Annotated in this window: 149 protein-coding genes (1 of these 149 cut by a window edge); 71 read left to right on the top strand and 78 right to left on the bottom strand. The window is 42.7% G+C overall.

Going from position 1 to position 175,836, the window contains the following annotated elements:
* Positions 1-150: 150 nt before the first annotated feature.
* Entirely contained in the window at positions 151-2,301 is a 2,151-nt protein-coding gene (locus EAH55_RS28450) for an FUSC family protein (RefSeq protein WP_121812663.1), read from the bottom strand.
* A 202-nt stretch (positions 2,302-2,503) separates the two neighbouring features.
* Between EAH55_RS28450 and EAH55_RS28445 the strand changes: the two genes are divergently transcribed.
* Positions 2,504-3,094, top strand: a complete 591-nt coding sequence (locus EAH55_RS28445; protein WP_121812662.1) for a Crp/Fnr family transcriptional regulator — start codon at positions 2,504-2,506, stop codon at positions 3,092-3,094.
* 76 nt (positions 3,095-3,170) lie between these two features.
* Positions 3,171-3,752: an NAD(P)H-dependent oxidoreductase gene (locus tag EAH55_RS28440; RefSeq protein WP_121812661.1), complete on the top strand. Its 582-nt coding sequence runs from the start codon at positions 3,171-3,173 to the stop codon at positions 3,750-3,752.
* A gap of 87 nt (positions 3,753-3,839) precedes the next feature.
* Here EAH55_RS28440 and EAH55_RS28435 read toward each other — a convergent pair whose 3' ends face one another.
* Positions 3,840-4,952, bottom strand: coding sequence for a glycoside hydrolase family 43 protein (locus EAH55_RS28435; protein WP_121812660.1), 1,113 nt, complete (start codon positions 4,950-4,952; stop codon positions 3,840-3,842).
* A 23-nt stretch (positions 4,953-4,975) separates the two neighbouring features.
* A complete protein-coding gene (locus EAH55_RS28430) occupies positions 4,976-7,156 on the bottom strand; it encodes an alpha-glucuronidase family glycosyl hydrolase (RefSeq protein ID WP_244228399.1) in 2,181 nt (726 codons plus the stop codon).
* 372 nt (positions 7,157-7,528) lie between these two features.
* Between EAH55_RS28430 and EAH55_RS28425 the strand changes: the two genes are divergently transcribed.
* Positions 7,529-8,275 carry an SDR family NAD(P)-dependent oxidoreductase gene (locus EAH55_RS28425; protein ID WP_121812659.1) on the top strand — a complete coding sequence of 249 codons (747 nt, stop codon included), beginning with the start codon at positions 7,529-7,531 and terminating at the stop codon, positions 8,273-8,275.
* Positions 8,276-8,393: 118 nt separating this feature from the next.
* Here the strand turns inward: EAH55_RS28425 and EAH55_RS28420 are convergent, their stop codons facing one another.
* Together EAH55_RS28420 and EAH55_RS28415 are read right to left on the bottom strand one after the other, a co-directional pair.
* Positions 8,394-9,464: a branched-chain amino acid aminotransferase gene (locus EAH55_RS28420; RefSeq protein WP_121812658.1), complete on the bottom strand. Its 1,071-nt coding sequence runs from the start codon at positions 9,462-9,464 to the stop codon at positions 8,394-8,396.
* A 129-nt stretch (positions 9,465-9,593) separates the two neighbouring features.
* The gene (locus EAH55_RS28415; protein ID WP_121812657.1) at positions 9,594-10,547 is read right to left on the bottom strand and encodes a tryptophan 2,3-dioxygenase family protein; all 954 of its coding nucleotides are present in this window, start codon (positions 10,545-10,547) and stop codon (positions 9,594-9,596) included.
* Between the two features lie 82 nt (positions 10,548-10,629).
* Here EAH55_RS28415 and EAH55_RS28410 point away from each other — a divergent pair, with 82 nt between their 5' ends.
* Positions 10,630-11,109: a universal stress protein gene (locus tag EAH55_RS28410; protein WP_121812656.1), complete on the top strand. Its 480-nt coding sequence runs from the start codon at positions 10,630-10,632 to the stop codon at positions 11,107-11,109.
* Here EAH55_RS28410 and EAH55_RS28405 read toward each other — a convergent pair.
* Both EAH55_RS28405 and EAH55_RS28400 read right to left on the bottom strand, forming a co-directional pair.
* On the bottom strand, positions 11,106-12,395 hold the full coding sequence (locus EAH55_RS28405) for an HAD-IB family phosphatase (protein ID WP_121812655.1): 1,290 nt from the start codon (positions 12,393-12,395) through the stop codon (positions 11,106-11,108). The genes EAH55_RS28410 and EAH55_RS28405 overlap by 4 nt on opposite strands.
* 278 nt (positions 12,396-12,673) lie before the next feature.
* Positions 12,674-13,642: an NAD-dependent epimerase/dehydratase family protein gene (locus EAH55_RS28400; protein ID WP_121812654.1), complete on the bottom strand. Its 969-nt coding sequence runs from the start codon at positions 13,640-13,642 to the stop codon at positions 12,674-12,676.
* 210 nt (positions 13,643-13,852) lie between these two features.
* On the opposite strand from EAH55_RS28400, the gene EAH55_RS28395 reads away from it, so the two are divergent.
* From EAH55_RS28395 to EAH55_RS28385, 3 genes are all read left to right on the top strand, one after another.
* Positions 13,853-15,034 carry a formimidoylglutamase gene (locus EAH55_RS28395; protein ID WP_112568574.1) on the top strand — a complete coding sequence of 394 codons (1,182 nt, stop codon included), beginning with the start codon at positions 13,853-13,855 and terminating at the stop codon, positions 15,032-15,034.
* A gap of 57 nt (positions 15,035-15,091) precedes the next feature.
* Positions 15,092-16,279, top strand: coding sequence for a TlpA disulfide reductase family protein (locus tag EAH55_RS28390; RefSeq protein WP_121812653.1), 1,188 nt, complete (start codon positions 15,092-15,094; stop codon positions 16,277-16,279).
* Positions 16,280-16,381: 102 nt separating this feature from the next.
* Positions 16,382-17,509, top strand: coding sequence for a TlpA disulfide reductase family protein (locus EAH55_RS28385; RefSeq protein ID WP_121812652.1), 1,128 nt, complete (start codon positions 16,382-16,384; stop codon positions 17,507-17,509).
* Positions 17,510-17,605: 96 nt separating this feature from the next.
* On the opposite strand, the gene EAH55_RS28380 is transcribed toward EAH55_RS28385, so the two are convergent.
* From EAH55_RS28380 to msrB, 3 genes are all read right to left on the bottom strand, one after another.
* On the bottom strand, positions 17,606-17,899 hold the full coding sequence (locus tag EAH55_RS28380) for a putative quinol monooxygenase (protein WP_114941638.1): 294 nt from the start codon (positions 17,897-17,899) through the stop codon (positions 17,606-17,608).
* A gap of 147 nt (positions 17,900-18,046) precedes the next feature.
* Positions 18,047-18,715, bottom strand: a complete 669-nt coding sequence (msrA, locus tag EAH55_RS28375) for a peptide-methionine (S)-S-oxide reductase MsrA (protein ID WP_121812651.1) — start codon at positions 18,713-18,715, stop codon at positions 18,047-18,049.
* A gap of 21 nt (positions 18,716-18,736) precedes the next feature.
* The gene (gene msrB / locus EAH55_RS28370) at positions 18,737-19,231 is read right to left on the bottom strand and encodes a peptide-methionine (R)-S-oxide reductase MsrB (RefSeq protein ID WP_121812650.1); all 495 of its coding nucleotides are present in this window, start codon (positions 19,229-19,231) and stop codon (positions 18,737-18,739) included.
* Between the two features lie 227 nt (positions 19,232-19,458).
* On the opposite strand from msrB, the gene EAH55_RS28365 reads away from it, so the two are divergent.
* Both EAH55_RS28365 and EAH55_RS28360 read left to right on the top strand, forming a co-directional pair.
* Positions 19,459-20,055 (top strand): sigma-70 family RNA polymerase sigma factor, encoded by a 597-nt coding sequence (locus tag EAH55_RS28365; protein ID WP_121812649.1) that lies wholly within the window; start codon positions 19,459-19,461, stop codon positions 20,053-20,055.
* Positions 20,056-20,065: 10 nt separating this feature from the next.
* On the top strand, positions 20,066-20,338 hold the full coding sequence (locus tag EAH55_RS28360) for a hypothetical protein (RefSeq protein WP_121812648.1): 273 nt from the start codon (positions 20,066-20,068) through the stop codon (positions 20,336-20,338).
* A 90-nt stretch (positions 20,339-20,428) separates the two neighbouring features.
* Here the strand turns inward: EAH55_RS28360 and EAH55_RS28355 are convergent, their stop codons facing one another.
* Entirely contained in the window at positions 20,429-20,797 is a 369-nt protein-coding gene (locus EAH55_RS28355; RefSeq protein ID WP_121812647.1) for a winged helix-turn-helix transcriptional regulator, read from the bottom strand.
* 148 nt (positions 20,798-20,945) lie between these two features.
* Between EAH55_RS28355 and EAH55_RS28350 the strand changes: the two genes are divergently transcribed.
* From EAH55_RS28350 to EAH55_RS28330, 5 genes are all read left to right on the top strand, one after another.
* A complete protein-coding gene (locus EAH55_RS28350; RefSeq protein ID WP_121812646.1) occupies positions 20,946-21,746 on the top strand; it encodes an SDR family oxidoreductase in 801 nt (266 codons plus the stop codon).
* 204 nt (positions 21,747-21,950) lie between these two features.
* Entirely contained in the window at positions 21,951-22,667 is a 717-nt protein-coding gene (locus EAH55_RS28345) for a DUF4397 domain-containing protein (protein WP_121812645.1), read from the top strand.
* A gap of 169 nt (positions 22,668-22,836) precedes the next feature.
* Positions 22,837-23,628: a cytidylyltransferase domain-containing protein gene (locus tag EAH55_RS28340; RefSeq protein ID WP_121812644.1), complete on the top strand. Its 792-nt coding sequence runs from the start codon at positions 22,837-22,839 to the stop codon at positions 23,626-23,628.
* Positions 23,629-23,894: 266 nt separating this feature from the next.
* The gene (locus tag EAH55_RS28335; RefSeq protein ID WP_121812643.1) at positions 23,895-24,248 is read left to right on the top strand and encodes a YciI family protein; all 354 of its coding nucleotides are present in this window, start codon (positions 23,895-23,897) and stop codon (positions 24,246-24,248) included.
* A gap of 150 nt (positions 24,249-24,398) precedes the next feature.
* On the top strand, positions 24,399-25,631 hold the full coding sequence (locus tag EAH55_RS28330; RefSeq protein WP_121812642.1) for an RNA polymerase sigma factor: 1,233 nt from the start codon (positions 24,399-24,401) through the stop codon (positions 25,629-25,631).
* A gap of 73 nt (positions 25,632-25,704) precedes the next feature.
* Here the strand turns inward: EAH55_RS28330 and EAH55_RS28325 are convergent, their stop codons facing one another.
* Positions 25,705-26,574: an alpha/beta fold hydrolase gene (locus EAH55_RS28325; RefSeq protein WP_121812641.1), complete on the bottom strand. Its 870-nt coding sequence runs from the start codon at positions 26,572-26,574 to the stop codon at positions 25,705-25,707.
* Between the two features lie 191 nt (positions 26,575-26,765).
* Here EAH55_RS28325 and EAH55_RS28320 point away from each other — a divergent pair, with 191 nt between their 5' ends.
* Together EAH55_RS28320 and EAH55_RS28315 are read left to right on the top strand one after the other, a co-directional pair.
* A complete protein-coding gene (locus EAH55_RS28320; protein ID WP_121812640.1) occupies positions 26,766-27,620 on the top strand; it encodes a LysR family transcriptional regulator in 855 nt (284 codons plus the stop codon).
* A 92-nt stretch (positions 27,621-27,712) separates the two neighbouring features.
* The gene (locus tag EAH55_RS28315) at positions 27,713-28,120 is read left to right on the top strand and encodes a DUF6855 family protein (RefSeq protein WP_121812639.1); all 408 of its coding nucleotides are present in this window, start codon (positions 27,713-27,715) and stop codon (positions 28,118-28,120) included.
* A gap of 53 nt (positions 28,121-28,173) precedes the next feature.
* On the opposite strand, the gene EAH55_RS28310 is transcribed toward EAH55_RS28315, so the two are convergent.
* Positions 28,174-29,406 carry a serpin family protein gene (locus tag EAH55_RS28310; RefSeq protein ID WP_121812638.1) on the bottom strand — a complete coding sequence of 411 codons (1,233 nt, stop codon included), beginning with the start codon at positions 29,404-29,406 and terminating at the stop codon, positions 28,174-28,176.
* Positions 29,407-29,557: 151 nt separating this feature from the next.
* Between EAH55_RS28310 and EAH55_RS28305 the strand changes: the two genes are divergently transcribed.
* The 4 genes from EAH55_RS28305 (at position 29,558) to EAH55_RS28290 (ending at position 33,500) form a co-directional block, all read left to right on the top strand.
* A complete protein-coding gene (locus EAH55_RS28305) occupies positions 29,558-30,802 on the top strand; it encodes an alkaline phosphatase family protein (protein ID WP_121812637.1) in 1,245 nt (414 codons plus the stop codon).
* Positions 30,803-31,245: 443 nt separating this feature from the next.
* Complete coding sequence (locus tag EAH55_RS28300; RefSeq protein WP_121812636.1) at positions 31,246-32,115, top strand: hypothetical protein; 870 nt, start codon at positions 31,246-31,248, stop codon at positions 32,113-32,115.
* A gap of 47 nt (positions 32,116-32,162) precedes the next feature.
* Complete coding sequence (locus EAH55_RS31100) at positions 32,163-32,591, top strand: hypothetical protein (RefSeq protein WP_162997082.1); 429 nt, start codon at positions 32,163-32,165, stop codon at positions 32,589-32,591.
* Between the two features lie 72 nt (positions 32,592-32,663).
* Positions 32,664-33,500: a DUF6263 family protein gene (locus tag EAH55_RS28290; protein WP_121812635.1), complete on the top strand. Its 837-nt coding sequence runs from the start codon at positions 32,664-32,666 to the stop codon at positions 33,498-33,500.
* 95 nt (positions 33,501-33,595) lie between these two features.
* On the opposite strand, the gene EAH55_RS28285 is transcribed toward EAH55_RS28290, so the two are convergent.
* Positions 33,596-34,495: an alpha/beta hydrolase gene (locus EAH55_RS28285; protein WP_244228398.1), complete on the bottom strand. Its 900-nt coding sequence runs from the start codon at positions 34,493-34,495 to the stop codon at positions 33,596-33,598.
* A 180-nt stretch (positions 34,496-34,675) separates the two neighbouring features.
* On the opposite strand from EAH55_RS28285, the gene trxA reads away from it, so the two are divergent.
* The 8 genes from trxA (at position 34,676) to EAH55_RS28245 (ending at position 43,537) form a co-directional block, all read left to right on the top strand.
* Positions 34,676-34,972 (top strand): thioredoxin, encoded by a 297-nt coding sequence (gene trxA, locus EAH55_RS28280; RefSeq protein ID WP_090530271.1) that lies wholly within the window; start codon positions 34,676-34,678, stop codon positions 34,970-34,972.
* Positions 34,973-35,071: 99 nt separating this feature from the next.
* Positions 35,072-35,725 carry a TetR family transcriptional regulator C-terminal domain-containing protein gene (locus EAH55_RS28275; RefSeq protein WP_121812633.1) on the top strand — a complete coding sequence of 218 codons (654 nt, stop codon included), beginning with the start codon at positions 35,072-35,074 and terminating at the stop codon, positions 35,723-35,725.
* Positions 35,726-35,729: 4 nt separating this feature from the next.
* Entirely contained in the window at positions 35,730-37,064 is a 1,335-nt protein-coding gene (locus tag EAH55_RS28270; protein WP_121812632.1) for an ABC1 kinase family protein, read from the top strand.
* 81 nt (positions 37,065-37,145) lie between these two features.
* Complete coding sequence (locus EAH55_RS28265) at positions 37,146-37,460, top strand: Dabb family protein (RefSeq protein ID WP_114941667.1); 315 nt, start codon at positions 37,146-37,148, stop codon at positions 37,458-37,460.
* 65 nt (positions 37,461-37,525) lie between these two features.
* The gene (locus EAH55_RS28260; RefSeq protein ID WP_121812631.1) at positions 37,526-39,601 is read left to right on the top strand and encodes a SusC/RagA family TonB-linked outer membrane protein; all 2,076 of its coding nucleotides are present in this window, start codon (positions 37,526-37,528) and stop codon (positions 39,599-39,601) included.
* 32 nt (positions 39,602-39,633) lie between these two features.
* On the top strand, positions 39,634-41,085 hold the full coding sequence (locus EAH55_RS28255; protein WP_121812630.1) for an SDR family oxidoreductase: 1,452 nt from the start codon (positions 39,634-39,636) through the stop codon (positions 41,083-41,085).
* 240 nt (positions 41,086-41,325) lie between these two features.
* Positions 41,326-42,234, top strand: a complete 909-nt coding sequence (locus tag EAH55_RS28250; RefSeq protein ID WP_121812629.1) for a TIGR01777 family oxidoreductase — start codon at positions 41,326-41,328, stop codon at positions 42,232-42,234.
* A complete protein-coding gene (locus EAH55_RS28245) occupies positions 42,224-43,537 on the top strand; it encodes a cryptochrome/photolyase family protein (RefSeq protein WP_121812628.1) in 1,314 nt (437 codons plus the stop codon). The genes EAH55_RS28250 and EAH55_RS28245 overlap by 11 nt, the downstream gene beginning before the upstream one ends.
* Before the next feature lie 3 nt (positions 43,538-43,540).
* On the opposite strand, the gene EAH55_RS28240 is transcribed toward EAH55_RS28245, so the two are convergent.
* The 4 genes from EAH55_RS28240 to ggt form a co-directional block, all read right to left on the bottom strand.
* Positions 43,541-44,473 (bottom strand): FKBP-type peptidyl-prolyl cis-trans isomerase, encoded by a 933-nt coding sequence (locus tag EAH55_RS28240; protein WP_121812627.1) that lies wholly within the window; start codon positions 44,471-44,473, stop codon positions 43,541-43,543.
* Between the two features lie 78 nt (positions 44,474-44,551).
* Positions 44,552-45,052, bottom strand: a complete 501-nt coding sequence (locus tag EAH55_RS28235) for an FKBP-type peptidyl-prolyl cis-trans isomerase (protein WP_162997081.1) — start codon at positions 45,050-45,052, stop codon at positions 44,552-44,554.
* 367 nt (positions 45,053-45,419) lie between these two features.
* Positions 45,420-45,863, bottom strand: a complete 444-nt coding sequence (locus tag EAH55_RS28230; protein ID WP_114941674.1) for a MarR family winged helix-turn-helix transcriptional regulator — start codon at positions 45,861-45,863, stop codon at positions 45,420-45,422.
* A gap of 215 nt (positions 45,864-46,078) precedes the next feature.
* Positions 46,079-47,800 carry a gamma-glutamyltransferase gene (ggt, locus tag EAH55_RS28220; RefSeq protein WP_394339814.1) on the bottom strand — a complete coding sequence of 574 codons (1,722 nt, stop codon included), beginning with the start codon at positions 47,798-47,800 and terminating at the stop codon, positions 46,079-46,081.
* A gap of 243 nt (positions 47,801-48,043) precedes the next feature.
* On the opposite strand from ggt, the gene EAH55_RS28215 reads away from it, so the two are divergent.
* Positions 48,044-48,538, top strand: a complete 495-nt coding sequence (locus tag EAH55_RS28215; RefSeq protein WP_112568642.1) for a hypothetical protein — start codon at positions 48,044-48,046, stop codon at positions 48,536-48,538.
* A 28-nt stretch (positions 48,539-48,566) separates the two neighbouring features.
* Here EAH55_RS28215 and EAH55_RS28210 read toward each other — a convergent pair whose 3' ends face one another.
* Together EAH55_RS28210 and EAH55_RS28205 are read right to left on the bottom strand one after the other, a co-directional pair.
* Complete coding sequence (locus EAH55_RS28210) at positions 48,567-52,307, bottom strand: S8 family serine peptidase (protein WP_121812624.1); 3,741 nt, start codon at positions 52,305-52,307, stop codon at positions 48,567-48,569.
* A gap of 110 nt (positions 52,308-52,417) precedes the next feature.
* Positions 52,418-54,067, bottom strand: coding sequence for an NAD+ synthase (locus EAH55_RS28205; protein WP_121812623.1), 1,650 nt, complete (start codon positions 54,065-54,067; stop codon positions 52,418-52,420).
* A gap of 152 nt (positions 54,068-54,219) precedes the next feature.
* Between EAH55_RS28205 and gldB the strand changes: the two genes are divergently transcribed.
* Positions 54,220-55,257 carry a gliding motility lipoprotein GldB gene (gldB, locus tag EAH55_RS28200; RefSeq protein ID WP_121812622.1) on the top strand — a complete coding sequence of 346 codons (1,038 nt, stop codon included), beginning with the start codon at positions 54,220-54,222 and terminating at the stop codon, positions 55,255-55,257.
* 61 nt (positions 55,258-55,318) lie between these two features.
* Here the strand turns inward: gldB and EAH55_RS28195 are convergent, their stop codons facing one another.
* From EAH55_RS28195 to EAH55_RS28185, 3 genes are all read right to left on the bottom strand, one after another.
* Entirely contained in the window at positions 55,319-55,516 is a 198-nt protein-coding gene (locus tag EAH55_RS28195; RefSeq protein ID WP_112568650.1) for a hypothetical protein, read from the bottom strand.
* Positions 55,517-55,577: 61 nt separating this feature from the next.
* Positions 55,578-56,468 carry a DUF4349 domain-containing protein gene (locus EAH55_RS28190; protein ID WP_121812621.1) on the bottom strand — a complete coding sequence of 297 codons (891 nt, stop codon included), beginning with the start codon at positions 56,466-56,468 and terminating at the stop codon, positions 55,578-55,580.
* A 161-nt stretch (positions 56,469-56,629) separates the two neighbouring features.
* Entirely contained in the window at positions 56,630-57,271 is a 642-nt protein-coding gene (locus tag EAH55_RS28185; RefSeq protein ID WP_208644967.1) for a hypothetical protein, read from the bottom strand.
* Positions 57,272-57,492: 221 nt separating this feature from the next.
* Here EAH55_RS28185 and EAH55_RS28180 point away from each other — a divergent pair, with 221 nt between their 5' ends.
* Together EAH55_RS28180 and EAH55_RS28175 are read left to right on the top strand one after the other, a co-directional pair.
* On the top strand, positions 57,493-57,939 hold the full coding sequence (locus EAH55_RS28180) for a hypothetical protein (RefSeq protein ID WP_121812620.1): 447 nt from the start codon (positions 57,493-57,495) through the stop codon (positions 57,937-57,939).
* 187 nt (positions 57,940-58,126) lie between these two features.
* Positions 58,127-58,336 (top strand): hypothetical protein, encoded by a 210-nt coding sequence (locus EAH55_RS28175; RefSeq protein ID WP_121812619.1) that lies wholly within the window; start codon positions 58,127-58,129, stop codon positions 58,334-58,336.
* 171 nt (positions 58,337-58,507) lie between these two features.
* On the opposite strand, the gene atpG is transcribed toward EAH55_RS28175, so the two are convergent.
* From atpG to EAH55_RS28135, 8 genes are all read right to left on the bottom strand, one after another.
* Entirely contained in the window at positions 58,508-59,395 is an 888-nt protein-coding gene (gene atpG / locus EAH55_RS28170) for an ATP synthase F1 subunit gamma (RefSeq protein ID WP_121812618.1), read from the bottom strand.
* Positions 59,396-59,528: 133 nt separating this feature from the next.
* On the bottom strand, positions 59,529-61,103 hold the full coding sequence (gene atpA, locus EAH55_RS28165; RefSeq protein ID WP_114941683.1) for a F0F1 ATP synthase subunit alpha: 1,575 nt from the start codon (positions 61,101-61,103) through the stop codon (positions 59,529-59,531).
* Between the two features lie 43 nt (positions 61,104-61,146).
* Complete coding sequence (gene atpH, locus EAH55_RS28160) at positions 61,147-61,689, bottom strand: ATP synthase F1 subunit delta (RefSeq protein ID WP_121812617.1); 543 nt, start codon at positions 61,687-61,689, stop codon at positions 61,147-61,149.
* Between the two features lie 119 nt (positions 61,690-61,808).
* Positions 61,809-62,300, bottom strand: a complete 492-nt coding sequence (atpF, locus tag EAH55_RS28155) for a F0F1 ATP synthase subunit B (RefSeq protein WP_112568662.1) — start codon at positions 62,298-62,300, stop codon at positions 61,809-61,811.
* A gap of 111 nt (positions 62,301-62,411) precedes the next feature.
* Complete coding sequence (gene atpE / locus EAH55_RS28150) at positions 62,412-62,621, bottom strand: ATP synthase F0 subunit C (RefSeq protein WP_110585792.1); 210 nt, start codon at positions 62,619-62,621, stop codon at positions 62,412-62,414.
* A gap of 47 nt (positions 62,622-62,668) precedes the next feature.
* Complete coding sequence (gene atpB, locus EAH55_RS28145) at positions 62,669-63,748, bottom strand: F0F1 ATP synthase subunit A (RefSeq protein ID WP_121812616.1); 1,080 nt, start codon at positions 63,746-63,748, stop codon at positions 62,669-62,671.
* 14 nt (positions 63,749-63,762) lie between these two features.
* Positions 63,763-64,149: a hypothetical protein gene (locus EAH55_RS28140; RefSeq protein ID WP_121812615.1), complete on the bottom strand. Its 387-nt coding sequence runs from the start codon at positions 64,147-64,149 to the stop codon at positions 63,763-63,765.
* A complete protein-coding gene (locus EAH55_RS28135) occupies positions 64,146-64,376 on the bottom strand; it encodes an AtpZ/AtpI family protein (protein WP_112568668.1) in 231 nt (76 codons plus the stop codon). Before EAH55_RS28135 ends, EAH55_RS28140 begins: the two co-directional genes overlap by 4 nt.
* A gap of 45 nt (positions 64,377-64,421) precedes the next feature.
* Between EAH55_RS28135 and porW the strand changes: the two genes are divergently transcribed.
* From porW to uvrC, 3 genes are all read left to right on the top strand, one after another.
* Positions 64,422-67,409, top strand: a complete 2,988-nt coding sequence (porW, locus tag EAH55_RS28130) for a type IX secretion system periplasmic lipoprotein PorW/SprE (RefSeq protein WP_121812614.1) — start codon at positions 64,422-64,424, stop codon at positions 67,407-67,409.
* Between the two features lie 3 nt (positions 67,410-67,412).
* Complete coding sequence (locus EAH55_RS28125; protein WP_121812613.1) at positions 67,413-69,677, top strand: transglycosylase domain-containing protein; 2,265 nt, start codon at positions 67,413-67,415, stop codon at positions 69,675-69,677.
* 192 nt (positions 69,678-69,869) lie between these two features.
* Positions 69,870-71,690 carry an excinuclease ABC subunit UvrC gene (uvrC, locus tag EAH55_RS28120; RefSeq protein WP_121812675.1) on the top strand — a complete coding sequence of 607 codons (1,821 nt, stop codon included), beginning with the start codon at positions 69,870-69,872 and terminating at the stop codon, positions 71,688-71,690.
* 109 nt (positions 71,691-71,799) lie between these two features.
* Here the strand turns inward: uvrC and EAH55_RS28115 are convergent, their stop codons facing one another.
* The 9 genes from EAH55_RS28115 to EAH55_RS28075 form a co-directional block, all read right to left on the bottom strand.
* Entirely contained in the window at positions 71,800-72,195 is a 396-nt protein-coding gene (locus EAH55_RS28115) for a hypothetical protein (RefSeq protein ID WP_121812612.1), read from the bottom strand.
* A gap of 575 nt (positions 72,196-72,770) precedes the next feature.
* Positions 72,771-73,745: a type IX secretion system ring subunit PorN/GldN gene (porN, locus tag EAH55_RS28110; RefSeq protein ID WP_121812611.1), complete on the bottom strand. Its 975-nt coding sequence runs from the start codon at positions 73,743-73,745 to the stop codon at positions 72,771-72,773.
* A 6-nt stretch (positions 73,746-73,751) separates the two neighbouring features.
* Positions 73,752-75,272: a type IX secretion system motor protein PorM/GldM gene (gene porM / locus EAH55_RS28105; protein ID WP_121812610.1), complete on the bottom strand. Its 1,521-nt coding sequence runs from the start codon at positions 75,270-75,272 to the stop codon at positions 73,752-73,754.
* A 41-nt stretch (positions 75,273-75,313) separates the two neighbouring features.
* Positions 75,314-76,117 carry a type IX secretion system motor protein PorL/GldL gene (gene porL, locus EAH55_RS28100; protein ID WP_121812609.1) on the bottom strand — a complete coding sequence of 268 codons (804 nt, stop codon included), beginning with the start codon at positions 76,115-76,117 and terminating at the stop codon, positions 75,314-75,316.
* Between the two features lie 67 nt (positions 76,118-76,184).
* Positions 76,185-77,501: a T9SS ring complex lipoprotein PorK/GldK gene (gene porK / locus EAH55_RS28095; protein ID WP_121812608.1), complete on the bottom strand. Its 1,317-nt coding sequence runs from the start codon at positions 77,499-77,501 to the stop codon at positions 76,185-76,187.
* Positions 77,502-77,756: 255 nt separating this feature from the next.
* Positions 77,757-78,515 (bottom strand): uroporphyrinogen-III synthase, encoded by a 759-nt coding sequence (locus EAH55_RS28090; RefSeq protein WP_090530369.1) that lies wholly within the window; start codon positions 78,513-78,515, stop codon positions 77,757-77,759.
* 18 nt (positions 78,516-78,533) lie between these two features.
* A complete protein-coding gene (locus EAH55_RS28085; protein ID WP_121812607.1) occupies positions 78,534-79,478 on the bottom strand; it encodes a DUF4271 domain-containing protein in 945 nt (314 codons plus the stop codon).
* Between the two features lie 165 nt (positions 79,479-79,643).
* Positions 79,644-80,351, bottom strand: a complete 708-nt coding sequence (locus EAH55_RS28080; protein ID WP_121812606.1) for a hypothetical protein — start codon at positions 80,349-80,351, stop codon at positions 79,644-79,646.
* Between the two features lie 92 nt (positions 80,352-80,443).
* Complete coding sequence (locus EAH55_RS28075) at positions 80,444-81,340, bottom strand: flavin reductase family protein (protein ID WP_112568689.1); 897 nt, start codon at positions 81,338-81,340, stop codon at positions 80,444-80,446.
* 220 nt (positions 81,341-81,560) lie between these two features.
* Between EAH55_RS28075 and hemW the strand changes: the two genes are divergently transcribed.
* From hemW to EAH55_RS28055, 4 genes are all read left to right on the top strand, one after another.
* The gene (gene hemW / locus EAH55_RS28070) at positions 81,561-82,682 is read left to right on the top strand and encodes a radical SAM family heme chaperone HemW (protein WP_121812605.1); all 1,122 of its coding nucleotides are present in this window, start codon (positions 81,561-81,563) and stop codon (positions 82,680-82,682) included.
* A 112-nt stretch (positions 82,683-82,794) separates the two neighbouring features.
* The gene (locus tag EAH55_RS28065; RefSeq protein WP_121812604.1) at positions 82,795-83,340 is read left to right on the top strand and encodes a fasciclin domain-containing protein; all 546 of its coding nucleotides are present in this window, start codon (positions 82,795-82,797) and stop codon (positions 83,338-83,340) included.
* 243 nt (positions 83,341-83,583) lie between these two features.
* A complete protein-coding gene (locus tag EAH55_RS28060) occupies positions 83,584-84,462 on the top strand; it encodes a cupin-like domain-containing protein (RefSeq protein WP_114941010.1) in 879 nt (292 codons plus the stop codon).
* Between the two features lie 126 nt (positions 84,463-84,588).
* On the top strand, positions 84,589-85,470 hold the full coding sequence (locus EAH55_RS28055) for a cupin-like domain-containing protein (protein ID WP_121812603.1): 882 nt from the start codon (positions 84,589-84,591) through the stop codon (positions 85,468-85,470).
* Between the two features lie 229 nt (positions 85,471-85,699).
* Here the strand turns inward: EAH55_RS28055 and EAH55_RS28050 are convergent, their stop codons facing one another.
* The gene (locus tag EAH55_RS28050) at positions 85,700-86,674 is read right to left on the bottom strand and encodes a phytanoyl-CoA dioxygenase family protein (protein ID WP_244228396.1); all 975 of its coding nucleotides are present in this window, start codon (positions 86,672-86,674) and stop codon (positions 85,700-85,702) included.
* Positions 86,675-86,801: 127 nt separating this feature from the next.
* Here EAH55_RS28050 and EAH55_RS28045 point away from each other — a divergent pair, with 127 nt between their 5' ends.
* The gene (locus EAH55_RS28045; RefSeq protein WP_121812602.1) at positions 86,802-87,653 is read left to right on the top strand and encodes a helix-turn-helix domain-containing protein; all 852 of its coding nucleotides are present in this window, start codon (positions 86,802-86,804) and stop codon (positions 87,651-87,653) included.
* A gap of 7 nt (positions 87,654-87,660) precedes the next feature.
* On the opposite strand, the gene EAH55_RS28040 is transcribed toward EAH55_RS28045, so the two are convergent.
* Positions 87,661-88,146, bottom strand: a complete 486-nt coding sequence (locus tag EAH55_RS28040; RefSeq protein WP_121812601.1) for an adenylyltransferase/cytidyltransferase family protein — start codon at positions 88,144-88,146, stop codon at positions 87,661-87,663.
* Positions 88,147-88,205: 59 nt separating this feature from the next.
* Positions 88,206-88,625 carry a YybH family protein gene (locus EAH55_RS28035; RefSeq protein WP_121812600.1) on the bottom strand — a complete coding sequence of 140 codons (420 nt, stop codon included), beginning with the start codon at positions 88,623-88,625 and terminating at the stop codon, positions 88,206-88,208.
* A 160-nt stretch (positions 88,626-88,785) separates the two neighbouring features.
* Between EAH55_RS28035 and EAH55_RS28030 the strand changes: the two genes are divergently transcribed.
* The 6 genes from EAH55_RS28030 to EAH55_RS28005 all read left to right on the top strand — a co-directional run bounded on the left by EAH55_RS28030 (position 88,786) and on the right by EAH55_RS28005 (position 95,524).
* Complete coding sequence (locus tag EAH55_RS28030) at positions 88,786-89,664, top strand: carbohydrate kinase family protein (protein WP_121812599.1); 879 nt, start codon at positions 88,786-88,788, stop codon at positions 89,662-89,664.
* Positions 89,665-89,898: 234 nt separating this feature from the next.
* Positions 89,899-90,996 (top strand): vWA domain-containing protein, encoded by a 1,098-nt coding sequence (locus EAH55_RS28025; protein ID WP_091215524.1) that lies wholly within the window; start codon positions 89,899-89,901, stop codon positions 90,994-90,996.
* Between the two features lie 153 nt (positions 90,997-91,149).
* A complete protein-coding gene (locus EAH55_RS28020) occupies positions 91,150-92,655 on the top strand; it encodes a sigma 54-interacting transcriptional regulator (protein WP_091215521.1) in 1,506 nt (501 codons plus the stop codon).
* Positions 92,656-92,670: 15 nt separating this feature from the next.
* Positions 92,671-93,972, top strand: coding sequence for a metallophosphoesterase (locus EAH55_RS28015; RefSeq protein WP_121812598.1), 1,302 nt, complete (start codon positions 92,671-92,673; stop codon positions 93,970-93,972).
* 31 nt (positions 93,973-94,003) lie between these two features.
* Entirely contained in the window at positions 94,004-94,894 is an 891-nt protein-coding gene (locus EAH55_RS28010) for a UbiA family prenyltransferase (RefSeq protein ID WP_244228395.1), read from the top strand.
* Between the two features lie 3 nt (positions 94,895-94,897).
* Positions 94,898-95,524, top strand: a complete 627-nt coding sequence (locus tag EAH55_RS28005; RefSeq protein WP_121812597.1) for a class I SAM-dependent methyltransferase — start codon at positions 94,898-94,900, stop codon at positions 95,522-95,524.
* Between the two features lie 186 nt (positions 95,525-95,710).
* Here the strand turns inward: EAH55_RS28005 and EAH55_RS28000 are convergent, their stop codons facing one another.
* Genes EAH55_RS28000 through EAH55_RS27990 form a run of 3 tightly spaced genes read right to left on the bottom strand, consistent with a single transcriptional unit; the run spans position 95,711 to position 99,952 of the window.
* Positions 95,711-96,403: a response regulator transcription factor gene (locus EAH55_RS28000; protein WP_112568747.1), complete on the bottom strand. Its 693-nt coding sequence runs from the start codon at positions 96,401-96,403 to the stop codon at positions 95,711-95,713.
* A gap of 3 nt (positions 96,404-96,406) precedes the next feature.
* Positions 96,407-98,053, bottom strand: coding sequence for a sensor histidine kinase (locus tag EAH55_RS27995; RefSeq protein WP_121812596.1), 1,647 nt, complete (start codon positions 98,051-98,053; stop codon positions 96,407-96,409).
* 6 nt (positions 98,054-98,059) lie between these two features.
* Positions 98,060-99,952 (bottom strand): alpha/beta hydrolase family protein, encoded by a 1,893-nt coding sequence (locus EAH55_RS27990; RefSeq protein ID WP_121812595.1) that lies wholly within the window; start codon positions 99,950-99,952, stop codon positions 98,060-98,062.
* Between the two features lie 155 nt (positions 99,953-100,107).
* Between EAH55_RS27990 and EAH55_RS27985 the strand changes: the two genes are divergently transcribed.
* Both EAH55_RS27985 and EAH55_RS27980 read left to right on the top strand, forming a co-directional pair.
* Positions 100,108-101,916 (top strand): tetratricopeptide repeat protein, encoded by a 1,809-nt coding sequence (locus EAH55_RS27985; RefSeq protein ID WP_121812594.1) that lies wholly within the window; start codon positions 100,108-100,110, stop codon positions 101,914-101,916.
* Positions 101,917-102,036: 120 nt separating this feature from the next.
* Complete coding sequence (locus tag EAH55_RS27980; protein ID WP_090530427.1) at positions 102,037-102,339, top strand: DUF4286 family protein; 303 nt, start codon at positions 102,037-102,039, stop codon at positions 102,337-102,339.
* A 57-nt stretch (positions 102,340-102,396) separates the two neighbouring features.
* Here the strand turns inward: EAH55_RS27980 and EAH55_RS27975 are convergent, their stop codons facing one another.
* The 6 genes from EAH55_RS27975 to EAH55_RS27950 form a co-directional block, all read right to left on the bottom strand.
* Positions 102,397-102,855 (bottom strand): hypothetical protein, encoded by a 459-nt coding sequence (locus tag EAH55_RS27975; RefSeq protein WP_121812593.1) that lies wholly within the window; start codon positions 102,853-102,855, stop codon positions 102,397-102,399.
* Between the two features lie 104 nt (positions 102,856-102,959).
* Complete coding sequence (locus EAH55_RS27970; protein WP_121812592.1) at positions 102,960-103,454, bottom strand: molybdopterin-dependent oxidoreductase; 495 nt, start codon at positions 103,452-103,454, stop codon at positions 102,960-102,962.
* Positions 103,455-103,465: 11 nt separating this feature from the next.
* Positions 103,466-104,608: a cytochrome-c peroxidase gene (locus tag EAH55_RS27965; protein ID WP_244228394.1), complete on the bottom strand. Its 1,143-nt coding sequence runs from the start codon at positions 104,606-104,608 to the stop codon at positions 103,466-103,468.
* Between the two features lie 184 nt (positions 104,609-104,792).
* A complete protein-coding gene (locus tag EAH55_RS27960; protein ID WP_121812591.1) occupies positions 104,793-106,799 on the bottom strand; it encodes a TonB-dependent receptor plug domain-containing protein in 2,007 nt (668 codons plus the stop codon).
* 117 nt (positions 106,800-106,916) lie between these two features.
* Positions 106,917-107,252 (bottom strand): winged helix-turn-helix domain-containing protein, encoded by a 336-nt coding sequence (locus EAH55_RS27955; protein ID WP_121812590.1) that lies wholly within the window; start codon positions 107,250-107,252, stop codon positions 106,917-106,919.
* Positions 107,253-107,267: 15 nt separating this feature from the next.
* A complete protein-coding gene (locus EAH55_RS27950) occupies positions 107,268-107,780 on the bottom strand; it encodes a YdeI/OmpD-associated family protein (protein WP_121812589.1) in 513 nt (170 codons plus the stop codon).
* A 173-nt stretch (positions 107,781-107,953) separates the two neighbouring features.
* On the opposite strand from EAH55_RS27950, the gene EAH55_RS27945 reads away from it, so the two are divergent.
* Positions 107,954-108,382, top strand: a complete 429-nt coding sequence (locus EAH55_RS27945; RefSeq protein ID WP_162997080.1) for a nuclear transport factor 2 family protein — start codon at positions 107,954-107,956, stop codon at positions 108,380-108,382.
* Between the two features lie 64 nt (positions 108,383-108,446).
* Here the strand turns inward: EAH55_RS27945 and EAH55_RS27940 are convergent, their stop codons facing one another.
* The 4 genes from EAH55_RS27940 to EAH55_RS27925 all read right to left on the bottom strand — a co-directional run bounded on the left by EAH55_RS27940 (position 108,447) and on the right by EAH55_RS27925 (position 112,861).
* Positions 108,447-109,106, bottom strand: coding sequence for a GDSL-type esterase/lipase family protein (locus tag EAH55_RS27940; RefSeq protein ID WP_121812587.1), 660 nt, complete (start codon positions 109,104-109,106; stop codon positions 108,447-108,449).
* Positions 109,106-109,597 (bottom strand): cytidine deaminase, encoded by a 492-nt coding sequence (locus EAH55_RS27935; RefSeq protein ID WP_121812586.1) that lies wholly within the window; start codon positions 109,595-109,597, stop codon positions 109,106-109,108. The genes EAH55_RS27940 and EAH55_RS27935 overlap by 1 nt, the downstream gene beginning before the upstream one ends.
* A 166-nt stretch (positions 109,598-109,763) precedes the next feature.
* Positions 109,764-111,662 carry a DNA topoisomerase IV subunit B gene (locus EAH55_RS27930; protein WP_121812585.1) on the bottom strand — a complete coding sequence of 633 codons (1,899 nt, stop codon included), beginning with the start codon at positions 111,660-111,662 and terminating at the stop codon, positions 109,764-109,766.
* Between the two features lie 497 nt (positions 111,663-112,159).
* Positions 112,160-112,861 (bottom strand): hypothetical protein, encoded by a 702-nt coding sequence (locus tag EAH55_RS27925; protein WP_162997079.1) that lies wholly within the window; start codon positions 112,859-112,861, stop codon positions 112,160-112,162.
* A gap of 303 nt (positions 112,862-113,164) precedes the next feature.
* On the opposite strand from EAH55_RS27925, the gene EAH55_RS27920 reads away from it, so the two are divergent.
* From EAH55_RS27920 to EAH55_RS27895, 6 genes are all read left to right on the top strand, one after another.
* The gene (locus EAH55_RS27920) at positions 113,165-115,915 is read left to right on the top strand and encodes a DNA gyrase/topoisomerase IV subunit A (RefSeq protein WP_121812583.1); all 2,751 of its coding nucleotides are present in this window, start codon (positions 113,165-113,167) and stop codon (positions 115,913-115,915) included.
* Between the two features lie 176 nt (positions 115,916-116,091).
* The gene (locus tag EAH55_RS27915) at positions 116,092-116,853 is read left to right on the top strand and encodes a hypothetical protein (protein WP_121812582.1); all 762 of its coding nucleotides are present in this window, start codon (positions 116,092-116,094) and stop codon (positions 116,851-116,853) included.
* 91 nt (positions 116,854-116,944) lie between these two features.
* A complete protein-coding gene (locus EAH55_RS27910; RefSeq protein ID WP_121812581.1) occupies positions 116,945-117,586 on the top strand; it encodes a putative polyvalent protein kinase domain-containing protein in 642 nt (213 codons plus the stop codon).
* Between the two features lie 176 nt (positions 117,587-117,762).
* Positions 117,763-118,038 carry a co-chaperone GroES gene (gene groES / locus EAH55_RS27905; RefSeq protein ID WP_022834050.1) on the top strand — a complete coding sequence of 92 codons (276 nt, stop codon included), beginning with the start codon at positions 117,763-117,765 and terminating at the stop codon, positions 118,036-118,038.
* Positions 118,039-118,185: 147 nt separating this feature from the next.
* The gene (gene groL, locus EAH55_RS27900; protein ID WP_112568781.1) at positions 118,186-119,817 is read left to right on the top strand and encodes a chaperonin GroEL; all 1,632 of its coding nucleotides are present in this window, start codon (positions 118,186-118,188) and stop codon (positions 119,815-119,817) included.
* Positions 119,818-120,188: 371 nt separating this feature from the next.
* Positions 120,189-120,980 carry a mechanosensitive ion channel family protein gene (locus EAH55_RS27895; RefSeq protein WP_121812580.1) on the top strand — a complete coding sequence of 264 codons (792 nt, stop codon included), beginning with the start codon at positions 120,189-120,191 and terminating at the stop codon, positions 120,978-120,980.
* Between the two features lie 209 nt (positions 120,981-121,189).
* On the opposite strand, the gene EAH55_RS27890 is transcribed toward EAH55_RS27895, so the two are convergent.
* Genes EAH55_RS27890 through EAH55_RS27865 form a run of 6 tightly spaced genes read right to left on the bottom strand, consistent with a single transcriptional unit; the run spans position 121,190 to position 127,358 of the window.
* On the bottom strand, positions 121,190-122,536 hold the full coding sequence (locus EAH55_RS27890) for a DUF58 domain-containing protein (protein ID WP_121812579.1): 1,347 nt from the start codon (positions 122,534-122,536) through the stop codon (positions 121,190-121,192).
* A gap of 9 nt (positions 122,537-122,545) precedes the next feature.
* Positions 122,546-123,523 (bottom strand): AAA family ATPase, encoded by a 978-nt coding sequence (locus tag EAH55_RS27885; protein ID WP_121812578.1) that lies wholly within the window; start codon positions 123,521-123,523, stop codon positions 122,546-122,548.
* A gap of 2 nt (positions 123,524-123,525) precedes the next feature.
* Positions 123,526-124,704, bottom strand: a complete 1,179-nt coding sequence (locus EAH55_RS27880) for a DUF4350 domain-containing protein (protein WP_121812577.1) — start codon at positions 124,702-124,704, stop codon at positions 123,526-123,528.
* On the bottom strand, positions 124,701-125,447 hold the full coding sequence (locus EAH55_RS27875; RefSeq protein WP_162997078.1) for a DUF4129 domain-containing protein: 747 nt from the start codon (positions 125,445-125,447) through the stop codon (positions 124,701-124,703). The genes EAH55_RS27880 and EAH55_RS27875 overlap by 4 nt, the downstream gene beginning before the upstream one ends.
* 1 nt (position 125,448) lies before the next feature.
* Positions 125,449-126,402, bottom strand: coding sequence for a hypothetical protein (locus EAH55_RS27870; RefSeq protein WP_121812575.1), 954 nt, complete (start codon positions 126,400-126,402; stop codon positions 125,449-125,451).
* Entirely contained in the window at positions 126,402-127,358 is a 957-nt protein-coding gene (locus EAH55_RS27865) for a stage II sporulation protein M (protein WP_121812574.1), read from the bottom strand. The genes EAH55_RS27870 and EAH55_RS27865 overlap by 1 nt, the downstream gene beginning before the upstream one ends.
* A 93-nt stretch (positions 127,359-127,451) precedes the next feature.
* On the opposite strand from EAH55_RS27865, the gene EAH55_RS27860 reads away from it, so the two are divergent.
* Positions 127,452-128,195: an RDD family protein gene (locus EAH55_RS27860; protein WP_121812573.1), complete on the top strand. Its 744-nt coding sequence runs from the start codon at positions 127,452-127,454 to the stop codon at positions 128,193-128,195.
* Positions 128,196-128,272: 77 nt separating this feature from the next.
* Entirely contained in the window at positions 128,273-129,700 is a 1,428-nt protein-coding gene (locus tag EAH55_RS27855) for an L-serine ammonia-lyase (protein ID WP_121812572.1), read from the top strand.
* A 189-nt stretch (positions 129,701-129,889) separates the two neighbouring features.
* Here EAH55_RS27855 and EAH55_RS27850 read toward each other — a convergent pair whose 3' ends face one another.
* The 3 genes from EAH55_RS27850 to EAH55_RS27840 are packed head-to-tail and all read right to left on the bottom strand — an operon-like array spanning position 129,890 to position 132,006.
* Positions 129,890-130,609 (bottom strand): SGNH/GDSL hydrolase family protein, encoded by a 720-nt coding sequence (locus tag EAH55_RS27850; protein ID WP_121812571.1) that lies wholly within the window; start codon positions 130,607-130,609, stop codon positions 129,890-129,892.
* A complete protein-coding gene (lipB, locus tag EAH55_RS27845) occupies positions 130,610-131,365 on the bottom strand; it encodes a lipoyl(octanoyl) transferase LipB (protein ID WP_121812570.1) in 756 nt (251 codons plus the stop codon).
* On the bottom strand, positions 131,365-132,006 hold the full coding sequence (locus tag EAH55_RS27840) for a 4'-phosphopantetheinyl transferase family protein (protein WP_121812569.1): 642 nt from the start codon (positions 132,004-132,006) through the stop codon (positions 131,365-131,367). Before EAH55_RS27840 ends, lipB begins: the two co-directional genes overlap by 1 nt.
* 211 nt (positions 132,007-132,217) lie before the next feature.
* Between EAH55_RS27840 and dcd the strand changes: the two genes are divergently transcribed.
* From dcd to EAH55_RS27825, 3 genes are all read left to right on the top strand, one after another.
* A complete protein-coding gene (gene dcd, locus EAH55_RS27835) occupies positions 132,218-132,754 on the top strand; it encodes a dCTP deaminase (RefSeq protein WP_112568810.1) in 537 nt (178 codons plus the stop codon).
* 128 nt (positions 132,755-132,882) lie between these two features.
* Positions 132,883-135,600 carry a TonB-dependent receptor plug domain-containing protein gene (locus tag EAH55_RS27830; protein WP_121812568.1) on the top strand — a complete coding sequence of 906 codons (2,718 nt, stop codon included), beginning with the start codon at positions 132,883-132,885 and terminating at the stop codon, positions 135,598-135,600.
* Between the two features lie 80 nt (positions 135,601-135,680).
* Positions 135,681-138,482, top strand: a complete 2,802-nt coding sequence (locus EAH55_RS27825) for a TonB-dependent receptor plug domain-containing protein (protein ID WP_121812567.1) — start codon at positions 135,681-135,683, stop codon at positions 138,480-138,482.
* A gap of 166 nt (positions 138,483-138,648) precedes the next feature.
* On the opposite strand, the gene EAH55_RS31205 is transcribed toward EAH55_RS27825, so the two are convergent.
* On the bottom strand, positions 138,649-139,518 hold the full coding sequence (locus tag EAH55_RS31205) for a DOMON domain-containing protein (RefSeq protein WP_208644966.1): 870 nt from the start codon (positions 139,516-139,518) through the stop codon (positions 138,649-138,651).
* A 100-nt stretch (positions 139,519-139,618) separates the two neighbouring features.
* On the opposite strand from EAH55_RS31205, the gene EAH55_RS27810 reads away from it, so the two are divergent.
* Both EAH55_RS27810 and EAH55_RS27805 read left to right on the top strand, forming a co-directional pair.
* The gene (locus EAH55_RS27810; RefSeq protein WP_112568816.1) at positions 139,619-139,900 is read left to right on the top strand and encodes an ATP-dependent Clp protease adaptor ClpS; all 282 of its coding nucleotides are present in this window, start codon (positions 139,619-139,621) and stop codon (positions 139,898-139,900) included.
* 19 nt (positions 139,901-139,919) lie between these two features.
* A complete protein-coding gene (locus EAH55_RS27805) occupies positions 139,920-140,468 on the top strand; it encodes a histidine phosphatase family protein (RefSeq protein ID WP_208644965.1) in 549 nt (182 codons plus the stop codon).
* A gap of 52 nt (positions 140,469-140,520) precedes the next feature.
* Here EAH55_RS27805 and EAH55_RS27800 read toward each other — a convergent pair whose 3' ends face one another.
* Positions 140,521-142,050, bottom strand: a complete 1,530-nt coding sequence (locus EAH55_RS27800; protein WP_121812565.1) for a glucuronyl esterase domain-containing protein — start codon at positions 142,048-142,050, stop codon at positions 140,521-140,523.
* A gap of 23 nt (positions 142,051-142,073) precedes the next feature.
* Positions 142,074-144,014 carry a sialate O-acetylesterase gene (locus tag EAH55_RS27795; RefSeq protein WP_121812564.1) on the bottom strand — a complete coding sequence of 647 codons (1,941 nt, stop codon included), beginning with the start codon at positions 144,012-144,014 and terminating at the stop codon, positions 142,074-142,076.
* Between the two features lie 245 nt (positions 144,015-144,259).
* Between EAH55_RS27795 and EAH55_RS31375 the strand changes: the two genes are divergently transcribed.
* The 4 genes from EAH55_RS31375 to EAH55_RS27780 all read left to right on the top strand — a co-directional run bounded on the left by EAH55_RS31375 (position 144,260) and on the right by EAH55_RS27780 (position 150,137).
* Positions 144,260-145,015, top strand: coding sequence for an ABC transporter ATP-binding protein (locus EAH55_RS31375; protein WP_244228393.1), 756 nt, complete (start codon positions 144,260-144,262; stop codon positions 145,013-145,015).
* A gap of 69 nt (positions 145,016-145,084) precedes the next feature.
* Complete coding sequence (locus EAH55_RS31370) at positions 145,085-146,089, top strand: ABC transporter ATP-binding protein (RefSeq protein ID WP_244228392.1); 1,005 nt, start codon at positions 145,085-145,087, stop codon at positions 146,087-146,089.
* A gap of 288 nt (positions 146,090-146,377) precedes the next feature.
* Positions 146,378-148,834, top strand: a complete 2,457-nt coding sequence (locus EAH55_RS27785) for a TonB-dependent receptor plug domain-containing protein (protein WP_121812563.1) — start codon at positions 146,378-146,380, stop codon at positions 148,832-148,834.
* Positions 148,835-148,847: 13 nt separating this feature from the next.
* On the top strand, positions 148,848-150,137 hold the full coding sequence (locus EAH55_RS27780) for a carboxypeptidase-like regulatory domain-containing protein (RefSeq protein ID WP_162997077.1): 1,290 nt from the start codon (positions 148,848-148,850) through the stop codon (positions 150,135-150,137).
* 6 nt (positions 150,138-150,143) lie between these two features.
* Here the strand turns inward: EAH55_RS27780 and EAH55_RS27775 are convergent, their stop codons facing one another.
* Positions 150,144-151,172 carry a glycoside hydrolase family 53 protein gene (locus tag EAH55_RS27775; RefSeq protein WP_121812561.1) on the bottom strand — a complete coding sequence of 343 codons (1,029 nt, stop codon included), beginning with the start codon at positions 151,170-151,172 and terminating at the stop codon, positions 150,144-150,146.
* A gap of 160 nt (positions 151,173-151,332) precedes the next feature.
* Here EAH55_RS27775 and EAH55_RS27770 point away from each other — a divergent pair, with 160 nt between their 5' ends.
* A complete protein-coding gene (locus EAH55_RS27770; RefSeq protein ID WP_121812670.1) occupies positions 151,333-151,893 on the top strand; it encodes a thioredoxin family protein in 561 nt (186 codons plus the stop codon).
* Between the two features lie 124 nt (positions 151,894-152,017).
* Here EAH55_RS27770 and EAH55_RS27765 read toward each other — a convergent pair whose 3' ends face one another.
* The 8 genes from EAH55_RS27765 to EAH55_RS27730 form a co-directional block, all read right to left on the bottom strand.
* Complete coding sequence (locus EAH55_RS27765) at positions 152,018-153,118, bottom strand: phytase (RefSeq protein ID WP_121812560.1); 1,101 nt, start codon at positions 153,116-153,118, stop codon at positions 152,018-152,020.
* Positions 153,119-153,177: 59 nt separating this feature from the next.
* Complete coding sequence (locus EAH55_RS27760; RefSeq protein ID WP_121812559.1) at positions 153,178-154,431, bottom strand: right-handed parallel beta-helix repeat-containing protein; 1,254 nt, start codon at positions 154,429-154,431, stop codon at positions 153,178-153,180.
* A gap of 34 nt (positions 154,432-154,465) precedes the next feature.
* On the bottom strand, positions 154,466-157,237 hold the full coding sequence (locus EAH55_RS27755) for a TonB-dependent receptor (RefSeq protein WP_121812558.1): 2,772 nt from the start codon (positions 157,235-157,237) through the stop codon (positions 154,466-154,468).
* A 258-nt stretch (positions 157,238-157,495) separates the two neighbouring features.
* Complete coding sequence (locus tag EAH55_RS27750) at positions 157,496-159,139, bottom strand: tetratricopeptide repeat protein (RefSeq protein ID WP_121812669.1); 1,644 nt, start codon at positions 159,137-159,139, stop codon at positions 157,496-157,498.
* 329 nt (positions 159,140-159,468) lie between these two features.
* Positions 159,469-162,573: a DUF748 domain-containing protein gene (locus EAH55_RS27745; RefSeq protein WP_162997076.1), complete on the bottom strand. Its 3,105-nt coding sequence runs from the start codon at positions 162,571-162,573 to the stop codon at positions 159,469-159,471.
* A 387-nt stretch (positions 162,574-162,960) separates the two neighbouring features.
* Positions 162,961-165,438 carry a glutaminase family protein gene (locus EAH55_RS27740; protein ID WP_121812556.1) on the bottom strand — a complete coding sequence of 826 codons (2,478 nt, stop codon included), beginning with the start codon at positions 165,436-165,438 and terminating at the stop codon, positions 162,961-162,963.
* Between the two features lie 46 nt (positions 165,439-165,484).
* Entirely contained in the window at positions 165,485-167,197 is a 1,713-nt protein-coding gene (locus EAH55_RS27735) for an arylsulfatase (protein WP_121812555.1), read from the bottom strand.
* A gap of 280 nt (positions 167,198-167,477) precedes the next feature.
* A complete protein-coding gene (locus EAH55_RS27730) occupies positions 167,478-170,990 on the bottom strand; it encodes a carboxypeptidase-like regulatory domain-containing protein (protein ID WP_121812554.1) in 3,513 nt (1,170 codons plus the stop codon).
* A 147-nt stretch (positions 170,991-171,137) separates the two neighbouring features.
* Here EAH55_RS27730 and EAH55_RS27725 point away from each other — a divergent pair, with 147 nt between their 5' ends.
* Entirely contained in the window at positions 171,138-171,599 is a 462-nt protein-coding gene (locus EAH55_RS27725) for a DinB family protein (RefSeq protein ID WP_162997075.1), read from the top strand.
* 61 nt (positions 171,600-171,660) lie between these two features.
* On the opposite strand, the gene EAH55_RS31450 is transcribed toward EAH55_RS27725, so the two are convergent.
* The gene (locus EAH55_RS31450) at positions 171,661-172,191 is read right to left on the bottom strand and encodes an OmpA family protein (RefSeq protein ID WP_121812668.1); all 531 of its coding nucleotides are present in this window, start codon (positions 172,189-172,191) and stop codon (positions 171,661-171,663) included.
* A gap of 234 nt (positions 172,192-172,425) precedes the next feature.
* Here EAH55_RS31450 and EAH55_RS27715 point away from each other — a divergent pair, with 234 nt between their 5' ends.
* The 3 genes from EAH55_RS27715 to EAH55_RS27705 form a co-directional block, all read left to right on the top strand.
* Positions 172,426-172,887, top strand: a complete 462-nt coding sequence (locus EAH55_RS27715; protein ID WP_121812552.1) for an SMI1/KNR4 family protein — start codon at positions 172,426-172,428, stop codon at positions 172,885-172,887.
* A gap of 95 nt (positions 172,888-172,982) precedes the next feature.
* Entirely contained in the window at positions 172,983-174,164 is a 1,182-nt protein-coding gene (locus EAH55_RS27710) for an alginate lyase family protein (RefSeq protein WP_121812551.1), read from the top strand.
* Positions 174,165-174,530: 366 nt separating this feature from the next.
* Positions 174,531-175,836: the 5' portion of a glycosyl hydrolase family 18 protein gene (locus EAH55_RS27705; protein ID WP_121812550.1), read on the top strand. The gene runs 107 nt beyond the window's last position; the window shows 1,306 of its 1,413 coding nt (coding positions 1-1,306); it begins with the start codon at positions 174,531-174,533; the stop codon falls past the right edge of the window.

Raw genomic sequence — 175,836 nt, 5'->3', positions numbered from 1 at the left:
TTAAAGAACAAACCCCGCTTCCTCGTTTGCGGGCTGCAAAGGTAGTCACTTTTTACCCACCTCCAAATTATTTCTGACTATTCGCCCTGCACTTTCTTTAACTCGCTATTCCTCAAGGAGAAAAAGTTAAGCTATACCCCATCCGGCATACTATTTCGATATACCTCGCATCCAGAAAGCATTCATCATTTTGGTTTGATCATAAACCTGAGGCGCCCGGATAGTTATCACTTCCAATTGCTTAGGCACATCAAAATGATCATCGAAACAATAGGAATCCATATGCGGCTCCTTGTCAGATATGGCTGATACTTCTGCAGTTCCGGAAATTACAGACAATCCCTTCTTTAAATAGCTTAACGAAAATTCCAGCGATTTAATAATATCCGGGTTATTTTGAAATTGGTCCTCGTTAAGTTGCGAATGAAACAATGATGATGTCGAAGCATACAATTCATGATTAAACACCTGAAATCGGTAAAGCAAGTCCAAATCAAATCCGGTTGAGGGAGGTTCATTCCGGAGATGCTCGAACGACTTATAAAGATTTGCCGTATCTACAAAAACCTGTTTCCTCTTTAATTTATATTCAATCAAATTTACAGATTGAAGCTTAGTCAAACTCACCAAGTCTTCCAATAAATTAATATTCGAGGCCAGCGCGTTCTTTATCAAATTCCTTATTCTGTTAGTTTCCCACGACGGAAACAGAAAAGCAGCAACAAGAGCCATTCCTCCGCCCAACAAAACAGTATAACTTCTTTGTATCAGCAATGAATGGTTATTACCTCCCAGAAGATGCAGACCAATAATTGCGACAATGGTTATGAAAATTACGCTTACCAAATAGTTAACATACAGGAAACCTATATATCCGGCAAGAAAAGCTGCGATCAGTAAAAATTGGGCATGAATAGGAAGCCTCAGATTAAGCAAACCATATGCAATAAAAATGCCTGCTAAACTACCAGCTATTCGTTGTACGTTCCTACGCTTGGTTACACTAAAGCCTGGCCGGGCAATGATCACAATTGTGAGCAATAGCCAGTACGAATATTTACCCGGCAGCACGAATAACATCAAAATGTACGCCACCATACATAAGACTGTCAATCGCAATGCGAAACGAAAAATTGGCGAATGGTAACTGAGGTGTTGCTTTAGTATTGAAAAATCTATCCTCGGGATGCTTGAAAAACGGATAGCGTCCGTGCTATCGATTTCTTCTGACGAGCCACTTTCTGCTACGGCCAAAGTATTAATTAATGTAAGCTTGTTACAAATTTGCTCAATGTTTTTACAGATCGCATTAATCAGATCTGCCGTATTAGCGTCACCCATTTGGGCAACTTGTTTTAGTTGGGTTAAAACGGCATTATTGCTGGCAATGGGTATTTGATATCTCTTCTTTCCGGCCACGTGCAATGAAATTCCTGTCAGGTACAGTTGATCTGCAACATCCTCGATCATCCGCTTTATCTGCTCCAGTATATCCAGTTCCTGAAGGGTCTTACGTACAAATTCATAGTCGTAATGAATGGCTAATATTTGTTCATACAGATCTATTACTTCCGCGGTAAGTCTGATCAGTTTCCCCGACCGGTAGTCTTTATTGAAAACGGTAGTTTTTGACAACAATATTGTCCTGAGGCTCTCCTGCTTTTCACATACGGATAAGTGCCCGGGAATAATATCCTTATAGGCATCTGCTAATGGAATATCACCATTGTAAAATTCGGCCTTCTTTCTCAAAAAATGCGACATCGCAATCATACACTCACTTAGTGCGTTGTTTATGCTCCTGTGAGGAAAAAAGTATGTGTCGATACCTGTGCAAGCGGTATACCAAATGCCCCCGGATATAACCGGCAATGCAAATGAAAAAGGATCTACCGGCCTAAGGCCTATTGCAAAAACCATCATAATGAGTGCCAACGAGCCAATTGCATTGAGGTTGCCGCCATAGGCGGCCAGCATTGAAAAACCAAAACAAAAACTGATCATCAATAATGCAATCAACCAGGGCGAAGGCTGTGCAACGGCTGTAATGAAGGCGACTAACCCAAGTGTAAGACTACCCAGGATTAAAAACCTCAATCTATTTACACGTGGACCAGGCAAATCAGTGAGCGACACCAGCAACGTGCCAAGGCCCATATAAATTCCGGTTATAATTAGTCCAATATTAGCAAAAACAATTACCGGCGCAACTATCACGCTTGTGCAACGTACCGCGTTAACAACGTACTCGCCACGCAAAAGGCGCGAAATTTGTAGCCATTGTTTATGTAAAACTTGCATGAGATTGAGCCGGTTAAATTTTTTTGCAATGATAATAATTATTATGCATGCATAGTAATTTCTATTTATGTTGCTAAAAGAAAAGCCAATATGAAGAAGGTAAACTACGGGCAAGTGCAAAACATGAGGTTTATTTTTATCAGCAATCAGCTTTTGCTATCTTTAAAATGATTGGTGGATGATATGAAAAAAATAAACAATAATGGTAGCAGCAGTAAACATATATCTGGAATCGGTCAAGGCTATTTGCCCGGAATTAACCGATGATGAATTTGCGCTGTTTGTTTCGAAACTCACCATTAAAGAGCTAAAAAAGAAAGAATTTTTCCTGGAAACCGGGAAAATCCAAAAAGCTTTGGGATTTATCGCCAACGGCTTAGTCCGTTCTTTTTATATTGACGATGAGGGCAACGAGCGTACAGTTGGCTTTTATGCCGAAAGCGACTATGCCACACATTATCATTCGTTCATAGCCCGGCAACCCAGCCGGTACTCTATCCAGTGCCTGGAACCTGCCACTTTTGTTTGCCTTTCGTTTGACGATCTGCAATGGATCTACCGGCAATCTCCCCAATTTGAGCGCTATGGCCGCTTAATTGCAGAAGAAGTATTAAAACGACAACAAGCCCGCATAGAGAGTTTCATCTTCCAAACTTCTGAAGAACGTTATCTTGATTTCAGCCGGAACAAGAAAAGCTTATTTAACCGTGTCTCCTTATCTCATCTTTGCAGTTACCTGGGCATCGAGCGGCAGTCCCTTACCCGTATTCGTCAGAAATTAGCGCACCAATAGTTTTTTGGCACATATGTGTCAGGTTGCCCTCCTATTTCCTTAGCAGATTTGCATTGTCAATCAACAAGATACTGCAATGAAAAAGAATATACTACTCATCCTCGGGCACCCTTCAGAAAATTCATTTTGTAACGCGCTGCTCAATGCCTATCAAAGAGGGGCGGAAAGTGCCGGCGCCAATTGTAAGGTACTTTATATATCCAGGTTAAAATTTGATGTAAACCTTGCCGAAGGTTATAAAACCGGCGAGTATATGGAAGATGATCTTTTGGCCGCGCAAGAAATGTTTACCTGGGCAAATCACGTGGTATTTGTTTATCCAAACTGGTGGGGCTTTATGCCTGCCATTACTAAAGGTTTTATAGACAGGTTATTTTTGCCAGGCTTTGCTTTTAAACACCAATCAGGTAAAATATTCCCTGAAAAACTGCTGAAGGGGAAAAGTATGCGGCTGATGGTTACCATGGATACACCCAAATGGTGGTTTTACCTGATTTACCGGGCATCGCAATACCAAATCCTTAAAGACATTGTATTTGGTTATGTTGGGTTCGATCCAATCCGCTTCTCCACTTTTGGATTTATCAGAAAATCAACCGATCAAAAAAGGGAAAAATGGCTAAAACAGGTAAATCAATTAGGTAAAGAACTTAAATGAGATAGCAGAACTTATAGACCTCATCTTATTAATATTAAAAGGCTCTCTTTTGTAGAGGGCCTTTTAATATTAATCTTAGCTTATAGCTTACAAAAACGGATCAATCAATTTAATGCTTCCATCGGCATTATGCTGCAGCTCTGTAACCTTCACATTGCGCAAATGTGTTTTGCCTGATAACTGGGTATCATGGTAAAATATATACCATTTGTCTTTTATTTCAACGATGGAATGATGAGTTGTCCAGCCCTGTACCGGTTTCATGAATACCCCCTTGTATGTAAACGGCCCCAGCGGACTATCGCCTATCGCGTAGCAAAGCAAATGCGTATCGCCTGTTGAGTAGGTGAAATAGTACTTACCATTATATTTATGCATCCACGAGCCCTCAAAAAAACGACGGTCATGGTCTTTGGTTAACAGTGGTTTGCCAAGACTATCTAAAATTACAGCGTCCTTTACTGTGCCGTCAAAGGTTTTCATATCAGGTTTAAGCAGCGCCACCTTGCAACTTATAGCCGGCGCATCCTCCTGTTTTGAATCTGTCTTTGATCCATTGGCGTCATACTTACCGTTGATCCAACGTTGAAGCTGACCGCCCCAGATACCGCCGAAATACATATAAGTTTTGCCATCCGTATCGGTAAACACAGCGGGGTCAATACTATAGCTTCCGGCTATGGGTTCAGGTTCAGCTTTGAACGGCCCTGCCGGGTTTGCCGAGGTAGCCACGCCAATATGGAAAACATCCTTTTTATCTTTTACCGGGAAATACAGGTAATAGGTACCCTTTTTATAAGCTGCATCGGGAGCCCAAAGTTGCCGGCCTGCCCATGGTATATCTTTGATATCAAGTGCTACACCATTATCGGTCACCTTACCACCAACACTATCCATCGACAGGATATGATAATCCTTCATGGCAAAATGGTCGCCGTTGTCATTTTCGGGGATTCCTGCGTTGATATCATGCGATGGATAGATATAAATTTTACCGTTAAACACATGCGCCGATGGGTCGGCAGTATAAATGGAACTGATGAGCGGCTGCGACAGATACTTTACTTTTTTAGCAGTATCTGTTTTTGTACTGTCGGTTGTATCAGCTGTTTTTTTGGTTGATGAATTGCATGCGCTCAAAATGCAGAACGGTGCTAAACACATAATGGTTAACCTGGCTATAGTAAATTGCTTGCTCATTTACGTTTGGTTTATGTTGATGATTAATTGGTCATATAATTGTTGCCGCCGATACCCGGTACATAGTAAAATTTCGTGTTCCTGTAATAATCAAGCGGGTGTTGCGACTTTGGATATGTTGTCTCGATTGGCATTTTTGAAAACGTTTGAAAATATAAAACACAGGCATCGCGCCAGGTTATTGCCTCGTTCAGCTGCACCTGCATCAGTTGTTTTACTTCACTAAAACGTTCGGCATCTATCTTACCCTCCATTTTTTCCCATGTGCGACTCATTTGTTTAACGGATTCAGCTCCGGCATAATAGTGGTAAACCAACTCATCCCATAATGATCTGCCCGAAGACATTTTGTAGGTCCAGCTTAAATGGTGAAACCAGAGCAGGTATTCGTCCGGACAGGTTTGCAGGCTTTCCCAACGCGCTTTAACTTCAGGGGCATATTGCGTTAAAGCATTGCTACCTGTAGCGGTACGATCAAAACCAATCCCCGCCGAATCGGCCTTATGATAATAAGTTGCGTTCCAATCCGGCCTGCCGGCATTATCAACCCATGGGCCTGGACCATAATGTGTTGATACGCCCATGATATGGTGCAAACCCAACGGGGCCATATAATTCACTGTATTCTCCCTTGATTGTAGCATGAACTTTTTCACTGGTGATACAAAGTTTTCATCATCGGTAAAAGTCATCCGAAGCCAATCATCAGCAATCACAGCCGGAGATTGATCCGAGTTCCAGGCCGTCCTACCGAAGGCATACCAGTTAGCTTGCGCGAACGGATGGCCGCACCAGTTTAAATCAGCGCCAATATTGGCCACGCCTGCCATCCCGGTGATTAGTTTTTTGTTGAAATCGCCTCTGATTATCCGCGCAACGGTTGATCCTTTGCCACGCGTATAGGTATCTGATTGCAGACATTCGGCAAATAGCGGCGCCTCATAAACCAGGTGTGTTGAAAAACCGAGATATTCCTGTGTTAACTGAAATTCCATCATGAGCGGGGTATTAGGCATCGCACCAAATAAAGGATGAAAAGGTTCCCGCGGCTGAAAATCTATTGGCCCGTTTTTAACCTGCACTATCACGTTATCCTTAAACTTACCATCCAGTGGTTTAAATTCATTATAGGCCTGCTTGAAGCGGTCGTCCGGAACTTTATTGTCATAGACAAAAGCCCGCCACATCACTATACCATGATGAGGTGCAAGGGCGTCGGCCAGCATATTGGCGCCATCAGCATGAGTGCGGCCGTAGCTTTGCGGGCCGGGCTGGCCTTCGGAGTTGGCCTTCACCAAAAAACCGCCAAAATCAGGAATGTAGCTATAGATCTCATCGGCCTTATCTGTCCACCATTTTTTCACAGCAGGATCAAGTGGATCGGCAGTTTTCAAACCACCCAGCTCTACCGGACTACTAAATTTAACCGACAGGTAGATTTTGATACCATATGTTCTGAAAACATTGGCCAACGCCTGTACCTTCAATAAATATTGAGGCGAAAGGATCAGCGCATCGGCATTTACATTATTAACTACGGAACCATTGATACCTACCGAAGCATTGGCTCGTGCATAATCAATATACCGTTGATCAATTACGCCAGGTAATTTATGCCAGTTCCAGATGGATGAACCGGCGTATCCCCGCTCTACGGTACGGTTCAGGTTATCCCAATGATCCAATACCCGGTACATCATACGAGGATGGTCTGAAATATTCAGTTTGCTTATCGATTGATTTATCTGGATAAGTTTCAAAAAGTTGAAAACGCCGTAAATAACCCCAACATCTGAGTTAGCAGCAATGAGGATACATTTCTTTTGGCCGATAAGTGTTGTTTTGATCAGATATCCTTCACCGCCGATACTATCCGGAACGGCTATCGAAAAAGATTTTAATAATTGTGGTGTACCTATTATGATAGTTTGCCCGTTGATGATGCTTTTTGCATCGACAGGTTTCAATGTCAACATTTCATCCAGTCCGGTTAACAGCTCAGATTTTGCCGCTTTCAGCCGGTCAGATGCAGCGGGGAAGATCACGTAGCTCAATTGCTGCCTGTAAGCTACTGCCAGTTGAGGGTTACCTACCTTATTATATTCAAGCCATAGTTTATAGCCATTATCAGCAAAAGCACTGCTGCCCGTTTTGAGCAAAAGCAACATCAGCACGCACAAGTACTTTAATGAATATTTACCCATGACATTGTTAATTCAACTTTATAAGCATGAATATAATTTATAGCAAACGCATTATAATCTGATGAAATACACGCGCAAAACAGAAAAATATTCTACTTTGCTTTGTTTGGTTTATAAAAAGCAATCTCGACCGCAATCGATTGCAATATAAAAATCATTGTCAACATAAACAACAGTTACCGGGTGATAATTCGTTGACTATTCCGGGCGACCATTGATAAATATTAAGCTATAAAACATTGATTAATCAATTATTTACAACCGGGTTAATAAGTAATATTTTCTACATTTAGCCACCTAATAAACTTAAAGCTTACGCTTATCGAAGCCGAAGGGATAAATGAATCGACCCTGAAAACATCATTAAAAAACATGAACTCAAAAACAAAACTTGCCATTGTTACAGGAGGCGCGTCGGGCCTTGGGCTGGCTATCACCAAAAAATTTACCGAACAAGGCATCAAGACTATAATTATCGGCCGGGATGAGGCAAAACTGGCCTCGACGGTGAAACAATTCGGCGAACTCTGTCACTACAGGCAATATGATTTGAGTGATACATCCGGTATTCCGCAATTGGTTGCCGAAATTGAAGCTGAATATGGCATACCCAACATCCTGGTTAACAATGCCGGTATCAATCATAAAAAAGCTTTCGCCGAAGTAACAGATGAAGAATTTTCAAAAGTGATCCAAACCAACCTCATATCGGTGTTTGCAATAAGCCGCGAAGTAATAAAAAGCATGTTAAAGGCCGGCAGTGGGAGTATTGTTAATATCAGTTCGATGGCGGCGCAATATGGCATCCCCTATGTTATCGCCTACAGCGCTTCAAAAACCGCTATTGAAGGGATGACCCGGGCTATGGCTACCGAGCTTTCACCACAAGGCATCCGGGTTAATTGTATTGCCCCGGGTTTTATTGCTACCGATATGTCGGCCAAGGCGTTAAATAACGATCCCGCCCGCATGCAAAAAGTAATGAACCGCACTCCTATGGGCAAATTAGGCGAACCAGCCGATGTAGCCGAAGCTGTTTATTACTTAGCTACCGATAGCGCCAAATATGTGACTGGAGTTATTTTGCAGGTTGACGGAGGAAATTCGATAGGATTTTAGGCGAAAGACTTACGAAGTTTCGAAAACTTCGTAAGTCTGAAATTGTAGCCTGAAATCGTATATAAACACAAAACGCCCCGGAAAATCCGGGGCGTTTTGTGTTTTATGTTTGCTGTAATTATTCACTAACCAAATAGTTCCAACCGTGGGTATCAGGAGCGGTACCATATTTAATAGCATCAAGCGTATTAAATACCTTGTTCGAAAACTCGCGGGTTTTTGGATCGCTCAGGAAGTATTCCTGACCTTCATAGCTGATTGAGGCAACAGGGGCAATGGTAGCGGCGGTACCGGCGCCAAAGGCATCAGTTAACTTACCATTTTTTGCACCTTCAACAATTTCAGCTACAGAAATTTTGCGTTCTTCAACCGGGATACCCCATTCTTTAGCTAAGGCAATAACGGTGTCGCGAGTTACGCCATCCAAAATAGTGTCTTTAGCTTCGGCAGTGATCAGTTTACCATCTAACAGGAACATAGCGTTAGCCGCGCCCATTTCTTCAATAAACTTGTGCTCTTTAGCGTCAGTCCAGATCAATTGATCAAAACCTTCTTCGGTTGCTTTACGGGCAGGCAGCATAGAGCTTCCGTAGTTACCGGCAGCTTTAGCATAGCCCATACCACCTTCAGCAGCGCGGGTATAGTGTGTTTCGATTTTAACACGCAATGGTTTTGAAAAGTACGGACCAACCGGGCCAACCAATACCATATATTTATAAGTTGAAGATGGAGTCACACCCAAATACGGATCGGTAGCGAACATGAACGGGCGTATATATAAAGCATGGTTTGGCTGTGAAGGCACCCAGTCGCGGTCAAGATCAACCAGGGTAGCTATACTTTGCAAAAAGATTTCCTCAGGCAAAGTTGGCATACAAAGGCGCTCGGCCGATTTGTTAAAACGGATAGCATTTTTATCCGGACGGAAAACAGTAATTTTTCCATCGGCATGTTTATAGGCTTTCAGGCCTTCAAAAAACGCTTGTCCGTAATGAAGTGCTGAAATTGCAGGGCTTAGACCAATTTCGCCGTAGGGAATGACCGAGAGATTTTTCCATTCACCGTCCGCGTAATCGGCCACAAACATGTGGTCAGAAAAAGTTTTTCCAAAAGGTAAGTTGTCGAAGTCCGTTTGCTGCAAACGGGAAGCAGTTGTCCTGCTGATCTTGATGTCCAATGTCTCGGTCATGGCATTATAAATTAATAAATTATAGAAAATGGCAAGTTAGGCATTTTTATGGCCTATGCCAAAAAATTAAGCGTGTAATTGGTGATTATCACACATAAAAATATCATTTTGACAATATGATCGCAAAGCTCAAATGCCACTCAGCACATCATCAACCCAGGCTTTGCCCCAGTTATCTTTTTCCTCTTCGCTCCACACCCAGGGATAAAAGATCCGTTTCTGAAAACGCGGGGGCAGGTATTTTTGCCAGTTGGTGCCGCCGGTTGCCTTAATATCTTCCGGTTCGCGGTTAAGGTAACGCACCGCCGATTTATAATGCGACAATGGCCAGTTCACATTTACGTTGATATCCAATTGGCGCAATTCGGTCCGTAGCTCGGGGGTAAGTTCTGAGGATGCTTCAAACTGCTTGGCCAGCGTATTAAAATTATGCGAAACAGCCGCTTTCCCCAGCTCAATAAAAGTTTTTGAATATTTTTTTTCGAACTGTTTAAGTGTCAATGTTTTTTTTCCGGTAGATAGTTCGGTAGCTCCAAACTTCCAGTACAGGTACTCAAATTGCTCTTCGATAGTCGCGAGCTGTAGTTCTTCACGTTTATCTTTTGCCACCAGGTTTATAAAATCGGTCGCGTAGATCTCAATCATGCGGTACTGCCCCGACTGAAAACCACTCGCAGGCAGTAATGACATCCTGAATTTCAGGAACTGCTCTTTCTCCATCCCATCAACCATAATTTCGAACGAATGGGTTAACGCACCAAAATACCGGTTGATCCTTTTTAACCGCGCCGTAAAAAACTCGGCGGTCAGGGGGCTGACTTCGGCTATTTGTCTGCACTCATGCAGGGCAAGTTTAAAATACAGCTCCGTGATCTGATGATAAATAATAAAAATTTCCTCGTCGGGAAATGGGGTTTTAGGATTTTGTAAACTAAGCAGGGTATCCAGGTGGATGTAATCCCAGTAGGTTAAAAAATCGGCATAAAGTAAACCATCGAGATATGAATTCATATCCTGGCCCATGGCTTCATATTTTTCCTGCAGGCGGTTTAAGCGGTCTTCAATTTCGGGTGAAAAATGCATGCTTCAAAGGTAATAAAATAGTATCCGGCTAAAACATATCTGTATTAGGTTGTTATATGGATACAAACCTTATAATATTATTATGAAGATCAGGAAGATACTCATCGGCATTGATGAAAGCGAATTCTCACGTCATGCAGCAGCCTACGGTTTTGACATAGCACATACCTACGGCGCCGAGGTTGGTCTGGTACATATAGTTGAACCCATTGTAATGCCTGTTGACACCCAGGATGGCCTGCTCGGTACGCCTTTTGATCCTAATTTAAGCCTGCCCGACGTAGAATTAGCAACCATACAAGCCGAACGATCAGCTGCGTTGCTAAACCATGCGTCGAAAGAGTGGGGCGAAGGATTGGAAATAGTTCACTTCACCGAATACGGTTCAACAGCCGAAGGCATTATTGAATGCAGCCAGGAATTTAATGCCGACCTGATAGTTTTAGGCACGCACCGCCGTACCGGGATCGATAAATTCTTTTTAGGCAACGTTGCTGAACAGGTAATCAATAAATCATTGATCCCCGTAATGGTTATACCTTATATTGAAGCCAAAGATTAATATAAAAGCCTGAACTTAATGGTATGTTCAATCGCTTTTAACTCATTCAACACTTCGGTATCATAGCCTGTATTAACGTCGGTAATTACATAACCTATCTGGGGGTTAGTAACCAAAAATTCGCCCACAATATTAATATTATGGCGGGCAAAAACGTCGTTGATCTTAGCCAGGATACCAGGTACGTTTTTATGGATGTGAATTAAACGGTGGGCATTGTTAACACGCGGTGGCTGCAGATCAGGAAAATTGCAACTGGTATGCGTTTTACCCTCGTTCATGAAAGCCATTACCCTTTTTGGTAGAAAATCGTTGCTGTGCGGGTTATGCCTTGGATCGTCAAATATGATGATCCCACTCTCGGCAGCGGCATCGGCCAGTTTACGGTTGCATTTACCGAACACACCGATCACTTTTAACCTACCTGCATTTTGAACCTGCTCGGCACTTGGCTGATGTTCTTCATCGCAAAACAATACACCGGCTTCTTCAAGGTATTTTTCTTCAACACTTTCGCGGTGGCGCATGTTGTAGCCTTCCTTTTTAAGCTGGTCTAAAGCATCTTCATCAACATTACCTACAACCAAACATTTAATGCGGTTTTTAGGGTACGAAATAGCACGTGGCAGTTTATTAAGGTAAAGGAATTCGTCAAAGCTTGGAGTAACATGGTCGGCTTTTTCGGCTACTGATTTACGTTCGATGTTTTCAGTAAAAGCGAAGAACTTTTTGATCATGCCTGATTCCTTTAACTGGAAATCAGAATAACCATCACCAATGCCGTAGATATCGCCGGGCAATTGCAGCTCTTTCAACAGCTTTACTTTACCACCTTCCTGCGAAAGCGGATTTTCACGGTCATAACCTATGATATTACCTTCTTCGTCAAACTCAAACGTGTTGGCGTAGATGTTTTCTTTTTTAATATGATACTCGGTAACTACCGGGGTAATAAACTCTTTAAACCCGCCGGATACAATCAAAACCTCGTCCTGGTGGTTTTTAAAGAAGATGGTATTACGAGAAAACGAAGTAGAAACCTTCTTTTTAAGGTGGCTGATCAGCTGCTTTAAATGATCGCGATTGGCGTTAAGCAATTTCACCCTGCGCTCTAAACTTTCGGTAAAGGATAACTTACCTTCCATCGAGGCATTGGTTAAATCTTCAATCTGTTTGTAGATATCCTCGCGGTCGGGGCGATTTTTGAGAGATATACGGGCCAGTTCGTCAAGGGCCTCAACCTGTGTAAAGGTACTGTCGAAATCAATAATAAAGTACTGCTCCATCTTGCGTGCAAAGGTGCAAAAAAATTTGCTGAGGAAGTATAGAGAGTTTGTAGTTTAAATTTAGATATCCTACTATTCTTTATTAAAATAGGAAAAATCGCTTTAATATCAGGAGACACCTGCGGAGTCTGACTTGATTTTGTAATCTAAACTATAAACACGATACTCCTACGGAGTGTCAATATTATTTCTCAAAACTCCGTAGGAGTATCGTGTTTATAGAAAAAAAATCCAAACAGCAGGCTCCGTAGGTGCCTCCTGTCAACCGTTAATACAGACTATTTTAACGCCTCACAAATTTCCTTAACCGTATTGCTGATGGGTTTAAATTCAAAACCTATGGCTTTCTTAATTTTTGAATTATCAAACTCGCGGGTTAACGAAGCCGTTTGAGCCGATGTTTTATCTATAGCAGGAACACCACCTGTTAAAGCAGCTCCAACAGCCGCCAAGCGCCAGACCAGTTCCATCATCCAGGGTTTTGCATATATAGCCGGCGGCTTGATACCAAAGCCGTCAGCTATCTCGGTAACCATCCCTTTATAATCACGATTTTCGGCACTAATAATATAGCGTTCGGCCGAGATGCCGCTATTCATTAATCCAACCATGCTTTTGGCAACATCCTCAACATCAACAAAACCGATGGTGCCTGAGGTATAAAATTTTAGCCCTTTGCGTACGGTGTTGAATAATGCGCCGCTCCCCTGAGTACCGGCGCTTGCTCCTATAATAATAGATGGATTAACAATAACAGCGTCCAAGCCCTCAGCAATACCTCGCCAAACTTCCATCTCACTTTCCAATTTGGATATAGCATAGCCGTCATTCTCTGTTGATTGCTCCAGGTGATGATTTTCGGTGATCAGTTCGCCGGGTTTGGCAGTGCCAACAGCAGCTACCGAACTTACGTGTACCAACCTTATGCCATGCTCAATGCAAAGGTTAACCAGGTTGGCGGTTCCGGTAACATTGGTGCTGATCATCGGCTCTTTATCAGCCTGTTTTAATGATACCCAGGCAGCACAATGATAAACCTGCGTAATGCCATCAAGCGCTTCGCCCAGTGCAAAAATATCCATCATATCGGCATCAACCCAATCAATATTTTCCTGGTAAGGCAACAGCAATTTGGGCACGGTTGAGCTCGCCCTTTTAGTGCAGCGGATCCGTTGGCCGGTGGTAATTACCAAAAGTTTAGCCAGTTCGGCCCCAAGAAAACCGGTTGCGCCTGTTATTAAGATCATTCCTTTAAATGTGCAGATTTCAGATGTGCAAATGTGCAGATTATTTTTTGATGCGCACATCTCTGATATGAACTCCTTTACAAGACAATAAAACGTAATCTAAAATATCCGCAAATCATTTGCACATGTGCACATTTGAAATCCGCACATTTATAATCACATTTGCACATCTGAAATCTGCACATCTAAAAATTTGCACATCTAAAAATTATGTCATTAGCTGATTTTTTTACGCCGATTGATCTTAAAAAGATAGCTCCTAAAAAGGGCTACTATACCAGCCAGCTTGGCGATAAAATTGTGCATTACTCTGTCGATTTTCCCGACCTGGAAGAGAAAACAGATATAGCTATCATCGGTGTTATGGATGATCGCAACGCGGTTGGTAATCCCGGCTGCTCGCTTGGACCCGACTATATCCGCGAAAAACTTTACCAGTTAAACGAGGGCGGCTACTCGGTAAAGATTGCCGATCTGGGTAATATCCGTGCGGGCGAAAAAGTAACAGATACTTACTTTGCTGTGAAAACCGTAGTGGCCGAACTGATCAAGAAAGATATCATCCCGGTTATTTTAGGCGGCGGACAGGACATTACCTACGCCCAGTATTTGGGCTATGAGGAGCTTGAGCAAAAGGTTGACCTGGTGGTGATCGATTCGCATTTTGACCTTGATGAAGATAATCACGGCGAAAGCATCGAAACGACCTCAGCTTCCTATCTTAACAAAATATTCCTGCATGATCCTAATTATCTGTTCAATTTCAGCAACCTGGGCTATCAAACCTATTTTGTAAGCCAGGATAGCCTGCGGGTAATGGATAAGCTTTATTTTGATGTACACCGCCTTGGCGAACTGAGTGGCAACGTTGCTGTTACCGAACCAGCCATCCGCAATGCCAGTATGGTAAGTTTCGATATCGGCGCTATCCGGGCTGCCGATGCCATGGGTAATGCCAATGCCACACCAAATGGTTTTTATGGCGAAGAAGCCTGCCAGCTTTGCCGCTACGCCGGTTTTAATGATAAACTTACCTCGATAGGTTTTTATGAGTTTAACCCGGCATATGATAGCAACGGGCAAACCGCCTGGCAGCTGGCTCAAATGATCTGGTATTTTATTGATGGCTTTTATAACCGCAAGCGCGATTTTCCGCTTAACCCTAAATCGCAATACCTGATTTATAAAACCAGTTTAACTCATGAAGATCAGGAAGTGGTATTTGTAAAAAGTAAAAAATCCGACCGTTGGTGGATGCAGGTACCCTATCCTTCGGCAGGCTCGCCTAATGAGCGTTTTCATTTAGTGCCCTGCAGTTATGCCGATTATAAAACCGCTACGTCCGGCGAATTGCCCGATCTCTGGTGGCGCACCTATCAAAAATTAAACTGATATTCACAATTTTAACCATGCTCAAACGTTTGCAGCGTAGAGTTTTTATATATTTTGATGAAGAAATTATTTTTTTACATAGTTGCCATGTTGCCGGTAACGGCACTTGCGCAAACTAACGACACCTTTGTTATTAACGGTAAATTAGGGAATGTAAGCACTCCCGCTAAAGTATATTTATCATACCAGTTGGGTGCCAACAATGTTACCGATTCAACCAATGTGGTTAACGGGGCATTCTCCTTTACCGGCACTATTATCAACCCAGTTAATGCCACCATAGCTGTTAACTACAAAGGCTTACCGCTCGAAAAATTCATCGACGCTAATTATAAATATGCTGATAACGGTAGCCTTATTTCGAAAACGGCGGATGATCTGGATTTTTTCCTGGAAAAAGGCACGATCACTATTGCCAGCAAAGATTCTATCGATAAAGCACAGATCACTGGCTCACAACTTAATATTGATAACGTAAAACTACAGGCACAGTTAAAAGCCATCAACCAAAAAGGCGAAAAACTCATGGCTGAAGCTAAAGCCGCTACTCCCGAGCAGCAGAAATCGGCAGCTTTCAGAAGTGCCATGCAGGCGAGGTATAAAGCATTACAAACAGAGCAAAAAACAACATTGAAAAGCTTTATTTCGGCTAACCCCAATAGTTACTTAAGCCTGCTTGCCCTAACTTCGGTAAGTGGCCCGGCCCCGGATGTAAGCGAAGTTGAGCCATTATACAATTCGTTATCTCAAAATATCAGAGATACCGAGGCCGGTAAAATGATGAAAGCACAGCTTGAAGCCTTAAAAGTAACGGCCATTGGTTCTGAAGCTCCGGATTTTATCCAGAACGATGTTAACGGCAACCCGGTTAAACTATCCTCTTTCAGGGGTAAATATGTGTTGCTTGATTTTTGGGCATCATGGTGTGGCCCTTGCCGCCAGGAAAACCCTAATGTAGCGCGCAACTATGCAAGGTTCAAAAACAAGAATTTTACTGTAGTTGGGGTTTCTTTGGATAGGCCCGATGGCAAATCAGCGTGGCTGGCAGCCATTAAAAGCGATGGATTGGATTGGACACAGTTATCCGATCTTAAATTCTGGAATAACCAGGCTGCTGCTTTGTATTCAGTAACATCAATCCCTCAAAACTACCTGATAGATCCGCAAGGCAAGATCATTGCAAAAAACCTGCGCGGCGAAGACCTTGATGCCAAATTGGAGCAACTGTTTGGAAAATATAATTAATAGGGTGTCATAGCCAATTGATGGCTACATTCATTATTATGTCAAATTCACCATTGAGTTAGCCGGTTATTTAATAGCCGGCTAATTTTATTATATTGCGATATGAACTTGACCTCAATTAAAAAAATAGCTTTAACGGCAATTGCAAGCGCCCCTGCTTTAGCATTTGCTCAAGATGCCCAATACACCGTGCAAGGTAAAATTGGCGACTATAACGCCCCTGCGAAGGTGTATGTACAATACCGTAAGGACGGCAAAACAGTTGTTGACTCCACAGTATTGAATAGCGGAAACTTTAAATTTACCGGTAAAACAGGTACAACACCTGTAAGCGGTTACATTTTGTTTAACCCCAAAGGTACTGGCCTCCACAGCTCAGAAGATTATCGTTCGCTTTACCTGGAGCCCGGTACCATTACCGTAACCGCAACTGATAAAATTGCCGAAGCGAAAATAGAAGGCACCAAAACCAATAACGATAACGAAAAATATAACCTGGCCGAAAAACCAATTAACGATGCTTATGAAGCACTTTCGACCAAACGTAAAACCGCTACACCAGACCAACTGGCTGCTTTAAACGCAGAAGAAAAGAAAATAGATGATCAGGATGCCCTGGTAAATAAAAAATTCATCCAGGAAAACCCTGACTCGTACGTGAGCCTGAACGCGCTTGAATCATACGCATACAGTGCCGATTACGTTGATATTGCCCCATTATTTAACAACTTCAGCCCGGCTATTAAAGCAACCGAAGCGGGTAAGAAATTTGCAGAGCGCCTGCCTAAATTAAAAGCGGTAGCATTAGGCGCCACAGCCCCTGAATTTGCCGAAGCCGATACCGCCGGTAAAATGGTTAGCCTGTCATCATTCCGCGGAAAATATGTGCTGATAGATTTCTGGGCTTCGTGGTGCGGTCCATGCCGTCGTGAAAACCCTAACGTAGTAAAAGCATATAACGCTTACAAAGCCAAAAACTTTACCATTCTTGGTGTATCGTTAGACAGGCCAAATGCGAAAGATAAATGGCTTGCCGCTATCCATAAAGATGGCCTGACCTGGAACCATGTATCCGATCTTAAATTCTGGGACAGTAAAGCAGCTGACCTCTATGCCGTACGCGGTATCCCTCAAAATTTCCTGTTAGATCCTAACGGAAAGATCATAGGTAAAAACCTGCGGGGCGAGGACCTGGAAAATAAACTTGCCGAGCTATTTGGAAAGATCTAAACATACAACACTTTAAATAAAAAAGGTTCGGCAATCACCGAACCTTTTTTATTTAAGCCCTTCTTATTCTGTAATATTGAAATCCAAAGAATGACTTTATTTTACTGCCAGCAAATCAACCTTTTCTATTACAGGAGCAGAGGCAAGTAATTCCGGTGCTTTTGCCATTAGCGCCTTGGCTATTTCGCCACCTAAATGTGCTTCGCGACCTGCTTCTGCTTCAAACGTATCAAAAATACCGAAGGTTGAAGGACCTATCTTTAACGCATACCAGCTTACGGTATCCACTTCCTGTTGCGCAAGTGGGAGGGCACTTGTTATAAAATCGGCCACTTCCTGTTCTTTACCTGGTTTGGCTTCAAGCCTGGCCAGCAATGCAAATTTTACCATGTTTGTTTTTTTGAGGTGATGTAATTTATTATTTACCTGAATTAAATGAGATGTTCAGTATTGATTAACAATCAATTAGTTATTTGGTGCCGGTTGCCCCAAAATAAACAACAAGAACAACCGGGCAACCAAATACAACAATCACACTTAAATTTGATCCTTATGCTGAAACTCCGGCTTTAACAAGCTGTTCATTGCTTTGCGCAGCTTTAATACCTTTGGCATAGATACATGCGTGATATACGGATTATCCATATGTAACCTGTAATACCCCTGGTGATAATTTTCGGCAGGGTATAATACTTTAAACGGAACAACCTGTGTAACAATAGGGCTATTATAATGGTGACCGGCATTAACTTTAGCTATTACGTCCTCCAGCGTTTTCTTTTCTTCGGGAGTACGGTAAAAAGCTAATGAGCGATAATCATCACCTACATCCGGGCCTTGTCTGTTTACCGTTGTTGGGTCATGGGCGTAAAAAAATGCCTCGGCCAAAGCGGCATAACTTATTTCGGAAGGATTGTAGTATACCTGTACAGATTCAGCGTGACCGGTATTTTTACCACAAACATCTTCATAAGTCGGATTTTTTGTTGTACCGCCAGAGTATCCTGCCACCACCCTGTTAACGCCCTTTAACTCATACAAACCTTCCGAAAGGCTCCAGAAACAACCACCTGCAAAAGTGGCAACCTTTTCACCTGCTTTTGGGGTCGGTAGGCTCGCAAAGCCACTCTCACTGGTTTGGGCGTTGGCGCAACCAAATAATATCAGCAAGCCCAACAGGCATATATTTAACTTTTTTGTCAACATGATTTTTTTATTTAATTGTAATTATTTAGCCGGAACAAACTTGAACGCATATGAATCCATACAATAGCGTTTACCTGTAGGCGCGGGCCCATCATTAAAAACATGGCCAAGGTGTAAACCGGTACTGGCTTCAACCACCTCCTCACGCACCATCCCATATGATGTATCTTTTACAATTTTGATGGCTTTAGGATCGAGAGGTTTAAAAAAACTTGGCCAACCTGTGCCCGATTCAAATTTGGCGTCCGAACTGAACAACGGTTTTCCGGTGGCCGCGCTCACGTATATTCCTTTCTCATGGTTGTTCCAATAAGGGTTATGATACGGCTGTTCCGTTCCCTTATTTACCAATATCTCATAAGCCTCGGGCGTTAATACCTGTTTCCAGTAGCTGGCCGGTTTAGCAAGCGGGTACGTTTTAGTATCAACAACATTTTCGGTATGCGGCGCGCTTTGACTGCAAGCGTTGAGTGCAAACAACATCAATGGCATAATAAACAGATTTATCTTTTTCATACCCCTTTTGTCGCAGATATGAGCAGAACCTTACAGGTTTACTAAAATATTTCTGTCATTTAACTGATGTCGATATTCTTCACCGGCTACAGCTTTTCCTACCCAGATAAAAAAATAAAAAAGTTTGTAAGGATTCTTCCTTTCCTCCGACTGACGCACAAATCAAAGCATCAAACGATAGTATAAGCGACACATTTTTACGCAAACCATTACCACCACATTGATTTATGCAGAGCCAAAACAGCACAAATATCGGGCTTGATAACAGCGCCGCTCCCCGTTTATGGGTAACCCGGCATGCCGATTATCTTTATAAATACGCGTTAACCCGCATTAATGACCAGGAACTGGCGCGTGACCTGGTGCAGGAAACCTTTTTGGCAGGTCTTGAACGGCTTCAAAAGTTTGAGGGAAAAAGCACCGAACGAACCTGGCTTACGGCTATTTTAAAAAATAAGATAATTGACGTTTACCGCAAAAAAGCGTCGGCCTTTGTTAATGTACCAGGAATGACATCTGCCGAACAGGAAACCGACGATTTTTTTGAACCGGACGCGCATAACTGGAAACCCAACCACCGGCCCGCAGAATTTGGCATTGAACAAACAGATCTGTTAGAAAGCAAAGAATTTGAACTGATACTGCAAAAGTGCCTGAGAAAGCTGCCTTCGTTATGGCTTTCAGTTTTCACCATGAAGCATCTGGATGATGAGCCTACGGATACTATTTGCAGCGACTTGAGGATAAGCCCTTCAAACTTTTGGGTAATTATCCACCGTGCCAAACTAAGCCTTAGAGAGTGTCTTCAAAAAAACTGGATTTAAACAAAATGATATGGATGAATTAACTAAAATAGCCTATAACTGCAAAAAGGCTACTTATTTGATTGAGAAGCAGGATATAGGAGAAATCACCCTTCGCGAGAAACTGGAATTAAAGATCCATCTGGCTGGCTGCCGTGTTTGCAGAGTCTTTCAGCAACAGAGCGCCGCGATTAACCGCATGATCAGGAACATGCTCCATCGGCCTGTTGATGAAAACATCAAACTCGATGATAAATTTAAAAATCAACTACAGCACCTGATTGATGAACAATTAGATAAATAAAACCTATAGATAGAAACTATACTTAACACCCCACGTAATAGCCACACCACAAAAGGCAGTCGAAAGTTTATTAAGCTGCCTTTTTATTTATTAAGCTTCTGGCAATACTAACCGCTTTTTTATCACCCGGCGTAGGTGCTCGCTGTTATTGTCCCCCCATTGTCCGAGCTCGTTTACGATAGGCACTATTGATTTTCCCAAATCAGTTAAGTAATACTCCACTTTGGGTGGCTGCTGATCGTATACCATTTTTGCTACCAGCTCATCGTCTTCCAATTGGTTCAACTGGATATTTAAAACCCGGCGGGAGGCTTCGGGAATATTCTTTTGTAGTTGCCCGGGCCTGCTGATCCCTTGCGATATGTAGTACAACAGGTGGATCTTCCACTTGCCAAACACCACTTCACGTATCAGGTCAAGACCGCATTCTTCCTGTATAGGTAATTTCCGTTCGTACATTTCAAGTCCCCCTTTCGGTATTATTTAAACTACAAATTTCGGTAAGTACAGGGATAAATTTATCCGTATTGAATCATTTTTCCGTACTTGACCCGCCCCTGATACTTCATCAATTTTGCATTATCATATAAACATAAATCGACAAAAAATGATTGCAAAAGCAAATTTCAATATCGACCCAATTGAGTTTAAAGGCAAAAAAATATTAGTTACCGCCGGGACCAAAGGTGCGGGCAAAGCTATTTTTGACCGACTGCTCAAAGGCGGAGCCAGCATTGTAACCACCGCCCGTACTCAGCCTGCTGATATCAGTCCGGAACATTTTATCCAGGCAGATCTGAGCACAAGAGCAGGTACCGATAAAGTGGTCAGCGAAACTCTTAAACGTTTGGGCGGCATCGATATTCTGATCAACAACCTTGGCGGCTCAGAATCACCCGCAGGAGGAGTTATGGTGCTCAGCGATGAAGATTGGGAGGCCGCACTTCAAACTAATTTATTGGCAGCTGTTCGGTTAGACAGAGGGTTACTGCCAACCATGCTCAATCAAAAACATGGTGTGATACTGCATATTTCATCCATCCAGCGCAAAATGCCGCTTTTTGAAGCAACCCTGCCTTACGCCGCAGCCAAAGCTGCATTAAGCAATTACAGTAAGGGTATCTCCAAAGAGCTTGCCCTAAAAGGCGTGCGAGTTAACTCGGTAGCTCCTGGCTTTATCAACACCGGCGGGGCGCAGGGCATGATTGATAACCTTGCGTCACAAAACGGTGGCGACAAGGAAGCCGCCCTTAAAACCATTATGGATTCATTAGGAGGTATCCCTATGGGGCGCCCGGCCGAGCCCGAAGAAGTTGCCGAATTGGTTGCTTTCCTGGTATCAGACCGGGCAGCATATTTAAACGGAGGCGAATTTACCATCGATGGCGGCACCATCCCTATAATCTAAATTCCATTTATGATTGTGATAGCGGATAACATTTATCCGCTATTTTTTTACAATTGAAAGCGCTGTAGTTTACATACTAAAACCCAAGGTCAAACGTATTTATGCTAAATAGCACCTATGGGTTAAAATTTTAAACCCAAAGTAGCGTAATGCCTGCTGATTACGTAAAGTTAAAATATCAGTTTACTACCAATATTTTAGTTTATGAAAACAGTTCAGCGAAAATTAACAAGGCGGGCAGGCATTATCGGGATGGTGTGTTTGCTGGCAGCAACCCTCAGCTCGTGTTTAAAAGATCATAACAATTACGTTCAGCCGGAAGTGGCGCTCGTTTCCGTTATCAATGCCTCACCAGATTCTGATCCGGTTGATTTTTACCTGGAACCCAACAGGGCCAATAACTTCCCCATCCGGTATGGTCACGGCATAGATTACGTTAACGCTTATCCTGGTAAAAGAACGGCCACCTTTTATGTTTCGGGCACCAAACAAAAGGTTGCAGCCGATACCATCGATCTGACAGCAAAAAAACTTTACTCGGTATACCTGGCCAATACAACAGGCAAACGCGACGTAATTTTTGTTGCCGATTCCATCGTTCAGCCGGCAGCTGGCATGGCAAGTATCCGCCTGGCCAACTTAAGTGCCGATGCGGGCGCTGTTGATCTGGTTACTTCAAAAGACAGCGTTTTGGCAACCAACAAAGCTTACAAACAAGTTTCAAACTTTGTAACCATTAAAGGCAGTAATACTTACACCCTTAACATTCGTCAAAAAGGTACTACTACCGTATTAGCCAGCCTTACTAATGTTACCCTGCGCGCAGGTTCGGTATATACCATTTGGTTGCAGGGCATAGCCGCAGCTACTGATGATAAAAAATTAAGTGCAGGTATTCAAACCAACGTTTTCTATTATTAATAAACCTTTACCTATGTCGTAAAACCCGGCCCTGGTGCCGGGTTTTATTTTTTGCAGATCACCTATCAGGTTAACAATTTGATAATATAAACTTCGCCATATTTAAACCTTGCCGTTATACATTTAACCTGTTAATGTTTTTTTAATAAACCTCAAATTTCCGGAAAAGATGGATGAGCGCGTAGTGATTATAGTGCCGGCCCGCATGGCTTCAAGTCGTTTATATGGCAAAGTAATGCTGCCAATATCAGGTAAAAGTTTATTAGCCCGTATGGTGGAACGCATAGGCATGATCCAACATCAGGCCAGTATCGTAATTGCCACCACCGAGGGTAGCGAAGATGATGTTATTGCACAGGAGGCCGAAAACCTTAACATTGCATGCTACCGTGGCAGCCTGAGCAATTTGCTGGACAGGCATTATCAGGCAGCTAAATTTTTCAATGCCGACGTAGTTGTAAAAATCCCTGCCGATTGCCCGCTGATAGATCCGCGGATCATTGATAAAGTGTTGGAATACTTTTTCAGCAACAGGCAAAAGTTTGATTATGTGAGCAACCTGTACCCCGCTACCTACCCCGATGGTAACGACGTAGAAGTAATGACCATGGCCTGTTTGAAACAAGCCTGGGAAAATGCCGGTCGCCCGTATGATCTGGAGCATACCTCGCCATACATTTACGAAAACCCGCTTATTTTCAACATAGGTAACGTAACCTGGGAAACCGGCCTGGATTATTCCATGTCGCACCGTTTTGCGCTTGATCACCCTGAAGATTTCTACTTTATTGAGCGTGTGTTCAAAGAACTATACCCGGTTTGTAACCGTTTCTCATGCCAGGACATTATTAACCTGCTGAAACTAAAACCGGAGATCTACGAAATTAACGCCCCATACAACAGCACCAACTGGTACAACAAACACCTGAGCGAAGTAAAGCCTGAGTTTGCGATGGCTTAGTTGTCTGAATCAGAATTTACAGAATTTAAGAATTAATAGAATCCGTCTGCGATTCCATTATAATGTTTATCGCCTATTCTGAAAGCACAAGTCGTCCATCACACATTCCCCGAGCTCAAGACTTGCGCTAATGTAGGCGCTATAGTAGCTTATTCCTAAATTCTGATTCAGACAAAATAAATTTCCCCTCCTTGTCCTATTCCCCCATTCTCGTTTGATATAGAGGTGTAATTCATATATTTAATTAACCTTTAAAATCTAAAAAGATGGACGAATTCGTTTTAATTTTCAGGCACGAGGATGGCAACAAGGTAGCTTCTCCCGAACAGATCCAGATCTGGATGAAACAAACTATGGATTGGATTGGCGGAATAGCTGCTCAAAATAAGTTTGTGAGCGGCACCGGCCTGCCCTTTGCCGATGCTAAAATTGTAGGGCACGGCGGCGTGGTTACCAATGGCCCCTTTGGCGAAATCAAAGAAACCATAGGCGGCTTCATTACCGTAAAGGCAGGTTCGGTTGAAGAAGCTGTTGAATTTGCCAAAGGCTGCCCGGTACTACAGGGCGATGGTAATACGGTTGAGGTACGGAAAATTGCCAAGAATGACGGTGTGCATTAAAGATCTCTAATCATAAACCACATTAAAATCATGTCATTGCGAGTGAAGCGTGGCAACCGCATGCTATACAGAGCGGCTGTGCTTCCGTGCGATTGCCACGTCGTTCCTCCTCGCAATGACATATTTTAGCGATGCTAACTATCTATCCCAATGCAAACCCAGGAACTCATCCCACATTTATTCCGTACAGAGTACAGTAAAATAATATCGGTGCTATGCCGCCGCTTTGGGTTTGATCAGATGGAAACCGCAGAGGATATAGCCAGCGATACTTTCCTTACCGCGGCGCAGGCCTGGAGTTATAAGGGTATTCCGTCCAATCCAACGGCCTGGCTTTATAACGTTGCTAAAAACAAGGCAAAAAACCATTTACAGCGTAACACCATTTTTGAAAGCAAGGTATCTCCGGAAATAAAAACCGATGATGCTTATGAGCAGGATATCGATCTATCCCCTAAAAACATTACCGACAGCCAGCTACAGATGATGTTTGCCATCTGCCACCCGGCTATACAGCCCGAAGCCCAGATCGGGCTTTCTTTACGGATCCTTTGCGGTTTTGGGATTGATGAAGTTGCCGAGGCTTTCCTGGCAAGTAAAGAGACCATTAATAAACGCCTGTTCAGGGCTAAGGAAAAAATCCGCAACGAAAACATAAAAATTGAAATGCCTAATTTGGCTGAGATGGATAACCGCCTGGAAAATGTATTAACTACCATTTACCTGTTGTTTAGCGAGGGCTATTATTCGGTAAGTCAAAACCAGGTATTGCGTAAAGACCTCTGCTTTGAGGCCATGCGCCTTTGCCATATGCTTATTGAAAACGAAAGCACCAAAAAACCGTCGGTTAACGCCCTACTTTCGCTCATGTATTTTCACGCTTCCCGGTTTGAGGCACGTACCGACCAAAACGGCGGACTGATATTATACGACGATCAGGACACCAACCTCTGGAACCAGGATCTTGTAGCCAAAGGCGCCTGGTATTTAAACCAGGCCACTACAGGTAACCGCCTATCAAAATATCACCTTGAAGCCAGCATAGCTTATTGGCATACTCAAAAAACAGACGCTAAAGAAAAATGGGAAAACATACTGCAGCTTTATAACCGCCTGCTGCAAATAGCTTACTCGCCGGTGGCGGCACTTAACCGCACCTTCGCGCTTGCCAAAGCTAATAGCCCCCGAGAGGCTATTATTGAAGCCGAAAAACTTCAACTTACGGGTAACCAGTTTTACTATACACTTCTTGGCGAACTGTACACCAACATTGATAACAAACAGGCAAAATTCAACTTTGAAAAAGCCTTAACACTGATAAAAACACCTGCCGATACCGCTATTATTCAAAGTAAGATAGATAGGCTTACACAAATGCGATAAAAACAAAAAAGGAGCATATCTTTAAGATAAAGACATGTTCCTTTTGATTTAATACATTAAAACCTTATTGCCCTTACTTAGGCAAGCCGCTCAAAAACTCCAGTATATCCTGGCCTATTTCTTTGGCATGTGTTTCTAAAGCAAAGTGGCCGGTGTTGTAAAACTTAACTGTTGCGTTGGGATTATCTCTTTTATAACCTTCGGCGCCTGCAGGTAAAAAGAACGGATCTTTATTACCCCAAACAGCTAACAGTTTTGGTTTATGTTCCCTAAAGTAGGCCTGAAATTTAGGATATAACGCTACGTTGGTGCGATAATCAAGCATCAGATCAAGCTGGATTTCCACATTTCCGGGGCGGTCGAGAGTTTGCTGATCGAGGATATAACTTTCCGGAGCAATTAATGATGGATCGGACACACCTTCAAAATATTGAAACCTGGTCATCTTTTCTTTTACGAAATCCCTTAAGGCATCCCTGTTTTCCTGGCTTGGATCCTGCCAGTATTTTTGGATCGGGTTCCAGCCGCTGCTCAGGCCTTCTTCATAGGCATTACCATTTTGAGAAATGATACCGGTTATTTTTTCCGGATTAGCCAAAGCCAGTCTCAAACCGGTAGGCGCGCCGTAATCAAATATGTAAATGGCAAAACGTTTAAGGCCAAGCTCGTCAATAAAAGCTTGCATGGTGTTAGCCAAATTATCAAAAGTATATTTGAACTGGGTATGATCAGGCATATCTGTAAAACCAAAACCAGGCAGGTCCGGAGCCAGTACATGGTATTTTGTACCTAAAGTTGGAATCAGGTTCCTGAACATGTGTGATGATGTTGGGTAGCCATGCAATAATAATATAGTTGGAGCATCCTTAGGTCCTGCTTCGCGATAAAAAATATTTAAGCCGTTAGCTTTGATGTTGCGATAATGAATTTGATTGGTTTCCATGGTTTGTGTTTTTATAGTTGAGTTTTTTGTTGATTACGCATTAGCCACCGATACAAAGGTAGTAGCAGCCAAAGCGGTTATTATCAGATTTTTAATTTTCATTTGCTGTGTTTTGATGATTCAAAATTAATATCGATATTTGATTATTAAAAACGATTAATAATGATATTTATAATCATAAATTATGATTTATGAACACAAATGATCTCAAAATATTTGAAGCGGTAGCGGCCAATGGTAGTTTCACCAAAGCCGCCGAAGCCATGTTTACCGTACAATCAAACGTTACCGCGCGTATAAAAAATCTGGAAGAAGAATTTGGAGCAGATCTATTCACCCGTACATCGCGCAAGGTAGCTTTGACCAGCGCGGGCGAAACACTGATGCAATACAGCAAACAGATTGACTATTTAATGCAGGAAGCAAAAAAGGACATCAAAAAGTTTAGCCAGGTAAGCGGCAACCTTAAAATTGGCTGTATTGAAACTACTATGGCTTTTAAAGTTCCGGATATCCTTACCCGTTTTACCGAAGCCTACCCTGATGTGGACCTGGAGTTTAAATCGCAAATGCGCAGCGACCTCATCAATGACGTGATCAACTATAAACTGGACGCGGCCTTTGTATCGGCACCTATCAATTCGCCCGAGCTGGAGCAGCTGCACATTAAAGAAGAACAACTGGTGATCCTTGCCCCGGCCCATGGCCCCGAGCTAAAGGAATTGCTTATGAAACAGCCGCTTAAGATCATCGTATTTGACCAGGGATGTGTATTTCGTGCCCGGTTGGAAGCATGGCTCAACGCCAAGGGCATCATTCAATATAAAAGCATCATACTGAATTCGTTGGAGGGGATCATCAACTTTGTAGAAGCCGGTTTGGGTATCAGCATTCTCCCTGCCGAGCTGATTGAGCAATATTACTCGGGCCGTAAGCTTAAAACACACATGCTTAATAAAGAACTGGGTACCATGTCGACGGTGCTCATCTACCGTAAAAATGTACCGCAATCAAGAGCACTGAAGGCTTTTGTGGAAATGTATTGATCCGGGTACTTCTTATTAACATTCAAAACCTTAATTTGCAGTATCATTCTTACAGGTGATCATTACCAATTTTCTATAAATCTCAATTAGCGATGGAAAACAATATCGGCACAAAAGAAAACCCGATGGCCCTGAAAACGCCGCCATTAACATCAGATTATACCATGCACCTGGATACAAAAGATGGTAAACCGATATTGGTTTGTACCGTTGGCAAAACTGTGCTCCATTACGATTACCGCTGCCTGGCCGACCTGCATGCTATGCTAACCGCTTATGGCGACTGGATGGAGCTTGGCAGTGCCGACGAGCAAAAGCCGGCGAAAGAAGGAACTGTTGAGGCTTGGGCCCGTTCAGAAACCAATCCGGTTGGAGGCTGGTACGGATTAAAAAAAGGTCTACGGGGTCGTTTTGCCATGTATGTGCCGCCACTGATGGAGGCCTTAGGTATGGTTGAGCTAACACATGATGCCAAAGGCAATAAAGTAAAAGCAAAATAATAAGAACGGGCTGCTTTAACAAACAGCCCGTTCTTATTGGTATTTATTAGCGCTTATTCGCCCTTTGTTGGATCATTAACAATCCCTGCAAATAATATCAATCCGGTTTTCATTTCCCTGATCGCAAAAATAAATGGCTTATCTAAAATGATATTTTTTGTAGGTGCCGCTGTGAGCCCCATGCCTACCTCCGTTACGGCTGCGGCTTCGGTGCCATCCTCGTTCACATCGATATAGGCCTTATGCTTTACTTCGGTTATGGTAAGCCCGGTTGAACTGATCCGGCTAAAATCAGCCTGATCGCTGAAAGCAACACTCATTCCCAGTGATTTTAAGATCTCTTTTAAATCGACACCGTAGCTGAATTTAAATTTAGGAAGGGTGATATTTGATTTGCTGCCGGTAAGTTTCCCCATCAATGTATTCCACTTATCCGAATCGAGACCGAGGGCAAAGGCTTTTACATCGGCATCGGGCATGATCATTACCATACTGTACCTGCTGTTGCTATATGGCAGCTCAACCACGGTGGCTTCACTATCAAAAGCTACGTTAAGGTTAACATCATTATTGGTCATGAAACTGGCTTGCACAGTACTATTATCGGCAAGATGAAAAGATGTTTTATATGTTTTGCCAGCATCAAACCGGGTTTTCCAGGTACTTTTAAAGTAAATGGCATTAATAAGAAACATGTTGGCCCCGTCATTTATCTGATCTATGATCTTGGTGATCTTGTTATTGGTTTGCCCGCTTACCCAACTATTAATAGTATTTGCCGATCCTGTTTTATCGTTAAAATCAAGCGCTTCTACCTCGGCATTATAAAAATCGGTGTTGGTTTTTATAAATGCAGGCAGCGGCGTAAAACTATTAGCGTACCAGATGGAGTTGGCTATTTTAAGTGTTGTATTGGGATCAAGATCAGGAAGATTGGTGATCAGGTTGTGATGATAGCTATTCACCTGATCTTCGGTAAAACCGTCAAAATCCATTGTTTTACGAATATCGGTGAGCGTTTGCCCGGCAGCGCCATTACTGGTCATGCCAACAGCAAAGCTTACGCTCAATGGCGAGAGGATTAGATTTTGGCTATTGGATACAGTTCCCAGACTTGCTTTAAATAGTTTTAAGGTAAAAGCGTTGCCAGGGCCAACCTGCTGTTGTTCAGTTGCCGAAAGTACCAGGTCTTTACCCGGGCCGTTATTAATTGGGCCATTACCGCCTTTTTTACAGGCGGCCATCGCTAAAATTCCAATGCTAAGTAAGGTTAGTTTGCGCATCATAGTTGATAGGTTTATAATTACATTACGAAAAGCAAATTACTTACGCTACAGGGAGTTAAAATTAATGCAGATAAAAAAGTATAACAATTTTTTAACTTCCGGAATTTTTAAAACACCGTAGTTTAGTCCCTTGAAATACTCATTTATACTGATGCGAAATCTACTTAAAACCGCGGCCCTCGCGCTGTTGGTATCAGCCGGGGCCAATGCCGCCGCACAAACCCGCAAGGCTGTTTTTATTATTGCCGATGGCATCCCTGCCGACGTAATTGAAAAGCTAAATACGCCTAACCTCAAACTGATAGCTAAACAAGGCACCTATCTTCGTGCTCATGTTGGCGGCGAAAAAGGAGGTTATTCGCAAACACCAACCATATCGGCCAATGGCTATAACAGTTTACTCACTGCTACCTGGGTAAACAAGCATAACGTTTGGGGCAATGATATCAAAGCGCCTAATTATAACTACTGGAATGTATTCAGGATGTTTAAGAATGCTTATCCCAACAAAAAAACAGCTGTATTCAGCAGCTGGACAGATAACCGCACCAAGCTTATAGGCGACAAATTACCTGAAGCCGGAAACATCCATCCGGATTATGCTTATGACGGTTATGAACTTGATACCGTTAAATTTCCGCATGATAAGGCCGGGAATTATATGCACCTCATTGATGAGCAAGTAGTATCATCTGCAGCGGAATGTATCAAAGACAAAGCTCCTGACCTTTCATGGGTATACCTGGAGTATACCGACGATATGGGCCATAGATACGGCGATAGCCCGCAATATTATGACGCCATTGAAAAGATGGATGCGCAGGTTGGCAAGATCTGGGCAGCTATACAATATCGCAAACAACATTTTAAAGAGGATTGGCTGATCTTTATCACAACAGATCATGGCCGCAGCGAGGCCACGGGAAAGGACCATGGTGGTCAAAGCACCCGTCAACGCTCAACCTGGATGGTTACCAGCTACCGCCCGCTTAACAATTACGCTAAATACTACACACCGGGTATTGTGGACATCACGCCATCAATCAACAGCTTTTTGAATGTAAAAGTACCGGAGGCACAACAACGCGAAATGGATGGCATCCCGCTTATCGGCGCTGTATCTGTTGCTGAGCCTATGGCCAACTATGTGCAAGGCTCGTTAGATATTAGCTGGAAAGCGCTTGACCCTAAAGGCAATGTAAAGATCTGGGTAGCTACTGACAACGTGTATAAAGAAGGCAAAGCCGATGAATACAAATTATTAGCTACCGTACCAGTTACCAATGAGCATGTACTGGTTGATGTTAAAAATATGCCTTCTAAGTTTTATAAGATTTGTATTGAAGGCGCTAATAACACGGTTAACCGCTGGATTGCATTAGATGATAAAAAATAGATAGCCCGATCCTCCAAAGCTAAAGCTTTATCGACTCAGCTCTGCTTCGTTAAACTTGTTCCCCCCTCTCTGCTTCGCAAAGAGGGGTTTTCTTTTTATTGTGTCCCCCTTCTTTTCAAAAAACATATTCTCTATTCAAAATACAAACCACTTGGTATTGTACACCCTGCCCTTGCTCCGTAAAATTGTGATATAAAAACAACCCAAAACCACAATGAGAAAGCCACCATTATGTATCCCAGATTTAAACCCGGCAAATAGCAACACACCTGATTTTAGTAATACAGGTACCATATGCCGATTATGGAACCGGTTAATTTATCGGCAAAACGAAAAATTACCCGTTGCTTTTTTGAAGTTAAAATGCATACATTAGTTTATCGCCTGATAGCGTTACACTGTTTGCCACAACCATTGACACCTTACCTAACCTATTTACTAAAATGATTTTTAAAACCAATATATGGGTATTTGTTTGCTGTGCTGTTGCTACACTTTGTTTAAATACACAAACCGCCCATAGCCAAAACCAGTTTGAAAAGGAACTCACTCAAAAAATGGATGATTTCCTGGCGCCAACGCCTCAAATTAATCAGCAATCATCACAAACAAAGGCTCAGCTTTACCCAAGCGACGCCCCGGGCGGTATCCTGATCCCATCTGGCTTTGGAGGGTACGGCACCTATTTATTCGGAGGCGTCGGCGCCACTTATCCCGAAGTATACAGGAACAACAAAGCCGATCTGATCACTTCGATAGGGGCATGTGTGGGTAATCCGGCGAAGGCCATAAACTTTGCAGCGGGCTTAAACATGACCGATGTACACAGGCTCAGGGATTTTTCGGCAAACTTCATTGTAAGCCGCTTATTATTTACCGGTACAAGCATTTCAGCGGGGGCATTACAGTTATTTGCGAATAAAAGGTTCTCCGACGCATCGGGCTCAACTTTCTACTTAGCGGTAAGTCATGCTGTACAAACTGTGCCGTCGTTAACACCAGGCTGTTCACGGCTTACTTATACAATTGGAATTGGCAGCGGCAGGTTTTATAAGAAAAGCCCCAAAGATATTCAAGCCGGCCGAGGAGAGCATGGCACCGCTATATTTGGTAGCCTCTCATACGAGTTAATCCGGCACCTGAACGTAAATGCCGAGTGGACGGGTATGAACCTCGGTATTTCAGCAGGAGTCAGACCTTTCCCGGTACCTTTAAGCTTAGCGATAGGTGTTGCAAACCTTACCCGGTACACCAACGACAGGGCCAATATGGTATTTTCTATTGGCTACCCACTTTCCCTAAACCGACGATAGGCCACACTTAGTAAAAATCAATTACTTCATTAAAAACATATTAAGCAATGAAAAAAATAATCATAGCAGCATTAGTCGCGTCCGCAACTTTGGCAATAAGCACTAAAAATGCGGCTGCACAGGGCAGAAACAATCAATCGGACTGGAACGTACCACCACCAATACCACCGGTACCTCCTATTCCCCCGGTACCTCCTATACCGCCAGTGCCGCCTATTCCACCGGTTCCGCCAATACCTCCGGTTCCACCTATTCCACCGGTACCGCCAATAACACCAGTGCCGCCTATTCCGCCAGTGCCACCTATACCGCCGGTACCGCCTATTCCACCAGTGCCACCTATTCCTCCGGTGCCGCCAATACCACCAGTACCGCCTATTCCGCCGGTACCGCCAATACCACCGGTGCCACCGATACCTCCGGTACCACCAATACCGCCGGTGCCGCCAATACCGGGTTTAAAACCCTTACATTAATTAGGACCGATGCATGGTAGTTATTTTAACTGCCGTGCATTAAAAAAACAAATTTCTATTTAACCTGAAAACATGAAACTTCAAATCCCAAAGCTTAAAATGAGCGTTATCCTTTTGCTCACAGGCCTATCTACTTTAAGCAAAGCGCAAACAGTTCACCGTACATTTACTTTCAAAAAAGGCGATCAGTTTCAGCGCACCGCCTTTTTAAGTTCAAACACAGTACTACAGCGTGGCGATCAAAAATTTAACATCAATAGCTTCTCATCAACAACCAAAGTTTATGATGTTGTTGATGCTACCGGGCAGGGATTTAATCTGACCGTTACTACCACACACATTGCCGATACCGTTGATGCTATGGGTAAAAAGCTGGCGTACAGCTCAGACACTCCTGCTAACGACAGCTCGGCCATTGCAAAAGTGCTAAATAATATTGCCGGTAAAGTAGCATCGGTAACCATTAATAAAAACGGACTTGTAACTGATGTTACCGACCCTGCACTTCAATTTACTAACGATACACTTACAGCCTTTACCGGCCTGCAACAGGAGCAAATTGTAAAAGGCACAACCCTTGGCCTGCTGGCTGATTTTGTGCTAACAAAATCCCTCAAATCTGGCTATGCCTGGGCCGATTCAACAATGATGAACGGGCAAAAAACGAAAAATACCTTTTGGGTAGATAAGATCAGCGATAAAACAACCACAGTTGTATTTGAAAGCGCCATCACAGGCGGCTATACCAATAGTAACACCAATGGCGTATATGTAATTGATAACCAAACAGGCGTAGTACTGGAACGAATGATGAAAAGCATTATAAGTGGCTATCAACTGCACAACCGTGTAGTTTACGCCGCGTCAAAACGCACAGCTTTTACCGAAAGCTGTTACAAAATACATTAGTCCCGAACGTAGGGGTACAATAGGGGCTATTGTTAAAAGAGCAGGCTATGCGGCTAAGCCAAACGCATATGCCTCTCTTTTTTGTTTTATCAGGTTTAATGAAGCTTCATTCTTTTTGCAGCAGCGGGGTGCAAATAGTTATTGTCACTCAGCCAGTCGGCCATGCGCTGGGGCCAGGTGCTGATGCTTTGCAACTTTGATCGGTACCCCATATTAAAGCCATGATCGCCCTGGGTATAAATATGCACTTCAACCGGTATTTTTGCTTCGCGATAACGCTGCAATAATTTTACTACCGATGGCGAGCAGCAAACATCATCATTGGCGGCTAACAAAAACGCGGGCGGTGCATCATATGGTAATTTATCAGGAATATAAAGCGGTCCCGGATAAATCTGGATTAAAAACGAGGGACGGGCATTTAATCTGTCTATCGGGTCTATAGCTTTCGGATCGCCTTTGCCTTCGCCATAAGCAACCATATCAACCACTTCACCACCCGCCGAAAAACCCATCATCCCAATGCGGTTGGTGTCCAGTGCATATTCTACTGCTTTACTGCGTACCAATCGCATAGCCCGGTAGCCGTCCTGTTTGGCATGTACATCAATTTTGTATGGCGATAGCGTATCTCTGCCCAAACGGTATTTCAACACAAAAACAGTAACACCTAAACTATTGAGGTATTTAGCCGGATCAACGCCTTCGGCAGTATATACCAGCAAGCGGTGACCGCCGCCAGGGCATACCACGACTGCCGAACCGTTGGCTTTATCCTTAGGCGGCAAAAACACAGTAAGCGAAGGATTGTGGATATTTTTTACCCAGTAATCTTTAGCTTGCTCCGGCTCGTTGCGACGGTTTTCAAAACCGGGCGCTCCGTTTGGCCAAAGTGGTATCACGACATTCTGCGCCATGCCCGCAAAAGGCAGTAACAGCATCAGCAGAAATAGGTATGTGCTTAGTTTTGTTTGCATAAAGTAAATATACTTCATAGCCGATGCTTTGGTATGAAAACACTAAACTTTTACGCGGCTTAATGGTTAAATTTGAATAGTTCATGGTTCATAGATGATGGTTCATGGTTTGAAAGTTAACGATTTGATAACCTGTTCTCTATAAAGCGATCCGTTCTATGATCTATGAACCATGATCCATAGACTAATAAAAAACTTATGGCAAATTTCCAGGAAATAATAGCATCAGAAACACCGGTATTGGTCGATTTTTCGGCTGAGTGGTGCGGGCCTTGTAAAATGATGCCGCCTATACTGCACGATGTAAAAACTGCGTTAGGTGATAAGGTAAAGATCATTAAAATAGATATCGACAAAAACCCTGCAGCAGCCAGTGCATACCGCATACAAAGCGTGCCTACCCTCATGATTTTTCAGAAAGGGCAAAGCAAATGGCGTCAAAGCGGTGTGGTACAGGCCAGGCAATTGCAGCAGGTGGTGGAGCAATTTTTATAGCCTCACCCCGGCCCTCCCCAAAAGAGAGGGAGTTTATAGAATTTAATATAACTATTCAAAAAGGCCTCTCCTTCAGAGAGGATTTAGGAGAGGTTTAACATGGCAACTATCGAAAGCATCCAGAACGCATACATTGATTATGTGTTAACCGAGGGCGAGCAGCCTAAATCGGTTTATATTTTCGCGAAGCAAAATGAAATGAGCGAAGCCGAGTTTTACCAGTTTTATGGATCATTTGAAGCTGTAGAACTGGGCATTTGGGCAGGCTTTGCCAACAAAACACTGGCCGAGATCCGCGCGCAGGAAGTTTGGGAAGGATACACCTCGCGCGAAAAAGCTTTATCATTTTTTTATGGCTTTTTTGAGCTGATCAAAAGCAGCCGCAGCTTTGCTGTTTACAGCATTAAAAAACAACCCAAAGGTTTTACCACACCAAAAGTATTTACCCCGCTAAAAGATATTTTTGAAGGCTTTGCCGATGAGATCATGAAAGAAGGTATTGAAAGCACCGAACTGAGCGACCGTAAATACTTCTCAAAAAAATACAAAGATGCGCTTTGGGTGCAATTCGTGTTTATACTCAATTTCTGGATCAATGATAACTCAGCAGGTTTTGAAAAAACCGACGAAGCCATTGAAAAAGGCATTAACGTAACTTTTGATCTTTTCCAGCGTTCGCCAATCGACAACCTTTTTGAATACGGCAAATTTTTGGTACAGAACGGCGGGATAAAGGATAAGATGGGATTTTAAGATTATGGCAGATGAAACTCCAGGAGCCACTCCCGAACAAAATAGTATACCAACTACCAAAGTACAACGGTCGGCCAAATTTGTGAAAACAGGTATTAAAATTGGCGGCAACTATATTAAGCATTACTCTAAAAAGCTGTTCAATCCTGATCTGGATAAATCAGAGCTAAATGAAGACAACGCGGCCGATATATATCAATCATTAAGCGAGCTTAAAGGCAGCGCGCTTAAGGTGGCGCAAATGCTCAGCATGGATAAAAACCTGCTGCCGCAGGCTTATGTTGATAAGTTCACGCAGTCGCAATATAACGCGCCACCGCTTTCCGGGCCACTTATTGTACAAACGTTCAGGAAATACTTTGGTAAAAACCCCGATCAGATTTTTGATAAGTTTAATATCCGCTCAACCAATGCCGCCTCAATAGGCCAGGTTCACCAGGCCGAGCTGAATGGCAAAAAACTGGCCGTTAAAATCCAGTACCCCGGCGTAGGCGATTCTATCTCATCAGACCTTAAACTGGTTAAGCCATTTGCCTTCCGCATGCTGGGCATGAGCGAAAAGGAACTGGATGTATACATGAAAGAGGTTGAAGAGCGTCTGCTTGAGGAAACTGATTACGAGCTGGAAGTGCGCCGCTCTGTTGAATTTTCCAACGCCTGCGCCAATCTTGATAATGTTGTTTTCCCCAATTATTACCCTGAGTTAAGCAGCAAACGTATTATCACCATGGATTGGCTGGAGGGTAAGCATCTGAAAGAGTTTTTGGCTACCAAGCCATCACAGCAACTTCGCGACCAGATAGGTCAGGCTTTGTGGGATTTTTATAACTTTCAGCAGCATGAACTCCGTGCTGTACATGCCGACCCACATCCCGGTAATTTCATGATCACTCCTGAAGGAAAATTGGGTGTTATTGATTTTGGCTGTATTAAGGAAATGCCTGAGGATTTTTATTATCCTTTCTTCTCACTTACGTCAACCAATTTACTGGACAATAAAGAAGAAACCATTAAGGCATTCCGCCAGTTGGATATGATTCACAGGGATGATACCCCGGCGCAGATCGAGTTTTACTATACACAGTATAAGGAAATGATCAGCTTGTTTGCTTTACCGTATATCACCGATACCTTTGATTTCAGTCAGACAGCATTTTTTGATCAGCTATATGGCTTTGGCGAACGTATTTCAAAAATGCCGGAGTTTAAACAGGCCCGCGGTGTTAAGCATTTTATTTACGTAAACCGCACCAACTTTGGGCTGTATAATATTTTACATGAATTAAAGGCAAAGGTTAAAACCGACACCTTTAAACCGCATGTGGTGCTGGAGTATTAATTCAGTTTGCAGTTTTGAGTTTGCAGTAAACAGCGTAAGCAAATTATTAATTTATATTTGACTAAAATCGATAAAACCTCCATGCCAATACTCCAAAACACTTTTGTACATCACGTACATTTCTGGCTTAAAAATAAAGCCGATAAAGATAAACTGATTGAAGGGCTCAACATCCTCCTCCCTATTCCGCACATCCGTGATATACATATCGGTGTGCCTGCTGATACCAACCGCGATGTGATTGACCGCTCATATGATGTATCGCTATTAATATTGTTTGATACCCCCGAAGCACAGGAAGCTTACCAGGTTGACCCTACCCACATTGTATTTGCCGAACAGTATGCAAAACCACTATGCAGCAAAGTTGTAGTGGTTGACAGCGTAAATATTTAAGGTTAAATTAAAACAGATAAGGCTAAATGATATATATTTAGCCTTATTTATTTTTAAACCTTATCATGTATTCAAGATTAACCTGCCTTATTGCACTGGCTATATGCCTTTCATTTTCAAAAGCTTACTCACAAACGGATACTTCGCATTACGATTTGGGAAGGGTAAAACTTGATAAAAAGTTTACTCAAAGTATTACCCTCAAAGGAGCCGATCTGCAGCGCCAACCCTTCGCTAATATAAGTGACGCGCTAAATGTGTGGTTTTACGGCACTTACACCAATAGCGCTTATGGAATATATGTAATTGACGGCAATATCATTAACGATGTAAATGCTTATAATATTAATGATATCGAAGAGATAACATTGGTTCAAAATGCAGTTGCACAGGCAAGCGGCGCTCCGTCGCAGCAACAAATGATATTGATAAAAACAAAACGGAGCAAACCCGGAAAATCGGGTATCGAAGCGGCTGGGCAAACCAATCTTATTAATGTGCGGAACATGTCAAATGTCAAAGACATTAACAGCCCTACCAATATTTATCATCAGTATTATTTATCCGGTTATAAAAACACAGATCTTGTCAGCACAGGTATTTCTGCCACATATTTAAGGGATGTTTTTCCTACTTTAACTACTTCGAAGCAAGCTAATATCAAAACACCATTAGGTTTTAACAGGTTTAAATTTAACGGATACGCCGACGTTAAACTTGGTTCAAATAACAGCCTTAGCGCAACTGCAACTTATGTACCGCAGGTTACACGCTTTGACTATGATAACTCCAACATTTATAATGACCCAAACACGGCTTCGCGGGCGCAAACAATTACGGCTTACCATGCCAAACAAAACCTGTTAAATGGTGGTATCAGGTTAAATTCGCAATTGGCAAAAGGCCTTAAAAATAATTTATCGGCTTCATACAGTTATTATAATTACAACGAGGATTATAACTACAACTATTATAGCAGCGACCTGCATAGCAGTACCGATGCCTATAGCTTCCATCGCAGAAACGTATTACTGCTTCGGGACAATTTAAGCTATCAGAAAACCATAGGTGATTTTAGCATTGAGCCGGCAGTTGATTTTAGCTATCGTTATTCCCGCGATTCTACCGCCAAGGCCACAAACAACGAAACATCCAGCGGAACCGACCCTTCATTCCCTTCCACTTCTACCGAGCGTACATATGCCAAACGCAAAGACTATCTGCTAACACCATCGTTAGGCATATCATTCAAAAACAGCATTAATTTACAGGGTGGCTTCGTAACGATATTGGATTCAAAAAAGAACCTGGCTATAGCAAACGATGCTGAGCTCAAACGGATCTTTCCCTATGCCTCAGCTTCGGTGAATGTTTCTTCCCTGGCAGGTATCAATATTGTTGGCATAAAACTTTACGGCTCTTACTCAAAACAGAGTATACTTTTACAAACAGATGGTGAGCATCTTACCGGCTTTAGCTTTGATGGGCCATTACAAATTTCATTAAACTCAGGTGGCTACCCTAACTTTACCTACGACCCGTTAAAATCCTATAATGTTTATACAGCCGGAGCCGATGTTAGTGTTTCGGCTTTGTTATCTGTTAATTACAATTATGAACGCGGGGGGCTTCAGATCCCTATACTTTATTATCTGCCGTATGGCGCTAACGGAAGCCAAAGCTATATTGGATACGTTGACTCAAAATATACGCGTAACCGCATTGGCATAACTTTCCGTGTTGTTGATAAAACGGATGCTCACTTTACAACAGGGCTTAATGCCACTAATATTAAACAACGCACAAATACTATTACAGGAAACCTTGCCACGGGCGATAAGGTGTGGACAGGAGGCTGGGTTAACCGTCTTGATATCGACCGTGTTTTTGCGGGTATGGATGTTTTATATCAGTTGGGCGGGGGAGGTTTTGCTAATCCGTATTCCAGCATTGATCCTATATTCGGGCCGAGTGATCACTCGTTTTCCCTGCAAAACGTTTACTTCGGTTATAAACTACAAATCAACAGGTTCAAAAATTTTGAAGTATTTGCCAACGGCCGCAACATCTGGCAAAACAAAAAATCAGAAATTACTGACAACCGCAGGTTTTACGGCCTCGGATTTAAACTGGGATTGTAAAACCGCCTGCCTTTTTTATTGTTTCACTAAGCATGAAGGTTTTGCTTGCTGGTGCAAATGGCTATATAGGTACGCGGCTTATCCCGGTTTTGCTGGAGAAAGGGCATGATGTGGTTTGCCTGGTGCGTGATAAGCGCCGCTTTCATGAGCACAGTGATTTTAGCAAGCAGGTTACCCTCATAACGGGCGACCTGCTCAAAGACTCAAAAATAGAGCCTTTTCCCGACGATATTGACGCGGCCTATTACCTGGTGCACTCCATGGCGCAAACGCAGGATTTTGCCGCGCTTGAAACCCTATCGGCCCATAACTTTGTGCAGGCCCTTGACAAAACCCGGTGCAGGCAAACCATATTTTTAAGCGGGATAACCAATGATGCCAACCTCTCACGCCATTTGGAATCAAGACGGCATGTGGAGGATGTGCTAAAAGAAGGCAAAGCGGCATTAACCGTTTTGCGGGCCGCCATCATTATAGGCTCGGGCAGCGCATCTTTCGAGATCATTCGCGACCTCACCGAAAAACTGCCTGTAATGACCGTTCCGCGCTGGGTTAATACCAAATGCCAGCCCATAGGGATCCGCGATGTGCTGGGCTACCTGCACGGTGTAATGCTGAACGAAAAATCGTTCAACCGTACTTTCGATATCGGCGGCCCCGACATCCTTTCATTTAAGCAGATGATGCTTACCTACGCCGAGGTGCGCAAGCTGAAAAGGTATATTATCACCATCCCATTCCTTTCGCCTAAAATATCATCATACTGGCTGTACTTTGTAACTTCCACAAGCTTTACATTGGCCCAAAGCCTGGTGAACAGCATGAAGAACGAAACCGTTATGCACGATCATCGTATTGATGATGTGGTGCCGCGCAAATGTCTTACCTATAAAGAATGTCTTGAACTGGCTTTTGTTAAAATAGAACAAAACTCCATAGTCTCCAGCTGGAAGGATGCCTTTAACCAGGGCTACCTTAATCCCGGCTTTATGGACCAGATCAAGGTACCGCAAAACGGCACGCAAGAATACAAGGTAAAAATGCCTTTTGAACGCCCGGCTAACGAGGTATTCACCAACGTGCTTTCGATAGGTGGTAACCGCGGCTGGTATTACTGGGACTGGATCTGGAATATTCGTGGTTTTTTGGATAAAATGTTCGGTGGTGTTGGCTCGCGCCGGGGGCGCACCAGCAATGTTAATATTGCCCCGGGCGATGTTATTGATTTTTGGCGGGTTTTACTGGCCGATCGTGAAAATAAACGTTTGCTTTTATACGCCGAAATGAAACTTCCAGGCGAAGCGTGGCTGGAATTTAAAATAATTGAGCGCCACGGCAAGCAAAGTTTAAGCCAGGTAGCTACCTTTAGGCCCAGCGGCTTGTGGGGCCGTTTGTACTGGTATGCCATGTGGCCCTTCCACCTGTTTATATTTAACGGCATGGCAAGGGAAATTGTGAATTACCACGAAGCAGCAGGTCATTGAGTCATTACGCTGCGCGTCATTGAATCATTGGCTGCGTGGTCATTAGCTTCGCGTCATTAAGTCATTGCTAAGCAGGTACCCAATGACACGTAGTAAAATGACACGAAGTAAATGGCCTAATGACTGCAAAGCAAAAATGACCGCGAAGTAAATGACCCAATGACCGCGAAGCAAAAATGACACAAAGTAAATGACCGCGCAGCAAAATGACTGCAACGCAAAAATGACACGAAGTAAAAAATGACACGAAGTATATTACTAACCGGCGGATCAGGATTATTGGGCAGGCACCTTACCACGGCCTTATTAGCTAAAGGCTATACTGTTAGTCATTTAAGCCGCAAAGCGGGTAATGATGCCCGGATAAAAACCTATGTATGGGATATCAATAAAGGTATCATCGACGAGCGTTGTATCGATGGCGTTGATACCATTGTACACCTTGCCGGTTCGGGCATAGCGGAGAAGAGGTGGACAGAGGCCCGCAAAAAAGACCTGATTGATAGCCGAGTGAAGTCTATTGAGCTGGTTTATGATTTGATGAAGCGCAAACAGCACCAGGTTACTTCTGTAGTTTCCGCATCTGGCATTGGTTATTACAGTAATCGGGGCGATGAGCTGATGTTTGAAACCAACGCCCCTACCCATGATTTTATATCTCAATGTTGTGTGTTATGGGAGGACGCGGTTAACGAGGTAGAAAAACTCGGCATCCGCACTGTAAAATTCCGTACCGGGGTGGTTTTGGATAAAAATGGCGGAGCGCTGCCAACACTTGCAAAACCTATCAAATTGTTGGTTGGCTCGCCCATTGGCAGCGGTAAACAATGGGTATCCTGGATCCACTGGCTTGACGTTGTGGATATGTACCTGTTAGGCATCGAAAATAAAGACCTCAATGGTGTTTACAATATGGTTGCGCCCAATCCTGTTACCAATCTACAACTCACCCAGGCCGTTGCCAAACATTTACACAAACCATTATGGGCGCCCAATGTACCCGGCTTTTTGCTCAAGCTTTTATTGGGCGAAATGAGCAGCATTGTATTGGGCAGTACCAAAGTATCGGCACAAAAAATTGAAGATGCCGGGTTTAAATTTAAATATACCGATCTGGATGCGGCATTAACTGATATTTATGGATCATAAAACACCTGTAACTTTATTCTGGTTCCGCCGCGATTTAAGGCTTGATGATAATGCCGGGCTATATCATGCCCTCAAAAGCGGCAACCCAGTATTGCCTGTATTTATTTTCGATAAGGAAATTCTTGACCAGTTGGAAGATAAAGATGATACCCGGGTTACGTTCATTTATCAAACCATTGAAGATTTAAGCGCCCAATTGCACAAACATGGCGGCAGTTTACTGGTACTCTATGATAATGCCGTTCATGCCTGGGACGAGCTGATCAAAACGTATAACATAGCCGAAGTTTATACCAATCATGATTATGAACCCTACGCCACCAAACGAGATGAAGAGGTACGCGCAAAACTTAAAAAGCATAACATCCCCTTCAAAACATATAAAGACCAGGTAATTTTTGAAAAGGATGAAGTGACAAAAGATGATGGCAAACCTTACACGGTTTATACCCCCTACCAGCGTAAATGGTACAGTGCGTTAAAGCCATTTTATTTAAAGGCCTATCCTACAAAAAAGTATCTCAAAAACCTTTACCAAACCAAGGCCCTATCTGTACCGACATTAAAAGAGATGGGCTTTGAAAAAAGCGATATGCCTTTGCCGGATAAAGGCTACGAAAGTGTTATTAAAGATTATAAAGAGCAAAGAGATTTCCCGGCCGTTAAAGGCACTTCGCATATTGGCATGCATTTGCGTTTTGGTACAGTAAGCATTCGTGAACTGGCAAGTACAGCTCATAGTTATCATGATAAAACCTGGCTCAATGAGCTCATCTGGCGCGAATTTTATATGATGATCCTCCATCATTTTCCGCATACGATGGACCACGCTTTCAGACCGGAATATGACCGCATTCATTGGGTAAACGATGAAAAACAATTTGACGCCTGGTGCAAAGGTGAAACCGGATTCCCGATCATTGACGCGGGCATGCGCGAGCTAAATGCTACAGGCTTTATGCATAACCGGGTACGCATGATAGTAGCCAGTTTTTTAAGTAAAGACCTGCTGATTGACTGGCGCTGGGGCGAACGTTATTTTGCCCGCAAACTACTGGATTATGAAATGGCCAGCAATGTTGGCGGCTGGCAATGGGCAGCAGGTTCGGGCACCGATGCCGCGCCGTACTTCAGGATCTTCAACCCCGAAGCCCAAACCAAAAAGTTTGACCCCGAACTTAAATACATAAAAAAATGGGTTCCGGAATATGCCGACTTCAGCAAATATCCAAAACCCATTGTTGATCACAGTAAAGCCCGCGACCGGTGTTTAGCAGCGTTTAAAAAAGCGCTGGCTAAGTAAATATTAATTAGAAACCGCAGACACAGTAAAATCAAAGTAGAGCACTGTATTAGCGCCTAAAGTTATTCCACCTGAGCCTGCACTACTGGTGCCAGTTGTACCGTAGGCAAATCTCGAAGGTATTATCATTGATATAGCTGCACCAGAAGTTTGTCCGGTTAAACCCTCCTGTACACCCTTTACAAAACTACTAACGGTAAGAGACGAAGATGTAGAGTTCGCGTCAAATACAACATCACTCAAAATTTTACCCGAATAGGTATAAGTTATGTATGAATCAAGATCAATCAGATCTGAACCAGTACCAGGCGTAGCCACTTTTATATACACCCCATCTGCTGTTTTGGCAAAACCGGTAAGGCCTTTGGATTTGATGTAATTAGTGATAATAGCATCATCATAAAGCTCCTGGTTTGAAACCACATTGATATAGTAATCCAAACTCTGATTACCGCCAATATGGGTATTGGCGTTGCTTGAACTACCGGTTCCATAACCATTAACGCCATAAGCCAAATGCGATGGAATGATAACCCTTGCCGATGTTCCTTTATATTTTATCAGGTTATGAACAGCCGTTTGCAGGCCTTTAGGCAAAGAACTACTGATATGGCCTAAATAGCCATAATAGTGGTTCTGGTTTAAAGAGTCAACAGATATAAACTTTCCGTCAAGCGTGCGAACCGTAAATACAAAAGAGATCTGATCTGAATAATCCATTGGGGTACCGCGGCCCTGAGATATTATTTTGTAGTAAATACCGGAAGTATCGCCACCGGTAGTATCACGAAGCATATCTGTAATGCCGTTTGCAGCTATGTAATTTTTTATCTGAGATTCGTCGTATTGTTTAATATCAGGGTCGTTCCTGTCTTTCCGGCACGACATAAAGCCTATAGAGATAAGTACTAAGAGCGTAAAAATTGTTTGTTTCATTTATTATAATTTGTCTTTTTAACCGCCAAAAGCGCTTTGCTTTTCCTGGCTTATATTATTCTTTTTTATCAGGCTTTATTAATTGGTTACGCCATACAACTGAATTTGAAAATCAAGTACCGAATTAGCCGGCAAATGTATCGAATCCTGCGCATATGGCCCGTAAGCATAACGCGAAGGGATCAGCAACCTCACCTTTCCTCCCGGTTTTATCTGTGGAATGCCTAACTGCCAGCCTTTAATTACAGCTCCCAGTACATAGCTGGGGTGAAACTGATCTGTTTGCGCAAACACAAAACCCGATGTCAGGACCTTGCCGGTAAAACCAACTGTAACCTGTGTCGAATTGGTATAAAGAACATTACCGGTTCCGCCTTCGCCGTCATTCACAATATAGTAAACACCTGTTGTATCTACCCGCTTAGCTTTAAGCGTACTATTGGCAGCCAAATAATCGCTGATTATCTTATCATCAATAGCGGCTTGTGCCCGGTATTGTACAGCAGGGTCGACAGATGATTTAACACATCCGAAAATAATGGTGCTTAACAGCAGTAAAACTAACAGAATCCTGTTCATCAATTCAAAAGGCAAATTTATTCTTTTAAAATAGAAAAACGGCAGCTTAACACTTTTTAACAATTAATAAAAAGCAGGCACCGTTTATAACATCCCACAGCGGATATTTTGAAGCTAAAACGTTCGATTTGAAGTAAAAGTGTACTACCGTCATTTTGCTTCGCAGTCATTTTTTGCTACGTCAGTCATTGCGCTGCGCTGTCATTGGTCATTGACCACTGCACCACAAGAAATTAACATTTAATGATACAAAGTAAAATGGCTGCATAGCAAAATGACTGCGAAGCAAAATGACTGCAACGCGTAACGACAGCGCAGCGCAATGACACGAAGTAAATGACTGCGAAGTAAATGACGCGCAGCAAACTCAGGGTTTATAATTAACTGTAAGCTTGTTGAGTTTTTTAAGGGTTTCGATGAGGTGCTGTTTATCGGCTTCGCTGATGTTGGCGTCAAGGTAGTTATTAAACTGCCTTACTATTACTCGGGCCTGGTGCCGTTTTTCTTTACCTAAGGGGGTAAGGTATATCTTAACTGAGCGTTTATCCCCCTCGTTACTTTCGCGGTAAATAAGACCGGTGGCTTCCAGCTGACTGAGCATGCGTGACAAGCTGGTTGATTTAAGCCCCAGCAAGGCCGCCGCCTGCGATACGGTAGTGCCTTCTTTTTCGTCGATATTAATGAGCAGGTAACCTATTGATTGTGTAAAGCCAAACTCCGTAACTAACTGGTTGTACCGGTTAGCCATGGTTTGCCACACTATTTTTATAAAATAGTCGATAGTTTCCTGGTGTTTTACATTATTATGCATGCCTACCAAACGTAAGAAATGGATATTGATTACGCAAATTTAGTTGCAGTGGCTGTTTGGACTGGTTATGATAGTGGCAGTTGCAGTAGCAGCGGCAGTTATTTAGTTGTTCATGCACAACCGTTCAGTAAATCGAGCAGCCATTTTATAAACATTTTACTGCTACTGTCACTGCTGCTGCAACTAAGCGGCCCCTGCAACTAAACTAACTATCGTTACCAACCCATCTTTGTATCATCCCCTCTCGGGTCTGCACCGCCTTCGTAGTAGCCCCATTTGGTTTTGATGATGGCATCAACCCTGCCGATGGATTGCCTGCTTACTATTTTGTATCCTTTACTTTGCAGTTTGCTCACAGTAACGCTATCAATACCGTCTTTTTCAACAGTTACCTCATCGGGCAACCATTGGCTGTGGAAACGCTTTGAAGCAACTGCCTGTTGCATACTCTGATTAAATTCAATTACGTTGAGTATGGTTTGAAAAACCGAGGTGATAATGGTTGAGCCACCGGGGGTGCCAACCACCATAAACAATTTACCATCTTTTTCAACAATGGTTGGGGTCATGGATGATAGCATCCGTTTACCTGGCTGGATACTGTTTGCCTTGCCGCCGATAAGTCCGTACATGTTTGGCACTCCCGGTTTTGAGCTGAAATCGTCCATTTCGTTATTAAGCAAAAAACCCGCCCCGCTTACAAAAATCCTTGAGCCAAAAGTGTCGTTCAATGTAGTTGTGATAGATACCGCGTTTCCATACCTATCAACAATAGAATAATGGGTAGTTTGATCGCTTTCATAACCAACAAATGAACCTGGTTGGATACTGGTGCTTGGCGTGGCAGCATCCCAGCTAAAAGTTTTCATACGGGATGTGATATAAGCCGGCCTGAGCAGGCTATCAACCGGCACTTTATAAAAATCCGGGTCGCCAAGATATTTAGATCTATCGGCATATACCCTGCGTTCGGCCTCTACAATAAGCCTGATGGTAGAATCCTGGTTATATCCCCATTGTTTAAGCGGATAAGGCTCAACCGATTTCAACAGTTGTAATAAGGCAATCCCGCCACTTGACGGCGGCGGCATAGTGATGATCTTATATTCCTTATATTGACCAATAAGCGCGTTACGCCAAACGGAATGGTAGTTTTTAAGATCGGCCTTGGTGATGAGTCCGTTGCCTTGTTTCATTTCAGCGACTAATAAATCAGCAACCGGGCCGTCGTAAAACCCATCGCGACCTTTATCTCGGATCTGTTCAAATGTTTTGGCAAGATCTTCCTGCAACAGTAAATCACCTTCTTTCCATTCGCCATCCTTTACCAGGTAGTTTTTACCGGGATTTAACTTTTTAAACTGTTCGGCGGCACTGTTCAGATCCTTCGCCAGGTGTTTGGTTATCTTAAAACCATTACGGGCAAGGTTAATAGCAGGTTGTACCAGGTCGGCCCATTTCAGTTTTCCATATTTACGATGAGCTTCCACCATGCCATCAACAGACCCCGGCACGCCCGAGGCCTTGTGTGTATACAGGCTCATATCAGGAATTACGTTGCCTGCCGAATCGAGGTACATGTTAGCATTGGCGGCAGCAGGGCCCTTCTCCCTAAAATCGAGCGTACTTGTTTTGCCATCACCCGCACGGTAAACCATGAAGCCACCTCCGCCTATGTTACCGGCCTCGGGTAAAGTAACGGTTAAAGCAAATTGAACCGCGACAGCGGCGTCAACCGCGTTACCTCCTTTTTTCAATATATCAAGCCCAACCTGTGCTGCATCAGGATAGGCGCAAACCACCATTCCGTTGTGGTATTGACCGCTGTTGTTCAATCCCAGTTGCCCCGGCGCACAGCCAGCCAGGGTGAAAAACATTACGGCAAAAAACAGGAACCGGCATTTCGGATTATTTGCTTTGAAGAAGTTTATAGTCATTACAACAATTTAATTTTCACTAATTTATATCATTCAGACACTTAATTTAACAATCCACCCCTATTCTTTCACGCTGGAAACCAATCCAATAGAAACAAAACAGGAATGTTTTTCCCGGGCTAATACCATAAAAAGTCAATTCTGCCGTTTATTTGCATAAAATATAAAAGCTCAAATTGAGTTAAACAAGCTGGTCACTTTTTTGTTACAGCTACAATATTGTCAATCATTAAATTCATCTGCATGAAAAAATTAACGTACCTTTTATTTCTTTCCGTTTCCCTTTTACTTATCAGCAAAAAATCACAAGCCCAGGACTATAAAACAGCAGTAGGTTTAAAGTTTGGCGCATACGAGATTGGTCCATCCGTTAAATACTTTATGGATAAAGGCACAGCGCTTGAAGGCATTTTAGGCATTCGCGATCATGGCGCGGTACTAACGGGTTTATACGAATTAAACCAGCAAGCCTTTAACGTTGATAAACTAAGCTTTTATTATGGCTTTGGTGGTCACCTTGGTTCGGTAGGCAGTGGTTACTACAAACGCTTTGGTGGCGATGACGAATACTATAATGGCAAACACATCCTGATTGGTGCCGATGCGGTAATCGGTTTAGAATATGTACTACCCTCTGCCCCTATCGCTATCAGCCTTGACCTTAACCCACGTCTGGAGTTGGCGAGAGGCCCCTTCTTTGACATTGCACCCGGACTGGGCGTAAAATATACCTTCTAAAAATTAATGGAAAGCTATCATCACCTGCTTAACGGGTGATGATAATTTTTTGTGAATAAACCTTCTGCCCCAGTAATACTTTTAACACATACACTCCCGGTGTTTGCCTGCTCACGTTAAGGGTGGTGCTATAAGGCCCCTGATCAATATTTTGCTGTGCACTTTGATAAACAGCTTCGCCACCGGCATTGATAAGCGATAGTTTCATAATGGCGGCTTCCTTAGCCGAAAACACCACATTCAAATTGGTACTTACCGGTACCGGGAATGCGCTTAATCCTATCTCGCTCTTATTCCCGGCGACACCTTCCCGCGCATAAAAATAATTATCAGACTGTGCCGCGCAGCCGTTAGCCAGAGTAACCTGTACCTGGTATTTTCCGCTTTGTGTTGGATTGTAAGTCACGGCTGTAGCCCCGCTTATAACGTTACCATCCAACAGCCATTGGTTACCATCATTAAAGCTCGAGGTGAGGGTGTTATTTGCCTGGGTGATAACCGGCTTACTTAATGTTACCGCTTTACGTGCGGCAGACGCGCAGCCCAGGCTTTGCACCTTCATATCGTAAAAATAGTAGTAGTAGTCTTTATATGCTGTGGTATCACCATTGGTTGCGGTGGCACTGTTGCCGGTAATACTAAATATATTGCCTATTTTGAAAGGATACCCCGTTACCCCTCCGTTGCTCCGGTATATGGTAGCCTGATCTGCAAAATCAACGGAGATCTGGTAGTCACCGGCAGCCGGTAACGACAGGTTAAGGTCATACACCTGCCCCTGATCATTTGGATCATCGGGCTGTGCACCGGCCAGCGGCGTAGTGCGCGTAGCAACAGCATCGATAGAAGTTGAAGAAACAATCTGCCCGTTAGCGTTAGCTACGTTAAAGGTAATCTTACCCGAATTACCAATATAAAGACGCGCGCTTTTAATGAGCACCGGCACCTTGGTATTTACAGTTATATAAGGCGTAAACTGGTTATATCCACCAGCCGTAAAAGCGCCTTTAGTGGCAGCGCCAATAGTTCCTTTAAAATCATTAATACCCGCGTAATAGGTATTATTAACCGGAGCCTGACTGGTTAAAGCTTCACTCCCTGCAGCTATAGGTAAAACGTCGTTAGCATTCTGATACCATAATACGGTACCGTCGCCGGTACCAAATAACTCGTATTGGCTGGTGGTGGCACAATAATAAGCACTCAGATCACCAATGATTGCCGGCGAATTAATCACCACATTAGCTGTTGTCGAGTTATTGCTACTAACCGGATCACCAGTAAGTTTACTGGTGGCAGTAATTGTGTAAGAAGCACCCGCAACCGCGTTAAACTGCTGACTAAAGGTAAAGTTGTCTTCGGCTAAGGCAGGCAACGAGCTTTTATAAGTTTCGTTATAAGTAGTTGTAAGGTTATTGGCATCGGTAATGGTAACCGTAATAGGAATATTATTGATAGCCGCGTTACCGAAGTTTTTAATTCGCACTGTGACAGGCGTACTTTCTGAGCATGAACCACTACTACCCGGACTTACGATAGAGATAACGCCCGCATCGATACTGGTTTGCAGAAACTGTACCCTGTAATCCTGTGTTTCGCCTTTGGCATAAGTACCGCAAGCTTTAATAGTTGATGCGTCACCTGTTTCGGTAAGTACAACCCGCATCAGGCTATATGCGCCGGCAACTACCGTACCGGGTACAGTGATATTGGTATTATAAGTACCCGCACCATTAATGATACCGGTTGTAGCAACCAGCTCGTTATCTTCAAAAACACCGTTGGCATTCCAGTCGATAAATACTTTGGCGGCTTTATTGAAATTGTTGCCGCAAGTGCCCAGCGTAATACTTAAAGGGTATGTTTTAGCCTGTTCAAGCTGCGCGGTGAGACTGGTGTAATCCGAATAACTTGTGCAACCTGCAGCAGGAGAATTATCAATATTAGCCAGTTTAAAGTTATCAACCCTCGAATCGGTACTTGAAAGCGGGGCCGAAGCGCAATAAGCAGTTCCGCCAACTCCTGTAACAATGAGCGAATAGGCTTGTGATCCGGATGATAAAGTGCCTTTGTGTGATACTGTAATGGTATACGCTCTGCCGGGAACCGAGTTAGGGATATATACCTGCTCAATATTATCACGGATGTTATCACCATGAGTCGCGGCAAAACCCGGTTTCTCCGGATCAAGCACCCAGGGAGTAAAAGTAGTAGTACCATCGCTCACCCTGATATCAAGATCATTCACCAGTTTAGGGGTACGGCTGTTGATTACCCCTTCCGTAGTGGCCGTGCCTTGCAGATCTGTCCAGGCTATGGTTGCAGCCAGCAGCCGGTTGCCCGATGCTATTACATTATAGGTTTGTGTTTGTCCCTGGCTTAACGTTTTTTCACTTACTATGCTTTTGCCACCGTTATCGGTTATTGCTTGCGCGGCTTCCGGCATGTTCAGTAAACCCCAGCCAAAAATATAATCGGGGCCTACATTTCCGGCGTCAAAAGCGGTATGGCAAACCAATCCTTTCAATGTAGCCGAACGCATAAACGCCCCACCGTTTTGCTTAGCATAATATTCCTGCAATAAATAAAGCGACCCTGTAACATTAGGAGCAGCCATTGAAGTACCCGACAGCGTAAGATATGATGTAGTGTTATCAACACCAACCGAAAGTACATTTACACCATCACCCACAATATCGGGCTTAATGCGACCGTCATCAGTCGGCCCCCAACTACTGAAGGGGGCAATCACTACATTCTCCCTTACTTTAGGCCCGTAGGGCAACGGGTAAACTGCTCCTACAGTGAGTATGTTTTTGGCATTACCGCTTGTGCTGATAATATCATAGCCATCGTTATTGCTGATACCTGCAGGCCGCGCACCTTTACTTACAAAGGTTTGATCGGTCTTGCTTTTATAGCCGTAGTAGGTTTCACCAACAGCCGGACCATTGCTTGACCGTTCATTACCGGCCGATTCAACTATAAGATAATATGGCGCGTTATATGCTATCTTATCCCAGTTGGCTGTTTTAGCATCATAAAAACCAAAGTTATAGTCAACCGTATCACCGGGTAAACCATTCCATTCCCAACGAGCCGCCGAATCGTTATAATCCCAACCGGCAACTACCCCATAGGAGTGATTTGACAGCAACAGGTTAGCGGCAGCGGCGCTCATGGTAGCTTCGTCATTATTAAAATCGTAGGATAGCAACGTTGTTGCACCAAATGACATCCCTTTGGCAGGCGCGTAAATTCCTTTGGCTATCATAGTACCAGCCACATGCGATGAATGATCATTTACAGATGCGGTAGTTTTAAGGGTAATGGTTTTACCTGCAAACTCCTGGTGGGCTTTGTAAACCGCACCGCCGTCCCATATGGCCAGTTTATTGCTTAAAAAATCTGACGAGCCGGATAAATTCAAGCCCAGTGAACCACCTGGTTGTAAGGTATTGGTACCTGTAGTAGCTGCCGCAGTGGTATTGTTATGTGTTATGAGGTATATCGGGAACCCTAATTTATTAACGCCCTGCAGGGTAAGCAGGTTGCCACTTTTTGTACGGCGTGATAGCGTCCAGCCGTGTGTTGCGGCCAATGATACTGCCTTTTTATAAGATACCTGGTAGTCTGTGAGCGCCTGCTTTGAGATATCATTCAGCTGAACCTTGTTTTTTTCACTGATCAAAGGTTGCTGGGCCATGACGTTTGTCGCCACAACTGATAGCAAAAAGCAAAACGAAATAATTGTGTAAAGTTTAATCATTGGTTTGAAAGATAGGCAATTTTAAGAAAAATCAGCCTCAACTAAAATAAAACCAACGCTGCTTTACAACATTCGTATACTTATTGGTTAAAGAGTGAAAAAATTAGCTGTTACGACAAGTATTTACCCACAATTGGCATTCTTCGTCCCATACCAAACGCTTTTGGCGACACCCTCAAAATAGGCGGGGTCTGGTAGCGCTTATGCTCTGCCGAATTGGTAAGCTTAATTACGCGTTTAACAGTGGCTTCGTCATAACCCATCCTGATGATCTCTGCCGATGAACACCGGTTTTCGATATACTCGGCCAGGATCTTATCAAGCACGTCATACTCGGGCAGCGAATCGGTATCCTTTTGGTCGGGCCTTAACTCTGCCGATGGTGGTTTAACGATTGAATTGATCGGGATGATCTCCTTATCACGGTTAATATATCGCGCAAGCTCAAAAACCTGTGTTTTGTACACGTCGCCAATAACCGAGATACCACCGCACATATCACCATACAAAGTGCCGTAACCTACAGCAGCTTCGCTCTTGTTACTGGTATTCAGCAAAATGTAACCGAACTTATTACACATCGCCATCAACAAAACTGCCCTGCTGCGGGATTGAATATTCTCTTCGGCAATGTTAAATGGCAGGCCATCAAATTGCGGGTTTAAAGCCGTTTCAAATGCTTCGGTAATACTTTTGATAGGCACAATCTCGTGCTTACAACCAAGGTTATCAACCAGATCCTGCGCGTCTTTTAATGAATGATCTGTTGAAAAACGAGAAGGCAACAACACAGCCATCACATTTTGCGGGCCAAGCGCCTCGGCAGCCAGCGCGCAAACAACAGCCGAATCTATACCGCCTGATAAACCTAAAATAGCTTGCTTAAATCCCGATTTATAAAAATAATCGCGGATACCCAGAATCACGGCCTGATGGATCTGCTCAATATCCGCCGGGCGTTCTGCTTTTATAGTTGTAGGATGATCAAAGCTCAGCGTATTGTCTTCGTTAAGCGTGTAATAGGCCAGGCTTTCCTCAAAATAAGGCATTTCATCAATCAGCTTTCCGGTATTATCAAACACAAGAGAGCCGCCGTCAAATATCAGTTCGGTTTGTGCGCCCACATGGTTAACGTACAATAAAGGCAGCTTGTAACGGCTGGCATTGTCGCTCAATATCTCAATGCGCTCTTCATCATGATTATAAGCAAATGGCGACGCCGCTATATTGATCATCACATGCGGATCTTGATGAATAAGTGTATCCATCGGCCGGGTAACATACAGCGGGTTTTCGATAGTATTCCAAAGATCTTCGCAAATAGTAAGTGCTATACGTTTTCCTTTAAACTCAATGCAGCTAAACTCGGTTGAAGGCTCAAAATAGCGATATTCGTCAAACACATCATAGTTAGGTAACAGGGCTTTGTTCACCACCGCTTTCACCTTACCATTCTCAATAAAATAAGCAGAATTGCTCAGGTCTTTACCTTCGGTTTTATGGTTAGGGGTTGGCAGGCCAATGATACAGGCGATATCAATACATACTTCGGCAATCTTTTTAGCAGCATCATCGCACAGGCCAATGAACTCATCAAATTCTAAAAAATCGCGCGAAGGGTAGCCGCAAACACATAGTTCGGCAAATACAACCAGGTCGGCCCCGTGGTTTTTTGCCTTGATGATATGGTCAATGATTTTATTAGTGTTCGATTCAAAATTACCTACGTGATAGTTGAGCTGTGCTAACGCGATTTTCATAAGTATATAATTATATTGATAGGTCTTGTTTAATCCTGAGTCAGGAGCCTTTAGTTCAAAGTCGAAAATCCCGACTTAAGGCTACCGACTATTGACTTAACAATAGTAGCAACATTATGCAAATAAAATTACTTTTGCCTTAAAGGATAAAGATGAACCCTACCCGGTATATAGCAAAGCAAATTTACTTAATTTTTTCCATCGGCCTGATATTAAGCGGCTGTAGCCACAACAAAAAAATTGATGTAAGCAATATCAATGTTGATGTTAAAATTGAACGGTTTGACCACGATTTTGATGCCATGCGCAGTAAACCCATGGCCCAGCAGGCCGCATACCTTCAAACACAGTATGGTAGCTTTTATCCCGATTTTATTGAACGCATTTTACAGGTTGGCAGTGCTAAGGATACGGCCTATTTTAAAGCCCTGCAGCAAGTATTCGCGGGCAAGCCCTATAACGATCTGAAGCATGACGCCGATGCCGCCTTCCCTAATATGGATCGGCAGAATGCCAGCCTTACCGAAGCCTTTAAATACATTAAATATTATTATCCGCAAAAACGCCTGCCGAGGGTATATGCATACATTTCGGGTTTCCAGGCCCAAACTACCATTGGTGACGGTTATTTTGGTGTAGGGATCGATCTTTTCCTTGGTGCGGATTCGCGCTTTTATCCCTCGCTCACCAATGCTTTTCCGCATTACCTTTCCAAATGGTTCACTCCTGACAATATTACGCCACGGGTGGTTGAAGGCATAGCGCGGGAGGAAATGTTTCCAGAAGATGACAACGACAAAGCTTTGCTTAATAAGATGGTGTACAATGGTAAGATCATGTATTTTATGGACAGAATATTGCCTGACGTAGCCGATAGCACTAAAATCCGTTATAGTACCGAACAACTGAAATGGTGCCAGGATTTTGAAGCCAAGATCTGGGGATACTTTTTACAAGAAAACCTGTTGTACGAAACCGATTACCAGAAAATTCAGAAATACCTTACTGAAGCGCCTTTCACCCCCGGCTTCGGTGAAAAGAATGAATCGGCCCCTAAACTGGCCGTTTGGACGGGATGGCAAATAGTGAAGAAATACATGGATAAGCATCCTGATGTTACCCTATCCCAGTTAATGGCGGATAAGGATGCTCAAAAAATATTGAACGAGGCAGGCTATCACCCCAAATAAAAAGCAAAAAAAAGCGCCCTCAAATTGAAGGCGCTTTTTATATAATTCCTTTTGCAGGATTTTACTTCATGATTGAGAAAACGCATTTCAAAGCAATCAGGATACCGATGATCAGGATAATGTTTGAAATAGATGTAAACATGAAGCCTGTGTTGGCATCGCCGGCAAAACGCAGGAATACGCCTACTATACCGATAACAATAGCTAAAGTTAATAATTTGTAGTGTCCTTCTGCGTTAGCATTTTCCATTGATTCCATGGTACCTATTTTTAATGTTTGCGCAAAAATAGAAATGTTTACCGAAAAAGCTATAAAGTTTTTATGATTTTATGCCGCTGGCGAACCATGCGGGGTGTTTACGTTTATAATAGCCGTACATTGCCCACAAACCTATACCTAAAGTTATAAATACCCACACGTTGGCCAACCCCAGGATCAGTTCAACAAAAAGTTGCCAGCCATTATTTAATGTGATAGCCAGACGGTTAACAAAAGGCAACTGATAGGCAGAAGGATCGTCATTAGCTATCATTTCCTGGTTGATAAAATTGCTCTGGTAAAAGCTAAGGGTAACAATGCTGTACTTTACGGCTTCATCTGTGCGCATATTGCCAATTTGCTGATCAACCATGTCGTCTTTAAGCAGCATCACGTTCACTGGGTTTTTAATAACTACTTTACCCTTCTTTTGCTGATCTACCAAATCCTGACGGTTTTTTAATTTCAGTTTTTCCGACAGATAGTCAAGCGTGCGGTCTTCAATATCCATTTTCCGGAGCGTAACATACATCCCCATATGGGCAACCTCGGTCATGAAGCCTTCGAGTTTTTCTGAAGGAACTTTTACCGCCATATCCGCATTAGTCCTGAGGGCCGAAACACGTTTAACCGAATCATTACTCACGCGGATATCTTCAGATCGTTCCACATCGGCCTGCATTTGATGGTGCATCACCATACCGCCGTTATGGGTTGTAAGCGCGGCTATAGCATCGCCCGTTTGTTGAACGTTTTTTACCTTAAACCGCATGTCGGCTGTTTTTACCAGCTTGGCTGGAGTTGTCGCTACCGAGGTACTGTCTGCACTAACCGCCACTGTATCGGCCGCCGATGCTCTGTCTTCTCTTAAGGGCTCGTACTTTGAACTACGCCCACATGCGTCCAGCAGCAACACGCCCGCCAGCAACGCCAGGAATAACTTTGTTTTCATAACTGTTTAATTTTCTTTGGTATACATTGATACCAGAGAGTGGCAAGAGGTAACCCTGACCGTTGATTTTTGTTATGATTACGTTGATTTCGCTGATTCGTCTGAACCGGGACTTTTTGGGTTAATCTGATTTTGGGGTTTTGCTTTGATACTGCCGAAACTTAATTATTACCTACCAGTGCTTTTTGCCCCCTTGGTTTAATATGAGCAAAATCTTCTTTTTTAGTAAAATATTCAAGACCTAAAATTAGGAGCGTCGAAGTAAGAAAGTTTATCTTTTGTGTTATTGGTAATAAATCCCAATCGCTTATGCCCCATAGGTAAACGCTGTAATAAAAAATTGCAAGGCAAATCACACACAAAACCTTAAATAGATGAAGCCTGGTTTTGAGGATAAAAACAGTGATGATAAATAAACACGTCCAAAATAAGCTGGTAGATATAATCAACATTAAATCGTGCCAGGGGGTTACGGTTAAAAAGGTAAACAGGACGTTAGCTATCCCCATGTATTTTATAATATAGGCCGAGTTTCTGTCTGGTATCTTTTTGGACATATTAATAAAAAACATTGCGTAGCTAAGAGGGAATAAAATCATCCCCGCACAGGCCCAAATTCTCGAAGCATTTTCTGCGCCATTTAACGCCCTTGTTCCAAACAGGTTACTGATGAAATTGTGTTTCCAGTCGAAGCCGACGGAGTACTCATTGTACATGGATCCGCCAGGGTAAACCGAGATGGCTATGATCATTAAAACTGAAGAAATGACAACTCCTATTAAAACTGAATATTTCTTAATCATCTGGGAATGCGGCGGTTTATAATTGATAATGAGATTCAATCGTTGGTATATTGTTACAGGGCATTTCAGCTTTCGGGCATCAAAGTATGCAACAAATTCGAAAGTATTTGCAACATGCCCGTAGCTTTCTTATTGGCGTCTTTTGTTTATTTGCATCGAGACTTTCACTCTTATCCTTATCAATGAAAAACCTAAAAATTATAGTGACAATAATAAGTTGCATGACCCTATTAGCATGCAACTTTAGCAAAGGAGTAAAAAAGGACTTTAATACTGGCTTAAAATTTAGCTACAACGGTTTTGGTGTAAACAACGTGTTATTGGTTGACCCGGCGAATAATGCCATGCGCGATAATAAGGTAAACCTTAATACAAAAATAGCCATTGTAGCGGTTGGCGTTGCAAACTATGGGCTGAAAGACGGTAAAGCCTATCCAGGAATGCAGTTGATAGTTACTGATAAAAAGGGAACCGCAGTTTTAAGCGCTACCGATCTCTTTGAAGGCACAACCGGTTACCCGCCCGAGCGGGCCACAGAGCTGCGAGGAGATATCACCATCGGTCGGCCCATGATAGCCGGAGAAACTTACCATGTGAAAATACACATCTGGGATAAGGTAATTCCTGCAAATGAGATTGATGCTGGGGCGGATCTTGTGGTGATATAATCTTTTTTATCGAAACTGAACGTACACTGGTCGAAGTTTAGCGTTCCGGTGTCAGTTAATGCCAGGCTTCGATCTACCATATACTAATATACTACCAACCAGCATTATCATTCCGCTCAATAACCATAACCAATACCCTAATCTATAACTAACAATTTCTGAGTAATTACCTGCTTCATCCGAAATTATGCGTTTAAAAACCAGGAAAGAAGCCATAAAAGCAACTGATATCGAACTGACAACAATTGTTCGCAATGGCTTATTCTTAAAAGAAAACCACGCACTGAATAAAAATGGGTTTGCCAACCAACTAAAGCCTGCGCCTCCAAAAATCAGACCTAAAGGCCCAATGAGCAAAGCCATTATCGAATCGCCGCAGGAATCTGTTGTACAGTAACAGTGTTGTGTTAGTGAAACTACATAAACACATATGCTTGAGTATAAAACAACAGACTTTAGGTTTAACTCCTTCATAAAGTATTACAATTACAACTTTAGCGTTTATTTCCCAGTAAACAAAAAAGGCTCTCCTCCCGGAAAGCCTTTTCTATATAAAAGTATTTTAAACTTAGTTGCCGCCTGAAAGGGCTGCTGCACCACTCACGATCTCGGTAAGCTCGGTAGTGATGGCTGCCTGACGGGCCTGGTTGTATGAAAGTTTTAATGATTTCAAAAGCTCACCGGCATTTTCGGTTGCTTTATCCATCGCTGTCATACGTGCACCGTGTTCAGATGCGTTAGAATCCAATACTGCACGGTAAAGTTGGATCTTGATATTTTTAGGGATCAATTGCTCAACAATTTCCTGTTGTGATGGCTCAAGGATGTAATCAACATTAGCTGCTTTTACTTCCTCTTTCTTCTCGGCTTTTGGCACCGGCAATAACTGCTCTGTGATCAGGTATTGTACAGCCGCGTTACGGAAGTGGTTATACACCAGCTCCACACGGTCGTAATCGCCGTTAACAAAGCCCTGCATGATAGCTTCGGTAATTTTTGAAGCATTCTCGAAGTTAAGATCCGAGTACAGGTCATTGTTGTTACCAATTACGTTGTACTTACGCCTTTGATAAAACTCCTGCGCTTTTTTACCGATGGCAACGATAGATACGTTACCGGCAGCAAGCTGCTTAGGATATTTCTCGGCAATAAGGTTGTTGGCGGCTTTAATAACGTTAGCATTGAAAGCACCGGCCAAACCGCGGTTTGATGATACCACAACTACCAATACACGTACTGGTTCACGCTCCTGAAGGTACGGAGAAGTGTTATCCTCCAAACTTGCAGATAAATTAGCCAGCAGGTCTTTCAACTTACTTGCGTAAGGACGCAGCTGAATAATAGCGTTGGTAGCACGTTTCAACTTAGCAGCCGAAACCATTTTCATAGCCTTGGTGATCTGCTGGGTTGATGATACAGATTTGATCCTGTTTCTTACTTCTTTTAAATTAGCCATTCGTTACGATGTGCGAATTTTAAATGTGCAGATGTGCATATTGCGCACCGCACCAGTTTATTTAATTAAAATCATTTTGAAGCGATATGCTGATTTGCACTTTTGCAAATCAACATATCTGCACATCAAAAGATTAATACCTTGCTGACAGTTCTTTGGCTACTGTTTCCAGTACACCGGTAAGCTGATCGTCAAATTTACCTGCTTTAAGGGCAGCTAAAACTTCCGGGTGACGAGCTTCTAACTGATCGGTAAATTCGGCTTCGAATTCCCTTACCTTGTTTACAGGTACGTTACGCATTAAGTTTTTAGTACCCAGGTAAATGATAGCAACTTGTTTTTCTACAGTTACCGGAGAGTATTGACCTTGTTTCAGGATCTCTACGTTACGGATACCTTTGTCCAACACGTTTTTGGTTGAAGCGTCAAGGTCTGAACCGAATTTTGAGAAAGCCTCAAGCTCACGGAACTGAGCCTGGTCAAGTTTCAAGGTACCGGCAACTTTTTTCATTGATTTGATCTGCGCGTTACCACCTACACGTGATACAGAGATACCTACGTTGATAGCCGGACGAACACCCGCGTTGAACAAGTTCGACTCAAGGAAGATCTGACCGTCAGTAATTGAAATTACGTTAGTTGGGATGTATGCAGATACGTCACCAGCTTGTGTTTCAATGATTGGAAGCGCTGTTAATGAACCGCCACCTTTAACGATACCTCTGATAGATTCAGGAAGGTCGTTCATTTGTTGTGCGATAGAATCATTTGCGTTGATTTTAGCGGCACGCTCTAATAAACGGCTGTGCAGGTAAAATACGTCACCCGGGTAAGCCTCACGGCCCGGTGGACGACGTAACAACAATGAAACCTCACGGTAAGCAACAGCTTGTTTTGACAAGTCATCATAGATGATCAAAGCCGGACGGCCTGTATCACGGAAGTACTCGCCGATAGCTGCACCTGCAAACGGAGCAAAGAACTGCATGGTAGCAGAGTCTGAAGCGTTAGCGGCAACAATGATAGAGTAAGGCATAGCGCCGTTCTCTTCAAGCGTACGAACAATGTTAGCAACAGTTGATGCTTTTTGTCCGCAAGCTACATATATACAGATTACAGGTTTACCTGCATCGTAAAATTCTTTTTGATTGATGATAGTATCGATACAAACCGCAGTTTTACCTGTTTGACGGTCACCGATAACCAACTCACGCTGGCCACGGCCGATAGGGATCATCGCGTCGATAGCTTTGATGCCTGTTTGTAATGGCTCGGTTACCGGCTGACGGTAGATTACACCTGGTGCTTTACGCTCAAGTGGCATCTCATAAGTTTGACCGGTGATTGGGCCTTTACCATCAATAGGGGCACCTAAGGTATCAACAACACGGCCAAGCATACCCTCGCCTACGTTAATTGATGCAATCCTGTTGGTACGTTTAACGGTATCACCTTCTTTAATATCATCAGATTTACCTAACAATACCACGCCCACGTTATCTTCTTCAAGGTTAAGTACGATGCCTTGCAATCCTGTGCCAAATTCAACCAACTCACCCGACTGTACTTTAGTTAATCCATAAACGCGTGCGATACCGTCACCCACCTGGAGTACAGTACCCACTTCTTCTAATTCAGATTCTGACTTGAAGCCGGCCAACTGCTGACGCAAAATTGCTGATACTTCGTCTGGTCTTACCTCTACCATTGTTTAAAATTTATTTAGAGTTTTACTTTTAATACTTAATTAATTATGCTTTTTCAGCAAATTCTTTTTTCATCTTCTTAAGGCTTGCAGCAATGCTGGTATCAACCTGCCTGTCGCCTACGTTAAGCACAAATCCACCAATCAGTGTAGGATCTACTTTGGTATCCAATACTACAGTGCCACCGATAGCCTTTTGTAATTCATCTACCAGTGTCTTTTCGTTTGCATCAGATAATGTTGTAGCTGATGTAACTTTAGCTTTGGTAATATTCCTTTTAATATTGAAAAGGTTGATATACTCATGGGCAGTAAAATACAAAACACCGCCACGGCCTTTGTTTACCATTAGCTTAAAGAACATGATGCTCACTTTGTTCACCTTATTACCAAACACCGCCTCAAGAATACTGATCTTCTTAGCCTGTGAAATAATAGGGTTAGCCAAAACAGCGGCCAGTTCAGAACTTCCTTTTAAAGTGTGTAAAAAAAGATCCATATCTGCCTTTATCGCATCAACAATGTTTTGTTCCTGCGCAAGGTCGATAAGTGATTTGGCGTATCTCGATGCTACTGTTACTTCTGACATTTCTTTCTAATTTCGGATTTCGAATTTTCGATTTTGGAATTTTTATTTTGAATTTCGGTTTTTAACTGGTTAGTGAATGCCGGAATAAATCCGAAATCCAACATCCCAAATCCGAAATCTTATAACTTCACTTCTTTCAATAATTGGCTAACCAATTCGTTTTGCTGCTGCTGATCTTCAAATTGTTTGCGAAGGATCTTCTCAGCAATCTCTAAAGATAACGTAGCTACCTGGTTTTTAACATCTGCCAAAGCGATAGCTTTTTGGTTGTTAATTTCAACGCGGGCAAGCTCAATCATACGCGCACCTTCTTTGTGTGCAAGTTCTTTAGCATCAGATACTATTTGATCTTTAGCTTTACGAGCTTCAGACAGGATCAGATCACGCTCAGCACGCGCTTGTTTAATTAACGATTCGTTTTCGTTAGTTAAACGGCTCATTTCTTCTTTGGCAGCTTCTGCTTTTAATAAAGCATCTTCAATTGAACGCTCACGCTCGCCAATGGCGGCCATGATCGGTTTCCAGGCAAATGCCCTCAATAAAATAAGTAAGAATAAAAAGGTTACGGTTGTCCATACAACCAAACCCCAATCAGGCATTACTAAATCCATTCTTCTATATAATTGTTGTGACTATAGTTCTAATTAATATTATTCATTCAAATAAAAACCGGTGTGTAACCAACCGTTACACAGCACGGTTTCTATTTTTTTAGGGTAAAATTATTTGTTACCCAAAAGTGCAACGATCACACCGAAAAGAGCAACACCTTCAACAAGTGCCGCAGCGATGATCATGGCAGTCTGAATTTTTGAAGCAGCTTCCGGCTGACGAGAGATACCTTCCATCGCTTTACCACCGATTTGACCGATACCAATACCTGCACCGATAACTGCTAAACCTGCACCTAATGCAGCAATACTTCCAACCATTGTTTTTAAATTTAAATGAATATAGTGTTATTATTAATTACAAATTATTAATGATGATGCTCTTCAACAGCGCTGCCAATAAACAAAGCGGTAAGCATTGTAAAGATGAAAGCCTGTAAGAAAGCAACCAGCAACTCAAGCACATCGATAAACAAAGCGAACGCTATTGATACCGGAGATACCCAAAGTGTCTGGAATATGAAAATCAAAGAGATTAATGCCAATACGATAACGTGGCCTGCCATAATGTTTGCAAACAAACGCACCATTAACGCGAAAGGCTTTGAAATGATACCGGCAAGCTCAACTATCCACATGATAGGATACAACCAGAATGGAACATCAGGAGCAAAAATGTGCTTCCAGTAGTATTTGTTGCCATTAACGTTAACCACAATAAGGGTAATAACCGCAAGTACCATAGTTACCGCGATGTTACCGGTAAGGTTTGAACCTCCCGGGAAAAACGGAACCATACCAATCAGGTTATTGATCAGGATAAAGAAGAACATGGTTAACAGCAGCGGCATAAACTTAGCATACTTGTAACCAATGTTTGGCAATGCAACCTCATCACGGATAAAGAGGATCAACGGCTCTAATAATGATTGCAAACCTTTTGGCGCTTTACCTACACGTTTTTTGTACGATCCGGCAACGCTAACAAAAATCAAGATCAGCAATACTACCGACATCCACATTGAAAACACGTTGCGGGTAATTGACAAATCAAAAATCTTTGCTGTTTCGTCAATGGTTTTACCATCGGCGCCTACAACTTTAATTTTGTCTTTAACCAAAGCATAATTGTGATATTTACCCTGGTGGGCTTTTTCACCATGCTCAAATTCTGAGGCTGAAAATACTTCCAGTCCGCCGTCTGTATAAAGTATAACCGGCAAACCAATAGCAACCTTGCCACCTATATGAAAATAGTGCGAATCGGCAATGTGTTCAAGGATGGCTTCATTAGGGTCAAACTTTTCGGTTTCCTTACTTTCAACACTTGTTGAAGACTCATTTTTTTCCTGTACAGCGTTAGCTTTTAACGTTACAAACAGCGAAAAAACGCTTAAAATGATACCTAAGGTGATTTTTTTTGAGTTCAAAACAGGGCTAAAATCCATTAGCAGAGAGATTTTTACTTTAATTTTTGGTTGCGCAAGGTACGTAATAAGCCGTATATTTCAAAGACGAGGTTAAAGAAATATACGTAAAAAAAATTGGCAACAAAAATCACCCCATTTACTTTGATTTTAACCAAAAAAAACAGGCAAAAAAACATGCAGGTCAAAAGCTTCACCATGGTAGCTGCAAGGAAGGTTTGAGCGTATATTTCTTTGTTAATTTTAGTTACTACCAGTATCGAAATTATGGTAATAAATGTAAGCCCGGTCACAAAACCAAATATGATCCAGAAGTGAGGATCAAGCCAGGCAACATGTACCGATTTGCTTACCAGCAATGGAGGAGTTGCTATAACAACAGCAAACAACAGGAACGATAAAATAACAGTACGCAGTTTCAATTTTTAACAGATCGGATAACGATGTATAACGCGATAAAAACACCAACAAGGGCAAGCGCGGCAGTAGCCCATTTTACTTCATGTTTACCGGCTTCATCAATTTTATAGCCGGCATACGTAAAAATGCCAATAACAACCACCATCTGAAAACCGATACTGCTATACTTAGCATAAGCGTTTAAAGGCTTGCCAACTTCATCCTCGTTATTTTGTTCATTTTTCGGCATGCGCAAATTTATTAAACCTATTGTATAATCTTTAGTATTTTAGCAATGCTTTTAAATCACCGTATTGCATTGAGGCGACTACCATCATCCTATAAATCAAACATCGGCATTTTTTTTCTGTCTGCACTAATACTGGTAGCGGTAGGTTGTTCGCTTGAAAAACAAAGCGGCTTTAACCGCACCATGCAAAACCTTACTGCCCATTACAATATATTATTTAATGCCAATGAAATTTTAAGGTTAAAGCAGGAGGCCTATGCTACATCATTTATTGATGCTTATAACGAGATCCTGAATGTATATCCCGATACCACGGCGCAAAATGGTACCCCGGATAAAGATCTGGAAGACGCAATTGTAAAGGCCAACAAGATCATCAGCATTAAAGAACAAAGCCATTACCTGGGCGATGCCTACCTGGTGCTGGGCAAAGCAAGGTATTTAGAGGCAAATTATTTTGATGCCGTTGAGTATTTTAATTATGTAACCCGTTCGTTTGGTAAACAGGCTAACCTGAAACAGGAAGCACTGGTATGGAAAGCGAGAGGGCTCATGTACCTCAACCAGCTGCCTTTAGCCAAACAGGTGATTGATTCGGCTGTACAGGATATCAACCCTAAGAAAAACATTACTGCCGATGTTTATGCTACCAAGCTACAGTATGATATCATTACTCAAAACTATGCCGAGGCTGAGGAGATGGCCAAACTTACTATAAAATATAGTTACATCTCTAACCTTAAACTTCGCTGGATTTTTATCCTTGGCCAACTCCAGGAGCTTAATTTAAAACCAGCCGACGCATATGAAAGCTATACACGGATTGTAAAAAGCAACGCCAGCTTTGAAATGGCCTTCAACGCCAATCTTAACCGCATCCGGATCCGCGATAATCAAAACGGCGTTAAGGTAAATAAAATCGATCTGCTTCGCGCCCTGTTAAAAAACAGCGACAACATTGATTTTTACGACCAGATCTATTACCAGATAGGCGAACAGCAATTTAAGGCAGGCGAAATTGATAACGCCCTGAAAAGCTATAAAAAATCGGTACGGGTAAGCACCAAAAATCAAAATCAAAAAGGCCTCTCCTACCTGCGCATTGCCGACATCAACTTTAAAAATAAAGCCGATTATGCAAATGCCCGGCTTTATTATGATAGCACCCTTAACAACCTGTCGATAAATTATCCGGGGTACCACCTTATCCGCAAAAAGGCCGATAACCTGCAAATCCTTACCCGCCTGCTCGAAACCATATCACGCGAGGATACCCTGCAAATGCTTGCCGCTTTGGATGAGAAAACCCGCGACGCCAAAATAGATGAAATGGTAGCCCGTAAAACCCGCCAGCAACAACAGGCGGCTATCGAAGCCAATGCAGGAGCAGCCAATAACGGAGCGATGTCAAACTCCTTCGACAGGAATAACAATTCATCTGCCCAAAACAATAGAACCAGCGGCAGTACTTTTTACTTTTATAACAACAGTGCGGTAAGCCAGGGATATAACGACTTCAAACGTTTATGGGGTAACCGTAAACTTGAAGATAACTGGCGCCGCAGCATGCGTTCAAATACAGGTATCCCGACAGCCAATACCGGTATTGGCTCACAGGTTAACGATCCGGATGCTCCTGTTGGTAGCGTTGCTTATAACAGTAATAATGTATCGGCAGGTACCTACCGGCAGGATCTGGTTAAAAACCTCCCGCTCACCCCTGCCCTGTTGCAGCAGTCCAATTTCAGAATTTATAATGCCTATTTTGAAATGGCGAATTTTTATCGAGATGTATTGGAAGATAAAAAGGAAGCTATTGCCACTTATGAAACATTGCTTGCCCGTTTTCCGCAAAGCAGCGACAAACCTTCTATCTATTATAACCTTTACAGGCTTTATGCTGATATCGATGCTGTAAAATCAACAGATTATAAAAACAGGTTATTAAAAGAGTACCCTGAGAGTGTATTCACCAAAGTTATTCTTGACCCGGATTATGCCCGTAAAATGGCCGATGTGGATGCCGAGTTTAATGGCTTTTATAACCAGGTGTACGATCTGTATTCGCAAAAGCAATACACACAGGTAATTGAGAAAGCCAATGACCTGCTCAATAAATATCCCAACAACCGTTACGCTGCACAGCTTTATTACCTGAAAGCATTAGCTGCCGGTCACATGGAGAAGCTCCCTCCTTTCCAGGCCGATCTGCAATTGATAGCCTCGAAATATCCGCAGGATAAACTTATCGCCCCGCTGGTTAGCCAGCACCTGGCCTATATCGACTCCAACAAAGCCGAAATTGCTGCACGCCCTGTCGTGCTGTTTAATGACGACCCTAACGAGATTCCTTTTACCCCACCGGTAGCATATCAAAAACAAACGGAGTATCGTCCGCCATATACACCATCGGCACAAAATGTAACGCCGCAGGAGCGCCTGCCCGAACGAGATACACGCGTAATAGCCGGCGCTAAAACATCTGCCCCGCAAATTCAACAGGCTTCAACGCAGCAACCTAAACAGCTTGCCTTAACGCAGATCCAGTTGCCGCAGCATAAAATGCCGGACACATCTCGCGATATTGCCGCTCAGCCTGCGCCAAAACAAAAAGATTCGATAGGAACAGCGCCCGCAGCCGTTATTACTAAAGCACCTGTAGTAAACTACATATTCAGTAAGCACGACAGCACCAATTACTACTTTGTGATAAATGTTGCCAGCGGTACAACTAATCTGGCTTCAACACGTTTTGGTGTAGGGCAATTTAACCGTACACGCTACACACGCAGCGAAGTTATCCACCACGTTAAAACCGTAGGCGACAATAACCAGTTGATATATGTTGGCCGTTTTTATACCCTTGATGACGCTAAGGATTACGCCCGCACCATAGTTCCCCTGTTGCCCGATATTATGAAGGTGCCAAGGGATAAATACAGCTTTTTTATCATTACCAAAGAAAATCTGGATAAATTAGCAACCCAAAGTATATTGGATAGTTATTTTGACTACTACCAGAAATTTTATTAGAAAATGAGAACCAATAACACAAGGTTTAACTCGAAAAATCAACTTCAGCCCGCAGATATAAGAAGATACAACTGGTACATCTGGCGTACCGTGATAGCCCTTTTCCTTTTTGTGGTTATCATGATAACGCTTACCATTTTTGATGTATTTGGTCAGCTGCCATCATTCCGCGATCTGGAAAACCCAAAAAGCAACCAGGCTACAGAGATCATATCTTCAGATAAGCAGGTATTGGGCACTTACTATATTCAAAACCGCTCAAACGTTACCTACCGCGAACTATCGCCAAACGTAATTAACGCTTTGGTCGCCACGGAAGACAAGCGCTTTTACGACCACTCGGGTATCGACTTCGGGCGCAGCTTTACCATATTCGCGCATTTGCTCATCGGGCAAAAACAAGGAGGCAGTACTATAACCCAGCAGCTGGCGCTTAACCTTTTTTCTGAACGATCTGCGAATCCTTTTAAACGTATCATTCAAAAATTACAGGAATGGGTTACGGCTGTTAAACTGGAACGTCACTACACCAAAGAAGAGATCCTGACCATGTACCTCAACACGGTTGACTTTGGCGCATATAACACCTACGGCATCAAATCGGCCGCGCGTACTTATTTTAATACTACTCCTGACAAGTTAACTCCAGATCAGGCCGCCTTGTTAATAGGTATGGTAAACGGCCCGGGTATTTACTCGCCTATCCGTCACCCGGATAACGCGCTCAAAAGGCGTAACCTGGTATTGAACCGCATGGTTGAACAAAAGGCTTTAAGTGAAGGTCAAGCCGAAGAATTTAAACGCAAGCCTCTTGGTCTTGATTTCCACCAGAATAACCACTTCGACGGCCTTGCGCCTTATTTCCGTTCTGTATTGAAGAAAGAGCTTCAAAAGATCTTCAAAGAACAAAATATCAACCGCCCGGATGGGACTCCTTATGATCTTGATCGTGATGGCTTAAAAATATATACCACTATTGATGCCACCATGCAGCAATACGCCGAGGAAGCACAGCGCGATTATATGAAAGATCTGCAAGCCCAATTTAATGATCATTGGCGCGGTCGCAACTTGTATAAGAGCATCCATAACTTTAAGTTTTTGCTTGATCAGGGTATGCAAAAGTCCGACAGGTATAAACAGTTGAAACAACAGGAAAAGTCTGACGAAGAAATTCAGGAAAACTTCCAGACCAAAACCATGCTCAACCTGTTTACCTGGCATGGTAATATAGATACCATGATGCGTCCTATCGACTCCATCATTTACTGTAAAATGCTTTTGCGTAACGCGCTCATGAGTATGGACCCAACAACCGGCTACGTTAAAGCCTGGGTGGGCGGCACCAACTTTGAGCACTTTAAGTATGATCAGGTAAAGAATGGCACACGCCAGGTAGGCTCGACAGCCAAACCATTCACCTATGCGGTGGCTATTGATAACGGCTACTCGCCTTGTATGAAAATCAACAACGTGCCTGATACCATTCGTGGTTATGGCGCACCATGGTGCCCGCGCTCGTCGCCATCTGAAACGTTACAAGGTTTCATTACTTTAAGACAGGCGTTGGCACACTCGCAAAACTGGGTTACGGCGCACGTTATGGGCGAGGTTAAACCAGAGCCTGTTGTGGACTTGATCAAGAAGATGGGTATCACCAGTGCAGTTCCGCCATATCCATCAATTTGCCTGGGTACATTTGATGCCTCTGTTTTTGAAATGACAGCAGCTTATTCGGCCTTTGCAAACCATGGCTTGTGGACCGAGCCCACTTATATTTTACGTATCGAAGATAAAAACGGCAACGTATTGTATACGCATACTCCCCGCGTTGTTCAGGCTATGAATGCGCAAACGGCCTATGTAATGACCTATATGCTTAAAGGTGTTATTGAAGATGGGACAGGTTCGAGGTTAACTTATAAATACGGTTTGCGTAACCCTATCGGCGGTAAAACAGGTACAACGCAAAACAACTCGGATGGCTGGTTCATTGGCATAACCCCACAACTGGTTACCGGCTTGTGGACAGGCTGCGAAGACCGCGACATCGCTTTCCAAAGCACACGCCTTGGTGAAGGTGCAAACAGTGCCCTGCCGATATTTGCCATGTACATGAAAAAAGTATACGCCAATGCAGCTTTAGGCATCAAAAAGAATGTTGACTTTGACGCTCCAGCAAACGGCGTGAGTATCATCCTGGATTGCGGAGCCTATAACCAGCAGCAACAGGGAACTACCGACGTAGATAAGAAATTAGGATTTTAATTATTTTTGTTTGATCAGGAGTATAACCTCCAGACGTCATTGCTAATCTAAAATATGTCATTGCGAGCGAAGCGTGGCAATCGCACAGAAGCATAGCCGCTCTGTATAGCATGCGATTGCTTCGTCGTTCCTCCTCGCAATGACATATTTTAGATTAACAATGACGTTTTCATTAAAACCAATAATTCAGTGATCGAGAAATTTGATTATAGAGCAGCTTTAAAGAACATCCCTCACAGACCCGGGGTTTATCAATACTGGGATAGTGAGCAGGAACTGATATATATTGGCAAGGCTAAAGACCTTCGCAATCGCGTTGGGTCGTACTTTAACCAGGATATCCATATCAATGCCAAAACACGGGTGTTGGTATCCAAGATCCGTGCTATAACTTTTACCATTGTTGATACCGAGGTTGATGCCTGGTTGCTGGAAAACAGCATGATCAAAAAGCATCAGCCGCGTTATAACGTGTTGCTTAAGGATGATAAAACCTATCCCTGGATCATCATTAAAAACGAGAATTACCCGCGCATTTTCTGGACACGCCGTATCATTAAGGATGGTTCCAAATATCTTGGCCCGTATGCTTCAGTAAGTATGATGCATAACATTCTGGACCTCATCAGGGAGACTTATCCTTTACGCACCTGCAATTTGCAGCTTACCCGCGAAAACATCGACAAAGGTAAGTTTAAAGTTTGCCTGGAATACCAGTTGGGTAATTGCAAAGGCCCTTGCCAGAACTTCCAGTCGGAAGATGATTATGATAACAGTATTGATGAGATCAAGGATATTCTGAACGGTAAGATCGGGGCAGTACTTCGTCGTTTAAAAAGCGAGATGGAAGCCGCCGCCATGGAAATGAACTTTGAGCTGGCGCACAGGCTTAAGCGCAAATTCGAGCTGCTTGAAAATTACCAGAGCAAATCAACTGTTGTGAATTCATCTATCACAGATGTAGAAGTATTTAGTATTGCCTCAGAAGAGAAACTTGCTTTTGTAAACTTCCTGAAGGTGATGAACGGCGCCATCATCCAAACGCAAACCATTGAGCTTAAAAAACGCCTGGATGAAAGCGATGAAGAATTGCTTACACTGGCCATATCCGAGTTCAGGAGCCGTTATAACAGCGACAGCAAGGAAATCATTGTCCCGTTTGATATCGACCTTGAAGATCATCCCAACATCAAATTCACGGTGCCCAAATTGGGAGAGAAACGTAAGCTGCTTGATCTTTCGCAAAAGAATGTTCAGTTCTTCAAAAAGGAAAAAATTGATCAGTACGAAAAGTTAAACCCCGAGGTACGTACCGAGCGACTGCTAACGCAGATGATGAAGGATCTACGCATGAACCAGTTGCCACGCCATATCGAGTGTTTTGATAACTCCAACTTTCAGGGTAAGTATCCGGTGTCGGCCATTGTGGTGTTTAAGGATGGCAAGCCATCTAAAAAAGATTATCGCCACTTTAATGTTAAAACCGTTGAAGGCCCTAACGACTTTGCCACCATGGAGGAAGCCGTACATCGCCGTTATCGCCGCATGCTGGATGAAGGGACGGAACTACCACAGCTTATCGTGATTGACGGTGGTAAAGGCCAGCTATCATCGGCCATGCACAGCCTTAAGTTGTTAGGTATAGACAAAAAAGTAACCGTTATAGGCATCGCCAAACGCCTGGAAGAGCTTTATTATCCAAACGACCAGTATCCGTTATACCTCGATAAAAAATCGGAGACCCTTAAGGTGATCCAGCATTTGCGCGACGAGGCGCACCGTTTTGGCATCACCTTCCACCGCAAAAAACGCGACAAAGGCACATTGGTAACCGAGCTTGAACTAATAGAAGGTATAGGCAAAACCACCGCCGAAAAGCTGCTGAAATACTTTAAATCGGTAAAGAAAATCCGCGAAGCCAATGAAGAAATGCTGCTTGAAGTAGTTAATCTGAAACAGGCTAAAGCTATATTGGCATATTTTAATACCGGAGCAGAGGTTGAACAAAGCTAATCTTAATCAGTATCAGGTTTTAGTTGCAGTAGCAGTTGAAATATCTAAAAAGATAAAGGCCCAGTTGATTGAACCGGGACTTTGTTATATATTGAGTTAGTGATTTTTATTACTGAGCGATGTAAAATGATTTTTGATCGCCATCCTGGTAAACGTGGATTGATTTTTTAACCACCTGGTTATTGCTATAGATTTCCATGGTATATTCACCATCGGCCAAACTGTTTAACACGTAGCCTTTGCTCACATCAGTTTTGCTTGGCACAATGTCTTTCAATAAAAGTTCATTGTCTTTATTGTAAACCTTTACAACTGATTTTCCGTTTTCAGATTTCGCGAAATTTATCTTCAAGCCGCGATCATGATCAAGGGCTTTAAAGCTTACAACTTCTTTTGCTTTCGGATTAACATCGGCATTGCCTTCGTCGGCTTTGGCTACTTTGGTAGCAAATACTCCTGCAGTTAATAATACAAATAAGGTTGATAATTTTATTGAGGTTTTCATGGCGTTAAGGTTTTAATGTTTTTAAATATGTTGTGTTGTTGTTTTCAATGATCAAATGAACAACATATATTTTGACTGCTAAAAAGAGTTATACCAGCTGTGGATATAAATAGACAAAGCCCTGAAAGCGCTCTGCAAACGCTAAAAAGGCACAATTCGTCGCAATTTCAGGAGTTGGTCGGGAATTTTAGGGAGTTGGTAGAAAGCTTTGAGCTATTGGTCAGGCGGGAGGTGAAAATAGCCTATAATGTGGAATGCCATCTTGTTAATGATTATCAATCAACCGCGTGTCATTTCGAACGAACCCGATTGGGGACGTGCGGGGCTGGTGAGGAGAAATCTTATACGCCATGAAGGGTCATTCTGCATGGCGTACAAGATTTCTCTTTCGCCCCGGCGCTCGTTCTCCCGCCCGCAGCTCTATCGAAATGACATTTTCATTTATTTGAAGAGATCTACGGATGATGAATTTTGTAGAGACGCATAACAGCACCCCAACGAAAAAAAACATAAAAACAAAACAGGCGATGAAAATTCATCGCCTGTTTTATAAAATCGCGTTTAATCTTTAACTATTAGTACTGCCAAAGGTTAAGCTCCCAGTCAAGAAGAGATTTTTTGATCCTTTCCGATTCGTAAAGCTTATCAATGCCCTGGGCATAATCTTTTATACGTTCATCTTTATCGTTGCTTTCTTTTACGATATAGCTGGTAAAGATCCGTTTGATAAATACGTCGTCGAAGCTCAAGCCTGTTGCGTCACTGGCACGGCTAACCACTTCTTTGGTTGCAAGTACCGGACGCGCTTCAGGGAAATATACCCAAAAAGCAGGCTGAAAATCGATATCAAGTGTACCGGCTCCTTTAGGTTTAATTAAAGGGGCGATACCAATAATGCGTGGTTCAAAAACAGAACGCTGTTTGTCAAATACCCAGTCTTCCTTGATGCGGAACTTTAATACGCTATCCGGGTTAAAATCTCCGGCTACCATGCTGGATGAGATTACGTTGTTATCCTTGTCACGCTTTTCAACTACACTGCTGTCTGAAGCTAAACGGCCACGTGCCTGAGCACCTGTTAACGGCGTAGTAAAACCGTCGCCTCCCGGATCATCCTTTTTACCTGGGGTTGGATCATACGCGGTAAGTTCCCCCCTCATGATCGCGTCAAGCAGTACGTCAATTAAACGTCCCTTTGGCGAAGCAAGGTATTGGTTCATTTTTTCGCGTACATCGATTTCACGCCACACACGTTTTGCAAAAGCTACGTCGTTTTCACGCAAATTAGGATATGGAGTAACCTTCGCGTTAAAGATGTTGCTTTTCTTGTAGTATCCATCAAGCGGCCTGTCAAAAGGCTTTGCAGCAATTTTACGTGCTGTATCAAGCGGCTGCTGACTGGTTACGTTATCCGGCTGAACCTGTACTGGTTTTTGCACTACCTGTCTGGTTGTGGTTGTCTTTTTTGCAGGCCTTTTGGTGCGTTTTTTTTGTGCATACGCACTTACGCAAGCCAGGCAAAGGATAACAACTAAAATTCTCTTTTTCATACGCGTTTAGTTTGCGGATAATACAATAGGATCAAGTGACCGCGGTGAATGATCAGGACCAACCGCTATGATATCCTTAAATATAACAGTAGTTCCTGGTGTAACTGTATTTAAAGCACTGTGCATAGCGCTGGTTAAGTCGCCGCCCGAGCCTGATAAAATAATAGCGTCCTGGCGTGGTTTAACAACCAACATAGTAAAGTGCGTTACATTAAATTTCGCGTCAAAGTCAAAGTTATCCAACTGAGCAAAAAGCCTGTCCTGAGCTTTGATATTGGCCGAACTGGTATTGCCACCACTTTTGCCGGCAAATTGAGGTTTAGGGTCAGGAATCCTTTTGATACGAAATTCCGTTGAACCTAATACCATACCTTTTTCGCCGGTAACAGTAAGTGTGGTTTTCCCAATACTGCTAACTGTAGCCGTATAGTGCCCACCCGATCCGCTTAGTGAACCATTGCTCATACGTAGGTTAATGCTTCCGGTAGGAACACCAGGAGCCGACACTGAGATTGGGTTAGGTACACCTATATAAAGCACGTTCATTTTATCGGGTGATACAACTGCTGATGGTTTTGCTACCATGTAAGATCCGCTAATAGGATACGGTTTAGGCGGTCCGTCAACCTGTTTTACTAACAACTGGCCAGTCCAGGTATGCACGCCTTCACCACTTGCAGTAGTTGTATAAGTACCAACACCATTACTGGTTGGTATCGATGCACCGCCTACAGTAATGGTTGGGTTTGAGTTTTGATCGTAAGCAGACAAATAAATTTCAGCCTTGTAAGGCTGTCCTGCTATTACATAATTACTTGACGGCACTACTACAGCTTTAAAAGCATTTAAAGTAACCTGCGCCTGATCAATTTTGCCTAAAATCTTTTTTACAACTTCGTTCTCAGCATTCTTATTATCGGTCTGGATTTTAGCCAAAGTTGTAATCGCAGCTCCAAGAGGGATACCATCGCCAAAATATGCTTGTTGCCATGTTTTTGAAGGTATACCTGAACGCTTAGGAGGGTCAATAGCATTAAGTGAGAAGTTCACGCCAACGCTATCTTTTGGACCTAATATCTGCATTAATCGACTCCGGGTAGCTTCTATCTTTTCCTTTAAAACATCCGCCTTTTTGTCGTTGATCATTACTTCAGGTGAAATATCAAGATTATCCCTTGCGTCGATATCATCTATTTCAGGGTTAATGCCTCCACCTTTTTTTATCAATTCGGCTTTTAGTTCTTCAACATAGGCATTTAACTCGTCAGTTGTTTTACTTGCCTCTTTAGCCCTTTTTAATAACTCCTGTGCTTTTTCCGGTTGCTCTTTTAATTTAGTCGCCTCAAAAGCGCTGTAAGTTGTTTGCAAACTGGTAGTAACGTTAGTTCTTGACGCATCCAGGCTTCGCGTTATATTTTTAAAAGCGTCAAGTAAGCTATCCGGTACGTTAAGGGCAATAAGGCCCAATAGTACCAGGTATAGTATACCTATCATTCGCTGTCTTGGGGTTTCCTTACCTCCGGCCATCTATTCTAATTCTTTTCTGGTAATCAATCAATTAATTATAATTAAACACGCGGCTGGTTCATGGCAGTAAGCATGTTACCATAAATTGAGTTTAATGATGCCAGGTTTTTAGCCAAACGACCAACCTCTTCCTTAAACTGCCTTGAATCATCCATAGATTCATTAAAGTTGTTCATGGTGAGCGCAAGGTTCTGGTAAAATTTATTCATTGATTTTAAGTGCGCGCTTGAATCTTGCAGCTCAAGCTCGTATACGGCATTAAGTGCCGACAAGTTTTTAGCAAGTTGATTAACCTGATCGTGATAAGCTTTTGAATCAATGTTTGAGTTTGCCATTTCGGTCAAATTAGCCGATGCTTTTTCAAATGACACGCTTAGTTTTTCGTAGCTTGCAGTAGCATCCTTAACTTTGCTTGTAAAAGCGATAGTGGCTTCGCCCGCGTCAGTAACGCGTGATATAGCGGCTACTTTATCACCAAATGAACGTAAGCCATCGCCAAGGCTGCGAACTAATTCCGGGCCTATTTTAGCGTCTTCCATCATTTTATCTAAAGCAGCGGTTGTTGAAGGCCCCGCATTAACAGCAGCACTTCTTATAGTTGCTTTTGGAAGTTCGCCCTGAAAATCTTCATTTAGTTCAGGGTAAACGCGAACCCAATCAATGTCCTTCTGTTCCCGCTGTAAACCCAGCAAAAAGAACAGCACCGCCTCAGTAAGCAAACCAGCAGTAATAAATTCAGAAGCAAATTTCCAGTGTTGAATTTTAAACAACAAACCGATAATTACTACGGTTGCACCCAATGATATTACGTTCCCAATTCCGAATGGTTTTTTCTTTCCAGCCATAATAATTCAGAAATAACTTTTTTTATTTTTTGATTTTGATTGTTGCTCGCTTAAGCTAATTTTTTCATTAGCGTTTGTCTGTAATATCGCGGCCCAAGTAGTGGGTTACGCAACGGAAACCGATATATGATTTAGCGGTATCCTGGTATTCATAAGATCTGGTTGAGTTTTGAAGGAAATATCCAATATCTTTCCATGATCCACCGCGCACAACTTTACGTTTCAGCACTTCAGGATCTGTTGATTTTGCTTCGTAATTAAAGGTTGGCGCAAGGTCATGCACAAATGTTGATGCCGATTCGTCAAAAGCCGACAGTGTCCACTCCGCTACGTTACCAGCCATATTATATAAGCCGTAATCGTTAGGGAAGTATGAACGAACCGGTACAGTGTACGCGCCGCCATCATCAGTATAGTTACCACGTCCCGGCTTAAAGTTTGCCAGTAAACAGCCTTTTGCATTTTTAATATAAGGACCACCCCATGGATAGTCGGTACCAATCCTGCCACCGCGTGCCGCGTATTCAAACTCAGCTTCAGTTGGCAAGCTGTAAGGAGCACGGTGTGCTAAACGACGCTTATCTTTATAAGCATCATTGTAACGGCTACGCCATGTAGCGTATGCACGGGCCTGCCTCCAGGTTACACCTACAACAGGATAATTACGGAACGCCGGATGCGAGAAATAACTTTCAACCATCGGTTCGTTCGCAGCGTATGAGAAATCGCTTAACCAAACCAGGGTATCAGGATACACAGGCACGGTGTCACGTAAAATGAAATCTGAGCGGTGTTTTGTCTTATCGTTATGGTGATCGGCAGCCTCACGCAGGGTAAACAGTGCATAGTTATATTTTAGCAAACGCACATCAACCTCGTTACGGTCAAATACACGATCATCGCCCTGATAGTACATCCCCTGCAATTTCTGAGCATTGCTTGCCTGGCCGCCTTTGCTGCTCCAGATAGGATTCCTTTTCACGTAATCCCAATTAATGAACTTTTTACCACCGTTGTTATTACCGGCGCCAGCTTTAGGCTGTATATAGTATTTATTATCGTTGATATAACTTGTTATCGCTATTGAGTCGCGAACCCAGTTCACAAACATTTTGTACTGACTGTTGCTGGTTTCGGTTTGATCCATGAAAAACGGAGAAACAGTAACCTGTTTGGTTTGTGCTATTTGTGCGAAAGTTACATCCTGATCGGTTTGTCCCATCAGGAAGCTGCCACCAGGGATATAAACCATGCCGTAAGGAACTTCGGCCCTGAACGACCTTGCAGGCACACCCACAACCTCTCCCCTGTCACCGCCACCGCGGCCACAACCACTTAATACACTACCTGCTAAAACTACTATTAAAAAGTATACCTGTTTCATTTTACAAATTCAAAATCAGTTATATAACCATAACACAATGCGACGCCCGAATATATCACATTTTTATGCAAAGCAAGCTATAAAAAACGATAATTTGGCCTCATGTATCGACAAGCTGTGTACTTTACTTACCAATACTAAACAAAATGCTGTATAATTAACAAACCGCTAACCAATTGTTTATATGACAATTAGTTAGCGGTTATACGGGTATATACTGCAAAAAGTTGCAGTCGGGTTAAATAAATTTCTAACTTATTTATTTACAAGCTTAACATACTGCTCAATGGCCATTGTCATTGAGGGCGCTCCGGGGGTTGGAGCAGGTATATCCAAAATTAAACCGGCCTCAAGCACAGCCTTATGGGTAGTTGCACCAAACGCAGCGATGCGTGTATTATTCTGTTTAAAATCGGGAAAGTTTTTATACAGCGATTGTATACTTGACGGACTAAAAAACGCAATAACGTCATAAAATACATCCGCAAGATCGGAAAGATCACTGCAAACTGTACGGAAAAGTACCGCCGGGGTAAAGTTATAACCATTCTCCAGCAAAAAGCGCTGAGTTTCTTCGGCCGCAACGTCAGAACATGGATAAAGGAATTTTTCAGACGAGTGCTTTTTCAACACCTCGGCCAGATCGGCAGCTGTTTGCTTTCCAAAAAATATCTTACGCTTACGGTACTGGATATATTTTTGCAGGTAAAGTGCAATGGTTTCTGAAAGACAGAAATACTTCATTTCAACAGGCACCTCAAAACGCATCTCTTCACAAATACGGAAAAAATGATCGGCCGAGTTACGACTGGTAAAGATCACAGCGCTAAAATCAGCGAGGTTAATCTTCTCTTTTCTGAAATCCTTTGCAGGCACACCCTCAACATGAATAAATGATCTGAAATCAATTTTCAGGTTAAGCTTTTTAGCCAGCTCGGCGTAAGGATTTTTATCATTTTCGGGCTTAGGCAAAGTAACCAGTATGCTTTTAACCTTTTTCTTTCTATCTTCCAATTCAGTGCTTTTAATAACCTAAATTTTAATATTCAATGCCTTTATTAAAATCAAAACAGGGCAAATTTCGAGGGCACAAAGATACGTAAATAAATAAAATTTATGAAATCGAAAGGTAGAAATTATATTTACGCTGCTCCTGATATATTGCCATATAAAGATTACTATCACTATTATTAGTGTGGTTGTTAGCAATATTGGGATATATTGTGCCCCAAGTAAGCTAAAACAAATAACCACCGGTAAAAAAACAAACGCGATGTTAAAGTAGGTAAGATGAAGGATATTAAGATATTCGCTCACCAGCTTATTAATATCAAACACAAAACCTAAAAACTTGAGTATTAAAAACTTAAGCGAGAATAATGCTATAATTACAATAGTAAGAAAAGTAAACAGCCCGCTCCCGGCTATTTTATAATAAACACCTTTATATGCAGCCAGTTGATACAGGAACAAACCAAAGGTAGCGCAAAACAGCAAAAACAAACCCAGGAATGCCCAGGAGCTAACGGGGCTCTCTTCTTTACCGGCTATTGAAAGTACGCGCTTGCTATAAAACGAGGTAAATACATTGCTTACATCTTTACTCAGGGCAAGGTTAAGAATGGCCGTGTAGAGCAACATGGCGATAATGATCACGATGATCCAGGGATCGCGCGAGGGGCGGTAATGCCCTTCCATCACCTTGCTTTTGGTTCTGGAGTGAAGATCCAGAAAACCGTAACCATGGTATAATTCGCGGGCAAAAACACTGTCTGCATATTGTGCGCGCATGGCGGCATCGGGAACCCTGAGATAACGCATGGCTACCGAGTCGGCCATAAATTTATCCCGGTTTTGCATGGCGTAAGCCACCGAATCAAGCACCGAATTGCCGGGACGAAAAGTACGTACAGGTAATTTTGCGGCCGTGTCTGTAGCAATTGAATCCTGTTGCGCAAAAGCGGCAACACTATTCAACAAAAAAAGCAGGCAACACCAAATAACCAAACGAGTCCTCAAAGCTTAAAACGGGGCTTATTATTTTTTGCAAAAGTAGGGTAATTATCTGAACGATAATTTCATGAACGAATATTTTTTTGAGCCTGTTTTAAGCGAAGTACCGCGCATATTTAACAGGATAATTTATTTAATGAAGCCTGTAGCAGCCCAAAATACCAGGTAGCCGGATTTGTCTTTACTCAGCGTAACTTCCTTAAGAACCCGCTTTGGATCGGGATGAATATTGAGAACGTCAATATTATGATGATCGCTTTCGGTCATCTTATTCCCAAGTCCCCATTTAGCCAGATCATGTACTGCGTAACTCAGGTTAGCATCGCGTTCGGGGATGTCATTATAATAATCGGGCAACAGAAAATCCTTAACCTCGCTGCCATCGGCATAAGTTAACTTAATGTGCAGTTGCGACGAGCCTTCTGAACTCGTAAGGCTCAGGTACAAATCCGTATACTTTTTATGAGGCACTTCAAAACTAAAACTATTAATACCGGCAACATTCCGGGTTTGATTTCCCTTATCGCCGTTTTTATAATGCAGTAATATAGCAGGGTGCGATGAGTTAGCCGGAATCAACGGATCATCGGGCAAAGCATGCGCGTTTTTATCGCCATTGAGTTTTGCTGCCGCCTCGGTCAAATAACCATCCCCTTTGCCACCACCATCAATACCGGTTATCCAGGTTTGCAACTTACCACCGGTAACTGTAGTTACAGGGCGGGCATTTAACAATTTGTGAATATCTATTTGAATGGTTTTATTGCCTTGTTGGCTATTGGCAACTCCGCCGGCCAACAAACAGGCAAATAAGAAAACAAAGTATTTAAAGGTCATGGTTTTATACTATTGGAACCTAAAGATAAAAAAAGCTTAAATGTCTGCTAATCCTCACTGCACAAATACCGGCTTTAGCCAGGATGGACAAGCTACATCAACAACACTTTCCAGGCATCCATTACACGGCCGTTATCTAACAAATGTTTGGCTTTTAAATGCAGGTTTATTGTACGGGTATGGCTGTCGATAGTGGCATCAAGCAGTTCTATCATTTCAACGGTTTTGCTAAAGGCTTCTACCTCCTCATTAGATGGTAGCGTTTTAACAAGCCCCAATAACCCCAAATTATTCCCGGTTAATATGTTAGAGTTTTTAACCTCTTGAGGAAAAGCATCTACGCCGATCCCTATTCCGGCACAATCTATCGGTTTGGCAATTTTAAATAAATTATCGCCGTTTACCCTGCAATACCAATCACCGCCTAAACGGGCCACCAGGTCTATTTTATGAGGGTCTATTTTGCCATTAGCATCTAAAATTTCTTCATTGATATGAATCCGTTTCACCTCTGCAATAACCAAATTACCAGCTCCTCCGTTTTTCCCTAAGGATATCACATCATTCACTACACATTCCAATTGAACGGTCGATTCCGCTACCCTGGGCGGCTTTACGGTCTCCGAATCCAATTCGGTAAACCCCGCTTTCGAAAACTCATTTACTTCTCTTGGATAATCTGTACTGGTTAAATAAGCCTGTTGAACCATATCGTAGTTCACGATATTAATCACACATTCAGGCACTTCCAAAACATTTTCAAGCGTATGCTTGGTGGTATTATCCCGCGCCCTGCTTGTCGGCGAAAAAACACATATTGGTGGATTGACACTGAACACATTAAAAAAACTAAACGGACTTAAATTAACCACGCCGTTTTTATCAATAGTGGATGCAAAACATATCGGCCGGGGTGCAATGGCAGCGTGTAAATAACCTTGCATTTCTGCGGGTGTTAGTGATGATGCATCAAAAGTTTTTAACCTCATTCAAATTTTTATTAACGTGAGTTCGGGACAAGAAAAGTATACAAAGGAAGGCGTGGTTTATGTTTTTGAAATAATTGACGGGTAAATAAGAATACAGCGAGTTTAAAGGTCATGGTTTATATAATTGGAGCATAAAGATAAACAAAGCTTAAATGTCCCGTAACCCTTATTGCACAAATACCCGCTTTAGTCAAAAAAATAATTGCATTACCTTTGCCGCATGGCAGGCATTTACATCCATATTCCCTTTTGCAAGCAGGCTTGCCATTATTGCGATTTCCATTTCAGCACGTCCTTAAAATATAAGGATGAAATGCTGCACGCTTTGATCAAAGAGATCAAATTACAAAAAAGCTACCTCAACGGCGAAACCATCGAAACCATCTACTTTGGCGGAGGTACGCCTTCTGTTTTGGATGGCGATGAGATCAGCAAGATCATCAACACCATTACCGAACTGCACACGGTATCGTCCGGAGCAGAAGTTACCTTAGAGGCCAATCCCGACGACCTGAAACCGGATAAACTCAAAGCTTTGAAGCAGACACCTGTAAACCGCTTCAGCATTGGGATCCAATCATTTTTTGATGAAGATTTGGCGTGGATGAACCGCGTTCACCGAGGACAGGAAGCCGAATCATCAGTCAAGCGTGCCCAGGACGCAGGTTTTGAAAATATCACTGTCGATCTGATTTATGGTTATCCCATGCTCAGCGATACTAAATGGAAACAAAACCTGGATAAGGTGTTTGAGCTTGATGTTCCGCACGTATCCACCTATTCCATGACGGTTGAACCCCAAACCGCACTGGCGGCCTTCATCAACAAAAAGAAACAGCCGCCCATGAACGAGCAGCAAAGCGCCGAGCAATTCATGGTGCTGATGAATGCAATGCAGGCCCACGGATTTGAACATTACGAGATCTCTAATTTTTGCAAGCCCGGCCAGTATTCGCGCCATAACTCCAATTACTGGAAAGGTGTTAAATACTTAGGTATAGGCCCATCGGCCCACTCTTACAATGGCGATACCCGCCAATGGAACATAGCCAATAACGCCAAATACATGCAGGCGCTTGAAACCGGAAAACTATCAGCCGAAACCGAGGAGCTAACAGAAGAGAACCGCCTGAACGAGTATATCATGACATCCTTACGTACCATTTGGGGGCTTGACTTAGCAAGGCTTAACCAGATAGCCAAAGGAGCATCTGACGAATTACTTAAAGCTGGCGCTGAATTTTTTGACAGGGAATGGATCAGCCAAAAGGACAATGTGATTTACCTGACAGCTACGGGCAAGTTATATGCCGATCATATTGCAGCGGGTTTATTTTTTTAAACCAAACAGCAAAATAACAGTCAATACATTGTTACAAAGCAAAATGATATTTAAATCTGTTTAGCTTTACTAATCGTATCTTTAAAAAGATACTTATCCTGACTATTAAATTATGAAAAAACTACTCATCGCGGCTGTTGTATTATTGGCTGTTGCCGTTGCTCCAAAAGCTTACGCTCAAAAAACGGTTGGCGGCGCTGTTATGTCGCCGGCTAAAAACATTGTACAAAATGCATCAGGTTCAAAAGATCATACTACACTTGTAGCTGCTGTTAAAGCGGCAGGCCTGGCGCCAACGCTATCAGCCGCAGGACCATATACAGTATTTGCACCAACTAACGAAGCATTTGCCAAACTACCGGCGGGTACGGTTGATAACCTGATGAAGCCGGCCAACAAAGCAAGCCTGATCAAAACTTTAACCTACCATGTAGTTCCGGGCAAGCTAAGTTCCACCGACCTGTTAACCAAGGTTAAGGAAGGTAAAGGCAAAACAGAACTAAGCACGTTAAGTGGTGGCACGATAACAGTAATGTCGCAAGGCACTAAATTATATCTGGTTGACGAAAAAGGAGGCAAGTCATGGATCACCATAGATGACGTTGCCCAAAGTAATGGCATTATCCACGTAGTAAACACCGTGTTGATGCCTAACTAATTTAGTTGGCAGTTGCCGGTGGGCAGTTGGCAATTATTTGTAGTAAATTTATTAAGAAATGCCGTTAGCTTGATCCGCTAACGGCATTTCTTTTATCAAAATTGCAACCCAAAAAGAAACTGCCAACCGAAAACTGCCTGCTGCTAACTGGATAAAGACTGTCATTAAAATTTCAAAATCCCCCCAAATTGTTTACATGTTTTTTACAAAGAATTAATTTTGCCCATTAATTAATTTGTGAAAATGAGTATAACACTTACACCTATTGACCGTGTAGACCATATAAGCAAAGAGGATTTTGTTAACAATTATTTAAATCCACGCAAACCGCTTATAATCCGCAAAGCGACTGAAAGCTGGCCAGCCCTTCAAAAATGGACTTTTGAATACATAAAAGAAACCGTAGGCGATCAAACCGTTCCGCTATATAATAGCGCTAAGGCCGATCCATCTAAAGCCATCAACGCATCGGCCAGCGAAATGAAGTTTGGCGATTATATCGATCTCATTCAAAAGCAACCTACCGACTTAAGGATCTTTCTGTTCGACCCCATAAAACATGCCCCAAAGCTGCTTGATGATTACCGTTCACCATCAGATTTAATGGGTGGCTTTCTTGATAAGTACCCTAACATGTTTTTTGGCGGTGCTGGTTCGGTAACATTTTTACATTACGATATCGATCTTGCCCACATCTTCCACACACACTTTAATGGCCGCAAACACGTAATGCTGTTTGACCAGAAATGGACGGAGCGACTGTATTGCATCCCCTTTGCAACCTATGCCCTGGAAGACTACGATATTGAAAACCCTGACTTCACCAAATTCCCGGCACTTGATGGTATTGAGGGCCAGGAAGCAATTTTAGAACACGGCGACACCCTATTTATGCCTACAGGCTACTGGCATTGGATGAAATATTTAACCGGTTCATTCTCCATATCCTTACGCGCCTGGGATAAATCATGGGCTATAAAAGCCAAAAGCTTATATAACTTAACCGTACAGCGCAAGTTTGACAACATGATGAAAGCCCGCTTTAAGAAGGACTATATGGATTGGAAAGAGGAACTGGCCGTTAAACGTGCTAATAATGCCCTTGCTGCAGGTAAGCCATAATATTGAATATCTTTATAATACTTTGGGGTTTATTTCGTTATTTTGAATGCTTATAAATAGTTAAGGAACAATATTGTAACTTTAACTTAAAATTAGCATAACCCCCGAAAGTAATAAAAACTACATATGTGCTTCATTCTTAACCCGATCGATACGGTTGGAAATATTTCTCCCGAAGACTTTAAGAAGAATTATTTAGACCCTCGTCGCCCGCTGGTTATCAAAGGGCTTACCAAAAGCTGGCCTGCCCGCGAAAAATGGACACCCGAATATTTAAAACAGGTTGTTGGCAACAAAGTAGTGCCGCTATATGACAACTCTAAGGCCGATCCATCAAAACCCATCAATTCATCGGCAACAGAAATGCCCTTTGATGAGTATATCGACCTCATCCGCAGTAAACCAACCGAATTAAGGATCTTTTTCTTTAATATATTTAAACAGGCACCACAGCTTTTGGATGATATCGTATTACCAAAAGATTTAATGGGCGGCTTTTTGGAGAGCATGCCTGCCATGTTTTTCGGCGGTTCAAACTCGGTTACCTTTTTACATTACGATATTGATCTTCCGCATATTTTCCATACCCACTTTGGTGGCCGCAAGCACGTGATCCTGTTTGAGAACAAATGGAAACGTCGCCTGTATTGCATCCCGAATGCAACTTATGCTTTGGAAGATTATGATGTATTAAACCCTGATGTTAAAAAATTCCCGGCACTTGACGGCGTTGAAGGTATTGAGGTTTTCCTTGAACATGGCGATACCTTGTTTATGCCTACCGGCTACTGGCATTGGATGAAATATGTTGATGGTTCATATTCGCTAAGCCTGCGTGCCTGGGACGCGAGCATTACCCGTAAGGCAGCGAGCTTGTATAACCTGGCCGTTAAAGGCGGGGTAGACAGCGCCCTGAAAATGGTATTCAAAGGCAAGTACGCCAAATACCGCGAAGGTCTGGCCGTGAAATGGGCCAACCGCGAACTGGCGGCTGGAAAGCCTTTTTAAGTCCGAAGTCTTAAGTTTTGGTCTTAAGTCATGATATTAAACGCGATGGATTTTATCCATCGCGTTTTTGTTTTTTAATTCCCTCCCTTGGGAGGGGCGCGTCAGGATTGCGTGTTGGCAGGGAGGGGTTATGCGATTTTGCAACGTCCAAGTATCTCGCTGAAACCCCTCCCTACACCCTCCCAAGGGAGGGAATCGCACAATCCCTTGCTTTTATCCTGACAACAACCTACCAACGCTCTAATCCCAATAGCTTTTTACCCAGCTCACTAAGCTCAGCTACAGGATTTTGTTTTTCACGTTCCATCGGATCGCCGGGAAAAGCATAGCCTTGCATAGCTTCGCGGCTTTGCCAGCTTTTGATGCGCCACTGCCTTAGCTCTTCGTTATCTTCCTGTGCGGGCATCATGGATATGTATTGGGCTATGCGCACTTTATCATTACTCTTATTTGGGCGGATACCATGTGGCTGCAGACTGTTAAATATCAGCAGATCGCCAGCCCCCAGTTTCACTTTTTCCGTTTCAAAGCCGGTGGTATCAGGTTTGTAATGGTCACGATCTTCGGGCTGGGTTAATTTCCAGGCATCATAAGTTCGGTACAATTCAGGGATGCATTGAAAGCCGCCCATATTTTCGTCCGTCTGATCGGCAAGCGCTAATACCCCTTGCACGTTTTGAGGTTTGGTTTCAGGATCATAATCCCAGTGGATAAAACCTTTATATTCAAACCCGGGGCGTAACGGAAAGTTCAGATTAGCCCTGTCGATAGTCACCCACAGTTTTTCCGTGCCCCAGATATCGGCAAAAGCAGCGTGAACTTTAGGGTACTGCCGGTTATCCCACATAAATTGCTGATTATAAATTTCAACCATGCCGGTATTGTTCAGCTCGGTCATTTGCATCTGAGCATTCGGCTTTTTATACCAGGTTTCCATGTCGCTGGCGTCTTTACCTTCATATTGCCACAGGTAATCGGCCAGTTTTTGAACCTGTGCTTTTGGTACAGCGTTTTTAATGATCACATAACCGTTGTCTATCCAAAATTGCCAGTCGGCCTCGCTCAGTATTTTCAGAGGTTCATTGTTTGCGCGCTTGTTCAGGCTGATCTGGCTCGATTTTGCAGTAGATGGATTGCCAGGGATCTCTTTATGGGCATTGGCGGGGGCTGTTGCCATGGTCATTGTTGCGTTTTCGGTCTTCATAATTTCGTTTTGATTTATAATTCAAATTTATGGCGACGTTGAGGACGGCTCATCCTGTACAATGATCAAAATTTGCTCTGCATTGACCGTTTAGTTATCTTTATAAAAACATAATACTCAATGCAGCATGGATAAGATCCAGTTAGAGAAGGTAGATTTTGAACCGGGCAAATCGTTCAAGCTCTTTTCACCCCGGCTCCGGAACACTTTCCTGTGGCATTATCATCCGGAATATGAACTGGTTTATGTTGAAGCCGATGCCGGGATCAGGCATGTTGGCTCCCATATCTCCGGCTATACACAACATGATCTTGTACTGATTGGCAGTAACCTCCCCCACCTAAACTTTGATTATCGCCTCCGGAGCGAATACCACCAGATAGTAGTGCAGCTGAAAGAAGACTTTATGGGAACAGCAATAGGCATGACTCCCGAGTTTTCAGCAATTGAACAGCTTTTCAAAAAGGCAGCCAATGGCATTGCCTTTCATGGTGATACCCGGACTTTAGCAGTGGAGAAATTAAAGCTATTACCAGGGATGGGCTCATTTCAGCAATTGTTAGGACTGATGGAGATCTTTAATATCCTGGCGGGTTCAAACGAATTTGCCATTTTAAACAACGACGAGCCAAACCTGCAATTCTTTTTAAAGGATAAGATCAGGATGGGCGCTGTTTATGAATATATCGGCAGCAATTACAACCTTAAACCAGATGTAAATGTGATAGCCGATAAAGTTAATTTCACCACGGCTGCCTTTTGCCGGTACTTTAAAAGGCAAACCAAAATGACTTTTACCGATTTTGTGAACCAATACCGGGTTGACGTAGCAAAGAACCTGCTAATGCAGGATAAAAACGTAACAGAAACCTGTTACGCCGTGGGGTTTGAAAGCTTATCTTATTTCAATAAACTCTTTAATAAAATAGTAGGTAAAAATCCCTCAGACTTTAAGAAGGACTGGGTTAGTAAAGATTGACAATAAATTATTTGCCCCGATCCTGATAATATTCCTTAACCGCCTCAGGTAAAAGATGCAGGTACAAATTAGGCTCTTCCCTGATCCTTGCAGCCGTTACGGGCACAACTTTGCAGGGTTCTTCATAAATAACACTTTCACAATCCAGAAACCGGCTCATGTAAGCGCCGTAGGCCTCGGAGGCAAATATTACATCAATGTGCGGCAAATTCTTTTTAAGATAGCTTGCCCAAAGCCTCGACATATTTTCTATTGATTCGCCCGCGCCGGGCAATATAGCTTCATCGTAGTTTAACAATACAGGCTTAACCTTATCATTATCCGCGTAAGTTTTGTCGAGCCAGTTAAGTCTAACATCACCCGGTATAGGTTCATCATCACTTGCTCCTATAACTATCATAAGCTCATCACAATGCTCAAGCGCATAACCTATCAAAGCCATATGTCCGATATGTAGCGGCAAAAACTTTCCAATTATCAAACCTCTTTTCATGTAGTACTATTTTTTGAGATCTAATCAAACCAATCTCTTATCTCCAACCACTAATCTCCTCAACTTGTGTGATCACAAACTATCTTCCACTCGCCCTTAATTTTCCTGAACCATAATGTAAAATAACCGCCGGGCGTATCCTTTTCGCGGGTTAGCTTCCATCCGCCTAAAACAAAGGCGTTGCTTTTGTCAAGCACTTTTACTTGTATGATATTGAAACTAAGCTGCCCCATAGCAGCTTTATCAGGATAGGTTTGTTTGTAGTGTTCCAAAGTTGTTTGCCAGCCATAAGTTGGGGTTGTTTTGCCCACAAAAACCAGCGAATCCGACTTCCAGTAGGTTGTCATGAATTCTTCAATATTGCCACGGTTCCAGGCTTCCTCCTGCGTATGCATTACTTTCAGGATGGCTTGCCTATCCTGCGCAAAACCATACGCGGCAACAAGCATAAACACAAAACTCAGTAATATTCTTTTCATATAATAAAGGTAGTTTTTTGTCTGAACCTGAATTTTAAGAATTGCCCGAATTAACAGAATTAAAAAGAAAAAATTCAATTAATTCTTCAATTCGATTAATTCCGGTTCAGACAATACAGTATATTTGAGTTTCATCGGCACTAAAAAAACAATTTCAACTATGGGAAATCAGGTATTAAGTTTTGGCGAAGTTTTATGGGATGCCTTTGGCGATGGTAAAAAAGCCGGTGGCGCGCCTATGAACGTGGCCAGGCATCTGGTACAGCAAGGTGTAGAAACAGCTTTTGCAAGCTCGGTTGGGATGGACAGCTCAGGCGATGCCTTAATAGGCTTTTTAAAAACCAACGATCTGTATTCAAACCTGATCCAGCAGGATGATGAGTTTCCAACCTGCGAGGTTACTGTACAACTTGACGAAAGTAATACCGCCACTTACATTATTCCACAACCCGTTTCATGGGATAATATAGAACCTTCTGCAGCGCTTACCAAAGCAGCGCAGGCAGCACGGGCCATTGTGTTTGGCAGTTTGGCCTGCCGTACGGCCACTACCCGCGAAACACTGTTAAACCTGCTTGACGAAACCCCGGCATTAAAAGTTTTTGACGTAAACCTTCGTCCGCCGCATTATACCCTATCAACCATTGAAACACTGGTTGCCCGTGCCGATGTAGTAAAAATGAACGAGGAAGAAGCCGACCTGCTTATTGGCGGTGGCAGCGCTCCTTTGCGTGACAAGATTGGTGAATTCCGCTCTAAATATCACAGCCAAACCATATGCGTAACACGCGGAGAGCATGGGGCATTGGTATGGCATGACCATGAATTTTATGATAGCCCAGGCTGCCCCGTAAAAGTAGCCGACACAGTAGGCGCGGGCGATGCTTTCCTGGCCACCTTTGTGTCTGGCCTGCTGGCAGGCAAACCTATGCAGCAAGTAGTAGATAAAGCCTGTTCGGTTGGCTCATACGTAGCCAGCCAGCGTGGCGCAAACCCGGTATATCCGGCTGAGTTGCTGAATAGTTTGGCATATATTTAGGATCAACTCTACCAGCGTCATTGCGAGGCACGAAGCAATCCCCGACTTTATAGGGGACCTGCTTAGCTGCTCTGCCAATTTGGGATTGCTTCGTACCTCGCAATGACGTGATGGAGAAGACGCCAAAGCATCCATCGCTAATTGTCATACTTACCTAACAATTTACTTTATCACTGCCACAGCAAAACTTTTCACCAAAATATTCCGTTCCTTTATGTACAGAAAGGACAAAATATGCGCGGTTTTGGATTTTCCAAATTTAAGCCCAACCAAATCCCTAAAGGCGGATTTGACGAATTATTAAAATTATTCCTCGAGTTGCTCAATTACACATCGGGCGATGCCGGCGAAGCTTTGGCCTGGCTTAACGAACTCGACAAACAATACAACCTCACCAACGATGATTATGGCATGGGCGATTTCATTGATGAGCTCAAGCAAAAAGGCTATCTTGATGAGGACAACCAAAACGGTGAATTTAAGATCACGGCGAAAACCGAACAAAGCATCAGGCAATCTGCCCTGGAAGAGATCTTCGGCAAGCTAAAAAAATCTGGCAAAGGCAATCACCGTTCACCACAATCGGGCCAGGGCGATGAAAAAAATGCCGAGCGCCGCGAGTTTGAATTTGGCGACAGTCTGGATCAGATAGATATGACCCAATCTATCCATAATGCCCAGGTTAATCATGGCATAGGCGATTTTATGATGACCGAACGCGATCTTGAAGTAGAGGAAATGGATTACAAAACCCTTACTTCAACCGTGCTCATGATTGATATTTCGCATTCCATGATCCTTTACGGCGAAGACAGGATAACGCCGGCCAAAAAAGTAGCCATGGCCCTTGCCGAACTGATCCGCACCAAATACCCTAAAGACACACTGGATATTGTAGTATTTGGTAACGACGCATGGCCTATAACCCTGCAGGATTTGCCTTACTTACAGGTTGGCCCCTACCATACCAATACTTATGCAGGTTTGGAACTGGCTACCGATTTGCTCCGCAGGCGTAAAACGCACAACAAACAAATTTTCATGATCACCGATGGTAAGCCAACCTGCTTAAAAGAAGGTACCAGGTATTATAAAAACAGCATCGGGCTGGACAGAAAAGTGGTTAATAAAACCCTTAACATGGCCGCTCAATGTAAACGGTTAAAGATCCCTATAACTACATTTATGATAGCTAAAGACCCTTATTTGCAGCAGTTTGTTCGTAAATTCACGGAAACAAACGGCGGCAAAGCGTTTTACAGCTCGCTGAACGGCTTAGGCGAATACATTTTTGAGGATTACATCAGAAACAGGAGAAGGACTGTTAGATAAGTCTTTAGTCTGAAGTCCGAGGTCGGAAAGTCCGAAAGATGATCGACCAACTTTTAAAAAACGTTCGGACTTGCGTACTTTCCGACTTCCAGATCACAATAAAAACACTTCCGGACTTTCGGTCTTTCCGACTTTCGGACTATAAAAAATAGAATGAGTAAATTATTAGATATTAAAACCCTCGGCCAATTAAAGCAAACTGGCTATAAAAGCCGCTCGGTTAAAGATGAACTACGTGCCAACCTAATTGAACAGCTTAAAAAACGCGAAGGCGGCTTTGAAGGCATCATAGGTTTTGAAGATACTGTTATTCCGGACCTGCAAACTGCTATCCTGTCGCGCCATAATATTTTACTATTAGGTTTACGCGGCCAGGCTAAAACACGTATTGCCCGCTTGCTGGTTAACCTGCTTGACGAGTATATTCCATATATTGAAGGATCAGAATTATTTGATGACCCTTACAATCCTATTTCATGGTTTGGGCACAGCATCATAACCGAAAAAGGTGATGATACCCCTATCGGCTGGATTCACCGTTCTGAGCGTTATACCGAAAAACTGGCGACGCCAGACGTTACCGTTGCTGATTTAATTGGCGACGTTGACCCAATTAAAGCGGCTACCCTAAAGCTAACTTATTCCGACGAACGCGTTATCCATTTCGGCTTAATTCCTCGTGCGCACCGTGGCATCTTCGTAATTAACGAGCTGCCCGATCTGCAGGCGCGTATCCAGGTATCACTATTTAACATCCTACAGGAGAAAGATATCCAGATCCGCGGTTTTAAATTGCGTTTACCACTGGATATCCAGTTTGTGTTTACCGCCAACCCTGAAGATTATACCAACCGTGGTTCGATAGTTACGCCATTAAAAGACCGTATTGAAAGCCAGATCCTGACGCATTACCCACGTTCGGTTGAAATTTCACGCAAAATCACTCAGCAGGAAGCTTCGCTTACCGACGATCAGCGTATAGCTATCGAAGCCGATGGCCTGGTAAAAAATTTGGTTGAGCAAATCGCGTTTGAAGCCCGCAACTCTGAATATATCGACAAAAAATCAGGTGTATCAGCACGTTTAACCATTTCTGCTTATGAAAACCTGATCAGTAATGCCGAGCGCAGGATGATCATCAATCATGAAAAAACAACGTTTGTACGTATCACCGACTTTTTAGGTGTGATTCCCGCTATTACCGGTAAAATTGAGCTGGTTTACGAGGGCGAACTGGAAGGTCCGGGCAAGGTTGCAAACATCCTGATAGGCAAAGCTATCAAGAGTTTGCTATTATCATTCTTCCCTGATCCTGAAAAGGCTAAAAAAGCAAAGGCCCCTAATCCGTACGCCGCTATCATTAACTGGTTTGGCGACGGTAACAATGTAGCTTTGGTTGATGATATGCCAATGCAGGAGTACAAAAAGGCACTGGAAGAAGTTGCAGGCTTGAAAGACCTGGTTAAAAAGGTCCACCCACGTCTGAGCGAAAGTCAGCAATTGCTACTCATGGAATTTGTACTTCACGGCCTTTCAGAGTTTTCACAATTGAATAAAGGTTTCCTTGATAATGGCTTCGCGTTTTCGGATATGTTTAACAGTTTGTTTAACTTGCAGCCCGATGACGATGACCTTGATATTGACGACGACCGTTACTAAATATATAGCGCTGATATGATTTTTAAAGCGCTAAGTATTTTATTCTGGATTATAATTGAGCTGTTGGTTGACCGGTATCTTTTACTGGGCATCCGCGGCGCATTTCAAAAATGGCGATTGCTGCAATCAAAAGCATTCGCCATTTTTTATTGGGCAACATCGGCACTTACCGTGGCTGCGCTTTTAACAGGTGGCTATATCATTATAGCAGGCACAGGCGTGCGTGCTGGGTGTTTGCTGGCAACATTTATATTGCTCATCTGCAAATTCACTTTTATATTATTCATTTTTGCCGATGATATCAGGCGAAAAATCATTCTAAAACGCAACAAAACTGCACCTGCTGCTGCCACTGCAACTAACTCTTCCACTACTAAGGAAACTGCCACTAACCAAGACACCATTCCCCGCTCGGAGTTTCTTTTAAAAGCAGGGCTGCTTGCCGCCACTGTTCCATTGGCTACAATTAAAATGGCAATGCCTAAGGGCTCGTATGATTATCATGTACTGTATCAAAACATGTATTTACCCAATCTGCCAAAGGCTTTTGACGGCTTAAGAATTGGGCAAATTTCAGATATCCACTCGGGCAGTTTTTATAATAAAAAAGCAGTGCTTGGCGGCGTTGAAATGCTGCTAAAAGAAAAAACCGACCTGATATTCTTTACCGGCGATTTGGTTAACGGCGAAGCCTCAGAAATGACCGACTATCAGGATATTTTCAGCAAGATAAAAGCCCCCCTTGGCGTTTTCTCCACCCTTGGCAACCATGATTATGGCGACTATGGATATTGGCCTTCTCTCGCCAACAAGAATAAAAATCACCGGGACGTGATAGCTACCCACAAAAATATGGGCTGGGATTTGTTACTTAACGAAAATCGCCGACTTAAAGTTGATGGTGAAGAAATAGGCATATTAGGTATCGAAAACTGGAGCGAATACAGCAGGTTCCCGAAATACGGCCGCATGGATCTGGCAACAAAAAACACCGATGATTTGCCGGTAAAGCTTTTGCTCTCGCATGATCCATCACATTGGCGTGCCGAGGTATTACCAAAGTACCCGCAGATAGATGCCATGTTTGCCGGCCATACCCATGGGATGCAGTTTGGTGTACGCACCGAACACTTTCAATACAGCCCTATTAAATATGTTTATAACGAGTGGGCTGGCCATTATCAGGAAAATATGCAACAATTATATGTAAATGTTGGCTTTGGCTTTGTTGGCTTAACCGGCAGGGTTGGAATATTGCCGGAGATTACGATATTTACATTAAAAGCAGGTCAGGATCCATCACTACTAAATTCTTAAAGGATCGGCATAAACCGCTACCCCGTTACCGATGAAGAAATTATTACAACCTGTATTAGATTTCCTGCTCTTCAGTAATATTTTCATGTCGCTATGTGCCGTAGCACAGGCATTGTTAACCTTCCACCTGATAGGGTCAAAACCGGTGTTCCCTGTTTTAGGTTTATTATTTACCTCAACACTGGGTATTTACAACTTCTGTATCCTGATCACAAAGCCTGCCAAGCCTCAACGTTCGCCATACAGAAGGGTACGCTGGTTCTTCGCGCATTACAGGCTGATGGTTACGTTTACCATTGTTTCGCTGCTGTCGTTGATTCCGCTGTTCTTTATCATCACCACCGAATCAAAGATCCTGCTCATATTTCTCAGCGTTTTATCCTTTGGGTACGGCTTGCCCTTATTTAGCGTGGGCGACCACAAATTCGGCCTGAGAAATATCCCAGGCTTAAAACCCTTTTTAATAACCCTGGTATGGACCATGAGCTGCGTATTGTTTCCGGTACTGGAATCAATGCACAACCACCTTACAGACATTTCCATGCGCGATACTACTATACTCATAGCCAAACGCTTTTTGTTTATAGGCGCGCTAACAATCCCTTTTGATATCCGTGATCTTTTTGACGACCGTAAAGTGGGGCTAAAAACCATTCCCGTAGTTTGGGGCGAGAAGAATGCCTACCTGTTTTGCCAGGTACTGCTTGCGGGCTACATTGTGCTGATGTTCCTGTTCAGGCAAAACGGGTTTAGTCCTGATTTTTTTGCGCTTACACTTACCATGTTCCTTACAGGCTGGCTCATCTTTAAATCGGCCTGGGAAAAGAATGAGTACTATTACTTTTTTTATATGGATGGCGTACTCATCCTGCAATACGTTATGGTGATAGCGTTCAGTTTCTTCAAATACATCCCTCACTAAAACATGGCTGCCAATTATAACAACTCGGCATGGTTTTATGACAGGCTTTCGAGGTTGGTATACGGCAAGGAATTAATAAACGCACAGGTATATTTATTAGGCTTTATTCCCCCGGCGAGTAAAATACTCATAGCAGGTGGCGGCACCGGCTGGATTCTGGAAGAACTTACTAAAATACATCCATCAGGCTTAGATATTACCTATGTGGAAATCTCGGCTAATATGACAGCGCTCTCGCAAAAAAGGCAAACCGGACAAAACACGGTTACGTTTATTAACGAGGCTGTTGAAAACGTAAAGCTCTCCGCTGGTTTTGACGTGGTTATCACGCCTTTCTTATTTGATAATTTTGTGGATGAAACAGTAGACCATGTTTTTAACCACCTGCAGGATCTGCTCAAGCCCGGCGGCCTCTGGCTCAATGCCGATTTTCAGCTTACCGGCCGCTGGTGGCAAAATGTAATGCTCCAAAGCATGTTTATTTTTTTTCGGCTGCTTTGCGGGATAGAAGCCAGCAGGCTACCTGCCATTGAAAAGCGTTTTGAGGCCGCTGAATATAACGTAATTGAGGATAAAACCTTTTTTGGAGATTTTATTGTGGCGAGGGTGTATAGGAAGTTATCCTCCTAAATGTCATTGCGAGGAGCAGCATGGGGTAAAGTAAGGGGGCGACGCGGCAATCTCGTCGCCAGCGCACATCGGCTCAGTATCTCCGATAAAATGGCTACGAGATTGCCGCACTTTGGTCGCAATGACATATTTTTAAAGACCTATTTACAAAACTGCAAACAGCACACTTAAAACTGCAAACTGAAACTACTGGTTATAAACAAACTTATACCCAATTCCCCTTACGGTTTGTAAATACTGCGGCGAATCGGCGTTGGTTTCTATTTTTTTACGGAGGCGTACAATGTGCATATCCAGCGTGCGGGTATTTACATCGGCGTTATAGCCCCAAACTTCCATCATTAGTTCTTCGCGGTTTATTACCTTGTTTTTGTTTTTCAGGAAGTATAGTAGGATCCTGTTTTCGAGGATTGTTAGTTCTATCTTACGGCCATCACGGATAAGCAGGTGCGTGTTTGGCAGGTGCTCCATATTGGCAAAACGGTACGATTCGGGCTTTTCGCTGTTAAGCGAAAATTTGATCTTGTTTTCGATCATCGCCACCATCACATCCATGTTATATGGCTTGGTGATATAATCAGATACACCAAAGTTATAAGCCTCGATCTTATCAACGTCCTGTGCTTTGGCAGTCATCATGATGATAAGTTTATCAAAGCCTTTTTCGCGGATATTGCCGCAAACTTCAGAGCCGGGTTTGCCGGGCAGCATCCAGTCTAACAGCACAATATCTGGCTGTTCGGCCAGGATCATGGCCTCGGCATCATTACCGTTACCGGCTTCCAATACCTTGTAACCTTCCGACTGCAAACGCTCTGCAACCAGGAAACGCAGGTTCTCGTCATCTTCAACCAGCGCGATTTTAATTTCTTTGTTCATATCTTAATTTTCGTATGGAAGCGTAACTATAAATTCCGAACCTTCGTTAACCTTACTGTAAACAGTTATATCGCCGTTCATAAAATTAACCAGTTCTTTACAAAATGCCAAACCCAGGCCAACGCTCCCGTTTTGATTGTATTGGTTCTCTATCCTGTAAAACTTTTTAAAAACGTTATTCAATTCATTTTTGGGTATTCCTATCCCCTTATCGGCAAATGAAAATATAATATTGCGCCTTTCATGCGAAATATTGATAAATAACTCCTTTTGCTGAGGGTGCGAGTATTTATATGCATTTTCAATCAGGTTCTGGAAAACACTCCCTAATAATACCGGATCGGTATAAAAAGTTTCAACTCCGTTGATTTTAAATTTAAGATTAAAATCGGCATACTTTATTTTAAAGGTATCAATATAGCGGCTAATAAAACTCTCTATATCAATTTCTTCTTCCTTAAGCGTAATGGATTTATTTTCAATTTGCGTAAATGAAAGTAGCTTATTCATCAGCTCATTCAGCTTATCGGCCTCTTCGTCCAGTATTTTACCGTAGTGGCGTCGCTGCCTTTCAGTTAATTCACCGTCGCCCCGCAAATTTGAACCTGCTATTTTAATTACACTTACCGGGGTCTTAAACTCATGGGTAAAGTTGTTGATAAAATCATACTGCAGCTTAAACAACTTCATGTTTACGTTCAGGTTACGGTAAATAAGCCAACCTATCAGCAATAAAAACAACGTCATTAATAGTACAATAGCCCCTATGGGCATGAAACGGCGGTTGATTTCGGCGGTTAAATAACCCTGCGCCGAACTGAAGAATAGCTTGTAATCAGAAAAAGCAACCGGCAATGACACTTCCGTTATGAGTTTATCCCCTTCGCTATCAACAGGATCATACACTACAGGCTGAATGGACACATTTTCGTAAAGTTCAGGATGCGTGTTTTTTACCTTCATCAGGTACGGGTCAAGGTAAAAGGTCATCATATTTTGCTTGTATGATGCCCCTTTGCTGTTACCCAGCATTTGCATATCGCGATAAATACGCACATCCTCGCGGCGCAGGATATTGGTATAACTTATTTTATCGGGTTTCACATCCCAAAATGCCTTAAAAAGCTCATCCTGGCTCGATACCTTCGATGTATCAGAAAAAGCGATGTAATTGCTTAATTTAACGGCCATTTCCCTGAAATCATCTTCGTTGGCTTGCGTACGCTGGCGCGAACCATTTACTTTACCATGAACATGCCAATACTGATAAATAGCCTTGACCGATATGCTCAGGTTATTTTTACGCACCGTCATATCGGTAGTCCCCCCTATCATGGCATCATAGAAAATAACCCTGCGCACAAAGCTATAGTCCTGAAAAACAGAGGCGGCATATTTACCTGCAGATGCCGAATCAAGAAAACCCTGGTATGAGGTTATCTCAGGGATCTTATTCTGAAAAAATTCATAATAAGGCTTAATGGTTTGTTCCAGTACGTCTACCTTTTTTGAGGCAAACTCATTCTCAACATACTTGGCGGTAAGATTATAGGATATAAACAGGGCTACCACAAAAGTTATGGATATGAACACCACGAAAATAGTGATCAGCGTAAAATTTTGCCGGTAAGCGTTTTTCTGTACTGCCATATAGGCTTAAGGTTTAACCCGCATGTTCTTATCCAAAAACTTCTCTATTTCTGCGTACATTTCCATACGGTTATGCTCGCTCCTGAAATAAGCGCGTTCATTGGGTTTTAAAAAGTATTTCACATCAACATTCCGTTTACGCAGCTCTCGCACAAACTGGTTAAGCTCACTGATATTGGCACGCTGATCTTTAGCACCCTGGAATATAATTAAAGGTACCTTAATTTTATCGGTATGAAAAACCGGCGATATAGCCCGCAATTGATCGGCATCGGTTTCCGGGTTGCCAACCATTTCGTACGTCATTTTCAAATAGGGCTTAACAAACGGAGGGGCATCCTTAATATAGGTAAAAAAGTTAATGAGCCCATATTGTACCACGGCACAATTATATAATTCGGGATGGAACGAAACACCGTAAAGTGCCGAAAAGCCTCCAAACCTGCCACCAAATATGGCAATCTTTTTAGGGTTGGCAACCTTCGTATCAATAAGCCAATGCACACCGTCGGTAATATCATCCTGAATTTTGCCGCCCACTTGTTTATATCCTGCACTACGGAATGCTTTACCATATCCTGTTGAGCCCCGGTAATTAACCTGGAAGACCGCGTAGCCACGATTTGCCAAAAACTGTACCTGGTCGTCATATCCCCAGGTATCACGTGCCCATGGCCCGTCATGCGGCATAACTACTACCGGGTAATTTTCGCTTTTATCGCCACGCGGCAGCGTTAAATAACCGTTAATCAGTAAACCGTCGCGGGCATGATATGAGATAGGCTTCATTGCGCATAGCTCTGCTGGTACAAGGCTCGAGTTAATATCACTCAGCTTAGTTAACTTACCGCTGCTTTTTTCAAAAAGGTAAAATGAGCCGGGGTTACGGTCGGTATAAGTGTTTAGGATAAATTTGTTTTCAGAACTATCGCGGTCAACAACTTTAATCTCATTGCCTTTAAGCTGCTGCTGAATAGTCCGGTACATCTGCTCCACATCGGGCGCCAGAAAATGCTTACGGGGCATAGCTTCGTCCCAACCGGTAAATTCAATGCGATGTTTGTTTTTTGAATACTCAAAACTGGTAACATCCGCCTTGCTGCAGCTAAAAATAGTACGCTCTTCCTTTCCGTCTTCGGCATTGATCTCCACTAGCGACATCTTATCGCGGTTTACGTTTGAAAGCGCGTAGAAGTAATTTTTAATTCCTGTAAAAGCGATGGGTCTTACCGTATTTTTAAAATTATTCTCGATAATGGGTTTGAAAGGTTTATCCTCATCCGAACGAAACAGGATAGTTTCGTTAACCCCATCCGAAGCCCTTTCCAGCCTGATCCGGCCATCGGCATCTGCAAACCATTCGGTAATGTTACCGGGGTTTTGCAGGTAGATCTTCATTTCGCTTGTTTTTACATTAAGGCGGTAAACATCAAAATTACCAGGATCGCGTTCGTTGGTTTTAATGGTGATGATATCCGGCTGCTGCCTGTTGCGGTTAACTAAACCTATACGCACATTACCCAGCGATAATATCGTGCGACTTTTATCAGTAGCTACATCAAAAGCATACATTTTAACCGAATCAGAAGCTATGATATCCTGCGAGAAAACAAGCTGGTTATTGTACGTCCAAAAGTAATCGCCCCTGACAGAATAATCATCAAATTTGGTTACCATCCGCTCTTTACCATCGCCCAATGATTGTATAAATATGTTCTGCTTATCCTTGTACGGTTTGAGATAAGATACATATTTACCATCAGGAGATATACGGTAAAAGCTCCTTTCGGGAGTTTTAAAAAAGTCAATAATAGGGATTTGCCTTACTTTGTTCCGGTTACAGGAAAAGAAAGCGATTATGCAACTTACAATAAGAAAATATCTGGCCCGGCTTAGCATAGCTACAAGTATCCTATTTTATTAATGCTGTCAAATTAGATAAATAACTTCGATGTTATCAAGATGTCACTATAATTTTACCCTGATATACCGTTATATAAATAATACGTTTAAACCAGCTAAATCAATTCTATTAATTGATTATTTTTGAACAGATGAGGGCTTTATATATTGTTATAATTCTTACTTTTTGCATTAGCGCCCGGCTACTTGCGCAGGATAACGAACTGCTGCTGGCCAAGCAATACAGCGCTAATGGCGAACCTCAAAAAGCGCTCGAAATTTATCAGAAACTATATAAGCAAAACAATGAGAATTATTACAGTGTGTATGTAAATACGCTGCTCAACCTCAAGAAATTTGAGGAGGCCGAAAGCATCACCAAAAAGCTAATCCGCCGCCATCCTGATGATCATCAATATGCCATTATGATGGGGAATATTTACACCCAGGAAGGCAATATGAGTAAGGCCGATGCTATTTATGACGACCTTATCAAAAGCTTACCGGCCGATCAGGGTGAGATTTCCGCGCTGGCATCCCAGTTTTACCAGAGCGCCAATATTGATTATGCCATCAAAATTTTTCAGCAGGGACGTAAGCTGCTCAAAAATGATAATGCGTTTACCTACGAACTTATTAACCTCTATCGTTTTAAGCGCGATAAGGCATCGCTTACCGAGGAGTATCTGAACTTTTTACCACAAAACCCCAACTTTATAAATCAGGCCGAAAACGCTTTTTCAAGCATATACGAAGGCAATGCCGATTACGATATGCTGAAAGTAGCTTTGCTAAGGCGCATTCAGAAAGATCCGCAGCAAACCATTTATGCCGATCTGTTAACCTGGCAATACCTGCAGCAAAAAGAATTTGGCCTGGCCCTTAACCAGGCGCTGGCTTTGAGCCGCCGGCAAAACGATGATGGCAATAGCATCTATGATCTTTGCCGCACCTTTATTGCCAACGAAGCTTATGACGAGGCCATCCGTGGATATGAGTATATCATCAGCAAAGGAAAAACATCGCCATTATATATTCCCTCAAAAATTGAGCTTATCAATACCAAAAACCTTAAGGTAACATCAGGAAAGTATTTACCGGAGGATTTACTTGGGCTCGAAAAAGATTATAACGACTTGCTCACCGAATTTGGCCGTAACAACAGCACAGCTTTCGCTATGCAAAAGCTTGCCAATTTGCAGGCATACAAGCTGCATAAGCTAAAAGACGCTCAAAAATTACTGGAAGAAGTAACTAAACTCAGCGATATCCGACCAACCTTACTGGCCGATTGCAAACTTGACTTAGGTGACATTTACCTGCTCAACAACCAACCCTGGGAAGCCACACTGCTTTACAGCCAGGTTGAAAAGGATTTTCCGGCTACAGCTATCGGGCAGGATGCAGTGTTCAGAAACGCGAAGTTAGCCTATTATACCGGCGATTTTACCTGGGCAAAAGGACAGTTGGATGTACTGAAAGTTGCTACATCGCAATTAATTGCCAATGACGCGCTTAACCTGCTGTTGTTAATACAGGATAATCTTGCTGCCGATAGCACCGGGGCAGCGCTTAAAATGTATGCCCGTGCCGACCTGCAGATCTTTGCCCAAAATCCGGAAAAGGCGGTTATGATATTGGATAGCATTGGCAAAAAGTTTCCGAACAATGCTCTGGACGATGATATCATGATGTCGAAATCACGCATCCTGATCCAGCAGAAAGATTATGCCGGCGCGGTGCCATTATTAAAGAAAATCCTTGAACAACACCCCTCCGACTTATGGGCAGATGACGCTGTATTTATGTTGGGCGATATTTATGAAAACCGGCTGAATGATAAAACCATAGCCCAAAGCTACTACCAAAAAATTATAACCGATTACCCCGGCAGCCTCTGGATCAATGAAGCGCGAAAGCGTTTCAGGCTATTGAGAGGCGATAAACCGGATGCGTCATAATTGGTCATTATTTCATTGAGTCATTATGTCATTGCTTTTGCGTGGATCTATCCTTGTACTTTAAAAATGACTTAATGACCAAATGACTCAATGACTAATCGAAAATGATTATTTTTGAAAATGATTGTATACAACGATACCATAATAATTGATGAAACCATTCATGACGAATGGCTTAACTATATCAAAACCATTCATATCCCGGCTATAATGGCTACTGGGCATTTCAGCTCATACCGGATCCTGACGGTTATTGATTCGCCTAACGAAGGGGTTACTTACTGCATTCAGTATAATGCCGATAGCATTGAACATTTTCAACAGTTTTATATGAACCACCTGCATAAATTCCAGGCTACCCACCAGGAAAAATTCAACGAAAAGTTTGTAATGTTCAACACCTTGATGGAAGAGGTAGAATAAAATTAAGCTTTTTATTACTATCTGCTTCTCTTCAAAAAGCAGATAGTAATAAACCTATTATTCATCGAGCGCGCCCGGAATCATTAAAAGTATAACGCATATGATTACCAGGGTGGCCACTAAACAAATTAACCCGGCAAGCAAAGCACGCCAAATAGTAAAAGTAGTTCCTCCAGATGCGAAATGCTCCTTCATTTGTTCGCCCTGAAATTTTTGTACAAGCAGGAAAGTACCCCAGGCATAAGCCAACGGAAATATAAATTTAGGAAAACGTTCTATACCTGAAGTAAAAATGGCCAGGCCGACAACTGCAATTAACGCTACAACGGCAATTATCCAGGTAGCGGTGACCTTTTCCCGCTGGTCAAACGCTTTATAATTTTGAGCTACTAAATACCCGGCTGCCAAAGGCCCAAACAGAAATGTTGTAATCCGGATTGAATTGAGAGTATAAATCTTAGCTTTTTCTTCTTTTTCTTCTTCGAGCTGCTCTACAGCCTGGTTGTATGGGATCATGAAAGGTTTAAATTAAATCAGGTTGTTAAAAAACGTCATTACAATGACGCTGTTAAACGACCTCCTAAGATAGCATTTCAAAAACTAAACCTCATCATCTATTACTACTTAGCAAACATAACCTTCATTGCCGTAACCTGTTTTATACAGCGCGCCGGTTTCTTTTCGTCCTGAATAATAATGCGGAATGGGCCATCGGCCGGAACCAGGGGTTGACCATCGACCTTATCGGCAAGAATAATAGTACGATCTGTAAAACCTTTGTCCAGTTCGGCAAGGGCAAAAAGCACCTGGTAACCATCACTGGCTTCTACTAAAAGGTATTTTGCCAGGTTTTCACCACGGAGTTCAGGGCCTAAAGTAACACCCGCTTTTGCCAGTATATCCGATACAAGTACACCCGAGTAGGTATGATCTTTACCGTCCTTGTCCTTACGGGTTACTGTTGTTTGTTTGTATTGCTGAAATTCAGCGTTGCCTATAGTAAGTGGTGTTGTTACTTCACCGGTCACTTTTATTACAGCTTCCTTAGTTGCGGTTTGGGCATTGGTTGTTAAACCGGCTATCAGTAACAACAGTACAATGGCGTATTTTTTCATGGATATGATGTTTAATTTTTTGTTGATTGATGCGGATTGCCAAAGCGCTTATCCGTTATAAAGGTAGAATCGGTAAGCATATTCAGAAATGCAATTAATTGTTTTTTTTCTTTAGGCAGCAGTTTCAGCGAATGCCCTCCCATTTCATTTGATTCACCCTGCAAAAAAGCGCTTAATGATACCGATTGCTTAATGTGTTCGCTGTAATGGGCAACCACTTCGTCAAGCGTTTTAAAGCGACCATCGTGCATGTAAGGAGCAGTCAAGGCTATGTTACGCAGGGTTGGCACTTTAAACCGGCCCCTATCGGTAACCAAACCCGTAAAGGCTGCCATACCTTCGTCTTTTGATATACTATCTAACCCGTTGTTATGAAAAAGCTCAAGGTAGGTTTTAGGGCCGCCATGGCAATGGGTACAATTGGCCCCCCGGATACCTTTTTCAGGATCAGGGCCATGGTTAAAAAGTTCCATTCCTTTCAGCTCGTCATCGGTGGGTTTATAAGCATTACGCAAGTATTGATCATAACGGGAATTGGCAGAGATCAGCGTCCGCTCAAATTGTGCTATGGCCTTTGCTATGCGGTCGCCTGTTATGGTACTATCGCCATAAACAATTTTAAACAAGCCGGGGTACAATAGGGTATTGCTTAACTTTTGTACCGATGCCTGTATAGATTGTCCCATTTCGTGCGGGTTAGTGAGCGGAAATAAAACCTGATCTTCCAGACTTGCAGCCCGGCCATCCCAAAAAAACTTCCGGGCCCATAGCAAATTAGCCAGCGACATGGAATTACGCGTCGCTAAACCATTATTAACACCGATACTTAAAGCGCGACCATCGGTAAATGCTTTTGATTGCTGATGACAGTTGCCACACGACACGGTATTGGTTGCAGATAGTTTGGGCTCGTAAAAAAGCAATCGCCCTAAATAAACACCTTGTTGTGTGGTGGGGTTATCAGCAGGTACATTGATCCGGTTACCAAAATTGGCGGGGTAATTAAAAATATAATCGCCCATGGGCACAACCTGCTCCATGCCTTTATAAGCTGTTAAGCCAACAATTGCAAATAAAAGGCACAGCACCAGGCAAATCTTGCCCATGCGTTGGAAAGATGATTGTTTATGCTTTATCTCGTGGTTGTCTTTCACTTTAATTGCTAATAAACCAGGGTTATGAAGACTTACGAAGTTTTAAAAACTTCGTAAGTCTGGATTTACCAATCGTAATTGCGAGGAACGAAGCAATCCCAAACTATACAGAGCGGATCTGCTAATCGGTGATTGCTTCGTTCCTCGCAATGACGCGGGGCTATAATAATGCTCTACTTTAAAATTAGTAGTTATAAATCAGGTTGGCAAAGTAATTTCTGCCCATTTCCGGGTAACCTTCAACCAGTGTGTAATTCCTGTCGAAAAGATTGTTTACGCCACCTTCAATAGCAAAGCCTTTAACCAATGTAATATGAGCTTTTACGTTGGTGAGGTAAAACGCTCCGGATATTGTGCCGTAGCTGGTGCTATACCTTTTTGAATTATACTCTTCAGATGCCAGGAAATACAGTTTAGCAAGCGGTGAATATTGCAACGAAGCGAAAACTTTATATTTTGGCACATCAGTAAAACGGATCTGCGGATTTGATAAATTATCGCGTATAATCTGCGTGTAATTTGCATCTACTCTAAATTGTGAGGAGATTAGATAACCAATAGCGAGTTCCCCGCCATAATATCGGGCACGACCAACATTTTGTACCTGCGATTGGTTGGTTTTGGTTACCGGATCAACAGCGACATTATTTACAGTTTGAATACTGTTATTGATCTGGCTATAGAAACTTGATGACTGTAGCGATAGTTTGTCATTAATAAGCAGGTGATAAGTTAGGTCGTAGTTTAACGCGTCTTCAGCTTTCAGATCTGGGTTAGGGATTGCGGTACCAAATTTGTAAGAGTAACGGTCTTTAATAGTTGCAAACCTGGTTTTACGCGCTACCGAAAAGCTTAATGAATTAGCATTATCAACATCGTATTGAATTAAGCCCTGTACGTTCCAGGCACCATTACTGTTGGCTGGCAAATCGCTGATTGTATTGTTGGTGTATTGCTGGGCCTGGGTGCTGCGCCTGTCGTTATAAGCCACGCCGGCGTTTACTTTCAATGCGGATGTTATATGGTAAGTGTCTTCAGCTCCGATATAGAAGTTATTATCGGCGTCGCGGCGTGTAGGTTCACCAATGTTATGTTCGCGGTGAACGTCCTGCTTAAAATGGGCGGCTACGCTGAAATTGTTATTTTTCAGATCGGTGTTTTCAAAAGTTACGTTGCCACCAAGGGTATAATCGTCATAAATACTTCTGAAGGCATAAGGCTTGGTGATGGTATTGTATGACGCGTTATCGTAGCTATCTATCTCGTTTTTAAACTGATCATAATACCAGCGGGTTTTAATCACGTTTGTACTGTTGAGTTTATTATTGCTCAATAAGTACAAACCACGGGTATCCCAGTTTGGCCATTTCCAGTAACGTGGGTTTTTAAATAAAGAGTTCTGAGTATCATCGCCGGCATAAACAGGAGTGCCTTTGGTGCCATGGTGATAGGTATAACCAACGGCATATTCCTGGGATGCTGTTGGGGTGAAGCCAATTTTACCGCTTACGTCTACGTCATTACTGTATGAATTATCGCGATGGCCACCGTCTTCGTTTTTAACAGGTGTAAATTTTGAAGATAGCGGAAAGTAGTCGCGCTTTAATTGAGAAGCCGATACCTGGTAATAAAACTTACCAAAGGTACCGCCGATGTTAGTATTTAGCCGGTATGCTCCACTTAAATAACCGGCAACGGCATTCAATTCAAATGGCTTAGCCGGCTTGCGGCTGATGAGGTTAATGGCACCACCTTCGGCATTAGGGCCGAAGAGTACAGACGAATATCCTTTAGATACAATGATCTCAGACAAATTAAAAGTGTTGTACCGGGCCAGGTCCACATAACCATCGTAAGGCACATAAAGCGGAACGCCATCCAAATAAACCGGTACCTGCCTGATATCAAAACCACGCACATTAATAGCCGATTCGTTTCTTGGACCCACCGCGGTAAGTATAACACCGGGCAGCAGGTTAAGCGCGTGAGAAACATCGTACCTGTTATACAAATTAAGGGTATGGATATTTAGCTTGCTTGACCGAACACTATCCTTGATACCGATAATATTTACCTGGCCAAGGTTGAATACGCTCTTGCTTGTATCTGCTGTTTGCCCGATAGCATTGCCGTGGCAAAACATAATTACAGCAATAAAAAACAGAGTTAAAATAGGTAATTGTTTTCTCATACAGTGATTTTCGTTATATTTTTAAAAGTATAACGCAAAAATGCAGAATAGATTCGATAATTTATTCAGACATCAATGCCAATTCTGAAATTTTCGCCTGCAAAAGCAATAAAACTTTTACTTTTTCCCGTTTTCTTCTAAAAACTTAAAGAATTTTTGCTGCAATTCTTTAAACTCCTCAATAACTTCCTGTCCAAAAGGCGTAAGCAAGGCTATTCCGCCTCCCTTCCCTCCTCGCTTTGAGATTACAAGCGGTTGTTTGAAACCATTATTGATATGATTCACCAGGTCCCAGGCTTGCTTGTATGACATTTTCATTTGCAGTGCAGCCTGCCTGATAGAGCCAGACTCATGGATCCGCTCAAGCAGTTCAACCCGGCCATGCCCCAGTACTTTTTCTTCGTCTATTTCTAACCAGATACGGCCGTTAAGTTTAAATGGAGGGATACTCATAGTTTGCGTCATTTATTACTCCCTTGCCTTTTTTTGCGCCCTTAACATCTGGCCATAGTCCATACGGCGCACCATGGCATTAACCGTACTGGCTATCCGGTTGGCACGGGTAGCTTCCGTTTTGGCGCTATCAATCCACTTTATAAAATATCCCCGGTGGCTTTCGGCAAGGCTATGAAAAAATTCACCGCCTTCGGGCTCATATTCTAAACACTCCTGTAAATCATCGGGAATAATATATTTGAAATCGTCATCGGGCTCAAGACGTACCCTCAGCATGGCGCCGCGGTGTTTATGGATGGATTTGCAGACTTCCCGGCGCAAGGCCATGATAAAATTGCCTTCACCCATGGGCATTAATGCCATTCCGCGTACTTCAAATTCATCAAGCTTACCTTTCACCCGGAATGATTTTTTATTTCCGGGCTTCATTTCCTGTGCTATATCAGCCGGAATTTCAATGTATGTCCACCCGGTTTTTTCGCCCTGTTCGGCAAATTGTAAAATAATGGTATTAAAATCAACCATAAGTATTATTTAACGGCATACTGTTATCATGATTCCTAAAAAATATGCGAAAATGTTAAATGTTTGTTAAATCGTCATATTTAGTGGCTTATGTTGTAACGTAATGCGTGGTAGGGATGTCTTATGAGTATAAAAACAATTTAGAATTTAAAAACCTTAAAAACAACAACAATATGAAAACTTTAAAATCAATCATGCTTGGCTTAGCCCTTTTAGTAGCAGGCACCGCAGCAAAAGCAGCAAATAAAATAGATGGCGATAACTTAACCAAAAATTATGCGATCAACACATACATTGATGCCATGACCCGCGGCAAAATCCAGGGCTTTAACGATGTGGTAGATCAGTCGGCAAAATTCAGCATGCTACGCGGCACTAAAGTATTAAGTTTTAGCAAAACCGAAGTAGTTGATTTATTAAAAGCCAACAAAAATACCGAGCAGGATTGCATCACCAGTACTTCAATTGTTGAAAGCAACAATGACCTGGCAGTAGTAAAAGTTGATATGAAATACAACACTTTTACCCGCAGCAATTATGTAACCGTTACCAACACCGGCAGCGGCTGGAAAATCACAAACGTGTACAGCGTTTTTAAATAAGCAAGTTTTAGTTTAGTGTTTAATATGTAAGTAGGTGAAGGCCCCGTTTGGTGCGGGGCCTTTTTTATTTTACCAGCGGATCAAGCACCTTTTGCCATTGATCATACCCCTTGCTGTTAAGGTGCAGGTAATCGTCATTAAACAAACTTGAATCGGGTTGGGTGGTACCGGGTTTATAAATAGACGGAACCAGGTCTACATAATAACTTTTGGGTTTACCTTTCAGGTAATTTTTCACCAGCTCATTTGCGGCGTAAACAACATCGTAGTATTTAGCCCGAACCGGGCTTGGTTTTATCGACATAAAATACACCTCGGCGTTTGGCAGCTTTTGATGAATGAGTTCCCAAAGCTTGGTAAATGAAGCCGCTACATCCCTGGCTGATTTGCCCGCCGCTATATCATTTTCGCCGGCGTAAATAAAAATTTTGCGCGGTTTATACGGAAACAGGATATAAGGCGTGTAATAATCAGCTATCTGCCACAATTCGCAGCCACCCACTCCCCTTCTGATAATTGGCTTGCCAGCATATCGCTGCTCCAGATCGGTCCACTTGCGGATAGACGAGCTACCGATAAACAAAATACCATTTGGCTTGGGAAAGCTTACGCTGTCCTGGTGTTTAAAAGCCCTGATCTCGTTGTCAAACGGGAAGCCCTGCTGGGCCGATACACCGGCGCTGAATACAAGGCCGATAAAGAATAAAAACAGTTTTATTTTCATTACGGGGTAGCTATGCGTTCTTCAAAAAATAAAAACGGCAATTGGTTTTCAATGCCTTTGATAATCCATACCGGACCATCTTCGGCGTGCAATATAATTTTTATTGACTGATTTTGCTTCTTTTCGCATTCGGCTAATACCTGCAAACATGAGCCACATGAGGTAATTGGCTTTACAATTGGAAATTCATCCGAATGCGCCGTTACAGCCATGGCCTCAATAGGATCGTCGGGATGATTGGCGCCCCAGTTAAACAGTGCTACACGTTCGGCACATAAGCCCGATGGATAGGCTACATTTTCCTGGTTGCTGCCATGTAAAATTTTACCGCTTTGTAAACGAAGCGCAGCCCCAACACGGAATTTTGAATATGGAGAGTGTGAGTTTTTTAATGCTTTCTGAGCTTCAAGGCATAGCTGCCTGTCGGCTTTATCAAGATCGGCCAATGACTCGTATTCATCAAAGGCTATTTTTATTTCGTGACTTATCATACAATATTCGCCCTTTAAAAAACAGGGGGAAACAAGATAAGGAAATTTTTCAATAAGAATCCTGATTTTTAGGATTATTTGATTTCCATGATATAAAAAGCCTGATCAAAGCCTCCCTATGTTACTATATTCAGGGGAATCCTTTAATCAGGCAAATCATGGTTCTTTATACTGCTACCGGCAACTCTTCCTCAGCATCAGCTTCTTTAGCTAATGTTGGATTGATGGTTTCATCATCCTTTTCAACCCGCAGGTTGTTTACAATGTGCATTTGACGGGTTGGTGTGTTTTTACCCATGAAATATTCCAGGAGCGCTTTAATGTTGGCATCCCTTAATATTACAGGGTCAAGGCGCATATCCTTGCCAATGAACAAGCCAAATTCGTCAGGTGAAATCTCACCCAAACCTTTAAATCGGGTGATCTCAGGCTTGTTACCTAACTTGGCTATGGCGTTGCGGCGTTCCTCATCGCTGTAGCAATAAATGGTTTCCTTTTTATTACGCACACGGAACAATGGTGTTTGCAGGATAGAAACGTGCCCGGCCTTCACCAGATCAGGGAAAAACTGCAGGAAGAAGGTCATCAGCAACAGGCGGATGTGCATACCGTCCACATCGGCATCGGTAGCTATCACAATGTTGTTATAACGCAAAGCATCAAGGCCGTCTTCAATATTCAGTGCATGTTGCAGCAGGTTAAATTCTTCGTTTTCGTAAACTACTTTCTTGGTTAGGCCGAAACAGTTAAGCGGCTTACCCTTTAAACTGAATACGGCCTGTGTCATCACATCGCGCGATTTGGTGATGGAACCACTGGCCGAGTCACCCTCAGTAATGAATAAGGTAGTATCCTGTTTACGTTCGTGCGTATCGTCAAAATGCAGTTTACAATCGCGCAGTTTGCGGTTATGTAAGGATGCTTTTTTGGCACGTTCGTTAGCCAGTTTCTTAATACCAGCAATATCCTTACGCTCACGCTCCGACTGCAGGATGCGTTTCAGTAAGCCATCGGCAGCTTCTGTATTTTTATGCAGGTAATTATCAAGTTCCTTTTTAACAAAGTCGTTGATAAAACCACGTACCGAAGGGCCATCCGGACCAACGTTTTGTGAGCCCAGCTTGGTTTTGGTTTGCGACTCAAACACCGGCTCCTGCACCTTGATAGCTATAGCGGCAACAATTGAAGCCCTGATATCCGAAGCGTCAAACTCCTTTTTATAGAATTCGCGCACGGTTCTTACTACCGCTTCGCGAAAAGCCGCCTGGTGCGTACCACCCTGGGTGGTGTTTTGGCCGTTCACGAACGAGTAATATTCCTCACCGTATTGCTGGCCGTGGGTCATCGCTATTTCAATATCCTCCCCTTTCAGGTGAATAATCGGGTAGCGCAAAGTCTCAGCATCGGTATTACGGGTAAGCAGGTCATAAAGACCTCGTTCCGAAAAGTATTTTTGATTATTAAAGTTGATAGTCAGGCCCGCGTTCAGGAACACGTAATTCCAGATCATGCTTTCAACAAACTCCGGGATAAACCGGTAATGCCTGAAAATGGTATCATCAGGAACAAAGTTGATAGCGGTACCGTTGCGTTGAGTGGTATCTTTTTCGCTTTCATCACGAATGAGCTCACCTTTGGCAAATTCGGCCAGTTTAGTGCGCCCATCGCGGTATGATTGTACGGTGAACGAGTTGGAAAGCGCGTTAACCGCTTTAGTACCAACACCATTTAAACCTACCGATTTCTGGAAAGCCTTACTATCATATTTACCGCCTGTATTTATTTTAGATACGCAATCGATCACTTTACCTAAAGGGATACCGCGGCCATAATCACGCACAGATACCTTATGATCGCTCATGTTAACCTCGATGGTACGGCCCGATCCCATCACAAACTCATCTATCGAGTTATCTACGATCTCCTTCAGCAGTACGTAAACACCATCGTCATAAGCAGAGCCATCGCCCAGTTTACCAATATACATACCGGGACGTAAACGGATGTGCTCCTTCCAATCGAGGGAGCGGATACTATCTTCACTATAATTAACTGGTTCTGCCATGTATATAAAGTAGAAAATTAAAACAGCGCAAAATACGCCTAACTGCAAAAATAAAACTTCCGGCTTAATTACCGGGAAACAGATATCAACTTATTAACATTGGGGATAGAATCCTTATAAAAAGCAGGGGCCGTGCGATTCCCCTCTTGAGAGGGGTGGAGGGGTGTGTTATAAGCATTATGATCGAGACGAAGAGACACACGCCAGCTATCATTCGTCTCCCCCCGCCCCTTCTCAAGCCAACGCGCCTACACAATTTTATTACCTCCTAATTCCCCGTAGGGGATACCTGTTTGTAGCAAAATAACGGCAACAAACCTTTGCCTCGTAGAGGCTACCCCCTCCAACATACTCCGCTCCGTCGGGGTAGCACCTACGGCGCAAAAACTGCTTTTAAGCTTTTCTACAAACAGGTAGCACCTGCCGGTGCATAATACCACATTGTTTATACGCAGCTATTCTCAAGTAGAAACTTATTTCCTGATTATCAGAAAATCTTACGGCTTAAACTTTAAACAATTACTTGCCCTGTCAACGTTTTTAAAAAACTCAGGGCCTTTATCATTGGTAAAGCAAACGGCCATGATAGTGCCGGTATGGTTACGCTGCAATGCTATCAACAAGGCGTATTTGTAATGTTTGGTTGCGGGCAGATCGAGCAGGTTTAGCAGGTATGATTTTCCGGCATCGGCTTTGTAACGTTTTAAAACAGTGGGCGGTATAGTACGGATCGGGTTTTCACGCTCACCCGTAAACGCAGTGGCATGGGCTTTACTCATGTTAATATATATCGAATCCGGATTTTCTGTTTCACGGTCAATATCATATTGCCCCTGCTCGTAGCTGGTATAGTTTTGCTTTTGGGATTTTACCTGAAACCACACTTCAAAATCCTGCCCGGGTAACTGCAGGGCGTAATCAAACGAAAAATCCTCATCATTGGGCGCTGGAATTTCTTTGAACCCTTTAGGTTGCATGTAAATTACATTGGCCTGTGCTACAAGTTTGGTAAACTCCTTAAACTGGTCGGTACCTGATGGATATTTTGAATAGCCAGGCTTAGCTTTCGTAGCGGTGTGTTTCTTGTTATTTTGGGCATATAGCGGCCGTGGATTTATCTGGGCAATACTTTTTATAAAGCACAGCAACGATAAAGCCATAAGTAATAAGGGCCGGGTTAGCTTCAAAATAGTTTTCATTTTAGGGGGTATGCAAGAAAAAATCCTTGCTTAACACCATAGGTAAATATATAAACAATTAATTAATCAAAATTCGCGTACCATTAATTAATTGTACGGTGCTTTAACGGAGAGATCAATTATTTAATTGTTATACCAATGATTTTTACGCTATCAATTTACAATTGTTACCTGTTAAAATCAAGACAAACGTAACAATTTTGATGCAATTACAAATTGTCTGTTCATTAAAATATAGTTTACCTCATCTCCACATCAACACATAATCCGTATCTTTACCAATCCAAAAGTTTTTATTGAATAATGAGTGACGATCTGCATCAAAACGATACACCAAACCCTAATGAAGAAAAACTACATACTGTTACCTCACTCGATGGGTTATATGAAAACTGGTTTCTTGATTATGCATCATATGTAATTCTTGACCGGGCCGTTCCGCATATTAATGATGGCTTAAAGCCGGTACAACGCCGTATCCTGCATTCGTTAAAGGAGATGGACGACGGGCGATATAACAAAGCCGCCAACGTTATTGGTAATACCATGAAATATCACCCGCATGGTGATGCTTCTATCGGCGATGCCATGGTTCAGATTGGCCAAAAAAATCTTTTGATTGACTGCCAGGGCAACTGGGGCGATCCGGTAACCGGCGACTCGGCTGCTGCTCCGCGTTATATTGAGGCTCGTTTGTCGAAGTTTGCACTTGATGTTGTTTTCAATCCGGATACAACCGTTTGGCAGGCCAGTTATGACGGTCGTAATAAAGAACCTATTACCCTGCCGGTAAAGTTCCCGCTACTGCTTGCGCAAGGTGCCGAGGGTATTGCGGTAGGTTTGGCCACCAAAATTTTACCACATAACTTTATCGAACTAATCGAAGCTTCTATAGCTGTATTAAAAGGTGAGCGTCCTAACCTGATGCCGGATTTTCCGACAGGTGGTATGGCCGATGCCTCGTTATACAATGAAGGACAGCGTGGTGGCAAGGTACGCGTAAGGGCTAAAATTATTGAGCGCGATAAAAAAACGCTGGCCATTACCGAAATACCTTTTACCACCACTACAGGAGGTTTGATAGATAGCGTGATCTCTGCTAATGACAAAGGTAAGATCAAGATCAAAAAGATCGAGGATAATACCGCTAAGGATGTTGAGATCATCATTCACCTGGCACCTGGTATTTCACCCGATGTAACTATCGACGCGCTTTACGCTTTTACTGATTGCGAGGTATCCATATCACCAAACACCTGTGTAATTCAGGATGATAAGCCGCGTTTCATGAGCGTGAACGATATGCTCACCGAAAGCACGTTCTTCACCAAAGATTTGCTTAAGCAGGAATTGGAGATCAGGTTAAAAGATTTGATGGAGAAGATCTTCTTCAGCTCCTTACTCAAGATCTTTATCCAGGAGGGGATGTATAAAAACCCCGAGTACGAAAACTCTGGCAATTTTGAGGTAGTGCTTGAAGTGTTGAACCGCTTGTTTGAGCCTTTCTTCCCCCAGTTTTATCGCACCATACAGCCCGAAGACTATAAAAAGCTGATAGATAAACCTATGAGCAGCATCACCCGCTTTGACGTTAAAAAAGCGGATGAGCAGATGAAGGCGCTCGAGAATGAGATAAAACAGGTTAAACACGACCTGAAACATCTTACCGAATACACCATTGCCTGGTTCCAGAAACTAAAGGATAAATACGGCAAGGACCGCGAACGTAAAACCGAGCTGCGCACCTTTGATAAGGTGGAGGCTGCCCAGGTAGCCTTGGCTAATATCAAGCTATACGTTAACAGGGCCGACGGCTTCATTGGCTCTGGTCTGAAAAAAGACGAGTCGGTTGAGTATGTTGGCGATTGCTCAGACATTGATGAGATCATTGTTTTCAGGGGTGACGGACGTTGCATCATCACTAAGGTACAGGACAAGGTTTTTGTGGGCAAAGACATTATCCACGTTGCCGTGTTTAAAAAGAACGATGAGCGTACCGTTTACAACATGATATATAAGGATGGCGAAAGCGGCATCAGCTATATCAAACGCTTCTCGGTAGTGGGCGTAACCCGCGATAAAGAATACGACCTGACCAAGGGTACCAAAGGCTCAAAAGTATTGTACTTTACTGCCAATCCTAACGGCGAAGCCGAGGTGGTGAACGTACAGCTTAAACCTCATTCCAAACTCAAGAAACTGCAGTTTGACGAGGACTTTGCTTCAATAGCTATCAAAGGCCGCGGTTCGATGGGTAATATCATTACCAAATACCCGGTCAAGAAAATCATACTGAAAAGCAAAGGTGTTTCAACCCTGGCCGGTCGCAAGATCTGGTATGATGAAATTTTAAAACGCTTAAATGCCGATAGCCGCGGTAAATACCTGGGCGAATTTGATGGCGACGACCGCATCCTTACCGTGCTTAGCAACGGCGTTTATGAGCTAAGCAGCTTCGATTTAAATAATCACTTTGATGATAAGATGATCCTTATCGAAAAGTATGATCCGCAGGCCGTATTTTCGATAGTGCACATCGAAGGTAAATCTAAAAACTACCTTGTTAAGCGTTTCGCATTTGAAAACATAGCGGTAGGCAAACAGGTAAGCCTGATCAGCGAAGAAGCCGGATCAAAAATGGTGTTGCTTGGTCATACCGCGCCGGTAATCAGCATGACACACCTGAAAGGCAAAGATCAAACGCCAGAAACCCTTGAACTCAATTTGGCAGATGTCATTGATGTTAAAGGTATGAAAGCCATGGGCAACCGACTTTCACAGCACCCGGTAAAATCAGTTGAATTAATCAGTGATGGCATTAAACAGGAAACTGAATCTGAAACAGCAGAAGCAGAAACTGAAACCACCGAAGAAGATGCAACAACATCAACAGAGGTAAATGAAGAACAACCGGAGGTTGTTCAAAACGATGAACCGGCAGCACCAGCCGATCAATCAGAAGAGGCACCAAAACCACCCAAAAAGATCGATTTTGAGATCACCAACCCCGACGACATCGACATGGACGACCAGGGACAATTAGGGCTATTTTAATATCAGGCCACCGGTAATAAAACCCGGTGGCTTTTTTATTTAAAACTACAGTTAAACCCACTTACGCGATACTCAAACTATTAGCAAAAAAATGTTTCTCCAGCTATAAACGCCCTTGTTTACAGCTGCATTTTCGTTATTTTTGGATATTACTAAATCCTATATCATAAACAGGCATGTACTTTGGCGGTGGCAATTATTATTATCTTATACTGATATTAGAGGCATTTTGTATCATACATAGCCTCAGGCGTGGTACTCAACAAAAATGGCTTTGGATCCTTATCATAATACCTGTTTTTGGTAGCCTGTATTACATCTATAGCGAAATACTCTCCAACCGTGGTATTCGCGCACCTAAAATCAACGTTGAGGCGGTTATAAATCCGGGGGCCAAAATAAAACGCCTTGAAGACGAGGTGCGATTTACAGATACATTTGCTAACCGTGTAAAACTGGCAGATGCCTACCTGGAAGCCGGTCTTACAGATAAGGCCTTCGAAATTTACAAGAATAGCCTTACCGGCGCCTTTGCCGAAAACGAGCACGTAATGGCACAGCTCATCGTAGCTTACTTTGAAAAGGGCATGTACAATGAGGTGATCCCAATTGCTCAAAAGCTTTATAAACTACCGCAATTTGCGCGTTCAAAAGCGCATATCCTGTATGCCAAATCGCTCGAGTTCACTTACCAGGAAAATCTGGCAGAAAACGAGTTTAAGCTGATGAAGGGCCGCTACTCCTATTTTGAACCCCGGTATGAATACGGCATGTTCCTAACCCGAGCAGGCCGGGATGACGACGCATGGCAAATTTTCACCGATATGCTCAATGAGCAATCGCAATTAAGCCCTGTTGAGCGCAAAAGCAATAAGATATGGTTTGCCAAGGCTAAAGATGAATTAAAAAAGTTATCGGCGGCGAAAAAGGCGGTGTAAGGTTTCCTTATCATTTAACACAGGCGAGTGTCATTTAGGCATTCATTTTTGTTTAAATTTAATAAATCGTATTTTTGAATATTCATTATGAATGAAAAACGCTAAAGATGAATTACAAAATATCATTCTCGGAGATGAATCGGTTGGCCGAACAAGTAAACTCAAAAAAACCCAAAGTTTCCTTAGAGCAAATGCGAAATCAAGCTTCAAATTTGAAAAACAACAGCAGCTCAAAAGCAAAGAAGCAACAGCACTAATAGCCTTTGCAGAAAAAGAAAGTCTATTTTACAAGCCGGAGATTCAAGATATCGATTTCATAAGCGAAGGCGCTGAACAAAAGGTATATCACTTTGACGATTCGCATGTAATAAAAACTAATGCAGGAATCTTCTATGAAACATGGCTAGACTATTTCAATAGCCTGCTTATCCACAATTACTTCTTTCCTGCCACAGCATATACTTTCCTTGGATTTAAAGAAATTAATGGCATACTAAACTCAGTTGTTATGCAGGAGTTTATTTTAACCTCAGAAACAACTGATCTTAACACCGTAAAAGATTTTCTGAGCTACAATGGTTTTCTAAACAAACGCAACAACGATTACTGCAATGCTGAACTGGGATTAATTTTCGAGGATTTGCATGATGAAAATGTGCTTTCCAACAATGGCATTCTATTTTTCATTGATACAGTGTTTTATATAACACCTAACTTCTACCGTCATCCTTAAGTCATACTGACATCCTGACACCATCGGGTTAAAAAATTGTTAAGCCACAAAACACAAGTAACCTTTTGCTGACATTAAAACAGTTTAGCCTGTCAATACTTGACATAATGCTTGCTTGGCATAATTGATGTTGCGTATCGGGCTGAAAACTTAAATAAAATAAAACAGTTATAACTATGTCATTAAACATTAAACCTATCGGCGATAGGGTTGTAGTAGAAGCTGCAGCAGCCGAAGAGAAAACCGCTTCAGGTATCTTCATTCCTGATACTGCTAAAGAAAAACCTCAGCGTGGAACTATCGTTGCTGTAGGACAGGGAAAAGTTGACGAGCCTTTAACCGTAAAAGTTGGTGATCAGGTTTTATATGGTAAATATGCAGGTACTGAAATTACCTATGAAGGTAAAGAGTACTTAATCATGCGCGAATCAGACATTTACGCGGTTCTTTAATCAATTAGTGAATTAGTAGGTTATTGAATTAGTGAATATTCCTGTTCAAACCGCTGGTTTAAAATCAAAGAAATTAAAAAAATAGATTATTGAAGGGCGAAATCAAATCAATCATTCGCTTATTCAATAATTCAATAATTAAAAATCATGGCAAAACAAGTTAAATACAATGTTGAAGCACGCGACGCACTGAAACGCGGTGTTGATATCCTTGCTAACGCGGTTAAAGTAACCTTAGGTCCTAAAGGCCGTAACGTAATTATCGACAAAAAATTTGGCTCACCAGCTATCACTAAAGACGGTGTTACTGTAGCTAAAGAAATTGAATTAAAAGACGCCCTTGAAAACATGGGCGCTCAAATGGTTAAAGAAGTAGCTTCAAAAACTGCCGATATTGCAGGTGATGGTACTACTACTGCTACCGTTTTGGCTCAGGCTATTGTAACTGCAGGTATTAAAAACGTTGCTGCCGGTGCAAATCCAATGGATTTGAAACGCGGTATCGACAAAGCTGTTGCTGCAGTTGTTGAAAACCTGAAAACTCAGTCACAAACTGTTGGTGAAGACAACAACAAAATCAAACAAGTTGCTTCTATCTCTGCAAATAACGACGAGGTTATCGGTTCGTTAATTGCTGAAGCAATGGAAAAAGTTGGTAAAGACGGTGTTATCACTGTAGAAGAAGCAAAAGGTACCGAAACTGAAGTTAAAACTGTAGAAGGTATGCAGTTTGACCGTGGTTACCTTTCTCCTTACTTCGTAACCAACGCTGATAAAATGGAAGCAGAATTAGAAAATCCTTTCATCCTGATCTACGACAAAAAGATCTCTTCAATGAAAGAATTGCTTCCTATCCTTGAAAAACAAGTACAAACAGGCAAACCACTATTGATCATCGCTGAAGATCTTGACGGCGAAGCTTTAGCTACTTTGGTAGTTAACAAGATCCGTGGTTCACTGAAAGTTGCTGCTGTTAAAGCTCCGGGCTTCGGCGACCGTCGTAAAGCTATGTTAGAAGATATCGCTATCCTTACTGGTGGTACTTTGATCTCTGAAGAAAGAGGTTACAAATTAGAAAACGCTGACCTTAGCTACTTAGGTACTGCTGAGAAAATCGTTATCGACAAAGATAATACTACAATCATCAATGGTTCAGGCTCTGCAGAAGAGATCAAAGGCCGCGTAAGCCAGATCAAATCACAGATTGAATCTACTACTTCTGATTACGACCGCGAAAAACTACAAGAGCGTTTAGCCAAATTATCTGGCGGTGTTGCTGTACTTTACGTAGGTGCTGCTACTGAAGTTGAAATGAAAGAGAAAAAAGACCGTGTTGACGACGCTTTACACGCTACACGTGCCGCTGTTGAAGAAGGCATCGTAGCTGGTGGTGGTGTTGCTTTCATCCGTGCGGTTGCTTCTATCGCCGACTTAAAAGGTGATAACGAAGACGAAAACACTGGTATCCAGATCATCCGTCGCGCTATCGAAGAGCCTCTTCGTCAGATATGTGAAAACGCTGGTATCGAAGGTTCAATCGTTGTGCAAAAAGTTAAAGAAGGTACTGCCGACTTTGGTTACAATGCACGTAGCGACAAATACGAAAACCTTATTGCTGCCGGTGTTATCGACCCAACTAAAGTAGGTCGTGTAGCTTTAGAGAACGCTGCTTCAATTGCTTCAATGTTATTAACTACTGAAGTTGTATTGGCTGATGATCCTGAAGATGCTCCAGCTGGCGCACCTCCAATGGGTGGTGGCATGGGCGGTATGATGTAATATACCCCTGCATTCCGCAAACTGCCGGAGTGTACCAAAATACATACTTTTCAAAACCCTGTCTGTTTTTGCAGACAGGGTTTTGTGCTTTAAAACAGGCTGTTATAGTCATAGAAAGGTAAAGCGATAGTCATTAATCAATCATTTGATTAATTTTTGAATTTTGCGCTTCAGCAAAAGCATAAATTTGCATAACAAATCCGATACAGCCCAAATCAGGCACAGGATTTGAATAATGCAGGTCATGAAACGTCTATCTCAAAAAACTAAACAAATACAAAGCACCCTGGTTGAATGGGTGTTATTCAAGGGCCCCGAGCTCTTCGTTTCCCTGTACAGTTAACAGATAATTATTAACTTTGCGCCCAGTTATGAAACTGGACGAATTTTACACACAGTTCCACCATTGGCTCATTAACCGCGGCCCCAATTATGTAGGTGGACTAATCATATTTTTTATTGGTTTATGGTTTATTAAGTTTTTGCGTGCGAGGCTTCGTTTGCGTATGATGAAGCGTGGCATTCATTCGTCGTTACAACCATTTTTCCTAAGCTTAACCATTACAGCATTATATGTTTTGCTCATTATCTGGGTAATGAACATCATAGGGCTGGAGATGAGCATTTTCACCACCATTATCGGTGCATTTTCGGTAGCGGCGGGTTTAGCCCTATCGGGCACCTTTCAAAACTTTGCCGGAGGTGTACTTATCCTGTTGTTAAAACCTTTCGAACTTGAAGACAGCATTGTAGCCCAGGGACAGGATGGCCGGGTGGTATCCATACAAATGTTTTATACCGTATTGATCACTGCTGATAACAAAACTGTCATTATCCCCAACGGTAAACTCTTTAACGAAGTTATTGTCAATGTAACCCGCGAAGGTCGCCGCCGCCTGGATTTTGAGATGCGCGTGGGTTACAGTAATGATATGGAGAAGGCAAAAGCCATCATGACAAATGTTGTAAACGCCAGTAAAGATATTCTGCATGAACCAGCCGCGCGCGTAGGTGTTATCAGCCTCGACAATGATTGTGTAAGGTTTACCATCAACGTTTGGGTTGATCCGGCTAATTTCCTTAACGCCAAGATCAACCTGCAGGAGCAAATGCTTAAAGAACTTGCAGCAGGCGGTATTAATTTCCCTAAGCCAGGGTTTTAGGCGTCGGAGAATCAGGAAGTCAAGATCCAAGAAACAAGAAATAATTGCATAGAATCAGGAAGTCAAGATTCGAGAAACAAGAAAGCCCAAAAAGAAAATTCTCTTTGGGCCTTCTTGTTTATTACGGTTCTCATCTTGATTCTTGAATCTCGACTTCCTGACTCTTTTCCTCTTGGCTCTTGAATCTTGACTTCTTGACTCTACAATTCTCAGAGTTTCTGCTTTGCTTTTATTTCCAGGTAGCGGTTCACCGTATTGATGGTAAGATTTTGAGGAGTTGTCAGTATGGATTGAATGCCGTGACTGGCAAGTTCTTTTACCATTAGCTTTTTGTCGTAGGCAAATTTTTCGGCTATGGTTTTTATGTAGATACCTTCAACATTGCTTGCAGGTTGTTCGCTCAAGGTACGTAGTTCTGTATTCTCAAAAAACACAACCAGAAGCAGGTGAAATTTGGCTATTCGTTTTAAAAAGGGCAACTGCCTTTGCAAGGCCGAGAGGCTTTCATAATTAGTGAAGAAAACGATCAGGCTCCGTTGCTTGATAACCCTGCGGGCTGTGACGTAAAGCGCTTCAAGATTAGTTTCTAAAAAATCTGTTTTCTCTTTGTACAACACCTCCAGTATTTTATTTAGCTGGGTGTATTTACTATCTGAAGGTACAACTGCGCCAATCTTCTCCGCTACGGTGATCAATCCGGCTTTGTCCTCCTTTAACAGGGCAACGTTTGATAACACCAGGCTGGCATTAATAGCATAATCAAGCAAACTCATACCTTCAAATGGCATTTTCATTGCCCGCGACTTATCAATTATACAATATACATGCTGCGCTTTTTCGTCAACAAAGGAGTTCACCATCAGGTTTCCCTGCCGGGCTGTGGCTTTCCAGTTAATGGTGCGATAATCGTCGCCGGCCACATAGTTTTTTACCTGTTCAAATTCAAGACTATGTCCAATTCGCCTGATCTTTTTTATACCGATATCAGTCAGCCGGTTTGAAATGGCCATGAGCTCATATTTGCGCATCTGTAAAAACGATGGATAAACTGCCAGCATTTCTGTCTGTTCAAAATTATACCGCCGTTCAATCAAACCCAGGGCCGATTTTACAAAAACACGGATCCAGCCAAACTCATATTCGCCGCGGCGGGTAGGCCTCAGCACATAATTGATCTGTTTACGCTCGTTTGGTTTCAAAGCAGTTTCAAACCAAACATCGCGCTTTTGAAACTGAACTGGGATCTCATCAATAATGCTTACGTTTATATTGAAAGCATAACGATTTTCGATATAAATGCTCAACTCATTCTCATCGCTGTTGCTCAATCTTTCGGGAGTAATACGCCTTGCGAATACGCCCTTGCTTGTTTTCAGCAGCATCAACAAATCAATCGCTAACAGGATGATCAGCACCCAGAAAAACAACTCTGGGATAACACCAAGCCATGGAAAAAAGAATTCGAGCAAAAACAGAAGCGCGCACACCCCAAGTCCGGTAAATAGCCTACCGGTTAAAAACAGGTTTTTATAAATTAAACCAAACAGTTTTTTCACAACCCTGGGTTAGCGTGGCACTTCAATTTTTTGAATCATCTGGGCTATAACAATATCCGGGGTTATGCCCTCCATCTCCCTGTCGGGTGTAAGCATAATACGGTGTCTTAACACCGGCGGTACTACATAAATAATATCGTCGGGGGTAACAAAATCGCGCCCATTGATTGCAGCCATAGCTTTAGCAGCATTAATTATAGCTAATGAAGCACGCGGTGAACCACCAAGTTGCAACGATTTGTTGTTGCGGGTTTCGTGAATTACTTTGGCGGTAAACTCTATCAGTTTATCCTCAACATGCAAAGCCCTTACCTGCTTCCTTAATTCATTAATATCAACGGCCGATAATACAGGAGCCACATGGCTTAGCTGATCGGCAGTTTTTTGCTGGTGCTGCTGGGTAACAATAGCTATTTCCTCTTCAAGTGTTGGGTATTTCACTTCTATTTTGAACAAAAACCTGTCTAACTGCGCTTCAGGCAGGCGATAAGTGCCTTCGTGCTCAACCGGGTTCTGCGTAGCCAACACTGTAAATGGTTCTTCCATCTTGTATTGATGTCCGTCGATAGTTATCTGCCGCTCTTCCATCACCTCAAACAGGGCCGACTGAGTTTTAGCAGGAGCGCGGTTAATTTCATCTATCAGGATAATATTGCCAAAAACTGGTCCGCGTTTAAATTCAAACTCAGCGGCTTTCGGATTAAATATCGATGTGCCCAAAATATCTGATGGCATAAGATCGGGCGTAAACTGAACGCGCGAGTACTGGGCATCGATAGCTTTGGCAATAAGTTTTGCGGTAAGTGTTTTAGCCACTCCCGGAACACCTTCAATAAGTATATGACCATCGGCCAGAATACCTGCGATAAGAAGGTCGATAGATTCATGCTGCCCGACTATGATGGTACCGAGTGTAGCTTTTATCTGTTCTACCGCAGCGCTAAGCTTGCTCAGATCGGTACGTTGTTCAAAAAATTCATTTTCCATATTTACCTGGATCGTGTATAAAATTGTTCAATAAGGTGGTTTGCTTTAATAAGTTCCTGATCAGATATAGGGGCCTGGCTTAAGATGTAATTGATAATACCAACCAGTTCACGCGTTTCTTCGATATCCATATCGGCACGGCTGGCCAGCGTTGCCGTAAATTCCGGATCAATTTTATTGGTTTGCAGCCTGTATTTCTGCCTGATGTATTCGAGCAAATAGGCTACCTTCTTTTGCGCTATGTTACTGTTGTCGCGGCGCTCATAATAAACCTGCCCTACTACAGTCACAAAACCCAGGGTACTGTTTTCAAGCGGTGTAATAACGGGGATGATACGCTGGCGGCGTTTCATCTGGTAAAGTACATAAACAATAACACTTATGAGCGAAATGAAGTAAGCCCAGCGTAATGGCTCCTTAGCAAACAACACCCTGAATTCCGATTCTTCACCATCCCGGCCAATGTTATAATATTCGTCCCAAATGATGGTTTTATTGTTTTTAAGGTATGATAATGCTTTGGCTGCGAACTCCGCGCCGTCGGGCTTCAAAAGGCTGTAATTGGTAAAAAGATTAGGGTCGGTACTTAAATACAAAGCCCCCTTTCCCATATTGAATTTTAAGACGGTGCTTTGATTGCGCGCATTCTGCACCAGCGAAATTGCCTTTGCTGTATCAAAAGCACTAAAATATTCTCCGCGAAGGTCTTTCTCTATAATATATTCTTTATGAGGATCAAGCCCGCTGTTAGTAAAATGAAGTGTATCGGGCTGTTCCCTTACCTCATAGTTGATATTCATTTCCAATTTAAATTTATTGGATAGTGTATCCCCAAAAGATGTAGATGAGATAAAAACATCGTTCCCCTGTTTAATAAAAGGGATCATCTTATCAAAATCGGGCGTTGTGATAGCCGCGTAATTGGAGATAATGATATAAGTTGCATTAGTTACCTTATGATCATGAAGCACATTATACATGGGCTCACGGTAGTTTTTCACCTTAGCACCAGGAAAAATATCAGGTAAACGATCGTATAATATTTTGCTCCCTAAGGGTATCTTAGCTTCCTTTAAATAAGACGGTGTCCAATCAATGGGTTGCGGCTGTTGATATTGGGCTACCAGGTAAATCACCAATATCAATGAAGCAATAAATATGTACGCTTTAAAATCCCTCATCCTAAGTTTTGTTTAAACTGCTTAAAAAGGGTATCTATTTCTGTAAACGACGTACTATCTACCCGGAAATCGCCGTACCATATATATTCAAACTGCCTGGTAAGTATTCTGAAGAGCCGCTTTCTTTCTCCCTCGGGCAATTCATTAAGATATGCCATATTGGTTTTGCCGGCCTCCCAGTTAATGATCCCGGCATCATTAAGCTGCTTTAAGCTATACAAGTACAGCAGCCTTACTGCAAGGCGATAATTATGCCCGGCAATAGCCTTTTCTATTTCGGCATCAAAGTTTACTTCATGAATATTTTCTATCGATTCGGAATAGGCAAAAGGTATATCACGCGCTTTGCCCCTGAAAACCGATACGGCGTTGATGCCAGTTACCTTATAAAGTATAAACAATACGAATACAATACCAATAGCCACTTCCAGGTAAAAATAAAACCTCCGCGATCCGGCAGCTGCAAACAACTTGCGGTCAATCATTTGCCAAAACCATCTCCAGAACCGGTTCCAAAGTGTTTCGCCCGGCAAATCGTCCTTGTTATATACAAATTCCTGATCCTTGAGATAGTTGTTTATTTTCTTCTCATTAAAGTTTCGCTGAGCAGGTAATTGTGCGGTATCAATCTTCAATACAGCCGGCGGAGCTTTTTTTTCCGGCGATTTCTTTCCGTTGTCATCAGCAAAACAACAGGCGACGGAAAAAATAATAAACGTTAAGGCTAAGAAAAGGCGGCGCATATCAATACTCTTCTTTAAGCTTAGCCGCTTCACCATCATCGCCCTTATCCGAGGTCAGGGGCGTCATGATACGTTCCATCAAGCCAATGCTTTCTTTATCTTCTACATAACTATAATAAGCTACCATCAGGCCGGTAACCGGCACAATATTTACTATTTGTACAACGCTCATACAAATGCAATAAATAATCACCACAACAGATGATACATTATATGGTAAAAATGTTAACGTTCCGCCCGAGATGATAAAGGAAGGAATAGCAAAGAGCAAATAAACGGTGTACACCAGGATAATAATAACAAAAATCACCCCGAAGGTGCTCCACCATTTCTTTTTTATGAGCTTAAAGCATTTTCCGAACGTGCGGCCAAAGCTGGAATTTTCGCCAATCATGATAGGGAAAAACAGGCTTAATACGGTCATAAAATAGCACATAGGCACCATTACACATATCAGGCCGGTAAAACCCGCGGCTACCGGGCTTACGAGGCTCATAGCCGCGGCAGGTAACACACATATGATTACAGTAGGAATTGCCATCAGAAACAACAGCAACATAGAGCCGGATACCCGCCAGAAATAATATTTGAAATAACCCCACACTTCATGCACGGTTGGCAATTCGCCCTTTTTCTGGTTATAGATAACTACGAAACTGGATACCGTTAAAGTTGACGCGATAACATTCAGGAAGCCGAATATCATTACCATAAAATATTCGATACCAAACGGGCTCCTGATGTATGAACCACTTCCGCCTAATGATTCTTTATGTGTATTAATTACCTTAAACTGAAGTAAAATAGAGAACAGTATATTTCCGGCTATAAAAAAACCACATAATATGGCATATGCTTTTAATAGTCCTTTCCAGTTTTGGATAATAAAAACTATGGCATCATTGATAATTTCGCCAAAATCACGCGACTGCCTTAATGTAATTTTCGGGATCATTAATTATTGTGACGGTTTAGTTTGCGGTTTAAATATATGGGGTAAATTACAATATAGGTAACAATAAATGCAAAAGATGCAAGCAATATAAAACAGCTCAGCCACTTGGGCATTTCTGTGTGCCTGGTGACAAAGCTCTCAAATATGGCAGCCATTACGATAATAGGTAATATACCCATCGTAATCTTAAGGCCATCAACAGCACCTTTTTTTAATGAAACCAGGCGGCTGTATGTTTTTGGAAAAATAATGCTGTTCCCTAATATCAGGCCTGCTGCCCCTGCAATAATGATACACGATATTTCAAGGGTTCCATGGATCCATATGACCAGTATCGACTGCAGGCCGAGTCCTTTACTTATAAAAAAGTATTGAAACGAGCCCAGCATGATACCGTTTTTCAGTAGCAGAAATAACGTACCAACAGAAAAGAACATACCGGCCACAAAGGTTAACACGGTTATAAAAAGGTTATTTTCGGCTATCTGAACAAACATTAAAAAGGGATCTTGATCCTTATAAACCCCAAAAGGATCACCTTTGGCTATATTTTCATTGGTCATGTTCACATAACCATCGCCCATGATCATGTTTACAAAAGTGTTATCATATTTTGCGGATAAAGCACCTATCAAACAAAAGGTGATAAAGAAAATGAAAGAGATAAGCAGCTGCCTGCGATACCTTGCAAATACAAGGGGCAACTCCAGCATCCAAAACTGAATAAACCGGTTCCTGCTTTCTTTTTTACTTTTATATATGGATTGATGAAAACGTGCCGCCAAACCGTTTAGGTACTTGGTTGTACCTGAGTTTGGATAAAAGGTTTTAGAGTAGGCAAGGTCGTCGGTAATTATAATAAACTGCTCTGCTAAAACATCCGGATCATTAGTGGGAATGTTTTCAAACTCTTTCCACTTCCCGGTTCGCTGCTTAATAAATAAAGCCTCTCTCATTAAATTGCAGGTATAATTTTTTGTTTAAAATAACAACAAAAAAGTAATTGGCAATCAATTTAATTTAATTACTGAAACTTATATTTGTTAGGTATGCAGACAATAGCAATAAAAACAGCACAAAATATTGATATCGATTATGAGGTAGCAGGCCTTGGCGAACGGATACTGGCCCGCCTGATAGATTATGCGCTGTACCTTGCTGTATATCTGATTTATATATGGACAAACGGATCAAGTTATCATCCCTCTGTATTTTATAGTTTCACGCTGCCGCAAATATTATTTTTGATTTTTTATGGCTTTTATGACATCATTACCGAGCTATTGTTCAACGGACAAAGCTTAGGCAAGTACATTATGAAAATTAAGGTAATAAGCCTTGATGGGGGCCGCCCGCGCTTAGGACAATATCTGTTACGCTATATTTTCAGATTGATTGATTTTGGGTTAACTCTACAAATCGGTGCGATCATATCTGTTGCTGTTACCGAAAATAAGCAGCGCATTGGCGATATAGTAGCAAACACAACCCTGGTACGCACAAAAACACGCGCGGGCATTGATACATTAAACTTTGTAGATATAGAAGACGACTATCAACCTATAATTCCGGAAGCGGTAATGCTTGCCGACTCAGATATATCATTGATACACGAAGTACTTAATCATTTTAATAAAACCGCTGACATTATTTTTGTTGACCGCATGGCCGAACGCATATGCAAACAGCTTGACATAAGCATCCCTCATGACCTTACCTCGTACAAATTTTTAGTTGCTGTTTTGAAAGATCACAATTACTATGTGTTAAACGTTAGCCCGCAACTTATTTAACCCTATCTCAAAATACTTATTTGTAACAGTATATACTTTATTCTTTCATAACACTAACTGTAGTATCTTTGACACTGATGCAAAGAGAACAGATTTCGGTTTTTGATATGTTTAAGATTGGCATAGGCCCGTCAAGCTCACATACGCTTGGCCCATGGCGTGCCGCTCAACAGTTTGTACAGTCGCTTGAGCAACAGGGTGTATTGCCTATGGTGCAACAGGTTAAAATATTATTATACGGTTCCTTAGCCAAAACCGGCGTAGGACACGGTACCGATATAGCCATATTGCTTGGCCTGAGCGGTGATGACCCGGTTACTTTTGAGGTTGACCAGGTAACACCTAAAATTGCACACATCAAAAGCTCACATCAATTGATACTTGGCGGTGTATTACCTATAAGTTTTTATCCCGAAGATGATTTGCTGTTCCTGTTCAATGAAAGCTTGCCGTATCATCCCAACGCGGTAACCTTCCAGGCATTTTTGAGTAATGGCAAGGCTGTGTCAGAAACTTATTACTCCATAGGTGGTGGTTTTGTAGTGAAAGATGGAGCATCCGGCCCGGCCAAAGCCGAGGTAGATCTCCCCTTCCCTATTGACACCGCTTCCGACTTGCTTCACTGGTGCATCAAAACAGGGCTCCGCATCTCGGAGGTTGTGGCCGAAAACGAGCTGGCCTGGCGTAGCGAACAGGAAACCCGTACCAGGACCTTAAATATTTTCACAGCATTAAAAGAATGCATTTATCGTGGCTGCCATACTACCGGTCAACTTCCCGGCGGATTAAACGTGGCAAGGCGTGCCGCCAAACTAAACGCCAAACTCATCGGCAATAATAAATACAGCAATTACGATGAGTGGGTTGCAGCCATCAGAAACACAGGCGACAGCTTCAAAAATACGTTAGACTGGGTGAGTTGCTTTGCATTGGCCGTTAATGAAGAAAACGCTTCATTTGGGCGTGTAGTAACCGCGCCAACAAACGGCGCTGCAGGCGTAATCCCTGCCGTACTGCAATATTACATTGCCTTTTGCGAAGGCAATACCGAACAAAAGATCATCAACTTTTTATTTACTGCCAGCGAGATTGGCAGTATCTTTAAAAAGGGAGCTACCATATCGGCAGCCATGGGCGGTTGCCAGGCCGAAATCGGTGTATCATCAGCCATGGCAGCGGCGGCCTTAACCGAGTGTATGGGCGGTACTCAACGTCAGGTATTGATGGCAGCAGAGATAGCCATGGAACACCACCTCGGCCTCACCTGTGATCCTATAGGCGGATTGGTACAGGTGCCCTGCATCGAGCGTAATACCATGGGTGCCATAAAAGCCATAACCGCGTCGCAATTGGCCCTCCAAAGCAATCCTGAAAAAGCCAAGGTAAGTCTTGATGCCGTGGTAAAAACCATGTGGCAAACCGCATTGGATATGAACTCAAAATACAAGGAAACAAGTGATGGCGGGCTGGCAATTAATATTCCGATTAGTTTGCCGGAGTGTTAGAAGATATTGAATAATCAAACTCAGCACTGGTTGAAGTTTAGCGATAGCGTAACTTCAGCTTAAACTATTGAACTATATCTAAATATTTTACGAAAGCAGGATGCTTCCATTGTTATAGGACGAAGTTACGCTATCGCTAAACTTCGACCAGACAAGAGCAGTGACGCGTTTTTAAATCCTATTTCTAATTTACTTTTTGGCAAAAACAGCCCCTACAGCTACCTTCAACTTATCCACCCACATCCCATACATTTTACCGGAGGGATGTAAGCCGTCATCGGCAAGTAGGGAAAGATCATGTGCTGCCAATTTGGATATACCGGTTATCTCAACGTAATTAACTTTTGCGTTGCTGCTTATTTCACGGTTAATGTCGTTAAACTGATCTATCTCGGGACCTATCACTGCATCATTACCATGCGCATAAGGAGTAACACCATAATCCGGGATTGATAGTACAAACACATGCTCCCTGATGCCACCCGCAAATTTGATAGCCGTGTTTAAAACCTGTTCAAACTTAACGCGGTAGTTTTCCTGACTCAATCCGCCGTATTGATCGTTAACACCTATCAGCAGGGTAACCACATCATAAGTATTGCTTTTAATATCACTTTTATCAACAGCCTCAATCAATTGATCGGTTGTCCAGCCGGTTCGGGCAATGATAATTGGGGCATTTACTTTAAAACCTTGCAGCTGGTTAGCTAATTGGTTGGGAAAAGCCTGATCAATAGGAACAGACTGCCCAATAGTATATGAGTCGCCGAGGGCAAGGTATGTTAAGGTATCCTGTATCACTGTAACTGGTTTTGATGAGGGAGTGTAACTAACCGGTGCAGGAGTATTTTTGCCTGCACAGGCCGATAACGTGAACACTGTAAATAAACTTAAAATTATTCCCTTCATTTATAATATCTCCATACCAAAAAGTACGGAAATATGATGCTTCAGGATTTTTTTAACTTCATTAATATCAACTTCTTGCCCAAGTTCCTGCTGCATAGAGGTAACAGCCTTATCGTCGATACCGCAGGGTACTATGTTTTTAAAATAGCTAAGATCAGTATTTACATTAAGCGCAAGGCCATGCATGGTTACCCAGCGGCTGCAACGTACCCCCATGGCGCATATTTTACGGGCCCTTTCATTATCGGCATCAAACCAAACACCGGTATATCCTTCATACCTGCCGGCCGTTAAGCCAAAATCAGCCAGGGTCAGGATCACCGCTTCTTCCAGCGTACGCAAATACAGGTGAATGTCGGTAAAAAAATTGTCGAGATCGAGGATTGGGTATGATACAATTTGACCCGGACCATGGTAGGTAATATCGCCACCGCGGTTTATCGGATAGTAAACGGCGTGTTTTTCTTTCAGGCCTTCCTCATCTAACAATAAATGTTCAGGCTTACCGCTTTTGCCTAAAGTATATACGTGCGGATGCTCACAAAATACAAGATAGTTGAAAGTTTCATCGGCCTCAATAGTATCGTAAGCTACACCGGCACCTCCGTTTTTAGCGGCTGCTTCATACGCCGTTTCGCGGTTGCGGTTTTCAATTTTGGTTTTAACCGTTTCGCTGAAAATAGATTCCTGTTTATCCCAGGCTTGCTGGTAATCGATCAGGCCCCAGTCCTGAAAAAATACTTTTTTGTTTTTCATCACTCGCCCTTTACGTAGCCTATCATATAATCTTCATACTGCATATAGCCTACAGTATAATCGATAACATTATTTTTTTTATGCAATTGTGCATTTATCACACCGTGGTGTTCAAACTGAAACGGCTCAAGAAAAATATTATCGGCAAAGGAAACCTCTTTTTGGCCGTTGCATTTATAAACAGCCTCTTTGGCGCACCAGCAAACATATAGCTGTTCTATTTTTTGACTGCCACCTATAAAAGCCAGCTCTTCTTTACGCATAAACTTTTTGGCAATACGCTCAACCTTTTGCTTTATCTGTTCAATATCAATACCAACCTTATGCGTTTTACTGATCATTACAGCGGCATAATCAAAAGAGTGACTTAACGAGATATGATAAGGCAGGTTTACCAGGTAAGGTTTACCATGTTCATCAACCTTACAGTCGATATACTCGTCGGTGCGAAGCATTTTACGCAGCAATACACGGGTACCCAACCAGTGCAAATGGCGCTTGCCATTGCTCAGGCTCTCCACAAAATCCTTCTCCTGCTGATTAAGTTGTAACTGGCTATACAGGTCTGTAGCCTCCTCTTCGATACGCCAGAGTGCAAACTCGGTATCATCATCAATACGCTGCCTGTATGCTATTGCCATAAAAGTAAAATTGCAAAATAGGATGCAAACATATGTCAAAAAATATTAAATTGTATACCCGCAACTACATATTCATAATCTATTGACATATATGTGGTTTAGGGGTAGTTTCCGCGTTATCTCAACGCATTTCGCTTTCCCATATTGTTCACAAAAGCCGGAAGCAATTGGGCTAATTTTTATAATTTAGCGGCAGCAATAACCTGCCCGTATGATACTATCTGATAAGCGCATCCTCGAAGAAATTGAACAAGGCCATATTATTATTGAACCATTTAACCGCGAGTACCTGGGTACCAACTCGTACGATGTGCATTTGGGTAAATATTTAGCTACTTACCGTAACCGGGTGCTTGACGCTAAAGTTCATAACGAGATTGATGGCTTTGAAATTCCTAAAGATGGCTTTGTGCTTCAGCCTAACACACTTTACCTGGGCGTTACCATGGAGTACACCGAAACCCATCGTCATGTGCCGTTTTTGGAAGGCAAATCAAGTACCGGGCGTTTAGGTATCGATATCCATGCAACCGCAGGCAAGGGAGATGTTGGTTTCTGCAATACGTGGACACTCGAAATTTCATGTGCTCAGCCGGTACGAATTTATCCTGGCATGCCAATCGGTCAGCTTATTTATTTTGTGGTTGAAGGCGAGATTGAAACGCTGTACAACAGCAAAGCCAACGCCAAATACAACAACCCTACTACCCGCCCGGTTGAAAGTATGATGTGGAAGAATAAATGGTAGTTGCTTAAGTCCAGAGTCTCAAGTCGAAAGTCTTAAGTCATGAGCATAAAGCAAGACTTTTGACTTCAGACCAAGAACTTCAGACTTAGTACTTTTTGCGTATCTTGGTAGTCAACATTTTACTACCTATGAACTTCAAACGCCTATCGGTTGGAACCCTTATCATCTTACTTGTTGGTACTACTTTAGCTTTTATAAAACCCGACGATGAACTGGTAACAAAAATCGTCGCGCAGCTTGATAAATGGCGGGCCGAGTATCCTCAAGAGAAAGTTTACCTGCACTTTGATAAACCCTCTTATGCCATTGGTGAAGACATCTGGTTTAAAGCCTATGTTACTATTGGCAGTGAGCATAAACTTTCGGCTTACAGCGAAACCCTGAATGTTGACCTGATTGACGATAACGACTCGGTAAAACGTAGTCTTAAACTCCCTTTAACAGCAGGCTTAGCAGCAGGTGATTTTGCATTGGCAGATAGCATGTCTGAAGGAAATTACCGAATCCGCGCCTACACCAACTGGATGCGTAACCAGGGAGAGGCCTATTTCTTTGACAAAACCATAGCTGTAGTAAACGGCATCAGCAATAAAGTATTTACCAAAACAGCTTATAGCTACAGTACATTAAATGGTAAACAAAAGGTAACGGCCGTAATTACTTATACCGACCTTAACGGCATTCCATACGTTAATAAACCGGTAAGTTATGAGGCTGAAATAAATGGCAAATCTATCGCCAAAGGAAAAGGCGTAACCGACGATAAAGGCAACCTTACCGCCAGTTTTACCAATAACTCACCAGTTGCTATCACAACCGGGCACATCAATACCGAAGTTAAACTTGATGACAAGCGCACCGTGGCAAAAGCAGTACCTATCAAAACATTGTCTAATAAAGTTGATGTACAGTTTTTTCCGGAGAGTGGAAATTTAATTAACGGCATTTTTGAAAAGGTAGCTTTTAAAGCCGTTGGTGCCGATGGCTTGGGCGTTGATATTAAAGGCTATATCGCCGACGATCAAAACAACCAGATCTCGGCATTGGGCGAGAGTCATTTTGGTATGGGTACCCTAAATTTCGAACCCGAAAGCGGCAAAACATACAAAGCACATATTACCTATGCCGATGGCTCGGAGGGTATTTTTGATTTGCCTAAAGCAGTTGACAATGGCTATGTATTAAGCGTTAACAGCATGCGCGATGATAAAGTATTTGTGTCTATCATTCCGGGTAAAAATGCAGCAAACGGGACAGCATCCTTGTCGGGCTTATCGCTTATAGCACAATCGGGCGGAGAGCTTTGTTATGCTGGGAAAAGCAAGGATGGGGCAACATCCTTTTCGGCAGCCATTCCTAAAGACAAATTCCCATCAGGTATAGTGCAGTTTACCTTATTTTCAGCAACCGGCGAACCGTTGAACGAACGGCTTATTTTTGTTCAAAATCCCGACCAGCTTAAACTTGCAGTTACTTCAGAAAAACAAAGCTACAAACCGCGCGAAAAAGTAACCATCAGCCTTAATGCTAAAACCAGCCAGGACAAACCCATTATAGGTAGTTTTTCGGCATCGGTTATTGATGAGTCTAAAGTTAATACCGACGAGGCTAACGAAAGCTCAATATTTTCAACACTGTTGCTCACCTCCGATCTAAAGGGATATATTGAAAAGCCAAACTATTACTTTACCAATGTAAGCAATGAAACAAAGGCAAATCTTGATGCCCTGATGCTTACCCAGGGATACCACCGGTTTGAATGGAAACAACTGCTCGCCGGTAAATTTACGCCGATAGTTTTCAAGCCGGAGAAATCGCTTGAAGTAACCGGCCATCTTAAAACTTTTGGAGGCAAACCTGTCCCTAACGGTAAGGTTACCTTATTTTCGACAGCAGGAGGCACTTTTATTATTGATACTGTTGCCGATGCTGAAGGAAAGTTTACTTTTAAAGACCTTGTTTTCAGGGATAGCATCAAATTTGTCATCCAGGCGCGCACTGCTAAAGACCGTAAAAACCTCGACATTACCCTTGATAAAATAAGCCCTCAAGCTGTTGGCCCCAATAAAAACGCACCCGATATCCAGATCAATATTAACGACGGTGCATCAGCCTACCTTTTAAACAGTAAAAAACTATATGACGAGCAGGTAAAATATGGCATAGGCAACCATACCATCGTATTGAAAGAAGTGGTAATAAAAGAGAAACGGGAAAACCCTTTCAAAAATTCGGCAAACCTTAATGGGGCCGGCAATGCCGATCAAACGCTTACCAGTAAAGACCTGATATACGGAGGCATGCTTTCACAGGTATTGCAGGGCCGGCTTAATTTCGTCACGTTCAGAAACGGTATCCCATATTCTACCCGGAGCCCAAACACGCCTATGCAAATTATACTTGACGGCGCGTATGTTGAATCGGATTTTCTGGATAACCTTACGCCAAGCGATGTGGCTACTGTTGAAGTATTAAGAACAATTGGTACTACAGCAATTTATGGAGCAAGAGGTTCAGGCGGCGTTTTAGTTATAACCACCAAACGTGGCGGCGGAGATGCTGTTTATAATAAATATGCTCCGGGTATAGCCACCTATGCACCTAAAGGGTATTACAGAGCACGTGAATTTTATTCGCCTAAATATGATGATCCTAAAACCAATGCGCAGATGCAGGATCTTAGGAGCACCATTTACTGGTCGCCCGGTTTGATAACTGATAAAGATGGTAATACCTCCATGAGCTTTTTTAACGCCGACGCTAAAGGCACCTATCGTGTAATAATTGAGGGTATTGATGCTGATGGTAACTTAGGCAGGCAAGTTTATAGATATAAGGTAGAATAATATTATTTTTTTAGTGGATATTATTAATCCTTTGTGATATTTTAGAGTCATACAGGACACTTACAATCCTACTAAACCTTATGAAATATCTACGTGCAATCCCCTTACTCGTATTATTGCTGCTTAACTTAAAATCATTTGCTCAAACCGATAGCAGCTTTTTGAAAAAAGCCGTTGCACTATCAAACAAACAATTAACCGACAAACCCACTGAAAAAGTTTATCTGCATTTAGATAAGCCTTTTTACAATATCACCGATACCATCTGGTTTAAGGTTTATACGGTAACCGGTGCCGAACATCAATTATCAGATATAAGCGGCGTGGTACATGTTGAACTTATTAATGCCAAAGATTCTGTTGCCCGGCGGCTTAACCTGAAACTCACCAACGGTGTGGCCTGGGGCGATTTTGTGTTGCCCGGCAATTATAAAGCCGGCAGCTATCGCCTGAGAGCATACACCAACTGGATGCGAAACCAGGGAACTGTAGCTATGTTTGATCAGCGGATCCAGGTAAACGGCCGCCCGGTTTTCGGAGCAAATCACCCACAAAACCAGCCTGCTACAGAAAATAAACCTGACGTTCAGTTTTTTGCAGAAGGTGGAAGCCTGGTGAATGGTCTAAGATCTAAAATAGCAGTTAAAGTAATTGGCCAAAACGGACTTGGGCGGGATGCCAAAGGCTCAATAACCGACAACGACGGTAACGAAGTTGCTGAATTTGAAACCACGCACCTCGGTATGGGCATATTTGCGTTGCTTCCACAAGCAGGTAAAACCTATAAAGCGAAAATAACAACAGACGGCATTCCTTCTTTTACCGTTGATCTTCCCAAAGCTGGCGATGAAGGTTTTACCATGACAGTGAACAATCGGCTTACTGACAGTATTAATATCAAATTAACAGCATCTTCTAAAACCCTCGGGGCAAAGCAGCACGCTTACTACTACCTGGTTGGGCAGTCGGGAGGCAAGGTTTATTACACTACTTCTTTCAAACTTGAAGACCCCGGTTATTCATTCAAGATTGAAAAGAAACGCTTTCCATCAGGGATAGCCCAGTTTACTTTATTTGGTGCCGATGCAGAACCGCTTAATGAAAGGATAGCGTTTATACGCGCTAACGACACATTAAAACTTAAATTGAATATAGCCGCTCAAAAATTTGAGACGAGAAAAGCAGTATCTGTGGTTATCGAGGCCGCTAATAAAGCAAGCAAGCCGGTAGTTGGCGCTTTTTCTGTATCTGTAATAAACGAAAGCCGTATTCCTTTTAATCAAAATGCCGAAAGCACCATACTCAATAACCTGCTCCTGACATCTGACCTTAAAGGCTATATAGAACAACCCAATTACTATTTTAATAACATTACTGATAAAACCGAAAGCGACCTTGATATGCTCATGCTTACACAGGGCTATCACGGTTTTGAGTGGCGTAAAACATTGAACGCAAAGCAAGAACAACCAACTTTTAAGGCCGAAAGTTCGTTGAGCCTTGCCGGCTCGCTACAAACACCCGGAGGCAAATCGGTACCCAACGGCAAAGTACTGCTACTTGGCAACCGTGAAGATTTCTATGCCGACACAGTAACAGATATTAACGGCGATTTTAAGTTTGAAGATGTTGATGTTTCAGATACCTCCCATCTGTTGGTTCAGGCCCGCAAGGAAAACAACGGAAAAAACGTAACGATATTTGTTAAACAAGCTGACTATCCGAAGGTTGAGTCCACAACTGCCGATGGGCAACCTTCTTTGTTTGCCAATGTGCGGCAACAAACATATGCTCCGGATTTAGAGCAACAAAAAATTGATTCAACAAAAATCGCTACCTCTTTAAAAGAGGTAATAATTAAGGGAAAAAAAGCCGTGTCGCCAAATCAGTATAACAAATATGGCACCTTACAGCAACGAAGCGTCAACATGGCCAAATTGCGAAGCTATAAAGATGCCAATTTAAGTGGTGCTCTGCATTCGAGCGAACCCCTGGCCCGGATCGACCTGACAGGCAGTTACAAATATGATGCATTAAGCGGGGGAGATAGCACCAAAGGCAGCGTCGTTGTTGATGGGGTATACGTTGAACAACGTCAGTTAGACTTTTTACATGTGGAAGAAATAGAAAGCGTAGATTTAATGATAGCACCTACAGGTCCGCCTCTTATCGTTGTTAAAACAAAAAGATATGCAGGCACCGATACTACTGTATTAAAAGAGGTAAATATACGTGCAACAAAAACCAATAAATCAAATTATAAAGGCTACTCGGCCGGAAAATTAGGCGCTGCGCCCGACCAGATTATCATGGGTGCAAAACTAACCGGCTGCACGAAGCTTTCGGACTGTTTAAGAAGTAAAGTTATAGGCGTTACGTTTGATGTGCGGGGAACCCCCATAAGTATGCGCGGGAACCAGAAAATGGCTGTCATACTTAATGGCTCAGTATCGGATGGCAGCGTACTTGACAATATCAACCCAAATGATGTTTATAGCATTGAGGTATTGCGGGGGGCATCATATGCCGCTATATTAGGCTCTGAATTTCCAGGAGGGGCGCTTGCTATAACTACTCAAAATGGCGGCAACTACGTAACAGGAAGCAGCTCTTCGTCCGGAGTGATAACCTATCCTTTTAAAGGTTTTTATAAAGCCCGAACATTTTACTCGCCTAAATATACCGCCGCAAATATTAATACAACTGTTCCTGATTATCGTACCACAATTTTCTGGGAGCCCAACATTGTTACTAATGAAACGGGCGAAGCATCCTTCAGTTATTTCAACGCCGATACCCGTGCTATTTACCGGGTAACTGTTGAAGGCATTGATGCCAATGGTAATTTAGGAAGACAGGTTTACAGGTATAAGGTGGAATAGTTTAAATCGGAAGTCCGCAGTCGGAAAGTCCGAAAGAAATAAGCATTGCTTAGTCTTTCGGATTTTACTTTTTAATGAAATAGCTTCAAACAGAAGTCCGCAGTCGGGAAGTCCGAAAGATTTGAGCGATGCTTATTTCTTTCGGACTTTCTTTTTTTAAACAAACTTATTTGGAGCTTAGATAATATTTCTCCCAAAAATCAACCGATTTTGACATTTCGCCGGCTCCTCCCGCTGCTCCACGGCCCATGCCGCTGCCCATACCCCCGCGGCCGCCTCTTCCGCCGCGACCGCCACCCATACCGCCGCCCATTCCACCTCTGCCACCTCGACCGCCACCGCCAAAGCCGCCGCCATCATGATCGCCTTCTCCCGTACCACCACCGGTTGGCCGTTGAAAACCGTTTATTTTAAAATTGAAAGCCCATTCGCTCTTAAAAGTATCGCTACCGGCATGAAAAAAACTTAACGGAATAGCTGCCTCATAAACCAGGTCGCCATTGGCATCATAATTTATAGCGGTTTTAATACCATAGGTATTTGAGGTAGTGATCATATCACCCTCTATATCCTTAAATCCAATAACCTTAATATATCTTAGCTTAGTTATGCGTTCGCGCATCAGCTCATCACGGTCGGCCTGGGTAATCTCTCCATTATCATCTTTGGGTTTTGGAAATTCCAGTTTTTCACCGGGGGCGGCTAAGGGAAAAGTAAGGGTAAAACTATCTTTCTTTTTTCCTTTGGGATCGATAGTTAAAGTAATACCGGCATTCAGCACTTTCATTTTATCAAGCCTGTCACTCACCCTGATGGCGGCATACAGGTAATCCTTATCATTAGCCAGTGCATAATTTAACTTCTTTTCGTCGTTATAATAACGCAGACTATCGCCCCACTCCTTCAAGTCGCCGTCAACATTGATGTTAGCAGGCGGGCCTTGCAGATTGTTTTTTGTGTTTTGGGCAGATGAATGGTGAGCGGTTAAAAGTTGTGCAGCTAATGCCAAAGCAAAAGCCGGGTATGCCTTTTTCATGTGAAATTTTTTAGGGGTTTGTGTGTAACATGATTTTTAAGACCATGGAACACGATTTTAACACTTTTATTATTGTTTTTGAGTAAATTTGTAGTTACGTATGCCAACCGAAGTACAGGAAGAAACATTTACGCTCGAAGAGTTACTTGCAGGACTTAAAGAGACACATCGTTTAATACTCTGGAACGATGATTTTAACACTTTTGACCACGTGATCCACTGTATGATGAAATACCTGGATTACTCTGAACCACAGGCCGAAAAGATAGCCTGGAAAGTACATAATGAAGGCAAATGCGCCGTACTTGAAGGCTCTTTTACCGAAATGGAGATTTACCGCAAAATCCTTCAGCAAGAAGGATTAACAGTTTCTGTAGAATAAAACGCTAACAATAACCGGCATGATAAAAAGAACATTCATACTTTTTTTAATAGTCGGTTGGGCCAGCCTTACCGCCTGCGGCCAGGGGAAAAACCTGAAACTGGTATTTATCCGTCATGCCGAAAAGCCCGACGTAGGTGATAACCTTTCGTGCGCGGGCTTTAACCGTTCGCTTAAACTGCCTGAGGTATTAAAAGCCAAATTCGGTTTGCCCGATCATATTTATGTACCGGCAATGCACCAGGGCAAATCAACCCCGAGGTCGCGTATGTTCCAAACTATTTCGCCATTCGCTGTAAAATACAACCTTACCATCAATAGTAATTTTGAGGAAGAGGATGATAACGGCATGGCCAAGGAGCTTACATCAAAAAAAGGCACCATCCTTATTGTTTGGGAACACAATGAGCTTAAACCTTTGCTGAAAGCTTTAGGCCTTAAAGTTAAAGACCTGCAATGGCCCGACAATGATTTCGACAGCATATGGATAGTGACCTTCAAAAAAGGCAAACCATCCTTAACCCAGGATAAAGAAGGCATTACACCGGCTGCAGGATGTAGTTTTTAAACTCTATCTACCTCCCCCCACATGTTAATTGCTGGAAACATGCACTGGAAAATCATTTACCTTTATCAGCGCCTTCTTTGCCGTACCCCATCAGTTTATTTGCCCACGCTATAAAATACTTTACGTTTGGCGCATCGGTATGGCCTCCGTCATGCTGCCGCCAGGCCAGCTCTCCATTAAGTAAACCGGTATTTACAGGCGGCATTTTTTCAGTTTTGTAATCACTTGAAACACCAAGGTCCTTTGCGCCAAGCAGCTTAAATACCGGGCCGGCGGCTACAGTTGCCATATAACTCCCCTGTTGGTCGAGCCACTTGGCATCTCCCTGCTCAGGGATACCGTAGCTAATAAAAGTAAATCTTGGAGCGCATAAGGCAATCAGTTCATGGGCGTCTACCGGAATATCTTTTGCTGTTTTAACGCCAAACGTGGCCTCTGCAGCGCCATACTTCATAAAGTTACCGGCCATCCAATAATACTCGCCCCCGGTAAGGCTTTCAACCGCCTCGCCAAAATTGCGGCGGTGCAGCTTAGCTCCACCTTCGCCCGAAGAACCGATCAAACCCATCGCAAACCGTTGCTCAAAAGCCAGTGTCACCAATGCCGCTTTACCATAGCGGGATACCCCTTCAATGCCCACGTGTTTGGCATCTATGGCAGGCTCTGTTTCCAGGTAATCGAGGGCGCGTGCAGCTCCCCATGACCAGGCGCGCAAAGCCCCCCAATCCTCCGGTTTACGCGGCTGACCTTTGTTTACCAAACCAATAATTCCTTTGGTCAAACCTTCGGCATTATCCGCCTGGATCGAAGCAGGATCTATCAGCACGTATCCCCAGCCGTTGGCTATTAATTGAGTGGCTGTCGGCGGATCACCTTTCATCGTCGGAAAACCGGCCGATCCAAAGGGAGATTGTTCAGCTATCGGATTATAAGCCGGGTATTGTTCAAAAATAGTTTTCAGTTCAGGATGATCTTTTACCAGTAATTCTTTTAACGCGTTGTTAATCTTTTCAACATCAGCAGCAGGGGGCTGCGCCGGTGCTGGTAAAACACTTCTGCCAAACATCATCAACACCGGCACCGGGCCTTTGGCATTAGCGGGTAACACCAAAGTCATTTCAATATTTACATTGATAAGTGGATATGCCGCGTTATCAACGTGCCCTATCAGCTGTTTGGCAATCACCGGAAAGAAGCCAACACGTTCTTTATCGGTTACTTTTACCGTCCATGTTACTTTGGGTACATCGGCGGGGATACGACCGTAAACTTCACGCTCCATATCTTCCACAATTTCGGGACGTCGTTGCTTCCACCACATTTGGGGCGTAGTAACTTTCTTGCCGTTTTTTAAAGTAAGTACTTCTGGCAAATCCGGATAAGGGTTGGCTAACGATTCGTCATAATTGGCATGGTTCGGAGCCGATTCATCTCCACTGGGACCATTACGCAATGTTTTAATTCCCAATTGTTTCATCATATTCTGATGATCCTGATCGGCGGTAAAGTTTACCGGAGGGGTATTTTGCGCCTTTGCCATTATGGCATATGTGAGTAAGAAAAATAAAGTGGTACTTTTCATTTCTTCTTATTTAAAGATGGTTATCATTTATCGCCGGTACGAAAAGGAGATGCAGGCAGGCCTTCTTTGTTGTACAGGTTTGCGCCATCAGGGTTATCGGCCCAGGCATACCTTACATAAAGAGGAGCTAATATTTTATCATTCCAAACCAATACTTTATCTCCCTTAATAACAGTCTTTGCCCAAACAAACTTTTTATCCGCACCGGCTATCGCGAATTGCGATAGTTCTTCGCCATCCCATGCAACCAAACCCGCTCCTGTATTCTTAAAGGTAATCTCTATTTTATTGCCTTCAATTTTAGCCGAATGATAAATTGGCCCGGATGATACTACCTCTAAATCACCATAAGCCACATTTTCGGCAGCCCGGGCAAGGCGCTCACCTACTGTTTTTTTGTTGAGGGGATGAATATCGTTCCATTCACCGGCATCAATAGTTATAGCCATTCCGGTGTTGGGTAGCTCCAGGGCACTAAGCTGCCCCTCCCGCAATTGTGCCCAGTCGCTTTCGGCTGGTGAATATTGTACCTCATTAAAATTGGGAAGCTGAGCATAAATAAACGGCATATCACCCTGCTGCCATTTGTTGCGCCTGTCGGTAATCAATGCTTTTAACAATGTCCCATATTCGGTAGCCCGCGTAGCATTGCTTTCGCCCTGATACCAAACCATGCCTTTAATGGCGTAATTGATAACGGGTGCTACCATAGTATTATAAAGCCCGGTTGGCTCATTCTGGGCCGAAAACTCCGGTTTTTCTTTAGCTGGTTCAAATACCTGTCCTACTTTATATTGCCAGTCGCCACGAAGGTCGATAGTATCTCCGGCTATCGTCAAAAAATAGCGTTTATCCGGTACAAAACCGCCTTTATCTTCTGTGTTAACCACCCGCACCACAATGATATTTTTACCAGGCTTTAATAATCCTGCAGGTACAGCATATCGCCTTGGCGGATACCGATAAGTAATGCTCCCTACCAGCTGCCCGTTTAAATAGGTCTGATCGGCATCTATTATTCTGCCCAGAAAAAGTTTGCCCGCTTTACCCTGTATGGAAACAGGCAGGTTTATTTCTTTTCTGAACCATACCACGCCATTAAGATTTTTTACGCCTTGATCGGCCCAGTAACCTGGCAGCCAGAAACGATGCCAGTTATGCGGGATGTATGTGGTATCATACCATGGTTTGCTCCCACTCAAACCTTTATCGGTTCCATATGCCGATGTATTGAGCGGATCAACAGGTTGCGGGAGTGTTTTCATCACGCTATCCATAAAAGTGGTGTTACCAAACTGAATTATCCTGTCATTATACGGTTTGATATTTTTCAATCCATCGCTGCTGATCCAGGCTTCTATCGGTGTGCCGCCTACGCTTGAGTTGATGATACCTATGGGTACATGATATTTTTGATAGAGCTGCTTCGCAAAAAACCATGACGCAGCACCGAAGCTCAAAACAGTTCCAGGATCGGCCTTTATCCACTTACCGGGTAACAAGTCCGGATGTTGTTTAGTTACATCTGCCTCGGTTTTAACAAAAAAATTCCTGATCTGTGGGTAATTAGCCTTGGAGATCTCATCCGGATATCTTTCTTTTACCCGCTCCATTGGCAAAACCATATTCGACTGGCCCGAACAAAACCAAACATCGCCAATTAAAATATCATGGATAACGATCTGATTTTTACCGGTAAGTTCCATAGTATATGGCCCCCCGGCTTTCATCGACGAAAGCTTGACTTTCCATGCCCCACTTTGATCGGCAACTGTATAGTAATTTTTATGCTGAAAATTGATAGCTACCTTTTCGCCAGCATCAGCCCATCCCCAGATTTTTACTTTCATGTTCCGCTGCAATATCATGCCATCAGAAACCAATTGCGGCAAACGGATTGCAGCGTAAGCAGGCATTATAACACAAGCGCACAGCACGGCAAGCAATAGCTTTACTGACCTCATAACTCGAAAGATTGGTATTAACGGTTTATCTTACCAAAATAGTAAATAAAAAGCAATTACTCAATCGATTGCGCAAATCCATCTTTATTTACTTTAACTAATGTCTAATATCTAAATCATCAAAACAGATAAATTATCGGCCTATTTTAAACACCATAAGTTTAGTCAGTAAATGATCATAAGTATGCTGATTGTCTGCATTTCAATATTAATTTGTTTAACATCGCATTTATTAAAGGTGGCGGATGGCTAAAACAAGAAATATCAAACCCGAGCAAAAGATCTCATTCAAAGAACGGCTGTCTGCATTAAGCAACCTTCCTGAATTTTTCAGTTTGGTTTGGCAAAGCAGTCCGGGTAAAACAACGATGAGTTTTTTGTTGCGCATTATCCGCTCGGCCATGCCGGTTGCCTTGTTGTATGTGGGTAAACTGATCATCGATCAGGTGGTGTTGCTTAACCGGCACGGTGGAAGCCAGCATGAATTATGGAAATTGGTTATCATCGAATTTTTGCTGGCTATATTAACCGACGGCTTAAACAGGATGATAAGCCTGATAGATAGTCTGCTTGGCGATCTTTTTTCTAACTATACATCCATGCGCATCATGCGCCATGCGGCCACACTTGATCTCGAGCAATTTGAAGATTCTGTATTTTATGATAAACTGGAACGGGCAAGGCAGCAAACCGTAGGCCGCACCGTGCTTTTATCACAAGTAATGAGCCAAATCCAGGATTTCATCTCCATCGCTTTTCTGCTTACCAGCTTATTAACTTTAAACCCCTGGTTAATCCTGTTATTACTCATATCCATTATCCCGTCATTTATGGGGGAAAGTTACTTTAACAGTCAGAATTACGCGTTAACCAGAAGCCAAACCCCTGAAAGAAGAGAGCTGGATTATGTACGCTACCTGGGCGCAAGCGATGAAACGGCAAAGGAAGTTAAGATTTTTGGCCTTGCTGATTTTATCATCAACCGCTTTAAAACGCTATAAGATAAATTTTATACCGATAATAGCAAACTTGCTGTAAGACGCTCGGCCTGGGGCACCTTCTTTTCCGTTTTGGGTAGTATCGGCTATTATGTGGCTTACGGGTTTATTATTTACCAAACGGTTACAGGTAAATCTTCGGTAGGTACACTTACTTTCCTCGCCGGTTCGTTCCGGCAGCTTAGCAGCCTGATGGAAAATTCGTTAAACCGTTTTACATCGGTATCACAGGGAGCCATCTACCTCAATGATTTTCATGAGTTTTTTGAGATCAAACCAAAAATTACTGTGGCCGCATCTCCTTTACCATTTCCGAAACCGATAAAGCAAGGCTTCACATTTGAAGATGTAGGCTTTAAATATAACAATGCCGAATCATGGGCCAACCGGCACCTGAACTTTACCCTGCAACCCGGCGAAAAGATAGCACTGGTTGGTGAAAACGGTGCAGGCAAAACTACACTTGTTAAATTGCTTGCCCGCTTATATGACCCTACAGAGGGGCGCATCCTACTGGACGGTGCCGACCTGAGGGATTATGATATTGCCGATCTCCGGCTAAACCTCGGTATTATTTTTCAGGATTATATCCGCTACCAGATGAGTTTTTCGCAGAACATCGCTGTCGGAAATATTGATGAGCAGGCCAATATTGAATTGATCCGTAAGGCAGCGCATGAGAGTCTTGCCGATACATTGGCCGCCAGACTACCGCTGGGATATGATCAATGGTTAGGCAGGCGGTTTAACGAGGGTGTGGAACTATCCGGCGGGGAGTGGCAAAAAGTTGCGCTGGCCAGGGCTTATATGAAGCAAGCACAGGTGCTTATTCTTGACGAGCCTACAGCCGCTCTTGACGCCCGTGCGGAGTACGAGGTTTTCCAGCGTTTTTCGTCTTTAACCCAGGGCAAATCGGCAGTGCTTATATCACATCGGTTTTCAACAGCAAGACTTGCCGATCGGATCATTGTTTTAGAAAGGGGCAGCATTCTTGAAGCCGGCACACATGAACAACTCATGGCCAACAATGGCCGCTATGCCGAACTTTTCAACTTACAGGCTGCCGGATATCAATAAAAAATCCAGGGTTACAGATTAACCCAATTTTGTTTCACTGGTATATCCCTTATGCCTTTCAGTAAGCTTTTTCATCCAACACCATTGATTACCAGGCGACAGAAGGGCCATTTTCGTGTAAAACGAGATAAAACAACCAAACAATGAGAGTATTTGACTAATAGGTTAAATAAATAATAAGGCATTTTTATCTTGCTTTAAACAGCCAGTTATAAACAATCAAGTGTTAATACACACTTGCTCCGGTTCACTGATCCCGGATTTTAACAAACCATTACCTATTGCCTTATGATCATAAAAAAAGGTTTGCTTTTTCTCCTGCCCGCTATTTTTTTCAGGATGACTGTTTTTGGTCAAACAGCAAGTCCAAAAAGCCAAATCCCACCGCTTTTACAACAATTTGGAGAAAAATTTCCGCAGGAAAAAGTTCACCTGCATTTGGATAGAAATGATCACTCAAGCGGCGATACCTTACGCTTTAGGGCTTATGTAGTAAATGCTCAAAACAACCAGTTTACAGATCTTAGCAAAGTTTTATACGTTGATCTTTTAAACAGTCAGGATTCCCGTGTTATCGAACTCCGGTTTCCAATTAATGATGGCGGCGTATCCGGTTGGGTTGCTCTTCCTGACAGCATGGAAAGAGGCACTTATACTTTACGCGCCTACACCGCCTGGATGCGAAATTTTAAACCTGAATTATTTTATCATACCAGCTTAAAAATAGGAAACCCGGCAAATTCAAAACAGAGTATCCCCAGGGAAACCAAAAAGACTCGTAATGACGAGCTCCACAACATTCAATTTTTTCCGGAAGGTGGAGATCTGGTAAATGGTATTACTTCAGTTATAGCATTCAAAGCCATTGGCAGTACAGGATTAGGCGAGGACGTATCAGGAACAATTACTGATGAAAGCGGAAAGGTTTTATCAAACTTTCAATCTTCATTTGCAGGCATGGGCAGGTTTAATCTTAAACCGCTACAAAGCCATAGTTATGAAGCCAATGTCAGGTTTAAGGATGGGGTTACAAAAAAGATTATTTTACCCGCTGCCTTACCCTCAGGATATGCTTTGGCTGTAAATAATCAGGATAAAGCTAATGTGATTGTACAAGTGATGACCAGTGGCTTAAACACTACTGAACCGGTTTGGCTGGCCGCTCAGGCAAACAATAAGCTGATCAGCTTAACAAAGCTTGATCTTTCAGGTAACCAAGGCAGTATATCCATGCCAAAACGAACGCTGCCCACCGGCATTGTTCAATTCACACTTTTCAATAATCTTTCAGAACCTAAAGCCGAACGTTTGGTATTCATAGACCGGCATGATCAGCTCCGGTTAAATGCAGGTACGCCAAAAGTATCATCAACAAATTCAGTTATTCAAATCCCGATTGAGGCTACAGATCAGTTAGCCAATCCGGTTATCGCAAATTTTTCGGTTGCTGTTGTAAACCGAAAAACTCCGGTTGACAGCACAACCCTAACGCCTTCCATTTTATCCGATCTGCTGTTGACATCCGATCTTAATGGCTATATTGAATACCCTAATCATTATTTCAAAAGCCGGGAGCCGCAAATCAGCTTACAGCTTGATAATTTGATGCTGACGCAGGGTTGGCGAAGGTTTATATGGAAAGACCTTTTAGCCGGTAAATTTCCGGATGTGAGTTACCCGGCTCAAACACAACAAACATTAAGTGGCACAATACAAACAGGCAAAGGCTCAACTTTACCCAAACAAAATGTTATGCTGGTATCAAAAGGCGATTCGGCATTTACAATACGCACCGTGACCGATAGCAAAGGAAGGTTTACTTTTAATTTGCCCGACCTGCAGGATCAACATCAATTTTCGGTAATAGCATCTACAGATAGTAAAGATATCAATGTTATCCTTGATCAATTTGCACCTGCCGATTCAACTGGTTATGTTGTAAAGAAAGAATTGCCCAATTATGCTGCGCAATCCCCCTCTAATCAGCCCCACACCATCAAAAACGGAGCGCGTCAGTTAAATGAAGTTGTTGTAAAATCAAAAAAATTAAGCGCTACTGAAAAAGCTGTCGCCCCATCGGCAAATTTTAATGGTGCTGGAAACGCCAATCAAATCATCACCTATAAAGACCTCAACCATTGCGATAATCTGGAAATTTGTTTGGAGGGAAGATTAGTCGGTGTATATTTTAGAATAAAAAAAGACCCGTTTAGCCATGGTTATACAAAAGTGCCTTACAGCACCAGCGGTTTGAATAAACCAATGTTATTTGTACTTGACGGGGTTCCGATACAACCAGGCCAGATATCCTTAAACAGCATACCGGCAGGTAATGTGCAAAGCATTGAAGTATTGCGTTCAGGTTCACTAATTGCGGCTTATGGCCTGGCCGGTAGTGGCGGTGTATTAGTGATCACCACAAAAAAAGGCGGTATCAATTATAATGAGATGGATGAGCCGGAGGATATCACTGTTACATCAACACCTGGTGTAATTAACTTTACTTATAGCGGGTATCAAAAATACCGGGAGTTTTATGTGCCGAAGTATCCGGTAACTGATGTGGCAAAAAAGGCCTCGCCCGAAACTCTGTTATGGAACCCGGTAGTAAAAACCGACGATAGAGGACAATCGGTATTGGAATTTCCTGTTAGCGCTGATGTAAAAAATATAGCTCTTACGATTGAAGGTATTTCAGGCGATGGAAAAATAGGTTACCACTACCAGGAATATGCTATTAAATAAGCGTAACAGGATCATGAAGAAAATACTAACTATCATTTTTTGTCTTTTTGTTACTCATACCTTTGGCCAGCAGCAAATTAGCGGAAAAGTAACTGATGAAAAAGGCAGCCCGCTGGTAAATGCAAGCGTGTTTATTGCCGAATCGAAAAACGGCACTATGACCGATACCAGCGGCCATTTTAAACTCACATTGCAGGCCAAAGGGAATTTCAAAATTGTAGTTTCTTATATCGGCTATAAAACCACCGCCAGGGCATTAAACACCAGCTCTATTTCATCAAACATTGATTTTGCTTTAACTCCCGTAAGTCATCAGCTAAAGGATGTTATAGTTACTTCTAAAGCCAGTAATAACTGGAAACGTTGGGGAGCCATGTTTACAGAACAATTTATCGGCACATCGGCATTCGCCGCACACTGTACCATTACCAATCCCGAAATAATTGATTTTGATTATGACGATACCAAACAGGAGCTTCATGCCTATGCCTCCGAGCCATTAATTATCAGGAATGAAGATCTTGGCTATTTGGTATCGCTAACCCTGGTTGACTTTACATTTTACACATCAAAAAACGAAGTCGATTACCAGGGGTATTATCTGTTTAAAGAAATAGACGGAAACGATCGGAAGAAAGCAACCTGGGAACAAAACCGGCTAAAAGCTTATTCGTTGTCGTTTATGCATTTCACCCGGGCGCTATACAACGACAAACTGAAAGAAGAAGGATTTGAAGTGCGGCAATTTAGCGCGGGAAACATCAGGGAAAAAGAAAGAATTGAAAAACTCTATGCACAAAAACTTAACACATACCTGGACTCGGCAAAAATTGAGAAAAACAAACCTTTAGACACCAATCAGATAGCTTCCAAAATATTTAATAAAGACTCGCTGCGGTATTACAAAAAGATACTGACTAATAAATCCGAGATAAAAATGAGTGGGCCATTAAGGGCTAAAGACATTTCAGCAAAATCAGAGAACAACATTACCTTAAATTTTAAAGACCAGCTGCAGGTTGTTTATAAAAAGATCAAAGAACCTGAAGAATATTATAACTACCGTAACCACGCCGCCCTAACTACCGAAAGCACAACGGTACAAAGCAGCGGTATAAGTACAAGTCAGTTGGTTATGCCCAATAAACAGTATCCTTTTACTGAACTATTACTGGAGAAAGGTATCCCTGTGGAAATTACAGAAAACGGCTATTACAACAACACCAACCTGTACCTTAACGGCTTTTGGGGATGGTGGGAAAAAATGGCAACCAAATTGCCCTATGATTATGAGCCTAATTAATGCCTTTTATTCACCTGCAATGTGATATTGAGTTTTGACACTATCATAAGTAGCCATATGTGCGTTGGTGTTTCCTTGTTTATCCACAAAGGTTTCGCCCCAGCTAAAGGGCTCCCAAATAAAAGTGCCTTTAACCTTATTGCCGGGTAATGAAAACGCTGCGTCATTCACCTCGCGTTTGAGTTGTGAATATTCAACTACTATAACGTCTTGCTTATAACGGGTGTTAAGATCTGTCAGATTGTTCCGTAAACTGTCAGGTGTGCCATGCCATTCGGGATAATATGATTCGCCAATGATATCGAATTTAACTCCTCTTTTAAGCATATTATCAACAAAGTACCTCGACTCGGTATTTTGCCCGCCACAGGCAATGTGTAGCATAACTCTGATCTTACCGCTCACTTCTCTTACCGTATTTGTACCAGCCTTCAGGAAACCGGCCAGTGTATCCAGGTTTTTAGCGCGGCCATCGGGCCATAAAATACCATGATTAATTTCATTGCCTACCTGCACCATATCGGGCAGCGTACCCTGCTGTTTAAGGGCAATCAGGGTAAGCCGCGTAAATGCTTTTATAGAATCCCGTAATTGCTGGTTATTGAGATTTTTCCATGCGGCCGGCTTATATTGATGGGCTGGATCGGCCCAGGTATCGCTGTAATGAAAATCAAGCAAAAAGCCCATTCCGGCTTCCTTAATGCGCAAAGCCATCTTTTTGGTATCCACCAAACCACAATACCCCTTTGCCGAATAACCGCTATCGGCCTTGGGGTTATTAAAAACGCGAAGCCTTACGTAATTAAAGCCATGGTCTTTCAAAATAGTAAACGGGTCTTTGCTTACGCCATTATCATAAAACTTGCGCCCCTCGGCTTCCAATTGGGGGATAAAGGAAATATCGGCGCCCATAATCAGCTTAAACTTAACGGGAACATTTTTAGCCGGTGAAGGTTTATAAGCCGATAACGCCCCTATACCTATAATGCTTAATGCTATCAGTAATATTTTGTTTACGCTAAACCTGTGTTCCATATTAGTTGTGTTGATAACCAAATTTACATAGTATATTTAATCATAGTTCTGTAAAGGTTATAGAAATTGATCTACATTAAGATAACTACCCCATGCGTTATCTAATTTTGTGATGTTAAACGGCTCGCCGTTAGTTAATTATTATACAAGAAAACACATTATGAATTTTACAGCTTATCAAGAGCTATTTTTCGATATTTTAAACAGCCCTAATCCACCGGCTCCGTACGATAACCCGGATTATTTAAATTATACAAAGCTTAATTGGTCGCGCCAGCAACGCTGGCTAAAAGTTGGGGTATTAAATCCTGATCTGACTACCGCTATTGAGAAGATCAGTAAACCACAAACATGGACGGTAATTACAGAAGCCTGGTGCGGCGATGCCTCGCATACCATACCGTTCCTTCAACGGCTTTCTGAGCTTAACCCGCTCATTAAAGTTGATTACCAGTTAAGGGATTCGCCGCCATTTTTGATTGAAAGTTATCTCACCAACGGCACCCGGTCGATTCCGAAGATCATAATCTCGGATGAAAACAATCAGGACCTGGGCACCTGGGGCCCGCGACCGGCAGAATGCCAGCGCTTATACCTGCAAATGGTTAAAGACCACGTTGAAATGAGCGAGAAGAAGATAGTGTTACAAAAATGGTATAATGAAGATAAAGGCGTAAGCTTTCAGCTGGAGTTTTTGGATATTATAAATCAAACACTATGATTCTGGCCAAAAGGATAAAAAAGACGTCATTGCGAGGAACGAAGCAATCCCAAACTATACAGAGCGGCTCTGCTAATCGGGGATTGCTTCGTTCCTCGCAATGACGTCTTCTTATGTTTTGTTGTTATTTTACCTTCAACTCCTTACCAGCTATATCTTCCCAGCGGTAATAGTGAAAAGTTTTATCGGTACTCATCACCACAAAAATGCCATGCTTAAAAGTATCATTTAACGGAGTAGCAATCACGTCACTGCCATCGCTTTCCCTTGCGGCAACGTTCGCTATTTTCAGCAGTTGATGTTCAAAAGGATTTGCTTTGGTACCCTCTCTGCTAAAAATCTGAAAACGGTTAGCACCCTGGTCAGATACCAGGATATAGCCTGTTGTATCCGTTAGTTTGTAAATCGAAATACCTTCGTGATCGGCCTTAAAGCCGGAGGTGCCGAATATTGCCAGTTCCTGATCACCTTTTTCCGGATCCGCATAATACTGGCGCACGCCTACCTGCTCATCCGAATAGTAGATATAGCCAAGCTCGTTATCAACAGCAATTGATTCTATCTCTTTTTTGCCACTGTATTTACCAAACTTACGCACCAATGTAGCTTTCACATTTCCGGTGCCATCATCTTCAAGCAGATACTGCCAGATGTATCCGCCGTTTTGCGGACCATTTTTGCGGCCTACTATGGCGTACATCTTGCCATTTTTTGCAGTATAAATAGAGATCCCCATCAAATCGCGGTATTCCAAACCGGTTTCTCCAACAAAAGCATCGATACCGCCATTATCTACAGGTTTCATATCCGGCAATGAATAGATCCGGAGCTTGTGGGTCATGCGTTCGGTAGTAATAACAATATCCGTTGGTTTACCACCAAGCATTAAACCGTAGGCAAGGTCGACATTGTTTGGGCGTTTTAAACCATGCACAACTTTATCCTTAATGATTTTACCCTGCAAGTCGAACACGAACAGCGCACCTTCGCTATTTTTATCGGTGCCGATAATAAGGCTTTTAGACGGATCAGCGGGGTTAACCCATATTGCAGGATCATCGGTATCATACAATACCGGTTCGGTAATAACTACGGGTTTTATTTCGGGGGCTGTGCTGCCGGGGATAGTAAGGCCTTTACTGTTACGCACCTGGCTCTGACCGCAAGCGGTATTACCAATAGCAACAGCAAGTGCTACAAAAGCTAATTTGCTTAATTTATTCATTGATCATTATTAAAAAAATGATCCTGCCGGGGTACGCAGGATCATTGCGATGAGTTGATTTATTTTGTTCCGAAAGCGCCGATATAGGTAGCCGGATCAGGAGATACGTAAGTTATCCCGTTTACGGTAATACCGGCAGCATGATGGCGGGTAAAGTTGGTTACGCCGTGATTTAAGGCCGGAGAACCGCTTTGTAAATGGAAATCCCAGTTGGTATCAAAAACAGCATTTAATACTGGGGTTGATTCAGGGTAGTTCACAAATTTAGGATCGTTATCACCTGCTTTGGTACCTATCACTTCGTTAACACCACCAATAATATCTTTTGACGGCTGGAACTGGTTTACCGTGGTTTGATCATAACCATAGTAAAGGTTATTGCTAATCACGGTACGTTTATCTTCGGTAGATTTAGTATCGCGTTTAATACCAAAACGGGTATTGGCAAACAGGTTATTGCGGATATCTGCACGAACGTTGTTCTCCACCCACACAGAACCACCTTTGGCCGATGGCCTGCGCCAGCCGGTGTTCACCATGGTATTATTATAGCATATGATGTAAGCCTGCGGATCACGGTCGCCAGAGTTTGATAGCTTCAGGGCGTTGGTATTGGCACTGTAAACAAAGTTAAAACCAACATCGGCCAAACAGCCAGATTTAAAGTTCATGGCCTCACCACCGGTAACGCCGGTAGTGTAAAAAGTATTGTTGGCAAAAATGATCTTGCCACCTTCAATGTAAGTACAATCTTCCTGGAAGTTGCGCACAGTTGAGTTTACCACAATAAGTTTACCGTTCACATTTGAGAACCAAAGCGCAGGCAGGTTTTCGCCTGCAACAGCTTTATAAAGTCCCATTTTTACCGACGATGAACCGTCAGATGTAGTGTTGCCGCCGTACTCCAAAATAGTATGGTCAAGTACCAGCTCGGCACAGGTTTTGGCTGCCAAGATGCCGCCCCACATTTTTCCGAATTTTTTTGCATCGGTACGGTATGCCGGGTTTACGGTGATCCTTACCGGATTTTCGGCAGTGCCTAAAGAGTATAAGTTACCTTTTACTATAAACTCTGGTTTAGCTATGGTATCCATCAATACGGTTACACCCTCTTCAATAGTAAGTGATTTACCTTCGGGGATAATAATATCGCCTTTGATGATCTGCGTACTGCCTTTTGCCCAAACACCTGATACCTCACCACTTGCCGATCCATCAGCAGAGCTTGTATCAACATCAAGGTTAGCTTTTCTGCAACTGCTAAAGGCTATAGCCGATAGCAGCACCGCCGCGAATATTTGTTTTAGTTTCATTGTAATGCCTTTTATTTATGGTTGATAAATTATGTTAGAGTTTATAGCGAACACCTATCAAATACGTTTGCTTGTAGTAGTCACTACGGATCAAAGTTTGACCGTTTGCTACGATGTTATCATCTTTCAGTGTCGCGTTTTCAGGATTGGTACCTTTCAGGAACAACTTAGCCGGGCTGTTAAGCAGGTTGCCCGCTTTGATAAATACGCTCAGGTTGTTTTTGAAACGTTTTTCGGCAGATGCATCCATCTGGATAAAGCCACGTTGCCAAAGGTCGTTGTTCAGGAACTGCGATACGGTATTGATACGTGGGCCGGTATAAGATCCGGCAATTTGCGCATCCCAGCCTTTTTTGGTGTCTTTATACAAAAATGAAAGGTTAGCAATATGCTCCGACTGACCATATAGTGGCCTGGTTTGATTTACCGAAATCTTGTGGGTATCGCCTGTAGTGGCATCAGTTACATAAGTATCTTTAGGCGTAGTGATGCGCGAGTGGGTGTAAGTATAGTTTGCCTTTACACCAAACTTGTTAAAGAATTTGGTAAAATCAAGCTCCAAACCATAGTTCTTAGCTGTACCAAAGTTGCCCGGCACATAATAGGTATCCTGACCACGTGTGGCATCAGCCTGGAAGCTATACTCAATAGGATTTATGATCCTTTTGTAAAACGCTCCTGCTAACAATTGCATGCTCGCGTCCGGGAACAACTCATACCTTAAATCGTAGTTATCGGCAACGGCATGTTTAAGATCAGGGTTACCACGCTCATTATACTCGTCACCAATTCTTCCGCCCGGAATAAGCTCATAAAAGCCCGGTCTGTTAATTGATTTGAAATAAGAGGCATGTAACTGGTGTTTATCGCTTAAAAAGTATTTCAAGGTTAAGCTTGGCAATACATCAGTATAAGTTTGGTTACCGTTTGGCCTTGACTCACCCTGAGGGAACAGCATCCTGTAACCCTGGTCTGTATGTTCAACACGTGCACCGCCAACTACCTGGATGGTTTTTGTAGTAAATTTAAACATACCATAACCTGCGCCAATTTTTTCAGATGCATCATTGGTTAAAGAGTTATTTACAGCGCCAGCCGGGTTAGTTACGTTAAAGTTGAGCTGGGTATAATTTGTAAAATCGGTACCGTACAACGCACTTGGGTTAGCGGCAGTAAGGTTGTAGTTATTATAGAAGCTGGTACGTTCTTTATCACGATATAAACCACCGGCAGAGAAATCAACATTAACACCAGCAATAGGCGCGGTGTAAGTAAGGTCTAAGTAACCTGCTTTGTCCTCATCGGTATTGCGCTCCCAACGGTGGGTAAGCGATGTACCGTTTGTAAGATAAGTACGCCTGTCAACAAAGTTTTCACGTACACCATTTAAGCTGATGGTTGTGTTGTTAGGCACTTCGTTTTCGGCCGAAGAGTAAACTGCCGACCATTGTACTTTTAATTTATCGTTGAACAACTTATGATCACCACGTAATGTTCCGCTGTAAATTTGTTGTTCGGTAAAACGGCTGCGGGTTGAATAACCTAACTGCGCGTTTCCTTTGTCCGGATCATAATCAGTTGAAAAACTGGTAGATTTTTCATCACGGACTTGGATACTGGTCAAATTAACATAAGTATTAAAAAAGCTCAATTTATTGCGGCTATCTAATACGTAATCAATTTTTGAGAATACGCCGTAACGTTTTTGCTGCTCAGAGTACTCCCTATCGGCACGGCTGGTTACCGCGGCATACTCGGCTGTTGGAACAACTTTAGTGTTGTAAAATACACTGTTGCTACCACGATAGGTGTTCTGGTAACTACCGGCTACTAACACGCCCAATTTGTTGTTAAAAAAACGCTGACCTAATGACAAGCTACCAACAACATTTGGTGCAGGGTGTTTAAGCGTATAGTTTAAAGTTCCGGTACCAAAATCGGCCTGGGTTGCCTGATAAGCTTTACCATTAAGTTCATAAGGCGATTTGTGATTGATGCTTGAATAATCGTAGCTCATAAACTTACGATCTAAAAGCAACTGGCTGTAACCACCGGCAATATTGGCGTTTACTTCAAAACGCTCAGGAGCATCCTTCATTACCAGGTTAACAACACCGCCCACAGCGTCACCTTCAAGATTAGGGGTTAGCGTTTTATAATATTCCAGCCTTGATAGCAGGTCGGAAGGGAAAATATCAAGTGGTACGTAGCGATATTTGTTATCAGGGCTTGGGATTTTTATACCGTTTACCAGAGTATAGTTGTAACGTTTATCCATACCACGTAAAATAGGATACTGAGCGTCACCATTTGTATTACGCTCAACAGATACACCGGAAACACGGGAGATCACATTAGCTACCGTTAAATCCGGAGATACTTCGATGGCCCTGCCCGATACAATGTTCATTACCTGTGTAGCCTGTTGTTCGATACGACGGGCAGTTCTTTCGGTCGAACCATTTCCGTGAGATGATACGGTGATTTCCTGTAGTTGTTTGTTTGACTCTTCAAGGTATACTTTCAGATGCGGGTTGTCATCTTTAGATACTTCTACCTGTTGCGTTGTGGTTGTGTACAAAACATAAGATACCCGTACAGTGTAAGAACCTTTAGACACATTCTTCAATTCAAACGAACCATCCAGACCGGTGGTCGTGGCAATCTTCGTTCGATCGAGACTTACGGTGGCCCCCACCATAGGCTCGCCGGTTTTACGGTCATAAACATGACCTTTTAACTTTTGTGCGTTAGCGGCGGTAACACACAAAAGCAGGAGTAATAATGTTTGTAAGTATTTTTTCATTTTGCGAAACGATTAATGCAATTGTGATTTGCTTTTTGATGGCGCAAAAGTGTTTAAACCAACAATACATCTGCTAAAATATGCCGTTACAAAAAGGAAACAGCGTTACATGAGGCGTATACGCAACAGCAGCACAAAATTACAATTAGTTGATTTTCAATAATATAACAAAAACACAAACCTCCATTATCATTCAGTTACCGTTACATTAAGCTAATGTTAAGCTGCAAAAAGACAAAGAAATCAACAGCAATTAAACTACAGGGCCTGTATAAAAGTGGTAAGGTTTTCACCCTGATCAATATTGAGTTTCTTACGCAAACGGTAGCGGGCAACCCGCAAACTGTCAATAGAGATGCCTAATAACCCGGCAATATCTTTTGAATCCATATTAACCTTAAGCAGGGCTATCAAACGCAAGTCGGTTGAGGTAAGATCATTGCTCTGCTGCTTCAGTTTGTCAAAAAAACTTTGGTGAACTTGCTCAAAAGCAACGGTGAACTCTTTCCAGTGCTGCTCGTGGTTAAAGCTTTGGTTTATTTGCTGGATGATTTGCTGCATCTGCCGTTTCTGATCGCGCTTATCCTCTTTCACCATATCCTGCAGGGTATTGCGCATGCTCTCCAACAACTGGTTGTTCTTGATGAGGTTTAATGTGTGCGATGATAGTTCCTGCCCTTTAAGTTCCAGCTGCTGTTTAAGGCTTTCTTCCTGTAGCTGCTTATTCTTAAGTTCCAGCTCCATTAAATCGCGCTGGGCTTCAAATATCGACCGGTTTTGTTCGGCCAGGGCACGCTGGTCGCGCATTTTTAGGCGCTGCCTGCTGAAGGTTACAAAACCAAGTATAATCAACAGCAGGGAAATAGTAACTCCCGCAATGGTGACAATCTGGTTGGTTTTACGGATGTTATTAAGGCGAACAATCTCATCGCTTTTTTTATCCATATCATACAGCACCTGCAAAAATGAGGTTTGCTTCAAACTTTCTCTCGAATATACATCAAGCGAATACTTACGGCTAAGCTCAAGATAATGGTAAGCGCTATCCATACGGTTAAGCAACTGGTATGATTTCCCCAGGTCTCGACAGGACGCCGCTAACTGGTATAGGTTTCCTGTTTTTAATGATAGCGCATAAGCTTTTCGCGATTGCTGGATCCCCGCTTCATATTTGCCGGTTTTCCGTAAAATATCGCCGATGTTATTGATCACCTCAATGCTGGCAACCTCGTTATTGTACTTATTGTAGATCTCTAATGACTTTTTAAAGCAGGAATATGACGAATCGTAATTGGCCAGATCTTCGTGGATACTCCCAAGGTTCTCGTATATTTTCGCCTGCCCGTAATCGTCTCCTATGCGCTGGTAACTTTTCAGGGCCAGGCGCTGGTAGTAAAATGAGCTGTCATATTTGTGATGCTTCTCGTATAAGTGACCTATCGCTCCAAATATTTCGGCTTGCCCCTTTTTGTTGTTGGTCGCCTTGTAAAGGTTTAGCGCCCGGTTATATAGTTGAAATGATTTATCCGACTGCCTGTTGTAATAATACAGGATCCCCATCTTGCCCCAGTTTTCGGCCAGCAGGTCCTTATTACCTATCTGTCCGAATACTTTATCGGCATGCAAATAAAAATCAAGTGCCTGCGCGTAATGTCCCTGGTTAAAACAGATCTGCCCCATTTGCTGCAGGCTCATACCAGCAGTAAGGTTATTGTTATCCTGAATTGCATCGGCATGTATCTTTTTCAGAACGAGGAGTACAGAATCGGGATGCTGCTGTGCAAGTAACTGTAGTTTCTCAAACCGGTCCGTTTTGTTTGACTGAGCCCGGGCCGATGTGCCAGATATTAATACAAACAGGTAAAATGTAAGTTGAATAATCCTGATGTAGCGTTTAATCATATCTGAAAATTGAGCAGGTGCCATTGCAAAGAAGTCGCCCTCAGCTACCTGAGCATAAAAAGGCAAACAAAAAAAGCATTTCAATATGAACTTAATGTTAACCAACAACCATGTGTTAACTATTTTACATTCATTGGTTGGCAATGGCAGTTTTTTAATTCCCTCCCCCGGGAGGGGTGCGTTGGAATTGTGTGTTGGCAGGGAGGGGTTTATACAGCTTTGCTACGACAGGGACATCTCGCTAAAACCCCTCCCTACACCCTCCCAGGGGAGGAAATCTCACTATCCAACGCTTTTTTCTCTGTCAACTATGACCGCCTCAAAGTCTCTTACTCTTCGTCCTGCGTTTCTTTAAGTTCGTCTTCTTTTTTGCCTTTGCCCAAATGGATAATAGGTTTATCCTGGGTACCGGTGATAGTCATCGGGATTCCGAAAATACCGAAAGGCGGCAGTCCCAGCCTGAATTTCAGGTTCAGCTTGCCATCCAAACCTACCTGCCCTTCAAACCTTGGCCTGAAACCTGCAATACGCATTTTAGTGCGCTCAATGGTCATGATGTTGTTGGCTATGGTTGATTTGATATCAACCTTTTTAACATCACCGTGTCCAACGCTGTCGTGCCCGGTTTGTTTGCCTACAGCACTCAGTAGCTTCAACCCATATACCTTAACCTGTTTTACTGAGAGTACGCCACCGCCTTTTAATGACGGATAAACAGGCTTCATGTCGCTGTTAAGCTTGCCGGCCAATTTATAATCCAACGATACAACACCCTGCACATGCTCTGCCGAAGTAGCCATATCATGGAACAATTTAATCTCGCGGTAGGCACGTTGAATGTCAAACTCCTTAGCGTTGATGTGGTAGTCAAAAAACGCCTTCTGCGGATTGATGCTGCCATAAGTGGCATCCATTACTACAGGCGCACCAATCAGGCTGAAACCTGTTTGCTTAAGTACTATCTGCCCGTTGGTAATGTTCATCGCGCCTTTGGCATCACTGATATCCAAACCGTTATATTTTACTTTTTTAACATCAGCGGCAAAATTAAGATCGAGGTTAGATGGCACCAATATCACACCTGATGATTTGGTTGGCTTGGCAGAAGCGGGAACACCGGCAAAGGCCATAAAATCATCGGCTATGATCAGGTCACTCTTCAGGTTAAACTCCCCTTTTAACGGCGAGTTTGGTTGCATGGCATAACCTATCACGTTGGATAAAGCACCATCAAGCACCACTATCGATTTACCATAGTTGGCCTTAAACTGGTCGAACTTCATTTTATCCTGGTTAAAGCTGAATACGCCGTTGGTAATAAAAAATGGTTTCGGGAACAGCTCAGTTGTAAGTTTGATGTTTTTTACCCTCATGCTGCCTGAGTTGTCCAGCTTATCATAATGCCCCGTGGTGGCATCGCTTTGTTTCCCTTTCAGCTTAAAGTTGGTGCTTACAAAGCCATTTACATCATACCCTTTAACGGCAAATACTTTGTAAATTTTACCCAGGTCAAGGCTACCGCGTGAAGCTACGTTATAATCAAGGTCATCAAAATTACGCAGGTTAGCCCTCAGCAAAAATGGCTGATCTTCAAAATTGAACGATACCGGTTTAATATTCACCTTTAGTCCTTTCAAGGATCCGGTGTTGTTAAAAATATTTACGCTCACCTGCACATTTTGCATAGGGTGCGGATAGTATTTGGTTTGGATGTATCCATTTTTCAGGTTGATCTCCGCATTGGTAACCGGGAAGATCCGGCGGGCAGGAATATACCGGCCTTTGCTTTGCAGGTTAGCATCAAAATCACCACGGAAGTCAATGCTGTCTATAGGGTAAAACTGCTTGATATCATCTAAATGAAATTTAGCATTCAAACCGGCATCAATTAAGGCCCCAGCCTTATTGCTTAGTTTCAGATAGCCTTTTATGTAATTATTAAGCGCGTTAATGTTCAGGTTACGCACATCCATAGTGGCATTGGCAATGTTATGATCCGGACAGGCGGCATCCAGATCAAAGCTGATATTATTGATAGCTTGCGGCAGCTTGCTGTATTTAAAATACCCGTTCCTGAACGTCGACTTAAGTTTAAATTGAGGAATACTGGTTATCACGGTATCAACCTTTTGCCTTAGCCCTGTTTTCCTGATACCGGTAGTGTATTTACCTTCGGCCAGTAAATGTAAACCATACCTGCCTTTTACCTGGAATGGCTTAATACCAAAAACCTTGTACCATTGCTCCAGATCAATTTCGGTATTCACTTTAGCATAAATGTATGGCGATTTAATCCCCCTTACTTTCAGCACCGAACCAAAATAATCCTTACCAATATTAAAATAAACCGAATCTATATTTAATTTTAAACTGTCGGGGTTAAGACCGGGCAAACTTGCATCCATGTTCAGGTACAAGTTTTTAACCGGTGCAGGGGTACTCTTGTTAACGATGGAGCCGTCGCGCACTTTCATGCTGATACCCAGGTTAGGCATAATATTTTTTGAGGCGATGTACTTTCCGCTAAGATCAAGCTGGATGATGCCGTTACCGCTGATATCCATGTTATCAACATATTTGGCATATTCATCCGGTATGGCGGTAAAAACATCGCCAAGATCATTCTGATCGCTCCTGATCTTGAAATCCATATCATAGCCATCTTTCAGGAACTCAAACCGGCCTTTAAATTTAACCGGGAGCTTATTAATAAGCAGGTCGTTTTTTTGAAATGCGAAAGCCAATGATTTGGTATTAATACTGGTTACCAGATCGGCATTTACTTTTTTCTTAAGTACGTAAGCTTTGTTACCGTAATAAAAATCAACCGAAGCGGCATCCACATGGCTGTAAAGGTCAAAGATATCCTTACTTAAATCACCGCTGCCTTTATAGTTAAATTCCCGCGCGTTGATTTGCATGGGCAGCGAGCGGTCGTCATAAACCAGGTGGCTTTTATCTATCAGGATCTGCTCAATTCCCAAAGAAGCACTGGCGGTATCTGCTTTATCATCCTGTTTGGGGGGTGATGACTTATAAACGTTATAGTTAGCTTTGCCCGCACTATCCACCTGTATGTTGATCAACGCATGGTCAAGATAGATCTTGTTTACATTGATCTTGCTTTTAAAAATCGAAGAAAGGTCAATAGCCAATGAAATTTCTTTAGCTGAAACCAGCGTGTCATTCTGAAAAGGCGCGCTGCCGTTCAGCGCAAAATCGTTAAGTGTTAACGTTAGCGACGGGAACTTTTTAAAGAAAGACAAGCGTGTACTTGAAAATGAAAGTTTGCTGTTTACGCTGCCGGCTGCCCATTGTTTTATTTTTTGCGTTACTGTTTCGGGAAAAAGGTAAGGCAACAGGAACATCAACAGCAATAAACTAACAACGGTAATAGCGCTTATCTTAAGCGTTTTAACCAATATTTTTTTCAAGGGGAACGGCATATGAAATTATTATAGCTAACGAAGCATGAAAATAGTCATAAAACCTAATTATTAGATATCAAATTATGATGATTGTAATGTTAGGGGAAAGTGATCTTTGCGAAGGGGGCAGCGATAACACCACAGGCTAAAAATAGATATGTCATTGCGAGGAGCGCCAGGGAGGGAGCCTCGGAGCGACGTGGCAATCTCGTAGCCATGCAAAACGACCATGCTCCCGTGCGATTGCTTCGTGCCTCGCAATGACATGGATTTTTGTATTATGGATAAACGAAGTACGCAACCACTAACTTCGACCCAAACATCAAGTAAATATTTAAACAACAACGGGCTCGCAAATGCGAACCCGTTGTTGTTTAAGAGATTACCGATTGCTTATTTAGCTGCCAATTTATCTCTTAAAGTTTTCATATAATAACCACCAATTACGCTGCGCGCCTGGAAGCCTACCATTTTACCGTTGGTAGTTTCATGCCAGTCGCTTAGTGGTACGCGTGATGATGTTTCGGTAGCGAATTTATAAACTGGCGCAACTAAAGCGCTAAAATCTGCTTTGTTATCGGCCATAGCTGCTGTCCAAAGGATCCAGTCGCTTTTGGTATAGGTTTTACGGCTATCCAATGGTAAACCAAACTCATTTTGGTGTGCCAAATAAAATTTAAGCTCCTTATCATATACTTTTTGAGGGAACAATTTTAAGCCCAATACCTTATCCCAAACCATATTATATTTCTGGCTCCAGGTATCTTTGCTGTCAAACACCAAACCGTAGTGGTCGCCGGCGTCGGCTTTTTCCTGCCATTTTTTAGCCATATCCTTAGCCATCATCTTGTATTTTTTTGCGGTAGCGGCATCGCCCATCATACCAGCCAGTTCACCATAAGCATCTATAGCTACAATAGCTTTTACCGACAAGTTGGCATTATGAGCCAGGTGACCGGCAAAGTCATCGGTACACAATTGGCTGCCCGGATCAAAACCCGATTTAGCAAGGTATTCCGTCCAGATGGTTAAAGTTTTCCAGTGTTTTTTTGCATAGTTGGCGTTGCCTTCAACTTTTGCCAAGGCAGCGTTTAGAATGATCATATTTCCACTTTCTTCTACCGGCATATCCTCGCCATAAGTTTGACCGTTAGCCAATGGATAGGTACCCAAATCATGAGATGAGTAAGGTTTGTTCCATTTGCCGCTTTCGCTGAAGTAGAAGATACCGCTCATCATGCCCTTCAACAAATCAGGGTTGTAGATCAGGTACATTGGAGCAGATGGGTACGTAATGTCAACCGTATTGATTGAACCATTGCTGAAGTTCTCTTTAGATAAGAACAACAATTCGCCTTCAGGGCTTTTAACCACGTGGTGCGCGGCAATGCTTTGACGATACGCCATTACGCATAGTTTAGCATATTTTTCGCCTCCGGCTTTAACCGCATCGCCCCAGATCTGAGCATCAGTTTTTGCGCAGGTGCCCATTACTTTAGCATAAGTTTTGGTAGCATCGCTTAATACACCTTCAATAGTAGCGCCCGGGGTGTTTCTCCACCATGGCCTTAAATTGTTTTTAAAGTATTGGATAGCATAGATATCGTCATACCCAACCGAAATAAATTTAGAAACCGGGGCAGCAGTAACTTTACCAAATGGCAACACCGTACTTAACATGAATTGTTTACCTGTAGCTGTAGCTTCGCCTGTTTGAGCGCCCAGGAATGATGATACTGCGCCGCTTTCAGGAGTGATGTATTGTTTAGCACCCGCGGTTGACGAAGCTACATAAACATAGCCCCAGTCAATACGTACGTTATCGCCTTTTTTCTGCAATACAGGCTGTTCAACAGTACCTGCTTTTAATAATTTAAGCCCGTTCTGGCCGTATTTTGATGCAATAACTTCTTGTGCAGGTGTATTTACAGCAAGGTTAGTTGATATCCCCTGGTAAATCTGAACATCATGTGCTTTACCATCAGTTGATTTTAGCTGGTAAGTGATGTATGATACCGGGGTGGTAAGCAATTTCAGATCGCTCATAACCAACGGCGAAGTGAAAGTAAGTTTCAGGTTAACCTCACCTGCTTTAAAGTTATATACGGTTTGGGTAGCAGTAACTTTAACGCTGGTTTGTTCGGCCAGTTTAACGGCTTCATCATCCTTACTCAATACTTCCTCGGCCAGACCGGCATCAATAAATGAGCCGCCACCGGTGTTTTTGCAATGAATAGCCAAAACGTTCTCGCCTACTTTTAAATTTGATTTTGCACTGGCAGATAATGCAACAGTTTCAAAATCGCCATTAGCACCACCTTCGGTAGCAATCTGCTGACCATTAAGGTATACTTCGGCTTCATCATCATGATAGATTTTCAGCATCAAACGGCCTTTTGGTAATTCGGCAACATTAAACTTACGACGAACCCAAATGTCTTTACCTCTCCAGTCGGTGCCTTTGCCTGCACGCTCATCGCCAAACGGTGCAGCTCCGCTTTTCCAGGCCTGGTCATTGAAGCCCGGTTTTTCCCAGCCTTCTGCCGGAGCAGTTTCGGCCTGGTATTGGCTGGTGTATGATTTTTCGTCGGTAGCGGCTAAAATGGTTTTATAATTAACGGCCGATGCGCCCAAAAAACGGTAGTAGTTACCATCAACCTTAATAAGGCCCAATAATGATTGGTCTTTTCCTGTCCAGTGTTTGGTGGTCGATTCGTTCAGCTTATCAGTGTTTGACCAAATGCTGAAATAAGTGTTGTGCGTGATTAGCGGATAAGATGGCATCTTGTCCTGAGCCAACGCTGTTTGTGCAACAAACGATGCCGCCAGTCCGGAAACAAGCAGGTACGTTTTTTTGAAAATGCGATTCATAAACTACGTTTTACTTTTTGGTTTTAATATTTATTGTTGGGTTTTATTATTTACTCTTATTACCCGGCTTTGGAAAAACCTGGTGTGTATTTGCCCAAGTATGCCAAAGGCTATCCAGTTGGTGCACCTTTTCCGGGTGTTTTGATTTCAGATCGGTAGTTTCGGTTTTATCCTGCGACAGATCATACAAATGCCAGGTAGTATCATTACTTAACGATACCAGCTTCCAGTTTCCTGAACGTGCATACCTAGCCCCGAAATGTTCATTAAACAGCTCTTCATGACCGGGAGTTTGTTTGCCTTTAAAGCTTGGCACCAGACTAATACCTGTAGTTGGCGGAATGTTATGCCCTTTATAGGTTTTAGGATATTGGGCTCCGGCCAGCTCAACAAATGTGCTCATGAAATCCATCACATGGCCTACATGGTCATTAAACCCGCCTTTATTAATGGTAATTCCCTTTGGCCAGAAAGCAATCATCGGGGTATGAATGCCGCCCTCGTATGATTCGGCTTTCCAATACTCATAAGGGGTGTTGGCTACGTTTGCCCAACGAGGGCCGATAGATGAATATGTAGTTTCCGGACCCGGCAGCGCTTCTTTTTTTGTAGCATAAACTATTTTACGGCCATCGCGGGTTTCATTGGGGCGGTCAAATCCGGGACCATAAGCAGCACAGTTTTCAGCGCTGGCACCATTATCCGACAGGAAAACAATCAGTGTATTGTCCAGCTGACCGGTTTCTTTCAATGTTTTAATGATACGGCCAATGCCCTGATCCATCCCGTCTATCATGGCAGCATGAACAGCCATTGCCATAGCATCCCACTCTTTATCCGGGTTATTTTCCCATTGCAGGTCGCCCTTCCATCGGTCGGACAGCTTAGTTTTTGCGGGGTCGATGAGGCCAAGCTTCACCATTTTTTTGTACCTCGCTTCGCGGATGGCCTGCCAACCACCTTTGTACGTGTCTTTATATTTGACAATATCCTCAGGCTTTGCCATCAGTGGCCAGTGCGGTGCGTTTTCGGCAACGTACAAAAAGAAGGGCTTTAACGATTTAGCATAGCCCTTGATATAAGCTACCGCCGTATCGTTAATAGCATCTGTATGATAGTAGTTTTTGGGGACTGTTTTAATAGGCGTGGTGCCGCTAACCAAACTAAACGGATCATAAAAATCAACCACACCCCAAATAGTGCCGAAAAATTTCTCGAACCCGCGGCTGGTTGGATACTGGCTAATCGGCGAAAACTCAGGATAATTTTTATGATGATTTAACCAGGCCAACTGATCCTGGGCGTTAGGCTGGCCATTGGTATTTGACACATGCCATTTGCCCGACATTGCCGTATGATAACCGGCAGATTTCAAAACTTCGGCAAGGGTTACAGCATTATCGGTGATATGACCAAGATAGCCAGGCTCGTCTTCAGCATCGGTCATTTTGCCAATGCCTGCCTGCTGATTATATAAGCCGGTAAGTAACGAAGCCCTTGTTGGGCAGCAACGTGATGTGTTATAGAACTGCCTGTAGCGGATGCCATTTTGAGCAAGATAATTGATATTTGGTGTATTAACCTCACCGCCATAGCAGCCCAGATCAGAAAAACCCATATCATCGGCCATGATAACAATAATGTTAGGTCGTTTCTTTGGAGGCTCAGGTTGTTTGGCAGTTTTTGTTTGCCACGCAGCCGAAACAAGAGCTATTGTACCGGTAAAAAACAAACCGGCATATAGTTTATATTTATTCATAGGCGATCATATTACCTGCGCAAAAGCTGGTTAAACTTATGTTTTCAATAAAAAGCAGGAAGGTTAAAAATGGCCGGCGCTATTATGCATGAACATACAGCACAACGAACAGTTTTGCACGTTCCAAATTAAAACAATCCTTTTGCACAAAATGGCTCAATACTTGGTAAAATCGTATCAATCTTGAGACAAAATGCCGATCAGGCTAAAGGAACGGCATTTACACGGTACGACCCGGTAATCTGCAGCTTTATACTAAACTATGGGGTAGTTCAATTTATCACTGAACATTATACCGATACACCAACCGCCCTAAATTACCATCCTCATCAAATCCCTCAACAACTATGCGATATGAGCCTGTTCCATCGGCATTGAAATAATTAAACAACGCCTGGCCATTTTTATCTGTTACCAGCTCCGGTTGCCAATAAATAGTACTCCGCAAATCGGGGCGGTTACCGGCTTGCTCAAGATTTTCATATTTAGGTGAGTAAAATACACGCGCCTTATAAAATCCGGGCACCGATATTGGTAATATCCCGGTTGATGTGATTTCTTTTTCGGTAAGCCCCCCTTTTGCCTTTGTGGTTATCACGATTACTCCATGGCCCCCCCGCGCTCCATATATTGCCGCATTGGCATTGTAAAAAAGCTCTACTGTTTCAACATCCGAGGCGCTTATAAAATCAAGCGAACCTCCGCCAGGTATTGGGTTCGCCGAAATACGACTATCTATTGCCACCCCATCCAAAATTACTAAACCATCAAAATCACTCCTTAACATTGCGTATGCTCGTCCGCCGTGTACCCTGCTTTCTACCATTTGAGTTAACGAACCTGAAACAGGAAGCTGCCCCAGTTTTATCACCTGATCGGCACTACCCGGCCCTCCTAAAGCCGAAGAGCGATATTCATTCTTTTTAACGGCCTTGATCTTCACCTCTTTCAGCATTTTTATTTTGCTATACTTCAAATAATCATCTTGCCGTAACTTGTTATTTTCAAGATAGTTCGTCATTGATAAATTAATATCATTGGGTACGACGTTTAAGCCGAATGACGATACTGGCAGTTTTTGATTGTTTTTGTTATAAGTCAATCTTGTTGAGTTATCACCTTTGGCTGTAACAGCCTGTAAAATGAACCTGCCGGTATCGGTAAAGAACAAGTTACTGAATGCAAAATCGCCCCTATCGTCTACTGGTTGACTTAACACCGTTGTTGGTTGCGAAGAGATTAAAGAAACAGTGCCTTCATGCATGGCGCTCCCTCCCGAACGCTTTACATTGCCGCTTATTTCCAAACCCTTTTCAGGTTGGTATGCTATAGCCGGATAAGAGCCGCTTAATAAAGGCTTCCATTCAAAACCACGATAACCATTAGTAAGCATTACCAGATCCAGGTTTTTCGTTGTTTCGTCATTCACATTGGTAAAATAATAGTTGGGTTGTTCTACATTTCCCTTCAGATCTGAAGTTAACAACAGATCAGTTAGTATAGTATGTTCGGAATTTTCAACTACCGGAACTTTGCTTTCATCTATAACTGATACCGAAAAATGGCCAACTGACGGGTCGCCCGCTCTGTTCTTTGCATTCAGGCTGATATCAACCCTTTCCCTTTTTTTATAATCTGCTTTGGGGCTGTTAACGGCCAGGCTCAATTGATCATAGTTTTGCACAAAAATCAGGCGTTCACAAAGGGGCTCATTAACGGCAGAAAATAATGTAATGGTAGCTATCCCTGTTTTTAAACGCCGCTTTAAAATATCACGTGTTATTGTCTGACTATCTAACCTGCAGGCAATAGTTGAAGCGGTGCCGCCGGAATAAATGAGCAATGTAAATTCCTGTCCTTTATATTGCTTGTAAAAAGCATCAGCAGCATTTATTTTAACAATAGCACGGGGAATTTCACTATTATCAACAGATAAGCTAATTCCATTCTCCATGGGCATTGGAAGATTGACAGTGTTTTTTGTTCCGTTGGTATAATTAAGGTCGGCTTTATAGCTTTTACCCGGTTGGGCGTTCAGGTAAAAAGATCCCATACCCAAGTGCGATGAAGCAAATGTGGTTACCTGATTATTGTCATTATCGGTAATAATTCCGCTAACATTTACGCCTGCTCCGTCGGGGCCAATAGCCTTGAAGGCTATTTTAGATTGAATGCCGGTAATTATATTGCCACTTTCGGCAAAGAACTGCACATCAATTTTATTAGCGGCAATCGGCAGCGGCGCTTTGGTAGCGCTTTCGGCTATCTTATTACTGGTCGATCCAATTTTAATTCCCCGGTCAAAATAATTGTTACTGCCCTGGTTTTGCATCCATTTGGTATACGCCCGGATATGATAATTCCCTTTAGGCAAAGTATCCGGTAGGGCAAAATCCCCCCAGGCCACACCATCAGTTATCTGTAAATTAACAGCCTGATCGATTCTGTTTGCTGTATTGATCAACTCGGCATGCAACACACCGCTTATATCCGATAGCTCGTGGCGATCGCCGGCGGTTATATAAGCTTTAAAGTAAACTGTATCGCCGGCAGCATAGTAGGGTTTATCAAAATGCAAATAAACTTTTTCGGCAGTATATGAAGCATTGTAATTTCTAAGCTTATTTATAACATCGGTCAATCCTGGTTTTTCATTTACAGCCCGAGTGTTTAAAGGCTCATAATCAACTGGCAAAAGTTCGGCTACCCGGTTATTGCCCCATGCGCCGCTATATGTTACGCTATTAGGATCAAGCAGGGCCCCATTATCATCAAAAAGGGCGTAAGGCAGGTTAAAATTCAAAACCGTTACATCATGGTTAGCGGAACTGTTTATATTATTCATTTGCCCGCGTTTCGTAAAACGATGATCTTCATTATAAGTGATATGGAACGAATCAAAATCACAACCGAGGGCATGTACGCCAATTTGATCGGTTTTAACCATCATTTCATCCTCATTTAAAGGATAGGTCATCAGTATTGGGCGCCCTCTTTTGCTTAATAGTGATTTAGGCAGGTCCCGTCGTTCAGGGTTAGCATACTGCAATACACGAAACCCTTCCTCATCCAAATGTTTAGCCTGCAATGCACGTAAAAAATGCATAGCAGATCCTTTATAAACCTGCAATCTTGCCCTTTGCCAGTCTTTCTGTTGTGATGGCGTACCTTTTAACTCTTCAAACAGCACAGAACCCTCGTAGTGCAGTTTCCTGTTTGAAATGTCTTTATCATCATAAGTAAAATTTGTGATAAGATACTTTACCCGGTAACCAAGCCCACGATTTTCAACATTCAAAAAATCAACGGAAGATGCTGTCAGTGTTTTGGTGTCATCATCGTAGACAAAATCAAGCATTTCCGGATTCAGAATTTTACATTGATCGGCCAGTTCAGATTTACCTAAAAACTGCTCTTTAAAAGTTGTTAAATACTGCGCACGATTGGGGTCGGTGTGTTGTTTTACAATTACCTCCTTTAAAGCATAGGTTTTAGGCGACATGATAATATCGGGCAAAACCATATCACTACCAGTTACCGTTATGTTTTGCTTATAGGTTTCAAACCCAACAATGGAAACTACCAGCTCATATTTACCATTTTTGGCGTCGGCAAGGGTAAACGTTCCTTCGGGTGTGGTTTTTGCTCCAACAGTTGCATTACTTAAAAATACGCTTGCGTTCGCGACACCTTTTTTATCTGTTGCGTTGACAACCCTGCCTGTTATCCTGGTTTGAGCCAGGCACCAAAAGGGTGAAACCATCAAATAGTACAGAAACAATTTCTTTAACATAATGCAAACGATTTAGGTATGTAATAAAGTAAACAGCTGGCGCCGAAACTTTTAGTCGGTTTATGGTAATAATAAAGTTATTAAATATTATTACTAAAACCAACACAGCATTTTATGCTAACTTTCCGCTCTATCGCAAACATCAAAATGTATAATTCACTCACCGAAAGATTAAGAAACCAACACCTTGCTATAGCAGAATTGGTTGCAGGTACAAGCAACCAGAAGTTGGCTTCGCCACCGGCACCCGGTAAATGGAGTGCTTTGGATAATATAGCGCATCTGACCCGTTACCAGAAAATATTTATAGGCAGAATACACCAGATACTTAATGAAGATGTCCCGGTATTTGATCGTTATAATGGTGACCTTGATCCTGAATTTACTCCCTTCAGATTAATGGACCTAACTGAACTGCTGGATATTATAAAAGTAGACAGAGCATCAATTTCCGATCTGCTGGCCGGGCTTACCGATACAGAACTATTGCGCATCGGCGTACATCCTAAATATGGCAGGCTTACCATTTCAAAATGGGCCGAGTTTTTTGTATTACATGAGGCCCATCACCTGTTTACTATTTTTCAACTGGTTAACGGTACCGAATAATTTTGCCCAACAAAAAAGGCAGCCTATTAGGCTGCCTTTTACATTTATTAAAAGTTTTTACTTACTGTGCTAACTTTACTTCAACACGGCGGTTAAGCACACGGCCTTCTTCGGTTGAGTTATCAGCAATTGGTTTGCTTTCGCCCCAGCCTTTTACAGTCAGGTTATCACCGTTTACACCACTATTAACTAAATACAATTTTACAGAGTTTGCCCTATCAACAGATAATGACTGATTGTGCTCGGCAGTACCTTCGGCAGAAGCGTTACCATTCAAAATGAATTTAGCTGACGGATCTAATTTAAGTTCCTTAACAATATGATCTAAAGTTTGGTAAGAAGCAGTCTTTAACACTGCCGAGTTAAACTCAAACTGGATATTGGTAAAATTATAGTCTGGTTTTTCCGGAGCCGGAGCTGGTGGCGGCGGTGGAGTTGGCGCTGGCTTCGGAGCTGGCGGCGGCGTTGCAGGTTGTGCTGGCTGAGCCGGAGGTGGCGTTTGCACCACGGCTTTTTTGGTTTTGCAGGCTTGGGTTGTGATAGCTAAAACAGCTATAGTAAGAGCTAATAAAGATGTTTTTAGAGTTTTCATGTTTAATGAATTTGCGTAAACATAAAAAACGTTGGCATAATGTTTATAGTGCCCAACCATAATTTTATGGTTAAATAACGCTTTTTACGTACAGGTGTAGATTATTTAATCAATAGTTATGCCATTTGCCTAATAAAAAGCATCAAAACAAATGTTACGTACCTCACCAGTACTGCTTTCCTCATATAATCAATTTATATTTGCTATAACTTAAAAGCGAAAACAACCTACACCTTGCATCTCATTAAATCAATTACCGATATCATTAACTATCTAAAATATCGGCTGCACGAAACCGACATTACCCTGTATGCCGGTGCAACAGACCTGGAGATATACGAATTTGAGATCAGCGCAGGTGTAAAGTTACCTGATGATATCCGGCAATTTTACCAGTTCACTAACGGCTTCATGTCGGATGAAGACTTGTTTCGCATTGTCCCGCTTAATGAACTTATTCACAGCAACTCTCTTTATATTGCTGAGTTCCTGATTTACAGCGATCTTTGGGAACTGATCATTAATCCTGCTGCAAATAATTGCTACGAAATAACGTGTACCGATAAAGATCAAAACAGTTTGGTATTAACCACTTCATTTTTTGAGTTCCTCCAGCACTTTTTAATAGGTGGTGTATTTGAAAAGGATGGTTTATATGACTGGACAAATGCAATCGCTGCTAAAAACCGGAAATAATATTAAAATCCCCCTTCAAATCCCCTACACGCTAAAAACACCAACCCAATTCCCGGGCCTATTATTATCTTGGCGCACCATAATAAACCATCGCCATGAAAAAAATATTTGCTGTAATACTAATTGCCGTTACAACGCTTTCGCAATTTGCTTTTACTACAGAACAAATCAAGCCCGATAAATCCCCTGCCGAAAAAATCGCCGAAAAAAACCTCAAAAAACAAATAATGGCCGAAGCAGCCTGGGCCATGCAGCAGCAGCCGGTTACGGTTACCGCGTCATCATCGCCCAAAAGCGCCGGCGGCAAGCACGATTTTTTTTCGGAGGCCGATTATTTCTGGCCAGATCCTAAAAATCCCGAAGGGCCATATATCAACCGCGATGGCATGACTAACCCGGATAACTTTGTTGAACACCGCAAAGCGATGATCCGCTTCAGCAAGATCATCGGCGCGCTGGCTTCGGCCTATAAACTAACCGGAGATGAAAAATATGTAAATCAGGCCGTGATCCACCTTAAAGCCTGGTTTATGGATCCCGAAACCATGATGAACCCGAGCCTGTGGTTTGCTCAGGCGGTTAAAGGGCAGTATACCGGTCGTAATTACGGCATTATTGATACCATTCACCTGATGGTGGTTGCGCAGGGTATTATCGTAATGGAAAAAGCCATGGATCCGGCTACCCAATCGGGAGTAAAAAAATGGTTTGCCGACTATACCAACTGGCTTATGACCAGTAAACCCGGCATGCAGGAAAGGGACGTTAAAAACAACCATGCTACCTGCTGGGCTATGCAGGTAGCCTCGTTTGCAAAACTTTGTCAAAACAATGCGGTGCTCGATTCAATACGGATACGTTATAAAACGATACTGCTCCCACGCCAAATGGGCACCGATGGCAGCTTCCCCTTAGAGCTGGAGCGCACCAAGCCCTATGGTTACTCCATTTTCAATCTTGATGCCATGACCATGTTATGCCAGATCCTTTCAGGCCCGCAGGATAATTTATGGAACTTTGAAACTCCTGATGGCAAATCCATTAAAAGAGGTATAGTTTATTTATATCCTTTTGTAGCAGATAAAAACAAATGGACTTTAAAACCCGATATAATGTATTGGGATAACTGGCCGGTTGCCCAGCCATTCCTGTTATTCGGTGCTAACGCTTACCGTGAAAATGCGTGGTTAACAACCTGGCAAAAACTGGATCATAACCCTCAGGTTGAAGAAGTTATCCGCAATTTACCTATCAGGCACCCGCTTATCTGGTTTTAAACCGGGTAAGCGATTTACTCAAAAGCTCATTTTCCCTTACTATAATAATATATAACTGTGAGTTAAGCGTATCACAAAAATATTTCTTTGCCAAAAAGGAGGATTTTCCCTGTTAAGATTGCACTACAAAAGCACTACTACGCTTGCGATCGAATCGTATTGAGGTTATTATTAGGTATTTATAATTAGATGTTTATATAATTTTACTCATACCAAAACATCTATTACACCTATTAACGCGCCCTTCCTGATATTAGTATATGATATTCATAAGTATCATGAATTTGGTTAACAGGTTTGTGTTTTATTGCCCGGCTTATTTATAAACCAAATAATACATCAAAAACCACTTAACAAACTTAACTTATGAGATCAAAATCTAACTCTTACCTCCTTGGCCTGTTCCTGGTCGCTATGGCTGCACTATCATCCTGTAAAAAGGATAACATGGACCAGTTTAAAACCGGGGGCGACGCTAACACCGACAACAGCAATAAAACAGTTGCGGTTAACAACGCTGTTCCTGTTGCTTCATTTAAAGTAATTGGTTACCTCCCCAGCTGGCAGGGCGACGTAAACGCGGTACAGTACAGCAAATTAACCCATGTTAACTACGCTTTCCTTACCCCAACAAACACCGGGGGACTAAATCCGCTTGACAACCTTTCAAAATTCACTACCCTGGTATCAAATGCACACAGTCACAATGTTAAAGTTATTATTTCTGTTGGCGGCGGCGGTGGCGGCGATGCCTTCCATCCTATTGTTGCTAATGCCGGATACCGTACCGCATTTGTTAACAACATGGTTAACTTCTGTAACCAATACAATGTTGATGGTGTTGATATCGACTGGGAATTCCCATCGGCAGGTACCGAAACCAATAATTTTTACCTGCTGCTGCAGGAGTTATCAACCGCTATGCACAACAGCGGCAGGGTATGTACCATTGCTTCTATCTCGGTTGGCGCAACTTATGTTACCAACAACATGTTCACCATCCTCGATTGGATCAATATCATGGATTATGATGATAACAACTTTCAGCACTCTACTTATCAATCGGCAGTTGATTGTTTAAGCTATTGGGCTGGCCGCGGTTTACCTGTTGCCAAAACCATACTGGGCGTTCCATTTTACGCAAGGGATAACCGGTACGATTACTCGACTATGAATTATGTTGATGTACTGGCTTCAGGCGGAAGCCCTAATTCGGATACTTTCCAAACTTTTGGCTATAACGGTATCCCAACCATTAAAAGTAAAACCACACTGGCGCTTAACCAGGCCGGCGGTATGATGATCTGGGACCTGGGCGGCGATGCCACAGGAGCAAATTCATTGCTTTCGGCCATTAACTCCGTTATTACAGGTGGTACTACTACTCCCCCAAATACCCCGCCAATCGGCACGGTAATTTCGCTGAAGGGCTTTAACGGTAAATACGTTAGCGGCGAAAACGGCACGCAGGCCATGACCTGCACCCGTACTACAGCCGGAGACTGGGAGCATTTCACGGTGCTTGATGCAGGCAGCGGTAAAATTTATCTGCGCAGCATGGGTAAATACGTTTCATCAGAAAATGGCACTCAAGCTATTACGTGTAACCGCACCACACCAAGCGACTGGGAAAAATTTGACTGGATAGTTACTACTGATGGCAAAATCACCC

It is taken from the genome of Mucilaginibacter kameinonensis (assembly GCF_003675385.1).
GTDB classification, from domain to species: domain Bacteria; phylum Bacteroidota; class Bacteroidia; order Sphingobacteriales; family Sphingobacteriaceae; genus Mucilaginibacter; species Mucilaginibacter kameinonensis.
Note: the sequence above shows the minus strand (reverse complement) of the source record. Positions and strands in the feature narration are given on the sequence as shown.

Bases quoted from the DNA above. Each gene is read 5' to 3' on its own strand.
- EAH55_RS28450 (WP_121812663.1), bottom strand. From the start codon at position 2,301: ATGCAAGTTTTACATAAACAATGGCTACAAATTTCGCGCCTTTTGCGT.
- EAH55_RS28445 (WP_121812662.1), top strand. From the start codon at position 2,504: ATGGTAGCAGCAGTAAACATATATCTGGAATCGGTCAAGGCTATTTGC.
- EAH55_RS28440 (WP_121812661.1), top strand. From the start codon at position 3,171: ATGAAAAAGAATATACTACTCATCCTCGGGCACCCTTCAGAAAATTCA.
- EAH55_RS28435 (WP_121812660.1), bottom strand. From the start codon at position 4,952: ATGAGCAAGCAATTTACTATAGCCAGGTTAACCATTATGTGTTTAGCA.
- EAH55_RS28430 (WP_244228399.1), bottom strand. From the start codon at position 7,156: ATGGGTAAATATTCATTAAAGTACTTGTGCGTGCTGATGTTGCTTTTG.
- EAH55_RS28425 (WP_121812659.1), top strand. From the start codon at position 7,529: ATGAACTCAAAAACAAAACTTGCCATTGTTACAGGAGGCGCGTCGGGC.
- EAH55_RS28420 (WP_121812658.1), bottom strand. From the start codon at position 9,464: ATGACCGAGACATTGGACATCAAGATCAGCAGGACAACTGCTTCCCGT.
- EAH55_RS28415 (WP_121812657.1), bottom strand. From the start codon at position 10,547: ATGCATTTTTCACCCGAAATTGAAGACCGCTTAAACCGCCTGCAGGAA.
- EAH55_RS28410 (WP_121812656.1), top strand. From the start codon at position 10,630: ATGAAGATCAGGAAGATACTCATCGGCATTGATGAAAGCGAATTCTCA.
- EAH55_RS28405 (WP_121812655.1), bottom strand. From the start codon at position 12,395: ATGGAGCAGTACTTTATTATTGATTTCGACAGTACCTTTACACAGGTT.
- EAH55_RS28400 (WP_121812654.1), bottom strand. From the start codon at position 13,642: ATGATCTTAATAACAGGCGCAACCGGTTTTCTTGGGGCCGAACTGGCT.
- EAH55_RS28395 (WP_112568574.1), top strand. From the start codon at position 13,853: ATGTCATTAGCTGATTTTTTTACGCCGATTGATCTTAAAAAGATAGCT.
- EAH55_RS28390 (WP_121812653.1), top strand. From the start codon at position 15,092: ATGAAGAAATTATTTTTTTACATAGTTGCCATGTTGCCGGTAACGGCA.
- EAH55_RS28385 (WP_121812652.1), top strand. From the start codon at position 16,382: ATGAACTTGACCTCAATTAAAAAAATAGCTTTAACGGCAATTGCAAGC.
- EAH55_RS28380 (WP_114941638.1), bottom strand. From the start codon at position 17,899: ATGGTAAAATTTGCATTGCTGGCCAGGCTTGAAGCCAAACCAGGTAAA.
- msrA (WP_121812651.1), bottom strand. From the start codon at position 18,715: ATGTTGACAAAAAAGTTAAATATATGCCTGTTGGGCTTGCTGATATTA.
- msrB (WP_121812650.1), bottom strand. From the start codon at position 19,231: ATGAAAAAGATAAATCTGTTTATTATGCCATTGATGTTGTTTGCACTC.
- EAH55_RS28365 (WP_121812649.1), top strand. From the start codon at position 19,459: ATGCAGAGCCAAAACAGCACAAATATCGGGCTTGATAACAGCGCCGCT.
- EAH55_RS28360 (WP_121812648.1), top strand. From the start codon at position 20,066: ATGGATGAATTAACTAAAATAGCCTATAACTGCAAAAAGGCTACTTAT.
- EAH55_RS28355 (WP_121812647.1), bottom strand. From the start codon at position 20,797: ATGTACGAACGGAAATTACCTATACAGGAAGAATGCGGTCTTGACCTG.
- EAH55_RS28350 (WP_121812646.1), top strand. From the start codon at position 20,946: ATGATTGCAAAAGCAAATTTCAATATCGACCCAATTGAGTTTAAAGGC.
- EAH55_RS28345 (WP_121812645.1), top strand. From the start codon at position 21,951: ATGAAAACAGTTCAGCGAAAATTAACAAGGCGGGCAGGCATTATCGGG.
- EAH55_RS28340 (WP_121812644.1), top strand. From the start codon at position 22,837: ATGGATGAGCGCGTAGTGATTATAGTGCCGGCCCGCATGGCTTCAAGT.
- EAH55_RS28335 (WP_121812643.1), top strand. From the start codon at position 23,895: ATGGACGAATTCGTTTTAATTTTCAGGCACGAGGATGGCAACAAGGTA.
- EAH55_RS28330 (WP_121812642.1), top strand. From the start codon at position 24,399: ATGCAAACCCAGGAACTCATCCCACATTTATTCCGTACAGAGTACAGT.
- EAH55_RS28325 (WP_121812641.1), bottom strand. From the start codon at position 26,574: ATGGAAACCAATCAAATTCATTATCGCAACATCAAAGCTAACGGCTTA.
- EAH55_RS28320 (WP_121812640.1), top strand. From the start codon at position 26,766: ATGAACACAAATGATCTCAAAATATTTGAAGCGGTAGCGGCCAATGGT.
- EAH55_RS28315 (WP_121812639.1), top strand. From the start codon at position 27,713: ATGGAAAACAATATCGGCACAAAAGAAAACCCGATGGCCCTGAAAACG.
- EAH55_RS28310 (WP_121812638.1), bottom strand. From the start codon at position 29,406: ATGATGCGCAAACTAACCTTACTTAGCATTGGAATTTTAGCGATGGCC.
- EAH55_RS28305 (WP_121812637.1), top strand. From the start codon at position 29,558: ATGCGAAATCTACTTAAAACCGCGGCCCTCGCGCTGTTGGTATCAGCC.
- EAH55_RS28300 (WP_121812636.1), top strand. From the start codon at position 31,246: ATGATTTTTAAAACCAATATATGGGTATTTGTTTGCTGTGCTGTTGCT.
- EAH55_RS31100 (WP_162997082.1), top strand. From the start codon at position 32,163: ATGAAAAAAATAATCATAGCAGCATTAGTCGCGTCCGCAACTTTGGCA.
- EAH55_RS28290 (WP_121812635.1), top strand. From the start codon at position 32,664: ATGAAACTTCAAATCCCAAAGCTTAAAATGAGCGTTATCCTTTTGCTC.
- EAH55_RS28285 (WP_244228398.1), bottom strand. From the start codon at position 34,495: ATGAAGTATATTTACTTTATGCAAACAAAACTAAGCACATACCTATTT.
- trxA (WP_090530271.1), top strand. From the start codon at position 34,676: ATGGCAAATTTCCAGGAAATAATAGCATCAGAAACACCGGTATTGGTC.
- EAH55_RS28275 (WP_121812633.1), top strand. From the start codon at position 35,072: ATGGCAACTATCGAAAGCATCCAGAACGCATACATTGATTATGTGTTA.
- EAH55_RS28270 (WP_121812632.1), top strand. From the start codon at position 35,730: ATGGCAGATGAAACTCCAGGAGCCACTCCCGAACAAAATAGTATACCA.
- EAH55_RS28265 (WP_114941667.1), top strand. From the start codon at position 37,146: ATGCCAATACTCCAAAACACTTTTGTACATCACGTACATTTCTGGCTT.
- EAH55_RS28260 (WP_121812631.1), top strand. From the start codon at position 37,526: ATGTATTCAAGATTAACCTGCCTTATTGCACTGGCTATATGCCTTTCA.
- EAH55_RS28255 (WP_121812630.1), top strand. From the start codon at position 39,634: ATGAAGGTTTTGCTTGCTGGTGCAAATGGCTATATAGGTACGCGGCTT.
- EAH55_RS28250 (WP_121812629.1), top strand. From the start codon at position 41,326: ATGACACGAAGTATATTACTAACCGGCGGATCAGGATTATTGGGCAGG.
- EAH55_RS28245 (WP_121812628.1), top strand. From the start codon at position 42,224: ATGGATCATAAAACACCTGTAACTTTATTCTGGTTCCGCCGCGATTTA.
- EAH55_RS28240 (WP_121812627.1), bottom strand. From the start codon at position 44,473: ATGAAACAAACAATTTTTACGCTCTTAGTACTTATCTCTATAGGCTTT.
- EAH55_RS28235 (WP_162997081.1), bottom strand. From the start codon at position 45,052: ATGAACAGGATTCTGTTAGTTTTACTGCTGTTAAGCACCATTATTTTC.
- EAH55_RS28230 (WP_114941674.1), bottom strand. From the start codon at position 45,863: ATGCATAATAATGTAAAACACCAGGAAACTATCGACTATTTTATAAAA.
- ggt (WP_394339814.1), bottom strand. From the start codon at position 47,800: ATGACTATAAACTTCTTCAAAGCAAATAATCCGAAATGCCGGTTCCTG.
- EAH55_RS28215 (WP_112568642.1), top strand. From the start codon at position 48,044: ATGAAAAAATTAACGTACCTTTTATTTCTTTCCGTTTCCCTTTTACTT.
- EAH55_RS28210 (WP_121812624.1), bottom strand. From the start codon at position 52,307: ATGATTAAACTTTACACAATTATTTCGTTTTGCTTTTTGCTATCAGTT.
- EAH55_RS28205 (WP_121812623.1), bottom strand. From the start codon at position 54,067: ATGAAAATCGCGTTAGCACAGCTCAACTATCACGTAGGTAATTTTGAA.
- gldB (WP_121812622.1), top strand. From the start codon at position 54,220: ATGAACCCTACCCGGTATATAGCAAAGCAAATTTACTTAATTTTTTCC.
- EAH55_RS28195 (WP_112568650.1), bottom strand. From the start codon at position 55,516: ATGGAATCAATGGAAAATGCTAACGCAGAAGGACACTACAAATTATTA.
- EAH55_RS28190 (WP_121812621.1), bottom strand. From the start codon at position 56,468: ATGAAAACAAAGTTATTCCTGGCGTTGCTGGCGGGCGTGTTGCTGCTG.
- EAH55_RS28185 (WP_208644967.1), bottom strand. From the start codon at position 57,271: ATGATTAAGAAATATTCAGTTTTAATAGGAGTTGTCATTTCTTCAGTT.
- EAH55_RS28180 (WP_121812620.1), top strand. From the start codon at position 57,493: ATGACCCTATTAGCATGCAACTTTAGCAAAGGAGTAAAAAAGGACTTT.
- EAH55_RS28175 (WP_121812619.1), top strand. From the start codon at position 58,127: ATGCGTTTAAAAACCAGGAAAGAAGCCATAAAAGCAACTGATATCGAA.
- atpG (WP_121812618.1), bottom strand. From the start codon at position 59,395: ATGGCTAATTTAAAAGAAGTAAGAAACAGGATCAAATCTGTATCATCA.
- atpA (WP_114941683.1), bottom strand. From the start codon at position 61,103: ATGGTAGAGGTAAGACCAGACGAAGTATCAGCAATTTTGCGTCAGCAG.
- atpH (WP_121812617.1), bottom strand. From the start codon at position 61,689: ATGTCAGAAGTAACAGTAGCATCGAGATACGCCAAATCACTTATCGAC.
- atpF (WP_112568662.1), bottom strand. From the start codon at position 62,300: ATGGATTTAGTAATGCCTGATTGGGGTTTGGTTGTATGGACAACCGTA.
- atpE (WP_110585792.1), bottom strand. From the start codon at position 62,621: ATGGTTGGAAGTATTGCTGCATTAGGTGCAGGTTTAGCAGTTATCGGT.
- atpB (WP_121812616.1), bottom strand. From the start codon at position 63,748: ATGGATTTTAGCCCTGTTTTGAACTCAAAAAAAATCACCTTAGGTATC.
- EAH55_RS28135 (WP_112568668.1), bottom strand. From the start codon at position 64,376: ATGCCGAAAAATGAACAAAATAACGAGGATGAAGTTGGCAAGCCTTTA.
- porW (WP_121812614.1), top strand. From the start codon at position 64,422: ATGCTTTTAAATCACCGTATTGCATTGAGGCGACTACCATCATCCTAT.
- EAH55_RS28125 (WP_121812613.1), top strand. From the start codon at position 67,413: ATGAGAACCAATAACACAAGGTTTAACTCGAAAAATCAACTTCAGCCC.
- EAH55_RS28115 (WP_121812612.1), bottom strand. From the start codon at position 72,195: ATGAAAACCTCAATAAAATTATCAACCTTATTTGTATTATTAACTGCA.
- porN (WP_121812611.1), bottom strand. From the start codon at position 73,745: ATGAAAAAGAGAATTTTAGTTGTTATCCTTTGCCTGGCTTGCGTAAGT.
- porM (WP_121812610.1), bottom strand. From the start codon at position 75,272: ATGGCCGGAGGTAAGGAAACCCCAAGACAGCGAATGATAGGTATACTA.
- porL (WP_121812609.1), bottom strand. From the start codon at position 76,117: ATGGCTGGAAAGAAAAAACCATTCGGAATTGGGAACGTAATATCATTG.
- porK (WP_121812608.1), bottom strand. From the start codon at position 77,501: ATGAAACAGGTATACTTTTTAATAGTAGTTTTAGCAGGTAGTGTATTA.
- EAH55_RS28080 (WP_121812606.1), bottom strand. From the start codon at position 80,351: ATGACCTTTAAATACTTTGTTTTCTTATTTGCCTGTTTGTTGGCCGGC.
- EAH55_RS28075 (WP_112568689.1), bottom strand. From the start codon at position 81,340: ATGAGGTTAAAAACTTTTGATGCATCATCACTAACACCCGCAGAAATG.
- hemW (WP_121812605.1), top strand. From the start codon at position 81,561: ATGGCAGGCATTTACATCCATATTCCCTTTTGCAAGCAGGCTTGCCAT.
- EAH55_RS28065 (WP_121812604.1), top strand. From the start codon at position 82,795: ATGAAAAAACTACTCATCGCGGCTGTTGTATTATTGGCTGTTGCCGTT.
- EAH55_RS28060 (WP_114941010.1), top strand. From the start codon at position 83,584: ATGAGTATAACACTTACACCTATTGACCGTGTAGACCATATAAGCAAA.
- EAH55_RS28055 (WP_121812603.1), top strand. From the start codon at position 84,589: ATGTGCTTCATTCTTAACCCGATCGATACGGTTGGAAATATTTCTCCC.
- EAH55_RS28050 (WP_244228396.1), bottom strand. From the start codon at position 86,674: ATGAAGACCGAAAACGCAACAATGACCATGGCAACAGCCCCCGCCAAT.
- EAH55_RS28045 (WP_121812602.1), top strand. From the start codon at position 86,802: ATGGATAAGATCCAGTTAGAGAAGGTAGATTTTGAACCGGGCAAATCG.
- EAH55_RS28040 (WP_121812601.1), bottom strand. From the start codon at position 88,146: ATGAAAAGAGGTTTGATAATTGGAAAGTTTTTGCCGCTACATATCGGA.
- EAH55_RS28035 (WP_121812600.1), bottom strand. From the start codon at position 88,625: ATGAAAAGAATATTACTGAGTTTTGTGTTTATGCTTGTTGCCGCGTAT.
- EAH55_RS28030 (WP_121812599.1), top strand. From the start codon at position 88,786: ATGGGAAATCAGGTATTAAGTTTTGGCGAAGTTTTATGGGATGCCTTT.
- EAH55_RS28025 (WP_091215524.1), top strand. From the start codon at position 89,899: ATGCGCGGTTTTGGATTTTCCAAATTTAAGCCCAACCAAATCCCTAAA.
- EAH55_RS28020 (WP_091215521.1), top strand. From the start codon at position 91,150: ATGAGTAAATTATTAGATATTAAAACCCTCGGCCAATTAAAGCAAACT.
- EAH55_RS28015 (WP_121812598.1), top strand. From the start codon at position 92,671: ATGATTTTTAAAGCGCTAAGTATTTTATTCTGGATTATAATTGAGCTG.
- EAH55_RS28010 (WP_244228395.1), top strand. From the start codon at position 94,004: ATGAAGAAATTATTACAACCTGTATTAGATTTCCTGCTCTTCAGTAAT.
- EAH55_RS28005 (WP_121812597.1), top strand. From the start codon at position 94,898: ATGGCTGCCAATTATAACAACTCGGCATGGTTTTATGACAGGCTTTCG.
- EAH55_RS28000 (WP_112568747.1), bottom strand. From the start codon at position 96,403: ATGAACAAAGAAATTAAAATCGCGCTGGTTGAAGATGACGAGAACCTG.
- EAH55_RS27995 (WP_121812596.1), bottom strand. From the start codon at position 98,053: ATGGCAGTACAGAAAAACGCTTACCGGCAAAATTTTACGCTGATCACT.
- EAH55_RS27990 (WP_121812595.1), bottom strand. From the start codon at position 99,952: ATGCTAAGCCGGGCCAGATATTTTCTTATTGTAAGTTGCATAATCGCT.
- EAH55_RS27985 (WP_121812594.1), top strand. From the start codon at position 100,108: ATGAGGGCTTTATATATTGTTATAATTCTTACTTTTTGCATTAGCGCC.
- EAH55_RS27980 (WP_090530427.1), top strand. From the start codon at position 102,037: ATGATTGTATACAACGATACCATAATAATTGATGAAACCATTCATGAC.
- EAH55_RS27975 (WP_121812593.1), bottom strand. From the start codon at position 102,855: ATGATCCCATACAACCAGGCTGTAGAGCAGCTCGAAGAAGAAAAAGAA.
- EAH55_RS27970 (WP_121812592.1), bottom strand. From the start codon at position 103,454: ATGAAAAAATACGCCATTGTACTGTTGTTACTGATAGCCGGTTTAACA.
- EAH55_RS27960 (WP_121812591.1), bottom strand. From the start codon at position 106,799: ATGAGAAAACAATTACCTATTTTAACTCTGTTTTTTATTGCTGTAATT.
- EAH55_RS27955 (WP_121812590.1), bottom strand. From the start codon at position 107,252: ATGAGTATCCCTCCATTTAAACTTAACGGCCGTATCTGGTTAGAAATA.
- EAH55_RS27950 (WP_121812589.1), bottom strand. From the start codon at position 107,780: ATGGTTGATTTTAATACCATTATTTTACAATTTGCCGAACAGGGCGAA.
- EAH55_RS27945 (WP_162997080.1), top strand. From the start codon at position 107,954: ATGAAAACTTTAAAATCAATCATGCTTGGCTTAGCCCTTTTAGTAGCA.
- EAH55_RS27940 (WP_121812587.1), bottom strand. From the start codon at position 109,106: ATGAAAATAAAACTGTTTTTATTCTTTATCGGCCTTGTATTCAGCGCC.
- EAH55_RS27935 (WP_121812586.1), bottom strand. From the start codon at position 109,597: ATGATAAGTCACGAAATAAAAATAGCCTTTGATGAATACGAGTCATTG.
- EAH55_RS27930 (WP_121812585.1), bottom strand. From the start codon at position 111,662: ATGGCAGAACCAGTTAATTATAGTGAAGATAGTATCCGCTCCCTCGAT.
- EAH55_RS27925 (WP_162997079.1), bottom strand. From the start codon at position 112,861: ATGAAAACTATTTTGAAGCTAACCCGGCCCTTATTACTTATGGCTTTA.
- EAH55_RS27920 (WP_121812583.1), top strand. From the start codon at position 113,165: ATGAGTGACGATCTGCATCAAAACGATACACCAAACCCTAATGAAGAA.
- EAH55_RS27915 (WP_121812582.1), top strand. From the start codon at position 116,092: ATGTACTTTGGCGGTGGCAATTATTATTATCTTATACTGATATTAGAG.
- EAH55_RS27910 (WP_121812581.1), top strand. From the start codon at position 116,945: ATGAAAAACGCTAAAGATGAATTACAAAATATCATTCTCGGAGATGAA.
- groES (WP_022834050.1), top strand. From the start codon at position 117,763: ATGTCATTAAACATTAAACCTATCGGCGATAGGGTTGTAGTAGAAGCT.
- groL (WP_112568781.1), top strand. From the start codon at position 118,186: ATGGCAAAACAAGTTAAATACAATGTTGAAGCACGCGACGCACTGAAA.
- EAH55_RS27895 (WP_121812580.1), top strand. From the start codon at position 120,189: ATGAAACTGGACGAATTTTACACACAGTTCCACCATTGGCTCATTAAC.
- EAH55_RS27885 (WP_121812578.1), bottom strand. From the start codon at position 123,523: ATGGAAAATGAATTTTTTGAACAACGTACCGATCTGAGCAAGCTTAGC.
- EAH55_RS27880 (WP_121812577.1), bottom strand. From the start codon at position 124,704: ATGAGGGATTTTAAAGCGTACATATTTATTGCTTCATTGATATTGGTG.
- EAH55_RS27875 (WP_162997078.1), bottom strand. From the start codon at position 125,447: ATGCGCCGCCTTTTCTTAGCCTTAACGTTTATTATTTTTTCCGTCGCC.
- EAH55_RS27870 (WP_121812575.1), bottom strand. From the start codon at position 126,402: ATGATCCCGAAAATTACATTAAGGCAGTCGCGTGATTTTGGCGAAATT.
- EAH55_RS27865 (WP_121812574.1), bottom strand. From the start codon at position 127,358: ATGAGAGAGGCTTTATTTATTAAGCAGCGAACCGGGAAGTGGAAAGAG.
- EAH55_RS27860 (WP_121812573.1), top strand. From the start codon at position 127,452: ATGCAGACAATAGCAATAAAAACAGCACAAAATATTGATATCGATTAT.
- EAH55_RS27855 (WP_121812572.1), top strand. From the start codon at position 128,273: ATGCAAAGAGAACAGATTTCGGTTTTTGATATGTTTAAGATTGGCATA.
- EAH55_RS27850 (WP_121812571.1), bottom strand. From the start codon at position 130,609: ATGAAGGGAATAATTTTAAGTTTATTTACAGTGTTCACGTTATCGGCC.
- lipB (WP_121812570.1), bottom strand. From the start codon at position 131,365: ATGAAAAACAAAAAAGTATTTTTTCAGGACTGGGGCCTGATCGATTAC.
- EAH55_RS27840 (WP_121812569.1), bottom strand. From the start codon at position 132,006: ATGGCAATAGCATACAGGCAGCGTATTGATGATGATACCGAGTTTGCA.
- dcd (WP_112568810.1), top strand. From the start codon at position 132,218: ATGATACTATCTGATAAGCGCATCCTCGAAGAAATTGAACAAGGCCAT.
- EAH55_RS27830 (WP_121812568.1), top strand. From the start codon at position 132,883: ATGAACTTCAAACGCCTATCGGTTGGAACCCTTATCATCTTACTTGTT.
- EAH55_RS27825 (WP_121812567.1), top strand. From the start codon at position 135,681: ATGAAATATCTACGTGCAATCCCCTTACTCGTATTATTGCTGCTTAAC.
- EAH55_RS31205 (WP_208644966.1), bottom strand. From the start codon at position 139,518: ATGAAAAAGGCATACCCGGCTTTTGCTTTGGCATTAGCTGCACAACTT.
- EAH55_RS27810 (WP_112568816.1), top strand. From the start codon at position 139,619: ATGCCAACCGAAGTACAGGAAGAAACATTTACGCTCGAAGAGTTACTT.
- EAH55_RS27805 (WP_208644965.1), top strand. From the start codon at position 139,920: ATGATAAAAAGAACATTCATACTTTTTTTAATAGTCGGTTGGGCCAGC.
- EAH55_RS27800 (WP_121812565.1), bottom strand. From the start codon at position 142,050: ATGAAAAGTACCACTTTATTTTTCTTACTCACATATGCCATAATGGCA.
- EAH55_RS27795 (WP_121812564.1), bottom strand. From the start codon at position 144,014: ATGAGGTCAGTAAAGCTATTGCTTGCCGTGCTGTGCGCTTGTGTTATA.
- EAH55_RS31375 (WP_244228393.1), top strand. From the start codon at position 144,260: ATGGCTAAAACAAGAAATATCAAACCCGAGCAAAAGATCTCATTCAAA.
- EAH55_RS27785 (WP_121812563.1), top strand. From the start codon at position 146,378: ATGATCATAAAAAAAGGTTTGCTTTTTCTCCTGCCCGCTATTTTTTTC.
- EAH55_RS27780 (WP_162997077.1), top strand. From the start codon at position 148,848: ATGAAGAAAATACTAACTATCATTTTTTGTCTTTTTGTTACTCATACC.
- EAH55_RS27775 (WP_121812561.1), bottom strand. From the start codon at position 151,172: ATGGAACACAGGTTTAGCGTAAACAAAATATTACTGATAGCATTAAGC.
- EAH55_RS27770 (WP_121812670.1), top strand. From the start codon at position 151,333: ATGAATTTTACAGCTTATCAAGAGCTATTTTTCGATATTTTAAACAGC.
- EAH55_RS27765 (WP_121812560.1), bottom strand. From the start codon at position 153,118: ATGAATAAATTAAGCAAATTAGCTTTTGTAGCACTTGCTGTTGCTATT.
- EAH55_RS27760 (WP_121812559.1), bottom strand. From the start codon at position 154,431: ATGAAACTAAAACAAATATTCGCGGCGGTGCTGCTATCGGCTATAGCC.
- EAH55_RS27755 (WP_121812558.1), bottom strand. From the start codon at position 157,237: ATGAAAAAATACTTACAAACATTATTACTCCTGCTTTTGTGTGTTACC.
- EAH55_RS27750 (WP_121812669.1), bottom strand. From the start codon at position 159,139: ATGATTAAACGCTACATCAGGATTATTCAACTTACATTTTACCTGTTT.
- EAH55_RS27740 (WP_121812556.1), bottom strand. From the start codon at position 165,438: ATGAATCGCATTTTCAAAAAAACGTACCTGCTTGTTTCCGGACTGGCG.
- EAH55_RS27735 (WP_121812555.1), bottom strand. From the start codon at position 167,197: ATGAATAAATATAAACTATATGCCGGTTTGTTTTTTACCGGTACAATA.
- EAH55_RS27730 (WP_121812554.1), bottom strand. From the start codon at position 170,990: ATGTTAAAGAAATTGTTTCTGTACTATTTGATGGTTTCACCCTTTTGG.
- EAH55_RS27725 (WP_162997075.1), top strand. From the start codon at position 171,138: ATGTATAATTCACTCACCGAAAGATTAAGAAACCAACACCTTGCTATA.
- EAH55_RS31450 (WP_121812668.1), bottom strand. From the start codon at position 172,191: ATGAAAACTCTAAAAACATCTTTATTAGCTCTTACTATAGCTGTTTTA.
- EAH55_RS27710 (WP_121812551.1), top strand. From the start codon at position 172,983: ATGAAAAAAATATTTGCTGTAATACTAATTGCCGTTACAACGCTTTCG.